General features: G+C 71.0%; 202 protein-coding genes and 3 pseudogenes (2 of these 205 only partly in view). 106 read left to right on the top strand and 99 right to left on the bottom strand.

Going from position 1 to position 227,185, the window contains the following annotated elements; all coding sequences use genetic code 11:
• The 5 genes from ACFYWS_RS03985 to ACFYWS_RS03965 all read left to right on the top strand — a co-directional run.
• A protein-coding gene (locus ACFYWS_RS03985; protein WP_389269217.1) for a 2-dehydropantoate 2-reductase crosses the window boundary here: on the top strand, window positions 1-622 show its 3' portion. It extends 302 nt beyond the left edge of the window; the window shows 622 of its 924 coding nt (coding positions 303-924); its start codon lies off the left edge, out of view; it ends in the stop codon at window positions 620-622.
• Window positions 623-693: 71 nt separating this feature from the next.
• Window positions 694-1,782 carry a mandelate racemase/muconate lactonizing enzyme family protein gene (locus tag ACFYWS_RS03980; protein ID WP_389269215.1) on the top strand — a complete coding sequence of 363 codons (1,089 nt, stop codon included), beginning with the start codon at window positions 694-696 and terminating at the stop codon, window positions 1,780-1,782.
• A 65-nt stretch (window positions 1,783-1,847) separates the two neighbouring features.
• On the top strand, window positions 1,848-3,206 hold the full coding sequence (locus tag ACFYWS_RS03975) for an MFS transporter (RefSeq protein ID WP_389269213.1): 1,359 nt from the start codon (window positions 1,848-1,850) through the stop codon (window positions 3,204-3,206).
• A 69-nt stretch (window positions 3,207-3,275) separates the two neighbouring features.
• On the top strand, window positions 3,276-4,118 hold the full coding sequence (locus ACFYWS_RS03970) for a fumarylacetoacetate hydrolase family protein (RefSeq protein WP_389269211.1): 843 nt from the start codon (window positions 3,276-3,278) through the stop codon (window positions 4,116-4,118).
• The gene (locus ACFYWS_RS03965) at window positions 4,115-4,915 is read left to right on the top strand and encodes an SDR family NAD(P)-dependent oxidoreductase (protein WP_389269209.1); all 801 of its coding nucleotides are present in this window, start codon (window positions 4,115-4,117) and stop codon (window positions 4,913-4,915) included. The genes ACFYWS_RS03970 and ACFYWS_RS03965 overlap by 4 nt, the downstream gene beginning before the upstream one ends.
• A gap of 12 nt (window positions 4,916-4,927) precedes the next feature.
• Here ACFYWS_RS03965 and ACFYWS_RS03960 read toward each other — a convergent pair whose 3' ends face one another.
• Window positions 4,928-5,626, bottom strand: a complete 699-nt coding sequence (locus tag ACFYWS_RS03960; RefSeq protein ID WP_389269207.1) for a GntR family transcriptional regulator — start codon at window positions 5,624-5,626, stop codon at window positions 4,928-4,930.
• Between the two features lie 374 nt (window positions 5,627-6,000).
• Here ACFYWS_RS03960 and ACFYWS_RS03955 point away from each other — a divergent pair, with 374 nt between their 5' ends.
• On the top strand, window positions 6,001-6,654 hold the full coding sequence (locus tag ACFYWS_RS03955) for a DUF4232 domain-containing protein (RefSeq protein ID WP_389269205.1): 654 nt from the start codon (window positions 6,001-6,003) through the stop codon (window positions 6,652-6,654).
• A 27-nt stretch (window positions 6,655-6,681) separates the two neighbouring features.
• Here ACFYWS_RS03955 and ACFYWS_RS03950 read toward each other — a convergent pair whose 3' ends face one another.
• The gene (locus tag ACFYWS_RS03950; protein ID WP_389269203.1) at window positions 6,682-7,260 is read right to left on the bottom strand and encodes a TetR/AcrR family transcriptional regulator; all 579 of its coding nucleotides are present in this window, start codon (window positions 7,258-7,260) and stop codon (window positions 6,682-6,684) included.
• Between the two features lie 141 nt (window positions 7,261-7,401).
• On the opposite strand from ACFYWS_RS03950, the gene ACFYWS_RS03945 reads away from it, so the two are divergent.
• The 3 genes from ACFYWS_RS03945 to ACFYWS_RS03935 all read left to right on the top strand — a co-directional run bounded on the left by ACFYWS_RS03945 (window position 7,402) and on the right by ACFYWS_RS03935 (window position 10,400).
• Entirely contained in the window at window positions 7,402-8,217 is an 816-nt protein-coding gene (locus ACFYWS_RS03945) for an SDR family NAD(P)-dependent oxidoreductase (protein WP_389269201.1), read from the top strand.
• A complete protein-coding gene (locus ACFYWS_RS03940) occupies window positions 8,214-9,122 on the top strand; it encodes a DMT family transporter (protein WP_389269199.1) in 909 nt (302 codons plus the stop codon). Before ACFYWS_RS03945 ends, ACFYWS_RS03940 begins: the two co-directional genes overlap by 4 nt.
• Window positions 9,123-9,308: 186 nt before the next feature.
• Entirely contained in the window at window positions 9,309-10,400 is a 1,092-nt protein-coding gene (locus tag ACFYWS_RS03935; RefSeq protein ID WP_389269197.1) for an LLM class flavin-dependent oxidoreductase, read from the top strand.
• 16 nt (window positions 10,401-10,416) lie between these two features.
• On the opposite strand, the gene ACFYWS_RS03930 is transcribed toward ACFYWS_RS03935, so the two are convergent.
• The 5 genes from ACFYWS_RS03930 to ACFYWS_RS03910 are packed head-to-tail and all read right to left on the bottom strand — an operon-like array spanning window position 10,417 to window position 15,433.
• Complete coding sequence (locus tag ACFYWS_RS03930) at window positions 10,417-11,556, bottom strand: Gfo/Idh/MocA family protein (RefSeq protein ID WP_389269195.1); 1,140 nt, start codon at window positions 11,554-11,556, stop codon at window positions 10,417-10,419.
• On the bottom strand, window positions 11,541-12,239 hold the full coding sequence (locus ACFYWS_RS03925; RefSeq protein ID WP_389269193.1) for a ThuA domain-containing protein: 699 nt from the start codon (window positions 12,237-12,239) through the stop codon (window positions 11,541-11,543). The genes ACFYWS_RS03930 and ACFYWS_RS03925 overlap by 16 nt, the downstream gene beginning before the upstream one ends.
• Window positions 12,240-12,294: 55 nt before the next feature.
• A complete protein-coding gene (locus ACFYWS_RS03920) occupies window positions 12,295-13,182 on the bottom strand; it encodes a carbohydrate ABC transporter permease (RefSeq protein ID WP_389269191.1) in 888 nt (295 codons plus the stop codon).
• Window positions 13,182-14,084, bottom strand: coding sequence for a carbohydrate ABC transporter permease (locus ACFYWS_RS03915; RefSeq protein ID WP_389269189.1), 903 nt, complete (start codon window positions 14,082-14,084; stop codon window positions 13,182-13,184). Before ACFYWS_RS03915 ends, ACFYWS_RS03920 begins: the two co-directional genes overlap by 1 nt.
• Window positions 14,085-14,086: 2 nt before the next feature.
• Complete coding sequence (locus tag ACFYWS_RS03910) at window positions 14,087-15,433, bottom strand: ABC transporter substrate-binding protein (protein WP_389269187.1); 1,347 nt, start codon at window positions 15,431-15,433, stop codon at window positions 14,087-14,089.
• Window positions 15,434-15,629: 196 nt separating this feature from the next.
• On the opposite strand from ACFYWS_RS03910, the gene ACFYWS_RS03905 reads away from it, so the two are divergent.
• The 6 genes from ACFYWS_RS03905 to ACFYWS_RS03880 all read left to right on the top strand — a co-directional run bounded on the left by ACFYWS_RS03905 (window position 15,630) and on the right by ACFYWS_RS03880 (window position 21,930).
• Complete coding sequence (locus ACFYWS_RS03905) at window positions 15,630-16,661, top strand: LacI family DNA-binding transcriptional regulator (RefSeq protein ID WP_389269185.1); 1,032 nt, start codon at window positions 15,630-15,632, stop codon at window positions 16,659-16,661.
• 90 nt (window positions 16,662-16,751) lie between these two features.
• Window positions 16,752-17,891, top strand: coding sequence for an MBL fold metallo-hydrolase (locus ACFYWS_RS03900; RefSeq protein WP_389269183.1), 1,140 nt, complete (start codon window positions 16,752-16,754; stop codon window positions 17,889-17,891).
• Between the two features lie 17 nt (window positions 17,892-17,908).
• Entirely contained in the window at window positions 17,909-18,565 is a 657-nt protein-coding gene (locus tag ACFYWS_RS03895) for a TetR/AcrR family transcriptional regulator (RefSeq protein ID WP_389269181.1), read from the top strand.
• A gap of 13 nt (window positions 18,566-18,578) precedes the next feature.
• Window positions 18,579-19,631: a phosphotransferase family protein gene (locus tag ACFYWS_RS03890; RefSeq protein WP_389269179.1), complete on the top strand. Its 1,053-nt coding sequence runs from the start codon at window positions 18,579-18,581 to the stop codon at window positions 19,629-19,631.
• A complete protein-coding gene (locus ACFYWS_RS03885; RefSeq protein WP_389269177.1) occupies window positions 19,628-20,935 on the top strand; it encodes an enolase C-terminal domain-like protein in 1,308 nt (435 codons plus the stop codon). The genes ACFYWS_RS03890 and ACFYWS_RS03885 overlap by 4 nt, the downstream gene beginning before the upstream one ends.
• Complete coding sequence (locus ACFYWS_RS03880; protein ID WP_389269175.1) at window positions 20,932-21,930, top strand: NAD(P)-dependent oxidoreductase; 999 nt, start codon at window positions 20,932-20,934, stop codon at window positions 21,928-21,930. Before ACFYWS_RS03885 ends, ACFYWS_RS03880 begins: the two co-directional genes overlap by 4 nt.
• A gap of 21 nt (window positions 21,931-21,951) precedes the next feature.
• On the opposite strand, the gene ACFYWS_RS03875 is transcribed toward ACFYWS_RS03880, so the two are convergent.
• Window positions 21,952-22,887: a LysR substrate-binding domain-containing protein gene (locus tag ACFYWS_RS03875; RefSeq protein ID WP_389269173.1), complete on the bottom strand. Its 936-nt coding sequence runs from the start codon at window positions 22,885-22,887 to the stop codon at window positions 21,952-21,954.
• Between the two features lie 207 nt (window positions 22,888-23,094).
• Between ACFYWS_RS03875 and phnA the strand changes: the two genes are divergently transcribed.
• From phnA to ACFYWS_RS03860, 3 genes are all read left to right on the top strand, one after another.
• Complete coding sequence (gene phnA, locus ACFYWS_RS03870) at window positions 23,095-24,375, top strand: phosphonoacetate hydrolase (protein WP_389269171.1); 1,281 nt, start codon at window positions 23,095-23,097, stop codon at window positions 24,373-24,375.
• A 102-nt stretch (window positions 24,376-24,477) separates the two neighbouring features.
• Complete coding sequence (locus ACFYWS_RS03865) at window positions 24,478-25,824, top strand: MFS transporter (RefSeq protein ID WP_389269169.1); 1,347 nt, start codon at window positions 24,478-24,480, stop codon at window positions 25,822-25,824.
• A gap of 29 nt (window positions 25,825-25,853) precedes the next feature.
• Window positions 25,854-26,993 carry a TIGR03364 family FAD-dependent oxidoreductase gene (locus tag ACFYWS_RS03860; protein WP_389269167.1) on the top strand — a complete coding sequence of 380 codons (1,140 nt, stop codon included), beginning with the start codon at window positions 25,854-25,856 and terminating at the stop codon, window positions 26,991-26,993.
• Between the two features lie 74 nt (window positions 26,994-27,067).
• Here ACFYWS_RS03860 and ACFYWS_RS03855 read toward each other — a convergent pair whose 3' ends face one another.
• Complete coding sequence (locus ACFYWS_RS03855; protein WP_389269165.1) at window positions 27,068-28,552, bottom strand: aldehyde dehydrogenase family protein; 1,485 nt, start codon at window positions 28,550-28,552, stop codon at window positions 27,068-27,070.
• Window positions 28,553-28,706: 154 nt separating this feature from the next.
• Window positions 28,707-29,537, bottom strand: coding sequence for a helix-turn-helix transcriptional regulator (locus ACFYWS_RS03850; RefSeq protein WP_389269163.1), 831 nt, complete (start codon window positions 29,535-29,537; stop codon window positions 28,707-28,709).
• Between the two features lie 109 nt (window positions 29,538-29,646).
• On the opposite strand from ACFYWS_RS03850, the gene ACFYWS_RS03845 reads away from it, so the two are divergent.
• Entirely contained in the window at window positions 29,647-31,128 is a 1,482-nt protein-coding gene (locus ACFYWS_RS03845; protein WP_389269161.1) for an MFS transporter, read from the top strand.
• A 23-nt stretch (window positions 31,129-31,151) separates the two neighbouring features.
• Here ACFYWS_RS03845 and ACFYWS_RS03840 read toward each other — a convergent pair whose 3' ends face one another.
• The 9 genes from ACFYWS_RS03840 to ACFYWS_RS03800 all read right to left on the bottom strand — a co-directional run bounded on the left by ACFYWS_RS03840 (window position 31,152) and on the right by ACFYWS_RS03800 (window position 42,730).
• Window positions 31,152-32,240 (bottom strand): sulfite oxidase, encoded by a 1,089-nt coding sequence (locus ACFYWS_RS03840; protein WP_389269159.1) that lies wholly within the window; start codon window positions 32,238-32,240, stop codon window positions 31,152-31,154.
• A 76-nt stretch (window positions 32,241-32,316) separates the two neighbouring features.
• Window positions 32,317-33,936, bottom strand: coding sequence for an acyl-CoA dehydrogenase family protein (locus ACFYWS_RS03835; protein WP_389269157.1), 1,620 nt, complete (start codon window positions 33,934-33,936; stop codon window positions 32,317-32,319).
• The gene (locus ACFYWS_RS03830) at window positions 33,933-35,156 is read right to left on the bottom strand and encodes an acetyl-CoA C-acetyltransferase (RefSeq protein WP_389269155.1); all 1,224 of its coding nucleotides are present in this window, start codon (window positions 35,154-35,156) and stop codon (window positions 33,933-33,935) included. The genes ACFYWS_RS03835 and ACFYWS_RS03830 overlap by 4 nt, the downstream gene beginning before the upstream one ends.
• 49 nt (window positions 35,157-35,205) lie before the next feature.
• Entirely contained in the window at window positions 35,206-35,946 is a 741-nt protein-coding gene (gene fabG / locus ACFYWS_RS03825; RefSeq protein WP_389269153.1) for a 3-oxoacyl-ACP reductase FabG, read from the bottom strand.
• A gap of 8 nt (window positions 35,947-35,954) precedes the next feature.
• Window positions 35,955-37,226: a CoA transferase gene (locus ACFYWS_RS03820; RefSeq protein WP_389269151.1), complete on the bottom strand. Its 1,272-nt coding sequence runs from the start codon at window positions 37,224-37,226 to the stop codon at window positions 35,955-35,957.
• A 39-nt stretch (window positions 37,227-37,265) separates the two neighbouring features.
• Window positions 37,266-38,036, bottom strand: coding sequence for an enoyl-CoA hydratase/isomerase family protein (locus ACFYWS_RS03815; protein ID WP_389269149.1), 771 nt, complete (start codon window positions 38,034-38,036; stop codon window positions 37,266-37,268).
• Window positions 38,033-39,178 carry an acyl-CoA dehydrogenase family protein gene (locus ACFYWS_RS03810; RefSeq protein ID WP_389269147.1) on the bottom strand — a complete coding sequence of 382 codons (1,146 nt, stop codon included), beginning with the start codon at window positions 39,176-39,178 and terminating at the stop codon, window positions 38,033-38,035. The genes ACFYWS_RS03815 and ACFYWS_RS03810 overlap by 4 nt, the downstream gene beginning before the upstream one ends.
• A gap of 23 nt (window positions 39,179-39,201) precedes the next feature.
• Window positions 39,202-41,358 (bottom strand): acetate--CoA ligase family protein, encoded by a 2,157-nt coding sequence (locus ACFYWS_RS03805; protein ID WP_389269145.1) that lies wholly within the window; start codon window positions 41,356-41,358, stop codon window positions 39,202-39,204.
• A 46-nt stretch (window positions 41,359-41,404) separates the two neighbouring features.
• Entirely contained in the window at window positions 41,405-42,730 is a 1,326-nt protein-coding gene (locus tag ACFYWS_RS03800) for an MFS transporter (RefSeq protein ID WP_389269143.1), read from the bottom strand.
• A 149-nt stretch (window positions 42,731-42,879) separates the two neighbouring features.
• Between ACFYWS_RS03800 and ACFYWS_RS03795 the strand changes: the two genes are divergently transcribed.
• Complete coding sequence (locus ACFYWS_RS03795; protein ID WP_389269141.1) at window positions 42,880-43,782, top strand: LysR substrate-binding domain-containing protein; 903 nt, start codon at window positions 42,880-42,882, stop codon at window positions 43,780-43,782.
• Window positions 43,783-43,810: 28 nt separating this feature from the next.
• Here ACFYWS_RS03795 and ACFYWS_RS03790 read toward each other — a convergent pair whose 3' ends face one another.
• Window positions 43,811-44,644 (bottom strand): alpha/beta fold hydrolase, encoded by an 834-nt coding sequence (locus ACFYWS_RS03790; RefSeq protein WP_389269139.1) that lies wholly within the window; start codon window positions 44,642-44,644, stop codon window positions 43,811-43,813.
• Window positions 44,644-46,170, bottom strand: coding sequence for a carboxylesterase/lipase family protein (locus ACFYWS_RS03785; RefSeq protein WP_389269137.1), 1,527 nt, complete (start codon window positions 46,168-46,170; stop codon window positions 44,644-44,646). Before ACFYWS_RS03785 ends, ACFYWS_RS03790 begins: the two co-directional genes overlap by 1 nt.
• 95 nt (window positions 46,171-46,265) lie before the next feature.
• Here ACFYWS_RS03785 and ACFYWS_RS03780 point away from each other — a divergent pair, with 95 nt between their 5' ends.
• The 3 genes from ACFYWS_RS03780 to ACFYWS_RS03770 are packed head-to-tail and all read left to right on the top strand — an operon-like array spanning window position 46,266 to window position 48,188.
• Window positions 46,266-46,877, top strand: a complete 612-nt coding sequence (locus ACFYWS_RS03780; protein ID WP_389269135.1) for a TetR/AcrR family transcriptional regulator — start codon at window positions 46,266-46,268, stop codon at window positions 46,875-46,877.
• Between the two features lie 49 nt (window positions 46,878-46,926).
• Entirely contained in the window at window positions 46,927-47,538 is a 612-nt protein-coding gene (locus ACFYWS_RS03775; protein WP_389269133.1) for a class I SAM-dependent methyltransferase, read from the top strand.
• Between the two features lie 53 nt (window positions 47,539-47,591).
• Window positions 47,592-48,188, top strand: coding sequence for a gamma carbonic anhydrase family protein (locus tag ACFYWS_RS03770; RefSeq protein ID WP_389269131.1), 597 nt, complete (start codon window positions 47,592-47,594; stop codon window positions 48,186-48,188).
• Window positions 48,189-48,242: 54 nt separating this feature from the next.
• Here the strand turns inward: ACFYWS_RS03770 and ACFYWS_RS03765 are convergent, their stop codons facing one another.
• Window positions 48,243-48,653 (bottom strand): RidA family protein, encoded by a 411-nt coding sequence (locus tag ACFYWS_RS03765; RefSeq protein WP_389269129.1) that lies wholly within the window; start codon window positions 48,651-48,653, stop codon window positions 48,243-48,245.
• 86 nt (window positions 48,654-48,739) lie between these two features.
• Between ACFYWS_RS03765 and ACFYWS_RS03760 the strand changes: the two genes are divergently transcribed.
• Window positions 48,740-49,108, top strand: a complete 369-nt coding sequence (locus ACFYWS_RS03760; RefSeq protein WP_389269127.1) for a winged helix-turn-helix transcriptional regulator — start codon at window positions 48,740-48,742, stop codon at window positions 49,106-49,108.
• Window positions 49,109-49,289: 181 nt separating this feature from the next.
• Window positions 49,290-50,249 carry a D-alanyl-D-alanine carboxypeptidase family protein gene (locus ACFYWS_RS03755; RefSeq protein WP_389269125.1) on the top strand — a complete coding sequence of 320 codons (960 nt, stop codon included), beginning with the start codon at window positions 49,290-49,292 and terminating at the stop codon, window positions 50,247-50,249.
• A 90-nt stretch (window positions 50,250-50,339) separates the two neighbouring features.
• On the opposite strand, the gene ACFYWS_RS03750 is transcribed toward ACFYWS_RS03755, so the two are convergent.
• The 10 genes from ACFYWS_RS03750 to ACFYWS_RS03705 all read right to left on the bottom strand — a co-directional run bounded on the left by ACFYWS_RS03750 (window position 50,340) and on the right by ACFYWS_RS03705 (window position 59,696).
• Window positions 50,340-51,914, bottom strand: a complete 1,575-nt coding sequence (locus tag ACFYWS_RS03750; protein WP_389269123.1) for a PTS ascorbate transporter subunit IIC — start codon at window positions 51,912-51,914, stop codon at window positions 50,340-50,342.
• A gap of 37 nt (window positions 51,915-51,951) precedes the next feature.
• Entirely contained in the window at window positions 51,952-52,776 is an 825-nt protein-coding gene (locus tag ACFYWS_RS03745) for a PTS sugar transporter subunit IIA (RefSeq protein WP_389269121.1), read from the bottom strand.
• Between the two features lie 170 nt (window positions 52,777-52,946).
• Window positions 52,947-53,201: a hypothetical protein gene (locus ACFYWS_RS03740; RefSeq protein WP_389269119.1), complete on the bottom strand. Its 255-nt coding sequence runs from the start codon at window positions 53,199-53,201 to the stop codon at window positions 52,947-52,949.
• Window positions 53,202-53,363: 162 nt separating this feature from the next.
• On the bottom strand, window positions 53,364-54,254 hold the full coding sequence (locus ACFYWS_RS03735) for an ABC transporter permease (protein ID WP_389269117.1): 891 nt from the start codon (window positions 54,252-54,254) through the stop codon (window positions 53,364-53,366).
• Window positions 54,241-55,038 (bottom strand): ABC transporter ATP-binding protein, encoded by a 798-nt coding sequence (locus ACFYWS_RS03730; protein ID WP_389269115.1) that lies wholly within the window; start codon window positions 55,036-55,038, stop codon window positions 54,241-54,243. The genes ACFYWS_RS03735 and ACFYWS_RS03730 overlap by 14 nt, the downstream gene beginning before the upstream one ends.
• Before the next feature lie 56 nt (window positions 55,039-55,094).
• Entirely contained in the window at window positions 55,095-56,201 is a 1,107-nt protein-coding gene (locus tag ACFYWS_RS03725; RefSeq protein ID WP_389269113.1) for an ABC transporter substrate-binding protein, read from the bottom strand.
• Between the two features lie 114 nt (window positions 56,202-56,315).
• Window positions 56,316-56,417 (bottom strand): putative leader peptide, encoded by a 102-nt coding sequence (locus ACFYWS_RS03720; RefSeq protein ID WP_323179740.1) that lies wholly within the window; start codon window positions 56,415-56,417, stop codon window positions 56,316-56,318.
• A gap of 131 nt (window positions 56,418-56,548) precedes the next feature.
• Window positions 56,549-57,787, bottom strand: a complete 1,239-nt coding sequence (locus ACFYWS_RS03715; protein ID WP_389269110.1) for an acyl-CoA dehydrogenase family protein — start codon at window positions 57,785-57,787, stop codon at window positions 56,549-56,551.
• A gap of 13 nt (window positions 57,788-57,800) precedes the next feature.
• Window positions 57,801-58,412: a winged helix-turn-helix domain-containing protein gene (locus ACFYWS_RS03710; RefSeq protein ID WP_389269108.1), complete on the bottom strand. Its 612-nt coding sequence runs from the start codon at window positions 58,410-58,412 to the stop codon at window positions 57,801-57,803.
• A 282-nt stretch (window positions 58,413-58,694) separates the two neighbouring features.
• On the bottom strand, window positions 58,695-59,696 hold the full coding sequence (locus tag ACFYWS_RS03705; RefSeq protein WP_389269106.1) for an amino acid ABC transporter permease: 1,002 nt from the start codon (window positions 59,694-59,696) through the stop codon (window positions 58,695-58,697).
• Between the two features lie 649 nt (window positions 59,697-60,345).
• On the opposite strand from ACFYWS_RS03705, the gene ACFYWS_RS03700 reads away from it, so the two are divergent.
• The gene (locus ACFYWS_RS03700; protein ID WP_389269104.1) at window positions 60,346-61,299 is read left to right on the top strand and encodes an ABC transporter substrate-binding protein; all 954 of its coding nucleotides are present in this window, start codon (window positions 60,346-60,348) and stop codon (window positions 61,297-61,299) included.
• 57 nt (window positions 61,300-61,356) lie between these two features.
• Here ACFYWS_RS03700 and ACFYWS_RS03695 read toward each other — a convergent pair whose 3' ends face one another.
• Together ACFYWS_RS03695 and ACFYWS_RS03690 are read right to left on the bottom strand one after the other, a co-directional pair.
• A complete protein-coding gene (locus tag ACFYWS_RS03695) occupies window positions 61,357-64,068 on the bottom strand; it encodes a beta-N-acetylglucosaminidase domain-containing protein (protein ID WP_389269102.1) in 2,712 nt (903 codons plus the stop codon).
• A 103-nt stretch (window positions 64,069-64,171) separates the two neighbouring features.
• Entirely contained in the window at window positions 64,172-65,383 is a 1,212-nt protein-coding gene (locus ACFYWS_RS03690; protein ID WP_389269100.1) for a PucR family transcriptional regulator, read from the bottom strand.
• 111 nt (window positions 65,384-65,494) lie between these two features.
• Between ACFYWS_RS03690 and ACFYWS_RS03685 the strand changes: the two genes are divergently transcribed.
• Genes ACFYWS_RS03685 through ACFYWS_RS03670 form a run of 4 tightly spaced genes read left to right on the top strand, consistent with a single transcriptional unit; the run spans window position 65,495 to window position 71,484 of the window.
• Window positions 65,495-67,540: an acetate--CoA ligase family protein gene (locus tag ACFYWS_RS03685; RefSeq protein ID WP_389269098.1), complete on the top strand. Its 2,046-nt coding sequence runs from the start codon at window positions 65,495-65,497 to the stop codon at window positions 67,538-67,540.
• Window positions 67,537-68,859: an alkyl sulfatase dimerization domain-containing protein gene (locus ACFYWS_RS03680; protein WP_389269096.1), complete on the top strand. Its 1,323-nt coding sequence runs from the start codon at window positions 67,537-67,539 to the stop codon at window positions 68,857-68,859. The genes ACFYWS_RS03685 and ACFYWS_RS03680 overlap by 4 nt, the downstream gene beginning before the upstream one ends.
• A 54-nt stretch (window positions 68,860-68,913) precedes the next feature.
• The gene (locus ACFYWS_RS03675) at window positions 68,914-70,242 is read left to right on the top strand and encodes an MFS transporter (RefSeq protein WP_389269094.1); all 1,329 of its coding nucleotides are present in this window, start codon (window positions 68,914-68,916) and stop codon (window positions 70,240-70,242) included.
• 36 nt (window positions 70,243-70,278) lie between these two features.
• Window positions 70,279-71,484, top strand: coding sequence for an alkyl sulfatase dimerization domain-containing protein (locus ACFYWS_RS03670; protein ID WP_389269092.1), 1,206 nt, complete (start codon window positions 70,279-70,281; stop codon window positions 71,482-71,484).
• Between the two features lie 24 nt (window positions 71,485-71,508).
• Here the strand turns inward: ACFYWS_RS03670 and ACFYWS_RS03665 are convergent, their stop codons facing one another.
• Together ACFYWS_RS03665 and ACFYWS_RS03660 are read right to left on the bottom strand one after the other, a co-directional pair.
• On the bottom strand, window positions 71,509-72,423 hold the full coding sequence (locus tag ACFYWS_RS03665; protein WP_389269090.1) for an endonuclease/exonuclease/phosphatase family protein: 915 nt from the start codon (window positions 72,421-72,423) through the stop codon (window positions 71,509-71,511).
• Window positions 72,424-72,577: 154 nt separating this feature from the next.
• Window positions 72,578-72,745 (bottom strand): annotated as a pseudogene (locus ACFYWS_RS03660) (transcriptional regulator); the annotation flags it as partial.
• Between the two features lie 311 nt (window positions 72,746-73,056).
• On the opposite strand from ACFYWS_RS03660, the gene ACFYWS_RS03655 reads away from it, so the two are divergent.
• The gene (locus ACFYWS_RS03655; RefSeq protein WP_389269088.1) at window positions 73,057-73,494 is read left to right on the top strand and encodes a pyridoxamine 5'-phosphate oxidase family protein; all 438 of its coding nucleotides are present in this window, start codon (window positions 73,057-73,059) and stop codon (window positions 73,492-73,494) included.
• A gap of 72 nt (window positions 73,495-73,566) precedes the next feature.
• Here the strand turns inward: ACFYWS_RS03655 and ACFYWS_RS03650 are convergent, their stop codons facing one another.
• From ACFYWS_RS03650 to ACFYWS_RS03620, 7 genes are all read right to left on the bottom strand, one after another.
• Window positions 73,567-74,565 (bottom strand): ester cyclase, encoded by a 999-nt coding sequence (locus tag ACFYWS_RS03650; protein ID WP_389269086.1) that lies wholly within the window; start codon window positions 74,563-74,565, stop codon window positions 73,567-73,569.
• 87 nt (window positions 74,566-74,652) lie between these two features.
• A complete protein-coding gene (locus ACFYWS_RS03645; RefSeq protein ID WP_389269084.1) occupies window positions 74,653-76,020 on the bottom strand; it encodes an MFS transporter in 1,368 nt (455 codons plus the stop codon).
• A 108-nt stretch (window positions 76,021-76,128) separates the two neighbouring features.
• Window positions 76,129-76,917 carry an HpcH/HpaI aldolase/citrate lyase family protein gene (locus tag ACFYWS_RS03640; protein WP_389269082.1) on the bottom strand — a complete coding sequence of 263 codons (789 nt, stop codon included), beginning with the start codon at window positions 76,915-76,917 and terminating at the stop codon, window positions 76,129-76,131.
• On the bottom strand, window positions 76,914-77,693 hold the full coding sequence (locus ACFYWS_RS03635) for an SDR family NAD(P)-dependent oxidoreductase (protein WP_389269080.1): 780 nt from the start codon (window positions 77,691-77,693) through the stop codon (window positions 76,914-76,916). Before ACFYWS_RS03635 ends, ACFYWS_RS03640 begins: the two co-directional genes overlap by 4 nt.
• Entirely contained in the window at window positions 77,690-79,000 is a 1,311-nt protein-coding gene (gene hisD, locus ACFYWS_RS03630) for a histidinol dehydrogenase (protein ID WP_389269078.1), read from the bottom strand. Before hisD (ACFYWS_RS03630) ends, ACFYWS_RS03635 begins: the two co-directional genes overlap by 4 nt.
• 44 nt (window positions 79,001-79,044) lie before the next feature.
• On the bottom strand, window positions 79,045-79,737 hold the full coding sequence (locus tag ACFYWS_RS03625) for an alpha/beta fold hydrolase (protein ID WP_389269076.1): 693 nt from the start codon (window positions 79,735-79,737) through the stop codon (window positions 79,045-79,047).
• A 5-nt stretch (window positions 79,738-79,742) separates the two neighbouring features.
• Entirely contained in the window at window positions 79,743-80,882 is a 1,140-nt protein-coding gene (locus ACFYWS_RS03620; protein WP_389269074.1) for a cupin domain-containing protein, read from the bottom strand.
• 187 nt (window positions 80,883-81,069) lie between these two features.
• Between ACFYWS_RS03620 and ACFYWS_RS03615 the strand changes: the two genes are divergently transcribed.
• The gene (locus ACFYWS_RS03615; RefSeq protein WP_389269072.1) at window positions 81,070-82,068 is read left to right on the top strand and encodes a LacI family DNA-binding transcriptional regulator; all 999 of its coding nucleotides are present in this window, start codon (window positions 81,070-81,072) and stop codon (window positions 82,066-82,068) included.
• Window positions 82,069-82,072: 4 nt separating this feature from the next.
• Here ACFYWS_RS03615 and ACFYWS_RS03610 read toward each other — a convergent pair whose 3' ends face one another.
• The 3 genes from ACFYWS_RS03610 to ACFYWS_RS03600 all read right to left on the bottom strand — a co-directional run bounded on the left by ACFYWS_RS03610 (window position 82,073) and on the right by ACFYWS_RS03600 (window position 85,987).
• Entirely contained in the window at window positions 82,073-83,485 is a 1,413-nt protein-coding gene (locus tag ACFYWS_RS03610) for an amino acid permease (RefSeq protein ID WP_389269070.1), read from the bottom strand.
• Between the two features lie 134 nt (window positions 83,486-83,619).
• Window positions 83,620-84,981, bottom strand: a complete 1,362-nt coding sequence (gene hisD, locus ACFYWS_RS03605; RefSeq protein WP_389269068.1) for a histidinol dehydrogenase — start codon at window positions 84,979-84,981, stop codon at window positions 83,620-83,622.
• Between the two features lie 94 nt (window positions 84,982-85,075).
• Window positions 85,076-85,987 carry a LysR family transcriptional regulator gene (locus tag ACFYWS_RS03600; protein WP_389269066.1) on the bottom strand — a complete coding sequence of 304 codons (912 nt, stop codon included), beginning with the start codon at window positions 85,985-85,987 and terminating at the stop codon, window positions 85,076-85,078.
• A gap of 120 nt (window positions 85,988-86,107) precedes the next feature.
• Between ACFYWS_RS03600 and ACFYWS_RS03595 the strand changes: the two genes are divergently transcribed.
• Window positions 86,108-86,995: a carbon-nitrogen hydrolase family protein gene (locus ACFYWS_RS03595; RefSeq protein ID WP_389269064.1), complete on the top strand. Its 888-nt coding sequence runs from the start codon at window positions 86,108-86,110 to the stop codon at window positions 86,993-86,995.
• Between the two features lie 7 nt (window positions 86,996-87,002).
• Here the strand turns inward: ACFYWS_RS03595 and ACFYWS_RS03590 are convergent, their stop codons facing one another.
• From ACFYWS_RS03590 to ACFYWS_RS03575, 4 genes are all read right to left on the bottom strand, one after another.
• On the bottom strand, window positions 87,003-88,664 hold the full coding sequence (locus tag ACFYWS_RS03590; RefSeq protein ID WP_389269062.1) for a glycoside hydrolase family 13 protein: 1,662 nt from the start codon (window positions 88,662-88,664) through the stop codon (window positions 87,003-87,005).
• A 70-nt stretch (window positions 88,665-88,734) separates the two neighbouring features.
• Window positions 88,735-89,583, bottom strand: a complete 849-nt coding sequence (locus ACFYWS_RS03585) for a carbohydrate ABC transporter permease (RefSeq protein WP_389269060.1) — start codon at window positions 89,581-89,583, stop codon at window positions 88,735-88,737.
• A complete protein-coding gene (locus ACFYWS_RS03580) occupies window positions 89,580-90,563 on the bottom strand; it encodes a carbohydrate ABC transporter permease (protein WP_389269058.1) in 984 nt (327 codons plus the stop codon). The genes ACFYWS_RS03585 and ACFYWS_RS03580 overlap by 4 nt, the downstream gene beginning before the upstream one ends.
• Window positions 90,560-91,888 (bottom strand): extracellular solute-binding protein, encoded by a 1,329-nt coding sequence (locus ACFYWS_RS03575; RefSeq protein WP_389269056.1) that lies wholly within the window; start codon window positions 91,886-91,888, stop codon window positions 90,560-90,562. Before ACFYWS_RS03575 ends, ACFYWS_RS03580 begins: the two co-directional genes overlap by 4 nt.
• A gap of 168 nt (window positions 91,889-92,056) precedes the next feature.
• On the opposite strand from ACFYWS_RS03575, the gene ACFYWS_RS03570 reads away from it, so the two are divergent.
• A complete protein-coding gene (locus ACFYWS_RS03570; RefSeq protein ID WP_389269054.1) occupies window positions 92,057-93,082 on the top strand; it encodes a LacI family DNA-binding transcriptional regulator in 1,026 nt (341 codons plus the stop codon).
• 35 nt (window positions 93,083-93,117) lie between these two features.
• On the opposite strand, the gene ACFYWS_RS03565 is transcribed toward ACFYWS_RS03570, so the two are convergent.
• Window positions 93,118-93,486, bottom strand: coding sequence for a hypothetical protein (locus tag ACFYWS_RS03565; RefSeq protein WP_389269052.1), 369 nt, complete (start codon window positions 93,484-93,486; stop codon window positions 93,118-93,120).
• Window positions 93,487-93,883: 397 nt separating this feature from the next.
• Between ACFYWS_RS03565 and ACFYWS_RS03560 the strand changes: the two genes are divergently transcribed.
• From ACFYWS_RS03560 to ACFYWS_RS03545, 4 genes are read left to right on the top strand one after another with little or no spacing between them, the layout of a single operon-like run.
• Entirely contained in the window at window positions 93,884-94,945 is a 1,062-nt protein-coding gene (locus ACFYWS_RS03560) for an ABC transporter substrate-binding protein (protein WP_389269050.1), read from the top strand.
• On the top strand, window positions 94,942-95,805 hold the full coding sequence (locus ACFYWS_RS03555) for an ABC transporter permease (protein ID WP_389269048.1): 864 nt from the start codon (window positions 94,942-94,944) through the stop codon (window positions 95,803-95,805). Before ACFYWS_RS03560 ends, ACFYWS_RS03555 begins: the two co-directional genes overlap by 4 nt.
• Window positions 95,781-96,560 (top strand): ABC transporter ATP-binding protein, encoded by a 780-nt coding sequence (locus ACFYWS_RS03550; protein WP_389269046.1) that lies wholly within the window; start codon window positions 95,781-95,783, stop codon window positions 96,558-96,560. Before ACFYWS_RS03555 ends, ACFYWS_RS03550 begins: the two co-directional genes overlap by 25 nt.
• On the top strand, window positions 96,557-97,648 hold the full coding sequence (locus ACFYWS_RS03545) for an LLM class flavin-dependent oxidoreductase (protein WP_389269044.1): 1,092 nt from the start codon (window positions 96,557-96,559) through the stop codon (window positions 97,646-97,648). Before ACFYWS_RS03550 ends, ACFYWS_RS03545 begins: the two co-directional genes overlap by 4 nt.
• A 34-nt stretch (window positions 97,649-97,682) precedes the next feature.
• Here ACFYWS_RS03545 and ACFYWS_RS03540 read toward each other — a convergent pair whose 3' ends face one another.
• The gene (locus ACFYWS_RS03540) at window positions 97,683-98,450 is read right to left on the bottom strand and encodes a FadR/GntR family transcriptional regulator (RefSeq protein WP_389269042.1); all 768 of its coding nucleotides are present in this window, start codon (window positions 98,448-98,450) and stop codon (window positions 97,683-97,685) included.
• 263 nt (window positions 98,451-98,713) lie between these two features.
• Between ACFYWS_RS03540 and ACFYWS_RS03535 the strand changes: the two genes are divergently transcribed.
• From ACFYWS_RS03535 to ACFYWS_RS03510, 6 genes are read left to right on the top strand one after another with little or no spacing between them, the layout of a single operon-like run.
• Window positions 98,714-100,081 (top strand): MFS transporter, encoded by a 1,368-nt coding sequence (locus tag ACFYWS_RS03535; RefSeq protein ID WP_389269040.1) that lies wholly within the window; start codon window positions 98,714-98,716, stop codon window positions 100,079-100,081.
• Window positions 100,078-101,805 (top strand): dihydroxyacetone kinase family protein, encoded by a 1,728-nt coding sequence (locus ACFYWS_RS03530; protein ID WP_389269038.1) that lies wholly within the window; start codon window positions 100,078-100,080, stop codon window positions 101,803-101,805. Before ACFYWS_RS03535 ends, ACFYWS_RS03530 begins: the two co-directional genes overlap by 4 nt.
• 21 nt (window positions 101,806-101,826) lie before the next feature.
• The gene (locus ACFYWS_RS03525) at window positions 101,827-102,288 is read left to right on the top strand and encodes a ribose-5-phosphate isomerase (protein ID WP_389269036.1); all 462 of its coding nucleotides are present in this window, start codon (window positions 101,827-101,829) and stop codon (window positions 102,286-102,288) included.
• Window positions 102,288-103,058: a triose-phosphate isomerase gene (locus ACFYWS_RS03520; protein WP_389269034.1), complete on the top strand. Its 771-nt coding sequence runs from the start codon at window positions 102,288-102,290 to the stop codon at window positions 103,056-103,058. The genes ACFYWS_RS03525 and ACFYWS_RS03520 overlap by 1 nt, the downstream gene beginning before the upstream one ends.
• Before the next feature lies 1 nt (window position 103,059).
• Window positions 103,060-103,869 carry a sugar phosphate isomerase/epimerase family protein gene (locus ACFYWS_RS03515; RefSeq protein WP_389269032.1) on the top strand — a complete coding sequence of 270 codons (810 nt, stop codon included), beginning with the start codon at window positions 103,060-103,062 and terminating at the stop codon, window positions 103,867-103,869.
• Window positions 103,866-104,732: a phosphogluconate dehydrogenase C-terminal domain-containing protein gene (locus ACFYWS_RS03510; protein WP_389269030.1), complete on the top strand. Its 867-nt coding sequence runs from the start codon at window positions 103,866-103,868 to the stop codon at window positions 104,730-104,732. The genes ACFYWS_RS03515 and ACFYWS_RS03510 overlap by 4 nt, the downstream gene beginning before the upstream one ends.
• Window positions 104,733-104,759: 27 nt before the next feature.
• Here ACFYWS_RS03510 and ACFYWS_RS03505 read toward each other — a convergent pair whose 3' ends face one another.
• Entirely contained in the window at window positions 104,760-105,635 is an 876-nt protein-coding gene (locus ACFYWS_RS03505; protein WP_389269028.1) for a helix-turn-helix transcriptional regulator, read from the bottom strand.
• An 83-nt stretch (window positions 105,636-105,718) separates the two neighbouring features.
• Here ACFYWS_RS03505 and ACFYWS_RS03500 point away from each other — a divergent pair, with 83 nt between their 5' ends.
• Genes ACFYWS_RS03500 through ACFYWS_RS03480 form a run of 5 tightly spaced genes read left to right on the top strand, consistent with a single transcriptional unit; the run spans window position 105,719 to window position 109,795 of the window.
• Entirely contained in the window at window positions 105,719-106,354 is a 636-nt protein-coding gene (locus ACFYWS_RS03500; protein ID WP_389269026.1) for a non-oxidative hydroxyarylic acid decarboxylases subunit B, read from the top strand.
• Entirely contained in the window at window positions 106,344-107,771 is a 1,428-nt protein-coding gene (locus ACFYWS_RS03495; protein WP_389269024.1) for a non-oxidative hydroxyarylic acid decarboxylases subunit C, read from the top strand. Before ACFYWS_RS03500 ends, ACFYWS_RS03495 begins: the two co-directional genes overlap by 11 nt.
• Before the next feature lie 32 nt (window positions 107,772-107,803).
• Window positions 107,804-108,052, top strand: a complete 249-nt coding sequence (locus ACFYWS_RS03490) for a non-oxidative hydroxyarylic acid decarboxylases subunit D (protein ID WP_389269022.1) — start codon at window positions 107,804-107,806, stop codon at window positions 108,050-108,052.
• A gap of 52 nt (window positions 108,053-108,104) precedes the next feature.
• Window positions 108,105-108,794, top strand: coding sequence for a HEAT repeat domain-containing protein (locus tag ACFYWS_RS03485; RefSeq protein WP_389269482.1), 690 nt, complete (start codon window positions 108,105-108,107; stop codon window positions 108,792-108,794).
• Entirely contained in the window at window positions 108,788-109,795 is a 1,008-nt protein-coding gene (locus tag ACFYWS_RS03480) for a MerR family transcriptional regulator (protein WP_389269020.1), read from the top strand. The genes ACFYWS_RS03485 and ACFYWS_RS03480 overlap by 7 nt, the downstream gene beginning before the upstream one ends.
• 31 nt (window positions 109,796-109,826) lie before the next feature.
• Here the strand turns inward: ACFYWS_RS03480 and ACFYWS_RS03475 are convergent, their stop codons facing one another.
• A complete protein-coding gene (locus ACFYWS_RS03475) occupies window positions 109,827-110,411 on the bottom strand; it encodes a TetR/AcrR family transcriptional regulator (protein ID WP_389269018.1) in 585 nt (194 codons plus the stop codon).
• Window positions 110,412-110,497: 86 nt separating this feature from the next.
• Between ACFYWS_RS03475 and ACFYWS_RS03470 the strand changes: the two genes are divergently transcribed.
• A complete protein-coding gene (locus ACFYWS_RS03470; RefSeq protein ID WP_389269016.1) occupies window positions 110,498-110,812 on the top strand; it encodes a DMT family transporter in 315 nt (104 codons plus the stop codon).
• Window positions 110,813-111,169 (top strand): DMT family transporter, encoded by a 357-nt coding sequence (locus tag ACFYWS_RS03465; protein WP_389269014.1) that lies wholly within the window; start codon window positions 110,813-110,815, stop codon window positions 111,167-111,169.
• 75 nt (window positions 111,170-111,244) lie between these two features.
• Here the strand turns inward: ACFYWS_RS03465 and ACFYWS_RS03460 are convergent, their stop codons facing one another.
• The 3 genes from ACFYWS_RS03460 to ACFYWS_RS03450 are packed head-to-tail and all read right to left on the bottom strand — an operon-like array spanning window position 111,245 to window position 114,307.
• Window positions 111,245-112,168, bottom strand: coding sequence for a glycine betaine ABC transporter substrate-binding protein (locus ACFYWS_RS03460; RefSeq protein WP_389269012.1), 924 nt, complete (start codon window positions 112,166-112,168; stop codon window positions 111,245-111,247).
• 17 nt (window positions 112,169-112,185) lie between these two features.
• Window positions 112,186-113,109, bottom strand: a complete 924-nt coding sequence (locus tag ACFYWS_RS03455) for an ABC transporter permease (protein ID WP_389269010.1) — start codon at window positions 113,107-113,109, stop codon at window positions 112,186-112,188.
• On the bottom strand, window positions 113,093-114,307 hold the full coding sequence (locus tag ACFYWS_RS03450) for a glycine betaine/L-proline ABC transporter ATP-binding protein (RefSeq protein WP_389269008.1): 1,215 nt from the start codon (window positions 114,305-114,307) through the stop codon (window positions 113,093-113,095). Before ACFYWS_RS03450 ends, ACFYWS_RS03455 begins: the two co-directional genes overlap by 17 nt.
• Before the next feature lie 200 nt (window positions 114,308-114,507).
• Between ACFYWS_RS03450 and ACFYWS_RS03445 the strand changes: the two genes are divergently transcribed.
• The 5 genes from ACFYWS_RS03445 to ACFYWS_RS03425 all read left to right on the top strand — a co-directional run bounded on the left by ACFYWS_RS03445 (window position 114,508) and on the right by ACFYWS_RS03425 (window position 120,697).
• Window positions 114,508-115,314: an IclR family transcriptional regulator gene (locus ACFYWS_RS03445; RefSeq protein WP_389269006.1), complete on the top strand. Its 807-nt coding sequence runs from the start codon at window positions 114,508-114,510 to the stop codon at window positions 115,312-115,314.
• A gap of 112 nt (window positions 115,315-115,426) precedes the next feature.
• Window positions 115,427-116,176, top strand: coding sequence for an IclR family transcriptional regulator (locus ACFYWS_RS03440; protein ID WP_389269480.1), 750 nt, complete (start codon window positions 115,427-115,429; stop codon window positions 116,174-116,176).
• A gap of 156 nt (window positions 116,177-116,332) precedes the next feature.
• Window positions 116,333-118,393, top strand: a complete 2,061-nt coding sequence (locus ACFYWS_RS03435) for an FAD-dependent oxidoreductase (RefSeq protein ID WP_389269004.1) — start codon at window positions 116,333-116,335, stop codon at window positions 118,391-118,393.
• Window positions 118,394-118,415: 22 nt separating this feature from the next.
• Window positions 118,416-119,672 (top strand): SRPBCC family protein, encoded by a 1,257-nt coding sequence (locus tag ACFYWS_RS03430; RefSeq protein WP_389269002.1) that lies wholly within the window; start codon window positions 118,416-118,418, stop codon window positions 119,670-119,672.
• A complete protein-coding gene (locus tag ACFYWS_RS03425) occupies window positions 119,669-120,697 on the top strand; it encodes a 2Fe-2S iron-sulfur cluster-binding protein (protein ID WP_389269000.1) in 1,029 nt (342 codons plus the stop codon). The genes ACFYWS_RS03430 and ACFYWS_RS03425 overlap by 4 nt, the downstream gene beginning before the upstream one ends.
• Window positions 120,698-120,709: 12 nt before the next feature.
• Here the strand turns inward: ACFYWS_RS03425 and ACFYWS_RS03420 are convergent, their stop codons facing one another.
• The 5 genes from ACFYWS_RS03420 to ACFYWS_RS03400 all read right to left on the bottom strand — a co-directional run bounded on the left by ACFYWS_RS03420 (window position 120,710) and on the right by ACFYWS_RS03400 (window position 126,441).
• Window positions 120,710-122,041 (bottom strand): MFS transporter, encoded by a 1,332-nt coding sequence (locus ACFYWS_RS03420; RefSeq protein ID WP_389268998.1) that lies wholly within the window; start codon window positions 122,039-122,041, stop codon window positions 120,710-120,712.
• 260 nt (window positions 122,042-122,301) lie between these two features.
• The gene (locus tag ACFYWS_RS03415) at window positions 122,302-123,780 is read right to left on the bottom strand and encodes a sialate:H+ symport family MFS transporter (RefSeq protein ID WP_389268996.1); all 1,479 of its coding nucleotides are present in this window, start codon (window positions 123,778-123,780) and stop codon (window positions 122,302-122,304) included.
• Window positions 123,781-123,839: 59 nt separating this feature from the next.
• On the bottom strand, window positions 123,840-124,535 hold the full coding sequence (locus ACFYWS_RS03410) for an N-acetylmannosamine-6-phosphate 2-epimerase (RefSeq protein WP_389268994.1): 696 nt from the start codon (window positions 124,533-124,535) through the stop codon (window positions 123,840-123,842).
• Window positions 124,535-125,485 (bottom strand): ROK family protein, encoded by a 951-nt coding sequence (locus ACFYWS_RS03405; protein ID WP_389268992.1) that lies wholly within the window; start codon window positions 125,483-125,485, stop codon window positions 124,535-124,537. Before ACFYWS_RS03405 ends, ACFYWS_RS03410 begins: the two co-directional genes overlap by 1 nt.
• Window positions 125,482-126,441: a dihydrodipicolinate synthase family protein gene (locus ACFYWS_RS03400; RefSeq protein WP_389268990.1), complete on the bottom strand. Its 960-nt coding sequence runs from the start codon at window positions 126,439-126,441 to the stop codon at window positions 125,482-125,484. The genes ACFYWS_RS03405 and ACFYWS_RS03400 overlap by 4 nt, the downstream gene beginning before the upstream one ends.
• 213 nt (window positions 126,442-126,654) lie before the next feature.
• Here ACFYWS_RS03400 and ACFYWS_RS03395 point away from each other — a divergent pair, with 213 nt between their 5' ends.
• On the top strand, window positions 126,655-127,371 hold the full coding sequence (locus ACFYWS_RS03395) for a FadR/GntR family transcriptional regulator (RefSeq protein ID WP_389268988.1): 717 nt from the start codon (window positions 126,655-126,657) through the stop codon (window positions 127,369-127,371).
• Window positions 127,372-127,382: 11 nt separating this feature from the next.
• On the opposite strand, the gene ACFYWS_RS03390 is transcribed toward ACFYWS_RS03395, so the two are convergent.
• Window positions 127,383-128,267, bottom strand: a complete 885-nt coding sequence (locus ACFYWS_RS03390; RefSeq protein ID WP_389268986.1) for an oxaloacetate decarboxylase — start codon at window positions 128,265-128,267, stop codon at window positions 127,383-127,385.
• 44 nt (window positions 128,268-128,311) lie between these two features.
• Window positions 128,312-129,223: an MBL fold metallo-hydrolase gene (locus tag ACFYWS_RS03385; RefSeq protein WP_389268984.1), complete on the bottom strand. Its 912-nt coding sequence runs from the start codon at window positions 129,221-129,223 to the stop codon at window positions 128,312-128,314.
• 87 nt (window positions 129,224-129,310) lie between these two features.
• Here ACFYWS_RS03385 and ACFYWS_RS03380 point away from each other — a divergent pair.
• From ACFYWS_RS03380 to rraA, 5 genes and pseudogenes are all read left to right on the top strand, one after another.
• A pseudogene (locus tag ACFYWS_RS03380) lies at window positions 129,311-129,519 on the top strand (hypothetical protein).
• Complete coding sequence (locus ACFYWS_RS03375; protein ID WP_389268982.1) at window positions 129,506-130,936, top strand: amidase; 1,431 nt, start codon at window positions 129,506-129,508, stop codon at window positions 130,934-130,936. The pseudogene ACFYWS_RS03380 and the gene ACFYWS_RS03375 overlap by 14 nt, the downstream one beginning before the upstream one ends.
• A 10-nt stretch (window positions 130,937-130,946) precedes the next feature.
• Window positions 130,947-131,507, top strand: a complete 561-nt coding sequence (locus ACFYWS_RS03370; protein WP_389268980.1) for a TetR/AcrR family transcriptional regulator — start codon at window positions 130,947-130,949, stop codon at window positions 131,505-131,507.
• Window positions 131,508-131,639: 132 nt separating this feature from the next.
• The gene (locus tag ACFYWS_RS03365; protein ID WP_389268978.1) at window positions 131,640-132,296 is read left to right on the top strand and encodes a hypothetical protein; all 657 of its coding nucleotides are present in this window, start codon (window positions 131,640-131,642) and stop codon (window positions 132,294-132,296) included.
• A 59-nt stretch (window positions 132,297-132,355) separates the two neighbouring features.
• On the top strand, window positions 132,356-132,844 hold the full coding sequence (gene rraA / locus ACFYWS_RS03360; protein WP_389268976.1) for a ribonuclease E activity regulator RraA: 489 nt from the start codon (window positions 132,356-132,358) through the stop codon (window positions 132,842-132,844).
• Between the two features lie 251 nt (window positions 132,845-133,095).
• On the opposite strand, the gene ACFYWS_RS03355 is transcribed toward rraA, so the two are convergent.
• Window positions 133,096-133,677, bottom strand: a complete 582-nt coding sequence (locus ACFYWS_RS03355) for a TIGR00730 family Rossman fold protein (protein WP_389268974.1) — start codon at window positions 133,675-133,677, stop codon at window positions 133,096-133,098.
• A 311-nt stretch (window positions 133,678-133,988) separates the two neighbouring features.
• Here ACFYWS_RS03355 and ACFYWS_RS03350 point away from each other — a divergent pair, with 311 nt between their 5' ends.
• The 4 genes from ACFYWS_RS03350 (at window position 133,989) to ACFYWS_RS03335 (ending at window position 136,741) form a co-directional block, all read left to right on the top strand.
• Complete coding sequence (locus ACFYWS_RS03350; protein WP_020119326.1) at window positions 133,989-134,192, top strand: cold-shock protein; 204 nt, start codon at window positions 133,989-133,991, stop codon at window positions 134,190-134,192.
• A 286-nt stretch (window positions 134,193-134,478) separates the two neighbouring features.
• Window positions 134,479-135,975 carry a DEAD/DEAH box helicase gene (locus tag ACFYWS_RS03345; RefSeq protein ID WP_389268972.1) on the top strand — a complete coding sequence of 499 codons (1,497 nt, stop codon included), beginning with the start codon at window positions 134,479-134,481 and terminating at the stop codon, window positions 135,973-135,975.
• A 43-nt stretch (window positions 135,976-136,018) separates the two neighbouring features.
• Window positions 136,019-136,381 (top strand): CBS domain-containing protein, encoded by a 363-nt coding sequence (locus tag ACFYWS_RS03340; protein WP_389268970.1) that lies wholly within the window; start codon window positions 136,019-136,021, stop codon window positions 136,379-136,381.
• 51 nt (window positions 136,382-136,432) lie between these two features.
• A complete protein-coding gene (locus tag ACFYWS_RS03335; RefSeq protein WP_389268969.1) occupies window positions 136,433-136,741 on the top strand; it encodes an SCO5918 family protein in 309 nt (102 codons plus the stop codon).
• 80 nt (window positions 136,742-136,821) lie between these two features.
• Here ACFYWS_RS03335 and ACFYWS_RS03330 read toward each other — a convergent pair whose 3' ends face one another.
• Complete coding sequence (locus tag ACFYWS_RS03330; protein ID WP_389268967.1) at window positions 136,822-137,169, bottom strand: MerR family transcriptional regulator; 348 nt, start codon at window positions 137,167-137,169, stop codon at window positions 136,822-136,824.
• 424 nt (window positions 137,170-137,593) lie between these two features.
• On the opposite strand from ACFYWS_RS03330, the gene ACFYWS_RS03325 reads away from it, so the two are divergent.
• Window positions 137,594-139,927 carry a penicillin acylase family protein gene (locus ACFYWS_RS03325; protein WP_389268965.1) on the top strand — a complete coding sequence of 778 codons (2,334 nt, stop codon included), beginning with the start codon at window positions 137,594-137,596 and terminating at the stop codon, window positions 139,925-139,927.
• 25 nt (window positions 139,928-139,952) lie between these two features.
• Here ACFYWS_RS03325 and ACFYWS_RS03320 read toward each other — a convergent pair whose 3' ends face one another.
• A complete protein-coding gene (locus ACFYWS_RS03320; protein WP_389268963.1) occupies window positions 139,953-140,693 on the bottom strand; it encodes a DoxX family protein in 741 nt (246 codons plus the stop codon).
• Window positions 140,694-141,040: 347 nt separating this feature from the next.
• On the opposite strand from ACFYWS_RS03320, the gene ACFYWS_RS03315 reads away from it, so the two are divergent.
• A complete protein-coding gene (locus ACFYWS_RS03315) occupies window positions 141,041-142,051 on the top strand; it encodes a mechanosensitive ion channel family protein (protein WP_389268961.1) in 1,011 nt (336 codons plus the stop codon).
• Window positions 142,052-142,061: 10 nt separating this feature from the next.
• On the opposite strand, the gene ACFYWS_RS03310 is transcribed toward ACFYWS_RS03315, so the two are convergent.
• Together ACFYWS_RS03310 and ACFYWS_RS03305 are read right to left on the bottom strand one after the other, a co-directional pair.
• Window positions 142,062-142,385, bottom strand: a complete 324-nt coding sequence (locus ACFYWS_RS03310; RefSeq protein WP_389268959.1) for an arylamine N-acetyltransferase — start codon at window positions 142,383-142,385, stop codon at window positions 142,062-142,064.
• Window positions 142,386-142,527: 142 nt separating this feature from the next.
• Window positions 142,528-142,827: pseudogene (locus tag ACFYWS_RS03305) on the bottom strand (arylamine N-acetyltransferase); the annotation flags it as partial.
• Between ACFYWS_RS03305 and ACFYWS_RS03300 the strand changes: the two are divergent.
• Together ACFYWS_RS03300 and ACFYWS_RS03295 are read left to right on the top strand one after the other, a co-directional pair.
• The gene (locus ACFYWS_RS03300; RefSeq protein WP_389268957.1) at window positions 142,828-143,016 is read left to right on the top strand and encodes a hypothetical protein; all 189 of its coding nucleotides are present in this window, start codon (window positions 142,828-142,830) and stop codon (window positions 143,014-143,016) included.
• A 69-nt stretch (window positions 143,017-143,085) separates the two neighbouring features.
• On the top strand, window positions 143,086-143,697 hold the full coding sequence (locus ACFYWS_RS03295) for a hypothetical protein (protein WP_389268955.1): 612 nt from the start codon (window positions 143,086-143,088) through the stop codon (window positions 143,695-143,697).
• A 24-nt stretch (window positions 143,698-143,721) separates the two neighbouring features.
• Here the strand turns inward: ACFYWS_RS03295 and ACFYWS_RS03290 are convergent, their stop codons facing one another.
• Window positions 143,722-144,177, bottom strand: coding sequence for an STAS domain-containing protein (locus ACFYWS_RS03290; protein ID WP_389268953.1), 456 nt, complete (start codon window positions 144,175-144,177; stop codon window positions 143,722-143,724).
• 225 nt (window positions 144,178-144,402) lie between these two features.
• On the opposite strand from ACFYWS_RS03290, the gene ACFYWS_RS03285 reads away from it, so the two are divergent.
• Window positions 144,403-145,287, top strand: coding sequence for a SigB/SigF/SigG family RNA polymerase sigma factor (locus tag ACFYWS_RS03285; RefSeq protein ID WP_389268951.1), 885 nt, complete (start codon window positions 144,403-144,405; stop codon window positions 145,285-145,287).
• A 76-nt stretch (window positions 145,288-145,363) separates the two neighbouring features.
• Here the strand turns inward: ACFYWS_RS03285 and ACFYWS_RS03280 are convergent, their stop codons facing one another.
• Window positions 145,364-146,101 carry a GAF domain-containing protein gene (locus tag ACFYWS_RS03280; protein WP_389268949.1) on the bottom strand — a complete coding sequence of 246 codons (738 nt, stop codon included), beginning with the start codon at window positions 146,099-146,101 and terminating at the stop codon, window positions 145,364-145,366.
• A gap of 180 nt (window positions 146,102-146,281) precedes the next feature.
• Here ACFYWS_RS03280 and ACFYWS_RS03275 point away from each other — a divergent pair, with 180 nt between their 5' ends.
• Together ACFYWS_RS03275 and ACFYWS_RS03270 are read left to right on the top strand one after the other, a co-directional pair.
• Window positions 146,282-146,677 carry a DUF3662 domain-containing protein gene (locus tag ACFYWS_RS03275; protein ID WP_389268947.1) on the top strand — a complete coding sequence of 132 codons (396 nt, stop codon included), beginning with the start codon at window positions 146,282-146,284 and terminating at the stop codon, window positions 146,675-146,677.
• A gap of 52 nt (window positions 146,678-146,729) precedes the next feature.
• Window positions 146,730-147,950 (top strand): nitrate/nitrite transporter, encoded by a 1,221-nt coding sequence (locus ACFYWS_RS03270; RefSeq protein ID WP_389269478.1) that lies wholly within the window; start codon window positions 146,730-146,732, stop codon window positions 147,948-147,950.
• Here ACFYWS_RS03270 and ACFYWS_RS03265 read toward each other — a convergent pair.
• From ACFYWS_RS03265 to ACFYWS_RS03245, 5 genes are all read right to left on the bottom strand, one after another.
• On the bottom strand, window positions 147,922-149,217 hold the full coding sequence (locus ACFYWS_RS03265; protein WP_389268945.1) for a hypothetical protein: 1,296 nt from the start codon (window positions 149,215-149,217) through the stop codon (window positions 147,922-147,924). The two genes, ACFYWS_RS03270 and ACFYWS_RS03265, sit on opposite strands and share 29 nt — an antisense overlap.
• A complete protein-coding gene (locus ACFYWS_RS03260; protein WP_389268943.1) occupies window positions 149,214-154,328 on the bottom strand; it encodes a hypothetical protein in 5,115 nt (1,704 codons plus the stop codon). The genes ACFYWS_RS03265 and ACFYWS_RS03260 overlap by 4 nt, the downstream gene beginning before the upstream one ends.
• Window positions 154,328-156,391, bottom strand: a complete 2,064-nt coding sequence (locus tag ACFYWS_RS03255) for a CHAT domain-containing protein (RefSeq protein ID WP_389268941.1) — start codon at window positions 156,389-156,391, stop codon at window positions 154,328-154,330. The genes ACFYWS_RS03260 and ACFYWS_RS03255 overlap by 1 nt, the downstream gene beginning before the upstream one ends.
• An 80-nt stretch (window positions 156,392-156,471) precedes the next feature.
• Window positions 156,472-157,302 carry a hypothetical protein gene (locus tag ACFYWS_RS03250; RefSeq protein ID WP_389268939.1) on the bottom strand — a complete coding sequence of 277 codons (831 nt, stop codon included), beginning with the start codon at window positions 157,300-157,302 and terminating at the stop codon, window positions 156,472-156,474.
• Window positions 157,303-157,682: 380 nt separating this feature from the next.
• Window positions 157,683-158,954: an MFS transporter gene (locus ACFYWS_RS03245; RefSeq protein ID WP_389268937.1), complete on the bottom strand. Its 1,272-nt coding sequence runs from the start codon at window positions 158,952-158,954 to the stop codon at window positions 157,683-157,685.
• 167 nt (window positions 158,955-159,121) lie between these two features.
• Here ACFYWS_RS03245 and ACFYWS_RS03240 point away from each other — a divergent pair, with 167 nt between their 5' ends.
• The 5 genes from ACFYWS_RS03240 (at window position 159,122) to ACFYWS_RS03220 (ending at window position 164,781) form a co-directional block, all read left to right on the top strand.
• Entirely contained in the window at window positions 159,122-159,946 is an 825-nt protein-coding gene (locus tag ACFYWS_RS03240; RefSeq protein ID WP_389268935.1) for a DeoR/GlpR family DNA-binding transcription regulator, read from the top strand.
• A gap of 91 nt (window positions 159,947-160,037) precedes the next feature.
• A complete protein-coding gene (locus ACFYWS_RS03235) occupies window positions 160,038-161,147 on the top strand; it encodes an alcohol dehydrogenase catalytic domain-containing protein (protein WP_389268933.1) in 1,110 nt (369 codons plus the stop codon).
• Window positions 161,144-162,481 (top strand): MFS transporter, encoded by a 1,338-nt coding sequence (locus tag ACFYWS_RS03230; protein ID WP_389268931.1) that lies wholly within the window; start codon window positions 161,144-161,146, stop codon window positions 162,479-162,481. The genes ACFYWS_RS03235 and ACFYWS_RS03230 overlap by 4 nt, the downstream gene beginning before the upstream one ends.
• 51 nt (window positions 162,482-162,532) lie before the next feature.
• The gene (locus tag ACFYWS_RS03225; RefSeq protein ID WP_389268929.1) at window positions 162,533-164,281 is read left to right on the top strand and encodes a dihydroxyacetone kinase family protein; all 1,749 of its coding nucleotides are present in this window, start codon (window positions 162,533-162,535) and stop codon (window positions 164,279-164,281) included.
• Window positions 164,278-164,781 (top strand): ribose-5-phosphate isomerase, encoded by a 504-nt coding sequence (locus ACFYWS_RS03220; protein ID WP_389268927.1) that lies wholly within the window; start codon window positions 164,278-164,280, stop codon window positions 164,779-164,781. The genes ACFYWS_RS03225 and ACFYWS_RS03220 overlap by 4 nt, the downstream gene beginning before the upstream one ends.
• Window positions 164,782-164,793: 12 nt before the next feature.
• On the opposite strand, the gene ACFYWS_RS03215 is transcribed toward ACFYWS_RS03220, so the two are convergent.
• The 5 genes from ACFYWS_RS03215 to ACFYWS_RS03195 all read right to left on the bottom strand — a co-directional run bounded on the left by ACFYWS_RS03215 (window position 164,794) and on the right by ACFYWS_RS03195 (window position 170,659).
• Window positions 164,794-166,230, bottom strand: coding sequence for an MFS transporter (locus tag ACFYWS_RS03215; RefSeq protein ID WP_389268925.1), 1,437 nt, complete (start codon window positions 166,228-166,230; stop codon window positions 164,794-164,796).
• Window positions 166,231-166,372: 142 nt separating this feature from the next.
• The gene (locus ACFYWS_RS03210; RefSeq protein ID WP_389268923.1) at window positions 166,373-167,410 is read right to left on the bottom strand and encodes a dipeptidase; all 1,038 of its coding nucleotides are present in this window, start codon (window positions 167,408-167,410) and stop codon (window positions 166,373-166,375) included.
• A complete protein-coding gene (locus ACFYWS_RS03205) occupies window positions 167,407-168,075 on the bottom strand; it encodes a hypothetical protein (protein ID WP_389268921.1) in 669 nt (222 codons plus the stop codon). The genes ACFYWS_RS03210 and ACFYWS_RS03205 overlap by 4 nt, the downstream gene beginning before the upstream one ends.
• Window positions 168,072-169,781 (bottom strand): hypothetical protein, encoded by a 1,710-nt coding sequence (locus tag ACFYWS_RS03200; RefSeq protein ID WP_389268919.1) that lies wholly within the window; start codon window positions 169,779-169,781, stop codon window positions 168,072-168,074. Before ACFYWS_RS03200 ends, ACFYWS_RS03205 begins: the two co-directional genes overlap by 4 nt.
• 92 nt (window positions 169,782-169,873) lie before the next feature.
• Window positions 169,874-170,659 carry an IclR family transcriptional regulator gene (locus ACFYWS_RS03195; protein ID WP_389268917.1) on the bottom strand — a complete coding sequence of 262 codons (786 nt, stop codon included), beginning with the start codon at window positions 170,657-170,659 and terminating at the stop codon, window positions 169,874-169,876.
• 170 nt (window positions 170,660-170,829) lie between these two features.
• Between ACFYWS_RS03195 and ACFYWS_RS03190 the strand changes: the two genes are divergently transcribed.
• Window positions 170,830-171,876, top strand: a complete 1,047-nt coding sequence (locus ACFYWS_RS03190; RefSeq protein ID WP_389268915.1) for a YncE family protein — start codon at window positions 170,830-170,832, stop codon at window positions 171,874-171,876.
• Window positions 171,877-171,882: 6 nt separating this feature from the next.
• Here the strand turns inward: ACFYWS_RS03190 and ACFYWS_RS03185 are convergent, their stop codons facing one another.
• A complete protein-coding gene (locus tag ACFYWS_RS03185; protein ID WP_389268913.1) occupies window positions 171,883-172,179 on the bottom strand; it encodes a ribosomal protein L7/L12 in 297 nt (98 codons plus the stop codon).
• 219 nt (window positions 172,180-172,398) lie between these two features.
• Here ACFYWS_RS03185 and ACFYWS_RS03180 point away from each other — a divergent pair, with 219 nt between their 5' ends.
• Complete coding sequence (locus ACFYWS_RS03180) at window positions 172,399-173,046, top strand: hypothetical protein (protein ID WP_389268911.1); 648 nt, start codon at window positions 172,399-172,401, stop codon at window positions 173,044-173,046.
• 78 nt (window positions 173,047-173,124) lie between these two features.
• Here ACFYWS_RS03180 and ACFYWS_RS03175 read toward each other — a convergent pair whose 3' ends face one another.
• Both ACFYWS_RS03175 and ACFYWS_RS03170 read right to left on the bottom strand, forming a co-directional pair.
• Window positions 173,125-175,557 (bottom strand): GH92 family glycosyl hydrolase, encoded by a 2,433-nt coding sequence (locus tag ACFYWS_RS03175; protein WP_389268909.1) that lies wholly within the window; start codon window positions 175,555-175,557, stop codon window positions 173,125-173,127.
• A gap of 114 nt (window positions 175,558-175,671) precedes the next feature.
• Window positions 175,672-176,256, bottom strand: a complete 585-nt coding sequence (locus ACFYWS_RS03170; protein ID WP_389268907.1) for a TetR/AcrR family transcriptional regulator — start codon at window positions 176,254-176,256, stop codon at window positions 175,672-175,674.
• Between the two features lie 107 nt (window positions 176,257-176,363).
• Between ACFYWS_RS03170 and ACFYWS_RS03165 the strand changes: the two genes are divergently transcribed.
• The 4 genes from ACFYWS_RS03165 to ACFYWS_RS03150 all read left to right on the top strand — a co-directional run bounded on the left by ACFYWS_RS03165 (window position 176,364) and on the right by ACFYWS_RS03150 (window position 181,738).
• The gene (locus ACFYWS_RS03165; protein WP_389268905.1) at window positions 176,364-177,305 is read left to right on the top strand and encodes a hypothetical protein; all 942 of its coding nucleotides are present in this window, start codon (window positions 176,364-176,366) and stop codon (window positions 177,303-177,305) included.
• 254 nt (window positions 177,306-177,559) lie between these two features.
• On the top strand, window positions 177,560-179,062 hold the full coding sequence (locus ACFYWS_RS03160) for a flavin-containing monooxygenase (RefSeq protein WP_389268903.1): 1,503 nt from the start codon (window positions 177,560-177,562) through the stop codon (window positions 179,060-179,062).
• A gap of 41 nt (window positions 179,063-179,103) precedes the next feature.
• Complete coding sequence (locus ACFYWS_RS03155; protein WP_389268901.1) at window positions 179,104-180,072, top strand: diiron oxygenase; 969 nt, start codon at window positions 179,104-179,106, stop codon at window positions 180,070-180,072.
• 58 nt (window positions 180,073-180,130) lie between these two features.
• A complete protein-coding gene (locus ACFYWS_RS03150) occupies window positions 180,131-181,738 on the top strand; it encodes an FAD-dependent oxidoreductase (RefSeq protein WP_389268899.1) in 1,608 nt (535 codons plus the stop codon).
• A gap of 52 nt (window positions 181,739-181,790) precedes the next feature.
• Here ACFYWS_RS03150 and ACFYWS_RS03145 read toward each other — a convergent pair whose 3' ends face one another.
• The 3 genes from ACFYWS_RS03145 to ACFYWS_RS03135 form a co-directional block, all read right to left on the bottom strand.
• A complete protein-coding gene (locus ACFYWS_RS03145) occupies window positions 181,791-182,480 on the bottom strand; it encodes a TetR/AcrR family transcriptional regulator (RefSeq protein WP_389268897.1) in 690 nt (229 codons plus the stop codon).
• A 61-nt stretch (window positions 182,481-182,541) separates the two neighbouring features.
• On the bottom strand, window positions 182,542-184,884 hold the full coding sequence (locus ACFYWS_RS03140) for an ATP-binding protein (protein WP_389268895.1): 2,343 nt from the start codon (window positions 184,882-184,884) through the stop codon (window positions 182,542-182,544).
• Between the two features lie 109 nt (window positions 184,885-184,993).
• Entirely contained in the window at window positions 184,994-185,287 is a 294-nt protein-coding gene (locus ACFYWS_RS03135; RefSeq protein WP_389268893.1) for a hypothetical protein, read from the bottom strand.
• A 96-nt stretch (window positions 185,288-185,383) separates the two neighbouring features.
• Here ACFYWS_RS03135 and ACFYWS_RS03130 point away from each other — a divergent pair, with 96 nt between their 5' ends.
• On the top strand, window positions 185,384-185,935 hold the full coding sequence (locus ACFYWS_RS03130) for an SsgA family sporulation/cell division regulator (protein ID WP_389268891.1): 552 nt from the start codon (window positions 185,384-185,386) through the stop codon (window positions 185,933-185,935).
• A 75-nt stretch (window positions 185,936-186,010) separates the two neighbouring features.
• Window positions 186,011-186,691 (top strand): AroM family protein, encoded by a 681-nt coding sequence (locus tag ACFYWS_RS03125; protein ID WP_389268889.1) that lies wholly within the window; start codon window positions 186,011-186,013, stop codon window positions 186,689-186,691.
• A gap of 49 nt (window positions 186,692-186,740) precedes the next feature.
• Here ACFYWS_RS03125 and ACFYWS_RS03120 read toward each other — a convergent pair whose 3' ends face one another.
• On the bottom strand, window positions 186,741-187,517 hold the full coding sequence (locus ACFYWS_RS03120) for an IclR family transcriptional regulator (RefSeq protein WP_389268887.1): 777 nt from the start codon (window positions 187,515-187,517) through the stop codon (window positions 186,741-186,743).
• A gap of 237 nt (window positions 187,518-187,754) precedes the next feature.
• Between ACFYWS_RS03120 and ACFYWS_RS03115 the strand changes: the two genes are divergently transcribed.
• The 4 genes from ACFYWS_RS03115 to ACFYWS_RS03100 all read left to right on the top strand — a co-directional run bounded on the left by ACFYWS_RS03115 (window position 187,755) and on the right by ACFYWS_RS03100 (window position 192,269).
• Window positions 187,755-189,398, top strand: a complete 1,644-nt coding sequence (locus tag ACFYWS_RS03115; RefSeq protein WP_389268885.1) for an OPT/YSL family transporter — start codon at window positions 187,755-187,757, stop codon at window positions 189,396-189,398.
• Between the two features lie 88 nt (window positions 189,399-189,486).
• Window positions 189,487-190,551: a DUF917 family protein gene (locus ACFYWS_RS03110; RefSeq protein WP_389268883.1), complete on the top strand. Its 1,065-nt coding sequence runs from the start codon at window positions 189,487-189,489 to the stop codon at window positions 190,549-190,551.
• Complete coding sequence (locus ACFYWS_RS03105; protein ID WP_389268881.1) at window positions 190,544-192,025, top strand: M20/M25/M40 family metallo-hydrolase; 1,482 nt, start codon at window positions 190,544-190,546, stop codon at window positions 192,023-192,025. The genes ACFYWS_RS03110 and ACFYWS_RS03105 overlap by 8 nt, the downstream gene beginning before the upstream one ends.
• A 49-nt stretch (window positions 192,026-192,074) precedes the next feature.
• Window positions 192,075-192,269: a hypothetical protein gene (locus ACFYWS_RS03100; protein ID WP_389268879.1), complete on the top strand. Its 195-nt coding sequence runs from the start codon at window positions 192,075-192,077 to the stop codon at window positions 192,267-192,269.
• Here ACFYWS_RS03100 and ACFYWS_RS03095 read toward each other — a convergent pair.
• From ACFYWS_RS03095 to ACFYWS_RS03075, 5 genes are all read right to left on the bottom strand, one after another.
• On the bottom strand, window positions 192,239-194,191 hold the full coding sequence (locus tag ACFYWS_RS03095; protein ID WP_389268877.1) for a DUF2264 domain-containing protein: 1,953 nt from the start codon (window positions 194,189-194,191) through the stop codon (window positions 192,239-192,241). The genes ACFYWS_RS03100 and ACFYWS_RS03095 overlap by 31 nt on opposite strands.
• 89 nt (window positions 194,192-194,280) lie before the next feature.
• Window positions 194,281-196,674: a polysaccharide lyase 8 family protein gene (locus ACFYWS_RS03090; protein ID WP_389268875.1), complete on the bottom strand. Its 2,394-nt coding sequence runs from the start codon at window positions 196,672-196,674 to the stop codon at window positions 194,281-194,283.
• Window positions 196,675-196,695: 21 nt separating this feature from the next.
• Entirely contained in the window at window positions 196,696-198,081 is a 1,386-nt protein-coding gene (locus ACFYWS_RS03085; RefSeq protein WP_389268873.1) for a M60 family metallopeptidase, read from the bottom strand.
• Window positions 198,082-198,291: 210 nt separating this feature from the next.
• Entirely contained in the window at window positions 198,292-199,422 is a 1,131-nt protein-coding gene (locus ACFYWS_RS03080; protein WP_389268871.1) for a LacI family DNA-binding transcriptional regulator, read from the bottom strand.
• Window positions 199,423-199,502: 80 nt separating this feature from the next.
• Window positions 199,503-200,489 carry a hydroxyacid dehydrogenase gene (locus tag ACFYWS_RS03075; protein ID WP_389269475.1) on the bottom strand — a complete coding sequence of 329 codons (987 nt, stop codon included), beginning with the start codon at window positions 200,487-200,489 and terminating at the stop codon, window positions 199,503-199,505.
• A 341-nt stretch (window positions 200,490-200,830) separates the two neighbouring features.
• Here ACFYWS_RS03075 and ACFYWS_RS03070 point away from each other — a divergent pair, with 341 nt between their 5' ends.
• From ACFYWS_RS03070 to ACFYWS_RS03050, 5 genes are all read left to right on the top strand, one after another.
• Entirely contained in the window at window positions 200,831-201,790 is a 960-nt protein-coding gene (locus tag ACFYWS_RS03070) for an ABC transporter permease (protein WP_389268869.1), read from the top strand.
• Window positions 201,791-201,884: 94 nt separating this feature from the next.
• Window positions 201,885-202,745, top strand: a complete 861-nt coding sequence (locus ACFYWS_RS03065; protein WP_389269473.1) for a carbohydrate ABC transporter permease — start codon at window positions 201,885-201,887, stop codon at window positions 202,743-202,745.
• A 76-nt stretch (window positions 202,746-202,821) separates the two neighbouring features.
• Entirely contained in the window at window positions 202,822-204,507 is a 1,686-nt protein-coding gene (locus ACFYWS_RS03060; RefSeq protein ID WP_389268867.1) for a hypothetical protein, read from the top strand.
• A complete protein-coding gene (locus ACFYWS_RS03055) occupies window positions 204,504-205,943 on the top strand; it encodes a M1 family metallopeptidase (protein ID WP_389268865.1) in 1,440 nt (479 codons plus the stop codon). The genes ACFYWS_RS03060 and ACFYWS_RS03055 overlap by 4 nt, the downstream gene beginning before the upstream one ends.
• 43 nt (window positions 205,944-205,986) lie before the next feature.
• A complete protein-coding gene (locus ACFYWS_RS03050) occupies window positions 205,987-208,203 on the top strand; it encodes a right-handed parallel beta-helix repeat-containing protein (RefSeq protein ID WP_389268863.1) in 2,217 nt (738 codons plus the stop codon).
• Window positions 208,204-208,244: 41 nt separating this feature from the next.
• Here the strand turns inward: ACFYWS_RS03050 and thpR are convergent, their stop codons facing one another.
• Window positions 208,245-208,850, bottom strand: coding sequence for an RNA 2',3'-cyclic phosphodiesterase (gene thpR, locus ACFYWS_RS03045; protein ID WP_389268861.1), 606 nt, complete (start codon window positions 208,848-208,850; stop codon window positions 208,245-208,247).
• Between the two features lie 66 nt (window positions 208,851-208,916).
• A complete protein-coding gene (locus ACFYWS_RS03040; protein ID WP_389268859.1) occupies window positions 208,917-209,810 on the bottom strand; it encodes a LysR substrate-binding domain-containing protein in 894 nt (297 codons plus the stop codon).
• A gap of 96 nt (window positions 209,811-209,906) precedes the next feature.
• On the opposite strand from ACFYWS_RS03040, the gene ACFYWS_RS03035 reads away from it, so the two are divergent.
• Entirely contained in the window at window positions 209,907-210,668 is a 762-nt protein-coding gene (locus tag ACFYWS_RS03035) for a sulfite exporter TauE/SafE family protein (RefSeq protein ID WP_389268857.1), read from the top strand.
• 77 nt (window positions 210,669-210,745) lie between these two features.
• Window positions 210,746-211,642 (top strand): MBL fold metallo-hydrolase, encoded by an 897-nt coding sequence (locus tag ACFYWS_RS03030; protein WP_389268855.1) that lies wholly within the window; start codon window positions 210,746-210,748, stop codon window positions 211,640-211,642.
• A gap of 39 nt (window positions 211,643-211,681) precedes the next feature.
• Here the strand turns inward: ACFYWS_RS03030 and ACFYWS_RS03025 are convergent, their stop codons facing one another.
• The gene (locus ACFYWS_RS03025; protein ID WP_389268853.1) at window positions 211,682-212,128 is read right to left on the bottom strand and encodes an anthrone oxygenase family protein; all 447 of its coding nucleotides are present in this window, start codon (window positions 212,126-212,128) and stop codon (window positions 211,682-211,684) included.
• A 93-nt stretch (window positions 212,129-212,221) separates the two neighbouring features.
• Between ACFYWS_RS03025 and ACFYWS_RS03020 the strand changes: the two genes are divergently transcribed.
• Window positions 212,222-212,800: a TetR/AcrR family transcriptional regulator gene (locus ACFYWS_RS03020; RefSeq protein ID WP_389268851.1), complete on the top strand. Its 579-nt coding sequence runs from the start codon at window positions 212,222-212,224 to the stop codon at window positions 212,798-212,800.
• A 254-nt stretch (window positions 212,801-213,054) separates the two neighbouring features.
• On the opposite strand, the gene ACFYWS_RS03015 is transcribed toward ACFYWS_RS03020, so the two are convergent.
• The gene (locus ACFYWS_RS03015) at window positions 213,055-213,498 is read right to left on the bottom strand and encodes a hypothetical protein (RefSeq protein WP_389269471.1); all 444 of its coding nucleotides are present in this window, start codon (window positions 213,496-213,498) and stop codon (window positions 213,055-213,057) included.
• 278 nt (window positions 213,499-213,776) lie between these two features.
• On the opposite strand from ACFYWS_RS03015, the gene gdhA reads away from it, so the two are divergent.
• The 3 genes from gdhA (at window position 213,777) to ACFYWS_RS03000 (ending at window position 219,160) form a co-directional block, all read left to right on the top strand.
• On the top strand, window positions 213,777-215,162 hold the full coding sequence (gene gdhA, locus ACFYWS_RS03010; protein WP_389268849.1) for an NADP-specific glutamate dehydrogenase: 1,386 nt from the start codon (window positions 213,777-213,779) through the stop codon (window positions 215,160-215,162).
• 158 nt (window positions 215,163-215,320) lie between these two features.
• Entirely contained in the window at window positions 215,321-216,664 is a 1,344-nt protein-coding gene (locus ACFYWS_RS03005; protein WP_389268847.1) for a cytochrome P450, read from the top strand.
• A gap of 141 nt (window positions 216,665-216,805) precedes the next feature.
• Window positions 216,806-219,160 carry an MFS transporter gene (locus ACFYWS_RS03000; protein ID WP_389268845.1) on the top strand — a complete coding sequence of 785 codons (2,355 nt, stop codon included), beginning with the start codon at window positions 216,806-216,808 and terminating at the stop codon, window positions 219,158-219,160.
• On the opposite strand, the gene ACFYWS_RS02995 is transcribed toward ACFYWS_RS03000, so the two are convergent.
• Together ACFYWS_RS02995 and ACFYWS_RS02990 are read right to left on the bottom strand one after the other, a co-directional pair.
• Window positions 219,099-219,521 carry a hypothetical protein gene (locus tag ACFYWS_RS02995; RefSeq protein ID WP_389268843.1) on the bottom strand — a complete coding sequence of 141 codons (423 nt, stop codon included), beginning with the start codon at window positions 219,519-219,521 and terminating at the stop codon, window positions 219,099-219,101. The genes ACFYWS_RS03000 and ACFYWS_RS02995 overlap by 62 nt on opposite strands.
• Window positions 219,522-219,590: 69 nt before the next feature.
• Window positions 219,591-221,492 (bottom strand): ATP-binding protein, encoded by a 1,902-nt coding sequence (locus tag ACFYWS_RS02990; protein ID WP_389268841.1) that lies wholly within the window; start codon window positions 221,490-221,492, stop codon window positions 219,591-219,593.
• A 424-nt stretch (window positions 221,493-221,916) separates the two neighbouring features.
• Between ACFYWS_RS02990 and ACFYWS_RS02985 the strand changes: the two genes are divergently transcribed.
• The 5 genes from ACFYWS_RS02985 to ACFYWS_RS02965 all read left to right on the top strand — a co-directional run.
• Window positions 221,917-223,032 carry a LacI family DNA-binding transcriptional regulator gene (locus ACFYWS_RS02985; protein WP_389268839.1) on the top strand — a complete coding sequence of 372 codons (1,116 nt, stop codon included), beginning with the start codon at window positions 221,917-221,919 and terminating at the stop codon, window positions 223,030-223,032.
• 117 nt (window positions 223,033-223,149) lie between these two features.
• Window positions 223,150-224,838: an ABC transporter substrate-binding protein gene (locus tag ACFYWS_RS02980; protein WP_389268837.1), complete on the top strand. Its 1,689-nt coding sequence runs from the start codon at window positions 223,150-223,152 to the stop codon at window positions 224,836-224,838.
• A gap of 5 nt (window positions 224,839-224,843) precedes the next feature.
• Window positions 224,844-225,917 (top strand): ABC transporter permease, encoded by a 1,074-nt coding sequence (locus tag ACFYWS_RS02975; protein WP_389268835.1) that lies wholly within the window; start codon window positions 224,844-224,846, stop codon window positions 225,915-225,917.
• Complete coding sequence (locus ACFYWS_RS02970; RefSeq protein WP_389268833.1) at window positions 225,914-226,882, top strand: ABC transporter permease; 969 nt, start codon at window positions 225,914-225,916, stop codon at window positions 226,880-226,882. The genes ACFYWS_RS02975 and ACFYWS_RS02970 overlap by 4 nt, the downstream gene beginning before the upstream one ends.
• Window positions 226,879-227,185, top strand: the start of a protein-coding gene (locus tag ACFYWS_RS02965) for an ABC transporter ATP-binding protein (protein WP_389268831.1). Its footprint extends 731 nt past the window's final position; only the first 307 of its 1,038 coding nucleotides appear in the window; it begins with the start codon at window positions 226,879-226,881; the stop codon falls past the right edge of the window. Before ACFYWS_RS02970 ends, ACFYWS_RS02965 begins: the two co-directional genes overlap by 4 nt.

Genomic DNA, 227,185 nt, shown 5'->3' with positions numbered 1-227,185 from the left:
CGACACCATGGTCGTCGTCGCACAGAACGGTGTGGAGCACCGCGAGCGGGTGGCGCCGCACGCCACGGCGGACCAAGTGGCCCCCGTTCTCGTCCACTTCAACGCCGAGCGGCAGGGCAGGGCAGGGGTGGCGATCCGGCAGGACGGGACGGGACTCGTCGCAGGCGACGACGCGCCGGGGTGCAGGGCGCGCCCGCTGCTCGAACGGACCGGGCTCGGCGTGCGGGTGGCCGCCGACTTCACCACCGCGGCCTGGCACAAGCTCATGGTCAACGCCGTCGCCAACCCGGTCACCGCCCTCACCTCCCGCCGCGTCGAGGTGTTCCGCGACCCGTCCGTGCGGAACGTGGCGGCCGCCATGCTCGGCGAAGTGGCCGCGGTCGGCCGGGCCGAAGGGGCCCGGCTGCCCGACGGCGCCGTCGACGACGTGCTCGCGTGGATCGACGCCCGCCCGTCCGGGGCCGGTTCCTCGATGCTCGCCGACCGTCTGGCCGGGCGCCCGATGGAGCACGACGGGCTGCTCGGGGCCGTCGTGCGCCGGGCGCGGACGCACGGGACGAGTGTCCCGCTGTGCACGGCGGTGCTGGCGCTCGTCGCCGCGCTGGACGAGGCGGCGCGGTAACCGGACGACTCCGCGCAGGACCGTGGCGCACCGACTTCAACTGACCGTACGTACAAGGCTGGAGAGCAGTAGTGGCGAAAGTGATCAAGGCGGAGGCCTACCTCGTGGACATCGAGGTGGAGACCGTGCGCACGGATGCGACGCAGGCCTTCCTCAAGCAGGAGACCCTCTTCGTCGAGGTGTCGACGGACGACGGGCTGACCGGCACCGGATACGCGTACACGATCGGCACCGGCGGTCGCGCGGTGCTCGCCATGCTGCGGGACCATCTGCTGCCCGCGCTGGCCGGCCACGACTCCCGTGAGATCGAGGGCGCCTGGCGGACGATGTACAACAGCACGCGCGCCACCATGGTCGGCGCGATCACCGCCCTCGGCCTGGCCGCCGTCGACCTCGCCCTGTGGGACCTGCGCTGCCTGCGGGCGGGCGAGCCGCTGTGGCGGGTGGCCGGCGGTGCCCGGCCCGCGGTGCCGGTGTACGACACCGAGCGCGGCTGGCTCCAGCTGGACGAGGGCGAGTTGGTCGCGGGCGCCCTGGACGCGCGTGACCAGGGATTCTCCGGCGTGAAGATCAAGGTGGGCAAGCCGAGTCCGGGGGAGGACGCGGCCCGCATACGCGCCGTGCGCGAGGCCGTCGGGCCCGGCATGGACATCATGGTCGACGCCAACCAGGCCTTCACCGCCGCCGAGGCCGTACGCCGCGCCGCGCTCCTGGAGCCGTACGACATCGGCTGGTTGGAGGAGCCGCTGCCCGCCGAGGACGTTGCCGGTCACGAGCGGCTCGCGGCCTCGACGTCCATCCCGGTGGCGGTGGGGGAGTCCATGTACTCGCTCGGCCACTTCCGCGAGTACCTGCAGCGCGGCGCCGCCGGCATCGTGCAGCCCGATGTGTCGCGGATCGGCGGCATCACGCCGTGGCTGAAGGTGGCACACCTCGCCGAGGCGTTCAACGTCGAGGTCTGCCCGCACTTCCTGATGGAGATCCACGTCAGCCTCACCGCCGCCGTGCCCAACGCCCGCTACGTCGAGTACATCCCCCAGCTCCGCGCGGTGACAAGCCGTCAGGTGCACATCGCCGACGGCCTCGCCCACGCCCCCACCGAGCCCGGACTCGGCATCGCCTGGGACCGCGACGCGATCGACGACCGCCGCGTCGCCTGACCCGCGTCTCCCGACCGAGCATCCCGCACCGTCCCGCTGTCCGCTCCCGCACCAGGAGGACGACGATGTCCACCCTGACCACGGTCAGACCCGACCCCACGGCCGCCGTGCAGCGCCGCAGAGTGCTGCTGGCCTCGCTCGTGGGCTCGGCCCTCGAGTGGTACGACTTCTATCTCTACGGCACCGCCGCGGCCCTCGTCTTCAACAAGATCATTTTTCCGTCGTTCGACACGACGGCCGCACTCCTCGCCTCGTTCGGCACACTGGCCGTCGGCTACTTCGTGCGGCCCCTCGGCGGCATCATCTTCGGCCGACTCGGCGACCTGTTCGGCCGTAAACGCGTCCTGGTTCTCACGCTGCTGGTCATGGGCTTCTCCACCGTCGGCATGGCGCTCGTCCCGACGTACGAGCAGGTGGGCGTGCTCGCCCCGATCCTGCTGGTCGTCCTGCGCGCGATCCAGGGACTGGGCGCCGGCGCCGAGTACGGCGGGGCCGCCGTCCTGGCGGCGGAGTTCTCCGAGCCGCGAAAGCGCGGACTGTTCGGGGCGGCGCCCAGCGTCGGCGTCTACATCGGCATCCTCATGGCCTCGGGCGCCTTCGCGCTGGTCACCCAGCTGCCGGAGGACCAGTTCCTGGCCTGGGGCTGGCGGATCCCGTTCGCGGCCAGCGTGCTGGTGATCGCCCTCGCCCTGGTCATCCGGATGCGGCTGACGGAGAGCCCCGCGTTCGAGGCGGCGCAGGAGAACTCGAAGACGGAGGAGGTCTCGCCGGTACGGGACGTCGTACGCCATGAGTGGAAGGCAGGCCTGGTCGTCTTCGGCCTGCAGACGGCGCAGAACGTCGTCGCCTATCTCAACCTGACGTTCCTGGCCGCCTACCTCACCGACACCCTGAAGCTGTCCAGCTCGACCGGGCCGATCGCGGTCACGGTCGGCACGGCGGTCACCGCCGTCTCACTGCCGCTGTTCGGTTGGCTCACCGACCGTGTCGGCCGCAAGCCGGTGGCCCTGGCCGGGACGCTCTTCTCCGCCGTCTTCGTCTTCCCGTACTTCTGGATCATCGACAACGCGCACGGTTCGCTCGCCGTCACTCTCGCCGTAGTGGTCAGCATGGGCATCGGGGTGGGCTGCATGTTCGCCCCGCAGGCCGCCTACTACAGCGAACTGTTCACGGCACGCTCCCGCTTCACCGGGCTTGCCCTGTACCGGGAGGTGGCCGGCGCGGTCACCGGCGGACTGACCCCGCTCATCGCCGTCGCGCTGGTCGCCGCGGCAGGGGACCGCTCGTGGGGTGTCGCCCTGTTCGTCCTCGCCTCATGCGTCGTCGGCGCCGTGGCAGTGACGCTCGGGCCCGAGACACGGGGCCGCGACCTCGCCGCGACCACCGTCGACGAACTGCGTGCCTCGACCGGCACCTACCGCTGAACACACTCTCGCAAGGGTCCTCCTGAACGCGCGCAAGCGCGGCTTTCAGGAGGCCCCAGGAAAGGCATCATGCGTATCGCCCGCCTCGGCCGCCCCGGCCAGGAGATTCCCGTCGTCCTCGACGGCGACCGCGTACTCGACCTGCGCGAAGTGACTCCGGACGTGACACCGGAATTCCTCGAACACGGCCTGAACGCGCTGGACTTGACCACCCTCCCGGAACTCCCGGACGCCGCCGGCCTGCGCCACGGCCCGCCGATCACCCGGCCCACCGCGGTCGTCTGCGTCGGCATGAACTACGCCAAGCACGCGGCCGAGTCCGGCGCCGAACCGCCCACCGAACCGGTCGTGTTCCTCAAGCACCCCAACACGGTGGTCGGCCCCGACGACCCGGTCACCATCCCGCGCGGCAGCACCATGACGGACTGGGAGGTCGAACTCGGCGTCGTCATCGGCAGGCGCACCAGCTACCTCGACTCGCCGGCCGACGCCGCCGCCCACATCGCCGGGTACGTCCTCGTCAACGACGTCTCCGAGCGGGAGCTGCAACTGCACACCTCGGGCGGCCAGTGGTCCAAGGGCAAGTGCGCGCCCACCTTCACACCGGTCGGGCCGTGGCTGGTCACCACCGACGCACTGGACCCGGCAGCGGTGCGGCTGCGCAGCCGCGTCAACGGTGAGCCGCGCCAGGACTCCAGCAGCGCCGACCTCATCTTCTCCGTGCCCGAAGTCCTGTACCGGCTCAGCCAGTTCATGACCCTGGAGCCCGGCGACCTGATCCTGACCGGCACCCCCGAGGGCGTCGCCCTGTCCGGCCGCTTCCCCTACCTGAGCGAAGGGGACGTCGTCGAGCTGGAGGGCGAAGGCCTCGGAAAGCAGCGCCAGACCATGACCGCGGAGGGAACCCGATGACCGAGACGAGTACGAAGACGGCCCCGATGACACCACACACCCCCGAGTACGCGGGCCTCGTCGCTGTGGTGACCGGCGGGGCCTCCGGACTCGGCCTGGCCACCGCGCGCGAACTGCACGCCCGAGGCGCCCAGGTGGCCGTGCTCGACCTCGCCGATTCGGACGAGCCGTTCCTGCACGTGCGCTGCGACGTGACGGACGACGCCGCCGTCCGCACGGCCATCGACACGGTGACCGACCGCCTCGGGGGAGTGAACGTCCTGGTCAACAACGCCGGGATGGGCGCCCAGGGCACAGTGGAGGGCAACGCGTCCGACGAGTGGCACCGCGTGCTCGACGTCAACGTCGTGGGCATCGCCCGCGTGACAGCGGCGGCCCTCCCCGCGCTGCGCAAGGCGGCGGCGGAGGGAGAAGGCCACGCGGCGATCGTCAACATGTGCTCCATCGCGGCGACCGCCGGGCTGCCTCAGCGCGCCCTCTACTCGGCGAGCAAGGGCGCGGTCCTGGCGCTGACCCGCGCCATGGCGGCCGACCACCTGCGCGAGGGCATCCGAGTCACCTGCGTGAACCCCGGCACGGCGGACACCCCGTGGGTGAACCGTCTCCTGTCGGCCGCGGACGACCCCGAGGCCGAGCGCGCCGCACTGGCCGCCCGACAGCCCAGCGGCCGCCTGGTCAGCGCCGCCGAAGTCGCCTACGCCGTCGCCTACTTGGCGAGTCCGCGCTCCGGCGCCACCACCGGCACGGACCTGGCCGTGGACGGCGGTATGCAGGGACTGCGGCTGCGCCCCGAGTGAGCGTGCGGCCCGTCAGCTCGGCACGGCCCGGCGCTGTGCCGAACCGGCCGCCGTGGTCCGAGGCCGGTGCCGGACCCGGCTGGAACGCAGATGTGTGGCCATCGCCTCGGCCGCCTTCTCCGGGTTGCGCTGCACGAGGGCTTCCAGGATGTGCTCGTGCTCGGTGACCGTGGTCGCGGCGGCCGAGCCGGGCGCACTGTTCAGGCGCAGCATGTGCAGATGGGCATGGAGCCGGTTCACCGCGTCGGCGAGCAACGGCCGGTCGGCGGCCCGAGCCAGCACGTCGTGGAACTCCTGATCGAGCCCGGCGAACCGGCGGTAGTCCGAGTACTTCTCGCCGAGATCGGGCTGACGGCGCATCTCCTCGACGATGGACCGAAGCTGCTGCAACTCGTCGTCGCTCGCGTTCTCCGCGGCGAGCGACGCGGCCCGGGGTTCGAGCAGCAGCCGCATCTCGAACAAGTCCAGTAGGGCGTCGGGATCGAGCAGGTCGGTGGCGCGGTATCCGGCGTTGGGCCGCTTGACCACGAGCCGCTCCGACTCCAGCCGGGCGAGCGCTTCCCGCACCGGCGTTGCCGACACGTCCAGCCGACGGGCCAGTCCCTCGATGCTGACCCGGGCGCCGGGGGCGATCTCATGGTCCATGACCATCGCCTTGACGCCCTCGTACACACGGTCGGTGAGTACATCCTGCCGAATTTCGTTCCCCATGCCGTCAATCATAGAGAATCCGCAGGTCGCGAGTGACCTCGCGTTACGTGGGTGTGTTCGGGCCGGCGCCCCGCCCCCGTCACCGCCCCCCGTCACCGTCATCGTGGTCAAGATCCGCCGGGTCACGGGTCTGTCCCAGCGGACGGGACCGCTCGGTCACCCCTGTGACCAGCGGAAACGGGGGCCCGACGCTGGTGCGCCGCATCAGCGCCGCAACCGTGTACGTAACAGCCATGTCTTAGGGGGCACTTGGGCGGAACGGCCCGGCCGGTCGGCGGGGTCATGGTGATCAGAGACGGCCGCTCGTACCGACTCGGCCCGAGCGGCCGGCCACCTCCCACCTGACACCTCCCACCAAGATCGAGGAAGAATCCATGCGCGCTCGCAGCGTTCGTAAGCTCACCTTCGCCGCCGTGGCCGTCGCCGCGGGCCTCTCGTTGACGGCCTGCAACGGCGACGACATGGCACAGGGCGGCGCACCGTCGGAGTCCTCCGCGTCCTCCGCCTCGTCCACGGGCGGCGGGACGGACCCCACCGGCAAGGGCGGCGACGCGGCGGCGCAGGGCACGGCCGGTGGAAGTGGCTCCGACGCGGGCACCGAGGCCGACAAGTGCCGCACCGACGACCTGGACATCACCGCGCTGGACGCCACCATCGACGGTGACACCGAGGGCACGGTCGCGGTCACCTTCAAGAACCGTGGCGACCAGGGCTGCGTCCTGTCCGGATACGCGGGCGTCGACCTGAAGACCAGCGAGGGGGACTTGTCCGCCCAGCGCAGCGGTCAGGAGTCGACCCCGATGACCCTTGAGGGAGGCAAGTCGGTGTCCTTCGGCGTCACTTACCCGATCAATGACTCCGGCGGCTCCGGCGTCAAGGTCAACTCCCTCGTGGTCACCCCGCCCGACGAGACGAAGTCGTTCTCCCTCCAGTGGCCGGGCGGCGCCAGCCTCCCCGTCACCGACGGCACCGGTTCCGCCGTCAAGGTCGGCCCGATGGGCAGCGCGGGGCAGGGCGGGGAGAGCTGACCTGCGGCTCTATCCGCCAACCCGGGTTCAAGGGCGGCGCGGGCCCGCGCCGCCCAGCAGGGTGTCGATGATGCGGGCGGCGAGTGCGTCCGGGTCGGCGCTGTCCGCGTTGCCGTGCAGGGACTCCCCGATGAGTGCGTAGTAGACCCGGCGTACCCAGTCGAGGTCGGCCGCCTCGTCGACGAGTTTCTCCGCCTGGGCGCGTTGCAGCACGGCCAGGCAACGGCTGTTGATCCCCTGGTGGAGCTCGGCGGCCTCGCTGTCGGGATCCGCGGGCAGCTCCAGGGCGAACGCCCAGGCGCTCTTGACCTGGAGCACGTTGGCCGTGATCCGGTGCATCGCCACCAGTGGCGGCGCCGTGTCGGGCCTGCCGTCCTCCACCGCCTGCGCGAGCTGACGGGCCGCGGACGACGCCAGCGCCTCGATCAGCGCCTGCCGGCTGGCGAACCGCCGGTGGATCGTCGTCCGGGCCACCCCCGCGGCCGCGGCGATGTGCTCCATGGACGCCCCGGGATCCTCTGCGAGGGTCCGCTCGGCCGCTTCCAGGATCGCCCGCACACTGCGCTCCGCGTCCGCTCGCAACGGTCGTGCCAGTGCTTCACCCATCACGCCTCCCCATCTACCACTTGACCCGGAAAACAATACATCGCAGATGCGCTCCATGGCCTAACTGCGTCAATGCTGTTGCGTTTTGTCGAAGTGTCGGTACTCTCAAGTCTCAGTTGCAGACCGCCACTTGGAGGAAGCATGCACAGCACAGCCCTCATCACCGGAGCCTCGTCGGGCCTCGGCGCGGAGTTCGCCGAGCAGCTCGCCGCCCAAGGGCGCGACGTGATCCTGGTGGCACGGTCCGGCGACCGGCTCGACGCGCTCGCCGAGCGCCTCGTCGCCGAACACGGCGTCCGCGCCCACGTGTTGGTCCAGGACCTCGCCGAGCCGGACGCCGCCCGCCGCGTCGCCGCTCAGCTCGCGACCCGTGGCCTGCACGTCGATCTGCTGGTCAACAACGCCGGCTTCGGCACCTGCGGGCGCTTCGAGGAACTGTCCCCGGCCCGCGATCACGACCAGCTGATGGTCAACGTCGTCGCGCTCGTCGACCTCACCCACGAACTGCTGCCCGGCATGGTGGAGCGCGGCCGCGGCTCGGTCGTCAACGTCGCGTCCAACGCCGCCTTCCAGCCCTCCCCGTACTTCGCCGTGTACGGCGCGTCCAAGGCCTTCGTGCTCAACTTCGGTCTCGCCCTGCGCCAGGAGTACCGCGGGCGCGGAATCCGCGTACTCACCTTGTGCCCAGGCCCCGTTGAGACGGCCTTCTTCGACACCATCGGCACCCGCGAGGCAGCCGTCATGGGGGCCATGACCACCCCGGAGCCCGTCGTACGTGCCGCCCTGCGGGCCCTGGAACGCGATCGCGGCTACGTCGCCCCCGGCCTCGGCAACGCACTGGCCGCACACCTGACACCCCGTCGGCCCCGCACCGTGGTCGCCGCCATCGCCGAACGTGTCACCCGCAAGGTCCTGGCCGCTCCGGCCACCACACCGCTGCCGGAGCGTGCCGCATGAGGTCACCTTCCGCCGGTGCGGCCTCGGCGATGCTGCTCGTCGGCACCTCCACGGCCGTCTCCGCCACCATCGCCGACTACCCGATCTACTCAGGACAGGCACTGCGCTACGCCCTCGCCGCCGTGGTCCTGCTCGCCGTCGTACGCCACCAGCGCCTGCCGCGGGCCCGCCTGATGCCCCGTGACATCCTGCTTCTGGCGGCGCTGGCCGCCACCGGCCTGGCCGGGTTCAACCTCTTCCTCGTCGAAGCCACCCGGCACGCGGGACCCGCCATGATCGCCACCGTGGTCGGCGCCGTCCCGCTCGTCCTGGCCCTCGTCGGGCCGCTGCTGGAAGGCCGCCGCCCCACGCCCCGAACCGTCGGCGCCGCGACCGTGGTCGCGGTCGGCGCCGCAGTCGCCGCGGGTCTCGGCTCGGGCAGTCTCCCGGGTCTCCTGCTCTCCCTGGGCGCGCTGGTCTGCGAGGTGGCGTTCTCCCTGCTCGCCGTGCCGCTCCTGCCCCGGCTCGGACCCTTGAGGGTCGCCGCCTATCCCGCGGCCCTGTCCGTACCCATGCTGCTGGCCGCGGGTCTCGTCCTGGACGGCACGGCAGCCCTGCGGCTGCCCGACCCCGGCCAGGCGACCGCCTTCGTCTACCTCGGCGTCATCGTCACCGCGGCCGCCTTCTTCCTCTGGTACGACGCACTGCGCCGCCTCGGAGCCGACCGTGCGGGCCTCTTCGCCGGCCTCGTCCCCGTCGGCGCGCTCCTCACCACCGCGGCCCTCGGCCTCGGCCGACCGGGCGCCGCGGACATCACCGGCGCCCTGCTCGTGACGGCAGGCGTCGTCATGGGGCAGCGACACACCAAGCCGGCACAGGCGCCGGCGGTTCTCCCGGTGGCGCCGACCGACGCCTCGGCGACGTGACGCTCGGAGATTTCACACAGCCGCAATGAGCCACCCCTCAACTCCCTGCTACACATGGGGTGGTGACCCCCTCAACGCTCTACCGCAGGTTGTACGTGGATCTGGCGCGCGTCGCCGCCTCCGCGTGTCGACGCGCCTGGCGCCCCGACAGCACGGCCCGCACCACAGCACTGAGAGGGAAACATCATGAAGTTCCTCGCCATCACCCTGATCACCCACCGCCCCGACCCGGTCACCGGCATCCAGAAGCCGACCCACGACCGGTTTCGCGAGGTGCTCGAACACGCGGTGCTCGCCGAGGAGTTGGGGTTCGACGGGTTCGGTGTGGGGGAGCGGCACGAGCGGCCGTTCATCTCCTCCTCGCCGACCGTCGTGCTCAGCCATATCGCCGCGCTGACCAGACACATCCGCCTCTTCACCGCGGTGACCACGCTCAGCCTCCTCGACCCCGTGCGCGCCTACGAGGACTACGCCACGCTCGACCACCTCTCCGACGGGCGCCTCGACCTGATCATCGGCAAGGGCAACGGGACCGCCCAGCGCGAGCTGTTCCACGTCACGCCCGAGGACCAGTGGGACCGCAACGCCGAGAGCTACGAGGTGTTCCGCAAGCTCTGGCGGCAGGACAAGGTCACCGCGGCGACCCGGTTCCGGCCGCCGCTGACGGACGCCGAGGTGTGGCCGCGGCCGTACCAGCGACCGGTCCGGGTCTGGCACGGCAGCGCCACCAGCAAGGAGTCGGTGGACCTCGCGGCCCGCTACGGCGACCCGCTGTTCTCGGCGAACGTCACCAACCCCATCGAGCCGTACGCCGAGCTGATCCGCCACTACCGCGAGCGCTGGGAGCACTACGGACACGACCCGGCGAAGATCGCCGTCGGCGCCGGTACGGCCGGGCTGTTCGTGGCCCGCACCTCCCAGGAGGCGGTGAAGGTGTACCGGCCGATCTTCGAGTCGACGCTGGCGTTCCAGCGGCGGTCCGGGCTGCCGGTGGTCTTCGAGACCGTGGAGGACTTCGTCGAACGCAGCTCGGCCCTCATCGGCAGCCCGCAGCAGATCATCGACAAGGTGCACCGCTACCACCAGCAGTTCGGGCACTCGGTGCTGCATCTGCACGCGGACGGCAGCGGACTGACGGACAATCAGCACCGCTCCTCCCTCGAACTGTTCCAGTCCGAGGCCGCCTCGGTGCTGCGCCGCGAACTCCCCGACCCGCCGTTCGCCTGGGAGCCCGTGCTCCCGGCGCCGCCGGTCGTCGAGGAGCCCGTGCGTGTCTGACCCCGACCGGCTCCCGCTAGGGCGCGTCCACCTCCGTACGTGACAGGTCCGTGAGCGGCACCGCCGCCGGAGGCGTGGCGCGGCTGGAGAGCGTGACGGAGGCGCCGTCGGCCGCCGAAGCGAGCAGGGACTCCATGATGTCAAGGACGTGGTACGCCAGCGTGCCCGACGCGCGTGGCTCGTGCGTCGGGGGCGTGGTGGCCAGGTCGGCGATGCAGTATCCGCGCCCGGAGTTGAGGTAACCGGCCGAGATCGGGAGGGTCTCCCACACGTCGGCGCCGAGGCGGAACAGGCGTGTGTCGCCTTCGAAGTGGTTCGGGTCGGGAACCGCCAGAGAGCCCCGTGGCCCGTGGACCTCGATGTTCGAGGAGTGTGTCGCGACCGCGTCGAAGCTCACCACGAGCGTGGACAGCGCGCCGGACTCGTGGACGAGGACGCCCGTGACATGGGTGTCGACCGAGACCGGCACCCGCTCACCGGCCCGCGGGCCGCTGCCGATCTCCCGCTCGGGGCGGGGGTGGCTCGCCGCCCCGATCACCGAGGTGACAGGGCCGAGGAGGGTGACCAGGGCCGTGATGTAGTACGGGCCCATGTCGAGGAGCGGGCCGCCGCCCGGCGCGTAGTAGAAGTCCGGGTTGGGGTGCCAGCGTTCATGGCCTGGTGTCACCATCGTGGCCGTCGCCGCGACGGGTCGGCCGATGAGTCCGTCGTCGATGGCCTTGCGCGCGGTTTGGATACCGGTGCCGAGGACGGTGTCCGGCGCGCAGCCGACGGTCACATCCGCCTGCTGCGCGGCCTCCAGCACCTGGCGGGCCTCATCCGTGGTGGCCGCGAGGGGCTTCTCGCCGTACACGTGCTTCCCGGCAGCGATCGCCTTGAGGGCTATCTCGGCGTGCGCGGCGGGGACGGTGAGGTTGAGGACGAGGTCCACGTCCTCGGCGGCGAGCAATTCGGCGACGGTGACCGCGCGTACGTCGCGTGCGTCTGTGGTCCACTCCTTCGCGACCGCGCGCGCCCGGTCCGCGTCCAGGTCGGCCACGGCGACCAGCTCGACGCCCTTTAGTCTGCGCAGACTGGCCAGGTACTGGCCCACGATCGTCCCGCAGCCGACGATGCCGACATTCAACGGCGTGCCGACGTTCAACGGCTTGCCCACAGCAGGCCCCTCTCGACGATGGTGCGCACACTCGGGTGCTCCAGGTCCTCGACGTGGTGTCCCGGTGTGCACACGAAGACGCGGCCCTTGCCCCACTGCCGCGTCCAGATCGCCGGCGAGGTGACCTCCCGGTGCCACGGGTCCCACGCGCGGACCTTCTGCGTGGTGGTGGCGAGCACGTCGATGTAGTCGTCCGCGAGGACCCAGTACTGCTCGGTCACGAGGTCGAAGTCCTCGATGCCCTCGGTGATGGGGTGTTCGGCCGCGGCCGGGAGCATGTTCACCGTGTACGGGACGTAGTTGTCCGCCTGCTCGCCCTTGCGCTCGTCGGGGTGCTTGCCGGGGTGGCAGGCGAACTGGCCGCCGATGAGGTGCAGATAGTCCGCGGTGTTCCGGTAGGAGTCGGCGATCCCGCCGTGCCATCCGGCGAGCCCGGTCCCGTTCTCGACGGCCGCGCGCAGCCCGGCGAACTCCTCCCGCTCGATCGTGGACATCGTCACGCACTGCATCACCAGGTCGACACCGGCCATGTAGGCGGCGTCGGCGTAGACCTTGGGCGAGTCCTCGATACGTACCTCGTAGCCGTTCGCTTCGAGGTGCGGGATGAACAGGTCGGTGGCCTGGACGGGCTGGTGCCCGTCCCAGCCGCCGCGTACGACGAGTGCCTTCTTGGCGGTGGTCACAGATCTCCTTGCCGGGTGAGGGGAACACGGGGTACGTGGGTCAGGGGTACGTGGGTCACTTGCCGAAACCGGCCGTGAGGCCGCTGACGAGCTGCCTGCGCGCGATGACGTACACGACGAGCAGCGGCAGCGTCGCGAGGACGACGGAGGCGAGGACGGCGGGGATGTTGATGGTGAACTCGCCCTGGAACGTCCACAGGGAGAGCGGCAGCACCCGGATCTCCGGGCTCTGCGTGAGGATCAGCGGGAACAGGAAGCCGTTCCACACGGTGAGCGCGTCGTAGATGCCCACGGTGACGACGGCCGGGCGCACAAGGGGAAGCGCGAGGCGCCACATCATGGCCCATTCGCCGCACCCGTCCAGGCGCATCGATTCGAAGAGCTCGCGGGGCACGTCCCGTAGGAACGTGGACAGGATGAGGACGGAGATGGGGATCGCGAAGGCGATGGACGGGAGGATCAGCGCGGCGAGGGTGTCGTACAGATGGGCCTTGGTGATCATCCAGTAGATCGGGATGATCGTCGCGTGCAGCGGGATCGCGAGGCCGAGCAGGAACAGGCGGTGGGTCAGCGTGAGGAACCGGGTGCGGCCCCGGACGATCGCGTACGCCGCCATGAAGGCGAAGAGGAGAGTCGTCAGGACACTTCCCACCGTCACGATCAGACTGTTGGCGAAGTACCGGAAGAAGTCGCTCTCCAGGACGAGCGCGTAGTTGGAGAGGGTGGGTGAGCCGGGCGGCAGCAGCGGGTTCGAGGAGAAGTAGGCGCCCTGCTTCTTGAGGCTGGTGATCACCACGTAGTAGACGGGCACGATGGTCACCGCGAGCCAGATCCAACCGCCGATACCGGCAAGGAAGTTGGGGCGTGTGCGCTTGCTCGGGGCGGCTTGCACGGCCTGCCGCGGGGGCGCCGTCCGCGCCGGGGCCCGTGTCGTGGTGGCCATCAGACACCTTCCATTTGGCTGGCCGAACGGTCCCTGCCGCCCAGTCGCTGCAGCAGCAGGGCCACCGCGAGGCCGACGGCGACGAGAATGACACCCAGCGCGCTGGCCGCACCCATGTCACTGGCCTGGAACCCGGTCAGGTACATGTGCAGCGGCAGCAGGCGGGTGGCGTCGCCGGGGCCACCGCCGGTCAGCACGAAGATGAGGTCGAAGTACGCGAGCGAACCCACGGCCATGAGCGTCGAGGACGTGATGATCGTGTACTTGAGCTGCGGCAGCGTGATGTTGAGGAACTGCCGTACGCGCCCGGCGCCGTCGATCTGGGCCGCCTCGTACAGGGAGGCGGGGATCTGGCGCACGCCGCCCTGGTAGATGAGGGTGTGGAAGGGGATGAACTGCCAGGCGATGACGGCGACGACGACGAACAGGGCGAGGTCGGCGTCGCCCAGCCAGTTCCGGGCGAGTGCGGGGACGCCGACTCCCGCGCTGAACCCGAAACTGGGGTCCAGGAGGGCCTTGAACGCGATCGCGATGGCGGCGGAGGACAGCAGGAGCGGAAGGAAGTACAGGACGGCGAGCAGCGCCCGGTACCTCTGGCGTCCCGCGGTGAACACTCCGAGCAGCAGGCTGATGGGTGTCTGCACGAGGTACGAGAAGACCATGACCTTGGCCGTCACCCAGAGCGCGTTGACGGTCGCCGGATCGGCGACGACGCGCCTCCAACTGGCAAGACCATCAAGGGTGATGGGGCCGAGGCCGTCCCAGCGGGTGAAGCTGAGGAACACGACGATGCAGAGCGGGACGAGCGCGAACGCCAGGAACATCACGAGGGCCGGGGCCGCCAGCCACCCCGAGGGGCCGGGCTCGTGTGTGCGCCGCGGGGGAGTGCTGGTGTCGGCCATGGCTACTCCTCGATCGTCGCGTTCATATGGGTCACGAACTGCTGGGGAGCGATCTTCTTGAGGAAGATCTGGTCCAGGTTGACCAGGAGCGCGTCGGCCTGGGCCGGGCTGAGGGCCTGATCCCAGGACAAGGTGAAGTGCCGTGTCCGCTGGGTGAGTTCGTAGACGAACGTCAGGAAGTCCTTGTCCTCCGAGGCCTGGAGCCGCCTTTTGATGCCCTTGACGACGGGCACCGCGCCGGAGTCGATGAGTTCCTGGGTGTGGCGCTCGGAGAACATGCCGTTCTTGAGATACCCGAGCGCGGCCTTGCGCTGGGAGGCGGTGGCCTTCGAGGAGAGCGACCAGTAGTTGGACGGATTGCCGACGAGGTTCGCCGGGCTGCCCTTGCCGCCCGCGACCGTGGGGAAGGTGGTCCAGCCGATGGTGCGGTCCTCGATCGCCTCCGGGAGCGCCGACTTCATGTTCTGGTACAGCCAGCCGCCCTGGACGACCATGGCGGCCTTGCCCGTGTGGACGAGGGCCAGGTCGGATCCGTTGTCCGCCGCGCTGGAGGTGAAGCTGTCGGCGAAGCCGCCCGCGTCGACGAGCTGCTGGATCTTGGTGAGGGCCTCGGTGACAGCGGGGTGGGACCATGCGCCCGGCCTGTTCGCGGCGATGTCCGCGAAGACCTGCGGGCCGCCGATCCGGTCGACGAGGTACTCGAGCCACATCAGGTCGGGCCACTTCGACTGCCCGCCGAGGGCGAACGGCGCGATGCCCATCTTCTTGAACCTCGGTACGAGTGCCATCAGTTGGGACCAGGTGCGCGGCGGTTCGGCCCCGGCCCTGGAGAAGACGTCCCGGTTGAAGTACAGCAGGATGGGCTGGGCGCGGCCGTTCGGGATCGCGTAGGTCTTCCCGTCGACGACGCCGTTGTCAAGGACCGAGGGCAGATAGCGGTCCCGGACCTCCGGGTTGCGGGCGAGGTACGGCGAGAGGTCGGCGGCCTGTCCTGCGTCGACGTACGACTTGAGGACTCCGCTTCCCCACCCGTAGATGAAGGTCGGCCCCTTCCCGGCGCCGACAGCGGTGCGGACCTTGGTCTTGTAGGCGTCGTTCGCGAAGAAGTCGAGGCTGATGTCCTCGCCGGGGTGCGCCTTGTTCCAGCTGTCGACGGAGCCCTTGAGCACGTCCTGGTCACCGCCGTTGAGCCCCCACATCGTGGCGGAGCCGGTGCCCGCGCCGGGTCCTGCGGAGCCGCAGGCGGTGAGGGAGAGGGCGAGGGCGGTGGCGCAGAGCGCCGAGGCGGCGGTTCGGGTGGTGCGCAGCCTGCGGAGCCTGCTGCATCTGCTGAATCTGCGAGAGTCCATGTGTTTTCCGTTCCTCAGCACTGAGAGACGGGACCGAAATATTTCGAAGATTGTTCGAGACCCGGGAACCGTAGAAGTGGCGACCGAGACGGTCAAGAGGCCGCGCACCGGAAAGATTTGGCGCCCAGGGTTGACGCTTGTCGCACCACATCGCAAGCTGCCGTCACCGAAAATATTTCGAGACTCAGGAGACCTCGTGCCACTCCCGTCCTCCTCGGTCAAGCCGACCCTCGCCGCCATCGCGCGCGGCACCGGAGTCTCCACGGCCACGGTGTCTAAGGTCGTCAACGGCCGGGCGGACGTGGCCGACGAGACCCGTGCGAAGGTGCTGGCCGCGTTGGAGGAGGCCGGTTACCGCTCGCCGTCCCAGCGCCGGACACCCTCGGGCCCCGACGTCGTCGAGGTCGCCTTCGACGCGATCGACTCCGCGTACCCCTCGGCGCTGCTCAACGGCATCCTCGACCACGCCGCGAGCACCGGCGTCGAGGTCGTCGTGAGCACCACAGGACGACAGCGCACCACCGAACGCGGCCTCGGCCGCAAGGCGCAGCGCGTCATCAACGAAGGCCGCGCCGGACTCATCGTCGTGACATCGGCCTACGACGAGTCGGATCTCGCCGCCTTCCTCCGCCGGCACATCCCCGTCGTCGTCATCGACTCCTACAACCCGCCGCCCGCCGACGTCGTCAGCGTGGGAGCCGCCAACTGGGCGGGAGGCAAGGCCGCCACCGAACACCTCCTGGACCTCGGTCACCGCCACGTCGCCTACCTCGGCGGCCCCGAGGCGATCGAGTGCAACCAGGCGCGCCTGCACGGCTACCTGTCCGCGCTCACCTCACGCGGCATCGCCCCCGACCCCGGCCTCGTCCTGCACGGCCGCTTCCGCACCGACCACGGCATCGAAGGACTGGCGGCGCTGCTGGCCCTCACTCGGCCGCCGACCGCGATCTTCGCGGGCAACGACGCGATCGCCGTCGGCGTCCTGCGCGAGGCCCGCAGGCGCGGCATCCGGGTGCCGGAGGACCTCAGCCTCGTCGGCTTCGACGGCACGGCCCTCGCCAAGGACTCCGTCCCGGCACTGACCTCCGTCGCGCAGCCCCTTCAGGAGATGGGCCGCGCGGCCCTGCGTGCCGTACTGCGCCAGGCGCGAGGCGAGCAGCCGGACACGCATCGCGTGGAGCTGGCGACGCAACTGGTCGTGCGGGAGACGACGACCGCGTTGCGGTGAGTCGACCGCAGGTATTGCCCTCGTCTTGTTTCTGAATATAACGTCAGATTCAGATTACTGAACTGGCGTCTCGTCAAGAGGAGTTCGGGGATGTGCGAACCGTCGGCATCGAGACGGGCATTGCTCGGGTCGGCCGTGGCGCTGGGGGCAGGGCTGACGGCGCCCGTGGTCGGTGCCGCGACGGCGCGGGCCGCCACGCGGAGCGAGGGCGAGGGGGCCGGGGACGCCGAGGGCACCCGGCTGATTCTGCTCGGGACCGCCGGAGGGCCCGTGCCGGTCGCCGAGCGGTTCGGGATGTCCAGTGTTCTCGTGGTCGGGGACCGCAACTACCTGTTCGACGCCGGGCGGGGGTCGGTGAGTCAGTACGTCCGGGCCGGCCTGACGCTCAAGTCGCTTCGGGGAATCTTCGTCACCCACCACCACGCCGACCACACCGCGGACCTCTTCCAGTATCTGCTGCTCGGGCTGATCAGCCCTGACGGGGACCAGCTCGTGCCACCGGTGCCGGTGTACGGCCCCGGGCGGGCGGGGGAGCTGCCGCCGCAGTGGGGAAAGCCGCGTCCCGCGCCGCTGGTGAACCCGGCGAACCCCACGCCCGGACTGAAGGACCTCTTCGCCGACGCGCTCAACGGGTGGGCGTACCAGTTCAACGAGCTGGGGCGGGAGGCCACGATGCCCGCGCACCCGGACCGGATCATGGCGCTGCACGAGATCGACGTCGCCCGCACCGGCGCCGACCCGCTGAAGGTCCGGGCGCCGCGTATGCGGCCCTTCACCGTGTTCGAGGACGACCGGATTCGCGTGAGTGCCACCCTCGTGCCGCACGGGCTCGTGTTCCCGGCCTTCGGGTACCGCGTCGAGACACCGGACGGTGTCATCGCGTTCTCGGGGGACACCGCGTACGACGACAATGTCGTCGAACTGGCCCACGACGCGGATGTGTTGGTGCATGAGGCCGTGAGCGTCGATTACTACGCGGATCGGGATCCGTCCGACGGGTTCATCGAGCACCTCAAGACCGCGCACACCGACGTCGTGAACACCGGCGACGTCGCCCGCCGCGCGGGGGCCCGCAAACTCGTACTCAGCCACCTCGGCCCCGCGCGCCCCGGCATGGTGCCCGATCGTGTCTGGCACGAGGGGGCCGCTCGCCGCTACGCCGGGCCGGTGGTGGTCGGCAACGATCTGGACGTGGTGCGGCTGGGCCGGGCGAGGGGAGCGGCCGGGTGACGCGGGCGGAGGCGGGGGTGACGGTGGAACAGCCGGCAGGACCCAAGGGAGCGGCAGGACCCAAGGGAGGCCAGGGTGCGCGGGCCACCGTGCGGGGACGGGCGACACTCGCGGCGATCGAGGCCGCGGCCCGTCGCTTCGTCGCGCGCAAGGGATTCCTCACCATGACCGTCGCCGACATCACCCAGGAGGCCGGGAGGTCGCCCGCCTCGTTCTACAACTACTTCGACTCCAAGGAAGCCCTCCTGGAGTACTGGGCGCGGGACTTCGTCGAGGAGGTCAAGACCCGCGTGCGGCCCGCCTACCGGCACGGCGTCCCGGCGCAGGACCGCGTTCTGGAGTCCGCCCGCGGGCACTGGGACACCTACCGCGGCCGGCTGGCCGAAATGGTGGGGGTCTCGCAACTCGCCATGGTGAACGAGGACTTCGCACAGTACTGGGAGGACCTGTGCGAGGGGGCCGTCGTCGGGATCGCGGAGATGGTGGCGCGTGCGCAGCGCGAGGGGTACTGCCCGGGCGCGGACCCGCGCCTCACCGCTTGCGCGCTGGTGGCGATGCTCAACCAGTTCTGCTACGACCGGCTGGCCAACGGCCGTGCCGAGCAAGGTGTGGACGACGACGCGTGCGTACGGACCCTCGCTCAGGTCTGGTACCACGCGATCTACTGGAAGTAGGTGTCAGGTGCGGATGACGAACGGCACCCCGGTGGACGTCCCACCGGACACCCTGCTGGACGCATTGGTGCGGCTCGGGCTCGTCGACGCCGGCGAGCCGGTCATCGGGCGGCCGCTCACCGGTGGTGTGTCGTGCGACGTGTGGCGTATCGACCTTCCGGACTCCCGAGGCACCTTCTGCGTAAAATATCCGCTGGAGCGGCTGCGTGTCGCGGGGGAGTGGCGGGTCTCCACGGAGCGGACGCACTGGGAGGCACGCTGGCTGCGGCTCGCGGCCGACGTGCTGCCGGACGGCGCGGCCTGCCCGGTCCGCGGCTTCGACGAAGCTGGGCAGGTGCTGGTGCTCGGCTGGCTCGATCCCGGTCAACACACCCTGTGGAAACAGCAGTTGATGGAGGGGCGTGTCGACGCGTGCACCGCGGCCGAGGTCGGCCGTCGGCTCGTCGCCGTGCACGCCGCCTCCGCTGCCGCCGGCGGGTACGACCTCGGTGCGTGGGAGAAGGCCCGGCCCCTGTTCACCGCGCTGCGCGTCGACCCCTACCTTCGGGCGACAGCCCGTCACCACCCAGACCTGGGAAGCCGGTTGGAGGAACTCGCGGTCGGCCTGGAGCAGGCCGCGTACACCGTCGTGCACGGCGACGTCAGCCCGAAGAACATCGTGGTGGGTCCAGGCGGGCCGATCCTGCTCGACGCGGAGTGCGCCTCGCCCGGAGACCCCGCCTTCGACCTCGCGTTCTGCCTCAACCACCTGCTGCTGAAGGCGATACGGCATCCGGAACACCGCGCCGCCCTCGTCCGCGCGGCGACGGCGCTGCGCACCGGATACCTCGGCGGCGTCGACTGGGAGGACCCGGCGGACCTCGACCGCCGCGCCGCCGCCCTCCAGCCCGCCCTCGCGCTCGCCCGGGTGGACGGACTCTCCCCGGTCGAATACCTCACCGAGGACCACGGACGGCCGCAAGTGCGCCGCGCCGCCGTCCCGCTCCTGCGTCTCCCGCCCGCAGACACCACCGAACTCGTCGACCGCTGGATGATGTCGACCGAAACCGAGGAGCGCCCCGCGTGATCCACCCCTCACCCCTGACCAGCATCTCCGCCGTGACGGGGCACCCCCGATGGGACTCGCGCGGCCGGCCCACCGTCGAAGTCGTCGTACGGACCGGGGACGGCTCGGTGGGCCGCGCCCTCGCACCCGCCGGCGCCTCCACCGGATCCGGAGAGGCCGTCGACCTGCGCGACGGCGGGCCCGCGCACGGCGGATACGGCGTGGGCCGGGCCATCGAACGGGTCAACGGGCCGATCGCCGCCGCCCTCAAGGGAGTTGACGCCGCCGACCAGGCGGGCGCCGACGCCGCGCTCGAAGCGGCCGACGGCACCCCGGGCTTCTCCCACCTCGGTGGCAACGCGGCCGTCGCCACCTCGCTGGCCGTCGCCCAGGCCGCCGCGGCCGCGTCCGGTCTGCCGTTGTGGCGCGCCCTGAACCCGGCGGCCCGCCGCCTCCCGCTCCCCGAGGTCCAGATCTTCGGCGGCGGCGCCCACGCGCACGGCCGCCTCGACGTACAGGACCTCATGGTCGTCCCGCACGGCGCCGGTTCCTTCGCCGAGGCCTACGCGTGGTGCAACGACGTCTACCGCGCCGCCGGGGACATCCTCGACCGGCGGGGCGCCCGCGCCGGAGTCGCCGACGAGGGCGGCTGGTGGCCCGCCTTCGACTCCAACGAGGCGGCACTGTCGGCCCTCACCGAAGCCATCGAGGCCGCGGGCCGCACCCCGGGCGACGAGATCGGCATCTCCCTCGACATCGCGGCCACCCAACTCGCCGACGGCGCCGGCGGATACCTGCTGCGCCGCGAGGACCGCCACTTCGACCGCGACGGCTGGTGCGAGGTGCTGCTCGGCTGGCTCGACCGGTACCCGGTCGTCTCCATCGAGGACCCCTTCGCGGAGGACGACCCCGTCGGTATGGCCGCGCTCACCGCCGAAGTGGCGGGCCGCGTCCAGGTCATCGGCGACGACTTCCTGGTCACCGACGCCGCCCGCGTGCACACCGCGGCCGACACGAAAGCCTGCACGGCCGTCCTGGTCAAACCCAACCAGGCCGGCACTCTCACCCGGGCCCGCGCCGCCCTCGACGCGGCCCACGCCCGCGGACTGACCGCCGTCGTGTCCGCCCGCTCCGGCGAGACGGAGGACGTCGCCGTCGCGCACCTCGCCGTCGGCTGGGGCAGCGGCGGCGTCAAGGTCGGCTCCGTGACCCGGGGCGAACGCACCGCCAAATGGAACGAACTGCTGCGCATCGAGGAGGCGTTGGGCACTGACGCGCACTTCGTCGGCCGGTCGGGACTCGGCCTGGACGGAGGCCCGGCATGAGCACCCCGAACGCGACCGAGAACACAGGAGGCGCCCCCCTCAGGATCCTCGCCCACCTTGACCCACCGCCCGCCCTCCGTGCCCGGCTCTCCCGCCACCTCGACGGACTCGACGTGCGCTGGTGTGCCGAGGACGACGAGGCACGGCTCGCCGAGCTCCTGCCCGACACCGAGGTGCTCTGGCACGTCCTGCGGCCCGTCACCGCCACCGACCTGGAGCGCGCGCCCCAACTGCGCCTGATCCAGAAACTCGGCTCCGGAGTCAACACGATCGACCTGGATGAAGCCCGTACGCGGAACGTGGCCGTCGCCAACATGCCCGGAGCCAACGCCCAGGCGGTCACCGAGGCCACCCTCGCGCTGATGCTCGCCGCGCTCCGCCGCGTGGTCCCGCTCGACGCGGACACCCGGGCGGGCCGCGGCTGGCCGCTGGAGACCGCGCAGGCCGAGCACCTGGGGGAACTCGGCGGCCGTACCGTCGGGTTGATCGGCTACGGGCAGGTCGCCCGCCGCCTCGCCCCGGTACTCACGGCGCTCGGCGCCCAGGTCCTGCGACACGACCGGTCCGGGGGCGCCGCCGCGGAGGCGGACCCGGGGGAGACACCCTGGCGTCCCCTGGAGGCACTGCTCGCCGAGTCCGATGTCGTATCGCTGCACCTGCCGCTCACGGAACACACCGAAGGGCTGCTCGACTCCCGCCGCATCGGACTGATGAAACCGGGCGCCGTACTCGTCAACACGGCTCGTGGCGGCCTCGTCGACGAGCCGGCGCTCACCGCCGCGCTGCGGACAGGACACCTCGCTGCGGCCGGGCTCGACGTGTTCGCCCAGGAACCGGTCGCCCCCGACAACCCGCTGCTCGCCCTGCCCAACGTGGTCGTGACACCCCATCTGGCCTGGCTCACCGCCGAGACACTGGACCGCTGCGTGGCGATCGCGGCGGACAACGCGCGGCGCCTGGCCTCGGGGGCGAAGATCGTGCACCGGGTCGGGTGACCAGTACGCACCACTGCCCAACTACTCGTCGACGTGGCCAAGTTCACGCGGCCAGCTCCCGTCCGGCGAGCGGAGCAGCTGGACGAAGGCGCGCTCCGCCGGGGAGAGGAGGCGGTCGCGGCGGCGGGCAAGGGAGACGGGGCGGGGCCCCGGTTCGGGGTGCACGGGCAGGATGGTGAGGGCGCCGGAGCGTTCCACATCGTCCACGACCGCGTGCTCGGAGATGAGGGCGACACCGAGCCCGGCCCCGACACACTGCTTGACCGCCTCCGGGCCCCATACGTCGGACCGGGACACCGTCTCCGAGATGCCCCACGACTCCAGGACCCGCTCCTGTTCGGTGCGGGTGTGCGAGCCGGGTTCGCGCATCAGGAAGCACTCGCCCGCGAGGAGCCGTGGCTCCAGCGTCCCCGTGCGACCGGCGAGCGGATGGCCGGTGCGGGCCACCAGGACGAGGCGTTCCTCCAGCACCGGCTCGACCAAAAGCTGAGCCGTCGCGGCAGGCCCGCCCGCCACCACCGCGATGCCGATGTCACCGGCCAGCAGGCGCTCGGCCACGGCACGGTTGTTGCCGACGAACACATCGCACTCCACGCCGGGATACCGCTCCCGGAACCGGGCGAGCAGCGCCGGCAGGAGATACGTACCGACCGTCGTCGAGCCACCCACCATCAGCCGGCCGTGCTCCAGCGACGACACCTGCTGCACCGCCGCCACCGCCTCGTCCGCCAGCAGGAAGACACGCTTGGCGTACGCGGCGAGCACCTCGCCCTCCGCCGTCGGCCGGGCCCGCGCCCCCGAACGGTCCACCAGTGTCACCTTCAGCGTCTGCTCAAGGCGACGTACCTGGTTGGAGACCGAGGGCTGGCTCATGTACAGCTCGTGCGCGGCGGCGGAGAACCCCTGGTGCTCCACGACCTTCAGGAAGATCCACAAACGGTGCAGGTTGAGCTCCATAGGGCTGCGAGCGTAGCCCACTACTGATCAGCCGGACAGGCCCGCGGACCGGTCGGACAGCACCGGCGCACACCATCGTCCGGGCCCGCCGGGCTATGGCGGCCATAGCGAACTTCGTGGTTCTGCACCCCGGAACGCCGGTGGTACCCATGGATCCGAGGGACGCACCACGGCTCCCGCACCTACGACCAACAGGGGTGGACGTACATGAATCCTGTCGCCGGCACCACATCGCAGACCTCCGCCGACGGCCGGCTCACCGTGAACGGGCGGGGCTACCCGCGCCCCGGCCGTCCGGTCGTCGTCGTCTGCATCGACGGCAGCGAGGACGCCTACCACGAACGTGCCATCGCGGACGGCCTGATGCCGTTCACCGAGTCCATGCTGGCGCGCGGCAGCGATCTGCGCGGCGCCTGCACGATGCCCTCCTTCACCAACCCCAACAACCTCTCCATCGCCACGGGCGTGCCACCGGCCGTCCACGGCATCTGCGGCAACTACTTCTACGACGCCGAGGCCGGCGAGGAAGTCATGATGAACGCGCCCGAACTGCTGCGCGCGCCCACCCTCTTCGCCGCCTTCTCGCAGACCGGCGCCAAGGTCGCCGTCATCACCGCCAAGGACAAGCTGCGCCGCCTGCTGGGCAGCGGGCTCGCCGAAGGCGGCATCTGCTTCTCCGCCGAGAAGGCCGACCAGGTCACGCTCGCCGACAACGGCATCGAGAAGGTCCTGGAGTCCACCGGCTTCGAACTGCCCTCCGTGTACAGCGCGGAGCTGAGCGAACTGGTGATGGCCGCGGGCTGCGATGTGCTGGCACGCGACAGGACCGACCTCATGTACCTGTCCCTGACCGACTACATCCAGCACAAGCACGCCCCCGGCTCCCCGGTCGCCAACCGCTTCTACGCCATGCTGGACCGCTACTTCGAGCGGATCGATGCGCTCGGCGCCGTCCTCGTCGTCACCGCCGACCACGGCATGAACGCCAAGTCCGACGCCGAAGGCGAGGCGCGGGTCGTCTTCCTGTCCGACTGGTTCGACGCGGCGACCGGCGAAGGCGCCAGCCGGGTCATCCTGCCGATCACCGACCCGTACACCGTCCACCACGGCGCCCTCGGCTCCTACGCGACCGTGCACCTGCCGGACGGCGCGGACCGGGACACACTGCGCGAGCGACTCGCCGCGGTCGAAGGCGTCGACGCCGTGCTCACCCGCGAGCAGGCGTGCGCGCGCTTCGAACTGCCCGGCGACCGGATCGGTGACCTCGTCGTCATCGCCGAGCGCAACACCGTGCTCGGCACGACCGCGGCCCGCCACGACATCTCCGGCTTCAAGGAGCCGTTGCGCTCGCACGGCGGACTGACCGAACAGCGCGTTCCGGTCCTGGTCAACCGGCCCGTCGAGCTCCCGGCCGGACACCGGCTGCGCAATTTCGACGCCTACTGGATCGGCTGCCACGCGGCGGCGGGGGAGTCGCTCTCCGCCTGACCGCAGCAGGGGCAGTCGGTATCTGAACTCCGGCCCCGGCGCGCCGCCGAGGTGCGCGCCGGGGCCGTGCCATATCCGGATCCGCCGAGGATGGGACTCCCCATGGCCGAAACCGACCCACCAGTCAGCGACCCACCAGGCAACGATCCTCCAGCCAACGATCCACCAGTCACCACCCGCGAGGCCCAACGCACCGTCCATCCGCAGCTGGTGAGCCCCCGGCTGCGCTGGCAGATCTTCGCGGTCACCTGGATCGCGTACGCGGGCTTCTACTTCGTCCGGCAGGCGTTCTCCGTCGCCAAGCTGGGCATCCTGGACGATCCAGTCCTCTCCCACACACTCAACGAACGTGTCCTCGGTGTCATCGACGCGGTCTACCTCGCCGCGTACGCCATCGGGCAGTTCGTGTGGGGAGCGTGGTCCGACCGGTTCGGCCCGCGCGTCGTCGTCATCACCGGCATGGTCGGCGCGATCGGCGCGGGCCTGCTGATGGGTGCCTCCACCGAGCTGCTCGTCTTCGGCGGCGCCATGGTGATCCAGGGCCTGTCGCAGTCGGCCGGCTGGGCGCCGCTGTGCAAGAACATGGGCTCGTTCTTCCCGGTCGCCGAACGCGGCAGGGTGCTCGGATTCTGGTCCACCAACTACGCGTTCGGCGGCCTCGCCGCGCCCCCGTTCCTCGGCTGGCTGGCGTACTCCGTCTTCGACAGCTGGCACGCGGCGTTCTTCTGCGGTTCCGCGACACTCGCGGTCGTCCTCGTGCTCTTCGTCCTGTTCCAGCGCAACGCGCCCGAGCAGAAGGCGAGTTCGGGCCCGGCCGCCGACAAGAAGCGGCGCGGAGGCGGCCTCGCCCTGTACCGCAAGACCCTGCGCGACCCCATGGTGCTCACCCTGGGCGCCGCCTATTTCCTGCTCAAACCGGCCCGTTACGCCATCCTGCTGTGGGGCCCGGTGCTCGTCAGCCAGCGGCTTCCCGACGTCGGCAAGGTGGGTGCCACGGTCATCCCGATCGCCTTCGGCGCCGCGGGCGTGGTCGCGCCGATCGCCGTGGGCTGGGTCTCGGACAAGGTCTTCCAGTCCCGCCGGGTGCCCGCGTGCGTCCTGTCGCTGGCCCTGCTGACCGTGGTCCTCGGCCTGTTCATCCCGCTCACCGCGACCGACAGCGTCGGTGTCATGGTCGCGCTGCTCGCCGTGATCGGGCTCTCCGTGTACGCCGCCGACTCGATGATCTCGTGTGTCGCGGCGGTGGACTTCGGCACCGAGGACGCCGCGGGCACCACAGCGGGCCTGGTCAACGGCTGCGGCTCGGTCGGCGCGATCCTCGGCGGCCTGCTCCCCGGATTCCTCTCGGGCTCCGCCCTGTTCCTCATCTTCGCCATCGCCGCCGCGCTGGCGGGCGCGGTCATGGTCCCGCACTGGAACCGCCGCCCGCGCACGGCCGACGCGCAGTGACACCAACTCCCGTTGAAAGGCAGACACACATGAACCGTCAGCACGCGGACACCGTCGTCGTCGGAGCCGGAATCGTCGGGCTCGCCCACGCACTCGCCGCCGCACGCCGGGGCCGCAAGGTCGTCGTCTTCGAGCGCGACGACTTCGCGGTGGGTGCCTCGATCCGCAACTTCGGGATGATCTGGTCCGTCGGCCAGCAGCGCGGCAAGGTGTACGAGCGGGCGCTGCGCAGCCGCGAGGTGTGGCTGGAGGTCGCCGCGAAGACCGGCCTGTGGGCGCCCGAGAGCGGCTCGCTCCATCTGGCCACGCATCCGGACGAGGTCGCGGTCCTGGAGGAGTTCCTGCAGCTCAGCGACGCGGCCCGGGACCGGGGCGCCCGGATGATCACCGCGGAGGAGGCGGCGGAACGCTCCGGGTTCGTACGCCGGGACGGCCTGCGCGCCGCGATGTGGAGTCCGACGGAGGTCAACGTCGACCCGCGCCGGGCGATCCCGGCCGTCGCCGAGTACCTGGCCGCCGAGTACGGCGTCGAGTTCCGCTTCGGCACCCACGTACGCGGCATATCGATGCCCACCGTCTCCACCACCGGCGGCGACTGGGACTGCGCACAGGTCTTCGTGTGTTCCGGCAACGACTTCGCCTCGCTGTACCCGGAGGTGTTCGCCGACAGCGGTCTCACCCGCTGCAAGCTCCAGATGATGCGGACCGCCCCGCTCGCCGGCGGCCGGGCACTCGGCCCGATGCTCTGCGGCGGCCTCACCCTGCTCCACTACGCGGCGTTCGACGGCTGCCCCTCGCAGGCCGCACTGGCCGAACGGATGGGCGCACAGCGGCCGTTTCACCGCGAGCACGGCATCCACGTGCTCGTGTCGCAGACGGCGGACGGACGCATCACGCTCGGCGACTCGCACGCCTACGGGCCCACGCTCGACCCGTTCGCGGACGGCGCGGTGGACGACGCGGTCCTGGAGTACCTGGACACCTTCGCCGCACTCCCGCCGGAGGCGGAGGTCACCGAGCGCTGGGTCGGCTTCTACCCCTCGCTGCGCGACGGCCGCACCGAGCTGGTGGTCGACCCCGAGCCCGGAGTCACCGTCGTCAACGGGGTCAGCGGGGCGGGCATGACGCTCTCGTTCGGCCTGGCCGAGGAGACACTGGCGACGCGCTGAGGCGGGTACACGGCGAAAGGGCCGGCCCCTCCCGCAGGGGCCGGCCCTTCCGCCGCGTACAGCGACTCATTGCCTCAGTACGAGATGCAGGCCGAGTGCCACGCCGTATAGAAGTCGAAGACCTCCGGCGAGCACTCCGGCGGACCGTACTGGCTGGCCTTGTCACCTACGTGCGGCAGATGCGCGTACGCGCCGACACCGGGCCGGTTGACGTGCAGCATCCCGGCCTCGAAGCGATCGAGGGCCTCGAACGCCCGGGTCTGCGACGCGGTGAACACGGTCCCGGACATGCCGTACTTCACCGAGTTCGCGATCCGCAGCGCGTCGTCGAAGTCCTCGGCGTCGACCACCGCGAGCACGGGACCGAACACCTCTTCCTGGGCCAGCTCCGCGTCCCACGGCACGTCCCGGATCACGGTCGGCTGCACATAACAGCCCTCCGCCAGATCCGGGCGCTCCTCGCGGCCGCCACCGCACACCACCTTGCCGCCGTCCCGCTGCGCGCCCGCGATCGCGGCGAGCGCCGCGTCGAGCCGTGCGGGGTCCACCACCGGGCACAGTTCGGAAGCCGCGTCGAAGCCGGGACCCACCCGCAGATGCGCGACCCGGGCGACGAGCCGCTCCAGGAACTCCTCGCGCACCCGTACGTCGACGACGGCCCGGCTGGTCGCCGAACACCGCTGCCCCGCCTGGCCGAACGCCCCGTGCACGACGGCGTCGACGGCCTTGTCGAGATCGGCGTCGTCGCACACCACGACCGCGTTCTTGCCGCCGAGTTCGAGCTGGGTACGCAGCAGCCGGCCGGCGCCGCCCGTGTGGATCGCCGTGCCGACGGGCAGCGAGCCGGTGAAGCTGATGCCGGCGACCGCCGGATTGGCGACGAGCGCCTCACCGGCCGCCGCGTCGCCCTGCACCAGGTTGAGCACCCCGTCCGGGAGCCCCGCCTCGTGGAAGACATCGACCAGCAGCGCCGAGGTCAGCGGCGTCAGCGGCGACGGCTTGAGGATCGCGGTGCAGCCGGCGAGCAGCGCGGGCGCCACCTTCCACATCGGGATGGCGAGGGGGAAGTTCCACGGCGCTATCAGCCCCACCACGCCGATCGCCTTGCGGAAGGTGTACGCGAACGTACGCTCCTCCTCGGCCGGGGCGGTGACCCCGCCGAGCAGCCGGGCCTGCCCGGCCGTGAACTCCAGGACCGCCATGGCCCGTTGGACCTCACCGGTGGCCTCCTTGAGCAACTTCCCCTGCTCGCGCGTGATCGCGTACGCCAGTTCCTGCGAGCGCCGCTCCAGGACGCGCAGCGCCTTCATCATGAACGCCGCCCGCTTGATGGGCCCGATGCCGCGCCAGTCGTCGAGCGCGCGCCGGGCCTCCTCGACCGCGAGGTCCACATCGGCGCCGCCGGACTCCGCGAACTCGCCCAGCACATCGGAGAAGTCGGCCGGGTTCACATCGGGGCGCCGCTGCCCCGACTGCGCCGCGACCCACTGCCCCCCGATGTGATTCTCCGTCAGATGCCCCGCCACTTCGAATCGTGTGTCGCCCGGTGCCACAGCCATGCCCCTGCTCCTTCGCAGCCGGTGGGATCGTCACCGCCACCTTCGCCCCGCCAACGGCGGGTGAACAATGGGTGATCTGCGAATACCGGGTATAGGGGGCTGCTATCGGGTGTTCGATGGCCCCGTCGGGCTCGTCGTGAATCCCCGGTACGAGCTACCCGAGCAGCTCGCGCAACGCATGTGCCGAGCCGGGGTCGTTGGGGGTGTACAGCTCCACCCGGTGGTCGGGATTGTCGGGCTGGAGCCAGACCTGGTAGGTCACGCCCAGCGCGCCCGCCCGCGGGTGCTGGAGGTGCATGGGCGCGGTCGTGCAGTCGCGGACGTCGCCCGCGGCCCACAGCTCGGCGAAGGTGTCGCTGCCCATCATGATCTCGCCGAGCAGCGCGGCGAGCCGCGCGTCGGTGGGGTAGCGGCCCGCCGTGAGCCGCAGATAGCCGACGTGGATCTCGGCGAGCTCGGTCCAGTTGCGGTAGAAGTCGCGCGCCTCGGGGTCCAGGAAGAACCCGCGGACGACCGACGGGCGGCGGTCCGGGGCCCGGGGCGCGTCGAAGTCGGAGCCCTGCCCGAACAGGGCGTGCCCGGCGCGGTTCCAGTCCAGGATGTCGCCGCGACGGCCGAGGATCACCGCCGGGGTGGCCTCGTCGATGGCCGCGAGGAGCGCGAGGACGCGGGTGTCAGGTGTCTCGTCCGGGGGCTCGACGAGCCGTGAACGCCCCGACTGACGGGCGAGGTTGTGCAGATGGGCGCACTCCACGTCGTCGAGCCGCAGCACCCGCGCCAGCGCGTCGAGGACCTGCTCCGATGCGGACTCGGCGAGCCCCTGCTCAAGCCGCGTGTAGTAGCCGGCGCTGACCCCCGCGAGCTGGGCGAGTTCCTCGCGCCGAAGACCGGGGACCCGCCGCGAGGTGCCGTACGTACGCAGGCCGACGTCGTCGGGTGTGACGCGGTCACGGCGGTTCTTGAGGAACGCTCCCATGCTCTCCATGTCTCAGACGGTAGGCCGTCGAGGAGCGACACGGGGGCCCGGAGGGTGTACCTGCGAGGTGTACCCACGCCAGTGGGATGGCTGCCGAAGGCGACCGACGCGCAACGTGATGGCCATGACGACGACACAGACACCCCCGCAGGACACGGCACCGACCCGCCGCACGGGCCTGCGCTCCTGGCTCGGCCTTCTCGTGGTCCTCGGGCCTGTCCTCCTGGTCTCCATGGACGGTTCAATCCTGTTCCTTGCCATGCCGAGCCTGTCCCAGGCACTCGCGCCGAGCGCGGGACAGGCGCTGTGGATCCTCGACGGCTACGGTTTCGCCGTCGGCTCCCTGCTGATCGCCTTCGGCAATATCGGCGACCGGTACGGGCGACTGCGCCTGCTGATGCTGGGGACCGCCGTCTTCGGGCTCGCCTCCGCGGCCGCCGCGCTCGCACCGACGCCGGAACTCCTCATCGTGTTCCGCGTGTTGATGGGTGTCGCGGGCGCCACGCTCCTGCCCTCCGCGCTCGCCGTGCTCAGCGAGCTGTTTCCCGACACACGGACGAGGGCGAGGGCGATCGGGATCTTCGCGGCGACGTTCGCCGCCGGTTTCGCGGTGGGGCCCGTCGCGGGCGGACTGCTCCTGGAGCGCTTCTGGTGGGGTTCGGTGTTTCTGGTGAACCTGCCCGTCGTCGCCCTGTTCCTGGTCGTCGCCCCGGTCCTGCTCGGCGAGGTGCGGGCCGCGGGGACGGGCCGGGTCGACGTGCCCAGTGTGGCCGCGTCCGCCGCCGGTCTGCTGTCCACGATTTACGGCCTCAAGCACCTCGCGGCCGAGGGCTTCGCCGTGCTGCCGGTGGCCTCCATGGCGGTGGGTGTCGCCCTGCTCGGCTGGTTCGCGTCCCGGCAGCGTGTGCTCGACGAGCCACTGATCGACTTCTCGCTCTTCCGGGACCGCGTCTTCACCGTCGCGATCATCACCGGCCTGCTCCCGCTGGCCGCCTGGTCGGCCGCCGCCTACCTGACCGGTGTCTACTTGCAGTCCGTCCTCGACATCGGCGTCCTGCGGGCCGCCCTGCTCGCCCTCCCCGGAGCGGCCGTGCTCACGGTCACCTCGGTGGTCGTGCCCGCCGTCGTCGAACGCCTCGGCAAGCGGCGGGTTCTGATCACCGGTCACTTCGCCGTCGCCGCCGGACTTCTCGCGCTGCTCGCCACCACCGTCACCGGCGGCATCGGCTGGTACATCGCCTCGACGGCCGTCGCCGGCGTCGGCTACGGCATCTCCTTCGCGGTGGTCGCCGACACCGCGGTCGGCGCGGTCCCCGCGGAGCGCGCCGGTGCGGCGGGCGCGATCGCCGAGACCAGCAACGAGATCGGCAACGCACTGGGCATCGCCGTCCTCGGCTCGCTGGCCGCCCTGGTCTTCCGGCTACAAGGCCCCGGCCTGGCGCCCACCCTCGACGAGACGCTCAAGGCCGGTGCGGACGCCGCGGCCACGGCGGACGCCAAGGCGGCCTTCCTGACCGGACTGCACCTGGTGGCGTTCACCGCGAGCGCCCTGCACCTCGCGCTGGGGGCGGCGGCCCTGCGCTGGCTCCCCAAGAAGTAGCCGCCCCGCAGTGCCTCAGCCACCTATGACGCCACCCGCACCGGATGCTCCAGAATCTGGTTGTTGAGGTAGCCCAGCCGGTTCCACGGGACGTGGTCCGGCTGGGTGCGGCCCGTGTCGTCGGTGGCGCGGACCGAGAGGGTGTGGTCTCCCGGGGCCGGGGTCCACGGGAACTGCCAGCGCGTCCAGGCGCCCGCCTCCGAGGAACCGGTGAGCCGGGCCTCCTGCCAGGGGCCCCGGTCGACGCTGTACGCCACCGAGGCGATGCGCTGCTCCCCGGCGAACGACCGTCCTCGTACGACCTGGGGCTCCGGCTTCAGGTGTGCGGGCCAGTCGAGTTCCACCAGGCTGGTCACCGGGAGTTCGTTGATGGGTGTGCCCAGGACGGGGCCGTTCGCAGGGTGTTCCGGGCCGATGAGGACGTAGTCCTCGGTGTTCCAGGGGACGTGGATCGGGCGACGCGACACCTCGATGCGGCCGACCCACTTGATGCTCGCCGCGCCCAGCCAGCCGGACACCACGACCCGGGCCGGGAAACCGTGGTCGGGCGGCAGCGGCTCGCCGTTCATGGCCAGGGCCAGGAGTGTGTCGTCGGCCATCGCCTTGTCCAGCGGCATGGGCCGCCGGGCCCCGCACTCGTCCAGCGCCACCGGCATGACATCGTGCGCGTCCGCGGTCACCCCCGCCGCCTCCAGCAGGTCCCGCAGCCGTACGCCGGTCCACTCGGCGGTGCTGACCGCGCCGCGGCCCCACGGCGTACCGGCGATGCGCTGCCCGTGCTGCCGGCCGAACAGCACCCGGCGGTTGCCCGCGCACTCGATCGTGCGCGTGACGGACACCAGCGGAAACGCCCGCCACAGATCGTCGTAGCCGAACGTGACGGGCGAGCGGACCGCGTCGCCGTCGATCCGAAGGGACCACTGGTCGGCGTCGATGCGGGGCGTGGGGGAGTGACTGCGGACGAAGAAGCGGTCGTTGGGGGTCAGATGGCCCGGCATCCGGTCCGCCCGCGTACCGAAGTCGAGTCCGGTACCGGTGTCCTCCATGAACTCGCCCGAGGTCGGCTTGACCACTCCGGGCACTGCGCTGATTGCCGTGTCGGTTGTCGTCATGCCCTCAGCTTCGGCCCGTGGTGTGCGGGCCGGTAGCCGCTTGTTCCCTATGAGCCCATAAGCGCGGTCTATGTCCTTAAGGGGTTGGGGTGTCCTGCGCCGCTCCCTTCGCCAGCTGCCGCGCGATCACCCGCAGCGCCAGCACCTCGTCCGCCCCCTCGAAGATCGACAGGACACGGGCGTCGACGAACAGGCGGGACACCGCGTACTCCTCGGCATACCCGTAGCCGCCGTGCAGCTGCTGCGCCTCGCGGGTGACCCACTCCGCCGCCCGGCAGGCCAGCTGTTTGACCTGGGCGGCGGCCAGCACACCGTCGCCCGCGGTGATGGCCCGCGCGGCGGTGGCGGTGAACGCGCGGCAGGCCGCGATGTGGGCGGCCATGCGCGCCAGCTTGGCCCGAGTGAGCTGGAAGGAGGTGAGGGGGTGGCCGAAGACGGGGCGTTGGCGCGCGTGGTCCACTGCCAGTTCCAGGGCCGCCTGCATCACGCCCACCGCGCGGGCCGCCGTCTGAAGGCGGGCGTTGGCGAAGGCCTGCATCTGCAGGTAGAAGCCACGGCCAAGCCCCTCGTCGAGGCCGATGAGGTTGCCCGCCGGAACGCGGAAACCGTCGAAGGTGACCTCGTACGAATGCATGCCGCGATAGCCGAGCGTGCGGATCGCGCGGCCGGACGCCGAACCGCCACCGTCCTGCGTGACCTCCCACTCGTGGCCCGGGAAGGAAGGCTTCTCGACGACGAACAGGGACAGACCGCGGTGGCCCGCCGTCCGGTCCGGCTGCGAACGGGCCAGTACCAGAAGGTAGTTGGCACGCCCGGCGAAGGTGCACCACGTCTTGACGCCGTTGAGGACCCAGTCGTCGCCGTCGCGCACGATGGTCGTGGTGATGCCGCCAACGTCCGAGCCGTGATTGGGCTCGGTGACGGCGACGGCGCACAGCTTCTCGCCGGTCGCGATCAGAGGAAGCCACCGTCGGCGCTGCTCCTCGGTGCCACCGCGCGCGATCGCCGTACCGATGATCTCGGGCCGGGTGATCAGCGAGCCCGCCGCGCCGAGCGAGGCCCGTGACAGCTCCTCCGTCACCACGACCATGCTCAGCAGCTCGTCGGCGCCGCCCTCGGCGAAGCCCCCGTACTCGGCGGGGATCGACAAGCCGAAGCAGCCCATCTCGGAGAGGCCGTCGACGATCGCGTCCGGGATGTCCTCGTCGCCCGCGTGGATGGCGTCGGCGACCGGCTTCACCTTCGCCTCGGCGAAGTCACGGAACGTGGAGCGCACCAGCTGCAGTTCGTCGGAGAGATGGCGCGCTGCCGCCTCACCACCGGCCGCCAGGACGCGTTCGGCGACGGCGTCCAGGAGCGCGGGCGCGCGCCCAGCGGCGACGTGCTCGGCGACCGCGTCGAGCGCCGACGTCCCGTCGATGCCCCACAGGGCCTCGCGGCCCGCCGCACGGCCCGCCAGGTCGGCCGCCGTGTCCGCGGCGAAGAGCAGCGCCAGGTCCGCCTCCGCCGCGCTGTGCGGGCCCAGGTCCAGCAGGTGGCGGGCGGCGGCGACCGCCGAGGACACCGAGGCGATGTCGTACGGAACGGTCTGGTCGTCGTCACTCGCGGGGGCCGCGGCGAGGCGAACGGAGGCCTTGGCGACCACCTCCTCCAGTGCCTCGACCAGCGCCGTCGCGCGCACCAGCGCGGTGGTCACGACGTCACCCGCTCGAAGACGGCCGCCAGGCCCTGCCCGCCGCCGATGCACATGGTCTCCAGGCCGTACCGGGCCTCGCGGCGGTCCAGTTCGCGCGACAGCGTGCCGAGCATCCGCACACCGGTCGCGCCGACCGGGTGACCCAGCGAGATGCCGGAGCCGTGCACGTTGGTGCGCTCCAGGTCCTTCTCGCCGAACTCCCACTCGCGCATCACGGCGAGGGCCTGCGCGGCGAATGCCTCGTTGAGCTCGATGAGGTCGATGTCCGAGAGGGTGAGCCCGGCCCGGTCGAGGGCGACGGCGCTCGCCGGGACGGGGCCGATGCCCATCGTCTTCGGCGGCACACCCGCCACACCCCACGACACCAGACGTACGAGCGGCCGCAGGCCCAACCGCTCGGCCCGCTCGGGAGTGGTGACCACACACATCGCCGCCGCGTCGTTCTGCCCGCTCGCGTTGCCCGCGGTGACCGTGGCCTCCGGGTCGGAGTGGCGCAGGATCGGCTTGAGACGGCCCAGGGACTCCAACGACGTGTCGGCGCGCGGGTGTTCGTCGGTGTCGATGACGGTTTCCTCGTCACCGCGGCGCCGGCCGGGCACCGTCACGGGCACGATCTCCTCGGCGAGGACACCGTCCGCCTGCGCCCGCACGGCGCGCTGGTGGGAGGCGAGGGCGAGCCGGTCCTGTTCCTCGCGGCCGATGGCGTACTCGCGGCGCAGGTTCTCGGCCGTCTCCAACATGCCGCCGGGCACCGGGTAGTGGCGGCCCCCGGCGGTGGAGCGGGCGCGCGCGAGGCCGTCGTGCAGTTGGACGGCGGCGCCCTTCGCGCCCCAGCGCATGTCGGTGGAGTAGAACGCGGCGTTGCTCATGGACTCCGTGCCGCCCGCCACGACGACGTCGTGCACGCCGGTCTGCACCTGCTGGGCGGCGTACAGCACGGCCTGAAGGCCCGAGCCGCAGCGGCGGTCGAGGTGGAGGCCGGGGACGGTGACGGGCAGGCCCGCGTCCAGGGCGACGACACGGCCGATGGCGGGCGCCTCGCTGTTGCCGTTGCAGTGGCCGAGGATGACGTCCTCGATGGCCTCGGGGTTGAGGCCGGTGCGATCGAGGAGGCCCTTGAGAGCGGCGACGCCGAGGTCGACGGCTGTCAGCGTCTTGAACATGCCGCCGTAGCGGCCGATGGGTGTGCGGACGGGTTCGCAGACGACGGCTTCACGCATGGGTGCTCCTTACCGGGTGAGGGGTGCGCGTAGGGGCTGACGGTTCAACTCACATGAAACGGCCGCCCGTTACCTCCAGGACCGTGCCGGTCATGTACGAGGACAGGTCCGAGGCCAGGAACAGCGCGACGGAGGCCACCTCCTCTACTTCGCCCGCGCGCCGCATCGGGATCTCGGCCATCTTCTGGTCCCAGGCCTTCTGCGGCATCGCCTCGGTCATGGCGCTGCGGATCAGGCCCGGCTGGATCGCGTTGACACGCACACCATGGTGGGCCATCTCCTTGGCCGCGGCCTTCGACAGGCCGATGATGCCGGCCTTGGCGGCGGAGTAGTTGGTCTGCCCGACCATGCCGACCTTGCCGGACAGCGAGGAGATGTTCACGATCGCGCCGTGCTTCTGTTCGCGCATCACGGCGGCGGCCTTGCGGGTGCCGTTCCAGGTGCCCTTCAGGTGGACGTCGATGACCTGGTCGAACTCGTCCTCGGTCATGGTGCGCATGGTGGCATCGCGGGTGATACCGGCGTTGTTGACCATGATGTCGAGGGAGCCGAAGGTGTCGATCGCGGCCCGGATCAGGGCGTCCACCTGGGCCGCCTCGGTGATGTCGCAGCGCACGGCGTGGGCGACGGCGGGGCCTCCGAGTTCCTTGGCGGCGGCCTCGGCGGCGTCCAGGTTGAGGTCGCCGAGCACGACCTTCGCGCCCTCGCGGACGTAGGCCCTGGCGATGGCGAGCCCGATGCCCTGGGCGCCGCCCGTGATGACTGCGGTCCTGTCGGCCAGTAGTGCCATGAGTCTCTTCAGCTTCCTGTGGTCGTGACGGGGTGCGGGTGCGCGGCTCGGCGGGGGCGGATGACGCCCGCCTCGCCGAGTTTCTCCAACTCGGCTTTGCTGAGACCGAGTTCGTCGCGGAGAACATCGTCGGTGTGCTGGCCGACCGTGGGCGAGGGCTCGGGCGGGGACTGGGTGTCGTCCATGACGACGGGGGAGCCGGGCGCCCAGTGCGCGGGGATGCCGCCCTGGCCGACGCGGGCCATCAGCGGGTTCTCGCGCAGGAGTTGGGCATCGTCGGCGGCCAGGTCGGCGAAGCTGCGGTACGTGGACCACAGCACGCGCGTGCGGCCGAGTGCCTCCTGGGCCTCGGCGAGGGTGTGTGCCGTGAACCAGTCTGCGAGCAGTTCGCCGAGGACCTTGCGGTGGGTGTAGCGCGCGAACTCGTCCGCGAAGTCGGCGCCGAGCGCGCGGCCGACGGCCTCGACGGCGCCGGTGAGCCCGGTCGCGGCCAACAAGCTCTGCCAGTGCCGGCCGGTGAGGGCGACGAGCATGAGGCGGCCGCCGTCGGCGGTGGTGAAGTCGCGGCCGAAGGTGCCGTAGACGTAGTTCCCGGAACGGGCGCGCGGGGCCGAGCCGAGCTGGGCCTCCGCGAGGTAGCCGAGGTTTCCGGCCGTCGCCAGAGCCACGTCCTCCAGCGCGACGCGGACCTGCTGCCCCTCCCCGGTGCGCAGCCGGTACCGTTCGGCGGCGAGCAGTCCGACGGCGAGGTAGAGCCCGGCGGCCACGTCCCAGGCGGGCATCAGGTGGTTGACCGGGTCGGGAGTGCTTTCCGGGCCGGTGAGCTGGGGAAAGCCCGTGGCGGCCTGCACGGTGTAGTCGACGGCGGCCGAGCCGTCCCGGCGGCCCGTGAGCAGCACGTGGATCAGGTCGGGGCGGCGGTCCGCCATGGCCTCGTACGAAAGGTCCTGGTAGCGCTCGGAGTTCGCGAGCACGATGCCGCCGCCCGGACCGCCCCCGGTGGCCAGGCCCGCGACGAGCTCGCGCCCCTCCTCGCTGCGCAGGTCGACCTCCACGGCGCGCTTGCCCTTGTTCAGTCCGGACCAGTACAGGCTCGTGCCGCTGTCGGCGAGCGGGTGCCGGGTGCGGTCCGGCGCGCCGTTCAGCGGCTCGACGCGGATGACGTCGGCGCCCAGTTGAGCCAGTGTCATCCCGCCGAGCGGGCTGGCCACGTAGCTGGACAACTCGACGATCCGCATGCCCTCAAGGGGGCGGGAGCGGGACGCCGTGGGGTGAGGCACGCGCTCTCCTCTCATTCCGTACGGGTATGTGGTGCGGGCTCAGGCCGGGAAGACCGGTCGGCGGCGTTCCAGGAACGCGGCCCGGCCCTCCAAGAAGCCCGCGCCGCCGAGCAGTTCGACCTGCGCCTCGGCCTCCGCGTCGAGGACCGCGTCCAGGTCCTGCGCCTCCTGGGCGAAGATCCGCTTCGTCGCGGCGACCATGGCGGGGGACGCGGCGGCGAGCCGCTCGGCCCGCTCCCGCGCCCGCACGGCCACCTTCTCGCCCTCGACGATCTCGCTGACCAGGCCGATCCGTTGCGCCTCGACGGCGTCCAAGTCCTCGCCGAAGAGGATGAGTTCCTTGGCGCGGGCCGGTCCGACGCGCTGCGCGAGGCTCCAGCTGAGACCGGTGTCGGCGGTGAGCCCGATCTTGGCGAAGGAGGCCGCGAACCGGGCGTCCTCGGCGGCCACGACGTGGTCGCAGGCGGCGGCGAGCCCGAGGCCAAGGCCGTACGCGCCGCCGCGCACCGCGGCGACCACCGGTTTCGTCGAGCACACCAGGGCGCGGGCCACGTCGCCCACGACGGCGAGGCGTTCGCGGGCGACGTGCGGGTCCTGCGACATGGAGCGGATGTCACCGCCCGCGCAGAACACCTCGCCCGCGCCGGTCAGCACGATCGCCCGGCACTCCGGATCCCGCTCGGAGTCCCGCAGCGCGGCGAGCAGTTCGCGCCGGTCGGCGAGGTCGAGGGCGTTGCGGCGGGCGGGCCGGTTCAGGGTGAGGGTGTGGACAGGTCCCTCGCACGTCACGTCCACGGCGGGTTCGATCATGACCGGGCCGCCCGCAGCAGCTGCTTGGCGATGATGACCTTCTGGATCTCGCTGGTCCCCTCGTAGATACGGAACAGCCGCGCGTCGCGGAAGCAGCGCTCGACGACGGTGCCGCGCATGTATCCCATGCCGCCGTGGATCTGTACGGCCAGGTCGGCGGCCTTGGAGACCATCTCGGAGCAGAACAGCTTGGCGGCCGACGGGCGGATCCTCACGTCCTCGCCGGAGTCGTACTTCTCGGCGGCGTCGAGGACCATGGCCCGGCCCGCGAGCACACCCGTCTGGATCTCGGCGAGCATGCCCTGGACGAGCTGGAACTCGCCGATGGGGCGGCCGCCCTGCTTGCTGGTCGCCGCGTGGGCGACGGACTCCTCCAGGATCCGCTCGGCCATCCCGACGCACAGCGCTGCGATGTGCACACGCCCGCGTACGAGGGACCGCATGGCCGTGCCGAAGCCCGCGCCCTCCTCGCCGCCGACGAGCGCGGCCTTCTCCACCCGTACGTCGTCGAAGAACACCTCGGCGGTCCAGGCGCCCGCCTGCCCGGTCTTGGCGTCCTTCGGGCCGACCGTGACGCCCGCAAGACCCGCCTCGACGAGGAACACCGAGATGCCCGTCGTCCCGGACGCCTCCTCGCCGGTGCGCGCGAAGACCACGAACAGGTCGGCGAGCGGGGCGTTGGTGATGAACCGCTTGCTTCCGTTGATGACATAGCCGTCGCCCGTGCGGACGGCGCGCGTGGTCAGGCCCGAAGGGTCGGAGCCCGCCTCCGCCTCGGTCAGCGCGAACGACGCGACGGCGCCCTCCGCGAGCCGGGGCAGCCAGTGCTTCTTCTGCTCCTCGGTGCCCGCGTTGTCGAGGACCTTGCCGGCGATGCCGTTGTTGGTGCCGAACATCGAGCGGAAGGCGGGTGTCGTGTACCCGAACTCGAAGGCGAGCCGGACGTCCTCGGACAGGCTCGCCCCGAGGCCCCCGTACGCCTCCGGCAGCGTGTATCCGAACAGGCCCATCTCGACGGCCTTGCGGCGGACGTCCTCCGGTATGGCGTCCGTCTCCTCGATCTCGTCCTCGCGCGGAACGACGTTCTCCCGTACGAGGGTGTGGACGGCGGCGACGACCGCCTCGAACTCCTCGGCTTCCATCGTGAATCTCCTTTCCGGATAGGTCAGTTGAGAGGGGTGAGGTGCGCCAGTGCGTCCACCGCGAGTGCGCCCTCGCCCGCCGCGCCGAGCAGCAGCGGGTTGACGTCCAGCTCCGCGAGCTCGTCGGCGAGGTCGGCGGCCAGCCAGGACAGGCGGGCGATCGTGTCGGCGGCGGCCTCGACATCACGGGCGGGCTTGCCGCGCACCTCGCCGAACAGGCGGCTGCCGCGCAGGGACAGCAGCATGCGGCGGGCGCCGGCCGGGTCGACGGGGGCGACGGCGACCCGGCTGTCGGCGAGTGCCTCGACGAGGATGCCGCCGAGCCCGGTGACGACGACGGGGCCGAACACCGGGTCGTTCTTGACGCCGACGATCAGTTCGGTGCCGCTGCCTTCGGCCATCCGCTGGACGAGCACGCGGGCGTCGTCCACACCCGCCTCACGGGCGATGCGCAGCACGTCATCGGCCGCCTCGCGCACGGCGTCCGCACCGTCGAGGCCGAGCCGGACGCCGCCGATGTCGCTCTTGTGCCCGATCCGCTCGGACAGCAGCTTCACGGCGACGGACCCGCCCAACTCCTCGGCCGCGGCTGCGGCTTGATCCGGAGTCGCGGCCGGTCGCGAGGCGGCGGTGCGCACTCCGTAGGCGGCGATGACCCGCGTCGACTCGTACTCGTCGAGCTGGGTGCGGCCCTCCGCGCGGGCGCGGGAGAGGACGGCGCGCGCGGCCTCGGTGTCGACGTCCGCGGGCCGTACGGGGGCGGGCAGCGCGGGCCGCATGCTGAAGTCGGCGAGCAGGCCGAGGGCGCGGGCCGCCTGAGCGGGATCGGTGTAGCAGGGGATGCCCAGCTCGCGCAGCCGGGTGCGGGGACGGCCGCTGCCGCCCGTCCACACGACGACGAAGGGACGCTCGGTCGAGCGGTACGCCTCGTCGAGGGCCTCGATGAGCGTGTCGGCGCAGTTGTCCGCGCAGCCCAGGAGCACGGCGATCATGTCGGTGCCCGGGTGCTCGACGGCCACCTTCAACGAGCGCCGCAGGATGTCGGGTTCGGCGACAAGGGTGCCGGTGAGGTCGACGGGGTTGCGCGGGGACCCGTAGACCGGGATGGCGGCGGCCATGGTGCGCTGCCACTCCTCGTCCCAGGCGCGGACCTCGATGCCGTGGCCCGCCGCCGCGTCCGCCATCAGGGCGCCCGCGCCGCCGGAGACGGACAGCGAGGTGAGCCTGCGCCCCGCCGCGCGGCGGCCGGTGGAGAAGATCTGGGCGGCCTCCAGCATGGACTCGGGACCGTCCACGCGCAGGATGCCGTACTGACTGACCGCACCGTCGAAGACGGCGTCCTCACCGGCGAGCGAGGCCGTGTGGGACTGGGCGGCGCGCGCGCCCGCCTCGGAGCGGCCGACCTTGACGGCGATGATCGGCTTGTCCCGCTCGTGCGCCTCCCGGGCGGCGTCCAGGAGACGGCGGCCGCCGGTGACACCTTCGAGGTAGGCGAGGATCACCTTCGTATCGTCGCTGCGCACCAGGCCGTCGACCAGCTCGGCGACCGAAAGGTCCAACTCGTTACCGGTGTTGAGGTAGTGGGATATCCCGATGCCGAGGTTCTGGGCGGCGTTGAAAACGAAGCCGCCGAAGGCGCCGCTCTGGCTGAGGAAGGCGATCGGCCCCTCGACGAGGTCGGCGTCCTCGTCGAGCGCGGAGGTGAAGGTGGGCAGCGCCCGCTCGCGGGAGGCGATCATGCCGAGGCAGTTGGGGCCGAGGACCCGCACCCCGCTCTCGGCGATCGCCGCCCTCAGGTCCTCCTGCAACTCCACGCCACGGCCGCCGACTTCGGCGAAACCGGAGGCGCCCAGGATGGCGGCGGGGATGCCTCGGCGGCCGCAGGCTCGGACGGCGTCGGCACACTGCTCGGCCGACAGCATGATCATGGCGAGGTCGATGTCCCCGTCGATGTCGTCCAGGCCGCGGTAGGCGGTCAGGCCCTGCACCTGATCGCGCTTGGCGTTGACGGGAAGGATCCGGCCCGCGAACCCGAACCGCTTGAGGTAGTCGACGGGCCGTCCCGACAGCTTCGTCGGGGTGTCGGAGGCGCCGAGGATCGCGATGGAGCGGGGATGCAGGAGGGCGTGGAGCGGGTTCAGGGCGTCGTCGGTGTAGGGGTGGGCTGCGTGCTGCTGCACGGTTTCTCCTCGGGACTGCGAGACACGAAGTACGAGTAGGGGAAGGTCAGTTGACGGCAGCGGACGACGCCTCGGCCTGTTGCTCCTGGTCGATGGTCCTGGCCGACAGGGTGAGGAAGGCGCGGGCCGCGACGAGCGAGATGACTCCGAGGAGGACCACGAACAGGACCGGGAGCACGATCGTCCCGGAGGCGGACAGCAGCGACTGGAGGATGACCGGCGCCAGTCCGCCGAGCACGCCCGCGAGCCCGTACGCCGTGGAGATGCCGGTGTAGCGGACCTTGGCCGGGAAGGCCTGGGCGAACATGCCCGCGATGATCGCGTAGTACATGACGTCCGGGATGGTCGCGAGGACCGCGCCGGTCACGGCGAGCGGGAAGCTGCCGGTGCCGATGAGGGCGAACATGACCGGGATCGTCGGGATCTGGCAGGCCAGGATCACGGTGACGGCCTTGCGGACGCCCCAGCGGGTGGCCAGCACGGCGCCGAGCGGCTGCACGAAGAACTGCACGATGCTGGCGACCAGGATGACGGTGAGGAAGTCCTGCCGGTCCATGCCCACTTCGCCGGTCGCCCAGGACAGGGCGAAGGTGTCACGGGCGTAGACGATGGCGAAGACGGTGAACGCGGCGCCGACACCGAGCAGCAACAGCTTGGAGTGCTCCCGGAACAGCGTGACGACCGGCACCTTCACGGTCTGGTCGGCGGCCCGCAGCGACACCATCGCCGGGGACTCCTCCAGGCTGAGCCGGATCACCAGGCCGATGATCACCAGCAGGGCGGAGGCCAGGAACGGGATCCGCCAGGCCCACGCGAGCAGTGCGTCGTCGGAGAGCCGCCCGACGGCGAGGAAGGACAGCGTGGCCAGGATGCGGCCCGTGGGGGAGCCCTGCTGGGCGAAGGCCGCGAACATGAAACCGCGTTCCTTCTTGGCGTGTTCGGTCGTGATCAGGACCGAACCGCCCCACTCACCACCGAGCGCGATGCCCTGCACCGTACGGAACAGGGTCAGCAGGATCGGCGCGGCCACACCGATCTGCCCGTACGTCGGGAGACACCCGATGCCGACCGTGCTGACACCCATCAGCAGCAGCGTGGCGACCAGCGCCTTCTTGCGGCCGAGGCGGTCGCCGAGGTGGCCGAAGAGGATGGCGCCGAGCGGGCGGGCCAGGAAGCCGACCCAGAAGGTGACGAAGGAGAGCAGTACGCCGACCGCCGGGGGTACGTCGGCGAAGAACAGCGGGGCGAACACCAGGGCGGAGGCGGTGCCGTAGACGTAGAAGTCGTACCACTCGATGGTCGAGCCAAGGTAGGAGGCCCAGCCCGCCTTGCGGGCCATCTTCTCCTCTGCGGGAAGTCGTGTGCTCGGCATCTCGTCGCGTCCTTCCGGTCGATGCAACGTGATCGCGCTCACAGGGAAGCTATGGCTGCCGACTGGTTTCGTCTAACACCAAAGTTCCCTACCGTTGATTCGGCTGCGCGACACAATCACTGATGACCTGCGAGGGAACGGGAGTTCACGTGGAATTGCGGCACCTGCGGTCGTTCGTGACGGTCGCGGAGGAGCTCAACTTCCGGCGGGCGGCGGAGCGTCTGCGGATGTCGCAGCCACCGCTGTCCCAGCAGATCAAACGCCTTGAGCACGAGGTCGGCGTCGCGCTGCTGCGCCGCACCACGCGGCAGGTGGCCCTCACAGCGGCGGGGGAGGCGTTCCTCACGGAGGCGCGGCGGGCGCTGCGGGCCGTGCAGGAGGCGCCGGTCGCCGCGCGCCGGGCCGCGAGCGGGCAGACCGGTGTGGTGCGGCTCGGGTTCAGCGGGCCCACCTCCCACGAGGTGCTGATCCTGATGACCCGGAAGTTCCGCGAACACCGCCCGCGCGTCCGCCTGGAGATCCACGGCCCGGTGTACGGAGGCGAGTTGGTGACACGGCTCACCGGCGACGAGATCGACGCGGGCCTGATGCGGCTGCCGGTCGCGGGCACCGGCATCCAGGCACGCGAACTGACCCGGCACGGCATCGTGGTGGCCCTCCCTGCGGGCCACCGACTCGCCACGCGCCAGGATGCCGGCGTGTCCGACATCCTGGAGGAGCCCGTCGTCAGCCACCCCACCAACCGGGGCGCGGGCATCGTGGCACTGATCCACAGCGCCTATCTGGCGCACGGGTCGAGCCCGCGCATCGTCCAGGAGGCGCCCGACACCCACACGATCCTGACGCTGGTCGGCGCCGGTGTGGGCATCGGCTTCGTGCCGTCCTCCGCCAGCCACCTCAAGGTCCCCGGCGTGGTCCTCATCCCGGCCCGCGACATCCCGCCCCTGCCGCTCGCCCTGGCGTGGCGCGCGGACGACCCGAATCCGGCGCTGCATGCGCTGATCGATCTGCTGGATGAGATCGCGGCGGACTGCGCGGGTTCCACGGGGTGACCGGGCAGGGGCGGTCAACCAGGGGCGGTCAACGGCCCCCGGAGTCGAAGCCCCCGCGACCGTTGTCCGCAGAGGCCCGCCGCCAGAGGTCTCGCAGGGCCGCGTTGACGGCGGCGGGTTGCTGGGTGTGCGGGTAATAGCCGGGCAGGCGCAGCAGCCGGGCACCGACGGCGGACGCGACGGCCTCGGCACAAGCGATCAGCGGCTCGCCGGCGTAGGTGCGATACGGCCCCGGTGCGTCCTGCCAGGTCCCGCAGATCACCAGCGTCGGCCACGGGGCGGCGCGCAGCGGTTCCAGGGGGACCGTCGCCTCCCACACCGGGCGTTCGCGCATCGACGTGGCGACGGCCCGCAGACGCTGCGGAGTGGGGGCGGGCATGGCCACGCCCAGTCCCTCCGTGGAAGCGCGCAAGTACTGCTCCGGCGTGACGGAATCCGGCACACCGGCGCTCTCCCGTACCCGGCGCAGCATGGCCTCGACCGTCGGGTGGCCGGCCGCCGCGGAGAACGCGGCGGGCTGGATCAGGGCCAGCGAACGCACGAGGTCGGGCCGGCGGCCGGCGGCGAGCATGGCCGCCAGGCCGCCGTTGCCGTGACCGACCAGGTGTGCGCCGTCCTCCTGGCGCGCCAGGAGTTCCACCAGGTCGTCGGCGTCGGTGTCGAAATCGCTGCGGTCGGTGTCGGGGCTGCGGCCGTAGCCGCGGCGGTCAACGAGCAGCAGGCGGCGACAGTCGGCCAGCGGTCGTTGGGCGGCGAAGCCGTACGCCTCGTCGTCGCCCCACGTAAAGATGTTGTGCGCGAAGACCGCGGGCGCACCGTTGCCGTTGGTCTCGCCCCAGGTCGTCACATGAACGATGGCCATCAGGCTGCTCCGCTTCCCGCCTTCGAGAGGTCGAAGGGGGCGGGGGTGTGGCCGTCCCAGATCCGGCGGGAGGCCTGTTCCGGGTAGGGCAGGGTCTCCGGAACGACGTCCATGACGCGGGTGAGACGCCGGTCAGGTCGGTGAGCGGCCCATCCGGCGTCCTCGGTGGTGACGAAGCGGATCCATGCCTCCCTGAACGCGCGGGAGAGTACGAGGGCCTCGGAGGTCGGCTTCTCGCCGAGGAGCTGCCTGCCGACGGGACTGTCCAGGGTGCCGAACGCCAGCGGAATGTCGAGGCTGTGGCACGCGCCCAGGGCGCCACCGAGGGCGGGAGTCGACCAACACAGTTCGAACAGGTACGAGATGCCACCGGCCGCGGCGTTCGCCTCGGCGAGCTGCTGTGACGGCATCCGGAAGAGCGCGTCGGAGTACACCGTCTCCATCAACTCCTCCGGGTCCGCCTGCGGGAACTCGGCGCGGTAGCGGTCCGCGCCGTGCGGCTGCGGGGCGAGCAGTTCCAGGGCCGCGCGGGCATCCTGTTCGGTGAAGGTTCCTCGCCGTCCGCTCATGACGCTGAAGAACCGGAACTCGTCGCGTGCGTGGCCGACGAGCAACTCAATACCCCGCGCGCGCCCGCCACTCAGGGCGGGCCAGGGCGTCTCGGGGAGGACCTCGCCGTCGACCACCGGGCACAGGGCGGTGCCGGTCTCGGTGAGCCGTCCCCAGCGCTCCCGGTGCGCGTGGAGGCCGGCGTTGAAGGACGTGAGCTCTGCCGCGAGGTGCCAGGGGTCGATGTCGCGCCATGCCGCGGCGGTGGGGGCCGTCGCGCCGAGCCGGTCGGAGAGTGCGGCGGTGGCTTGCCGTGCCAGCGCGGGAGTGCTGTGCAGTCCCGGCACCGAGTGGGCGATCGCCCGCCGGAACAGGCCGCGCGCCCGCGGCATGGTCAAAAGGGCGGCGACCGACCCAGCCCCGGCGGACGTTCCGCCCACAGTGACCTGGTCGGGGTCCCCTCCGAAGGCGGCGATGTTCCGCCGAACCCACTTGAGCGCCGCGATCTGGTCGAGGAAACCGCGATTGGGCGGAGCGCCGTCCAGGTACGCGAAACCCTCCGCGCCCACGCGGCAGTTGATGGTCACCACGACGATCCCCGCCTCGGCCAGCGCCGCCGGGTCGTACATCGGGTCGCCCGAGACCGCCGAGAGGTAGCCGCCGACGGGGATCCACACCAGCACCGGCAGCCCGGCCGACCCTGGGTCCGGAGTGCCGATGTCGAGGGTCAGCCAGTCCGTGCCCTGCGGTGGGCCGGTGTCGACCGGGAGGGACAACGGCACGACAGGACCGAACTCCGTGGCCTGTCTCGTCCCCGCCCAAGGGTGTGCGGGGGCGGGTGCCGCGAAGCGGAGCGCTCCGACCGGGGGCAGGGCGTAGGGGATGCCTCTGAACACCGCGTGGCCCTGCCGCCGGCGCCCCTGCACCACGCCTTCGACGGTTCGCACTCTTGGCTGCTCGGGCAGTCGCAGAGACATGACACTTCCCCTCATCGAGTGGACCAGGTAATAAGTCATCTGTATTATGTCAACCGTATTGGAAAGTGTTCCTGGCGGCAAGGGAGGGGTCGGCGATGCCGAAACAGGTGGATCATCGCGGGCGCCGCGAAGCCATCGCCCGCGCGCTGTGGCGCGTGGTGGAGCAGCGGGGTGTGTCGCATCTGACGATGCGTGTGGTGGCGCAGGAGGCAGGCATCTCCCTCGGGCAGTTGCAGCACTACTTCGCTTCCCGGGCCGCCATGCTCTCCTTCGCCATGGACTTCGCCTCCGAGCAGACCTCGATGCGAGTCGAACGGAATCTCGCGCAGCTGGGTGACCGCCCGCACCCCCGCGACGTCCTGCGGCTGACACTCGCGGAAATGCTCCCCCTGCACGCGGACGCCCGCGCCACCAGCCGGATGAGCGCCGCCTACGTGCTGGAGGCGCTGCACGACGAGGCCGTTCACGAACAGGCGCGCCGCGGCCTGCTGCAAGGGCGGGACCTCGTCGAGCAGCTGATTCGCCAGGCGATCGCCGACGGGCACATCGACGCCGCCCGGGACCCGCACGCCGAGACCAACCTGCTCCTGGCCCTCACCGGCTTCACCCCCCTGATCGAGCTCGGCGTGGTCGGCCCCCAGGAGGCGCTCGACGCGATCGACGTGCATCTGGACAGGCTGTTCAGCGGGGACGGCCAGAGCGTGTGAGGGGCGGGCCCCGCAGGTCCGCGCGGCGACGCGACCTATAGTCGGCTTCATGAGTCGTTGGCAGGAACTGACCGGTGGAAAGTCCGGCGGCGAGTACGCCGCCCGCTTCGAGGCACTCGCGCGCAGCGGGAAGGACATGCATGGAGAGGCCTCGTTCTGCGCCGCCCTCGTACCCTCCGGAGCCCGCGTGCTCGACGCCGGGTGCGGCACAGGGCGGGTCATGATCCGGCTCGCGGAACTGGGGTACGACTGCGTGGGCATCGACCTCGACGCCTCCATGCTCGACGTGGCGCGGGAGCGGGCGCCCCAACTGCCCTGGTTCCAGACCGATCTCGCCGAGTTCGACCCGGCCGCGCTCGGCATCGCCACGGACTTCGATCTCGTCGTCGCCGCCGGCAACGTCCTGCCACTGCTCACCCCCGGCACCGAGGCGACGGTGGTCGAGCGCCTGGCCGCGACCCTGCGCCCGGGCGGCCTGCTCGTCGCGGGCTTCGGCCTGGACGCGGCCCACCTGCCCGTGCCACCCACCATCACGCTGCCCGAGTACGACGCCTGCTGCGAGGCGGCCGGACTGACCCTCGTGGACCGGTTCTCGACGTGGGACGCCGCGCCGTACGACGACGGCGGCTATGCGGTCAGCGTCCATCGCGCCGACACCTGAAGAGACCCGCGTGGACGTGCCCTCCGTCACCGCCTGCCCTACGCTCCATGGGCATGCTGATCGAGCACCGTGGAAAACGGCCCGTGGTCCCCGAATCCGCCTACGTCGCTCCGTCGGCCGTGCTGTGCGGTGCGGTCGTCCTGGGTGAGCGCGCGCGTGTCCTGCACGGAGCCGTCCTCACCGCGGAGGACGGCGAGGTGCGCACCGGCCGGGACGTCGTGGTGATGGAGAACGCCCTGGTACGGGGCAGGGGGCGGCACCCCGCCGTGCTGGGTGATTCCGTGCTGATCGGGCCGCACGCGCACATCAACGGGGCGCGCGTCGAGGACGAGGTCTTCGTGGCCACAGGAGCGTCGATGTTCCCCGGCGCGGTGGCGGGGACACGGTCGGAGCTGCGGATCAACAGCGTGCTGCACGTCAACTCGCGGCTGGGCCCGGACACCGTCGTGCCCATCGGCTGGATCGCTGCCGGTGACCCGGCGCGGCTGTTCTCTCCAGACCAGCACGAGGAGTTGTGGGAGGAGCAGGAAGGCTTGGACTTCCCGGGCACCGCCTACGGTGTACCGCGCGGCACACCGATGCGGGTGGTGATGGAGCGTCAGATCGACTTCTACGGCGAGCACATGGACGACAGGGCCCTGCCCGACTGACGGGTGTGCGTGTGCGTGTGCCGTGCGGGGCAGGGCCGGGCCGGGCCGTGGGTCTCAGTCCAGCACCGCCGTCGCCTCGACCTCGACGAGTACGTCGGGCTCGAAGAGGCAGTCGACCCCGATCAGCGAGGCCGGGGGAAGCCGGTCGCCGAGGCCCAACTCCCCGGCCACCTGGCCGACTCCGGCCATGAACGCGTCGATCTTCTCGGGCGCCCACCGCACGACGTAGAACGTCAGCCGCACCACGTCGTCGAAGGTCGCGCCCGCGCCCGCGAGACCCGTCGCGGCGTTGCGCAGCGCGTGGGCGACCTGGCCGGCCAGGTCGCCCGGCGCGACCCGGGTCCCGTCCGGGGTGCGGGCGATCTGACCGCTCACGTACACATGGCGCGTGCCGGTGGCGACGGCGACGTGGTGGTAGGGGGTGGGCTGCGGCATGCCGGCGGGGGTGAAGTGGTGCACGGTCATCGGGGGCTCCTGACGTCGGATCGGCTTGGCGGTATACCTTTGCTACCTGGTGCACGAAGGACACTTCAACGGAACCAGGTTTCGGCATGGATACCGCCCCCGCCCCGGACAGCGAACTCCGCGTCACCGCGCCGCACCGGGAACTCCTCGACCAGGTGCTGGACAAGTGGTCGCTGAGCGTCCTCAACGAACTCTGCGAACGCCCCCGCCGGTTCAACGAACTGCGCCGCGCCATCCCCGCGGTGACACAGAAATCGCTCACCGCCACGCTCCGCCGACTGGAACGCAATGGCATCGTCGAGCGCGAACTGCTCAGCTCACGTCCGGTCGCCGTCGAGTACCGGATCACTCCCCTCGGCAAGACACTCCGGCGCCCCATCGATGTCCTGCTGGACTGGGCCACGACCCACATGCCCGAGGTCGAACGCGCACGCCTGACCTTCGACACGGAGTGAACCGGCAGGCGAGGTCATGGCTTCCACCACATGTCTGCACACCGCCTTCACGCAGGTGGGGGCTGTTACCCGGTTATGACATGGCGATCTTGACGGTAAGGGTCGGTGGGCAAGTAGGTTCGTGATGCACCGATTTACCATGACGAACCGGCGTTCACCCGCCGGAAGGAGGGGGCGTTCCATGGGTTCCCATGCCCGACCCAACCGACTGCACAAGACTGGAGCCAGATTCGCGACGGTCGCGCTCTTCGGCGCCGTCCTGCCGATCACCGCCGGTGGCATCGCCCAGGCCGCCACGCCGGCCGCCACGCACTCCGCCGAACAGAACGAGGGCGCGCCGGCCGCGGACGCCCAGGACGTCCCCGACGTCGCGGCCGAGCACGCCTACCTCCTGGACGCCCGCGACGGCAGCCAGGAGCGCGAGATGTGGGCCGGTGCCAAGGCCGACGAGAGTGTGTCGATGGCCAGCACGACGAAGATCATGACTGCTGTGGTCGTGCTCAAGCACCCGGAGTGGCTCGACCGGCAGATCACGGTCAAGCAGGAGTACCGCGACTACGTCCAGGAGAACGGCGCCAGCACCGCCGACCTCCAGACCGGCGACAAGCTGACCGCCCGTCAGCTGCTGCACGCCATGCTGATCCCCTCCGGCGGAGACGCCGCGATGGCCCTCGCCGACAACTACGGCAACGGGGCCACCACGGAGGCGCGGATCGCCGACTTCTTGGCTCAGATGAACGCCGAAGCGGCCCAACTGGGCATGACCGGCACCCACTTCGACTCGTTCGACGGCATCTCGCACGGCGACAACCGCAGCACCGCCCGCGACCTGGCCAAGCTCGGCCAGCGCGCCATGCTCCAGCCGATCTTCGCCGACGTCGTGAAGCTGAAGAAGTACGAGGCCGAGGCCCCGGCGGCCAACGGCCGCACCCGGTACTACACCTGGGAAACCACCAACGACCTGCTGAGCAGCTACGACGGCGCCCTGGGCGTCAAGACGGGCAGCGGCGAAGAGGCCGGCTACTCCCTCGTCTTCGCCGCGAAGCGCGACAACCGCACCCTTGTCGGCGCCATCGTCGGCGCCGACAAGGAGGTCTTCGGCGACGCCACGAAGATGCTCGACTGGGGCTTCTCGCACTGACGCGACGACCCGTCACGCCGTACGAAGCCGTCGAAGGCCCGCTGAACCCCGGCGGGTTCAGCGGGCCTTCGACGTGGTCGGGGCAGCCGCTCAGTCCTCCGGCGGAGGCGGCGGCACCGGGGCGCCCGCCGGAGGCGTGATCTTCGAGTACGTGCGGGAGACCGGTGTCCCGCCGCCCGCGGACTCGTCGTGCTGCTCCGGGCGGTCCTCCGGCGGCAGCAGCGCGGCGCGCTTGGCGCCCGGGTCCCAGCCGGTCTCCACGATCCGCTTCTGCCAGGTGATGGCCGCGGCCAGGATCAGCAGGCCGACCACGAGCATGAGGACCACACCCGCGACGTCACCCGCCTTGGCGACGTTGCCGAGGATCAGGCCGAGCCAGCCGAAGTCGGCGTCGCCGAACGTGGTGTTGGCCGAGCCGAACGAGCCGAGCACGCCCAGCAGGAACGCGGGCAGGAACGTGATCAGCACGCCGTTGAGGAACGACCCGATCGCCGCGCCGCGGCGCCCGCCCGTCGCGTTGCCGAAGACACCCGCCGCACCACCGGTGAAGAAGTGCGGGACGAGACCGGGCAGCACCAGGGCCGTCCCGAAGGCCGGCTTGAAGACACCCACCAGCAGCCCCAGGCTGACCAGGCCGCCGACGAACGAGCAGATGAAGCCGACGAGCACGGCGTTCTGCGCGTAGGGGAAGACGATCGGGGCGTCCAGGGCGGGGATGGCGCCGGGCACGACCTTCTGCGCGATGCCCTGGAAGGCGGGGACCAGCTCGCCGAGGATCGTACGGACACCGAACAGGATGACGGCGACGGCGATGCCGAACTGGAGACCCTGGTTGACCGATGACATCAGGTAGTTGCCGACACCCGTGGAGGCCGTGCCGCCGTCCGTCGCGAACGCCTTGAACGCCTCGGTCCTGCCGACCTTCGCGAGGAACACGATGGCCATGATCATGTAGATGAGCAGCATCGACAGGGCGGTGGCCACCATCGAGTCACGCAGGAAGCGCAGGCCCTCGGGAAGGTTCATCTCCTCCGTCGAGCGGCTCTTCTTGCCGACGGCCTGCCCCGTGGAACCGGAGAGGATGTACCCGGCGGTCCCGAAGTGCCCGACGGCGACGGTGTTGTTGCCGGTGACGCGCTTCGTCCAGGGATGTGCGAAGGCGGGCATCGAGACGAGCATGATGCCGAGCAGCACCGCGCCGGCGACGACCACGATCCACGAAGTGACACCGGCGGTCGCCATCACCATCGTCAACAGCGTTGCCATGAACAGCATGTGATGGCCGGTCAGAAACACGTACGACAGCGGCGTGAAGCGGGCGAGCAGCAGGCTGACGAGGAAGCCGAGGATCATCAGCCATGCCACCCGCGAGCCGTACTCGGCCTGCGCGATGCCGACGATCGCCTCGTTGGTGGGGATCACACCGTGCGAACCGGTGGCACCCGTGATCATCGTGCCGAGCGGGGCGAGCGAGTTGGTGACCAGCGTCGCGCCCGCGCCGATCAGCAGAAAGCCGAGGGTCGCCTTGATGGCTCCGCCGATGACCTGACCGGCACTCTTCTTCAGGGCGATGAGGCCGACGGCCGTGATGATGCCGATGAGATAGGCGGGGACGCTGAGGAACTCGTTGACGATGAATTTCGCGATGTCGACGAGGGTGTTCATACGGACTCCTGGGGAGGGGAGCGGTGCGGGCGGAGGATCAGACGTCGTAGAGGTCGCGCATCGCCGCGTCCACCTCCTTGGTGCTGGTGAAGTCCTCGATCACCCGCACCGGCACCCCTACGTCGCCGAGCGTCCGCGCGATCTCCCGCGACGTCATGATGGCCACCGCCTCGGACGCCTTGCCCTTCGCGGAGATGGTGTCGGTCGCCTCGGTGGTGATGTACCGGCCCCACTTCCAGCGGTCGAGCACCTTGTCCAGCGTCGACTTGAGGAACAGGCTCGTGCCGACCCCGTTGCCGCACACCGTCAGGATCTTGTGCATGCCGTGCCCCGAGCCCTTGGACGCGGGCCGTTCGGGCGTGCTGCCGGACGGTGCCGGTGCCGGTGCCGGTGCCGGTTCCGATTCCGGTGCCGCGTCCCCTACGAGGATCTGCCGCAGGGCCTCCGGTGTCGGTGCGCGGTCGAGGGCCGCGGAGGTGTCCGGGTCGGCGAGCAGCCGGGCGAGGGCGCCCATCGCCTGGGTGTGTGCTCCGGCGTCCTCGGCGGCGAGGGCGACGACGAGGTGCACCGGGTCGTTGGTCTCGTGCCCGAAGCTCACCGGCGTCGAGAGCCGGACCCACGACATGCCCGTACGCAGGACGGCGGGGGAGGGCCGGGCGTGCGCGAAGGCGAAGCCGGGCGCGATGACGATGTAGGGGCCGTTCTCCTGGACGTTGCGGAGCATCTCCTCGGTGTACGTGTCCGTGCTCACGTCCGTGGAGACGAGCAGGTCACCGGCGGTGCGGACGGCGGACTGCCAGTCGGGGGCGGCGACGTCGAGGCGGATGGCCTCCACGGGGATCAGATCGCTCAGTTCACTCATACGAGCAGTGGTCCCGAGCCGCGGTCCCCGTGTCAGCACGACACGCCGGGTGAAGACACCTTCGTTATGAGGTTCCTCCGTGCGACGGCCGGCACACGCGGAGGCGGCCCCGCCGAAGCGGGGCCGCCTGCGTGACGCGTCATGCGAAGGGGCACAGCCCCGGGGTGACCTCAGCGACCGGCGTAGTCGTAGTACCGGTGGTGGTGCTTCCAGGCGCCGACGTTGTGGTGGGCCGCCAGCGAGTTGGAGACCGTGACTCCGTCACGGCCGCCGACGTTGACGAATTCCTGACCTGCGACACCGGCGTGGTTGTACACGTGGCTGCTGTCGTGACGGCTGTCGTCGACGTCGGCGACGGCGGGGCCGGCGGCCAGGAATCCAGCCACCGAGGCGACGGCGACAGCGGCTGCGATGCGACGCACCATGAACTTCTCCTTCTGAAAGGGATCAAGTGATCACTTAAAACATCAGCAGACCGCGGAGAGAAGCGCACCTCGGGCCGCTCCTTCGACACCCGCGTGCAGCAACGCGTTCCCCTGCCCGGCCTCATGACCGGCGGCGTGCCGGGGCGACCGGGGCCCGCATGGTCAGCGGGTGACCAGCAGCCCCCGCCCCCGCAGCACCCGTCGCTCCAGCGGGCTGAAGATCAGCAGGTCGATGGCGATGCCGACGAGGAGGATCAGGAGGATGGCCAGGAACACCTGCGACATGCTGCTGTTGTTGCGGCCGTTCTCCAGCAACTGGCCGAGCCCCACGCCGAGATCGGGCGACGAGGCGATGATCTCGGCGGCCATCAGCGAGCGCCACGAGAAGGCCCAGCCCTGCTTCAGCCCGGCGAGATACCCCGGGAGCGCGCCCGGCATCACGATGTGCCACGCCCCCCGCAGCCCGGTCGCGCCCAGGGTCCGCCCGGCGCGCAGGTACAGCGGCGGGATCTGGTCGACGCCCGCGACGAGACCGTTCGCGATGGAGGGGACCGCGCCGAGCAGGATCACGGCGTACATCATCGAGTCGTTGAGGCCCAGCCAGATGACGGCGGGCGGTACCCACGCCACCGACGGCAGCGCCTGCAGACCCGACAGGATGGGACCGATGGCCGAGCGCACGAATCGTACGCGGGCCACCAACAGGCCGAGCGGTGTGCCGATGGCGAGGGCGAGGAGGAAGCCGAACAGGCCGCGTGACACGGACGTCCAGATGGAGTCGAGGAGCGTGCCCTGGAGCCAGGCCGTGCGCACCTCGCCCCACACATCGGACGGCGAGGGCAGCTTGTAGTCGGGGACGGCCCCCGCCCACACCAGCAGCTGCCAGACCGCCAGCACCACCGCGACCGCGGTGACCGGCGGAAGCACCTTGCGGCGCAGTGTCTCGCGCAGCGGCGTGCGGACGGGCTGCACCGAGTCGAGTGCGTCGAGCCCGGCCTCCAGACCCGCGATGCCGCTGTCCTTGGTGGCGACGGCGTTGTCAGTGGCGGCCATGGCGGCGGATCTCCCCACGCAGTTCTTCGGTGATCTCGGCGGACAGCTCGGCGACCGAGGTGTCCTCCAGGCGGCGCGGCCGCGGCAGGTCGACCGTCCACTCCCGGGCGACGCGGCCGGGGCGGGACGACAGCAGGACGACGCGCTCGGCCAGGCGCACCGCCTCGCGCACGTTGTGTGTCACGAACAGCACCGACACACTCGTCTCCTGCCAGATGCGGGTGAGCTCGTCGTGCAGTACATCGCGGGTGATCGCGTCGAGCGCGGCGAACGGCTCGTCCATCAGCAGCAGCCGGCTGTCCTGGGCCAGCGCACGGGCGAGTGCCACGCGCTGGCGCATCCCGCCGGACAGTTCGTGCACCCGCTTGCCGTGCGCTCCGGCCAGGCGCACGAGGTCGAGCAGCCGCGCCGCCTCGGCGCGCCGCTCCTGCGCGGCGACCCCGCGCAGCTTCAGTGCCAGCTCGATGTTCTTGCCCGCGGTCAGCCACGGGAACAACGCGTGCTCCTGGAACATCAGGGCGGGCCTGCCGTTCGTGGCGATGGACCCCGCGGACGGCAGGTCGAGTCCGGCGGCCAGGTTGAGCAGGGTGGACTTGCCGCAGCCCGAGGCCCCCAGGAGGGTGACGAACTCACCCGGCGCGACATCGAGTGTGATGTCGTCCAGGACGAGCTGCTGTCCACCGGGTGTGCCCGGTGCGGGGAAGGACTTCGAGACATGCTCGATACGCGCCGCGTGTGTCACCGTCTCGACGGCCTCGGCCGGCTTGTGTGTCGTGGTGGCCATGGGCGTCACCTCCTGAGGGCTCGTCAACTCGTGGTCTTGCCCGGTCCGTTGGGTTGTTACTTCGTGCCGAGGCCGGCGTCGTCGACCTCGGCCCGGCCCTCTGCCTTGAGGACCTTGTTGAGCGGCTCGAGGTCGTAGATGCCCCTGAGGTCGGGCTGCTCGAGGAGGCCGGACTTCACCGCGTGCTTGGCCTCGGAGTCGAGGGTCGAGGCCAGCGGGTCGTCGAGGAAGTCGATGGACTTCCAGGCCGGGTCGATGACCTTGGCGGGCAGCGCCTTGCCCGACAGCTTCTGCAGCGCCGCGTTGGCGGAGGCCTTGGCCTTCCCCGGGTTGGCGTTGATCCACTTGTTGGTCTTCACCGAGCCGCGCAGCACGGCCTCGACGACGTCCGGGTGCTCCTTGAGGAACTTCTGCGACACGATGATGTTCGTGATCACGAACTTCTTGTCGGGCCACAGGTCGGCCTCGTCGAGGATGACCTTGCCGCCCTCGGAGACCAGCTTGGACGCGGTCGGCTCGGGCACCCAGGCGCCGTCGATGGAGCCGGACTTGTAGGCGTCGGGAGTGATCTTGTTGTCGCTGCGGACGACGGAGACATCGCCCTTGCCGCTCTGGGCGTCGACCTTCCAGCCCTTCTCCGCGATCCAGTTGAGGAACGCGACGTCCTGCGTGTTGCCGAACTGGGGCGTGGCGATCTTCTTGCCCTTGAGGTCGTCCAGGGACTTGATCTTCTTCGGGTTCACGACCAGCTTGACGCCGCCGGAGGCCGAACCGCCGATGATCCGCAGGGACTTGCCCTGGGACTTGGTGTATCCGTTGATGGCGGGGGAGGGGCCGATCCAGCCGATGTCGATGGACCCGGCGTTCAGCGCCTCGATCTCGGAGGGGCCGGCGTTGAAGGTCGACGGCTTGATCTCGGTGCCGCCGAGCTCTTTCTGGAGCAGGCCCGACTGGACGCCCACGAGGGCGGTGCCGTGCGTCAGGTTGGGGAAGTAGCCGATCTTCACCTCGTCGGCGGAGAGCTTCTTGGCGCCCTTCGCGGCCTTGGCCTGGTCGCCGCTGTCGGTCGACTCGGACCCGTAGCCGCACGCGGTCAGCAGAAGGGGGAGTACCGCTACGGCGGCGAGGGTGCGCAGGGTGGTGCGGGGGCGTGCGGCAGACACGGAGGTGTCCTCTCGGGAAATGAGTGCTTCAGGGGAGGCGCGCGGGGCGCCGTGGGACCGCGGGCCGGCGTTCGGTCCGGCCGGGGCGGCCGTCGTCCAGTGGACGGAGACGGCTCAGGCGGCCCGACAGATGGCGCTGGACGTGCGGCCGAGGTCGATGTGGCGGCGCGAGGTCAGCAGGAGGCGCGACAGGTCCGCGCGGCTGAGCGTTCGCATGGCCACCCCCTGACTTCCCCAGTTTTCCTACCTGACAGATAGGGATCGTGGCAGAAGGAAGCGCTCACCCCAAGAGGGTGTTCATCATGTGGACGTACGTGTCTCGTATGTCGAGAACCCTGCGGGAATCCTCAGGCGGGCAGGGCGAACGGAGGCTGCGCACCGTTGAGGAAGTAGTCGCCGATGTCGCGGAGTTGGTGCCCGAGCGGCTCGTAAAGGGTGTGGGTGCGGGCGTTGCGCCAGAAGCGGTCGAAGCCCAGGCGTGCGGAGGCGGCCCGTGGGCCGACGATGTCGAGGGCCCGGGTGGTGGACTCCTGCGCGGCCCGCGAAGCGGCACTCTCCGCCATGGTCACGAGGGCGGCGACCTCCGCGTACTCGTCATAGGCGAGCTCGTCGCCGAGCGCCAGGGCTTCCTGTACGGCCCCCAGTGCCTGGCTGGCGAGCGCCGACGCGGAGCGGATGAGCACGGTGAGTTCCCCGTAGGTGGTCAGCACCTGCGGGTCGTGCGGGCTGCCGACCGGCCAGGCCGGGTGCAGGGGTGTCTGGCCCGTCCTGCTGTACTCGCGGGCCTCGGCAAGGGTTCCCTCGGCCGTGCCGAGCAGGACCTGGACGGAGACGAGGTGGGCGACCGGCGACGCCAGCGCCGTCCGGGGCGGCAGGAAGTCCTCGTCCGCGGAGAGCGGGCCGAGCACCTCGTCGGCGGCGACCGCCACGTCGTCGAACTCCACGCTGCCGCCGGCCGCGAGCCGGCGGCCGAAGGTGTCGGCGGCGGCGTCGACCACGACACCGTGCCGGTCGGCGTCCACCACGACGGCGAGCGGCGCGCCCGAGTCCGCCCGCACGGCCCGCACGGCGAGCCGGTCGGCGGCCAGGACGCCGGTGCTGTAGTCCTGCCGCCCGTTGAGCACCAGCCCGCCGGAGCTCCTGGTCAGCGTCAACGCGGGTTCCTGGCGGGCGAATCCGCCGCCCCAGCACCACTGCTCGGCCGCGGACCGCTCCTCCATCTGCGCGGCGAGCGCGGGCCCGGCGAAGAACCGGGCACTGCCCGCCAAGAAGTAGTGGCTGCCGAGGAGTTGGCCGATCGCGCCGTCCGCCGCGGCGATCTCGCGGACGACGGCGAGGGCGGCGGCCCAGTCCCCGCCGCCCCCGCAGCCTCCATCGGTCCCGGCCGACGCCGGAGGTGTCAGCAGGCCCGCCTCGCGCAGCCGGGACACCTCGTCGACGGGGGCCTTGCCCGCCTGCTCCCTGGCGACCGCGTCCGTGGCGAGATCGTCCGCCACCTCGCGGGCCACCCGCAGCCAGTGCGGATGGTCGGAGCCGGTCCGGTCGTGGGCCGGGGTGGGGCGGGGCGACGCGGTGGCAGGGCCCATCACGGTGTTCTCCTCAAGGTCGGTGGCAGGGAGCGGGGTCCGGGCTCTCCTGCCCGTCGGGGCGGCGCTCGGGGACGTACTTGTAGCCCACGCGCCGTACGGTGACGATCCGTTGGCGGTGGGCCCTGCCCAGCTTGCGGCGGAGCCGGGCGATGTGGACGTCCACGGTTCGGCCGTCGCCGACGTGGTCGTAGCCCCAGACGGAGGTCACCAGCAGCTCGCGCGTCAGCACGTGGTGGGGGCGCTTCACGAGATGGGCGAGGAGCGCGAACTCCAGGTAGGTGAGGTCGAGTTCACGCCCGTCCAGCTCGGCCACGTGTCGCACCGGGTCGATGCGGATGGCGCCGTCGTCCGCGGGCCGCGCGGCGGCCGCCGGGGCGGGGGCCGGGTCCGCGGGGTCGACCGGCCGGATCTCGGGCCGGGGCCCGCCCTCGGCGAAGAGCTCGGCGGGGTCGGTGCCCTCGGGGACGAGCAGCAGATATCCGACCATCGGTACGGAGCCGCGCTGCCCGGAGCCGCCGCCCTGCGGGGTGTCGCGGACGAGGTCGCGTACGAGGCTGAGGTGACGGGCGTCGGAGGGTGGCGCGGTGGCGTGGGGGGTCCGGGTCTGCGGTGCCGTGGTCATGGCGGTTGTCCCTCGATGGTGTGTCGGGTCACCGGGGCGCGATGGGTGAACCTGCCCTGGTGGCCTGGGAATTGGCGTGCGGAGCGGCACGATCCGGCCTGTGGGCCGGGTGCCTTACGCGCGACAGCACGCGGCGCTGACGACGTGACCAAAGTCGACATGCCGACGACGAACGAGTCGCTGCTGCGTACGGGACATGTGCACCATCCTGTGCGTCCGGGCGGGCCCGGTCAAGGATTTCCTAGTAATTCGGTAGGGAAAGTGGGGAAGGTGTGGCGCAGCTCACCGGTCACCGCCGATCGCGGGGCGCGCGTCGGCCGCCGTCACCCTGCTCAACCAGGCGCGCACGGCGGTGGATCGGCCGCGCAGCCGCTGCAACGGAGTGGGTGGCAGTGTCCGCGAGTCACCCCGCGCGTAGTGCCGCTCGACGTAGAACTGACCCACGCTGAGCACGCTGGTGACCGCGATGTACCAGAGCGTGGCGACCATGAGCAGTGGGATGACCTGGTACGTCTGGTTGTAGATGAGCTGCGCCGAGTACAGCAGGTCGTGCACGGCGAGCACGCTGACGATGCTCGTGCCCTTCAGGGTCCCGATGAGCATGTTCCCCGCGGTCGGCACGATCGAGCGCATCGCCTGCGGGACGACGATCCGGCGCAGTGTGCGGCGCCTGCTCAGCCCGAGCGCCTGGGCGGCCAGGGTCTGCCCGGAGTCCACGGAGATGATGCCGCCGCGCACCACCTCGGCGGCGTACGCGCTCTCGTGCAGCGTCAGGCCGATGAGGGCGGTGAGCGTCGGGCCGAACAGGTTCACCGTCTTGACCGTGACGAACTCCGGGCCGAACGGGATGCCGAGCCCCAGCGTGGGATACAGGGTGCCGATGTTGAACCAGAACAGCAGCTGCACCAGGAGCGGCGTGGACCGGAAGATCCACACGTACCCCCAACTCAGCGTGCGCAGCACCGGATTGGCGGACAGTCGCATCGTCGCGAGGACGGTGCCGAGCAGAAACCCGAGCACCATCACGGCGGCGGTCAGCCACACCGTCAGGAGCAGCCCGTCGAGCACGGCGGAGGTGGTGAAGTAGTGGCCCACCACCTCCCACTCGAAGGCGTCGTTGCGGACCACGGAGTTCAGCACCATCGCGAAGACGAGCAGCGCGACGGCGGCGGACGCCCAGCGCCCGAGGTGCCGGCGAGGCACGATCCGGGGGCGGACGGCGGTGGTGGTCGGCTCCTCGGGCGGCGCGGCGGGGGAAGGTTCTACGTAGGACGACGTGGTCATCGGGGCTCTCCGGGGAGGGAATCGCAGGCATGGGTGGGAACACCCGGCGGCACTCGCGGGGTGCGGAGTGTGGCCGGGCAGGCGGGAGTTTGAAGTCAGGCCCTAGCTAGGGCCTGACTTCAAACGACAGGCTCTCGGCGTCGTCACATGCGCCGCGTCCCTCAACGCGACCGGAGCGGCCGCCGCGCACTGCGAGGCCGGTCCGCCGTCGATCGTATGCGTCCGCGGCGCTGGTGTGTCAACAGCGCCTGGACGCCCCCGAGTCGAGGTGCCCCGGCATCCGGACGCCGACCGGGCGCGGCTTGACGAACAGCTCGATGTCCTGCTCAATTGTCCGCATGACTGCCCAGCGCTTGGTCTCGCGTGACCACATCGACTTCGGTCGGGTGTGGTCCGCGGCGTGTTGCGCCTGAAGCGGCAGCGGGCCCTCTGACCGGCCCTTCCCTCCCTCGGTGACCCCGTCGCGGGCCGAGTTTCCTTCCCTACGCGCGCTGCCGCGACTCCTTCCTTCACGACTTCTCGTGACACCTCACGATGCTCGACGTCGTCACACCTGCCCCGACCCGTCGCCCTCCTCGCGTACGGGTCGTCATTCGACATGCCTCCGGTGCCCCGCGCACCGTTCGCACACCTGAAAGGCCCCCGACCCGTGAACCTGCCCGGGACCAGAACCCGACCGCGCCTCGCCGCACTCGCCCTGCTGCCGCTCCTCGCGCTGACCGCCTGCGGCTCGGGCGACACCGACGGAGCGGCCGGGGCGGGCGCGCAGGCGGCTGCCGCGCCGAGCGGCAACCCGGTCGCCGCCGTCCGCAAGGTGGAATCCGCCGCCAAGCTGCTGCCCGCCGACGTCCGCAAGAAGGGCACGCTGCGCATCGGCAGCTCGACCGGAGGCCCGCCCGCCGCGTACTACCCGAACGGCACCGGCAAGAAGGCCGTGGGCCAGGACATCGAGCTCGCCGACGCCGCGGCCAAGGTGCTCGGCATCGAACTCCGCCGCCAGGACGCCTCGTTCGAGACGATCCTCCCGGCGCTGGAGAGCGGCAAGTACGACCTCGGCACCGGAAACTTCGGTGTCACCGCGGAGCGTCTGAAGACCATCGACTTCGTCACCTACATCAACGACGGCCAGGGCTTCGCGGTCAAGACGGGTGACACTTCGTTCGGCAAGAAGATCACCGACCTCAAGCAGCTCTGCGGCCGGAACATCGGTGTCGGCGCGGGCACCACGTTCGAGGCGACCCTCGACGCGCAGAAGGCACGCTGCACCAGGGCGGGCAAGAAGCCGTACGACGTGCAGGTCTTCTCCGACAATGGCGCCACCCTCACCGCGCTCCAGCAGGGCCGCATCGACGTGATCATGTCGACCATCAACGGACTGCGCCACCAGGCGAGCAAGTCCGCCTCGCACACCACCTTCCTCGGCGAGTTCCACCGTCTCGACGTCGGCTTCGCCTTCAAGAAGGACTCCCGTCTCACCAAGGCCTTCCAGGCAGCGGTCAACGAGCTGATCAAGGACGGGACGTACGAGCGGATTCTCAAGAAGTGGGGCACGTCCGCGTCCGCGATCGAGACATCACGGGTCAATCCGCCCGAGCACGCCTGAGCGGGTGCGGGGATCCGGTAGTGGCTCCCCGCACCCGCGCTGTTCACGGCACCACGCCTACTTGGTGATGACCTCGCTCACCACGGGCGCGGCCGAACCGTCGGCCCACGCGAGCCGTACCGCGTCCGCACTCGTCCCGGCGGGCGCGGGCAGGGCGGTGACGGAGCCGTCGAGCGGGCCGAGGTCCTGCCACGTGCCACCGACGCGCAGCTGCACCCGCGCCTTCGAGGCGCTCGCGTCGTCCGGGCGCAGCACCGTCACCGAGGACACGGAACGCGGCGCCGGGTACGTCACCGCGAGCGCGTCACCCGAGGCCGGGGCGGAGGCGGCACGGTAGGCGGTCTCGGGGACGCCGTCCGCCGCAGCGGCAAGGCTGCTGCCGTCCGCCGGGGCCGGGCCGCCGCTCACCGTCGGACGGTCCGTCCGCGCCACCGTGAACTCGCGGACGACCAGCCAGTTCGTCTGGTCGGCCGTCGCGCGGGCGCGCACGTACCGGGCGGTCGTGCCGCTCGGGGCGTCCGCCGTCCACGTCGCCTTGCCGCTGAACTCCGCGCCCAGCGCGTGCCACGTCGTGCCGTCCGACGAGTACTCCAGGACGCCCTTGTGCAGGTAGTCCTCGGTGCTGCCGGACTTGCCCATGGCCACCGTCACGGAGCCGAGCGGCTGCTCACCGCCCAGGTCGACACCGACATCCTCGCCCGACTTCGGCGACCGGCTGCTCCAGAAGTACGTGGAGTCGTCGCCGTCGGTCATCCGGTCGGCCGTATTGCCGTTGTAGACGGGCAACTTGGTGGTGCCGGTCGGCTGCGGCGGCAGGCCGAGGTCCTTGCTGAAGGTGTCCCGCACCTTCGCGAAGAACGGTTCGAGCACACCCTCGCCGACGACCACCGGGACCTTGTTGCCATTGAGGTCGGTGTACCGGAACGACTTCGCCTCGGCGACCAGTCCGGGCAGCCGCTGACGGAGCGTCCAGGCCGCCTCGGCGTGCCCGGCGCGCTGCTCCTCCAGCATCCGCACCGCCGCGACCCCGGCCCTGCCCCACGCCCCCGCGGAGTCCAGCCACGGCCCGGAATCCTCGACGAAGCCCTTCTCGACGCCGCCGCGGATCGTCGCCGGCGCGTCCCGCAGCGCCGCGAACGCCGCCGTCAGCCGGGACGCCGGGACCGAGCCGTCCCCGTACCCCTGCATCAGCTTCGCCAGCTCCGGCGCCTCCACGGAGTCCATCCGCGAGCTGTGGTTGACGTCCGTGAACGCCAGCAGCGCCCGCGCGACCTTCGCGTTCCCGCCGGCCGTCTCCTCGACGGCGGCGCGGTAGGAGGCGTCGGGATCGTACGCCGAGTCGTTCCACGTGTAGTCGGCGACGGTGTGCAGGGCGAGCTTCGAGGCGTACGGCTGGATCATCGGGTTGGCGGTGATCCCCGCCAGCTCCTCGGCGAGCCCCTTCTCGCGACCGCTGAACGGGCCCAGGAAGAGACGCCCGGTCGCGAAGTCGTTCACGGGATAGTTGTCCCAGGTCAGAATCGCGTGCCCGAAGACCCCCTTGGCCCGCTTCGCCTGAGCCACCGTCATCGTCGGCGCCACGACACCCTCGCCCGTCCACTCGACGAGCACATCCTTGTCGAGCTGCCCGGCGATCGCCGTCTTGTACGGCGTGGAGGTGGTGTTGTAGTACTCCGTCGGCACCATCTGCAGCGGCAGCGCGCCGTCATGGGTCTTGATGAACTGCTGGTTGACGCGGTTGAGGAGATACGCCTGCGCCTGACCGGCGGCGCCGCCGCCGGTGCCCCACTTCGCCTTGTCCGCGTCGCAGTTCCAGTCGGTGTAGCTGATGTCGTCCAGCGGTACCGCGAACTGCCGCACCCCGATGTCCCACAGCGTCTGGAACTTGTCGGTGAGGGCCTTGAGGTCGTCGTCCGAGCTGTAACAGACGCTCAGGCCGGGGGAGAGGGCGTAGGTGAACTCGACGTGGTTCGCCCGCGCCCGGTCCACCAACTCATCGATCTGGTGGAGCTGTTCGGCCGGGTACGGGTCGCGCCACTTGGCGCGCAGATATGGGTCGTCCTTCGGCGAGTACACGTAGATGTTCATCTTGTGCGCGCCGTAGTAGTCGAGCTGGTCCAGGCGCGCCTCGTGCGACCACGGGGTGCCGTAGAAGCCCTCGATGACACCGCGCACCGGCGTCGCGGGCCAGTCGCGCACGGCCAGTCCGCGCACGGTGGCGCCGGGGGCCTTGCGGTGCGGCAGTACCTGGCGCAGCGACTGCGCCGCGTAGTACGTGCCGGTCGGATCGGCGCCGGACAGTACGATGCGGCCCGCGCCCTTGCCGCCCATGGCGAGGACGTAGCCCTCGGCGGCGAGCCCGGCAGGACCGTCGGTGCGCAGGGCGTCGAGCGCGCCGGCGGAGGCCGGGTTCTCGGACGGCCCGCCGACGTAGACCGCGAGCGAACCGGAGCCCGCGGGGGCCTTCTGCGCGGTGGTGACATCCCGCGCACCGGCCGCCTTGAGGACGGCGGTGGTCAGCTTCACGGCGGCCGGGTCGGACTTCGCGCCGGTGACGACCGTGACGGCGGGGGTGATGGTGACCCGGTCGGAGCGTTGCCGCTCGCTGTGCGGGGCCGGGGTGATGGTGGGTGCGCCCCGATCGGACCCGGACCCTGATCCGGCGACGGCCGGGCCCGAGCCGAACGTGAGGGGAGCGGCGGCCAGGGCCGCCACGGCGAGGACGGCGATGAGCGGCGTCCTGCGGGATCTGTGCTTCGGGCGGAACATGAGTGAACCTCCACGGTGGGCACATACAACCTGCTCTAGCGGACTAGACCACTCTGATGATGAGGTGTCAATGTTGCGTGAAGAAGCGGGAGTTCGCGCAGTTTCACGCATCCCGGTGCTCCGGTCCGCCGATCCCCATCGCGGCTCCGAGCACCAACAGGCCCTGTGCCGTACGGGGGTTGACGCCGGTCAGCGCGTCGACGCGGGACAGGCGGTTGTCGATCGTGTTCGGGTGGACGTGGAGCTGCTGCGCGGTCTGCCGACGGTTGAAGTCGTTCGCGAAGTAGGCGCCGACCGTCGTCAGAAGGTCCGGTTCGGTGCGCAGCTGCTCCACGAGGGAGCGCAGGTGCGGGACCGCCTCGCTCTCGTGGCGGAGGTGGTACGTGAACAGATGGTCGCCGAGTACGGCCACCTCGTCGGGGGCCGCGGCAAGAGGGAGCAGCCGGCGGGCCTGCGCGGCCGCGGACGGGATCCGGGCGTGGTCGCCGGCATGGGCGAAGCCGGCGGTCATGTCGATCCCCGTGGCCTGCCGGACCCGTGGCAGTGCGGCGCGCGCCGTCTCCAGCCCGTGGTCCGGGCGGCCGGGATCCGAGGGGACGAGGACGAGCCCGCCGTCCGGGTCGAGGGCCGTCAGCAGGTCCGCTTCGCCGGCCTCGTCGCTGAAGGCGCGCAACAGCTCCTCGGTGAGCCGGTGCACCTTGCGGCGCCCGGCGAGACGGCGGCCCAGCGCGTCCCCGATGGACTCCGAGTGGTCCGTGACGAACCGCAGCGCGAGCACCGCGTAGGAGTCGGCGAGCCGGATGCCGAAACGTGTGGCCGCCCCCGTGGCCCGCTCGCCCGCCACCAGTGCCCGCACCGTCGCCCGCCTGGCCTCGCGCTCCTCGCTGCGGGTGGCCTGGAACTCCTGCTGGTGCGCGTCGAGCGCCTCGCGTGTCACGTGGCGCAGCCAGCGCAGCAGCACCGCGCCCGCCTCCGGCGGCAGTTCACCGTCGGCGACCAGCGTCAGCTCGTGCCACACCTCTTCGGCGCACAGGTGGTAGGCCTCCATGAAATGCGCGGCCGGAAGCCCCTCCGCGCCCCGCGCGTGGGCACGCTCGCGGAACAGTCGCAGTTCCTCGTCGCGGGGCTCGCGCAGTTCCCGTGCCATGCGGACGTAGAGCCGGGCCCCCTCGCGACAGGTATGCGCCATGTGGCGGTGCAGATGCTCCGTCACGACGCCCTGGTAGTGCGGGGAACCGTCCACGTACCTGCGCATGATGCGATCCGTCACCGCCGGTATGCGCCGCTCCAGCCTGTCCCACGGTCCTTGTGACATGTCACAGCACGGTAGCCGAAATCTTGGTGACCAAGCGCTTACTCCCTGTGGTTCGCGTCGGCACAGTGGGACCCGTCCGCGGTGGTCCGAACCCCAGGGAGTTGTCCGTTGGTGCCCGAAGTCATGCGTTGCGAGCCGTTGTTCCGGCCGAAGTCCGTTGCCGTGGTGGGTGTCTCGGCGTCCCAGGAGCTGTCATGGGGGCGTATCACCGTGCAGCGACTGCTGTCCGGTGGATACGAGGGTGATGTCTACGCCGTCACCAGGGGAGAGCTGACGCTTCCGGGCGTCACGACCGTGGGGTCGCTCGCCGAGCTCGGGCACGGCCCGGACCTGGTCGTCCTGGCGACCCCGGCGGCGACCGTGCCCGGCCTGCTGCGCGAGGCCCGCCAGGCAGGCGCCGGCGCGGCGATCGTCTACGCGTCCGGCTTCGCCGAGGAGGGCGACGACCGACTCCAGGACGAACTGCGCGCCGCGGCGGGCGACATGCCGGTGCTCGGCCCCAACTGCCTCGGCCTGGTGAGCCGCCCGGCCGGAGTGCAGGTGTCGACGACGGTGTTCCTGGACCGTGAGCGAGGGGATCCCGGTCCGGTCGCGATCGTCACGCAGAGCGGCGCCGTCGGATTCGTCCTCGCCGACCTCCTGGAGCGCGCAGGCCTCGGGTACTCCTACTACGCCAGTGTCGGCAACGAGGCGTGCCTGTCGGTCGGCGAACTCGGCGGCCACCTGCTCGCGCAGCCCGACGTCGAGGTGCTGGTCCTGTACCTGGAGGGTGTCCGCGACGCGGCGGGACTGCGGGAACTGGGGCGCCAGGCCCGGCAGTCCGGGAAGACCGTCGTCGCGCTGACCGTGGGGCGCAGCGCCGCGGGCCGCCGAGCCGCCCTCTCGCACACCGCCGCCGTCGCCGGCGACCACCTGCTGCTCGCCTCGCTGTGCCGCCAGGAGGGCATCCGGCTGGTGACCGACGACGACCAGCTCGTGGACGCGGTGCTGTGCGCCCGCCGGGGCATCCGGCTCCAGCCCGCGCCACGGCTCGCGGTCCTCACCATGTCCGGCGGCGCGGGCGGTGTGCTCGCCGACAACCTGACGGCGATGGGCGTCCGCGTCCCCCCGCTGTCGGCCGAGACACGGAGCCGACTCGCCGCGATCGGCGGCGTGGAGGCCACGGACGCCAACCCGGTCGACCTCGGCGGCAACCTGTTCCGCTGGATGGACCGCGTCGAGGACCTCCTCGGCGCACTCGACGAGGACCCCGAACTCGACGGCGTCGTCCTGTACTTGACGTTCGGCGACCTGTTCCCGGAGGCCTACCACCGCCTCGCGCGAGCGGCGAAGTCGATGCGGACACCGGCCTGGTTCGTATGGGCGTGCGCGCCGTCCGGTGAACTCGAACGGCTGGGCATGCCGGAGACCGTGGTCGGCAGCATCGGCGCGTTCCTGCGGCGGCTGCGCGTCCTGGTCCCGGACGCCACGCCGGTCGGTGCCGTGCCGCACGAGCGGCCTGCCGCGGCGCAGTGGGCGTGGTCCGAACTGCGTTCCGCGCCACTGATCGAGGCCGTGGGCATCGCCCACGTACCGACTGTCTCCGCCGACAGCGCGGACGGGCTCGTCGCGGAGGTCCGGAGCGCCGGACTGCGGGGCCCTTACGTCCTCAAGGGGGACGCCGCGGACGTACCGCACCGCGCGCGGCACGGCCTGGTGCGGGTCGGAGTGGAGGAAGGGCAACTGGCGCATCAGGCAGCAGAGTTGGGCCTTCGCCTGGCGGGCGCATCCACCGACCCGGACCGTCGCCTGGTGGCGCAACCCGTCCTGGAACACACCGCCGAGCTGGCCCTCGGCGCGACCCACGACCCGGTCTACGGCACCGCCCTGCTGCTCGGCGCCGGCGGCGACCGCGCCGAGGACCCCGCGGCACCACGCCGCGGCCTGCTGCTTCCGGCCACCGACGAGCAGATCCTCGAACTCGCGGACTGGGCCGCCTTCGTACTCGACGCGCCCACGGAGGCGACCGCTCAGGCCGTCACCTCCCTGGCCCGGCTGTTGGACGAGCACCCCGGCATCGAAGAGGTCGACATCAACCCGCTCTGCGTCGTCGGCGACCGGCTGATCGCCGTCGACGCGCTGATCACACACCACGAGGAAGAAGGAGCCCGCACATGACCGACGACCTGCTCGCATACGCCGACCGCGTATGGCGCGGCGAGGCAAGCACGAAGGTCTACCACTCCGGCGAGCTGCGCCGCGAAGGTCTGCGCGAGGTCGCGGACGGGGTGTGGATGTGGCCGGCCTTCGGCAACGTCTACCTCTTCCCCACCTCCGACGGCCTGTTCTGCTACGACACCGGGGAGAAGCGCACGGCAGGCGATCTGCACGCCGCGGTGCGGGCCCGCACCGACGCGCCGCTGCACACCGCCGTGTACTCCCACGGACACATCGACCACGTCTTCGGGATGGCCCCCTTCGACACCGAGGCCGCTGAGCGCGGCGCGCCCCGCCCCACGGTCGTCGCCCACGAGAACACCCCGCCGCGCTTCCGCCGCTACGCCGCGACCGCCGGCTACAACGGCGTGATCAACCAACGCCAGTTCCAGCGCCCCGACTTCCGGTGGCCCACCGACTACCGCCACCCCGATGTCACCTACTCCGACCGCACCGACCTCCGCGTAGGAGACCTCGACGTACGGCTGCGGCACGCGCGCGGCGAGACCGACGACGCCACCATCGCGTGGCTGCCCGAGCGCGGGATCCTGTGCTGCGGCGACTTCTTCATCTGGTCGTCGCCGAACCCCGGCAACCCCCAGAAGGTCCAGCGATACGCCCTGGAGTGGGCGCAGGCCCTGCGCTGGATGGCCTCTCTGGGAGCGGAGATCCTGCTGCCGGGCCACGGAGTGCCGATCGTCGGCGCCGAGCGCATCCGCACCGCGCTCACCGACACCGCCGAGTTCCTGCAGACCCTGCACGACCAGACGCTCGCCGCCATGAACGCCGGGGCGACCCTGGACGAGGTCGTCCACGAGGTCACCGCACCCGCCGAGCTGCTGCGCAAGCCGTACCTCAAGCCGTCCTACGACGAGCCCGAGTTCGTCGTCCGCAACCTCTGGCGGCTGTACGGGGGTTGGTACGACGGAGACCCCTCCCACCTCAAGCCCGCCCGCCGCGGCGAACTGTCCCGCGAGATCGCGCAGCTGACCGGCGGCGCGGACCGGCTCGCGGAACGGGCCCGCGAACTCCTCGCCCGCGGCGAGCACCGGCTTGCCGGTCACTTCGCCCAGCTGGCCGCCGACGCCGCCCCGGACGACAAGGACGCACACGCGGCCCGCGCCGACGTCTTCGCCGCCCTGGAGAAGGCGGCCACGTCCACGATGGCCAAGGGCGTCTACGCCTGGGCCGCCGCCGAGTCCCGCGCCGTCCTCGCGGGCGACGACCTCGACAGCCAGCTGCGCGCGCGGACCGCGGGCCGTACCCGATGGGCCCTGTGACGGTGGGCCCTGTGACGAAGGAGAGCCGGCGTGGACACCCCCTCCGTACGACCCGTGACTGACCGAACCGACACACCACCCGCGGCACCACCGCGAGCGCGCGAGACACGGAGCGGCAGCCCCCGGCGTGCCTGGCTCGTGACCTTCCTGCTGCTGGTCTTCATGCTGATCAACTTCCTCGACAAAGCCGTCCTCGGCCTGGCGGCGAAGCCGATCATGCACGATCTCGGGCTCAGCCCCAGCGAGTACGGGCTGCTCTCCAGCGGCTTCTACTTCCTCTTCAGCCTCTCGGCGATCCTCGTCGGCTTCGCCTCCGACCGCGTGCCCACGAAGTGGCTGCTCATGACGATGGCCGTGGTGTGGGCGCTGACCATGCTGCCGGTCCTCGCACCCGTCGGATTCGGTGTGCTGCTCGCCAGCCGCGTGGTGCTGGGGGCGGCGGAAGGTCCTGCCAACCCGGTCGCCATGCACGCCGTGCACAAGTGGTTCCCGAACGAGAAGCGGAGCCTGCCCACCGCGCTGCTCAACGTCGGCCCCGGAATCGGAGTTGCGCTGGCGTCGCCGCTGCTCGTCGCGGTGATCGCGGCATTCGGCTGGCGGTGGGCGTTCGTGTCGCTCTTCGCGGTCGGCGTGGTGTGGGCGCTGCTGTGGGCCGTCCTGGGCAAGGAGGGAAGTGTCTCCGGCGCCGGGTCCCAGCACCCGAGCGGGACACCGGCGGCCGTGGCCGACGAGCCCCGCATCCCCTACCGCCGCATCCTGCTCAGCGGCACCTGGCTGGGCGGCTTCGTGGGAGCCTTCGCCGCCTATTGGGCGCTGGCGCTGCTGATCGCATGGGTACCGCCCTACCTGGAGACCGTCCTCGGGTACAGCCCGGCCACCACCGGCACGCTGGTGGTGCTGCCCTGGATCGCCACGGCCGTGTTCAACCTCGCGCAGGGTGTGTTCACGCAGTGGCTGATGCGGCGCGGAGTCTCCAGCCGGATGGCCCGCGGTGTGCTCGGCGGGGTCGGCATCCTCGTCGCGGGCGTCGCGATGCTGCTGTTCCCGGTCGCCCCCGGCGGCTGGCCACAACTCGCCCTGCTCACCGTCGCGTTCGGGCTTGGCGGAATCCTCTTCGCCATCGGGGTCACCGTCACCAGCGAGATCACCCCCACTCGCCAGCGTGGCTCCGTCCTGTCCATCACCGTAGGCATCGTCACCACGGCCGGCCTGCTCGCTCCGTACGTGACCGGCCTCATCATCGAGGCCGCACCGGACCCGGCCGCCGGATACGGCCTGGCGTTCACGACGGCCGGAGCGCTCATGCTGGCGGGCGGACTGCTCGCCGTGATCTTCGTACGCCCCGAGCGCGACGCCCGCCGCCTCGGCCGCACCCACCCGTGAGGCCCCAACTCCCTCCCGTACGAAGGAGCGTTGCCTGTGCTCACCACGAAGCCCGACGACAATCCCCTGCTCGGCTCCCGAGAGGTCCAGGTCGTCGCACCCGGCGTCTACACCATCGGCCTACAAGGCAACAGCCTCGCCGTGGAGACCGATCAAGGGCTGCTGATCATCGACTCGGGACCCGCCCCGACCGTCGTCCCCGAAGCCCTTGACCGGCTGCGCGAACACACGGACGAACCGGTGCGCTGGATCGTCTACAGCCACGGACACCTCGGCTACAACTACGGAGTGCCGGGCTTCCTCGACGCCGCAGCCGAACGCGGGGAGCCCCGGCCGACCGTCATCGCCCACGAGAACGTCGTCCGCCGCTACCGTCGCTACCTGGAGACCGCCGGACTGCAGAACCACATCAACACCCGCCAGTTCCGCAGGAGTTCCGAGGCCTTCCCGACCGTGCCGCCGCTGACCTTCCCCGACGAGACGTACGGCGAGTCCCTCACGCTGGGCAGCACGGGCCGCACCGTCCGGCTGCTGTGGGCCCCCTCGGAGACCGACGACGTGACCGCCGTGTGGTTGCCGCAGGAACGGATCCTGTACGGCAGCGCCGCCGTCATCAACGGCATCCCGAACATCGGCACACCGATGCGCACCATGCGCGACACCGTCCGCTGGGCCGACACCCTCGACCGGCTCGCCGCACTCGAACCCACCACCGTGATCCCGGAGTTCGGCCCGGTCATCCGCGAGGGCGGCGCCGAACAGCTCACCGCGACCGCGGCCGCCCTGCGCTGGCTGCGCCGCGCGGTCGTGGACCGCCTCAACGAGGGTGCGTGCGCGGACGACATCGTGCACGAACTCGACTACCCCGCCGAGCTGTTCGACGTCCCGTGGATGCGGGGGGCCTACGGCCACCGCGAGTACATCGTCCGGGACATCGTGCGGTCCGAGACCGGCTGGTGGGACGGGAACCCGACGACCCTGCACCCCTCTCGCCCCGCCGTCGCCGCGGCGGCCCGCGCGGAGGCGATCACCGACAAACAGGCAGTGCTCGACCACGCGGCCCGGCTGCGGGACACGGGCCAGGTGCAGGAGGCCCTGCACGTCATCGACCTCCTGGCCCTGGCCCCCGGCGACGCCCCCGAACTCGCGGCGGCCCGCGAGCTCAAGGGCGAGCTGTGCCGCCTACGGGCGAAGGAGGCCACCAGCTACGTGTCGCGCAGCTTCTACCGCGTGACGGACTGAACCGCCTGCCCGGCTGGACCGAACTCAGCCGAGCGTGACCCTCACCTGTACCGGCAGATGGTCACTGGGGAACTGGCCGTTCTTCTCATACGTGTTGATGGCCGCGGAGTGCACGGTCACGCCCGGCGTGGCGAGTATCCAGTCGATGCGGTCGCCGTCCGGGACGAGCGGCTTGTAACCGTGGAACGTCGCGTAGAGCTTGCCGCGTTCGGCGGCCGTGTCCCAGGTGTCCTGGAGGCCCGTGGCGAGGAGCTGGTCGTAGACCGGGTTGCCGTGCGCCGCCACGTTGAAGTCGCCGGTCATCAGCAGCGGCAGGGACGTGTCGAGGGCCGCGATCCGCGAGGCGATCAGCTCCGCCGACTTCACGCGGGAGAGCTGGACCTGGTGGTCGAAGTGGGTGTTGAGGACGTAGAACTCCTTGCCGCCGTCGGTGAGGTCGGCGAAGCGCACCCATGTGGCCATCCGGATCACCGAGTTGCCCCAGGTCTTGGAGCCGATCAGCTCCGGGGTGTCGGAGAGCCAGAAGTGGTCGTACTCGACGGGGCGCAGGCGCCGCGTGTCGTAGAAGACGGTGGCGAACTCGTCCCGGCTGCCGCCCGCTCTGCCCGTGCCGATCCAGGCGTAGTGTTCGCCCAAGTCGGCGTGAATGTCCTGGAGTTGGTGGTACAGGCCCTCCTGGGTGCCGATGACATGCGGCCGTTGCGCGCGGAGCAGGTCGCGCATCACGGGGCGGCGGTCGGCCCAGGAGTGGGGCGAGGTGTCGGAGGCGTAGCGGAGGTTGAACGTCATGACGTGCAGACGCCCTCCGCGGCCCGACGCCGCGGCCCCGGCGGGCGAGGCGGTCGCGGGCGTGACCGCCGAGGCGGCGGGAAGCGCCGCGGCGACGGCGAGTACGGCGCGCAGTCCGTGGCGGCGGGTGAGGCGGGGTTGCTCGGTCATGGTTCCTCCTGGTGCGTCGAGGGCTGGGCAGGGACCCACGGTGGCGAACCCGGGTGTGGCGGAGGTGAACGTTCGGCGGCGGTGGGTGTGACGTCTGTGGGCCCTTGACTCCCTTGTGCCCAGGGGGTGTTGGGGTGATGCAGGGGGCGGAGGGTTATGCGTGAGGTGGTGCTGGGTTCGGCCGAGTAGGCGTCAGGTCGTGCACCGCGCGGTTTGCCATCGGCCGGCCCAGGGAGAGATGGGAGAGTTCCATGTCTCCGACGTCGGGATGGCTCAGCCGTTTGAGACCTTCGTGACGGATGCGGACGTCGTGGGCGGCCCACTGGGAGCGGAACTCGGGCTGAGCGTGGACAGTTCGCCGATGAGTTCGTGCAGCGCCCGGTCGTGGGGTTCACGGCCCGCACGCGGTGACCATCGTCGCCCCGGCCGGGGCGACGCTCCTGCTGCCGGCGATCTGCTTGCAGGCCGGTTCGGTCCCGGCGACGGTCGTGCTGGTCGCGCTGCTGGGCTTCTTCGGCCTCGGCGCCAACCCGGTTGCGGCCGGAAGGCTCGCTCAGCCCCGTCCTAGGCCGGAAGTCGCAGGTCGGAGGTCGGTCGACAGGAGGTGTGCGACACCACAGGGTGGGCGGTGTGATGTCTCGTGACTTTGATGTGGACCCGTTCCTGCGGCAGCCGCTCACCGCGCGCCTCGCCACCAGCGGCCCGACCGTCCGCCCGGTCTGGTTCCTGTGGGAGGACGGCGCGTTCTGGGTGCTGACCGGGCCGTGGGCCCGGCTGTACGACCGGGTGAAGGAGGACCCGAACGTCGCGCTGGTGGTGGACGAGTGCGACGTCGCGACGGGCCGCGTTCAGCAGGTGATCGCGCGGGGGCGGGCGGAGCTCGTACCGTTCGACGTGCCCAGGGGCCGACGCAAACTGGTCCGCTATCTGGGAGCGGACGAGGCACTGTGGGACGAGCGGTTCGTGGGCTATCTGTACGACGAGCCGAGCCAACGCGGCACGATGTGGCTGAGGATGACCCCCGCCTCGCTCACGGCCAAGGACCTCAGTTACTCGGCCGCGCCGTCCTGACGGACGCGGGCCCGGCGCAGCATGGCGCCGGGCCCGCACCCGACCCGCGAGGGGCCGGCGGAACGGAGGGAATCAGTAGATGTTCGCCGCCACGTCCGCGCCCTCCTCGCGGCCCGCGTTGATCTGCGCGCGCAGCGCGATCTCGTCGTATACGCGGACCTCCTTCACGATGCGGCCGTCCTGGATCAGGAACTGCGAGACACCGAGGACCGTGACCGGCTTGCCGGTGAGCGGGCCGAAGGCGGGGATGCCGCGGTACGTGCCGTGCATGGTCCAGGTCACGGCCACGCGCAGCCCCGCGTACCGCTCGGCGGAGTGGGTCTGGACGTCCCGTACGGCGAAGCGCGCGTCGGGGAAGGGGCCGACCATCTCCAGGAGGTCGGCCTGGTAGCGCTCCGGACGGATGACGGTGCGGTCGCCGATGGTGTGCAGGAAGAGGTCGCGGGCCATGAAGTCGTTGACCTTGTTGAGCTGGCGCTGCGACCAGACCTGGTCGATGAAGTCGAGGACCATCTCGCACTCGGGGCGGAAGTCGTCGGGGCGCGGCCCGCTGACACCTTCCAGGAGCACGTCCTTCGGCGGCTCCTCGGTCATCGACCCGGTGTAGCCCTGGAACTGGAGGCCGCGCGCGGCCTCGTCCGGGTCGATGCCGAGCTGCAGACAGTCCGCGAGGTCGTCGCGCACCACCCACTCCTCGACCATGCGGCCGCGCCGGTAGAGGCAGTTGGCGACCGTGCGCTTGCGGACACGGACGTTGCGGCCGTCCACGAGGTGCTCGTCGGCGGAGAAGACCAGGTGCGAGCTGAGGAACGCGTCGTCACCGCGGGCCTCCCACACCACGTCCTCGGCCTGGCCGACGTGGCCCGGCACGGCGGCCATCCGCATCGTGCTGCCCTCGATCACGCCGTCGCGGCCGACGACCGTACCGAGGCTGGCGTGGACGATCGAGTCGGGCTCGTAGTTGTCGACGATGTGGGCGATGTCGCGCTCGACCCAGATGCGGTCGGTCACCTCGCGGATGAACTCGTCCGGGTCGTTGTAGGGCTCGTACGCGACGGGGTCCAGGGCCATGGTGCTTTCCGTTCCAGTGCGGTGTGAATGCGTATGTAGAGATTGCTTGACGGGTGGGTGGTCGGGCAAGAGGTGCCGACCGGTGGATCAGGCGGTCTTCGGTGTCTCCTGGCGGGGGAACTTGTCCGCGCCCAGCTGACTCCGGTACGTCTCCGTCATGAAGCCGGTCACGACGACGAGAGCCAGTACGGCGCCAGCGCTCAGGTAGGCCCACACGGCGTAGATCGTGTCGAAGGTGTCGACCAGCAGCGTCGCCACGAACGGGGTGATTCCCATGAAGATGGAGAACGAGCTGTTGTACGCGATGGCGCTCGCGCTGAACCGCGTGCGGGTGGAGAAGAGTTCGGCCGCGCAGACGGTGATGATGCCGGTGAGAAAGAACTCCGGTACCAGGTAGATGAGTTGGCTGACGATGGCGGCCTCGAAGGTGGCTCGCTCACCGACCCAGAAGGCCAGCGGGACGAACACGAGACAGGCGATGGCGCCCGTGATGAGCATCGGCTTGCGTCCGATGCGGTCCGAGAGCTTGCCGGCCAGCGGCAGCAGCGGGATGAGGACCGCGATCGAGATGGCGTTGGAGGCCAGGCCCATCCAGCGGGGCAGGCCGAGTGTGTTCGTCAGGTACTGCGGATAGAACGTGACCCAGGTGTAGGACAGGATCGCGCACATGATGGAGATCCCGCAGTAGACCAGGATGGGCCGCCACTGCGACCGCAGGGCCTCGATCACCGGCGACTTGACGACATTGGTGCCGTCCTCGGTGGCCCGCACGAACTCCGGGCTCTCCGAGATGCGGCTGCGCATCCACAGGCCGACCAGGCTGAGCGGGATCGCCAGCAGGAACGGCATGCGCCAGCCCCACGAGTCCAGCGCGGGCCCCTCGAACACCCAGCTGGTCAGCGCGGCGACACCGGCACCGGCGAGCGTGCCGACGAAGCAGCTGTTGGAGGCGTACGAGGTGTAGTAGGCACGCCGGTTGGGCTCGGCCCACTCGACGATGAACGCCACCGCGCCGACGTACTCGCCGCCGGAGACGACGCCCTGGACCACGCGGAGCGCAAGGAGCAGGAGCGGCGCCAGAATGCCGACCTGGTGGTACGTGGGCAGGACGGCGACGAGGGCGGTGGAGGCGCCCATGGCCACCAGGGTCCACAGCAGCGTCTTCCTGCGGCCCACCCGGTCGCCCCAGCGGCCGAGGAGGGTGCCGCCGAGGGGGCGGACCAGGCACGCGATCGCGATGATCGCGTACGTGCCGAGCACCGCCACGGTCTTGTCGCTCTCGGGGAAGAACGCCGGGGCCATGATCGGCGCCATGTAGCCGTACAGGCCGTAGTCGAACTGCTCGACGAAGTTACCGACGCTGCCCGCGCCGATGGCCCGGCGAATCGCGCTCCGCTTCTGCACCTCGTCGGGGGCGGACTCGGGGGCTGTGCGGGGTGGCGCTGCAGAGGACATGGCTGCTCCGATCGCGCGGCGGATGAGGGGTGCTTACGTGGCCTGCGGAGAGACCTGCGCAGGGATCTGCATACGAGCTATGCATACGTATGAAACTTGGCGTGAACATTAGAGTTCCAGGGGAGGGGCGTCAAGGGTGGGGACGGTGCGGGCGAGGGAGCCCATGGTGTCCATCAGTACCTGCGCCATGTTGAAGACGATCAGCCGTGCCCCGGCCTCCTCCGCGGCCTGTGCCGCCGCGAGATGGGGGACGATCGTCATCACCGTGCGGCCGTTCTTCGAGGTGGCCCGATGTGACTGCTGGACCAGCTCGTCGACGACCTCCGGCGCGGGGAAACCGCAGTCCGCCGCCAGGTCGGCGGGGCCCACCAGGACCGCGTCCACGCCCTCGGTACCGGCGATCTCGTCGGCCGCGGCACACGCACGCCGTGTCTCGATCATCGGGATCACCAGCGTCTCGCGGGACGCTGCCACATGCTCGGCCGCGGTGACCGTGCCGAACCGCCCCGACCTGCTGTACGTGGCGAAACCCCGCTCGCCCCACGGCGGATAGTGGCTCGCGGCGACCGCCCGCCGGGCGTCCTCGGCGCCGTCCACGTGCGGGTGGACGACACCGGCCGCGCCCAGGTCCAGGCAGCGCAGCGTCAGTGCGGGCTCGGCGGTGCCCACCCGTACCAGCACGTCGATGCCATGGGCCTCGGCCGCCATGATGTGCTGCTGGAGCAGTGCCGTGTCCGCGGGCCCGTGCTCGCAGTCGATGAGCACGTAGTCCAGACCGGCGACGCCCGCCATCTCCACCAGCGTCTCCGACGGCAGCCGCAGCAGCGCGCCGCGCAGCGAATCGCCGTCCGCCAGACGCTGCTTGAGGCTGCGGCGCGGGGTGCGAGGAACCGTCATCGTGCCACCATCCCCGCCGACAGGTCGATATCGGCGCCGCACATGCCACGCATCCGCAGCATCGCGCTCACCGCCTCGCCGACCTCCTCCTCGGTCACCATCCGCCCGAGCGCGGCACGCGACACGAAGGCCTCCTCCGCCTCGGCGTAGCTGCCGCCCGTACGCTCGGCCTCCAGGCGGAAGTTGCGCTCCATGCGGGGGCCCGAAACCGGCCCGGGGGACAGCGAGTTGACGGTGACGCCCTGCGGCCCCACCTCGCCCGCCAGCGTGGTCGTCAGGCCGATGACCGCCATCTTCGACGCGCAGTACGGGGTGCGCCGCAGCAGCGGCCGCTTGCCCGACACCGACGCGACGTTGATGACATCACCGGAGCCACGACGTGTCATCGCGGGAAGGAACGCCCGGCACATCAGGAACACACCGCGTACGTTGATGTCGAAGACCTCGTCCCACTCCTCGGGCGAGATGTCGGTCAGCGAGGCCACCGGACCCGCGATGCCCGCGTTGTTGACCAGGATCGACACCTCGTCGTCCACGAGGGCGTCGGCGAGCGCGTCGACATCGGCGGGGCGTGACACGTCGCAGACCTGCGGGACGACCCCGGGCCCCAGCTCGTCGGCGGTGCGCTTCAGGGTGTCCACGTCGCGGCCCGTGATCACCACGCGGGCTCCGTCGGCCAGCAGGGAGCGGGTGATGGCGCGGCCCAGGCCGCTGCCGCCCCCGGTCACGAGCGCCGTCCGCCCGGCGAGCGGCGCATTCGTGCGGTCGGTCGTCATGCGCCGGCCTCCTCGTTCCACTCCAGCGTCTTGTCGCCGTACTTCGCGGCGCGGACGTCACCGGAACGCGCGTGACCCTCGAAGAGCTCGACGCGGGCGGCGCGCCCGCACACCTCACCGAGCAGCGCCGACGAAGCGGTGTCGGCGACCTCCTGGTGGGTGACCGTCTTGAGGTACTTGCCGACCCACAGACCGCCCGTGTAGCGGGCTGCGCCGCGGGTGGGCAGGACGTGGTTGGTGCCGATGACCTTGTCGCCGTAGCTGACACACGTACCTTCGCCGAGGAAGAGTGCGCCGTAGTCACGCATCGTGTCCAGAGCCTGGCGCGGGTTCTCGGTGAGTACCTCGACGTGCTCGCTGGCGTACGAGTCGGCGATCTCGAAGGCCTCGTCGAGGGTGTCGGCCACGACGATCTCGCCGTGGTCGCGCCAGGCGGGCCCGGCGAAGTCCTTCGTCGGCATGCCGGGCAGCAGCCGCTCGATGTGCCGCTCGACCTCGCGCCCCAGCTCCTCGGACGTGGTGACGAGGACGGCGGGGGAGTCCGGGCCGTGCTCGGCCTGGGACAGCAGGTCGACGGCGACCACGAAGGGGTCCGCGTGCTCGTCCGCGATCACCAGGATCTCCGTGGGCCCGGCGAACAGGTCGATGCCCACCTCACCGAACAGCTGCCGCTTGGCCTCCGCCACATACGCGTTGCCGGGCCCCGCCAGCATCGGCACGCCGCCGATCGTCTCGGTCCCCACGGCCATCGCCGCGACGGCCTGGACGCCGCCCAGCAGATAGATCTCGTCGGCGCCCGCCAGATGCATCGCCGCGACCGTCGCGGCCGGGATCTCGCCCCGGATGGGCGGGGTGCAGGCGACGACCCGGGGCACGCCCGCGACCTTGGCGGTCACGATGGTCATGTGGGCCGAGGCGGTGAGCGGGTAGCGGCCGCCCGGCACATACGCGCCGGCGGCGGCGACGGGCACGTGCCGGTGGCCGAGCCGGACGCCGGGCAGTGTCTCGATCTCGACGTCGAGCATCGAGTCGCGCTGCGCCTGGGCGAAGGTGCGCACCTGCTCCTGCACGAAGCGGATGTCGTCCAGGACCTGCTGCGGGACACCGGCGACGATCCGCTCGATCTCCTCGGGCGACAGCCGGAAGGACTCAGGGCTCCAGTTGTCGAACTTCTCGGAATACTGGCGCACCGCCTCGTCGCCGCGCTCGCGGATGTCGTCGAGGATGGCGCGCACACGATCGGCGACGTCCGCGCGGGCGGCGGTCACCTGGGCGGCCGGGACGGGGGACTTGAGGAATCGGGGCATGACGGCTCTCTTCAACTCGCTTTGTTCGGTACGGAGATGGGGACTCAGACGGCGGCCGCGGCGACCAGGTCCTGGAGCGCCGCGTCCACGGCGACCGGTCGCTGCCACGGCACCAGGTGTCCGGCGTCGGGAAGCTCGCGCACATGGGAGTGCGGCAGGGCCTCGGCGATGGAGTGGTGGAAGGCGGGCGGGCACAGCGTGTCCCGGCTGCCCGCGAGGACGACGGAGGGGCAGCGCGCCGAGCGCAGCGCCGCGAACGCGTCCTCGCGGGTGGGCTGGGCGGCGAGCTGGGCGCGGGCGGCGTCGGGGCCCACGGACCGCGCCATGCGGCGGTAGCGCTCCGCGTCCGCCGCGGACCGGCGCCGGTCGGGGAACATGTCCGGCAGCGTGCGCTCGACCACCTCCGCGAACCGACCGGCGGCGACGAGAGTGTCCAACTCCCGCCAGGCGGCGTGCTGTTCGGGGCGCGGCGCGGCGGCGTTCGTCGCCATCACGCACAGCCCGGCCACCCGCTCAGGGGCCCGCCGCAGCGCCTCGAACCCGACGATGGCGCCCAGACTGAGCCCGACGAGCACGAACGGCCCGTCGACCGCGGACAGCACATCGTCCGCGAGCGCGCCGATGTCCGGCCGCCGCAGTGCCACGTGGTGGACGGTGTGGCCCTCGGGGAAGGTGACGTCCGACCACAGGCTCGCGTCGCAGAGCATGCCGGGCACCACGACCAGCGGCAGCGGCACGCCGGTCACCAGCGCCGCGCGGAGCGGGGGAGCAGCGCGTACGGGGCGACGTACCCGTTGTGGTCCAGGCCGAGGCCCGCGTCGGCGGCGGCCTTGAGGACCTCCTCGTCCCACTCCAGACGGACCCGTCCGTCCCCGGAGTTGACCACCAGGAGGTCGCCCTCCTCCTCGCCGACGTTGCGCAGCGTGCGCCAGGCGTCCTGCGGCACGGACAGCATGTCGCGCGGGCCGAGGCGTACCGAGACCTGGTCGGTGCGGTTGAGGGTGATCTCCCACTCGCCGTTCTTGACGATGAGTGTCTGGGTCTCCTGCTGCCGGTGCTGCGAGACACCCTGGCCCGGCTCGGCGCGCAGCCAGGCGACGTTGTGACCGTGCGGGTTGAACACGCGCGGCTCCTGGTGCGGGTCCTCGGTCATGCCGTAGCCGATGACGCAGCTCAGGCGCGCGCCGCCGCCCGGCAGGCTGCTGTCGATGAAGGGGTGCTCGGACCAGACGAGTTCGTCGGCCGCGGCGACCCGGCGCTTCATCTCCTCGGCGCTGTAGTGGCGCAGCCGGTCGATGTGCTCCTGTGCCATCGGCGTGACCCGCTCGGACTCCGGCGGGAGGTCGTCCCCGGCGTCGGTGTCGATCAGCTGGTTGTCGGCGCTGAGGTACAGGCCGTGCTGTGCGGCCTCGCGCAGGACCGAGGGGCCCCAGATGATGCCGCCGGTCCTGTCATGGCCGAGGACGGTGAACAGCCAGCCGTCGTCCGGTCCGGTGTTGGTGAAGCCGCGGAAGATCCAGGTGGGGATGGACGCGATGTCCCCTGCCTTCATGGGGAGTTCGCCCTCCTCGCCGTCGGCGCCCCAACGCAGCAGGTACTCGCCGTCGGTGCAGATGAACACCTCGGCGGTGTAGTGCAGGTGCAGATTGTTGGTGATGCCGTGCGGCATGGCGGCGGCGCCGATGTTGTAGCCGTGCGGCAGCCGCAGGTTGACGTGCTGACCGGAGGACTGCGAGACGCCGGGGCCGATCATGGCGTAGTTCTCCTTCCGGTCCGAGCCGGGTGTACGGCAGTCGATGAACGCCTGGTTGCAGGAGACGAAGTCGCTGCGGCGCACCGTGCGGCGCTCAAGGTCGGGGGTGGACACGACGACATCGGGCATGGGGGCTCCCTGGGCAGCGACTCATGAATGGAATACGTATGCATTCCCATGACAGGCCGTGGGGGGTGGCCCTGTCAAGAGGTGTGGATCGAATTTGCCGGAACCGCTCGTATCGGGGCTCCGGAAGGACATCCGTATCCGGAGGGACATACGTATACTGGCCGTCGGTGTCGACGAGGAGAGAGTCATGGCGATCACGAGTCACGACGTGGCGAAACTCGCGGGTGTCTCGCAGCCCACGGTGTCCCGTGCCCTGCGCGACGATCCCCGCGTGTCCCAGGCCACCCGTGCGAAGGTCAAACGGGCCGCCCAGGCGCTCAACTACGTACCCAGCGAAGCGGGCCGCACACTGTCGACCCGGGCCACCCGCAGGGTCGGTGTCATCGTGACCGACATGACCAACCCGTTCTACCCGCACGTCGTCGCCCCGCTCCACGACGAACTGCAGCGGCTCGGGTACCGGATGATGCTGCTCACCGAGCGCTCCGACGAGGCGGTCGCCGAGGAGAAGCTGCTTGACCAGTCCCTCGACGGAGTCGTCCTCGCGACCGCCACCACCGACTCGCGGCTGCCCGCTCTGCTGGAGCGGCGCGGCATGCCCTACGTGTTCCTCAACCGGGACACCGGCCGGCCCGGCGACTTCGCCTCCGTCGTCGACAACGAGGGCGGAGGACGCCTCGTCGCACAGCAACTCGTCGAGCTCGGGCACCGGCGCATCGCGGGCATCTTCGGCGCGGTCAACACCACGACCGGGCGCGAGCGCGAGCTGGGCTTCCGGCTGGCCCTGGCCGACGCCGGCATCGGGCTGCCGGACGACCGCGTGGTGCGCGGCGCGTTCGAGTACGAGACCGGATACGCGGCGCTGCCCGCCCTCCTCAAGGCGGCCGAACCGCCCACCGCCGTGTTCTGCGGCAACGACGTGGTCGCCATCGGTGTGCTCAACGCCGCGCTCGCGGCGGGCGTCAAGGTGCCCGACGATCTCACCGTCATCGGCTTCGACGACCTGCCCATGGCGGCCTGGGAGGTGTTCCGGCTGACCACCGTCCGGCACGATCTGGGTGAACTCGCCTGCCAGGCGGCCCGGTTGCTCGCCCGGCGGATCACCGGAGAGGTCGACGCCGACGGCGAACGCCTCGTCCTGCCGACCGAGTTCGTCCCGAGAGCCACCCACGCCAAGGCCCGCTGAACCCTCACGACCCGGAGGCCGCGCGGACCGGCTCGGCGGCGGCCGCGGGCACCGCCCCAAGGCGTCGCTGCCGCACCACCCCCACGGTGGCCAGCACCGCGGCGAGCCCGAGCGAGAGCCACAACTCCAGGCGGTGGCCCGGCAGTACGGCCATCAGGACCAGCACCCCGGCGATGAACGCGATGGTGGCCAGCGTCAGATAGGGGAAGCACCACATACGTACATCGGTCGGCCGCTCGCCCTTGCGGCGCACGGCGTACTGCGTCAGCGCGATGACCATGTACATCATCAGCGCGATCGCCCCGCTGGAGGCGATGAGGTACGAGAACACGTCCGGCAGCAGATAGTTGGCGATCACCGCGGCGATGCCCACGACCGTCGACGCGAGCACCGCGTTGCGGGGCACACCGTGCGGGGACGTGCGGGCGAAGGCGGCCGGGGCGTCACCACGCCCGGCCAGCGAGAACAGCATCCGTGAGGCCGTGTAGACGGCGGAGTTGAGGCAGCTGCACACGGCGACCACCAGCACCACGTCCATGATCCGGGCCGCGCCCGGGATGTTCATCCGGTCCAGGACCGCCTGATAGGACCCCGCCCCGAGATCGTCGGCGTTCCACGGCACGAGACACACCACGACGAGGATCGAGCCGATGTAGAAGAGGCCCAGACGCCACACCACCGCGCGGATCGCCTTCTTGATGTTCTTGCGGGGCTCCTCGGACTCCGCCGCCGCGATGGTGACGATCTCGCTGCCCTGGAAGCTGAACATCGCGGTGAGCAGCCCGGCCAGGATCGCCGTGACACCTTGCGGGGCGAAGCCGCCATGGCTCCACAGATTCGAGACACCATGGGTGTCGGACCCGGGCAACACCCCGAGCACCGCGAGCGCCCCGAGGACCAGGAACGCCACGATCGCGACGACCTTGATCAGTGAGAACCAGTACTCGAACTCGCCGTAGTTGCGCACCGCCAGCAGATTGCTGCCGGTCAGCAGGAGGATCACCGCGAGAGCCGGTATCCAGCTCGGGATCGAGGTGAGCCCCGCGATGACCTCCCCGGCGGCGATGGCCTCGATGGGGATGACCAGGATGTAGAACCACCAGTACAGGTACCCGATCGAGAACCCGGCCCAGCGGCCCAGCGCCCGGTCCGCGTACGTGGAGAAGGAGCCCGTGTCCGGGTTGGCGACGGCCATCTCGCCGAGCATCTGCATGACGAGCACCACCAGCGCGGCCGCCAGCAGGAACGACACGATCACGGCAGGCCCCGCGGTGGCCACGGCGGCCGACGAGCCGACGAAGAGACCGGCGCCGATCACCCCGCCGATGGAGATCATCGTGATCTGGCGGCCCTTCAGGCCCTGGGTGAGTGTCGCGCCCGCGGCGGGGGACGACGGCTCAGGAGGAGGGGGTTGCATATGAGGATCCTTGGCTCGCGGACGAGGTGGGAGCGACGCCGCGCCTGAGTGGTACGCAGGGTCCGGAAGAGGGGGGGCCGGGGACGGGCGCCGATGACGGCGCGCTGTCCCCGGCCCGGCGGTGCGATGAGCGGTCAGAGCTGCTCGCGCAGCGCGGCCGGCACCTCGTCGAACGCGCCCGAGGTGCGGCCGATCGCGTCGATGCGCAGCGTCGCGGTCGCGCCGTGGGCCGCGAGGCCCTCGAAGGCGGAGATCCGCTCGACGGCCGGGGCGAGCGCCGCCGTGCCCTCCTTCGATGCCCGCTGGTACGTCAGCGGCTTGAGGAACCGGGAGACCGACAGGCCGGCGTTGTACCGGGCGGTCTTGCCCGTCGGCAGCACGTGGTTGGTGCCGGCGATGCCCTTGTCGGAGTACGCGACGGTGGACCACGGCCCGATGAACAGCGAGCCGTAGTTGGAGAGGTTCTGCAGGTAGAAGTCGTCGTCCTCGGTGTGCACTTCGAGGTGCTCGGGGGCGATGACATCCGCGACGGCCACGGCGGCGTCCCGGTCCTCGACCACGATGACGGAGCCGAAGTCCCGCCAGGCCGGACCTGCGATGTCACGGGTGGCGAGGGAGGCGAGCTGGCGCTCCATCTCCGCGACGACGGCCTGCCCCGTCCGCTCGGACGTGGTGATCAGCGCGGCGGGGGAGTTGGGCCCGTGCTCGGCCTGGCCCAGCAGGTCGGCCGCCACCCACACCGGGTCGGCGGTGTCGTCGGCGATGACCGCGACCTCGGAGGGACCTGCGAGCAGGTCGATGCCGACCTGGCCGAACAGCTGCCGCTTGGCCTCGGTGACGAACGCGTTGCCCGCGCCGACCAGCATGTCCACCGGCGCCTCGCCCAGCAGGCCGAAGGCCATCGCACCGAGCGCCTGCACGCCGCCGAGGGCGAACACCCGGTCGGCGCGGGACAGGTACGCGCCGTACAGCACCGCGGGGTGGGCGCCGTGCTCGCCCGAGGGCGGCGTGCACGCCACCACGGTGGGCACACCGGCCGTCTTGGCGACGTTGACCGTCATGAACGCGCTGGCGAGCAGCGGGAACCGGCCGGCCGGAAGGTAGGCGCCGACGCGGGAGACCGGCACGTACCGCTGGCCGCCCATGACACCCGGGGCGACCTCGATCTCGAAGTCCGTCAGGTGCTCGCGCTGCGCGGCGGCGAACCGGTGGGTGCGCTCGTAGCCCATCTCCAGTGCGGTGCGGACGTCGGCGGGCAGGGCGTCCCCCGACTTCTTCAACTCGTTGGCGGAGACCTCCAGTTGGCCGGAGAATCCGTCCAGCTCCTGGGCGTAGGCGCGCACCGCGTCCATGCCGTTGTGCTCGATCTCCTTGAGCATCTCGGAGACGCGCTCGACCACCTTCGGGTCGCGCTGGGCGGGCGGTCCGTCGACGGACGGCTTCTTGAGCCACTTGAGGGGAGGGAGGGCCTGGGCTTCGTCGTGCGTGATCTGCATGGCGAGGACGCTAGACGGGCTTCTGCCACAGGACTAGAGGGGCGAGTCCTGTCCCGTCCACAGGGTTTCCCTGTGTGACACCAAGACCCCTCTCTCACAGGCCGCGTGCGACGCGGATCTCGCGCAGGGTGTCCTCGGCGATGCGGGCCAGTTCTCGGGTGGCGCGGGACAGCGGGTGCCCCCGGCGGCGCACCAGCGCGATGGTGTCGTAGAGGGGGTCGGCGAAGGTCGCCGTGTGCAGCCCCGCGGGGAACGCCGGACTGTCGACCACGGCGCGGCTGGCGATCGTGTCGCCGACCCCGGTGGTCACCAACTTCAGGGCGGCTTCGACGTGTTCGAGCTCGATCAGCGGGTCGACTCGGACGCCCGTGAACTGGGCGCGTTCGGCGAGCTGCCGTCGCGTCGGGTCCTGCCAGCCGTAGTGGGCGTCGTACAGGACGAGGGGCGCCCGCGCGAAGTCCTCGATGGTGACCGGCGTACGGGTGCGTTCCGCGCTCGCGCTGACGTAGTACACCTCGTCCCGCAGCAGTGGTGTCACCTGGAGTTCCTCGTCGTCGATGGGGAGCACCACCAGGCCGGCCTCGATGCGTCCGGCCGCCACGGCCGCCGCGGTCTCGGCGGAGTTCTGCCCCACGAGCCGCACCCGCACCGACGGATAGCGGGCGTGGAACAGCTGCACCAGGTTGGACAGCAGGTAGTAGTCCGCGTTGCGCAGGACCCCGAAGGTGGCGGTGCCGCCGCCGAGCGAACCGAGGGAGTGCACGGCCCGGGTGCCACTGTCGGCGGCGTCCACGGACTGCTGGGCGTAGGGCAGCAGCTCCTGTCCCGCCGAGGTCAGCGCGAGGGTGCGGCTGCCGCGCACGAACAGCTCGGCGTCGAGCTCCGCCTCCAGTCGGCGCACCAGTTCGGAGGCGGATGCCTGGGCGATGTCCATGGCCCGCGCCGCCGCGGTGAACGACCCGAGCCGCTCCGCTTCGACGAAGGCCCTCAGCTGGTTGAGGGTCATGCGGCCACAGGCTAGCCCTGTGCCTGCCGCAGGAAACAGGGGGGTTGTCCGAGGGGGAGTGGGCTGATTGGCTCGTGGGGACGCCACACACCACACGTCCCCGGAAGGTTCCTCCCGCCGATGACCAGCCCTCTGTCGATCTGTCTCGTCCAGTCGGCCGCGCACCATCACGCCGCGGACGACGGCCTGGACGCGTTCGCGGCGGACGTACGCCGCGTCACCCGCGCCCACCCCGGCGCCCGGCTGCTGGCCTATCCGGAGCTGCACCTGTGCGGCCACCGCCCGGACGAGGACCCCGCGACGGTCATGACAGCGGCCGCCGAGCCACTGGACGGCCCCCGCGGCGCCCGCCTCGCGGATCTCGCGCGCGAGACGGGTGTGTGGCTCGTGCCCGGCAGTGTCTACGAGCGCGGCGGCGACGGCCTGATCTACAACACGGCGCCCGTGTACTCCCCCGAGGGCGAGCGCGTCGCCGCGTACCGGAAGATCTTCCCCTGGCGCCCCTACGAGACGACGGCCTCCGGCACGGAGTTCATCGTCTTCGACATGGCCGGGTACGGGCGCGTGGGCCTGTCCATCTGCTACGACGCCTGGTTCCCCGAGGTCACCCGGCACCTGGCCTGGCAGGGCGCCGACCTGGTCCTCAACCTCGTGCGCACACCGACCGTCGACCGCACCCAGGAACTCGTCCTGGCCCGGGCCAACGCGATCGTGAACCAGGTCGCCATGGCCAGCGTCAACGCGGCGCAGCCCGACGGGATCGGCCGCAGCCTCGTCGTCGACCCCGAGGGCCGGGTGCGCGCCGAGGCCGAGTCCGCCACGGACCAGGTCGTCACGGACGTCCTCGACCTGGGCGAGGCCCGCCGGGTGCGCACGCATGGCACGGCGGGCCTGACCCGGGTGTGGGACCCGTTCGCCGCCGGCCAGTCTCCCCTCGAACTCCCCTTGTACGCGGGCCGGATCGAGCCCGAGCGATGGCGTGAGGGGCTCCCGGCCGACGAGCGGTAGGGCGGGCCTACTGACGGATCCATACCGTGGTCCAGGCGGGCAACCGCCCCTCCGCCAGCGGGCCCGACGCGAGCAGCACGGCGCCCTGCGGCAGCGGGACGGCCTCCTCCGAGAGGTTGCTGAGAACGTGCCAGCCGCCGCTACGGGTGAAGTGCACCGATCCGGTGGCCGCGTCGACCCATTCCAGTGCCTCGTCCGTGACCAGGTCACGCCGCAGGTGCAGCGCCGCGCGGTACAGCTCCAGGACGGAGTCCTGGTCACCGGCCTGCACATCGGCGGCGTACGAGCCCCAGCCGGCGGGCTGCGGCAGCCAGGAACCGCCGGAGCCGAAGCCGTGGCTCGCCCCTTCCCGGGTCCACGGCAGCGGCACCCGGCAGCCGTCACGGCCCTTGACCCGGCCACCGCTGCGTACCCAGATCGGGTCCTGAAGGTCCTCGGTGCGCAGGTCGGCGACCTCCGGCAGGCCCAGCTCCTCGCCCTGGTAGACGTACGCGGATCCCGGCAGCGCCAGCATCAGCAGCGTCGCGGCGCGGGCCTTGCGCAGGCCCAACTCCCAGTCGGGTGACGGCTTCTGGCCACCCGTCATGAGCCAGGCCTCCGCGTCGGACTTGGTGGAGCCGGTGGGCAGGGCGTAGCGCGAGGGGTGACGTACCACGTCGTGGTTGGACAGCACCCAGGTGCTGGTGGCACCGGCGTCGCGGGCGTGGGCCAGCGCGGAGTCGATGGTGTCCCGCATCGCGCCGGCGTCGAGAGGTGTGTTGAGGAAGTCGAAGTTGAACGCCTGGCCGAGTTCGTCCGCGGAGGCGTACGGGGCGCGCCGTGAGGAGCGGACCCAGGCCTCGGCGACGGCGAAGCGCGGCGGCTCGTACTCGTCGAACACCCGCCGCCAGCCGCGGTAGATGTCATGCACGGCGTCCCGGTCCCACAGCGGGTGGCTGCCGTCGTCGGGCAGCTCGTCCGGCTGGTAGCCGAGTGCCTCGCCGAGGTCGCGCAGCGGCTCGGCGAGGTCCTTGGCGAGGCCGTGCGCGACATCGACGCGGAAGCCCGCGACGCCCCGGTCCGACCAGAACCGCAGCGTGGTGTGGAAGTCCTCGCGCACCTCGGGATTCTCCCAGTTGAAGTCGGGCTGCTCCGGCGCGTACAGGTGCAGGTACCACTGGCCGTCGGGGACCCGTGTCCACGCCGGGCCGCCGAAGCTGGAGAGCCAGTCGGTGGGCGGGAGTTCGCCGTGCTCGCCGCGGCCCTCGCGGAACACGTAGCGCTCGCGGGCGGCCGAACCGGGGCCGGCGGCCAGCGCCTCCTGGAACCAGACATGCTGATGCGAGGAGTGGTTCGGGACGATGTCGACCACGATCTTCAGACGGAGCCGTTCGGCCTCGGCGACCATCGCGTCGAAGTCGTCGAGCGTGCCGAGCCGGGGGTCCACATCGCGGTAGTCGGCGACGTCGTACCCGCCGTCGGCCAGCTCCGACGGGTAGAAGGGGCTGAGCCAGACGGCGTCCACGCCGAGTTCCGCGAGGTGGGGCAGGCGGGAGGTGACACCGCGGATGTCACCGATCCCGTCACCGTCGGCGTCGGCGAAGCTGCGCGGATAGACCTGGTAGACGACGGCCTGCCGCCACCAGTCGGCGTCGGTACCGGTGCCGACGGGGTGGGGACGCTGAGGCATGTGAGGGCCTTTCGGGGTTGAGCGGTCCCGGCGCCACGGGTGGGCCGGGCGGATGGCTGGGTGGTGCGGGTCAGCCCTTGACCGCGCCCGTGGTCATCCCGGAGACGACCGAGCGGCGGAAGATCAGGACCAGCAGGGCGATCGGCACCGTGGCCACCATCGCCCCGGCGAAGATCACTCCGTACGGGACCTGGTACTGGCTGGTGAACAGGGCGATGCCCACGGAGACGGTGCGCCGGTCGTCGACGCCGTTGAAGGTGAGCGCCAGCAGGAACTCGGACCAGGTGGCGGTGAAGGAGAACACCCCGGCGGTGAACAGCCCTGGCCGGGCCAGCGGCAGGATCACCGTCAGCGCGGTGCGCCAGGGCCCCGCGCCGTCGACGGTCGCCGCCTCCTCCAGCTCGGCCGGGATCTTGCTGAGGTAGTTGCGCATGATCCACACGGCGAACGGCAGGTTCAGCGCCACGTACGGGATGACCAGGCCGGGATAGCTGTTGAGCAGCCCGGCCTGACGTTCCATCAGGAACAGCGGGACGAGCAGCGCGATCGGCGGGAACACCGACAGCATCAGCAGCGCCGTCATGATGGCACCCCGGCCGCGCAGTCCGAACCGGGCGAGCGCGTAGCCGGCGAAGAACGCCATGGACAGGATCAGCGTCGTCGACACACAGGCGACGATGACGCTGTTGAGGAAGTACTGGCCGATCCCGTTGCGCACGAACGCCGTCGTGTAGTTGTCGAGCGTCGGTGACTCGGGCAGCAGGGTCGGCGGCGTCGCGCTGATCTCGGCGGGCCCCTTGAACGAGGCGGACGCCATCCACAGCAGCGGCAGCGTGGCACAGACGGCGATCAGGAGACCCCCGGCGTTGACGACATTGACGTACCGGCGGACACCGGAGCGCGCGGTGTGACGGCTCATCCTCGGACCTCCTCATCGGTCTGGGCGCGAAAGACGCGCAGGAACAGCACGCAGCAGGCCATGACGATGGCCGCGGTGGAGACCGCGACGGCCGCGCCCCCGCCGAAGTCGAGATCCTGGAAGAGGATCCGGTAGCCGAGCATCGCCACCGACTGGGTGGCCGTGCCGGGACCGCCCTGGGTCAGTACGAACGGCAGGTCGAAGATGCCGAAGGCCTGCAAGATGCGGAAGAGCACCGCGATGGCCACGATCGGCTTCAGTTGCGGCAGAGTGACCCGCCAGAACGTCGTCCACGCCCCGGCCCCGTCGATCTCGGCGGCCTCGTACACCTCCCCCGGGATCAGCATCAGCCCCGCGAGCACGACGATCGCCACGAACGGCGTCGTCTTCCACACGTCGACGACGACCATCGCGGCCATCGCGGGAACCGGCCGCCCCAGGATGTCCGGCTGGCCGCCCAGCACCTGCTCGCACAGCCAACTCACCGCCCCGAACGTCCCGTTGAAGAGATACGACCACAGCTGGGCGGCGACGACGTTGATCAGTGCCCACGGCAGCAGAAGCACGGCGATGAGCCAGCCGCGGGCCGCGCCGAGCCGCTCCAGGACCAGCGCCGCGAGCGTGCCGAGGACCAGTTCGAGCAGCACGGAGACGACCGTGAACCCCAGGGTGAACGCCAACGCCTGGTACCACTCGGGATTGCTCAGCAGCGCCTCGTAGTGCGCGAGTGTGGGGGAGCCCAGGCGCAACCCGCCGTAGTCGAGGCGCACTTCGGAGAAGGACAGGGCCAGCGAGAAGACCACGGGGAAGACCGTCACCACCGTGACGACCAGGAGGGCGGGGGAGGCGAAGAGCCACCCGGTGCGGGTGCGTCGGCGAGCGCCGGAGCCGGTGGACGCGGGCTTCCGACCCGGGGGTGCGGGACTCCTGTCGCCGCCCTTCGCCGGTGTCGGTGTCTTCGACTTCAGCGCGGTACTCACAGCGCTTTCCCTTCCAGAGCCGTACGGAGGCCGTCTTGCGCGGCACGGACCCCGGCCGCGGGGGAGAGCTCGCCACCGACGACCGCGTTGGCCGGTGTGTAGAGCGCCTTGCTGACCTGCGGGTAGTGCGGGGTCTGCACGGGCCGGGCGACGAGGTGCAGATCGGCGGCGCGCAGCACGGTCGGGTCGTCGGCCTCGCGTGCCTCCCGCCCGTGCAGTACGGAGGTCATGGCAGGCACGACACCGGCCTCCCGGGCGAGCAGCCGCTGCACCTCCTCACCGGCGCAGAACCGGGCGAACTCCATGGCCGCGCCCAGCTGCCCGGAACTCGGATTGACGAAATTGCTCCAGCCGCCCGCGCAGGAGACACCACCGCGGCCGATGCCCTCGAAGCCCGGACGGGGCACGACACCCACCTTGCCCGCGACGCGCGAGACGTTCGGGGTGGCCGCGTTGACCCACGCGTAGGACCAGTTGCGCAGGAACAGGCCCCGCCCGTTGACGAACGCGTCCTGGGAGTCAGACTCCTCATAGGTCGTCACCGTCCGGGGCGTGACCCCGCTCCTGGTGAACTCCGCCATCAGCGAGAACGCCCGCTCCGCCGCCGCCCCGCTCAGTGCGGCCCTGCCCCGCCCGTCGAGGACGGTGCCGCCCGCGTCGGCGAGGAACTCGGTGACGTTCGCCGTCAGTGACTCGGTCACGGCGGCCTGCCACAGGAACCCGGCCTCCGTGTCCCCTGCCCGCTGCACCGTGCGCGACGTGTGCAACAGCTCCTCCCAGCTCCGGGGGACCCGCAGACCGTGCTTCGCCAGCAGGTCCTTGCGGTAGAAGAGGTACGTGCTGTCGAGGAAGAACGGCACCGCGTACGCCGCGCCCCGGTACGTGGAACTGCGCCGCAGCGCCTCCGGGTAGGCATCCCAGAAACCATCGGGCAGCAGCTTGTTCACCGGCAGGGCGAGCGCGGCATGGCCGAACTGGGTGGGCCAGGTCGTGTCACCGAGGTAGACATCGGGCTTGGGGGAGCCGCCGGCGAGCTGGGTGGCGAGGGCACTGCGGTTGCCGTCCGACGTCGACAGCGCGTTGATCTTCGAGATCCGGACGTGGGGGTGCCGTCGCTCGAAGGCCCGGATGATCAGGTCGGCGACGACGGCGCCGCGGCGCGAGGGGATCTCGGAGACCCACCAGGTCAGCGTGGCCGACTTCTTGGGTGCCGTCGCCGCCCGCGCGACCAGGTCGTCGAGGTCCCTCCCTCCGCATCCGGACACCAGTCCGGCCGCGGCGACGCTCCCGACGCCGGCCAGCACGGTTCTGCGGTGCAGGGTCATGGCATGCTCCTCCCCTTTCACGCCGCCGAATGACAGCGCTAGCACGGTAGGGAGCACCAAGATTCACTGTCAATGGTCCTGGCCAAGACAGTGCGGGCAATCCGTCAAATGACAGCGATGGCATAACCGGGCTCAGCGGAACGGGAACGCTGTGTTAGCGTCCCGCTCATGACTGGTGAACGGGGCGCCACGCTGGCGGATGTCGCACAGAGGGCCGGAGTGTCTCCCTCGACCGTCTCGCGCACACTGCGCGGCCTGTCGACGGTGTCACCACAGACCCGCGAACGCGTCGAACAGGCCGCCCGCGAGCTGTCGTTCGCGATATCGCGCAGCGCCTCCAGCCTCGTCACCGGGCGCACCGGCAGGATCGCCGTGCTCGTGCCGAACATGGAGTCCTGGTTCCTGGGCGCCGTACTGGCCGGCCTCGCACCCGAACTGAACGCGGCGGGCCTCGACCTGCTCGTCTACAGCGTCACCACCGCCGAACAACGCGCCCAGTTCTTCGACCGCCTGCCCGCCCGCCGCAACGCGGACGCGCTGCTCGTCGTCAGCTTCGCGCTCTCCCCCGAGGAGCGGGAGCGCCTGGACGGCCTCGGCATGCCTCTGGTCTTCGTCAGCCAGCACGAGAAGGGCCGGGCCAGCGTGTACGTGGACGACGCGGAGGCCGCCCTGCGTGGTACCAGGCACCTGCTCAACCTCGGCCATCGCCGCATCGCCTACATCGAGCCCGCCGACGACTCGGGCTTCGCCTGGAGCAGCCGCGCCCGCCTGGAGGGATACCGGGCCGCGCTGGCGGAGGCCGGTGCCGAGCACGACGAGGACCTGGTCCGGCAGGTCGCGCAGTGGCAGGGGCCGAGCCTGGACGCGGCGGTCGGGCGCCTGCTGTCCCTCACCGAGCCACCCACGGCGATCTTCGCCGAGACCGACGACATCGCCTTCCGGCTGCTGACCGTGCTGCGCGGAGCGAACGTGCCGGTGCCGCAGCGGATGTCCGTCCTCGGGTTCGACGACCATGCGATGGCGGCGGCCTGGGACCTGTCCACGATGGCCCAGCCTGCCCGCCAACTCGGTGTCACAGCAGCCGAGTTGGCCCGCTCCGTGGTCCAGGAACCCGAGGCGAACCTGGAACGCCATGTCGTCCTGCCGGTGGAGCTGGTGCCGCGGGGGAGCACGGGGCCCGTCCCGCGGCAGTAGCGCGGTACCAGGGGCAGGGACCCCCGGCACCGGGATCAGCAGTCGCGGACCGGGTCGGTCTCGCTGTAGATGTCGGTGTCCTTCATGAAGCCGAGCCGGCCGTTGTCCGCCACCGTCATCAGCCAGCGCGTCGGGTGCGGGCCGCCGACCCAGTCCTGGCCGTCCATCTTGCAGTAGAACCAGCTGGGGTTGGAGTTCATGTACCCGACCACCGTGCCGGGGTCCGGGTAGATGTGGTTGTTGCCGATGGTGCCGTACACCGGGGCGCCGGCGACGTTGTGACACCAGTGTCGGTTGCCGTCCTGCCAGCAGCCGTCCGCGGCCGAGGCCGTGGGTGCGAGGGTGACGACGGCGCCCGCGGCGAGCGCCACCGCGCCCAGGACCGAAGCGAGCTTCTTCTTCATACAACTCCCCATGTCGTGCCCCCTGCTGGGGCGACGAACGTTGTGGTCGAGCCGCCCGGGTCAAGGGCGGCCACTGGGGAAGACGGTGCCGCCTGCGGGCACGGTTGCCGGAGCGGCGCGGTCTTCACCCGTCCGGGCGACCGGTGCCTCGCAACACACATATGTCCCCTTCATGAAGGGGACATTGCAGTCCTGCCGCGGGCCTCCCACGCCCTTGACCCGCCCGCGACGCCCTGGCTAGCTTCGGCGGCATGTCCGACGACCAGCGGTATCACAAGCGCCGAGCCATCGATCTGATGCGCGTCGCCACGGCCGTGTGTAGCTGAGGCACGCCGCCCGTTCGACGCTGCCCCTCCTCCCTGTGAAGGCTCGAATGAAGCCCCGTCTCCGCATACCCATGTCCAGATTCCGGAGCACCGCCGTCGTCGGTTCGCTCGCCGCCGCCCTGCTGCTCACCTCCTGCGCCAACAACTCGGCCTCGACGAGCGGCAGCCAGAGCGTCGCGTCGAAGAAGATCCCCGCCAAGGTGTCCGCCGACACCACGCTCACCGTCGGTGCCCCGACCCTGAAGGTCGCCCTCGAACTGTCCGGGCAGATCGACAAGCTGCCCTTCAAGGTGAAGTGGGCCAACATCAGCGGCGGCCCGCAGTGCTCCGAGGCCTTCCGCGCCGACGCCCTCGACATCTGCTCCGCCGCCGAGATCCCGTCCATCAACGCCCACTGGACCGGGCTCGACACCAAGCTCGTCGGCGCCGAGTTCCGCAAGGACCCGATCGCCGACCCGATCTACGAGCTGGGCATCGCGCCTGGCGCGGGCATCAAGAAGCTGTCCGACCTGCGCGGCAAGAAGATCGCCTACAGCCCTGGTCAGGCGCAGGGCGCTCTCGTGCTGCGCATCCTGAAGAAGGCCGGGCTCGGTAAGCAGGACGTGAAGCTCGTCGAGCTGGCCAGCACCGGTGATGTGTTTCCGACGGCCCTCGGCAACCACCAGGTCGACGCCGCGCCCATCGCCGGTGTCAACATCAAGCGCTATCTCACGAAGTACGGCCGGGACGGAGCCACCACCATCCGGCACGGGCTGCGGGACGATCCCGGACACCTGTGGGCGCTGACCGACGCCGTCGCCGACCCGCAGAAGTCCGCTGCCATCAAGGAACTCATCGCCTTCTGGGCACGCGCCGAGGTCTGGATCGACGCGCACCCCAAGGAGTGGATCGACGGCTACTACATCAAGGACCAGGGCCTCAGCCGTGAGGACGGCGAGTACCTCGTCGCGCACGCGGGCCATCCAGTCTTCCCCGCCAGCTGGAGCGGGGCCATCAAGCGGCAGCAGCAGACCATCGATCTGCTCGCGAAGGAACAGAAGCACGAGCGCTTCGACGCGGGCATCCTCTTCGACCGTCGCTACGAGCGGGTCGCCGCGGACGCGGTGGCCGGCGAAGGGGGTGAACAGGCATGAGTACAACGGCTGTTGAGAAGAGGGTCGAGGGGGCCTCGGCAGGGGAGGAAGGCCGCCCGGCGCACGCACCTCGCACCCGCGCCCGCAAGCGGCTCGCTCCCGGGCGGCCCGTCCCCTACGGCTGGGCGCTCGGCCCGCTCCTGTTGCTCGCCGTGTGGGCGGCGGGCTCGGGCGCCGGCCTGATCGACCCGCGCAACCTGCCCGCTCCGTGGGTCATCGCCAGTACCGCGGGTGACCTCATCGCCGACGGGAGGCTCCAGTCGAACCTCGCCATCTCCGCCCAACGCGCCCTGCTGGGCCTGGTGTTCGGCGTGCTGGCCGGGCTCGTGCTCGCGCTCGTGTCGGGGCTGAGCCGGATCGGTGAGGGGCTCGTCGACGGGCCCGTGCAGATCAAGCGGTCGATTCCGTCGCTCGCCCTGATTCCGCTGCTGATCCTGTGGTTCGGCATCGGCGAGCCGATGAAGGTCGTCACCATCGCGCTCGGTGTGTTCGTGCCGATCTACCTCCACACCCACAACGGGCTGCGCGGCATCGACAGTCGCTATGTCGAACTCGCCGAGACGGTACGCCTGGGGCGTGCCCGGTTCGTACGCCACGTCGTGCTGCCGGGCGCACTCCCGGGCTTCCTGCTCGGACTGCGGTTCGCGGTGACCGGGGCATGGCTCGCCCTCGTCGTCGTCGAGCAGGTCAACGCCACCAGCGGCATCGGCTACATGATGGAGCTGGCACGGACGTACGGACAGACCGATGTGATCCTCGTCGGGCTCGTCGTGTACGGAGTGCTCGGCCTCGTCTCCGACGCCCTGGTACGGCTCGTGGAGAGGAAGGCGCTGACATGGCGACGCACCTTGGCAGGCTGAACCCCGTGCGGCACGACGGAGCGGCGCTGGCCGCCACCGTACGCATCGACGGACTCGTCCGCACCCTCGGCGGGCGTGACGTACTGAACGGGCTGCAACTGTCCATCGCCGAAGGGGAGTTCGTCGCCCTTCTCGGCCGCAGCGGGTCCGGGAAGAGCACGCTGCTGCGGGCCCTGGCCCGGCTGGACCACGAGGTGCCGGGCGGCGGCGAGCTGACCGCGCCCGACAACCTGTCCGTGGTGTTCCAGGACGCCCGACTGCTGCCCTGGAGACGGCTGCTCGACAACGTGACCCTCGGGCTCGACGGCCCTGACGCGGTGGAGTGTGGGCGCACCGCCCTCGCCGAGGTCGGCCTCGAAGGCCGCGAGCGGGCGTGGCCGGTCGAGCTGTCCGGCGGCGAGCAGCAGCGCGTCTCGCTCGCCCGCTCCCTCGTGCGCGAACCCCAACTCCTGCTCGCCGACGAACCGTTCGGCGCGCTCGACGCCCTGACCCGGATCCGGATGCACGGACTGCTGCGGCAGCTGTGCGAGCGGCACCGGCCCGCCGTGCTTCTGGTCACCCATGACGTCGACGAGGCCATCGCCCTCGCCGACCGGGTGGTCCTCCTGGAGGAGGGCCGGATCGCCCTCGACCTCCCCGTGCGCCTCCCGCTGTCCCGGCGGCGCGACGACCCCGAGGCCGCCGCCCTGCGCGAGCGGCTCCTGCGGCAGCTCGGCGTAGAAGCCGCGGGCGCGGAACCGGAGGCAGTGCTGTGACGGTGGGCGAGGAATTCCTGTGGTACATCCCCAACACCGTCGAGCCGGGACACCGCGGCGACGACACCAGGGCGGGCTGGGGCTCGATCGAGTTCTCCACGCGACTCGCCCGCACCGCCGAGGAGCACGGCTGGGGCGGCGCCCTGCTGGGCACCGGATGGGGGCGGCCCGACACCTTCACCGTGGCGACGGCGCTCGCCGCGCGGACCACCACGTTCAAACCGCTGATCGCGATCCGGCCCGGCTACTGGAGGCCGGCCAACTTCGCGAGCGCGGCGGCCACTTTGGACCAGCTCAGCCAGGGGCGGGTGCTCGTCAACATCGTCAGCGGCCTGGACAGCCCGGCCGCGTACGGTGACACGAACGTCGACCCCGCCGCGCGGTACGCGCGCACCCGGGAGTTTCTGCACCTGGTGCGGCGGTTGTGGACGCAGGAGGATGTCACCTTCGAGGGCGAGCACTTCCACGTGCGTCACTCCACGGTCTCGCCCCGCCCGTACGAGGCGCCGGGCCGCGCGCATCCGCGGCTGTACTTCGGCGGCGCCTCGGAGGCCGCGGAGCGGGTCGCCGCGGCCGAGGCCGACGTCCAGCTGTTCTGGGGCGAACCGCTCGACGGTATCGCCGAACGCATCGACCGGCTACGGAAGTTGAGCGAGTCGGAGGGCCGCGTCCACGCCCCGCTGGAGTTCGGTCTGCGGATCACCACGGTCGTCCGGGACACCAGCGAGGAGGCATGGGAGGCGGCCGAGCGCAAGGTCGCGAAGATGGCCGGGAGCGCCGGTGACACCACCTGGCCGGGCGACCGTCGCACGGCCGTCGGCCAGCGCAGGCTGCTTGACCTGGCCGAGCGCGGCGAGGTGCTGGACCGGTGCCTGTACACCACGCCGGGCCGGTTCGGCGGCGGGGGAGCGGGCACGACCTGGCTGGTCGGCTCGGCCGGCGAGGTCGCGGCGGCGCTGCACGACTACCGCAGGCTAGGCATCTCCCACTTCGTCCTGTCCGACACCCCCTACCGGGAGGAGACGGTCCGCGTGGGCGATCAACTGCTGCCCGCGTTGCGGAAGTTGGCGACGCCTCACCAGGCGTGACTCACCACGGTCTCACCCCGGTATCACCCCGGTCTCAGCCCTGTTGAGGCTCGTCCCCCACCGACTCCCGCAGCCGGGCACTCGCCATCCGCATGTGCTCGGCCATGGCCCGGTCCGCGCCCTCGGGGTCCCGGTCGCGGATCGCCTTGAGGACGGCGTCGTGTTCGCACAGGGTGCCGCTGACGGTGCCCTCGATGTCGCTGACCCGCTCCATCCACACCTGGAGCAGCGCGCGGATGCTGTGCAGGATGTCGCTCAGGACGGTGTTCTGGGCGATGCTCGCGCACTCCAGGTGGAAGGCGATGTCGGCGTCGATGAACGCCTTCACGTCGCTGCCCGCCTCCCGCATGTGCCGCAGGTGCTCCTGCAGGCGCGCCACGTCCTCGTCGCCCGCGCGCTCCGCGGCGAGCCGCGCCGAGACACCCTCCATGTAGGTGCGCACCTCGACCAGGTCCCGGGTGCGGCGCTGGCCGAGCATCAGACCCCAGTTGATGGCGCGCGGCAGGAACTCCGATGTGCCCTCGCGCACGTACGAGCCGGAGCCCGGCCTGATCTCGATGATGCCGAGCACGTCGAGCGCGGACAGGGCGCCGCGCACGCTGGAGCGCGCGACCCCGAGGGCCTCCGCGAGCTGACGCTCGGCGGGCAGCCGGGTACCGGGCTTGATGTTCCCCGCGGAGAGGTGGTCGAGCAGGCGCTTGGCGACCTCGCTGACGGAGGACTCGCGTACGACGGGGCGCAGGAGTTGGGCGAGGTCGGTCTCGCGCGCGGCGGCGTCGGAGGGCTGGTTGGTCACGGTCACCAGTAGACCAGACGGGTCGTCCGAGCCGTCCCACGGCCGCGCGCGAGGCTCTCCTGTGCCCGCTTTGTCAAGGGTTCAGCCATGGGCAACAAGTGCGACACTCGCCACATTGGTAAATTGGTGACCAATTTGCGGATCGGGTCTAGCGTGAAACGCAGATCGGCCCGACCGGTGCGGACAGTGAGCTGCCGCAGCGCCCCCACCCCTCGTGCCGAGCGTGACCCAAGTCCGGACAGAGCTGTCCGGCGAGCCGAGGAGTCGCCATGCCCGCCACTGCCGCGCCGCCCGTGAAGGCGACGAGGTCGGCCGTCGAGAAGTCGGCCATCAAGAAGATCTCGATCCGGTTGGTCCCCTTCGTGGCCCTGATGTTCTTCGTGAACTATCTGGACCGCACCGCGGTGTCGTTCGCGGAACCGAACGGAATGGGGGACGACCTGGCGCTCACCGCGGCCCAGTTCGGCTTCGCCTCCGGGATCTTCTTCGTCGGTTACATCGTGCTCGAGGTCCCCAGCAACATGGCGTTGCACCGCTTCGGCGCCCGCCGCTGGCTGGCCCGGATCATGGTGACCTGGGGCATCGTCTCGCTGCTCTTCACCTGGGTGGACAGCAGCGGAGGCCTCTACACACTGCGCTTCCTGCTGGGCGTGGCGGAGGCCGGGTTCTTCCCCGGCGCGATCCTCTTCCTCAGCCAGTGGGTGCCCAGCCGCCACCGCACCAAGGTCCTCGGCCTCTTCTACCTCGCACAGCCGCTGACCACGGTCTTCGGCGCCCCGCTCGCGGGCTGGCTGATCGGCCACCACGGCCTGTTCGGCCTTGAGGGCTGGCGCGTGATGTTCCTGTTCGTGTCGATCCCGGCGATCCTGCTGGGCGTCATCGCCTGGTTCTACCTGATCGACCGCCCCGCCGACGCCAAGTGGCTCACCACCGAGGAGCGGGACTGGCTCACCGAGGAGCTGGCTGCCGAGAACGCCCAGAAGACGGGCCACGAGGGCTCGCACGCCAAGGGCGACCTGAAGGCCGCGTTCACCAACGGCCGCGTCTGGACCCTGGCCGTCGTCTACTTCGGCTTCGTCTACGGCCTGTACGCGCTCGCCTTCTTCCTGCCGACCATCATCGACGGCTTCCAGGAGCAGTACGACACCACGTTCACCGTCATGGACAAGGCGTGGATCACGGCCATCCCGTACCTGCCGGCCGCGATCGTCCTCTTCTTCTGGAGCCGGCACGCCACCAAGCACGGCACCCGCACCTGGCACGTCGCGGGCCCCGCGATCGTCGGCGGTGTCTCCATCCCGCTGGCCCTCTACATGGGCTCGCCGGCCGCCACCGTCGCCGTCATCACCGTGACCGCCTGCGCCATCTTCGCCGCACTGCCGGTGTTCTGGGCCTTGCCCTCCCGCTTCCTCGTCGGAGGGGCCGCCGCGGCGGGCATCGCGCTCATCAACACCGCGGGCAACATCGCGGGCTTCGCCTCCAGCTACATCACCGGCTGGCTCAAGGGCTGGACGGGCGGCTACTACGTGCCGCTCTACCTCGTCGGCATCTTCATGCTGCTGTCCGCCGTGCTGATGATCGTCCTCGCCCGCCGCGCGCCCACCAGCACCTCGTCCCTCCCGGAGAACCAGCGATGACCCGCCTCCACAACGACCCCGCCGCCTTCGCCGACGAAGCGCTCGAAGGCTTCGCCGCCGCCCACCGCCGCTGGGTACGCCCCGTCCCCGGCGGCGTGGTCCGCGCCACCGCCAAGACCCCCGGCCAGGTGGCCGTCGTCATCGGCGGCGGCTCCGGCCACTACCCGGCCTTCTCCGGCCTCGTCGGGCAGGGGCTCGCGCACGGCGCCGCCGTCGGCAACGTCTTCGCCTCGCCCTCCGCCCAGCAGATACGCGGCGTCGCCAAGGCGGCGCAGGCGGGCGGCGGTGTGCTGCTCATGTACGGGAACTACGCGGGTGACGTCCTGCACTTCGGTCAGGCCGCCGAGCGGCTGAACGGCGAGGGCATACCGACGCACACGTTCGCCGTCACCGACGACATGTCCAGCGCGGGCCCCGACGAGGCCCACAAGCGGCGCGGCATCGCCGGCGACCTGCCCGTCTTCAAGGCTGCCTCGGCCGCCGCCGAACAGGGCAGCACCCTCGAAGAGGTGGCACGCATCGCCGCCCACGCCAACGACCGCACCCGCTCCTTCGGCATCGCCTTCTCCGGCTGTACGCTCCCGGGCGCCGACCACCCGCTGTTCACGGTCCCCGAGGGCCGGATGGCCGTCGGCCTCGGCATCCACGGCGAACCCGGCATCGGCGAGGAGAACGTCCCCACCGCGGACGAGGCCGCGGAACTGCTCGTCGCCACCCTCCTCAAGGAACTCCCCGAAGGGATCGGGGCGCCGGACGGACAGCGCGCCGCGGTGATCCTCAACGGTCTTGGCTCCGTGAAGTACGAGGAGCTGTTCGTCGTCTACCGCAGGGTCGCGCAGCTGCTCGACGACGCCGGTGTGACGGCCGTCGACCCCGAGGTCGGCGAACTCGTCACCAGCTTCGACATGGCAGGCATCTCCCTCACCCTCACCTGGCTCGACGACACCCTCGAAGCCCTGTGGACCGCCCCCGCCGACACCCCCGCGTACCGCAAGGGCGCCGTCCCCGAGGCGGCCGCCGCGGACGAGGAGTCGTACGAGACCGAGGACGCCCCCGAGACCTACACGGCGAGCGAGGAGTCCCGGCAGGCCGCGGCGACCGCGCTCGACGCGCTGCGCCGCCTCAAGGAGACCGTCGACACGCACGCCGACGAACTCGGCCGCATCGACGCCGTCGCCGGCGACGGCGACCACGGCATCGGCATGCAACGCGGCTCCACCGGCGCCTACGAAGCCGCCCACCGCGCCCGCGAGGCAGGCGCGGGAGCCCGCTCCCTGCTGACCGCTGCCGGCGACGCCTGGGCCGACAAGGCGGGCGGCACCTCCGGCGCCCTGTGGGGCATCGTCCTGCGCGCGCTCGGCGACGCGCTCGGCGACACCGAACGGCCGACCCCGGCGTCCGTCGCCCACGGAGTCCAGCAGGCGTCCGACGGCGTCCGCAGGACCGGCGGTGCCGAGGTCGGCGACAAGACCATGGTCGACGTCCTCGTGCCCTTCGCCGAGACACTGGGCCAACAGGTAGACGCGGGCGCCGAGTTGACCGCTGCGTGGGACACCGCCGCCACCGCGGCCGAACGCTCCGCGCGCGACACCGCCGACCTGCTGCCGAAGATGGGCCGCGCCCGCCCCCACGCCGAGAAGTCCCTCGGCACCCCCGACGCGGGCGCCCACTCCCTCGCCCTGATCGTCCGCGCCGTGCACGGCGCGCTCGCCACCTGCCAGTAACTCCCTTTAAGGAAACGCGACATGAGTGAGAAGCTGCGGATCGTCGTCGGCTGCGACGACGCCGGATTCCAGTACAAGGAGGCGCTGAAGCGGGACCTCCAGGCGAGCGACCTGGTCGAGTCCGTCACCGACGTGGGAGTGGACGCCGAAGGCCACACCGCCTACCCGACCATCGCCATCGAGGCCGCCGAGCGCGTCGCCCGCGGCGAGGCCGACCGGGCGCTGCTGATCTGCGGTACCGGCCTCGGCGTCGCCATCGCCGCCAACAAGGTCAAGGGCATCCGCGCCGTCACCGCGCACGACTCCTTCTCCGTCGAGCGCGCGATCCTCTCCAACAACGCCCAGGTCCTCACCTTCGGCCAGCGCGTCGTCGGCATCGAACTGGCCCGCCGTCTCGCCGCGGAGTGGCTCACCTACCGCTTCGACGAGCAGTCCGCGTCCGCCGCGAAGGTCCAGCTGATGTGTGACTACGAGGCCGCCTGATGAACGCCCCCGTCCTGCTCGGGGTGAGCCTGAAGATGTACTTCGGCCACCACCAGACCCTCAACTGGTCCCGCCGCATCGTGCAGTTGGCGGACCAGCACCCGGCCGTCACCAGCGGCGCCGCCCGCCTGTTCGTGCTGCCCGCCTTCCCGGCGATCGTGCCGGTGGCAGGGATCCTCGCGCGCAGCGGCGTCGACGTCGGCGCGCAGGACATCGCCACGGAGGACGTGGGCGCCTACACGGGCGAGGTGTCGGGTCCGTTCCTCAAGGAGATCGGCTGCCGCTACGCCGAGGTCGGGCACGCGGAGCGCCGCCGCCTGTACGGGGAGGGCGACACGGTCGTCGCCGCGAAGACCGCGGCCGCGCTCCGTAACGGCCTCACCCCGGTCCTGTGCGTCGGCGAACTCGACCCCGTGGAGCCGCAGGAGGCAGCGCGCCGCACCGTCGCCGAGGCCGCCCGCCTGCTCTACGGCCTTCAGGGCCCTGTCGTCCTCGCCTACGAGCCGCAGTGGGCCATCGGCGCGCCCGAGCCGGCCTCGCCCGAGCACATCACCACGGTGTGCGCGGCCCTTGGCGAGTGGCTGAACTCCCGCCCCCAGCACACCGGTTCCACCGTGATCTACGGCGGCAGCGCGGGCCCCGGCCTGCTCACCCGCCTCGGCGGCTCCGTCGGCGGCCTCTTCCTCGGCCGCTTCGCCCACGACCCGGAAGCCGTCGGCCGCGTCCTCGACGAGATCGCGCCCGCCGACTCCCGCACGGAGGTGGCCTGACATGGCGTACGGCATCAGCACCTACGCGTACTTCTGGCGCATCTCGTCGCGCGCACCTGAGCCGATGACGGCCCTGGACATGCTCCGGGACATCCACCGGCTCGGCGGCCAGGTCTTCCAGATCTGCGACTACGCACCCATCGAGTCCTACGACGACACGCGGCTCGCCGAGCTGAGGACGACGGCCGCCGAACTCGGCGTCACCCTCGAACTCGGCACACGTGGCATCGCCCCGGACCACCTGGAGCGCTACCTCCGCATCGCGGAGCGGCTCGGTGTGACCTTCGTACGTTCCATGCTGCACACCGCCGATCACAAGCCCGGCGTCGAAGAGTCCGTCACCCTCCTGAAGCAGGCCGTCGGCCGCTACGAGGAGCAGGGCGTCACGCTCGGCCTGGAGACCTACGAGCAGGTCGCCACCGCCGACCTCGTCGAGGTCGTCCGCACCGTCGACAGCCCGCGCCTCGGCATCGTCCTCGACCCGGGCAACTGCGTGGCCCGCCTGGAACACCCGTCCCAGGTCGTCGAGTTGACCGCGCCCTACGTCGTGAACGTGCACGTCAAGGACTTCGCGTTCAGCCGCAGGGACGGCTGGGTGGGCTTCACCTACGCCGGAGCGCCGCTGGGCACGGGCCTGCTCGACTACTCCGACATGATCGCCGCGGTCCGCGCCCACGCGCCGGACCCCGCGTCGGTCAACCAGATCGTGGAGCACTGGCTCCCGTGGCAGGACGGTGGCTTCGACGTCACCGCCGAGCTCGAACACCAGTGGACCAAGCACAGCATCAGCACACTCCTGAAGGGCGAATGAACATGGCCGCCGAGAACAACACCACCGTTGCCGTCATCGGGGCCGCCGGCAAGATGGGCCAGCGTGTCTCCAACAACCTGGTCAAGAGCGACTTCACCGTCCTCTTCTCCGAGAATTCCCCCAAGGGCCAGGAGCTGATCCGCTCGCTCGGCCGTGAGCTCACCGACTCCGAGACCGCCGCCCAGCAGGCCGACGTCCTCATCCTCGCCGTGCCGGACATCGTCCTCGGCAAGGTCTCCGAGCAGCTCGTCCCGCTCCTGAAGCCGGGCGCCGTCGTCCTCACCCTCGACCCGGCGGCCGCGTACGCGGGCCTGCTGCACCCCCGCGCCGACGTGCACTACGTGTGCGCCCACCCCTGCCACCCGTCCGTCTTCCTCCAGCGCAAGACGCAGGCCGAGCTCGACGACACCTTCGGTGGCATCGCGGCCCCGCAGGAGGTCGTCGCCGCGTACGAGGGCGGTGACCAGGCCAAGCAGGACCTCGCCGGGTCCGTCATCCGCGTGATGTACGCGCCGGTCGTCGACGTCCACTGGGTCACCGTCAAGCAGCTCGCCGTCCTGGAGCCGACCCTCGTCGAGACCATCGCCTGCATGGTGGGTGCCCTGCTCAACGAGGCGCTGCACGAGACCGTGCACACCGTCGGCGTCCCGGAGAAGGCGGCCCGCGCCATGCTGCTGGGCCACACCCAGGTCGCTCTCGCCAACACCCTCAAGGGCGACAACCCGTTCTCCGACGCCTGCCTGATCGCCATGGACTACGGCCGCGACTCCATCGTCAAGGACGACTGGAAGAAGGTCTTCGACGACGGCGAGCTCGACAAGGTCATCACCAAGATGCTGAAGATCAAGGAAATCCGCCGCTGACCCGACACCTTCGTCAGGCCCTCGCGCTCAGGCCCCCGCCCGGAACGCCCCCGGTGTCACCCCGGTCCGCAGCCGGAAGAACTTCGTGAAGTCACTGGGATCGTCGAACCCGAGCCGCCCCGCCACCTCCCTCGCCGACAGGCCGCTGTGCCACAGCAGCCGCTTCGCCTCCAGGAGGACCCGGTCGTCGACGTACTGCTTCGCGGTACGCCCCGTCGCGGCGAGGGCGGCACGGGTCAGGGTGCGGGGGCTGTAGCCGAGGGCCGCCGCGTAGTCCTCGACGCGGCGCGTCACCGCGTGGTCGCGCTCCACGGCCGCGTGGAAACGGTGGAAGGTGTCACGTGACGCGGCCGGCGCCGGATCGCGTACCGCCGCGAGGCGCATCACCAGCACCGAAAGCAGTGCGCGCAGCACCTCGGCATGGGTGCCCAGCGGGAGCGAGGACATCGCCCCGTACTCGTACGTGAGGTGCTCGACGGCCCGACGCACCGACTCCGCGTCCCGGCCGCGCGGGGTCAGCGGGCGCTGTTCGTACGGCGGATCCATGTGCGCCGCCGAGACGATCGCCGGCGCCAGGAAACCGGCCTTGAACAGCACGATCACACCGTCCGCCGCCGCCAGATCCGGTCCGAAGCGCTGCACCTGACCCGGACGGATCCACAGCCAGGACCCCGGGCGCAGCTCGTACTCGACGAAGTCCACGGCCACCCGCAGCGGGCGCTCGCGGGCACCGATCAACTGGTGGAAGACGGGCCGCAGCGGTGCGTACGGGTCGTTGCCGTGCCGCAGTGAGCGGTCGTGAAGGTCGGCCAGCTCCTCCACCTCGACACCGGCCGGGGCCCCTACGGTCGGCGTGTACGCGAGATCCCGGACCTCGGGGCGTTCCTGTCTGATTTTCCCCATCGTGAGTCCCGAGCGTACCGCTGCCGCCCCCGCACCGCCGCCTAGCGTGAAAGCACAGGTCAGCGAGGTGTGAGGAGAGTCCTGTGCGATTGGTCGTGGGAATGACCGGGGCGACGGGCGCTCCCTTCGGTGTCCGGCTCCTTGAGTGTCTGCGCGAGCTGCCGGACGTCGAGACACATCTGGTGCTCTCCCGCTGGGCGCGCACCACGATCGAGCTGGAGACCGGCCTTTCGGTGGCACAGGTGTCCGCGCTCGCCGACGTGACACACCATCCCGAGGACCAGGGCGCCACCATCTCCTCCGGCTCGTTCCGCACCGACGGCATGGTCATCGTGCCGTGCTCGATGAAGACGCTCGCGGGGATCAGCGCCGGCTACGCCGAAGGGCTCGTGGCGCGCGCCGCGGACGTCGTCCTCAAGGAACGGCGCAAGCTCGTGCTCGTCCCGCGCGAGACACCACTGAGCGAGATCCATCTGCGGAACATGCTCGAACTCGCCCGCATAGGCGTCCAGTTGGTGCCGCCCATGCCCGCCTTCTACAACAACCCGCGCACCATCGACGACATCGTCGACCACATCGTCGCCCGGGTCCTCGACCAGTTCGACCTGCCCGCCCCGGCCGCCGAGCGCTGGGCGGGGATGCGCGCCGCCCGCACCGCCCGCGCCGCTGCCGACTCCACAACCTCCGTACAGAACACAGGAGTTACCCATGCCCTATGACGATCTGCGCAGCTTCCTCGGCACCCTGGAGAAGGAGGGGCAGCTGCTGCGCATCTCCGAAGAGGTGCTGCCCGAGCCCGATCTCGCGGCCGCCGCCAACGCCACGGGCCGCATCGGCGAGAACGCCCCCGCCCTCTGGTTCGACAACGTCAAGGGCTTCACCGACGCCCGGATCGCGCTGAACGTGCACGGCTCCTGGGCCAACCACGCCCTCGCGCTCGGACTGCCGAGGAACACACCCGTCAAGGAGCAGGTCGAGGAGTTCGCGCGGCGCTGGGACGCCTTCCCCGTCGCCCCCGAACGCCGCGAGGACGCGCCCTGGCGCGAGAACACCCTGGAAGGCGAGGACGTCGACCTCTTCTCCGTCCTCCCGCTGTTCCGCCTCAACGACGGTGACGGCGGCTTCTACCTCGACAAGGCCGCCGTCGTCTCCCGCGACCCCGAGGACCCGGAGAGCTTCGGCAAGCAGAACGTCGGGACGTACCGCATCGAGGTCATCGGCGCGAACCGCCTCGCCTTCCAGCCCGTCCCGATGCACGACGTCGCCCAGCACCTGCGCAAGGCCGAGGAGGTCGGCGAGGACCTGCCCATCGCCATCACCCTCGGCAACGACCCGGTGATGGCGATCGTCGCCGGCATGCCGATGGCGTACGACCAGAGCGAGTACGAGATGGCCGGTGCGCTGCGCGGAGCGCCCGCCCCGATCGCCACCGCGCCACTCACCGGCTTCGACGTGCCGTGGGGCAGCGAGGTCGTCATCGAAGGCGTCATCGAGTCGCGCAAGCGACAGATCGAGGGCCCCTTCGGGGAGTTCACCGGGCACTACTCGGGCGGCCGCCGCATGCCCGTCATCCGCGTCGACCGCGTCTCGTACCGTACGAACCCGGTCTTCGAGTCCCTCTACCTCGGCATGCCGTGGACCGAGTGCGACTACCTCGTCGGCCCCAACACATGTGTGCCGCTGCTCAAGCAGCTGCGCGCGGAGTTCCCCGAGGTGCAGGCCGTCAACGCCATGTATACGCACGGCTTGATGGTGGTCATCTCGACGAAGAAGCGGTACGGCGGGTTCGCCAAGGCCGTCGGCATGCGCGCCATGACGACGCCCCACGGGCTCGGATACGTGGCCCAGGTGATCGTCGTCGACGAGGACGTGGACCCGTTCAACCTGCCGCAGGTCATGTGGGCCATGTCGGCGAAGGTCAACCCGAAGGACGACGTCGTCGTCATCCCGAACCTGTCGGTCCTCGAACTCGCGCCCGCCGCCCAGCCTGCCGGCATCACCAGCAAGATGATCATCGACGCGACGACCCCGGTGGCACCCGACGTCCGCGGCAACTTCTCCACACCGGCCAAGGACCTCCCGGAGACGGCGGAGTGGGCGACGCGGCTACAGAACATGATCGCGGCCCGTCACTGAACCGTACGCCACCCCAAGAAAGGTCAACTCCCATGAACGACAAGCTGGTTGACGGCGCCGAGTGCCCGCGCTGCCCCGCCGACACCATCACCCGCCTCGCCACGTCTCCCGTCCCCGGGGTGTGGGACGTGCTCCAGTGCACCCGCTGTCTCTACACCTGGCGCACGAGCGAACCCGACCGCCGCACCCGCCGCGATGCCTACCCCGAGGCGTTCAAGCTGACGGACGCCGACATCGAGAACGCGATCGAGGTTCCGGCGGTGCCGCCGCTGCGCGCTTGACCTTGACACGGTGACAAGGTCTTCACTGCTGGTCGAGGAGGTGGTCTCGATCATGATCACTGGACAGGACACGGAGATCTCGCGCGCGCTGAGGGGGCTGGAGCACCACGACGCGTCGGTGCGGCTGAGGGCCGCGATGGCGGTCGGCTCGGCGCCCGGCCCGCAGTGCGTCGGCAAGCTCGTCGAGCGGTGCGCGGTCGAGCCGGAGTTCTTCGTCCGCGACATGCTGACCTGGGCGCTCACCCGCCACCCCGCGACCCTGACGGTTCCCGCACTGGTGCGCGAGGTGCGGTCGGGGCCGGCGCAGGCGAAGAGCCAGGCGCTGCACACGCTCTCCAAGATCGGCGACCGGAGCGCATGGCCGGTCATCACGCGGGAGCTGCTGACGGACCCCGACGACGAGGTGGCGCGCAGCGCGTGGCGGGCCGCCGTCGTGCTCGTACCGGACGACGACGCCGCGGGCGAGAAGGTCGCCCTCGCCGCCGTACTCGCGACGCAGCTCGGCCGGGGCGGACGCGAGACTCAACTCAGCCTGGGCCGGGCCCTGGTCGACCTCGGCGACGTGGTGGTGCCCGCGCTGCGCACCGCCGCGACCGCCTCCGACCCGGACGTGCGCGCGCACGCGCTCGCCACGCAACAGGTGCTGCGCGACCCGGACACCGGTTTCGGCTTCGCGATCGAGGAGGCGAAGCGCGTCGTGGCCCTCGGCGGGGCTCCCGTGGTGGACGATGAAGTGTGTTGATCGGTGAGGTGGCGCGGAGGTCCGGGGTCAGTGCCCGCATGCTCCGGCATTACGAGACGCTCGGGCTCGTGCGGCCCTCGGAACGCACGGGCTCCGGCTATCGGGAGTACTCCGGCGACGACATCCGGCGGATCTTCCACATCGAGAGCCTGCGGTCACTGGGGCTCTCGCTGCGCGAGATCGGGCGCGCGCTCGACGAACGGGGCTTCACGCCCTCGGCGCTCGTCGGCGATCTCATCCGGCAGACGCGTGAACGCATCGCGGCCGAGACCGAGTTGCTGACGCGTCTGAACCGGATCGACGCCGCGGACCCCGGCGACTGGGAGGAAGTACTCCAAGTCGTCGCGCTGCTCCAGGCGTTGAGCTCGAAGAGCGTCGACGCCCGGCAGCGCGCGGCCCTTTCGTCCGGCGGCCAGGACGCGCTGCCCGTGGAGGCCCTGGTCGAGGCCGTGTTGAGCGAGACGGACACGAATGTCGCCGGGGCCCTGCGCTGGGCGCTGGTGCGCTCGGGCGGCGCCGACGGCCTCCCGCTGCTGGTGGAGGCGCTCGACTCGCCGGCGGCCGCCGTACGGGAACGGGCAGCTCAGTGCCTCGCCGAGCTGCCCGGCGAGGAGGCCGCCGCAGAGCTGCGACGCGCCCTGGCGAGCGCCGATGCCGGGGTCCGGGGCCGCGCCGCCGTGGCGCTCGGCAACCGGGGAGTGGCCGACGCGGTCCCGACGCTGATCGACATGATCGTGGCGGGCCGCAACGACACCGACGCGGCGGACGCGCTGAGCGTGCTGGCGAGCGACACCGCGTCGGCGGACCGGATCGCGGCCGGACTCGTCGACCGCCTCGCCCACGCCGCCACCGAAGGCCCCGCCCGTGGCCGGCTCACCCAGGCGCTGGCGGGCATCCCCGGCGCGACGGCGTCGCACGCCCTCGTCGAGCTCTCGGCCGACGAGGACCGCGCCGTCGCACTGACCGCGGTGTACCTGCTCCGGCTGCGCGAGGCGCCGTAACGGTCGTCGAGAACGAAAGGCCTCAGGTCTGTCAGGACCGGGCCCGCTCCCCCTTGAGCTGGGCGAGGTGGGTGTCGAGGACGCGGACGGCCCACGCGGTGTCGTCGTCCGGGTCCTGGCGGATGAGGTGCAGGGCGAGGCCGTCGAGCAGGGCGTGCAGCCGCGCGGCCTCGACGGGGATGTCACCGGTCCGCAGGGGCAGCGTCCGCGCGGCCCGTTCGCACACGTCGCGCAGGGTCCGGTGCACGGAACGGTGGGTCTGGTGCAGGGCCGGGTCGGTCATCGCGGCCGTGCCCAGGATCAGGGAGACCTCCATCTCCAGGCGGCGCTGCTCGTCGAGCGGCAGCAGTTCCATCAGCACCTTCCGGGTCCACTGGTCGTCGCCCTCGGGGATCGCGGCGACCCGCGTCGTGGTGTGCTCGGCGACCATCTCGTAGGCCTTGATCCGCAGGCTGGCCTGCGTGGGCAGGGTGTAGCGCAGCGAGCTCGGCGGCAGTCCGGCCTCGGCGGCGACCTTGCGGACGGACAGCGCCGGGATGCCGTCGCGGACCAGGACCGTCCAGGCGGCCTCGGAGACCAGGCGATTGCGTTCTTCCGCGTCAAGGGTGCGAGGCATGGCCTCATAGTCGCACAGTCGTGCGGGAACGTGCTATACCTTGTTTCGGCACACTCGTACGAAAACGATTTGGGAGGTCACGCGAGATGGCGTGGATCGTACTGATCGCATCAGGAGTGCTGGAGGCCGTCTGGGCCTCCGCGCTCGGTGCGTCGAAGGGTTTCAAGCGCCCCGTGCCGACCGCGGTCTTCGCCGTCGCCCTGGCGCTCAGCATGGCCGGCCTGGCCTTTGCCATGCGGACGCTGCCCGTCGGCACCGCCTACGCGGTGTGGGTCGGCATCGGCGCCGTACTGACGGTCCTGATCGCCGCCGCACGCGGGCAGGACAAGCTGACGCCGCTGCGCACGGCGTTGCTGGCGGGCCTGATCGGCTGCGTCATCGGTCTGAAGGCGGTGAGCTGAATGCCGTGGGTCATCCTGTTCATCAGCGCCGGGCTCGAAGCCGTCTGGGCCACTGCCCTGGGCGCGAGCGACAGCCTCAGCAAGCCCGTCCCGTCCGTCGTCTTCTTCGTCGGCCTGGCCCTGAGCATGGCCACGCTGGCCTTCGCCACGCGGCACATCCCGATAAGCGTCGCGTACGCGATCTGGAGCGGATCCGGTGCCGCGCTCACGGTCATCTGGGCCATGGCCACCGGAACGGAGGAGGCCGGCGTACTCAAGCTGCTGTTCCTGACCGGCATCGTCGGCTGCATCGTCGGCCTGAAACTGCTCAAGCCGCAGACCGCGAAGGCGGAGCCCGAGAAGGTGGAGGTCGGGTAGGCGCGATGCCACACGCGAGGGCGCGGCCCGGACCCCCCAAGGGTCCGGGCCGTGTGCCGTGCGCAGCCTCGGTGTCTACTTCAGCCAGCTGTCCACCAGCTGCTTGTTGTCCGCGATCCACTCCTTCGCCGCTTCCTGCTCCTTCCCGGTGCCCTTCTTCTGGAGGAGGAGTTCCAGGCTGCCGAGCTGGCTGCTCGTGAGGCGGAAGTTCTTCAGCCAGCCGGCGACCTCGGGGTTGGCCTTGGAGTAGCCCTTGGAGGCGACCATCTGGACCTTGTCGGGCTTGCCGTAGGCCTTCTTCGTGTCCTTGAGGACCTTCAGCGGCATCGAGGTGTAGGCCCAGTGCGGCCGCCAGAGCGTGACCACGATGGGCTTCTTGTCGTTGACCGCCTTCTTCAGGGCGGAGAGCATCGCGGACGTGCTGGACTCGGTGAGCTCGTACTCGGACTTGAGGCCGTAGTCCGGCAGCACGGGGGAGCGGGTCAGGCGCATCAGGCCGGAGCCTGCCTCGATGCCCACGATCTTGCCGCCCAACTCCTTGGACTTCCCCTTCAGGTCGTCGATGGTGTTGACGTCCTTCATGTACTTGGGGACGGTCAGATTGAGGTCGGCCGGCTCGTACCAGGTGCCGAGCTTCTCCATCTTGGGGCCGAGCTTCTTCCAGTACGTCTCGTGGGTGACCGGCAGCCAGGCGTCGAGGTAGATGTCCGCCTGCTTGTTGGCGATGCCGGTGTAGGTGCTGGCGATGTCCAGGTCACGGACGTCGACCTTGTACCCCTTGTCCTCCAGGATCTGCTTCCACAGGAAGGTCGCGGAGACCCCTTCGTCCCAGCCGGCGACATAGGCCAGCTTGACCGTCTTCGAGCCGCCGCCGCTGTCGTCGTCGGAGCCCTCCTCGACCTTCGAGGTGTTTCCGCTGCACGCGGTGGCGAGCAGGGTGAGCGCGGCGGCGGTGCAGCCGAAGAGGTAGGTGGTGCGGCGGCGTCGATTGCGGATCATGGCTGGAGCTCCTGTCTTCACGCGGAAACCGGAGTGGTGGACGGGGCCGCGGATGACGACTTCTCCGGGTCGGCCACCGGGGTCGTGCCGGTGCGCCCGCGGCCGGGAAGGCGGCGTACGCGGGGTGTGGCGAGGGCGCTCGTGACGCGGTCGAGGAAGATCGCGAGGAATACGACGGCGAGGCCGCCCTGGAAGCCGATCCCGACGTCGAGCTGGCTGATGCCGCGGACCACGATGGTCCCCAGGCCATCGGCACCGACCATGCCGGCGATGACGACCATGGAGAGCGCCAGCATGATGACCTGGTTGATGCCGGCCATGATCGAGGGCATGGCCAGCGGGAGTTGGACACCACGCAGGATCTGGCCGTGCTTCGCCCCGAAGGCGTGCGCGGCCTCCACGACCTCCGGATCGACCTGCCGGATGCCCAGTTCGGTGAGGCGTACGGCGGGCGAGACCGCGAAGGCGATGGTCGCGACGACACCGGGGACGAGGCCGATGCCGAAGAAGAAGACGGCCGGGATGAGGTAGACGAAGACCGGCAGCGTCTGAAGGAAGTCGAGGACGGGCCGCACCAGCGCGCTGGCCAGCGGGCTCCGGGCGGCCCAGATGCCGATCGGTACCCCGATGACCACGGCGAACACCGACGCGACCACGACGACGGCGAGCGTCTGCATCGCCGGGGTCCACAGGCCCATGCCCTGGATGAGGAGGAACGCGCCCAGGGTGTAGACGGCGAAGAACCAGCCGCGGGCGAGGAACGCGAGAATCGTGAACACCACGATGATGACCAGCATGTGAGGTGCGGTCAGGACGAAGAGGACCGCGTTGACCAGTTCCGTCATCACGGTGGTGACCGCGTCGAAGAGACCGCTGAGGTTCTCGGTCAGCCAGTCGACGGCCTTGTTGACCGGTGTTCCGAGATCAACGCTGAACAGCATCGGCCACCTCCGCCTGTGCGCTGCCTGATGCTTCGGAAGTATCGCCCCGTTCACGGGAGTTGGGGGCCTGCGGTGCGGAGAGCGCGGTGAGCAGTGCCGCGCGCGGTACGACTCCGAGCAGCCGCCCGTCGTCGTCGGTCACGGCCAGCGGAACCGCGTACCGCCCCGCCGCCGGGAACAGCTCCACGAGCAGTGTGTCGGGGCCCGCCCGTCCGTACGCGTCCGTCAGGCACTCCGGGTTGTCGCGCAGGGAGGCGTGCCCCGCGTCGGCGGCCCGCGCGATGCCCTCGTCGTGGGCCACGCCGGCGACGCGTCCGTCGGAGTCGAGGACGTAGACGGCACCGGCCTCGATGTCCGCCATCGCGTGCAGGACGTCACGGGGGTTGTCGTCGAGCCCTGCCGTCGTCAGCGGCTCACGCATGACGGCGCGGGCGGTCAGCACGCGGGAGCGGTCGACGTCGGAGACGAAGTCGCGTACGTAGGCGTCGGCGGGGGAGTCGAGGATGTCGGTCGCGGTGCCGAGCTGGACGACGCCGCCGTCCCGCATGACCATGATCCGGTCGCCGAGCCGCATCGCCTCGTTGAGGTCGTGGGTGACGAAGACGATCGTGCGGCGCAGATCGCGCTGAAGGCCGAGCAGCAGGTCCTGCATGTCCCGGCGGATCAGCGGGTCGAGCGCGCTGAACGGCTCGTCCATGAGCATGATTTCGGCGTCCGTGGCCAGTGCGCGGGCCAGGCCGACGCGCTGGCGCATGCCGCCGGAGAGCGAGCTGGGGTAGGCGTCGGCCCAGTCGGCGAGGCCGACGGTGCGCAGCGCCCAGTCGGAGCGCTCCTGTCGCTCGGCGGCGGTGCCGCCGCGCAGCCGGATGCCGTAAGCGGCGTTCTCGCGGACCGTGCGGTGGGGGAAGAGCGCGAAGTGCTGGAAGATCATGTTGACCTTGCGGTTGCGCAGCTCGCGCAGGTTCGCATCGTCCATCGCCAGCAAGTCCCGGCCGTCGACGCTCAGTTCGCCCGATGTCGGCTCGACGAGACGGTTGAGCATCCGGAGCAGGGTCGACTTCCCGGACCCGGACAGGCCCATGACGACGAAGAGTTCGCCGGGTTCGACGGTGAAGGACACGTCGCGCACCGCGTGCACCGTGTTGTCAGCCTTGTCGGCGGATTCAAAAACCTTGTTCAGCCGTGCTGCTTCTATCACCGTGCCCCACCTCCAGGGGTCCGCGCGGGGCGGTTGGAACAAGTCCGGGCTGGTGTTTCGCAATGCGCAACAGATGTGCAGTACGGTGTGACGATGCCGTTGATCGTGACGGCGCGTCAAGGCTCTTGCATCCGGGCAACCGCGAATTAACGTCTACGGGCGGCAAGTTGGGTCGCCGAGGCGGAGAGCTGGAGGGTGCTGTGGTGACGACCGGCAGCCGTGGGCGAGCGCGTGACCGTGCGGTCCAGTCCGTCGACCGAGCGGTGTCTGTCCTGCAGATCCTCGCCGTGCGCGGGCCGTGCGGCGTCACCGAGATCGCCGGACAGCTCGGCGTCCACAAGACGACCGTGTTCCGGCTGCTCGCCACGCTGGAGGCGCGCGGCCTGGTCGAACAGGGTGCGGGCCGGGGCCGCTACCGCATCGGCCACCCGCTCACCGAACTCGCGGCGGCGGCGGCGAAGAACACCGATCTGTTCCTGCTCAGCCGCCCCGTCTGCCAGGAGCTGGCCCAGTCCGCGGGGGACACCGTGAACGTCTCCGTCCGCGAGGGCCGCGACGTGGTCACCGTCGGTCAGGTGGCGGGCGAGGCGTCGATCGCCAGCGTCGACTGGGTCGGCAGGCGCTGCCCGCTGCACGCCAGCGCCGCCGGCAAGGTCTTCCTCGCCCACCCCGCCCCGGACCGGCACGGGCGGCTGCCCGCGGAGCTGCCCGTGGGCGGTCGCCTGGAGCGGTACACGCCGCGCACCATCACCCGCCGGGAACACCTCGCGAAGGAACTCGCCGCCGTACGCGAGCGGGGCTACGCCGTCTCCTTCGAGGAGTACGAGATCGGTCTCGTCTCCCTCGCCGCGCCCGTCCGCGCCCTGGACGACACGGTCGTCGCCGCCGTGACGCTCGCAGGCCCCGCCTTCCGTATCCGCGAGGACACCGCGCCCGCCCTGGCCGGCCTGCTCCTCGCGGCCGCCGCGCGGATCTCGTGGCGGCGGGGGCAGGTCAAGCGGGGCTGAGCGGGGCTGAGTGCGGCGGGGCCGGTCCGGCGGCGAGCGGCGCCGGTGTGCGCAGGCCCTTCCTGGATAGGCTCCCCGTATGAGCAGCAAAGGTCGCGCGCGGGACACGTCGGTGCAGTCGGTGGACCGGGCGGTGTCGGTGCTCCAAGTGCTGGCCGTGCAGGGGCCTTCCGGTGTCACGGAGATCGCCGAGGCCCTGGACATCCACAAGTCGACCGTGTACCGGCTGCTCGCCACGCTGGAGGCGCGCGGTCTCGTCGAGCAGGACAACGAGCGCGGCAGCTACCGCATCGGCTACACCGTGGTCGAACTCGCGGGCGGGGCGACCAAGGGCAACGACCTGTCGCTGCTGAGCCGGCCGGTCTGCCAGGAACTCGCCGCCGTCGTGGGCGAGACGGTGAACGTGGCGGTCTACGACGGCGAGGCCGTCATCAGCATCGACCAGGTGCTCGGCAACGCGGCCATCACCAGCATCGACTGGGTCGGCAAGCGCACGCCCCTGCACGCCACGTCGGCGGGCAAGGTCTTCCTGGCGCACATGCCGCAACCGGAGGCCGCCGGGATTCTTGAGCAGCCGCTGGAGGAGTTCACGCCGCACACCATCACGGACCCGGCGCTTCTGAAGGAGCAGTTGCAGGGTGTCCGGGAGCTGGGCTACGGCGTCATCAGCGAGGAGCTGGAGATCGGGCTCGCCTCGCTGTCCGCCCCCATCAGGTCGCTGAACGGCGAGGTCATCGCCACCGTGACCGTCTCGGGGCCGACGTTCCGGATCAACGACCACACGATGTCCGGGCTCGCCGAACAGCTGGTGGCGGCCGGCGAAAAGATCTCGTGGCGCAAGGGCTACATCCGGCGCGGCTGACGGCGCGACGATTACGCAACGGTAGGGGTTGACGACGCGGTCCCGCGCGCCGCACATTTGTCTCGCATCGCGTTGTTGTTTCGTATCGCGAAACAAGACGCCTGTGCAGTCATTACATCCGGGCCACAGAGCTTCCCTGCCTCCCCTGGAGCTGTCGTGCGCGCACCGAACACGAACCTGGATCCCCTGCTCCAGCCCTTCCGGCTGAAGCACCTCACCCTGCGCAACCGGGTCGTCAGCACATCCCACGAGCCCGCCTTCGGTGAGGACGGACTGCCCAAGGACCGCTACCGCGCCTACCACCTGGAGAAGGCCCGCGGCGGCGTCGGCCTGACGATGATCGGCGGCTCCGCGGTCGTCTCCCCGGACAGCCCGCCCTCCTTCGGTAACCTGCTGCTCTACCGCGACGAGATCGTGCCCTGGCTGCGCCTGCTCGCCGACGACGTGCACGCGGCGGGCGCGGCCGTCATGTGCCAGGTCACCCACCTCGGGCGCCGCACCAGCAACTACACGGGGGACTGGCTGCCGGTGGTCGCCGCCTCCCCGCTGCGCGAGCCCGCGCACCGCGCGTTCCCCAAGGCCGCCGAGCCCTGGGACCTCGACCGGATCGTCGCCGACTACGCGGCCGCCGCGGTGCGCTGCCGGCAAGGCGGCCTGGACGGCGTCGAGTTGCAGTCCTACGGCCACTTCCTCGACGGCTTCCTCTCCCCGGCGACCAACCACCGCGACGACGAGTACGGCGGCGACCTGGAGCACCGGATGGCCTTCCCCCGCCGCGTCATCCGCGCGGTGCGCGAGGCGGTCGGACCCGACTTCGTCGTCGGCATCCGCATGGCCCTGGACGAGGACCTCCCTGGTGGCCTCACCTTCGCCGAAGGGCTCGCCGCCGCCGAGCAGTTCACCGCCGACGGCATCGACTTCATCAGCGCCATCCACGGCACCATCGAGTCCGACGCCTCCCTGTCGAGGACGATCCCCTCCATGGGCACCCCGCTCGGCCCGTTCCTCGACTTCACCGGCGAGATACGCCGCCGTCTCGACATCCCCGTCATGCACGCCGCACGCATCGCCGACCCCGCCACCGCCCGGCACGCCCTGCGCGAAGGCCTCCTCGACCTCGTCGGCATGACGCGCGCGCAGATCGCCGACCCGCACCTCGTCGCGAAGATCACCTCCGGTGACGAGGACCGCATCCGCCCCTGCGTCGGGGCGAGTTACTGCCTGGACGCGATCTACGACTCCGGTGACACCAAGTGCGTCCACAACCCGGCCACCGGCCGTGAACTCCAGATCCCGCACACCGTCCCGACCTCAACAGGACCGCAGCGCAAGGCGGTTGTCGTCGGTGGCGGCCCTGCCGGCCTCGAAGCCGCCCGCGTCCTCGCCGAACGCGGCCACGACGTCGTGCTGTTCGAGGCGGGCGACCAAGCGGGCGGACAGATCCGGCTCGCCGCACAGAACCCCCGCCGCCACGACCTCCTCGGCATCGTCGACTGGCGCGTCACCGAGTGCAAACACCTCGGCGTCGACCTGCGGCTGGGTGCGTACGCCGAACCGTCGGACGTGCTCGCCGAACACCCTGACCTCGTCATCCTCGCCACCGGCGGCCTCCCCAACCGCTCCTTCCTCACCGCAGGGGAAGGGCTCGTCTCGGACACCTGGGACGTGATGTCCGGCTCCCTGCGGCCGCGCCCCGGCAGTGACGTCCTGATCTACGACGACCACGGCGGCTACCCCGCCATGGACGCCGCGGAACTCCTCGCCACGCGCGGCGCCCGCCTGGAGTACGTGACACCCGAACGCACGCTGGCGCCCGACGTCGGCAGCATGAACTCCCCTGCCTATCTACGGGCGTTCACCGAGCACGACGTCACCGTCACGCTCACCCGGCGCCTGCGCTCCGTGCGCGGGAGTGGCCGCGGGAGGCTGGTGGCGACCCTGTACAGCGAGTACACCGGCACCGAGACAGAACGCGTCGTCGACCACGTCGTCGTCGAACACGGCACCCTCCCCAACGACGAGCTGTACACCGACCTGCTGCCCGCCTCCCGCAACCTCGGCGAGGTCGACCACCGCGCGCTCCTCGCCCGCGAGGCGCAGACCGTCGTGCGCAACGAGGCGGGCCGCTACCAGCTGTTCCGCATCGGCGACGCGGTCACCAGCCGCAACATCCACGCCGCCGTGTACGACGCACTGCGCCTGTGCCTGCCGGTCTGACGAGCTTCCGGAGAGACACACCATGACCGTTCACACCTGCGACACCGCACCCGCCGACCTCGTCGCCCGCCGCACCCCCGGCCACAGCCTCGAAGCCCCCTTCTACACGAGCGACGCGATCTTCCGCCTCGACGTCGATGCCGTCTTCGCCCGCAGCTGGATCTTCGCGGCCGCCGAGGCCGAACTCCCCGAACCCGGCGACTACATCACCGTCACCTTCGGTCCGTACTCCGTCATCGTCGTCCGCGACGACGACGAGGAGGTGCGCGCCTTCCACAACGTGTGCCGCCACCGCGGCACCCGCATCCTCAACGACGAGCGCGGCTCGGTCGGCAACATCGTCTGCGGCTACCACCACTGGACGTACGGCGTCGACGGGACGCTGCTGCACGCCGAGTCGCAGCCACCCGACTTCGACCGCTCCTGCTTCGGCCTGCGAGCCGTCCACGTACGCACGGTCGCAGGCCTTGTCTTCCTCTCTCTGGCGGCCGAACCACCCGCGGACTTCGACGAGTTCGCCTCCCGGGTCGAGCCCTACCTCGCGCCGCACGAGCTGGCGCGCGCCAAGGTGGCGCGGCAGATCGACCTCGTCGAGCACGGCAACTGGAAGCTCACCATGGAGAACAACCGCGAGTGCTACCACTGCGCGGGCCACCCCGAACTCCAACGCTGCTACTTCCCGCTCTACAACTTCACCGAGGACGAGGTGCCGCTGGGCATGCGGGCCACGTTCGAGCGCTTCCAGAAGGCCGACGCCGAGGCACGTGCCACGTACGAGTCCCTCGGTCTGCCCTACGCCGCCATCGAGGAACTGGTCGAGCGCCCCACCGGGTTCCGCATCGAGCGCGAACCGCTCGACCTGGCGGGGGAGTCCTTCACCCCCGACGGCAAGGCCGCCGTACGCCGCCTGCTCGCCGACTTCCCCACAGCGCGCCTCGGCCACCTCGGCCTCCATCTCCAGCCCAACGCCTGGTTCCACTTCTCCGCGGACCACGCGGTGCTGTTCTCCGTCGTCCCGCTCGCCGCCGACCGCACCCTCGTACGCACCACATGGCTCGTGCACGCCGACGCCGAGGAGGGCGTCGACTACGACCTCGACACCTTGACCGGCGTCTGGGTGGCCACCAACGAACAGGACGCGGTCTTCGTCTCCCGGGCCCAACTGGGCGTGAGCAGCCCCGCGTACGCCCCGGGCCCCTACAGCCCGACCGAATCCCAGGTCGAGTCCTTCGTCACCTGGTACATCACCCGGCTCGCAGCGCACCTGGAGGGGCCATGACGACAGCGACACTGACGGCGGCGGGGCTGCCACCCGCCTGGGCCGACGGCCTGCTGGTGTGCCAGCAGGTCCACGACGTGACGGCGGACGTGAAGACGTTCGTCCTCGCGCCCACCGAACCGCGGCTCTTCCGCCACGACCCCGGCCAGTTCCTCACCCTCTGCCTGGACATCGACGGCGAGCCCGTCGAGCGCTGCTACACCCTCTCCTCGGCGCCCACCCGCCCCGACCTCGCCACCATCACGGTGAAACGCGTCCCCGGCGGGCATGTGTCCAACTGGCTGCACGACCACCTGACACCCGGCGGCACGGTGTGGGCGCGCGGCCCCCTCGGCCGGTTCACCATCAACCAGCACCCCGCCCCGAAGTACCTCTTCCTGTCGGCGGGCAGCGGTGTCACCCCGCTGATGTCGATGACCCGCACGCTGTACGACCTGGCCCACCCCGTGGACGTCGCCTTCGTCCACAGCGCGCGCACCTTCGACGACATCATCTTCCGCCGCGAACTCGACTTCATCGCGGCCGCGTCCCCCCACTTCCGGGTACGCCACCTCCTCGACGACCACGACGAGCAACTGAACGCCCATGCGCTGCGGGCCTTCGCCCCCGACTTCACCGAACGCGAGGTGTTCACCTGCGGCCCGGCCGGCTACATGGAGGCCGTACGCGGGATGCTCACCTCCGAGGGCTTCGACATGGCCCACCACCACGAGGAGAGCTTCACGTTCGAGCCGCCGATGCCGGCCGAACCCGGCACCGCCACCGGCTTCAAGGTCCAACTCGCCCGCACCGGACGCACCATCGAATGCGCCCCCGATACCCCCGTCCTGGCAGCCGCCGCCCGCGAGGGCATCACCCTGCCCGCATCCTGCGCCCAGGGCATGTGCGGCACCTGCAAGACGACCCTCCTGTCCGGCTCGGTCGACATGCGCCACGCGGGCGGCATCCGCCCCCGCGAGATCGCCAACAACAAGATCCTGCTGTGCTGTTCGACCCCGCGGGAGGATCTGGTGATCGATGTGTAGTGCGGGAGGTGTCTACTCCTTCACCGTTGTGGGCACACGGATCCGTGCCGCGACGGCCCCCGCCGCCGCGAGTCCGGCGGTCGCCAGGAAGGTGCTCACCAGGAACGGGTCGAAGGCGTCGAAGGCGGGGGCGAAGGCGATGCCTACGTAGAGGGTGACGCCGGTGGAGCCGCCCAGTTGGTCGGCGGCCCGTTGGATGCCGGATGCGATGCCGGCGTCGTCCTCGGTCACGCCGGTCACCGCGACGTACTGCAGTCCGACGATCCCGAAGCCCATCCCGGCCGCGATGAGCGTCATGGCCGGGACCATGGCCCAGCCGGCCGCCCCGAGCGCGGAGACCAGCGCGATGGCGGCCATCGCCAGCGCGGTGAAGCCGATTCCGGCCAGTACGCACACCTGGGCACCCCAGCGCCCGAGCAGCCGGGGCACCAGCACGGAGGCCGCGATCAGGGACACCGCCAGCGGCAGCATCGTCAGACCGGCCCGGAGAGGTCCTGCGCCCAACCGGTCCTGGAGGTAGTAGGTGAACAGCAGGAATGACGTGGACAGCGCGGCGCTCAGCAGCGCGGTGGCGGCGTTGGCCAGGACGCGCGGCCGGTTGCGGAAGAACCGCAGAGGCACCAGTGGGTTCCGCGCCCGGCGTTCGACCCTGACGAAGAGGATGCCGGAGGCCAACGCACCGCCCAGCGCCACCGGCGGCAGCCAGGGCAGGGCGCCCTCCGCCGACCCCGCCTCGACGACGCCGAGAGTGAACAGCAGCGGCGCCGCGATCAGCAGCAGCGAACCGGGAAGGTCCAACGGCGCGCGCCCGGCAGGCCGTTCACCCGGCACGAGGACCACCGTCGCGGCGAGCACCACCAGGATGAAAGGCACGGACGCCAGGAAGATCCACCGCCAGCCGAGCAGCTCGGTGATGACACCGGAGACCACGAACCCGAGGACGAGGCCGCAGCTCGCGACCGCCGCCCACACGCTCAGCGCCCGCGACCTGCGCGGCCCCTCGGGAAACATGAGCACGATCACCGCCATCGCCGCGGGAAGCGCGATCGCCTCCCCGGCGCCCTGCAGCAGCCGGGCCGCCACCAGCACGGCGAACGACGGCGCGAGCCCCGCCAGCAAGGACGCGGCGCCGAACACCGCCGTGCCGAGCAGGAGGACGCGGCGCCTGCCCAGCACGTCGCCGAGCCGACCGCCCAGCATCAGCAGACCGCCGCCGGTGATCGTGTACCCGACCACGACCCAGGTCAGGGTGTGCCCGTCGACGCCGAAGTCGGCACCGATCGAGGGCAGGGCGACATTGACCACGGTCACGTCGACCGCGATGAAGAACTGCAGCATGGCCATGCAGCACAGCACCAGCCACGCACGCACCGGGGACGAACTGCCCCCGCGCGCAAAGGAATTGCCTGAAAACACAGAGTGCTCCGTTGCCCAGAAGAGGTTCCGAGCAGCACAAACGCGCCGCTCCGGTTCAACCGATGAGCGACGGGACGTTCCGCAGAAGGCAGAAAAGAGGAAGTGAGAGGGACGCCCCGCGCTAGCGGAGCGTCCTCGTCACCGCGGCGCAAGCGGCCGCGCACGAAGCAGCAGACATGCGGGCGATGCTACCGGACCGCACCCGGCCCGTTCGGCTGCGGGGTGTCGGCCACCGCCGTCGGCAGGTCGACCGCCAGGTGGTCGCGTGTCGCGTCCGGGTCGGTCAGCCGGTTGAGGCGGGCCGGGACGTCGAGGCCGACCAAGGCCACGACGATGATGGTGCCGGCGAAGGTCAGCACGGCGAGGGCCCGGCCGAGCGGCATCCCGTCGGCCAGCGAGGCGCCCAGTACCGGGGCCACGGCGCCGCCGAGCGCACCCACGTTGTACGTGAAGCCCAGCGCGGCCGCCCGGTTCTCCGTGGGGAAGTGGCCGCCGATGTAGCGCGGCAGCAGCCCGGAGATGCCGAAGCTGAGCCCTTGCAGGACGAACAGGAGCGCGCCCAGCAGGAGCAGGTTGTCCGTCACCGCGAACACCGGGAAGACGAACACCATCGAGGCGATCAGCGTCAGCGCGTACGCCTTCTTCGTGCCGATCCAGTCACCGACGAACCCGGCCAGCCAGCAGCCCGCCATCGTGCCGAAGCCCGCGAAGAACATCGCGTTGCTGACCTGGCCGGGGGAGTACCCGAGGTCCGACTTGAGGTACGTCGGCAGCAGCGCCTGGATGGGCCAGGTGTAGAGGAACGCGAAGAACACCGTCACGGTCATCGCCACGTACAGCGGCCAGCCGCGCCGCCCGCCCAGCTGCGCGGCGAGCGCGATGAGGCTGACACCCGCGACGACGGAGAGCACGGGAACGTACCCCGCCCCGATGGGTGTGAAGACGGCGAAGAGGGAGACCGTCGCGGCCACCGCCAGGACCGTGTTGGCCGTCGCGCGGGCCGTCGTCGCGAACAGCGGTCGGAAGGGGTTGGGCTTCGTCGCCCGCTGCTCGACCGTCTCGCTCCACTCGGCGGCCTCCGGCAGCGCCCGGCGCAGCCACAGGGCGACCACGATCGGGACGATCCCGATGTAGAACATCCACCGCCAACCCAGTGCCGGCACCACCCACTTGTACACCTCGGCGGCCAGCACCGAACCGACCGAGAACCCGGAGATCAGGAACCCGCTCGCCCGATTGCGCAGCCGCGCGGGCCAGCTCTCCATCGCGTACGTCGCGCTGGCGCTGTACTCGCCCGCCATCCCCATGCCGATGGCGAGCCGGGCGACGAACAGGCTGGTGTAGTCCCAGGCGAATCCGCAGGCGAAGGTGCCCAGCGAGTACAGCACGATGCTGACCACCATCGACAGCTTGCGCCCGTAGCGGTCGCCGAGGGCGCCGAGCACGGCGCCGCCGATCCACCGGGTGATGAACGCGGCGGACACCAGGCTGGCGCCCTCCACCGTGCTCAGCCCGAAGTCGTCACTGATCTCCGTGAGGACGAGGGTGATCAGGACGAAGTCGAAGCCGTCCAGGACATAGCCGACCCAGGCGGCGAAGAACGACTTCCACTGGGTACCGGTCACCTCGCGGTACCAGGGACGTGTGTCGTGGGGTGTGTGGCGCACGATGTCTCCAGAATGTCGGAGCGCCTCGGCATTGAGCACGGGCCGCGGGCGGTGATGTGTCAGCGCTGGGTGAGTCCTGCGACGAATTGGCCGGTCAGGGCGGTGGGAGCGGTGATGGCTGTGCCGACGACGACACTGTGGGCGCCGCGCGCGAGTGCCTGCGCGGCCTCCTGGGGGGTGCGGACGCGGCCCTCGGCGACCACGGGGACATCGAGCGCCGCTGCCAGCGCGACGACGAGATCGAGGTCGGGGCCCGCCTGCTTCGGGGTGCCGGGCGCGTAGCCGGAGAGCGTGGTGGAGACGAGGTCGGCGCCCTCGGCGGCCGCGGCGACACCTTCGTCGAACGTCGAGACGTCGGCCATCACCAGGGCGCCCGCCGCATGCACGGCCTCGGCCGCCGCGGCGAAGGTGCTGCCGTCGGGGCGCGCGCGGTCGGTGGCGTCGATCGCGACGACGTCGGCACCGGCCTCGGCGATCGCCACGGCGTGCCGGACGGTCGGCGTGATGTAGACGCCGGTGTCGCCGTCCTTCCAGAGGCCGATCAGGGGCAGGTCGACGGCGGCGCGGATCGCGGCCACCACCTCGGGCTCGTTGGCGCGGATGGCGGCGGCGCCGCCCGCGGCGGCGGACTGTGCGAGGCGCACGAGGGTGGAGGTCTCGCGCATCGGGTCGCCGGGCGGGGCCTGGCAGGACACGATCAGCCGGCCGGCGAGGGCTTGGGTGAGGGCAGTGGGGGAGGGTGTGCTGGTAGTCATCAGAGGTTCTGCTTCTGGTGTCGGGGGTGGTGGAGGGGCGCGGTCGCGGTGAGCGCGGCGGCTCCGAGTACGGCCGCCTCCGCGCCGTTTCGCGGCGGCTGTGGTCTCAAGTGCCGTAGCAGGGGCAGGAGTTCACTCGCGAAGGCGCGGTCCAGCGCGTCCTGGTACAGCGGTCCGATCCGTGTCACGCCGCCCGCGACCACGACACGGTCGGGGCCGAGCGCGTTGGCGAGTCCGCCGAGGGCACGCCCCGTCGCCGTCGCGCCGATCGTGATCGCGCGGACCGCGTCGCCGTCCCCGGCCGCCGCACGCTCGGCGACCGTCTGCAAGCGGTCGGCGTCCCGCCCGGTGAGCCGCCCGTACAGAGCCGTGATGCCGGGACCGGAGGCGACGGCCTCCAGGTGGCCGCTCGCCCCACAGGTGCACGGGAGTCCCGCGGCCTCGGGGCTCGGCAGGTGCCCGAGGTGCCCCGCGACGCCCGCGACCCCGTGCAGCATGCGGCCACCCGCGGCGACGGCGCCCCCGACCCCCGTACCCACGGCGACGAACAACAGCGTGGCGTCGGCGCCGAGCGCGGCGAGTTCGGGTCCGGCCGTGGCCCGCACGTCGTTGTCGCAGGCGACCGGAAGTCCGGTGCGCTCCGCGAGGCCCGCGCCGAGCGCCGTGCCCGCCCACTCGCGGATCGTGTCGGTCGAGGCGGTCACCATGCCCGTACGAGGATCGATCACACCGGCCGCGGCGACACCGACCGAACGCGCGCCGTGGTCGACGGCACGTGCCGCCTCACCGAGGGCATCGAGGACGGCAACGGGCCCCTCGGTAGCGGGAGTCGGCCTGGTGTGCCGGTCGAGTACGGACCCGTCCGGGCCGACCAGGGCGGCATCGATCTTCGTGCCGCCCAGGTCGAGCCCGATGACGGGACCGGACACGGGAACGGGCCCGCTACTCATCGGACCGGCGCGAGCCCGGCCGCCCGCAGGCGCACGGCGATACTCTCGACGGACGCCTCGCTCAGCTGGATCTGCGGGAACGCGGTGTCGCCGTTGTCGATGACACCGAGCAGCCGCAGGGCGCCCTTGAAGGACCCCAGCGCCGACGAGCTGCGCCCCATGTCCGCCTCGGGCCCGACATCGACGATGCCGAAGAGCTCGACGAGCCGCTCCTGCTCCTCGGCCGCGAGGCCCCAGTCACCGGCGCGGGCGGCCTCGTAGAGACGTACGTACGCGGCGGGGTCCACGTTGCCGATACCGGGCACGACACCGTCGACGCCCGCCAACAGGACTGCGTCCACGGTGAGTTCGGAGCCGGTGAGGATGCTGAAGTCGGGCGCGGGGCCGGTCTCCCGGCCGTTCCTGCCGCCCAGTTCGACGATCAGACGCCGCAGCCCGCCCTCGTCGCCGCTGCTGTCCTTGACGCCGGCCAGCGTGCCGTCCTGCGCCAGCTCCCGCAGCAGTGCGGCGGACAGCTTGCTGTGCACCGACACCGGCAGGTCGTACGCGAACAACGGCAGATCGACGCTCGCGCGGATGCGCCGGAAGTGCCGGGCGATCTCCAGCGGGTGCGTGCGCGTGTAGAACGGCGCGGTGGCCACGAGCCCGTCGGCGCCCAGCTCCGCGGCTTTCGCGGCGTGGTCGAGGACGCGCGGCGTGGTGGTGTCGATGACACCGGCGAGCACCGGCACCCGGCCCGCGGCGGCGCGCACGACCGTCTCCAGGACCGTGGCGCGCTGCGCGTCGGTGAGGTAGGCGACCTCGCTCGTCGAGCCCAGCGCGAACAGTCCGTGCACGCCGCCGTCGACGAGGTGCTCGACGAGCCGGGTCAGGGAGGCGGTGTCGATGTCGCCCTGCGCGTCGAGCGGGGTGCAGACGGGCGGGACGACCCCGCGGAGAGGGCTGGTGAGAGGCATTGCGGCTGCTCCAGTGCTGCTGCGGAGGTGTGGTCCGAGGTGTGGTCCACGACGGGCCACGAGATAAGACGTAAGATGTCTTACGTCATGCGTCACCATAGACTCAGCCGGGCGCCACAGGTCAAGAGTGGCGTGAGTCACACCGGGAGTTGTGCCGGTGCGCCGGGAAGCAATACCGGGCCATCACGCCCGGCCGATCGGAAGGAGTCGTCGGTGGCCCGCTCCACGCTGACCGCGGACGTGCAGGAGAGCATCAAGCAGCTGATCCTGGAGCGCGGTCTCGCGCCGGGCAGCCCGCTGCCGCCCGAGGGCGAGCTGGCGGCGCTCTTCGACGTCAGCCGGGTCTCGCTGCGCGAAGCGCTCAAGGCGCTGCAAGCCCTTCAGGTCATCGAGATCCGGCGCGGCTCCGGCACCTTCGTGGGCTCGCTCTCCCTCGACCCCTTGGTCAAGGGCCTCGCCTTCCGGGCGGCGGTGCGCCACCGCAACGGGGAGCCGAGCCTGTACGAACTGATGCGGGTGCGCGAGGCGTTGGAGGCCGGCGTGATCGAGAGCGTGGCCGCGTCCGTGCCCGAGGAGGACCTGGACGCGCTGCGCGGGATCGTCGCGGACATGGAGAAGGAGGCGGAGACGGGGCGCGTCGCACGGGCCACGGACCGCGCCTTCCACGTGGCGCTCTACCGCTCCCTCGACAACTACCTGCTCAGCGAGGTGCTCGACGCGTTCTGGGCGGCCATGGACCAGGTCCGCGACGACATCGGCGACAGCCACCAGGCGGGCGCCGTCACCGCAGCCCACCACAAGGCCATCGTCGACGCCCTCGCGGCGGGCGACGGGCTCCGCGCGGCGGCCGCGATGCGTACGCACTTCGACGGCATCCGGGAGCGGCTCGCTCCGGGCGGCGTGGCGGCCGCCACCCGCCCGGTGGGCTGAACCGGGCCTTGTCAGTCGCGGGGGTCGGCCTCCTTGTCGTACCGGCCCCGCAGGTCCTCCCAGAACCCGAGCCCGACGGACTCGAACAGGCCGCGCACCGGCAGCTGACCGGTGGTGTCGAGGTCCCCGGCGGCCGCGCGGGCCAGCGCGTCACGCATCGCGGCCGCGGCGCTGCCGATGTTGAGGAGGGGCATGATGACCAGCGCGTATCCGGCCTCGCGCAGCACGTCGAGCCCCGCGTCGGGCGTCTTGCCGCCGGGGACGAGGTTGAAGAGCGCGGGCGCGTCGACCTCTGACGGCACCCGCCGCACCTCCTCCAGCGTCTGCGGCGCCTCGACGAACACCATGTCCGCGCCCGCCTCCACGTACCGGTTGACCCGGCGCACGGCCTCGTCGAAGCCGTGCGTGGCGCGGCAGTCGGTGCGGGCGATGAGCACCGTGCCCGGGTCGCGGCGCGCCTCGGCCGCCGCCTCGATCTTCGCGGCGAACTCCCCGGCATCCACCACGCGTTTGGCGTCGAGGTGCCCGCAGCGCTTGGGGAACTCCTGGTCCTCCAGCTGGATCGCGGCGACCCCGGCGCTCTCGTAGAGCTGCACGGTCCGGTACGTGTGGGTGATGTCGCCGAATCCCGTGTCCGCGTCGGCGATCAGCGGGAGGTCACACACTCCGGCGAGCAGCCCGGCCTGACGCACCATCTCGGTCTGCGTGGCGAGCCCGATGTCCGGCAGCCCGTTCGCGGCGGCCACGGCCGCGCCCGACATGTAGGCGGCGCGGAATCCGGCGCCGGTCGTCAGTGACGCCGACAACCCGTCGTACACACCTGGCGCGAGCACCGCGGACCGCTCGCGCAGGATCTCCCGCAGCCGATTCCGTGTGTCCGTCATGGTGTCCGTCATGAGCCTGCCTCCACCGGGTTGGTTCCTCGTTCGAGATCAATTTCTCATTCGACCTCCCGAGGGCCCGCGGGGGAAGTGGGCGACGCGGGGGAGAGCCGGTAGGCGCCGTCGTGGGTGACGACGCGGCCCGCCGTGGGCGGGGCGAAGTGGGTGCCCAGGAGGAGCGTGTCCGTGCCGGCGAGCGAGTCGAGCAGTGCGCGGCGCGTGGCCTCGGACCGCTGCGGGTCGATGTCGACGCAGGCGCCGATGGCGGGGTGGGCGAGCTGTACGGGGTGGTGGACGCAGTCACCGGTGATGAGCGCCGTAGCGCCTTGGTCGGCGAGTTCGACGGCCATGTGGCCTGGAGTGTGTCCCGGTGTGGGGAGCAGGCGAAGGCCGGGGGTGACGGTGAGTCCCTCGGCGGGTACGTCGACGAGGTCGAGCAGGCCCGCCTCTTCCACCGGGAACACGGAGTCCTGGAACATCTGCTCGCGTGCCTCGTCCATGTCGTACGCGGCCCAGAACTCCCGCTCCGTGCGCGAGGTCAGGTAGCGGGCGCGGGGGAAGGTGGGGACCCAATCGCCGTCCGCCTTCCGCGTGTTCCAGCCGACGTGGTCGGCGTGCAGGTGGGTGAGGATCACCAGGTCGACCGAGTCCGGGGGGAATCCGGCGGCGGTGAGGGTCCGCAGGTAGTCGGTCTTCAGGTCGTGCCAGGCGGGGTTGGCCCGCTCCTTGCCGTTGCCGATGCCGGTGTCGACGAGGACGCGCAGTCCGCCGACGGTGAAGGCGAAGGTGTGGCTGTCGACGCGGAGGGTGCCGTCGGCGTCGGCGAAGTCGGGGCGCAGCCACTCCTGTTCGGCGACGAGGCCCGGGGTGGCACCGAGCAGGAGCCACGGCCCCGTGGCGGGCGGCAGGGGTGTCTCGTCGATGCGGTGGACGGTGATGTCACCGACGGTCCAGGAGGGGGTGGTGGTCATGGGGGTCCGTCCTTCGAGGTGGCACTGAGCGCTAAAAGCAATGTGTTTGCGTTAGTGGACCGTAGGCGCTACGGTCCACTAACGCAAATGATTAGCGTTTGGAGCGCAAGGGGGAACCGTCCATGTCCGACGTCGACCGGCATGCCGCTGTCGCGGCCACCGCCGACCACATCCGTTCCGTCGTCTCGGTCCTGCGGGAGCTGGACTTCGGGGACACCCCGCCCGCCCTCGCCTACCGCGCGGAACGGCCGGAAACTTCGAGGCACGAGCAGGAGAAGCCCCATGCAGCCGTATGAGATGTCCCTGAGTGAAGCCGCCGGGGCGATCGGTGAACGACGGTTGTCCCCCGTCGAGTTGACGGACTCCGTCCTGGAGCGCATCGCGCAGGTGGAGCCGGGCCTCGGGGCCTACGTCACCGTCACGGCCGAACGAGCCCGCGAAGAGGCACGCGGCGCCGAACGCAACCTAGCGGCCGGTCACCATCGAGGCCCGCTGCACGGCGTGCCCATGGGGCTCAAGGACCTGATCGACGTCGCGGGCGTGGCGACGACGGCCAGCTCCCGGGTACGTGCCGGGCACCTCGCGCGGACCGACAGCGCGGTCGCCGCCCGCCTGGCCGAGGCCGGCGCCGTACTGCTGGGCAAGACGCACACGCACGAGTTCGCCTACGGCCTGACCACCCCGCAGACCAGCAACGCCTGGGACACCGGCCGGGTCGCCGGCGGCTCCAGCGGCGGATCCGCCGTCGCCGTCGCCTCGGGCATGGCGACCTTCGCGCTCGGTACCGACACGGGCGGCTCGATCCGCGTGCCCGCCGCGCTCAACGGCGTCGTCGGCCTGAAGCCGACCTACGGTCTCGTCCCCCGGCGCGGCGTCACCTCCCTGTCCTGGTCGCTGGACCACGTCGGCCCGATCGCCCGCACCGTCGAGGACGCGGCACTGGTCCTGAGCGCGCTGGCCGGACACGACCCGCACGACCCGGCCTCGCTCGACACCCCGCCCGCGGACTACCGGCCGGGTGCGGACACGCGACTCGCGGGGCTGCGTGTCGGGGTGCCACGCACCTACTACTTCGACCACGTCCACCCCGAAGTGGAGGCCGAAGTCCGGCGCGCCATCGGCCAGTTGGAGGACCTCGGTGCCCGGCTCGTCGAGATCGACATCCCGATGGCCCGCTATGTACAAGCCACGCAGTGGGGGCTGATGGTCCCCGAGGCGACGGCCTACCACGAGAGCACCCTGCGTACCGTCCCCGAGCTCTACCGGACGGACGTCCGCACCCTCCTCGAAGCCGGTGAGCTGATGCCCGCCGGGGACTACCTGCGCGCCCAGCGCTCCCGGACGCTGATGCGGGAGGAGTGGGCCCGCGTGCTGCGACAGGTCGACGTGGTCGCCGCCCCCGCGGTTCCGGCGGCCGCCGTCGAGGCGTCCCAGGAGTCGATCACCTGGCCCGACGGCACGGTGGAGGCGGTGTCCGACGCCTACGTACGCCTGTCGTCCCCGGCCAACATCACCGGAATCCCGTCCCTGTCCGTGCCGGTCGGCCACGACACGGCCGGGCTGCCCATCGGCATGCAGCTGCTCGGCCGTCCCCTTGGCGAGCGCACCCTCCTGCGGGTCGGACACGCCTACGAGCAGACCCGCCCCGCCCGCGCGCTCGCGCCGGCGCCGAACGGAGACCGCGGAACCCTAGACGCAATGATTTCGCTTTAACATGGGTCCCATGAGCAGGCAGATGGTACGTCCTGGCGGACGCAGCGCCCGGGTCCAGGCGGCGGTGCACGAGGCCGTCCGCGACCTCGCCGCCGAGGTGGGCCGGGACGCGGTGACGGTGCCGATGGTCGCCCAGCGTGCGGGCGTGACACCGTCGACGATCTACCGCCGCTGGGGGGATCTTCAGGCGCTGCTGTCCGACGTGGCGGTCGAGCGGCTGCGCCCCGACACGGAGCCGAAGGACCACGGCACCCTCTCCTCCGACCTGACGGTTTGGGCCGAGCAGTTCCTCGACGAGATGGCCTCACCCGCGGGCCGCGCCTACATCCGCGACGCCCTGCTCGGCGACCCGGACGGCACCAACGCGGGCCAGTGCTCCGCCTACGCCGCTGAACAGATCGACGTAGTCCTCGCCCGCGCGAAGGGGCGCGAGGAGCGGACGCCCGACGTCGAGACGGTCATCGATCACGTCGTCGCGCCCCTCATGTACCGGATCCTCTTCCGCCCGGACGGAATCGATGCCGCGTACGCCCGCGGCCTCGTGACCGGGGTACTCGGCGCGACCGACTGACACCCGTGTGCGGGCCTGGCGCTGTTACGCAACCCGGACAGGTTCAAGATCGGCCGACGACGACCGCCCACATAGGGTCATGGAACAAGGACTTGACCAGCCCATGAAGTCCATGACCGGGGGAGCACTTCCATGTCCGTACGTCTCGCACACCGTTCCGGCCGTATTGTCCTGACCGCGCTCGCCGCGGTGTCCCTCTCGGTGGCCGCCACCGCGTGCTCCTCGGGGGCCGCGGAGAAGGGCAGCGGCAAGCAGAGCACCTCCACCGGGTCGAAGTCGGACACGAAGTCCGACTCCAAGGCCGAGTCCGGCAGTGTCAGCAAGTCCGGCGCGGGCGCCGCCGCCACGGGTACCGCTACCGGTACCGCGAAGAAGGAGCGGGTCGGCCAGTCCTGCGGCACCAACGACCTGGACTTCACCGTCGGCGTGGAGTCCCAGGCCGGTGGCTACTACCTGCTCACCGCCAAGGCCAAGCCGGGCATCACCTGCTACCTGGAGGGCAAGACCGCCGACGTCGCCTTCGGCTCCTCGCCCGACAGTCACGCGGGACCCGCCGAGCAGGCCGTCAGCGACACCGTCAAGCTCTCCGGCTCCGTCAAGGCCTACGCGGGCGTCAACCCCAAGAGCGGCAACAGCGACGGCGGCGTGGAGTTCGGGCAGATCATCATCTCCGTCGGCGACACCGGGATCGACCCCGTCTCGCTGAAGCTCCCGGACACCGCTGTCGTGGACAAGCCCGAAGCCACCAACTGGCACGCCGCCCCCGCGGACGCCGTCCCCTTCAGCTGAGGTCGCGAGCGCTCGGCGGGTAGGTTTCCCGGAACGATTCACTTACCCCAGGAGGCCCCGTGCCCGCGTCGCGCATCCCGACCCCCACCGCCGACCTGTACGACGAGTACGGCGACGAACTCCGCGTCTGTGACGTCCAGTTCACCTCGTACGGCGCGGTCCGCTCCTTCACGGGGCCGGTCAGGACCGTGTCCGTGCACGAGGACAACGCCGTCCTGCACGCCCTGCTTCAGGAGCCCGGTGACGGGGCTGTCGTGGTCGTCGACGGCGGCGCCTCCCTGCGCGCCGCGCTCGTCGGCGACTTCATGGCGGCGCGCGCCCGGGACAACGGCTGGGCCGGCCTCGTGATCCGCGGGGCGATACGCGACGCGGCCGCCCTCGGCGTCACGTCCGTCGGCGTACAGGCCCTCGGCTCGACCCCGCGCAAGAGCACCAAGGAGGGCAAGGGCGAGGTGGACGTGCCGGTGACCTTCGGGGGTGTCACGTTCCGGCCCGGAGACATCCTGTACGCGGACGAGGACGGGGTGGTGCTGCTTCCGGCGGCCTAGGGCCCTTCTGACGGATCTTGCTGGAGTCGCGGGCCCTGGCACGCGCATCTGCGGCGTTGTCGTCGGTTGCCAACGCTCCGCGTTGACGCCCTCCTCCGCCTTGCGGCTGCACCCACCAGACCCCGCTTGTCGGCACCGCACATGGCGGCCACCCGGATCCAGCCTGATCCGTCAGAAGGGCCCTAGGGCCTGTCTTCAAACTCCCGCCTGCGCTCCGGGCGACGACGGGAGTTTGAAGACAGGCCCTAGCGCTATCGCAGGCCTTCGCCGTGCGCGGGCTCCGGGATGCTGCGCAGCCGCTCTTCCAGGGCCTCCAGCAATCCCGGCAGGTCGGGGGCGACGGCGAGGTCGTCCAGGGTGGCCGCCGGGAGGAGGCCGGAGTCGGCGATGCCGCGCAGGGCGCCGAGCAGCGGCGTCCAGAAGCCTGCGGCGTCGAGGAGGCCGACAGGCTTGGCGTGGAAGCCGAGCTGACGCCAGGACCACACCTCGAAGATCTCCTCCAGCGTGCCGAGCCCGCCGGGCAGGGCGACGAAGGCGTCCGCCTGGTCGGCCATGATCGCCTTGCGCTCGTGCATCGAGTCGCACAGGAGCAGCCGGGTCACGCCCTCGTGCGCCCACTCCCGCTCGACCATGCTGCGCGGCATGACGCCGACGACCTCGCCGCCCGCCCTCAGCGCACTGTCCGCGATCGCGCCCATCAGGCCTCGGCGGCCACCGCCGTAGACGAGTCCGATGCCACGCCGCGCCAGCTCCGTCCCTACGTCGACGGCCAGTTCGGTGTGGGCCGGGTCGATGCCGCTGGACGAGGCGAGGAAGACAGCGAGGCGGCGCATGGAGATCTCCGGATCGGTCGCGGCGGATGCTCTGGTCTACCACGGGCCCTCCGTCTGGTGCGAGGGAATATCTATGCCCGCGCGATGAGGGTTTTGCGAGCCATGTGGTGAGGGTTTTTGTCGGGGCCGGAAAGACAGAATTGGTGGTGGGTGCAAGCTGTTCTTGCGTGCTACTGTTGATCGAAGTTGCAGTGAAGTTGCAGTTGTGGTTCCCAAAACTTTTCCGGTCATTTTCCGGTCGGGGTAATCATCGCGGCGACACGGTTTTCGCACGGTGCGGATTCCGATGTACTGCCCCAAGGAGATATGACATGGCTACTGGAACCGTGAAGTGGTTCAACTCGGAAAAGGGCTTCGGCTTCATCGAGCAGGACGGTGGCGGCGCTGACGTCTTCGCCCACTACTCGAACATCGCCGCCCAGGGTTTCCGTGAGCTGCTCGAGGGCCAGAAGGTTTCCTTCGACATCGCGCAGGGCCAGAAGGGCCCGACCGCCGAGAACATCGTTCCGGCCTGACGCTGACGCGCATTGTGCAGCTGGGGCCCGCATCCTTCGGGGTGCGGGCCCCAGCTGCATGCGTCCGTCCCGCGGTTTCACCGGTGGGGCGACGCCAAGAACGACACGGCAGCCGACGTCCGGGTGGTAGATCCCCCGTCGCGTCATTCATTTCAGCACCGGTGCCCGCACGGATTTCCGTCGGCCGACGCCGCGTGCTTTTGCCAACGGTCCATACTTGTAATTCTCCATGCGGCTCATCGCTGCGGGGATTCCTTGATATGCGCCGCATCGAGGAAGGTTCCGCATGAACCGCACACGTACAAACGACCGTTCCGCCCGTGGCCGTAGTGGGAATGCCTACGCAGGAAAGGGCGGCAGCCGCTCCGGCTCGTCGTCGGCACCGCGCCGTTCCGGCGGGCCCGCCCGCTCCGGAGGCCAGGGCCGCCGACCCGCCGCGGTACAGGGCGAGTTCGCGCTCCCCAAGACGATCACCGCCGCGCTTCCCGCGGTCGACGACTTCGCCGAACTCGACATGCCCGAGCAGCTGCTGGCCGAACTCGGCAGGCAGGGCGTGAGCGCACCGTTCCCGATCCAGGGCGCGACGCTGCCGAACTCCCTGGTCGGCCGCGACGTCCTGGGCCGCGGGCGCACCGGCTCCGGCAAGACGCTCGCCTTCGGCCTCGCCCTGCTCGCCCGCACCGCCGGGCAGCGCGCCGAGCCCCGCCGTCCGCTGGGACTGATCCTCGTACCGACGCGCGAGCTGGCACAGCAGGTGACGGACGCCCTCACGCCGTACGCCCGCTCCCTCAGGCTGCGGATGGTCACGGTCGTGGGCGGGATGTCGCTCGGCAAGCAGGCCAGCGCGCTGCGCGGCGGGGCCGAGATCGTCGTCGCGACCCCGGGCCGGCTCAAGGACCTCATCGACCGTGGCGACTGCCGGCTTGACCAGGTCGGCATCACGGTGCTCGACGAGGCCGACCAGATGGCCGACATGGGATTCATGCCGCAGGTCACCGCGCTGCTCGACCAGGTGCGCCCGGAGGGGCAGCGGATGCTGTTCTCCGCCACTCTGGACCGCAACGTCGACCTGCTGGTGCGGCGTTATCTGAGCGACCCGGTCGTGCACTCGGTCGACCCGTCGGCCGGTGCGGTCACGACGATGGAGCATCACGTCCTTCATGTGCACGGCGCCGACAAGCACGCCGCGACCACGGAGATCGCCGCCCGCGACGGCCGCGTGATCATGTTCCTGGACACCAAGCACGCCGTCGACCGGCTCACCAAGGACCTGCTCAACAGCGGTGTCCGGGCCGCCGCGCTGCACGGCGGCAAGTCCCAGCCGCAGCGCACCCGCACGCTGACGCAGTTCAAGACCGGTCACGTCAGCGTGCTGGTCGCGACGAATGTCGCGGCGCGCGGCATCCACGTCGACAACCTGGACCTCGTCGTCAACGTCGATCCGCCGACCGACCACAAGGACTACCTGCACCGCGGCGGCCGCACCGCCCGCGCCGGTGAGTCCGGCAGCGTCGTCACCCTCGTCACCCCGAACCAGCGCCGCGCCATGGTCCGCCTCATGTCGGACGCGGGCATCCGGCCGCAGACCACGCCGGTCCGCTCGGGCGACGAGGCCCTGCACCGGATCACCGGCGCCCAGGCCCCGTCCGGCGTCCCGGTCGTCATCGCCGTACCGGCGGCCGAGCGCCCCAAGCGCGGCGGCGCCTCCCGCGGCCGCCGCCGCCCCGCTGCCGCGGCCCGACGCGCCCCCGCACGCAAGACCGCTGTCGACCCGGCGGCCTAGGTTCGTGATCAGGAAGCTGACCCATCTCTGCAGGAGGCACCTTTTGACACTGGTTCAGATGCAGTCCCGTTCGAACCCGGCCGGTCCCCAGGTCCGTGACGACATGAGCGTCGAGGTGGCGCTGTCGGTGATGGACGCGGCCCGCACGGACCGGCTGGTCGTGTGCGACCAGGACGACCAGGGCGTCGGCGTGGTCACCCGGGCCGAACTTGTCGCCGTACGCGACGGTTCCGCCTACACGGACCGCGTCTGCCTGCGCGACATCCTGGACGTCCACGCGCAGGTCACCGCGCCGGTGACCACAGTCGTGGGACCCAGGCAGGTGATGCGCCGCCCCCGGTCCGCTACCCTGCCCGTGGTCGACGAGCAGAACTCAGCTTCGGCAGCCCTCGCCCTTTCCCGCTGAACCGTCCCACCCTCCGGCCGGACGGCTCTTCCCTACTCCTTGTGAGGCCCCATGCGCTGCGTCATCGCCCGCTTCCCGTTCGATCTCACCAAGAACGGCGTGCTGGAATCGATGAAGGGCATCAAGCCCGAACCGAGCACCGGTGAAACCGTGACCATCGGCCGCCGCCAGTACCCCGCCAAGCAGGTCGGCCAGGTCATCACCCGGCAGGACCGCCGTGACTTCACCGCCGCCGAAGTCCTGCGGGCCATGGCCAAGCTCGGCTTCACCTGCCACACGGCCCCTGAGCCGGCCCCCGAGCCCTCCCGTGACCCGCTGGAGCAGGCCTCCGCGATGCTCGGCACCACGACGCCCGCCTGAAGCCGCGACAAGGGCGCTGAAGTCTGAACCACAGTGGGGCCCGACCGGTACGCCGGTCGGGCCCCACTGTCATGCGGGCATCAGCTGTCCTCGACCGCGGTCGCGGCGCCCCCTGGTTTGGTGGTGCGTTGGTATTCGGCGTTGATCCGCTGCGCTTCCTCGAGCTGGTCCTCCAGAACGATGATGCGGCAGGCGGCCTCGATGGGCGTCCCCTGATCGACGAGTTCCCGGGCGCGCGCGGCGATGCGCAGCTGGTAGCGGGAGAAGCGGCGATGACCGCCTTCCGAGCGGAGCGGGGTGATGAGGCGGGCTTCTCCGATGGCGCGGAGGAAACCCTGGGTGGTCCCGAGCATTTCGGCGGCCCGGCCCATGGTGTAGGCGGGGTAGTCGTCGTCGTCGAGACGCCCGAACGAGTCGTCTGCTGTCACTTGCACCTCTCTGTGGAACATGCTTGAGGGGCCCTGGTGCCGAACGGCACCAGGGCCCCGAAGGAACTACTACACCATCTGCCGGTCCTGATACTGCCTGATGGCGCTCGCTCCTCCGTTCCTCTTCGGGTCTCTGGCTACGAGAAGAACCATATCCAGGCCGCATCCCAATGTCTATTTCACCCAGCATAGATTTTCCGGTGTTCGAGGATGAGGTAACCCCCTCGAAAACCGAGCTGACAGTTCTCGCCGGCGGACCGCGGTCAATATGAACGAAACGACGCGCCCCTCGTCCCGCGTTCCGCTTCCTCCTAACCTGCATGTGACCAACGAGGAGGTTGTTGTGGCGGATGCCAGGCGCGGGCGGTTCTCCAGACGGCAGGTACTGGCGGCAACGGCAGTGGGAATGTCCGGAGTTGGTGTGATGGCAGATGTTGTGGACGCCGCGCCCGCGGGCGCCGCGCCGGCCGGGTCGCAGGACTACCGGGTACCGGGCCTGCGGGCGCCGGTCGAGCTGATCGAGGACCGCTACGGCGTGCCGCACATCTACGCCGACAACGAGCACGACGTGTTCCTCGCGCAGGGCTTCAACGCCGCCCGCGAGCGCCTCTTCCAGATCGACCTGTGGCGCAGGCGGGGACTCGGCGAGCTCGCCGACGTCCTGGGACCCGACTACGTGGCGCAGGACCGCGCCACCCGACTGTTCCTGTACCGCGGCGACATGGACGTGGAGTGGGCGCGCTACGCGGAGGACGCGCAGCGCATCGCGACGCAGTTCACCGCCGGGATCAACGCCTACGTGGACTGGCTGGACGCACACCCCGGTCAACTCCCCGAGGAATTCGGCCTCCTCGGCTACCGGCCGGCCCGCTGGGACCCCGAGGACGTGGTCCGCATCCGCAGCCACGGCCTCACCCGCAACCTGACCAGCGAGGTCAAGCGCGCCCAGGTCGCCTGCGCGGCCGGGGTGGACGCCGACCTCGTACGGCAGGGGCTGCAGCCGGACCACAAGGCGACCGTGCCGGACGGCTTCGACCCGTGCGTGCTCCCCGACGACGTACTCAAGGTCTTCGAACTGGCCACCCAGGAAGTGGAGTTCAGCGAAGGGGCGGTACGCCGGGCGGTCGTGCGCGACGCGACCACCGAGGGCTCCAACAACTGGGTGGTCGGCGGGCAGCGCACCGCCACCGGGCGGCCGATCCTCGCCAATGACCCGCACCGCTCCTACTCGGCGCCCTCACTGCGCTACCTCGCGCACCTGAGCGCGCCCGGCCTCGATGTCATCGGCGCGGGGGAGCCCGCGCTGCCGGGGATATCCATCGGGCACAACGGCACCGTCGCCTTCGGCCTGACCATCTTCCCGATGGACCAGGAGGACCTGTACGTCTACGAGTTGGACCCGGACGACCGCACCCGGTATCGCTACCAGGACGGCTGGGAGCCGATGAAGGTGCTGCACGAGCGGATCCCCGTCGCGGGGGAGGACGACCACCCCGCCGAGCTGACCTTCACCCGGCACGGCCCCGTGATCCACGTCGACGAGCAGCACAACCTCGCGTACGCGGTGCGCACCGCGTGGCTGGAAGCGGGCACGTCACCGTACTTCGGCAGCGTCGCCTACATGCGGGCGCGCAACTACCGCGAGTTCACCGAGGCCATGCGCAACTGGGGCGCCCCGACGGAGAACCAGGTCTACGCCGACGTGGACGGCAACATCGGCTGGGTGCCCGGCGGGCTCGCGCCCAAGCGTGTCGGGTACGACGGGCTGCTCCCGGTGCCCGGCGACGGCCGCTGCGAGTGGGACGGCTTCTACTCGGGGGACGACCTGCCACGAACCCTCAACCCGGCCGCCGGGTTCATCGCCACCGCCAACCAGTTCAACCTGCCGCCGGAGTACCAGGACATGGGACTCGGCTACGAATGGACCAACCCCTTCCGTCACCAGCGGATCGTGGAAGTCCTCTCGAAGCAGCACCAGCACACCATCGCCGACTCGAAAGCACTGCAACACGACCAACTGTCCATACCCGCGCGCCGGTTGACCGCCCTGCTGTCCCACCTGAAGAGCAGCGAACCCGACCGCCGCCGGGGCCTGCGCCTGCTGCGCGACTGGGACGCCGTCGAATCGCCGGACTCGGGCCCGGCGGCCCTGTTCGAGGTGTGGCTGTCCAGGCACCTGGGCCCCGGCTTCGTACGGGCCGCGGTACCGAAGGCCGCCGAGCTGATCGAGGACACCGACACCCTCGTCCTGCTCGGCGAGTTGGAGAAGCCGGGGCGGTGGCTCAAAGACGCGGCGGCCCGGGACCGGCTGCTGCTCGACACACTGGGATCGGCCTACGCCGAGGCGCGCGAGCTGCTGGGGGACGACGAGCGGAAGTGGCGGTGGGGCGCACTGCACCACAGCCTCTTCCAGCACCCCGCGTCGGATGCGCTCGACGCGGCCGACCGCGCCCGCTTCGACGTCGGCCCGATGCCGAGCGGCGGCTCCCCGGACACGGTCAACGCGGCGACGTACCGGACCAGCGACTTCCTGCACACCAGCGGCCCCTCGTTCCGGGTCGTCCTGGACGTGGGCGACTGGGACGCGTCCGTGGCGGTGAACACCCCCGGCCAGTCCGGCGACCCGGACGACCCGCACTACCGGGACCTCACCGAACCGTGGCTGGAGGGCGAGTACTTCCCGCTCGCCTACACGCGTGCGGCGGTCGAGAGGATCGCCGAGCGCCGGGTACGACTCCTTCCGGCCGAGCCGTCCTGACCCCGGTTGTGCAGGTGTGCAGGTGTCAGACGTCGGCCTCCCGTGCGGTTCGCCGCAGATGCGTCCACAGTCCGAGGAACCCGGCCAGGAAGCCGCTGATCAGCCCGGACACGGCGTGATTGCCCGCGTTGGCCGCGGCGCTCGTGGGCATGCCGACGACCAGGTGGTTGGCCGCGGCGCTCATCACCGCTCCGATGACACCCCCGATCACCCCGCTGACGAGCGCCACACGGACCGTCGACGGCCTCGGGCCCTTGGGCAGGACGCGGCGCCCGGACGCCCGCTCGTCCGGCGGTGTCCCCTCGATGCCGATGACACGGTCGAGCGCGACCGGGCCGGGACCCGAGAGCGCGACGGCGAGAAAGCAGGCGATGAGGACCAGAGGGAACTCCGCGCCCGCGCCACTCGCGGCGCCCTGCTGCGGCGTGATGAATCCCGTGTCCGTATTGACCAGAGCCAGCGCGACGCACAGGTGGACCGAGAGCAGCAGCGCCGTGAGGCGGGACAGCAGGCCCAGGACGAGGAAAAGCCCGCCGAGCGACTCACCGAGAGCCACGGCCCATCCGGCGGCCGAGGGAGCGGGGACGTCCAGGCTCGCGAGGAAGACACCGAAGTCCGCGGGACCGTGCACGAGCTTGTCGATGCCGTGCACGGCGATGACGGCCCCGCCGGCGACACGTACCACGCACGGTCCGACGGGGCTCAGGCCGTGCAGCGGGGCGATGCCAAGGGCGCGCCGCGGCGCCGTGGTCCTGGAAGGGGCCATGACGGGGTCCTCTCGGAGGGGTGACGTGCCGGTGCCTGGAGTGCCGTCACGGGGCGCGCCCATCGGTGACGTATGCGCAACTGTGCTTGTGGGCGGGCCGGTTGGGAATCCTCCGCATCATCGCGACTTCTGATGACGCTGATCCACGGCGTGGATGCCGGGGAGCGGAACATCGAAGAGATCTCGCCTGGCGGTGGTGACGAGGATGCGAAGGTCCCGTCGGGGCGCGTGAAGGCTCCACACATCCCTCTTCATCGCTTTGACCTCGGCGGAGAGCGGTAAATAGGTTCGGGCGCCGAGTACTTGCTCAGGCACTTCCTTGTCCCGCCACGGAACGGAGCTTCCCCGTGTCATCCCTTGACGCGTTCACGTCGTATCCCCTCAGCAGCGAGAATCCGGTGACCAGCGCCCCCGAGTGGCTGCGGGACAACCTCGGCACGTTCGTCGGCGTACCGCTCCGTATCCTCCTGATCGTTCTCTGCGCCGTGCTGGTGCGCGCGCTCGCCCAGCGGGCGATAACCCGGACCGTGAACAGGGTTCTGCAAGCCAACGAGCAGGACGGCGAGCCGCGACGCACCACCCGTGGCCCCGCCGTGCTGCAGCGCGACGCCTCCCGTGCGCAGGAGAGGCGCGAGCAGCGGGCGCGCACCATCGGCTCGGTGCTCAGCAGCATCGTGACCATCGTCGTCACCGTCATGGGCCTTGCCATGATCCTCGACCAGATCGGTATCGCGCTCGGCCCGCTGCTCGCCAGCGCGGGCGTGGTGGGTCTGGCGATCGGCTTCGGTGCGCAGAGCCTCGTCGCCGACTATCTGGCCGGAATGCTCATCATGATCGAGGACCAGTACGGCGTCGGTGACTCGGTCGACCTCGGCGAGGCCGTCGGCGAGGTCGAGCACGTCGGGCTCCGCCTCACCCAGGTCCGCGACCTCAACGGCGGCCTGTGGCACATCCGCAACGGCGAGATCATGCGCGTCCGCAACGACAGCCAGGAGTGGGCCCGCGCGGTGCTCGATGTATCGGTGGCGTACGACTCCAACCTGGAGAAGGTCTTCGCCGTACTGGAGGAGACCGGCATGTCGCTGCGCTCGGACCACGACTACAAGGGTGTCCTGCTTGAGGACCCGTCGGTGTGGGGTGTGCAGTCGATCGAGGCCGACGGCATCGTCGTGCGGCTCGTCGTGAAGACCGCGCCTCTGAAGCAGTGGGCGGTCACGCGTGAGCTGCGCCGCCGGGCCAAGGAGGCCCTCGACGCAGCCGGCATCGAACTGCCCTTCCCGCAGCGCGCGGTGTGGGTGCGCGGCGGCAAGGACAGCGACGCACAGGACGACCGCGCGAACGTCCCGATGTCGCGCTGAGCGGTTCCGGTTACGTGGCCGGGTTCCGGGCGGCGTCGAGCTCCGTCAGCCGGGTCACCAGGAGAGCGGCCTCCTCGGGGTCCATGCGGATGTCGAAGACGTCGTCGAGGAGCTTGGGCACCTCGTGCGGGGGCACGGTCTGCGTCACCGGGTCCTCCTGCCCGGGTCGCTGGGTCGTCCACACCAGTGCGTCGAGCGTGTCGTACCGGTCCGTGCGCAGGCGCTGGATGTACGGCCGGGTGACGAAGGGGGAGTGGCCGTGCGTGGACACGAAGTGGTTTCCGACCGCGTAGTCGATGGGGTACTGCGGGGCCTCGGTGAAGACCTGCCGCACTGTCCAGCCCTCCGGCCCCCTCCGGACCGTCCCCGCGCTGGTGCACCGCCCAGCCCGGCGAACCGTGGGTGATGACCTGCCGCCGCAGCAGGTACGGCCACGGTCCGGCTTCGCTGCGAGCGCCGTCGACCAGCTCGATGGGCTCCAACGGGCTGGCGCCGAAACCGATGTCGACCAGCCACTGCCTGTCGTCCAGGTCCACGATCAGCATCGCGTGGGTCAGGGGGCGGGGCGTGGTGGAGTCCGCGCCGAGCTGCACCCGCGCGGAGACGGCCGTGAAACGGAAGCCGAGCGCCTCCAGCGCCGCGGCGAACAGCACGGTGTGTTCGTAGCAGTAACCGCCCCGGCCCCTGCGCACCAGCTTGTCCTGGACCGACGGCACGTCGATCCGCACCTCGCGGTACAGGAATGAGTCGTAGGTGTCCCACCGCAAGGACAGCACATGCGCGCGCTGAAGGGCCCGCAGTGTCTCAAGGGTGGGCGCACGGTCGCCCTCGTATCCGAGGCGGGCGAGATAGGCGTCCAGGTCGAGTTGCTCGCTGCTCCACATGCAGGGGTCAACCTCGGCGGGCTCGGTGGCTATTCCGGACGGCCCACCCGAACGGCCGCACACCTTCAGCAGCAGCGCTGAATCGCCCGCAGGTGTGACCTGCAGGCGCGCCGCCCGGAGCGGGGGATGCCCGCACCGAACACTGGCGGGATGACTCTGCGTCCCACCTCCGCCCGGCTCCTGCGGCGCGCCGCTCTGGTCGCCGCCACCGCGCTGACGACCGCCCTGTCCACCGGCTTCGTCCTCGCGCCCTCCGCGTCGGCCGCTCACTGCGCCGACTCCGCCTGCGGCGGCTCGGCCGTCGTGGCCCCGCTGTCCCAGGAGCCGCCCGCCGTCGGCGCGTGTACGAGCCCGGAACCCGTCGTGTGCGAGATCCGCCGCTCCACACCGGACGAGCGGGTGGAACAGCGCGACATCCGGATGCGGTACCTCGACCTCATCGGCGACATGGACCGCGTACGGTGCGCGATGCGCGCCGAGGGGCGCGGCCCGGAGGAGATCGCCCGCCGCCTGGTCGACATGCGCAACGACGCCAAGGAGATCACCCGGGCCGGGATGACTCCGGAGGAGGTCCGGGTCCTCGAAGCGCGCAACACGGTGAAGTACGGCAACCCCCTCGGCCCCACCGCCGACCAGCTCCACGCCAAGTACGGCTCCTGGGAGAAGGTCGCCGACGCCGCCACCCGCACCAGCCGCGCCGTCGACGGCGAACTCGGCCTGGCGTACCTCCCCTGCCCCTGCGACGTGCCGGCCGCGGTCTGACCGTCCGGGCCCGCCGGGTCCTGCTCAGCGGACCGCGTCCCCGTCCACCGCGCAGGCCGCCGGTGGCGCGGTGAGGCCCTCGTCGTCGTGAGCGGGCGGCGGCCAGACAGGGCGCTGGTGCGGGGGCAGAGCCCTCAGGGCCCCGCTCACGGTGGAGTGGGTCGGAAGCAGTTCACTGCTGGCCGTCTGGATGAGCAGATCGGACAGGCGGCGCCCGGGACCGGCCAGCAGAAGCAGGCCCTCGCGGCGCCGCAGCAGCCAGCGGGCGGCGAGCAGACAGTTGAGGCCTCGCGAGTCGCAGAACGTGAGTGCCGTCACGTCCAGCACCAGATGTCGGTGTCCGGACAGCACCCGGGTTCCGATCGCGCGGAGGAAGAACTGCTCGCAGTTCTGGTCGAGTTCACCGCTCACGCGCAGCACCGCACAGTGCTCGCACCGCGCCAGCTCGGTGACGGAAAGCCGGCCGCCCTGCGTGGACATCGCACCTCCGGTGAGTCGTACGGATACGACGGTGTCCTCGTCGGCTGCCCCGGACCTTCCCGCCTACGCGCTGAAGTACATCAATGAGCGCAGGCTTTCCGTAGACCCGCGCCCCATGCATGACGGGACGTCAAGTTACAGGTGTGTAACGGGGGGTGGTGGGTATGAGCCGTGGACGCCGCACTCCCGACGGGGGAGTGCCTTCTGCACGAGGGAGCGACGAAGATGCCCCAGGCCGACAGCCCAGCGATCCAGCGTCCCGATGCGACTGGACGACATACCACCGGGCCCGGCGGTGCGGCCCCGGCGGCCGACGCGCCGGCCCTTCCGTCACTCCCCGACACGGGTGGCCTCACGGCGGCGGACATCCGTGAGCTGTCCAAATCGCTGTTCGCCCGGCTCGGTGAACTCGAGGAGGGCACCCACGAGTACGCCTACGTACGCAACAACCTCATCGAGCTCAACCTGAACCTCGTGCACTACGCCGCCCGGCGCCTACGGGCCCGGAGCGACTCCTACGAGGACGTCGTGCAGGTCGGCACGATCGGCCTGATCAAGGCCATCGACCGCTTCGACCTGTGCCGTGGAGCGGAGTTCACCAGCTTCGCCCTGCCCACCGTCCTGGGCGAGATCAAGCGCTTCTTCCGCGACACCACCTGGGCCGTCCACGTCCCCCGCAGGCTGCAGGAACTCAGCCAGCACCTCGACCGGGCGAACACCCGCCTCGAACAGGCCAACGGCCACGCGCCCACCGTCGCCGAACTCGCCGCCGACCTCGGCCTGGACGAGGACGAGGTCGCCGAGGGGCTGACCGCGGCCAACGGCTGCACCGCCGCCTCGCTGGACTGGTCGGCCGACGCAGACGCCGACGACACGCTGGCCGACCACATCGGCTGCCACGACCCGGAGTTGGCCAAGGCGGAGAACCTCCAGGCCCTCAAGCCCCTGATCGCCGCCCTCTCGCGGCGGGAACGCACACTCCTCGCGCTGCGGTTCGTCGACGAGATGACCCAGGCCGAGATCGGACGCGAACTGGGCGTCTCGCAGATGCAGGTCTCCCGGCTCCTCACACGCGTCCTGGACCGGCTCCGGGCGCGGCTCGTCGAGTAGCGTCCGGCGCCCGGAAGGACCGGCCGGGCCCCGCCGCAGCCGTTCGGCGCGGCGGGGCCCGCGCACGGGGCGGGGCTCAGCACACGGCGGCGGGGGCGGCCCGGTGTGCGCCCGGACGCGCCCCGGCGGGCTGCAGGACCAGGTCGCAGGTGTCGAGCAAGGACTGCCGCCGACGTGTGCTGGCCGCCTGGAGCCACGCCAGCGCGTCACCGACCGCGCAGTCCTCGCGCGCGGCCACGTGACCGGCGGCCCGGTGGATCCGTTCCCAGCGGGCCGCGCGGGTGTCGGTGGCCCAGACCGGGTGGGGGCCCGCGGGGTTCGCGTGCGCGGGGCGCCAGCGCAGCAGTTCCTCGCGGGCGAGGTCGGCGGCCCGTTCGGCCTCGGCGATGTGTGCCGCCGACAGGTGGGCGGGGCGGGTGAAGTAGAGGCAGATCACACCGACCGGCCGGAACTCGCGGTGCAGCGCAAGCGCCAGGACGTGTCGCACCCCGGGCAGATCGTCGGACCAGTCCGGCCCGTGCGGCCGGCTGTCGTGGTCGCGCACCTCGGGGACGAAGACGGTCCGCGCCTCCAACGCGGCGCTGACCGAAGGCCCTTCGGCATGCGCGAACTGCGCGGCCTCGGCCCGCAAGGCACCCTCGTCACTGGCGTACAGCAACTGCCACTGTTCGAGGCAGGGAAACAGGGACATCGTCGCGTGCTGCGCGCCCAGCGACCCGGCGAACGCCGTGCACAGCCGTATCGGCAGGGCACGCCGTCCCACGGCCGCCGCGAGCGACACCTCGTGAACGATCGACGAGCCTTCCTCCAACATGCACATCACATCCCTTCCGGACAGGTGGGAGTCCGCCTACCACCCGCACACCGATCTCACGCATCCGATTTTTCGACGCGGCCGTCCGGGGCCTGCGGGCTCGTACTCGCGTGCGGGAGACGGTCACCGGCCACCCCATCGGACGAGTGTCCTGCTCCCGGCGACGGGCAGCCGAACACGATGAGACTGGTCGAAGACGTGGAACGGACGATGGAACGCTGGACCGACACGATGTGGTCCCGGCTGCTCCCGCCCCGGCGCAAGCGGGGCGAGGTGGTGTCGATACTCCGTCGGCAGTGCGACGACCAGGCACTGATCCTGGGACGGCAGCGGGTACTGGTCCCCAACGCCTTCGTCGTCGAGCTGCCCCCGCCCGTCCACCTCCAACTCGCCGCGCACGGTGGCGATGTGGGCCGCCACCTGGCCGTCCAGGTACGCCGCCATGCCGCGGAGTCGGGATACACCTTCGCGGGCCCCGTGGCCGTCCACCTGAAGCCGTCGACGAGCGCCACCGTCGGCCGCTTCCGCGTCCACAGCCGCATCGCACCACTCACCGCGCAACGCCGGGGCGAGTGAGGGGCTCTGGCCGAACTCCGCCGTCCACGCGCACCATGGAGGCGTGAGTCGTATGGAACGTCGGCGCGGGGAGCCGCGCCGGATGGCGCCCGGTGTCGCGTTGGCCGTGGTCGCGGCGAGCACGCTGTTGTCGATGAGTGTGTGGTTCTCCGCCTCGTTCGTGCTGCCGCAGTTGAAGGAGGAGTGGGGGCTGAGCCCCGGGGCGGGGGCGTTGCTGACCGTCGCCGTGCAACTCGGGTTTGTCGTGGGCGCGGTGTCGTCGGCGATGTCCGGGTTGGCGGACCGGGTGGCGAACCGCCTTCTGATGTGTGGTGGCGCGCTGGGCGCCGCGGCGGCCAATCTCGGGGTGCTGCTCGCCGACGGACTGTGGTCGGCCGTCGCGCTGCGGCTCGTCACCGGGTTCTTTCTCGCGGCGGTGTATCCGCCCGCGCTCAAGGAGACCGCGACGTGGTTCCGTGCCGGGCGGGGCAAGGCGCTGGGCGTCATGATCGGCGCGCTGACCGTCGGCTCGGCCCTGCCGCACGCGGTGAACGCCGCCGGAGGCGTGGACTGGCATCTCGTCATCGCGGTGACGTCCCTGATGGGCGCGTGCGGAGGCGTGCTCGCCCTCTGTCTGCGGTCGCCCGGCCCCTACCCGTTCCCGCGGCGCCGGGTCACCGTCGGGGGCGCCCTGCGGTCGCTGCGCAACCGCGATGTCGTGCTCGCCGACCTCGGGTACGTGGGACACATGTGGGAGCTGTACGCCATGTGGGGCACGGTGGCCTCGCTGCTGGCCAGCGTCCCGTTGGTCGAGGAGGCGCGTCGTACGGATGTGCTGGCGTCCGCCATCGCCTTTGTGTGCATCGGAGTCGGTGCGTTCGGGTGCCTCGTCGGTGGTGTGCTCGGCGACCGGTGGGGGCGTGCCTCCGCCGCGCGGCTCTGCCTCGTCTGTTCCGGCGGGGCCGCGCTGCTGCTCGCTGTCGGTGTCGACGCGATGCCGTCGGGCCTGGTCATCGCGGTGTGTGTCTTCTGGGGATTCTGGGTGGTGGCCGACTCCGCCCAGTTCTCGGCGCTGGTCACCGAACGGGCGGACCCCGACTACGTAGGCGGGGCACTCTCGCTGCAGCTCGCGCTCGGCTACTCGACCACCGCGCTCACGCTGTGGGGCGTCCCCGTGCTGGTCGAGCACACGTCGTGGCGGGTCGCGCTGCTGGTGCTCGCGTTGGGGCCCGTCGGGGGTGTGGTGGCCATGAGCCGGTCGATCGTCAGGGACCGGCGCGCGGCGGTGGGTTGAGGTCCGTCCCCGCCGCTCGCAGTGCCCTTAGCAATCGGTCTCCTGCCGACGTGTCCCGATCCCCGTCCTTCGCCGCGTCCGTGCGCTCCTCGGCACGTGGTCCCTCGGGTCGTAGTGCGAGGGCCTCGGAGACCGCTCGGGCACCGACACGGCGGGCCCGGTATTCGGCCGGGCAGGTCACGAACGCCAGCGCCGCCGCGGCGAACACACCAGGGACGCGCGAGAGACCGGACGGCAGCCCCGCGAGGAAACGGTCGGCGTGCAGTCGGCCCACCGGCGCCGAGGGGAGCAGGTCCGGGAGACGGCGGCAGGCGAATTGCGGGTAGCCGTCGTCGAGGAGGGCCGCGGCCACCTTCGTAGAGGTGACATCGGTGCCGTCCGCCGCCAATGCCTCGGCGACCGGTGCGGGCCACGCCTTCGGGCGTTCGTGACCGGCCAGGTCCAGGGCGGCGCAGCAGATCCGGAGACGGGCGCCGAGGGGAGGGTGCGTCGACAACTGCCCAACGCCGCCCGGTGGTTCGGGCTCCAGCGCGCCCAGGGCATCCGCGAGGACCGCGAGGTACGCCACCCCGCAGGCCAGGCTCGCGCACACGTCCGCGAACACCTCACCGATCCACGCCTCGGGCAGCGAAGTCCCCACGAGGCGCGTGGCGATCGTCTCCGTCAGGCCGAAGTCGTCCTCGATGTGATGGCCGACCTCATGGGCGACGGTGAGCACGGCGGGCACGTGCGAGCCGTAGTACCAGGGCACGTCGATCACCGGGAACGGCAGGCTGCGCACCAGCTGGACACCCGCGCGCGTGTGCATCCCGCCACGCGGCAACAGGTCGCGGTACTGACCCCCGCGCCGGTGCGCACGCGGCGCCGGATCCCGGCTGAACGACACGAGTGGTGGTTCCTTCGGCCGCACGGACCCGGTCCCGAGTGCCGCCTTCAGCGGGCCCTCGTAGCACGCCCAGGCGAGCTCGTCCGCGGCGTCGAGGTAACCGCGGTACTCGTCGAGCCTGCGCAGTGCGAACTTGGAGCGGAAGTAGTCCCAGACGTGGTGCAGGTCAAGGACCAGTACGGGCAGGCCCGCCGCTCCGGAACCGGCGGCGAGTTCGGCACGCGCCGCCGCGATGCCCTCGCCCAACACCGCCTCCACAGCCCGGAGTTGACTGTGGTGCTTCTCCAGCGGGGCATGCTCGCCGACCGTGAGCCGTCGCCAGGCGGTCAGTTCGTCGCTCAGCCCGTCGAGCAGCGACTCCAGCTCCGCCGGCGGTGTCACGACTGCCCCATCGGGCGGCGCAGCAGCGCGGAGGACGCCGCGTACAGTGCTGTCGCCCGCAGCGCGTCCTCGTTCGTCTCGAACGTGGTGCCCCGGTCCTCCCCTCCGACGCCGATCGCCGTGCGCATGCCGCGTACCGCGTGCGCCACGGAGGCCTCGTCGGACAGCGCCTGGTAGAAGGCGACCACGTGCTCAAGGCCGCCCTCGGGGAACAGGCCCGTGCACACGATCGCCGGGCAGTCGCCGAGCCGGAACAGCTGCGCCGCGAAGAGGTTGCGCAGCGCCAGTTGGACGTGGACGTCCACCTCTGAACCGGGGCACGGCGGTTCGAGCACCACCAGCGGTGCGCTACCCGGCTCGAACCCGGCCAGCCAGCGGGACAGTTGACTCGGGAAGAGGTCCGAGCCGAGCGCCTTGCTCTCCAGGCGGCGGGCATGGCCTGGCGGCGAGAACTCGAGATACGGCATCCCGTCGCGCTGCCGCAGCGGGGCGACGATGTGCAGGACGTCGGTGCCGTCCGGAGGCGACGTCAGACGGCCGGCGAGATCGGGCACCGAGTCCACCACGACCAGCCTGACCGGGAAGCGGCGCTGCTGGAGGTGGAGGCGGCGCTGCCAGTACGACAGAGGCACCACCCGCTCCGCCTGCTTCGTGCTGAACACCAGGACCTGCCGCGGACCTGGCTCGCGTGTCTCGCCGCGTTGCAGTGCGCGCCTGGTCTCCGGGCTGACGAGCGGCCAACCCGCCGCCGCGTCCCCGGCCTGGACGCGGTTCAGTGCCTTGCGGGTCTCCGGCCCCACGAGGCCGTCCACGTCGAGGCTCACACCGAGGTGCCGGTTCATGCGGAGCTGCAGCCAGCGCACGTCGATGTGACGGGCCGCGGAGGGCAGCGTGCGGTACATCACCGGCTGCTGGTCGTCGCCCCCCGCGTCCAGCGCGTGCTGCAGCGTCATCTCCCAGGGCAGCGCGTGCGCCGTCGGATCGTCGGACTCGAGCCGGGCGAACCGCAGCCGGCGCAGCGTGGACCTGCTCAGGGCGGTGCGCAGCAGCCACTCGTCGGCGTGCCAGTCCGCCAGCTTCGCCGGGTGGGGCGAGGCCTCGTCGTCCACCGGGTCGATGTCCGGGCGGCGGCGCAGCGCCAGCGTCCGCTCGCCCGGCCAGTCCTGGAAGAGGCGCAGATCGTCCTGACGGTCCGTATCGCGCATCACCGGCCAGCTCAGACTGAGCAGCAGGTCCTTGATCCGCTCCGGCACGCCGTCGACCTGGACGCGGCGCGCGCACTCGGTCAGCGTCATCGGCAGGCTCTGCTGAACGATGCCGGTGTGCGAGGCCAGCGACACGGCCCGGTTGAACGCCTGAACCGCCGCGGTGCGGTCCGGCTCGATCCCGGCGAGCAGCACCAGCGCGGCGAGCGCGAGCCGGGCGTGCGGGACACGCGGCGCGTCGCTCGGCACGGGGCGGGCCTGCTCCCACGGCACCCGACGAAGCAGCCGCACGGCCAGCTTCCGGTGCCCGGAGCGCGCGGCGATGCGCGCGCACCGCCAGACGATGAGCCGGTTCCCGCCCGCCGCGTCGACGAGACTCGCCACCGCCCGCTTCAGCCGCGCGGGATCGTCCCCGCCGACCTGGGCGATCAGGAGCCTGGCCAGCGCCTGATCGGGATTGTCGCCGTCGTCCGTCATCTCGAAGAAGGGGCGCAGCAGCGGCCAGGGCACCCGGTTCTCCAGGGCCGGGTTGTCGACGAGGTCGCGCAAGGTGGCCAGCCGCGCCTGAGCGGGCCGCACCTCGGCAAGCGCCGTCGCCAGCTGCCGCAAGTGCCCTCCGGGCGCCTGGTCCTCGGTCAGCGCCGCGATGTGGCACAGCACCTGCAAGGGGCGCACGAGCGCGGGCAGCTCCCCGTACGGCACGGGCAGTCCCTCGACGGATGTCACCCCCTGGGTGCGCTTCGCCCACTCGTGGGCGAGGAGGTGCAGGCGCAGCCTGAACTCCGGTTCCTGGCCCGGCGACTCCTTGGGTTCCAGCAGCCGGTGGGCGGAGGTGAAGTCCAAGCTGTCGCGCAGCAGGAAGCGGGCGAACAGGTAGTGGCACTCGGGTTCACCCGTCAGATAGCCGAGTTCGGACCACAGTCCCGCCGCGCTCGTGAACCAGTCGTTGGCGTCGGAGAGCTCCTGAAGCTCGCCGAACGCCACGCCGCGCAGCTGGGCGTTCTGTGCCAGGTGCCGATAGCGCTCGGCGCCCTGCAACTGTCCCGCGGCGACGTCGGCGCGGTGGATCGCGGCGAGCGCCGGCTCCTCGCGTCCCAGCAGCAGCTGCGCCTTGGCCTGGAGCCGCGCCTTGTCCGCCTGCTCCGCCGCCGTGGTGACACGCGCCGCTTCGAGCACGTTGAGAGCCAGCTCCGCGCGGCGGCAGCGCAGCAGCAGCCCGGCCCGCTGGGCCACGGCCTGGAACGTGGGCTGCCCGGCCTCCTCCAACAGCTCGGCGGCCTGCGCGTACAGCTCGATGGCCCGGCCGACGTCGCCCATCAGCCGGCGCTGCGCCGCCTCCGCCGACGCGGCGGTCGCCGCGACGCCCCGCTGGCCGATCTCCCGCGCGAAGACGAGGACCTGGTGGTACGCCGCCGCCGTGTCCTGCGAGCGCAGCAGGCGCAGTTGCGCGGCGCGGATGCTCAGCGCCCACAGCCGCTCAAGCGCGGGAAGCTCCGCGCGGGACAGCACGCACTGATCGAGCAGGTGCACGGCGTCCCCCGCGTTCCCGCCCAGGCCCAGCATCGCGGCCCGTACGACGTCCTCGCGCACCGAGTGCGGCCGGGCCTCCGCGCTGATACCGCCCTGCGCGAACAGCTCCTCCGCCCGCGTCAGATGCAGCTCGATCTCGGCCCACACATGGTCGTGCGCCTCCGAGGGCGTGCCCTCCGCCATGGCCTCGCGGAACTGGGCGTAGGCGATGTTCAGATGGGCCTCGGCCATCAGGGAGAACGTGATGACGGTGCCGCCGCGCACACGGCGCGGGACCTCGCGGTCCACGTACTCGTCCCCGAGGATCTCCTCGGCGAGACCGCGCAACTGATCGGTGTTCCCGGCCGCCCAGGCGCGCTCCATCGCGCCGCGCCAGCGCCGCGGCGCGCGCGGATCGCGCATCTGGAAGCGGTGGTAGAGGGATTCGCGCAGATACCAGGCCCAGTTCTCCGGATCACCCTCGCCCGCGGCAGCGGCCCGCTGCTCGAAGCGCTGGGCGAAGTCCTGGTGCAGCTCCGTGAAGACGCTCTTGTCGGAGATGAGGTCGCGCATCGGGCCGAGGACCACGCTGTGGAAGACCACGGACTCCTCGTCGCCCGCGACCTCGCTGATCCAGGACGAGCCGCCCGCGTACTGGAGCAGTTTCTCCCAGGCGTCGTCGAGGCGCTCCCGGTCCGGCGGCGGGACCGGCGGGAAGACCGTCCCCTCGCCGTGCAGTTGATGTGCGTCGGTCAGCGGGTCGTCCGCCACCTGCGCGGGACCGACGGTCATCCGCTTCTCCAGATGGGGCCGCAGGATGTCGTGGACGTGCTCGCGGCGCAGCCGCCGGGGGATCACTCCGTACCGCACCAGCCACAGCACGACCGGGTCCTCGATGCGCCGCAGCACACGCTTGACGAGGTAGCGGACGAGCGGATCGCGCAGGCTGCCCAGCTCCTCCGCCGTGACCTCGGGGTTCTGGTCGGTGACGTCCGCGAAGAGCGCGAGGTGGAACGGCATGCCGGAACTGCGGCGCACGATGATGTCCCGCAGCTCCGCGTGCCGGACATCGCGTACCTCGCGCAGATAGCGGTCCGCCTCGTCGGGGGTGAACTGCACCACCTGTACGTTCTCGTAGTCACCCAGCGAAGCGAGCGCCTTGCCGTGCCGGATGCTCAGATCGGGGCGGCCGGAGAGGATCAGACGCAGCGCCGGACAGGCGCGCACGGTCTCGCCGAGCAGCCGCAGCAGTCCGTCCGTGTGGGAGGCGCTGCGCAGCACGACCTCCTCCAGTGTGTCCACCACGAGAAGCACGGGCCGGTCCGTGCCGAAGCTCTTGTTGAACCGGGAGGTGAAGGCGTCGACGACCTCGCGCCCGATGCGGCCCTCGTCCTGCGAACGGATGCCGCGGGCCGCCTCGGCGGCGGAGCGCGAGGTGGGGCGGCGCAGCAGGGACCGGTAGGCGGCGTACTTGTCGAGCCCGGTGAACACCCGCTGCGGCAGCCGCTGTTCGAGCTGCTCGGCCGCCTCCAGGAGCAGCAGCCACGGCCAGTGCGCCGCGTTCAGCGGGTCGACGACGTCGAAGTCGATCCGGGCGCAGTTGATGTCGGCCTCGGCCGTGACCGCCCGGCGTGACACCAGCCAGCGCAGCTGCATGGTCTTGCCGGTGCCGCCCGTGCCGTGCATCTGCCAGACGCGCGGGCCCTGCGCGGACAGCAGCCGCCTGGCCCGCTCCCACAGTCCGTCCGGTTCGAGGAACTGGGCGCAGCGGGCGTAGTCGGCGGCCCAGTACGTGCGCGCCCGCAGATGGCCGGCGCGGTCCTCACCCAGCTTGAGGAGCGGGCGCGGGGCGATACCCGCCCGGTCCGGATCCACCAGTACGTCGACGAGGTCCTGGCAGCGGGTGAAGTCACGCTTGGTGTCACTCGCGAGGAACAGCTCCAAGAAGAGAGAGGCGGCGCCCTGCGGATCGGCGAGCATCATGTGCCGAAGCTGCTCGGCCGGCCTGCCCCGCGCACCCCAGTGCTCGCTCAACAACCTTTCGAGTTCGATGAGTTGCTTGGGATACGGGGCGCTGTTGTTCTCCTCCAGCCAGGGGATCAGATAGGCGGGCCGGTCCGCGTCCGGGACCTGGTAACACATCCGCTGGCCGGGAACCTCCTCCACGGCGCCGCGCTCCAGCAGAACCGTGAGACCGGGCGGGGCGCCGCCCACGAAGTCCCGGACGACGGCGTACGCCTCCTCGTCGAAGAGCCGCGCGACGGCCGCGGCCCGGAGGGTGTCCGTCCATTCCCCGGGCAGCAGGGCGCGCCGGATGTCCTCCAAAGCCTCGCCCTGGCCGAGCCGGTCGGCGAGTTCGCTGAACGCGGCCGCGAGACGCTCCTCCGCATCGGACATCAGCCCGCCTCCCTCATGCCACCCATCTCGAGCCACGTGTCCAGGACCCGCTGATACACCCCGACATGGAAGGACTGCTGATTGCCCTTCATGCGCTCCAGGAGCGCCTCGAAGTCCGTGAAACTCAGGCGCGGCGGCAGCTTGTTCTCATGCAGCTTGCGCTCCCAGAACTCCCTGGCCAGACGCTTGTAGTCGTGCAGCTGGAAGTCGGTCAGGACCACCGGCGCGCCCGGCATGAACTCCTGGAGATGCCTGAACCCCGCCCAGCTCTGCGGTGCCACGGCCAGCACCCGCAGCGGGAAATCGCCGCCGAGCTCCTGCACGGGACCGAGCAGCAGCGGCAGGAGCGCGCTGCGGAAATCGGACTCGCTGATCCGCTGCGCGCTGTCGATGGCCAGCAGATGAGGGCGGCGCCGGACCAGGGCCCGGTTGCGCAGGGTGGTCAGGAACACGTCGAAGATCTCGGCCCGGCGCTGCTCGGCATGCCGGTCGGCATCCACCGAGAAGGAGTGCCCGAGGTCCACCTCGGACGACGGCATCCGCTCGGCCCACTGCCTGCCGCCCTGGGCCGCGAGGTTGAGCACCTGGTTGAACCGGGCGAAGTCCGTGGAGTTCATGGAATCGGGCTGACGCTTGTCCATGCAGGCCTCCCGCAACGCCCGCAGCACGGCCAGCCAGTCCAGAGTCACCGGCTCGCCGCCGTTGCCCCGGCCCGTGTAGTCGGCGAGATCGATGTACGTGATGTCCTCGCCGCGCAGCATGCAGGTGAGCAGACACCACTTGGCCAGCCACGTCTTGCCGGACTTCTGCTGCGCGGAGGTGATGGCGAGCAGCCGGTCCGGTGGCACCGTGTCCTCGTCGTCGGGCCGCTCCCACCAGCCGGTACGCCGCTCCTTGGCCCGCCCCAGGAACATCGCGAGCTCCGCGAACGGCCAACTCCGGTTCATCCGCGTCAGTTCGGGCTCCAGATGGCCGAACTCCACCCGCACCACGTCGGACGGGTCCTTCACACCGCACTGGAGGACCGGGAGCGCCCACGAAGGGCCGTCCGGATCGTCGATGTGCAGATGATTGCGGACCGCGGTGATGATCGCGTCGATCGACCGGGCACACGCAAGACCCGCGTACAGCGCATGGGAGAACTCTGCGGCGGCCGGCGAGTCGATGTCGGCCTGCATGGCCACCACCGCCGAGGAACCACGCTCCAGACAGGTGTCGATCAGGTCCGCGAACTCGGCCGCAGGGGCGTGTGCCTGGCGGCACGCGTTGAGGACCACGAGCCGCGGCGTCCAGGAACCGTAGAGGTGGTCCATCTGCTCCGGCCCGAGCGTCCAGGTCACCTCCGGCTCGTCCGGCTCCGGTCCGGGTGAACCGGCCGCGGGCTGCGCGGCGTTGAAGTGGAGCCCGCCCATGTCACCCGCGACCGCGCGCATGCCGTGCCCGATGAAGTGCAGTACGTGCGGGCGCACATGGTCCACCTCGGCGATGAGCTCGCGCAGGCTGGGGCCGTCGATCACCTCGGTGTGCAGCCGGCCGGGCAGCTGTGTGAGGGCCGCGCCGATCAGCGCCAGCTCCTGGTCCGCGAGGAGCCGGCGGTCGCGCGGATTGCACACCACGAGCAGGACCCGCAGCGGGCCCTTGGTGTTCCCCTGGGGGTTGTCCGCGGCAGTGACGACGCGGCCCCGGCGCAGCAGCACGGACCTGTCGCGCCACAGTGCCTGCCGCCTGTCGCGCATCAGCTCCCAGGGCAGCTGGACCAGTGCCCGGCACTCGATGTCGACCCTGATGCGCAGCGGGTTCCGTTCGCTCAGACCCTTCTGCAAACCGGCCCATAGGCCGGCCGGTGCCGCGTCCAACACCCCGTGGTGCAACCGCAGTCCGATGTCGGCCCGCTGTTCCGGGCTCGCCCCGGGTTCGAGCGCCGCGGTGAACTCCGCGGCCCTGGCGCCTGTCGGGTCGCGTGCGATCTCCACCAGCTCGTCGCCCAACGCCCATTCGAACTCACCGGAGTTCGTGTGCAGTCGGACCTTGTCCTCAGTGATGCGAAGAACTACGTCGGGCATTTCAGGCCCCCCGAAAATCGTACTGAGTGCGGTCGTGCGTGGTGCGTGGTGCTCGGCGCCTCGTGTCCCGCGCTCCGCGCCTAGAGCCGTTCCCCCGACTCCTGATGTGCCAAGTCCTGTGCCTGCTCTACGTGTTCGACGACGGCCTCCGCCTCGTCCCGGGCCTCGTCCAGCAGCAGCGGAGGCACCGGGCCCGCGGCGAGACCGCGGCCCGGCTGCGGCGTGCCGTACTCCTCCCGGACGCGCTTCAGCCAGGTTCGGCGCACCCGGAGCACCCGGTAGCAGGGGGTGAGGTCCGTCCCGGTCCAGTTCAGACCCAGCCGGCTGGACGCGCTGAAGGCGGCCCGCCCCGCGAGGTCGACCAGTTGCAAAGGCCCCGGCCCGACCGCCCCAGCGAGCCTCAACTCGGCGCTGGCGCCCGCCCGTTCGGCGATGAGTACGGTGCCGGCGCGGGCGGCGATCACGTCGGAGACGACGAGCAGGTCCGGGTCCCAGTCACCCCGCCACAGCCGCCGCACCAGCGAACCGGCCAGCTCAGCGAGGTCCGCGAGGCCCGACTGGTCGAGACCGGTGTAGACGATCAGGGCGCTGCGCTCGTCCCGGAACTCCACCAGCGCGCCGGCCTCGGCCGCCGCCACCGACGAGAACCCCTGCGCAGCGACTCCCGCGGCCTTGAAACGTACGGCGACGGTGCCCCCGGCGTCGTACGTGATGTCCCCCGGAGCGCCCGCGGGTCCCGGCTTCGCCTCGATGCCCCGGTCCGCGAGACTGCCCGCGGCGACCGAGCCACCGCGGTGCAGCTTGCGCACCTCACCGACCTCGACGCGCTCCGTCAACGGCCACGCCAGCCACCAGCCCCGGTAGACGTCACTGAGCGCCTTCCGGTACGCCTCGAACGAACCCTTGGCCATGGCCGCTCCCCCTTGCCCCCGTGAGAACGCGGCAGCTCTTTTGGAGGCTAGCAGCGGTTCCGCTCCCCGGCCCCGGGCCGAACGGCCCCTGCTTTCGGGGCGGCCCGAACCCCTTACGAGAGGCCCGGCCGCCTCCGAACAGGGGCTCGCATCAGAGGTGCGACGGCTCCCCAGGAGCCTCGGGAGCTGCGGCTCGTACGGCGACGGCGGTACGCGGAGGGGACGGGACGGCGTAGCGGGATGCCGTTCCAGGGCCTGACCCAAACGACAGGCCCTAGGGCCTGTCTTCAAACTCCCGCCTGCCCGGCGACGCCTGGCACGCACGCTCCAGACGCCGCCGCGCCGCCCTCCGGGCGACGACGGGAGTTTGAAGACAGGCCCTAGCAGTCCGAGAGGGTGCCCCGCTTCTTGCCCGGCGTGCTTTCCGGGGTGCCTTCCGGGACGCCTTCCGCGCGGCGCGGCGACGGGGGAGTGGCCGAGCCGCCACCGGACCGGAGCGTCAGGGCCGCCGCGATCGCCGTCGCCACCGCCATCACGAGGAAGCCGGCGGAGAAGGTGGCCACTTGGGCGGCGAGGCCCAGCAGCAGCGAGCCGAGGCCGGTGCCCGCGTCGAAACCGATGTTCCAGGCGACGGAGGTGGTGTGTCGGTGTTCCGCGCCCGCACGGTTGAGCGCCTGCACGAGGGTGACGCTCTGCAGCCCTCCGTACGCCGCCCCCAGCAGCAGGAGTCCGGCCAGCAGGCCGGGGAGGACGGCGGGGCCGGAACGGACGGCCCAGGCGACGAGGCCGAGGCCGACGCAGGCCGCGAGCAGCAGGCCGAAGTTGAGCGGCCGGACACTGACCCTGTCCGCCAGGACGCCGCAGCCCCAGCGGGTCACCGCCGCGGTCGACGTGAAGGTGACCAGCGCCCCGACGGCCGCCCCCGGTGTGCCGGCGAACTGGGGCGTGAAGGTCAGGACCGCGCCCCCGGCCACGGTCACGAGCAGCAGCAGGACCACGGGCACCAGGATGCGCCGCAGCGTGGCGGCCGTGCCCGTGCGGGGCGCGGAAGGGCCGGGAGCGGGGGTGTCGGCGTGGGCGTCGAGGGCGCGTCCCAGGGCGGGGGTGAAGGGCAGGGCGAACACGGGAAGGATGCCGCACGCGAGGATCACGGGCAGGGCGAACGCCGCGACGAGGGCCGGCGCCGCAGGGGTCAGCACCACCTGGGGCAGCGCGATCGACAGGCCGTACACGCCGATGGCGGCGCCCTGGCGGCCGCGCGGGGCCAGGGCCGCCACGGCGGTGGCCCCGCACACGGTCATGATGCCGAAGCCCGCGCCGCGCAGCGCCGTGGTGGCAAGGATCGGCCACAGGTTGTCGCTGAGGGCCTGCAGAGGCGCGGGCAGACCGAGCAGCAGCGCGCCGAGGGCGAACGTACGCGCCCACCCCAGCTTGCGGAGCGTGGCTTTGACGCACAGCTGGGACGCGACCGTCATGGCCATCAGGACGGCCGTGACGAGCCCGGCGCCGAACGCGTCGGCGCCTCCGTCCAGGGCCCACTGAGGGGATACCGGCAGCAGCAGCGCGAACCCCGAGAAGCAGCAGAGCACCACCGTCATCAGGTGCGGGACGCCGGGCGACCGTATGACGGAGGGTCTCGTTCCTTCAGCCATGCAACTCAGTCCTCTTTTCCGTCGGGTGTGGCAGGACGAGGACGAGCGTAGTTCTGCCGGGACGACACGGCCGTGCATCACAAGGCAGAACACATTCCTAACACGAGGGGTGTTGTGTTTGAGGGGTCCGCTGTTAGCTTGTCGGGCGACGGCAGGAAGGAAACGCTGTGGCCTCCGACGAACTCCCCAATGGGTCAGCCGAGTTGCTGAACCCGCAGGCGCGCCAGGAGCGCATCCGTGACCGGGTGCTCGAACTGGGCTCGGCCCGGATCGAGGACCTGGCGCGCGAGCTGGGGGTCAGCGTGATGACGATCCACCGCGACCTCGACCGGCTCGCCGACGAGGGGTGGCTCCGCAAGACGCGCGGGGCGGCCACGGCCCAGCAGTCCGTGCTGTTCGAGAGCAACGTCCGCTACCGGACGACGCAGCAGGGTGACGCCAAGAAGGCACTGGCCACCGCCGCCCTGGAGCACATCGACCGCGGTCAGGCGATCCTGCTGGACGACAGCACCACGTCCCTCGCCCTGGCTCGCGCGCTGCCCGAGAGCGGACCGCTCACCGTCATCACCAACTTCCTCGCCATCGTCAACGCACTGGCGGGACGGCCCGGCATCGAGCTGATCTCGCTCGGCGGCAGCTACGACCCGCACTACGACGCCTTCCAGGGCATGGCGACCTGCGACCACATCACACCGCTGCGCGCCGACACCGTGTTCGTCTCGACCTCGGCGGTCGCGGACGGCCACTGCTACCACCAGTCGCAGGAGGCGATCCTGGTCAAGCGCGCCCTCCTGGAGGCCGCCCAGCGCCGGATCCTGCTCGTCGACCACACCAAGTTCCGCAAACGGGCCCTGCACCGGGTCGCCCCGCTCTGCGACTTCGACCTCGTGATCGTCGACGACCGCATCTCCCAGGCCGAGTTGGAGGCGCTGCGCGAGGACGGCGTCACCGTGCAGGTCGCCGCCCTCAGCCCCGGAGCGCCCGGGTCCTGATCCACCCCGAACCACCGTGATCCCACCGGATCCACCCCCACGGATCCGTGTCCACCAGTTGCGCAAGAGCCGACTGCCAATGGAGGTAGTAGTGATCAGTGTGCCGAAGCGAATGCAGGCCGTGGTCGTCCACGGGCCCGAGGACTATCGCCTCGAAGAGGTCGATGTCCCCACGCCGGGGCCCGGCGAACTGCTGCTGCGGACCGAGGCGGTGGGAGTGTGCGCGAGCGACCTGAAGTGCTACCACGGCGCTCCCAAGTTCTGGGGCGACGAGAACCGCCCGGCCTGGGCGCAGCGCGGCATCATCCCCGGTCACGAGTTCGTCGGCGTGGTGGTGGCGGGTGACGACGCCGGTCTTGCGGCGCAGCAGGTGAGCGTCGGCGACCGCATCGCGTGCGAGCAGATCGTGCCGTGCGAGGAGTGCCGCTACTGTCGGCGCGGTCAGTACTGGATGTGCGGCCCGCACGACATGTTCGGCTTCCGCAACCACCACGGCGCCATGGCGCAGTACATGGTGGTTCCGCGGAAGGCCCGCGCCCACAAGGTCTCGCATGACCTCAAGCCGCACCACGCCGCGTACGCGGAGCCGCTCTCCTGCGCGCTGCACGCGGTGGAGCGCGCCGACATCCACTTCGAGGACGTCGTCGTGGTCGCCGGCTGCGGACCGATCGGCCTGGGCCTCATCGCGGGCGCCCGGCAGAAGAACCCGCTCAAGATCATCGCCCTCGACCTGGACGACAACAAGCTCGAATTGGGCCGCCGCACGGGCGCCGACGTCGTACTCAACCCCGCCAAGGAAGACGTCGTCGCACGCGTCAAGGAGATGACCGACGGCTACGGAGCCGACGTCTACCTGGAGGGCACCGGCGCCACACCCGCGGTCGCGCAGGGCCTCAACCTGCTGCGCAAGCTGGGGACGTACGTCGAGTACTCGGTCTTCGGCTCGGACGTCACGGTCGACTGGTCGATCATCTCCGACGACAAGGAACTCGACGTCCGCGGCGCCCACTTGGGCCCGCACTGCTGGCCCGCCGCGATCCGCCTCCTCGAAGAAGGCAAGGTGCCGGTCGAGGACATCTGCACCCACCAGTTCGGCCTGCGCGACTTCCAGAAGGCGCTCGACCTGGTCGCCGACACCTCCGGAGCCTCCGTGAAGGTGTCCATCCTGCCGAACGCCGAGGCCGACGCGGTGGTCGCGTGACCGCCGCCGCCACCGGGCCCACGAAGCCCCACGAGAGCCGGCTCGACCGCATGGGCATACCCCACCCGCTGCGCTGGGGCTTCGTCGCCGTCCTGGTCTTCATGACCGGCAACGGCACCGAGTCCAACTTCATCGCCCCGCACATCGAGAACGTCCTGGGCAGCACCACCGCGACGGCCAGCACCATCATCTCCATGTACGGCGTGTCCGTGCTGGTCGGCAGCTACCTCTCCGGAGCCCTCACCGACCTGTGGGGCCCACGCCGTGTCATGCTGCTCGGCACCGTCGTGTGGGTCGTCTTCGAAGCACTGTTCCTGGCGGGCCTCGCCGCGGGCAGCATGCCCATGGTCTTCCTCACCTACTTCCTGCGCGGCTTCGGCTACCCGCTGTTCGCCTTCGCCTTCCTGGTGTGGGTGAACCTCGTGTCGCCGAAGGAGCGCAACGGCGCCGCGGTCGGCTGGTTCTACGTCATGTTCACCGGCGGACTGCCCACGCTGGGCTCGCTGTTCGCACTCGGCATGATCCCGGCGTTCGGCGGCTCGACCGGCGGCGAGACCGGCGCCATGGCGGCTTCCACGGCGCTGGTGGTCATCGGTTTCCTGATCGCCCGGTTCGCCGTCAAGGAGCCGCACGGATCGCGGCGGGTGGCCCCGGACGACAAGACCTCTTTCGAAGTCCTGTCCGCCGGACTGCGCCTGACGGCACGTCAGCCCAAGGTCCTGATGGGCTTCCTCGTGCGGCTCATCAACACCGCGCCCCAGTACGGCATGTTCATCATCCTGCCCGGCGTGATCGCGGACGACCGGGGCTGGGGACAGAGCCGCTGGCTCACCATGACCGTCCTGGTCTACGCGACGAACATCCTCGTCAACGCCCTGTTCGGCGCCATCGGCGACCGCTGGGGCTGGCGCCGCACCGTGCAGTGGTTCGGAGTCTTCGGCTCCTCCGTCGGACTGCTCGCCTGGTGGTACGTACCGCAGCTGGTGCCCGCCGGGTCCACCTGGGGCTTCTGGGTGTCCGTCGTCGCGGGCTGCGTGTTCGGCTGCCTGCTCGCCGGATTCGTACCGATGGGCGCGATCATGCCGGCGCTCGTACCGGCCGAGTTCAAGGGCGCGGCCATGGCCATGTACACCACGGCGGCCGGTGGTGCCTCGTTCCTCGGCTCCGCGGTGGTCGCCGCCGTGCTGTCGTTGGGCCTCGGCAACGCCGGAGTGGTGTGGGCGTTCGTCGTCCTGTACGGCGCCGCCTTCGTGATGGTCTCGTTCCTCAACGTCCGCCAGAGCGAGCCGAGTTCGGAAGAGGAACAGGCGGCCGGGACCGTCATGGCCCGCTGACCCGACCACGTACGGACGCGACGCACCGTAGTCGCATTTGGAGGTTCCCTCGTGACCAGACTCTTCGACGACCCGGCGAACTTCGCCGAGGACCAACTGGCCGGCTTTCTCGACCTGTACGCGGACCGGTTGCGCGCAGTCCCCGGAGGCGTCGTCGCACACCGCGGCGAGCGGCCCCAGGTAGCGGTCGTCATCGGCGGCGGATCGGGCCACTACCCGGCCTTCTGCGGAACGGTCGGACCCGGCATGGCCGACGGCGCCGTGGTGGGCAACGTCTTCACCTCACCGTCGGCGCCCCAGGTCTACTCGGTCGCCAAGGCCGCCGACCAGGGCAGAGGGGTGATCCTCAGCTTCGGCAACTACGCCGGGGACGTGCTGAACTTCCGGATCGCCGCGGAACGGCTGAACGCCGAGGGCATCGACACCCGGATCGTGATCGTGACCGACGACGTGGCATCCGCCGAGGAAGAGGACAAGCGCCGGGGCATCGCGGGCGACTTCACGGTCTTCAAGGTCATGGGCGCCGCGGCAGCCGAGGGACTCGACCTCGACGAGGTGGAACGCCTCGGCCGGGCCGCCAACGCCGCGACCCGCAGCCTGGGTGTGGCCTTCTCCGGCTGCACACTGCCGGGCGCGGGAGAGCCGCTCTTCGAGGTCCCTGAGGGACACCTGGGCCTCGGCCTCGGCATCCACGGCGAACCGGGCATCGAGGACGTACCGATGCTGAAGGCCGACGAGTTGGCGGCACTCCTGGTGGAACGCATCCTCCAGGAGACACCTCCCACCGCGGGCCGCCGGGTGGGCGCGATCCTCAACGGCCTCGGCGCGACCAAGTACGAGGAACTCTTCCTGCTCTGGGGCCGGGTGTCCGCGCGACTGCGGGAGCGCGGGATCGAGATCGTCGACCCCGAGGTGGGTGAGCTGGTCACCAGCCTCGACATGGGCGGCTGCTCACTCACCCTGATGTGGCTCGACGAGGACCTGGAGCCACGCTGGCGCGCCGACGCCTACACCCCGGCGTACCGCAAGGCACGCGCACCGCTGTCCGGCCTGCGCGCCGCCGCCGCGAACGACGGCGCGGCGGCAGTCACCGACATCCCCCAAGCATCCCTGGCGGCACGCGAGTTGGCGGACCGGATCCGCACGGTCCTCGCGACCATCCACCGCACGATGGTGGACAACGAGGAGGAACTCGGCCGCATCGACGCGGTCGCCGGCGACGGCGACCACGGCCGCGGCATGGTCAGGGGCGCCCGCTTCGCCGCGGAGCGGGCCGAACAGGCGAGCCGCGAGGCCGGCGCCGGTTGGCTGCTGCGGCAGGCGGGCCAGTCCTGGGCCGAGTACGCGGGAGGCACCTCGGGTGTGCTCTGGGGCGCGGCACTGGAAGCGTTCGGACGCACGGTGGACGACTCCGCGGAGTCGTACGCGGCCGCCGACGTGGCCACGGGCGTCCGGGCATTCGCCGACGCCATCAGCGACCTGGGCCGGGCGACACCGGGCGACAAGACGATGCTGGACGCCCTGCTCCCGTTCGCCGACACACTGCAACGCGAGACGGACTCCGGCGCCGAACCGGCCGAGGCCTGGCGCTCGGCGGCCCAGGCGGCAACGGCCGCCGCCGAGGCGACGAAGGACCTGCGCCCCAAGGTGGGCCGGGCACGCCCGCTCGCGGAGCGCAGCCTGGGCACCCCCGACGCGGGCGCGACCTCGCTGGCCCTGATCGTGACAGCCCTGGCCGAGCCACCGCACACACAGGGACAGACGAACGAACAGAACCGACAAGGAGTGACAACGGCATGACGGACCGGCTGCGCCTGGTCGTCGGCTGCGACGACGCCGGCTTCGAGTACAAGGAACGCATCAAGGCCGACCTCCAGGCCGACGCGCGCGTCTCCGAGGTGCTCGACGTCGGCGTGGAGGCCGACGGCACGACCGCGTACCCGCACATCGGCGTGGCCGCGGCCCGCCTCGTCGCCGAGGACCGGGCCGACCGCGCCCTGCTCGTCTGCGGCACGGGCCTCGGCGTGGCGATCTCCGCGAACAAGGTGCCCGGCATCCGCGCGGTGACCGCCCACGACGGGTACTCCGTGGAACGCTCGGTGAAGAGCAACAACGCGCAGGTGCTGTGCATGGGCCAGCGCGTCGTCGGCCTGGAACTCGCCCGCAAACTCGCCTCCGAATGGCTCGACCACCGCTTCGACCCGGACAGCTCATCGGCGGAGAAGGTGGCGGCGTTGAGCCGGTATGAGACGGACCTTGGTGGGGTGGGTGTGGAGGGGGTGGGATTCACCGAGTGCTGAAGGCGCCGCGGGCTATGACGCGGCCCCGGACAACGTCTCCAGTGAGCGCCCCTTCGTCGCGGTCGACAGCGTGAGCGTGAGGACGCAGCCCGCGGCGAGGACGGCGCAGATGAGGCTGAAGACGCCGGTGAAGCGCAGGGAGGCGTACATCGTGCCGATGAGCATGGGGGCGACGATGCCGCCGATCCGGCTGAAGGCGTCCGACGTGGCTGCCGCCATGGAGCGCAGCCGCGTCGGGTAGACCTCCGGAAGGTACGTGTACAGCGGTGCGTAGAGGCCGTTCAGGAAGAAGCCGAGGAACAGGCTGAGGACGAGGACCGACAGGTCGGTCGCGGCCTGCGAGACGAGGAAGGCGCAGACCGTCGACGCGGCGAGGCAGGTCACGATCGACCACTTGCGGTCCGTCCGGTCGGCGAGCCAGGCGGCAGGGTAGTAGCCCAGCACCTGGGCGACCTCGACCAGCAGTGTGTAGCTGAAGCTGTCGGTGATGCTCATGCCCCGGTCGAGCAGCATGCTGGGCAGGAACGTCAGGAACCCGTAGTAGGCGAAGCTCGCGACGAAGAACATGCTCCACACCACGATGGTCTGCCGCAGATACGGTCCGCGCCACAGGCCCGCGAACTGCGCGGCCGCGCCGAGATCTTCGTCGCGCGCCCCCGTCCCGGGCGGCTCGGGAGCGGGGAGGGGCTCGCCGGTACGCGCGCGTACCGACTCCTCCAGTCCGGCGACCACCGCCTCGGCCTCGTCGTCGCGCCCCTTCAGCAGCAAATAGCGCGGCGACTCCGGCAGATTGCGCCGCCACCACAGGGCGAGGACCACCGGCAGGCCTACGAGGACCAGGCCCCAGCGCCACCCGTGGTCGACCCGCGCCACGACGAAGGTGCCCACCAGCGCGGCCAGCACGTACCCCAGGCCGAAGAATCCGGCGAGGGAACCGACGTAGGTGGCACGCTTCTCGCGCGGCGCGAACTCGGCCAGGTACGGGATCACGATGTTGACGTTGACCCCCACACCCACACCCGCGAGGAAGCGCAGGGCCAGGAGGAACCCGTAGTCGGGGGCGGCGGCCGACAGCAGTGTGCAGCCGCTGTACAGGACCAGGGACCACAGGAGCAGTGGCTTACGGCCCACCCGGTTGCCCAGGAGCGCGAGCGACAGGTCGCCGACGAGCGCGCCGGCGAGCGTCGCGCTCGCGATCATGCCCTGCTCGGTGCCGGTGAGCGCGAACGCCGTGGTGATCAGCGGGAGCAGGAAGGACATGATGCCCAGGTCGAGCCCGTCCAGGGTGGTGCTCAGGCCGCCCTGTGTGAGGATGCGCCCCTGCACCCATGTCATGGGGAGCCGGTCGATGCGGGCGGTCAGCCGGGCGGCGCGTTCGTCCCGGCCGTCCGGGGGCGGCGCCGCTCCGGTCGGGTCCGGGGCCGGATCCCGCGCCGGTTTGCGTGGCATGTTCGCTGTCTGCTCAGATGTCATGGCCCGTCGGCCTTTCGCTCGGAGGGCGGCCCGTCCATTGCCGTGGAGCAAGGGCCGCCCGTGGTGGGCGGGTTGTGGGTCGGGCGGACCGTTGCGGCGGGCCGCCCGACCACGTGGCTCAGCTGCCGTCGCCGCCCTCGAAGACGGCGGCGTAGAGGCGCAGCCAGTTGCCTCCGACCACCGCGTGTGCCTCGTCGGGTGTGAAGCCGAACCCGACGAGCCGGTCGGCTACCTCAGCGAGTCCGGAGGCGTCGGCCAGCCACTCGCCTGAGCCCGAGCCCGAGTTGGTGTCGGAACCGGAGGCTGGAGACGTGCCGAGGTCCGCGCCGCGCTGTTCGCCGCGTGTCCAGCGCCCCTTGCGCATCCACGTGAACTCCGCCGCCCCCGCCTTCGGGCTCAGGTCCGTGCCGATGGCGACGTGCCGCACACCGACCAGGTCGACCGTGCGGGCCACCATCGAGCACCAGTCGTCCAGACTGCGCGCGTAGTGCCCACAGATGGAGCGGTACGTCGCGAGACCCACGACACCGTCCCGTGCGGCGAGTGCCTTCAGCGTGGTGTCATCGGCGTTGCGCGGATGGTCGTACAGGGAACGGGGGTTGGCATGGGTGAGGGCCACCGGGAGCGCGGAGTGCTCGATGGCGTCGCGCCGGGTGCGCTCGCCCGAGTGCGAGAGGTCGACCAGCATCCCGACCGCGTTCATCTCCCGCACCACCTCCCGGCCGAAGCGGGTCAGCCCCGGGTCCGACTCCTCGTAACAGGAGCCCCCGAACTCGGTGTTGTTGTTGTACGTCAGCTGCATCACGCGCAGCCCCATGTCATGGAAGAGCCGGACGAATCCGAGCCGGCCCTGGAGCGGGCTGGCGTTCTGCGCACCCAGGAGGATGGCGGTGCGGTCCTGTTCCTTGGCCCGTTCGACGTCGGCGGCGGTACGGGCGGGCATGACCAGGTCGGAGTTGGCGGCGAGGAGGTCGTTCCAGGCGGCCAGCGCGTCCATGGTCTCGATCGCGTCCTCCCAGAACGCCACCGTGGCCGTCGCGCAGGTGACGCCGCCCGCACGCAGTTGGAGGAAGGTGTCGCGGTCGTAGGGGCCGCATTGCAGACCGTCGATGACGAGTGGTGTGTCCAGGGCAGGTGCGGTGGCGGTGGTGGTCACGAGGCGACCTCCACCGGCTCGTCCTCGCCGACCTCCGCGAGGATCTCGCCGCCGGGGCCGAAGAGGGAGTCACCGGCGTGTGTGCGGGACAGCGCGCTGTCCGGGGTCAGCGCCGCCTCGGCCTCGGCGACGAAGCGCCGCCACAGCGCGCCCGCGACCGGCACCCCGTATGTCAGGGCGCGCAGCTCGGCGGCGTCCGGCCCCGGATGCGGGCCGTCGGGGGCGATACTCGCGGTGACCGTGGATCCGGTGAGGGCCAGTTCCACGCCGTGACGGCGGGCCAGTGGTGGCAGGGCGCGGACGGCCCAGTCGTCGCCGGGAGCGGTGAAGGAGCCGGAGCCGTCGGTGTGGGCGGCGGCCACGGCGAGGTCGAGGAGGTCGGCGGCCGTGGCGAGCGCTGGCTGCGCGTCCGGGGAGGGGAACTCGGCTGTGGTGCCGTGCAGTTGGGGCCGCAGGTGCCGGGCTCGCAGGGCGGGCAGCGCCTCCAGCAGGCGGGCCAGGCCGTCGAGTCCGTGTGTCTCGGCGCCGACGACGATGTCCCGGGTCGCCGCCACGGAACCGAAGGGGACCGTGGTGGTCAGGAGCACTCGGCCGGTCATCAGGCGCAGCTCGCGGACCGACACACGCAGGTCGGCAGGGGCGTGCTGGGCAGGGGTGGGAGTCACGCGTTCTCCTCGATGCGGGTGGGGGCGGCGGCCGGTCGCGCGGGCCGCGTCCAGTCGTCCCGGTCGTTCAGATGGACGGCGTGGCGCGTGGGCGCGCCGTGGAAGAGCAGGCCGAGGACGTTGCGCCCCGCCGAGTCGGCGGTCTTGTCCAGGCCGTGGACCGCCGAGTTGAGGAACCGTACGAGGTACGCGGGCACGAACGCGTCGTCGGCGATGTTCATGTGCGGGCTGTGCAGGTCGAGTTCGGCGAGGCCCTGCACCCGGGCCACCGTGTCCCGGTGCTCGGGGTGGCGCACGCAGAACGCTCCCGTGGTCTCGCGCGGATCGGCCGCCTTCAGATCCGCGTACAGGGCCTGCACGGAACGCGGCACGTTGAGCTGCCAGTCGAGGCCTTCGGCGACCTCCTCGCGCGGCCCGCGCCGGGGCTCCTCGGCGGCACGGGACTTGTACCAGATGTGGCGCAGCGCGCCGGGCTCGGTCAGGTCCAGGTCGAGCGCCCAGCGGTAGGCGGTGCCGAGGTGTTCCAGGAGGGATCCGGTCGTCTGCTGAGGCGTGGCGGTGAGTGTCTCGTCCACCCGCTGCCGCTCGACCAGTGGGTCCGTGAGGTCCGGCACGCTGTCGATGAGCACACCGGCGAGGGTCTCGACGGCCCGCTCGTCCAGCTCCGCGTTCCACCGTGCCCACAGGCGCGGGAGCGCGTCGTCGTCGGCCGGCCGCTCCAGGGCGCCGAGGAGGGCGAGCGCCCGGTGCAGGGAGTGGGCGAGTGCGGACGGCTGCTCGAACTGGTCGTGGACGGTGGGGTCTTGGTCGTGGAAGCGCGCGGTGCGCTCGATCAGCTGCCGGATCGCGGTGAGGTGCGGGACGCCGCGCCGTGCGTCCAGGGCCTGCGCGAGGGCCTGTTCGCGCAGGCTGAGCCAGCGGTCGACGAGCCGGGGGTGGTTGTTGGCGAAGAAGACGAGGCCGAGCGCGGAGGCGTTGCCGAGCCCCAGGCGGCGCCGCAGTTCCGGGTTGAGCGCGGGGGCCTCGGGGGTGCGGTGCCGGGCCAGGTGCTCGGCGAGGTCCGCGGCGAACTCGCGCATCAGGTAGGCGGCGAGCATCTGGGCGTGCAGTGGTGCGGCCAGAGGGTGGTTGTCGGGCAGCGCCGCGAAGGAACGGGTGCCGAAGGTGCCGTTCCCGTCCAGGCCGGTGTTGCGCATCAAGTAGCCGACGTCCCACAGGCGTTGGGCATCCGGCTGTCGTCCGTCCGCGAGGCTGGAGACGACGTGCTCGAACAGTCGCAGGCTGCGGTTGGAGCGGCACCACACCAAGGTGTGCGCGGTGGCGCGGCCCCCGTACAGCTTCGGCATCTCCCTTTCGGTGTGCGCGAGTTCGCCCTCGTCGGCGGTGCCGTCGAAGAGCGCACCCGTCATGTCCCAGTCGGTGCCGACGATGCGGCTGGTACGCCCTTCGAGGCGCGGCCGGAAGGAGAACGCGACGAAGTCGAGGGGTCCGCCCGGCGTCCAGACGCGGTAGCGGGCGCGGCCGCGGGCCTCCTCGTCGATGGCGAACTCGAGCCGCTCGACCCGCCATTCCTGCGCCACCATGCGGTTGACCAGTGCCCGGCTCGCGCTGAGCCGGGTGGGCGGGATCTGGGCGAGGCGCTCGGGCCGCAGGAGCCGGTCCGGGGTGCGCCCGGCGGGTTCGACGACGGAAAGGGGCACGTTCATACGCAGTCCTGATCGTGTGTGGGTGGTACGTCGGCGGGCCCGGGGAAGCGGGCCTGCCGGGACGGGGGTGTGAAGGCCGGGGGTGTGGTGTGTCAGCCGCGCAGGCCGAGAGCTCCGGCGGTGTCGAGCAGGAGCAGCTGCTCGATCTCGTGGGCGGCCGGTCGCAGTACGCCGAGTGCGTCGGCCGTCGTGATGCGCTCGCGTGGCCCGTGCACGCTGAGGGCCGCGACGGCCTCGTGGCCGTGTCGGCACAGCGGGACGGCGAGCGCGGTGATGCCGTCCTCGTCGTCGTCGGTGGACGTCGCCCACCGGGTGCCGTTGATGACGGCGAGCTCGTCGGCGTCGGGCAGTGCGACGCCTCGGTCCCGCAGTGGGCCCGTGATGTCCTGCGCGCACAGCGCCGCGAGCAGGCGTCCCGAGGCGCTGGAGGTCAGGCTGAGCCGGTCGCCGAGGAGCAGTGTGGCGTGCAGGGAGCGGCCCGGATCGGCGCGCTGGACGACTCGCGCCGTGTCCGTGTCGAGCACGGCGATGCTGATGACCTCGCCCGCCTGCCGTGCGGCGCGCTCCAGTAGCGGGGCCGTGCGCTCACCGATGCCGGCCTGGCGCAGGGCGGCGTGCCCCAGGTGGGCCGGGCGCAGTGTCAACCGGTAGGCGCCGTCCGGGAGTTGTTCCATCCAGCCGGCCGCCTCCAGGGTGACCAGCTGGCGGTGTGTCTCGGCCCGCGATGTGCCCATGGCCCGGGCGAGGGACGAGACCCGGACGGGTTCCGTCGCGTCGGCCAGGTAGTCGAGCAGGGCCAGGGCCTTCACGACCGTGGTCAGGGGAGGCGTTGCGGGCCGTGGCGGCCCCGGCGTCGCGGCGCTTGTCACAGTATTCATGACACCGTCTTTCTTTGAGAGACGGCGGGACTGTAGGGAGCGGCTGGGGGTTGCGCAAGGGGCTGGGCGTTAATTCCCGGTCGGCCGGGGTGCTTGCCCCGTACATTGCGACCGCATTAGGTTAGCCTTACCTAATATTTACTCACCGGATCGGCAGAGAGACCGCCCCCATGTCTACGCTCAACAGACGTGCCCACCGCGCCTCGGCGGGCACCGTCGCCCTTGTGGCCTGCACCGCGTTCACCCTGACGGAACCCGCCGCCGCGGCCGGATCGACGCTCATGTCCGCGCCGCTCGCCCCCGGCCTCTACCAGTCCGCGTACTCCGAGAGGAACGACGCACTCTGGGCGACCAGTTCGGTGGGGCAGCCGCCTGCGCCCGTCACGCGCTCGCAGCTGGTGCGGCTCGACCCCGACACACTTGAGGTGGAGGCGGCGTACCCGACGCCCCTCGACGACAGTGACGGCACCGTCGAAGCCGCCTACGGCATCGACGTGGACGACGAGCACGACACGGTGTGGGTCACGAACACACGCAACGACAGCATCGCGGTGTACAGCCAGAGGACCGGCCGCCACCTCGCGACCGTGCCCGGCGTCGCGCACGCCCGCGAGATCGTCGTCGACGAGAAGCGCGACACCGTCTGGACCACGGCCTTCGGCACCGGCTCGGTCGTCGCCTTCAACACCCGTACGTACGAGGAGATCCGGCGCGTCACCGTCGAGGGATCGGGCCCGACGGGCCTCGCCGTGAACGAACGCACCGGAGCGGTCCACGCAGCCGACTTCACGCACGACCGCATCATCCAGATCGCCCCCGGCTCCTCCGAACCGCGCCTCCTCCCCACGGGCGACGGCCCCCTGTCCATAGCCCTGTCCGCGAACGGCCGCACCGCCTACACCGCCGACCAGGGCGCGGGAGGTGTGTCCGTCGTGGATCTGCGCAAGGGCACGGTCGTCAGGTCGACAGCCACCGGTCAGGGCGCCAAGTCCCTGACCGCCGTGGGGCGTTCGGCGCGCGTCCTGGTCGTCAACCGGCTCGCCGGCAGTGTGTCGGTCGTCGACACACGTTCAGGGGAAGTCAAGGAGACGATCGGCACCAACGCGCTCCCCAACCATGTGCACATGAGTGACGCGAGCACCGCCTACGTCCTGGACAAGTCGGCCGCCGGGCCGGGCGGCGAGGACCATGTCACCCGGATCGACGTGGCCCGCTGACCCGGGTCAGCTCTCGTCGGACTCGATGCGGTCGACCGCGTCCTTGGCCTCCTTGAGGCCCACCCCGGTCATCTCGCGGTACGTCTTGATGGCCTCGATCTTCTTGCCGTCCCGCACCAGGGCCCGTACGCCGTCGAGACCGAGGCCGAGTGAGTCGGTCTCGATGCCCAGGTGCTCGACGACGAGGTCCAGCTTCCGCTCGACGCGGGCGGCCCTGCGGTCGGCGCGGTCGACCTTGCGCTCGATGCTCCAGGCCGCGATGAGCACAGCGACCAGGAGGAGAAGTATTGCTGCGACGTCCATGGGCGGTGATCCTAGGCGACGCGGGCGCGGAAGCTGAGGAAGCAAGGGTGCTGTGGGCCGCACGCGCCTCGTCCGGGGCCGCCTCGCTGTGTGAGAACTGGTATATGTGGGGCCCATGATGTCGGGTAGAGTCACCGCGCCGTGTCCGAGCGTGACGCGGTGGGTCCGGTGTGCGCCCGTTCGGCGCGGACCCAAGATGAGTCCAGGGGGACCTTCTCGATGCGTGTGCGTACATTCCTGCCTGCCGTTGCCGCCTTCGTAGCCTGCAGCGCACTTCTCACCGCGTGCGGAGGCGACTCCGACAACGATTCCGGCGCCGCGTCCGACCCCACGCCGACCCGTTCCGCGACCGCCTCGGCGGATGCCGCCTCGCCCTCGGCAGCCGCCGAAGCCGCGGAAGGTTCCGAAGGCGCCGCCGCCGGCACCCCGCAGGCGGTGAACAAGTCCTTCGAGGACGACGTCATGGGGCACAAGGCCACCGTGCTCAAGTACGTACCCGACTACGAGCCTTCGGCTGCCGCGAAGTCCAAGTTCTCGGCGCTCGAGAACCAGAAGGTGGTCCTGGTCAATGTGAAGGTGACCGCGAGCGCGAAGTACTACACCAGCTTCGGGGCGACCAGCTTCCGCCTGACGGGCATGTCCAATGGCATCGACCAGGCCAGCACTACCATCCTGGACGACGAGGTCAAGGCGGCCGGGTACGAGCCGCTCGAGGACGCCAAGACGGGCAAGAGCAGCACCGGTTGGATCGTGTTCACGCCGGCCAAGGACACGCAGAAGCTCGTGCTGCGCTACAAGCGGCTCGCCGCCAAGACCTCCGACGGCAAGGCCATCACGGCGAAGACGTTCGACACCCCGCTGAACTGAACTCCGCTGAACTGAATCCGCTCACCTGGTGTGAGGACGGGGCGCGGTCTCTCGAACGAGAGACCGCGCCCCATCACGTCAGTTCCCGGCCACCGAGGGCGGCGCCGCGTTCACGCCCCAACGCGTCGGCTTGTCCGAGAGTTTGAAGCCGATCGTGCCGGCGCCGAGCAGGTCCTTGTGGGAGAGCCAGCTCTGGCGCAGCGGGGCGCCCTTGCCCTTGCCCGTGGTCACGGACGAGACATACTGCGCCTTCGACGCGTCCGCGCCCGGTGCCGCGATGCTGATCTTGCGGCCGTGCGCCGGGCGGATCTCGACCTTGTCGAACATCGGGGCCGAGAGGACGTACTTCGCCGAGCCGGGCTGGACCTCGAAGACACCCGCCATGGCGAAGACGAGCAGCGACGACGTGGCGCCGAGATCGTCATTGCCGGGCATGCCGTACGGGTCGTCGGTGAACAGCGTCCGCATGGCCCGCAGCACCGACGAGGTCTTCCACGGGGTGTCGGTCCACGCGTACATCCACGGAGCGTGGAAGTCCGGCTCGTTGTTCGGGTTGAACGCGAAGTTGTTGTGGTAGTCGTAGGCGCCCGTCACCCAGGATTCCTTGGCGGCCTTCGCCGGGTCGCTCAGCACGGTCGGCATGTCGAAGAACTTGTCGAGCCGCTGCTCGGCGGCCGCCTTGCCGCCCATCAGGCCGTAGAGGGCCTGCGGGTTCTGCTGCGCGAGCCACTGGTACTGCCAGGCCGTGCCCTCGTGGAAGGCGCCGGTCTTGGTCGGGTCGGTGTCACCGGCGGCGCTGCCGTCCGCGTTCTTCGTCACGGGGAAACCGGTGAAGCCCTGCGACGTGACGCCGGAGTCCCACAGCTTGGTGAAGTTGTCGCAGCGCGAGGCGAGCGTCGCGGCCTTGTCCCGGTGACCAAGCCCTTCGGCCATCGTGGACAGCGCGCAGTCGCCGAGCGCGTACTCGAGCGTGGCCGAACCGGCCTGGCGGCTGTCGCCGAACTTGTAACCGGGCAGGTCCTGGTAGCCGACGAAGCCGTTCTTGACGTACGTCGGGTTGCCGTCGCGGCCACGGAAGGTCGACTGGTCGGAGGGGACGTCGTTGACGTTCTTCCAGAGCGCGTCGAAGAGCTCGCGCGAGGTGCGGTCGTCGAGCAGACCCCGGTTGTAGAGGTCGACGATGAACGGGGTGACGGGGTCGCCGCTCATCACGTTCGTCTCACTGTTGCCGAGGCCCCAGCGCGGCAGCCAGCCACCGTCCTTGTAGACACGCAGCAGGGACTTGGCCATGTCGGCGGCCTTGTCCGGGTGCAGCAGCGCGACCAGTTGGTTCTGCGAGCGGTACGTGTCCCACAGCGAGAACATCTGGTAGTACGTGGAATCCGCGCGATGCACCTTGTCGTCGAAGCCGCGGTAGCGGTTGTCGACGTCGGAGCCGATCGACGGGTGCAGCAGCGAGCGGTACAGCGCGCTGTAGTACGTGCGCTGGTCGGCGGTGGAGCCACCGGCGACGCGCATCCGGTTCAGCTCGTCGCGCCAGCTGTCGTGCGCTCCGGAGCGTGCCTTGTCGAATGAACTCGGCTGCTCGGCACCGCGGTTGAGACGCGCGCCGTCGACCGAGGTGTAGGACAGGCCTACCGAAGAGCCGACCTTGTCACCCTTTGACGGGTCGAACGACAGCCAGGCACCCGCGCGCTTGTCGCCCCGCGAGGCCTCACGCTGGTTCGGGGTGAGGGTGCCGTCGCTCCAGGTGCCGAACTTCGAGAACGACCGGTCGAACTTGGCGCTGAAGTAGACCCGGTAGCGCTCCTTGCCGGTCTCCCCGCAGAAGTTGCCGCCCTGCACCCACCCCTCGACGGTGTTGTCGCCGACGACCTTGATGTCACCGGCGTAGGTGCTGCCGTTGCTCTCCCCGGCCTCGATGAGGACGTTCTCCGCGCCCGAGCCGCTGGGGAAGGTGTACTGGTGCTGGCCGGTCCGCTGGGTCGCCGACAGCTCGGCCTTGATGCCGTTGTCGAACTTCACGCCGTAGTAGCCCGGCGACCGGGACTCGTTGTCATGGCTGAACTTCGCGCCGTACTGTGCCGGATCGGACGAGGTCACCTCGCCCGTGGTCGGCATGAACCGGATATTGCCCATCGTCTGGCAGCCGACACCCGAGAGGTGGGTGTGGCTGAAGCCGAGGATGGTGTCCTGCGCGTAGTCGTACGAGGCGTACTTGTTGAGCTGCGTGTCGGGGCTCAGCTGGACCATGCCGAAGGGCGTGGTCGCGCCGGGGAAGGTGGTCCCGTCACCGTTGTTGCCGATCGACGTGTCGACCAGGCTCGTCGGGTCGGAGGCGAAGCGGGGCCCCGCTTCCTTGGCGCTCGCGACGCCGGGGGTGAGGGACGCGGCGGCCACCGTGGTGACGATGAACGCGGCGGTGACGGTGCGGCTCAGCGATCGCAGCGGTTTGAGCGATCTCAGCCGTCCCGGTGAGTTCTGCGAGCCGGGTGATGGCCACGCTCTCATCGCGATCCTCTCCTTAGACAACGTTGTCGGGTCGGTGCCTGTCGATCTTTGCGTCGGGGAGGGGATTCGTCAATGGATGAGGGTGCGGGGGCTGTTGGGGAGGACGGAGAGTCCCTACGTTCCGTAGGTTCCGTCGGAGAACAGCAGCGTGGCCAGCGCCCGGAACACCTCCTCCGGGTCCCGCCCGCCCACCGGCTCCCGCAGGTTCTCGCTGAGCAGGAGCGTCGTGAACCCATGGGCGAGTGACCAGGCGGCGATTCCCGCGAGCCGGGCGTCCTCGCCTCTGCCGCTTGCCGGTACTTCGGCGACTCCGGAGCGCAGTTCGTCTCCCGCGCGGGCGCGGGCGGCGAGCAGGGCGTCGTCGTCGGCGCGCAGCAGGTCCGGTTGGAACATGACCTGGAAGTGCGCGGGGTGCTCGATGCCGAACCGGAGGTAGCGCACGCCGCGTTCGCGCAGGTCGGCCGGCTCGGCCAGGGCGTCCGCCAGCAGCGCGTAGCCCTCCGCGGCGATCGCGGTGAGCAGTCCGGTGCGGTCCTTGAAGTGGTGGGCGGGGGCCGCGTGCGAGACGCCGGCGCGGCGGGCGAGGTCGCGCAGGCTCAGGGCGCCCGGCCCCTCGGTGGCGATGACGTCGAGGGCCGCCGTCAGGATGGCGCGGCGCAGGTCTCCGTGGTGGTACGAGCTGCTCTTGGCGGTGGGCATGGACAGCAGGCTACGCCGAATCTAGGCATTGACAAGTTCGGGTGGGGCGAGGAATCTAGTCGGTGTCAAGTTCGAGTGCGTGGACGACCCAGGACAGGGAGACCGTCATGTCGGCACAGAGCGTGGATCAGGGGCAGGGCAAGGGGCAGGATCAAGGTAAGGGGCAGGACCAGGGCCAGGATCGGGATCGGGTCGGTCTCGGCCGTGTACGTCAGCTGTGGCACCTGCTGGAACCGCTGCACGCGGTGGTCTACTTCGCCCCGGAGTCCTTCGAGGAGTCGGGCCGGCTCGGCATCGAGCCCGGTCGCTGGCCGACCTACTTCGCCTGGCGGGCCGCGCCGCTCGGGCGCGCCGGGGGCGAGCAGGTGACCTCCGCGTTCTACAGCTTCAGCCCGGAGACGGTCGAGCGGTACATCCCGTCCGTATGGGACGCCGCTACTCCCGCGGACATCCTGGCCGCCCGCCTTCGCGCCGTCGACCGGACCTACCGCGCCCTCTTCGGTGGCCGTGTCGACAGCCCGGAGCTGGCTGAGGCCGCCGCCCTGGCCCGCCGTGCCGCGGAGGCCGCCGTGCACGTGGGCCGGCCACTGGCCACCGCCAACGCGGCGCTGCCCTGGCCCGCGGCGCCGCACCTGGTGCTCTGGCAGGCCGCGACGATCCTGCGCGAGCACCGCGGCGACGGTCATCTCGCCGCGCTGATGGTCGCGGGTCTCGACCCGGTGGAATCGCTGGTGTCGTTCGCGGCGATCGGGGCGGCGCCCGAGGAGACCTTCGCGAGTCGGGGCTGGAGCGGGAAGGAGTGGTCCGCCGCGCGTGAACGGCTGGTCGGGCGCGGTCTGTTGGCGTCGGACGGCACGGCGACCGAGGCGGGGCGCGCGCTGCGCGCCATGGTCGAGCGGCACACGGACGAGCTGGCGGCAGGGCCGTGGTGGGCGCTGGGCGCGTCCGACACGGACCGGCTCGCCGACCTGCTGGGGGACTACTGGGTCGCGGCCCTCGGCTCCGGACTGCTGCCGGGCACGAACACGCTGGGGATCGGGAAGGTGTGACGCGGCGGCCTCGCGCCCGAGCGGTGTCAACTGGCGCGTGGGGTGCGGGTGTTCGGGCGTACCACGCGAGCTACCATGTGTGACCCACGTCACGTTACCAGCGGTATCTGAAACAGTGTGTCGCAGGTAAATTGCGGGTACCGCGCAGTTGAGCACCACGTGTCTGAGTAACCGCCAGCGCCCCCAGAGCGGCGTTGTCCCCTCCGCCCCTGTCTCTCTCAGGGGCTCACGAGCGAGAGCGAGGACCCTCCGCGATGGAGCAGAGCCACGTCGACGTCCTGGTCATCGGTGCCGGAATATCCGGCATCAGCGCCGCGCGCCACGTCCTGCGCGACAACCCCGGGACGTCGCTCGTCGTACTGGAGCGCCGCGCCCGCGTGGGCGGCACCTGGGACCTCTTCCGGTACCCCGGCATCCGGTCCGACTCCGACATGCCCACCTTCGGCTTCGGATTCCGGCCCTGGAGCGACGCGCGCATCCTCGCAGGCGGTGCGCAGATCCGCCAGTACGTGGAGGACGCGGCGGCCGACGACGGCATCCTGGAACGCACCCGCTTCGGCCGCCGCGCCATCAGCGCCGACTTCTCGCACGAGACCGGGCGTTGGACCGTGGAAGTCGAGGACGAGGGCACCGGCGAGCACGAGTCGTACAGTGCCGGCTACCTCGTCGGCGCGACCGGCTATTACGACTACGACCAGCCCTACCGCCCCGAGTTCCCGGGCGAGGCCGACTACCAGGGCACGCTCGTGCACCCCCAGCAGTGGCCGGAGGACCTCGACCACACCGGCAAGCGCGTGGTCGTCATCGGTTCGGGCGCCACCGCCATCACGCTGCTGCCCGCGATGGCCGATACGGCCGCGAGCGTCACCATGCTGCAGCGCTCGCCCACGTACGTCATGGCACTGCCGGAGGTCGACCCGCTCACCTCCGTCATGAAGAAGCTGCGCGTCCCCGCCCGGGTCACGTACAAGGTCGTCCGTGCCCGCAACATCGCACTCCAGCGCGGGAGTTACGCCTTCTGCCGCAAGTACCCCCGCCTCGCCCGCAAGGCGCTCCTCGGTCTCGTACGGGCCCAGGCGGGCAAGAGTGTCGACATGCGGCACTTCAGCCCCACGTACAAGCCCTGGGACCAGCGGTTGTGCGTCGTCCCCGGCGGCGACCTGTTCAAGGTGCTCAAGAGTGGCAAGGCGGCCATCGCCACCGACCACATCGACACGTTCACCGCCGACGGCATCCGCCTGAAGTCGGGCGAGGAGCTCAAGGCCGACATCGTCGTCACCGCGACCGGTCTGAGCGTCCAACTCATGGGTGGCATGGACGTGACCGTCGACGGGAGCCCGGTGGACGTCACGAACCGCGTGCTCTACAAGGCCGTCCTGCTGGAGGGCGTGCCCAACATGTCGCTCGTCATCGGCTACACCAACGCCTCCTGGACCTTGAAGGCGGACCTGGCGGCCGACTACACCGCCCGTCTGCTGGCGCACATGCGCCGAGGCGGACACGACATCGCCACCCCGGTGGCCTCCGACGGCGACCGTTCCCAGTTCTCCGTCATGGGCGAGGCGCTGACCTCCGGCTACATCGCCCGCGCCGACAAGGTCATGCCGCGCCAGGGCACCCGCGACCCGTGGCGGCTGTGGAACAACTACTACCGCGACCGCGCCATGCTCCAGAACGCCCCCATCGACGACAGCCCGCTGCGCTTCGACAAGGCGGGCCGGCCGGCCGAGGTCCAGGAACCGACCCGCGCCGCCTGACCACCCCGCCCAGCCCCTACCAACGACAATCGAGGACGAAGATGACCCCGAACCTGTCCAGGAAGGTCTACGACGAGCGCCTGCGGACCTTGTCCGAGGGCTCAGTCAACGTCAACTTCAACGCGTTCATCGACATCAAGTGGGACGACCCCGAGTTCACCGTGGACACCAGCGACACCCGCTGGGTGCTCACCTCCGCGGACGCCCTGGGCGCCCACCCCTGGTACCAGGAGCAGCCGCTGGAGACGCGGATCCGGATCGGGATCTGGCGGTGGGCGGTGATCGCCAAGGTGGGCATGCAGTTCGAGAACCTGCTCATGCGCGGGGCACTGGACTACATCTACCAACTGGGCAACCAGAACCTGGAGTTCAGGTACCTCACCCACGAGATCACCGAAGAGACCCACCACACCCAGATGTTCCAGGAGCTGGTCAACCGCACCGGCGTGGACACCCCGGGCGGCAAGCGCTGGTTCCGCCAGCTCAGCCGGGTCCTGCCGCTGTTCGGCTCCCTGTATCCCGAGGCGTTCTTCACCGGCATCCTCGCCGGTGAGGAGCCCATCGACCATCTGCAGAAGGGGGCCCTGCGCAGCGGGGAGCCGGTGCACCCGCTGCCGCAGCGGATCATGCAGATCCACATCGCGGAGGAGGCCCGGCACATCTCCTTCGCGCACGAGTTCCTGCGGCTGCGCGTCCCGCGCTACGGCAAGGCCCGCCGCGGCGCCCTGTCCGTCCTCTTCCCGCTGATCATGCGGATCCTGTGCGACGTCATCATGATCCCCGACAAGAAGTCCGCCGATCTCGTCGGCATCCCGGACTGGGTCATCAAGGAAGTCTTCTGGAAGTCGGAGGCCGGCCAGAAGATGCTCCAGGAGCTCTTCTCCGACGTGCGGATGCTCGCCCAGGACATCGGCCTGATGAACAAGGTGTCCCGACCGCTGTGGCGGGCCCTGCGCATCGACGGCCGCCCCGCCCGCTTCCGCGGCGAGCCCTCCCCGCTCGCGGACTGACCAGCCGTCAGTTCCCGCGCCACTCCTGACTGAACGCCCGAACGGAGACCAGCCCGCCGTGCCGTACGCCGTCACCCGATCCTGCTGCGCCGACGCCTCCTGCGTGCTGGCCTGCCCGGTCAACTGCATCCACCCCGCTCCGGGCGAGCCCGGCTTCGCCACCGCCGAGATGCTGTACGTCGATCCGCGCACCTGCGTGGACTGCGGCGCCTGCACGACGGCCTGCCCGGTCGACGCGCTCAAGCCGCACACGGCCCTCAGTGAGGCCGAGTTGCCGTTCCTGGAGCTCAACGCCTCCTACTACAAGCAGAATCCGCACGACGACCGCGCTCCCATGTACGTCGTGCCCAAGCAACGCACACTCCCCGAAGGTGAGTTGTCCGTCGCCGTCGTCGGCGCCGGGCCCGCCGGGCTCTTCGCCGCCGACGAGCTGCTGCGCCACCCGGGCGTCCGCGTCACCGTCCACGACCGGCTTCCCACCCCGTACGGTCTCGCGCGGGCCGGCGTGGCACCCGACCACCAGGACACCAAGCAGGTCACCGAGCTGTTCCGGACCATCGAGTCCCAGCCCGGCTTCCGCTACCGCCTCGGCGTCGAGGTCGGCGCCGACCTCACCCACGCCGACCTGCTGCGCGAGCACCACGCGGTGATCTACGCCGTCGGCGCGGCGACCGACAAACGTCTCGGCATCGAGGGCGAGGACCTGCCCGGCAGCGTCTCCGCCACGGACTTCGTCGCCTGGTACAACGGCCACCCCGACCGCGCCGACGACGAGCACCCCCTCGACACCGAACGCGCCGTCGTCATCGGCAACGGCAACGTCGCCCTCGACGTCGCCCGCATCCTCACCGCGGACCCCGACGCCCTGGCCCGTACCGACATCTCCGACCGCGCGCTCGACGCGCTGCGCGCGAGCACGGTCCGCGAGGTCGTCCTCCTCGGCCGCCGCGGGCCCGCGCAGGCCGCGTTCACCGTGCCCGAACTCCTCGCGCTGTCCGCCCTCAAGGACGTGGACGTGAGCGTCGAGGGCTGGCCCGATGGCCTGGCAGCCGACACCAACGACAAGACCCGGCTGTTGGCGGACCTTGCCGCCCGTACACCCGTCGAGGGCCGCCGCCGCATCGTGCTGCGCTTCCTCGCGGGACCGGCACGCCTCGTCGGCGAGAACCGCGTACGAGCCGTGGAGCTCACCCCGACCACCCTGCACACCGACGAGGACGGCACCGTACGGGCCCGGCCCACAGGCGCCACCGAGACCCTGGAGACCGGCCTCGTGCTGCGCTCCGTCGGCTACCGCGCACGGCCCGTCCCCGGCCTGCCCTTCGACGAGGACAGCGCGACCGTCCCGCACGAGGCCGGCCGGGTCGAGCCCGGTGTCTACGTCGCGGGCTGGATCAAGCGGGGCCCGACCGGGTTCATCGGCACGAACAAGACCTGCGCCCACGAAACGGTCGAGTCCCTCCTCGACGACTTCGCCGCGGGCCGCCTTCCGCAGCCGGAGCCCGGAGCCACCACGGCGCCGGACGCCCTGGGCCTGGAGGCCTGGCAGGCGATCGACCGTGCGGAACGCGCGGCGGGCGAGGCCCAGGGCCGCCCCCGCGTGAAGCTCACGGACGCCGAGGCACTGCGGCGGGCCGCGCGGGCCACCCCTGTCGCGACCGGCTGACGAACAGCGCTGCCGGTCGCATCAGGACCGGCCGTCACGACCGGCGGCGCTGTCACGCCCCTTCCACATCGGCCACCCGCTGCTGCGGCGTCAGCTCCACACCGAAGTCCCGCAGCGCCGCCTCCAGCACCGCCCAGACCGAGCGGCACAGCATGGCGCGCAACTCGTCCTCGGACAGCTCGCGTTCGGGATCGCGCATCCACTGGTTGACCGCGGTGTCCACGAACCCCACGATGCCGACCGCCACCGAACGGATCGGCGCCCCCTTCACCCCGAGAGCCCCCAGTACGTCACTGAACCGCTCGCTCAGCATCAGCGCGATGGCCGTCTTGGTGTCAGCTACGAGGGAGCCGTCACCCATCGCGTGCTCGGCGACGCCCATGTAGGCGTACAGGCGCGGATGCTGGGCCACCCAGTCCAGATGCGCGCCCACGACACGGTGCACGGACTCCTCGACGGTGCCTTTGAAGCTGAGCGTGGGCTCCATCCGCTTCACGAAGGACTCCACGACCCGCCGGCGGATCAACTCGTCGAAGGAAGCGCGGTCCTTGAAGTGCCGGTAGAGCACGGACCGCGGCAGCCCCACACGCTCCGCCAGGCGCTGCATCCGAAAGTGCGCGCCCTCCTCCTCGATGAGCGCGACAGCCGCGTCCACCAACTCGACCTGACGCTGCGCCTTGTGCCCGTCCCAGCGAGTGGAGCGTCCATCGATCTGCGGCTCACCGCCGGTTCTCTCCGCCATCTCCCCAGGATATCGGCCCGATCCGAACACATCACCAGGAGAGCGGCCGATGCCGCGGCCCTCACTCCCCGGTCCCCGCCGTCGCGAGTTTCACCGCGATGCGGTTGCGGGAGCTGATGCCGAGCTTGGAGAGGATGCGTTCCATGTGGGCGTCGACGGTGCGGCGGGAGATGAAGAGGCGCTCGGCGATCTCCCGGTTCGACAGGCCGTCGGCCGCCAGGCGCGCCACCTCGTGTTCGCGGCGGGTCAGTGACTCCCCGGAGCCGGCTCTGCGCTGGCCCGGCAACTCGGGCGGCTCCAGGATCAGTTCGTCCGCCCCGGTGAGCGCCGCCGCGAACAGGGCCTCGCGCGGTGCGGTGGCGCCCAGCTGCCACAGCTGCTCGTAGACGTCCCCGCCCAGGCCCGAACGCGTCGCCTCCGCCGCCATCCGATGGTTCTCCACGGAGACGGGCGCCCCGCTCAGCAGCTCGCCGCCGGTCGACTGCCACAGCGTGTCCGAACCGCCGAACAGCCAGGCGGCCCGCCGGTGACGGCCTTCGCGGGCCGCGGTCCACGCCATGATCTCCACCGCGTAGCCGCAGCCGATCACGTCGCCGAGGGCCGCCTTGAGCGGCAGCGCCTCCCTGAGGGCCGCCTCGCTCGCCCCCGGGTCACCCTTCGCGTAGTGGCTGATCCCGACGACGGTGTGCACGAAACCGCGCAGCCAGCACTCCTTCGAGCCGGCGCCGAGCCGGGCGAGCCCCTGGCCGCTGCGCTCCAGAGCGAGATCGTCCTGCCCGGACAGGTGGTACTGGTATCCGGCCTGGACGTCCAGACACACCAGGCCGATGAGATCACCGAGCGCCGCGAGGCGTTCATGGGCGGCCACCCCGGCCCGCTCGGCGAGATCGAAGTCGCAGGCGAACGTGTGCGCACAGTGCAGGTACAACCAGCCGCGGGCCCGGATCAGGGGCTCACCGAGCCGGTCGGCGATCTCGATGCCCTCCTTGATGTCGGGCACGGCACCGGCCGGGTCGCCCTGGAACGTCTTGATGTACCCGCCGATGATCAGCGCCCAGGCCCGCTCCGGTGTCGCCCCGGGGAAGGCCGCCGCGGCCTTCTGCTGCCAGTACCGCCCCTCCGTGAGGAGCCCCGTGATCTGCCAGTACCCCCACAGCGCGCCCGCGAGCCCGGCCCCCTTCTGCTCCCGGTCACCGCGCCCGAGCGCGTACTCCAACGCCAGCCGGATATCGGGGTGTTCGCGGCGCAGCGCCTGGCAGCGCGGCAACTGGTCGTCGTCGATGAAGTGCCGGTCGAACTCGTCCGCCGCCTTCACATAACGGGCCAGATGCCGGTCGCGCGACGCGGTCTCCTCGCCGGAGGCGGCCAGCTTCTCCGCCCCGTACTCGCGCAGGGTGTCGAGCATCCGGTAGCGGGTCGCGCCGTCCGCGCCGGTGCCGGGCCCGAACTCGTCCACGCGCTGCACCACCGACTTGTCGACGAGGTCGATGAGCACCTCCAGCACCTCGTCCGAGCCCAACTCGCCGAACCCGCACACCTCTTCGGCGGCCGACAGGTCGAAGACGTCACCGAAGACGGAGAGCCGCGCCCACAGCCGCTGCTCGCGGGCGTCGCACAGGTCGTAGCTCCAGTCGATGGTCGTACGCAGCGTCTGATGGCGCGGCAGCGAGGTGCGGCGGCCGCCCGTCAGGAGCCGGAAGCGGTCCTCCAGGCGGTCGATGAGCTGGTTCAGCGGCACGGCGCGCAGTCGGACGGTGGCCAGTTCGATGGCGAGCGGCATGCCGTCCAGGCGGCGGCAGAGCCGCACCACGGCCTCCCGGCTGGCGTCGGTCACCTCGAAGCCGGGGACGACGGCCGCGGCCCGCTGCTCGAAGAGGGACACCGCCTCGCCACCTGCGTCCGACACACCGAGCGGCGACAGCGGGAAGGTGTGCTCACCCGGCACGTCCAGCGGCTGCCGACTGGTGGCCAGGACGCGTACGCCGTCGGTCTCGCGCAGCAGGACGTCCACGAGTTCGGCGCAGGCGTCCACCAGGTGCTCGCAGGTGTCCAGGACGACGAGCGCGGGTGTCTCCCGCAAGTGGTCGAGAACCACGTCGAGTTGGGGCCGCCCCGACTGCTCGGGCAGGTCGAGGCAGGCGGCGAGGGTGTGCGGCAGCAGCCCGGGGTCGTGCAGCGCGGACAGCTCCACCAGGCACACCGGCACATCGCCCCCGGTGGTGCGGCCCGCGAGCGCACGGAGCGCGAGCCGGGTCTTGCCGACACCACCAGGACCCACCACGGTGACGCAGCGCTGCGTGTCCAACGCCGCCGCCAACTGCGTCAGTTCAGGGGCCCGGCCGATGAAACCGGTCAGTTCACGGGGGAGTTCGCCGGGACGGCGCCGCACAATGCCGAACGTCATGCAGCGGATTGTTCCTCCCGTGCCCAGAGCGTGCGGCGGGATGCGCGAAGGTCCATACGGATCGGTGAAGCGGGGCGTAAGATCCGCGGCCGCTGTCAGGCCCGTCGGTTCACCGCTGGTCGTCCAGGTGGTCCACGATCGCGTCGTGGCACTCGTCCTCGGGGTCGACCTGAACGCTTGAGAGCGTTATCACCCCGCTTTCCTTCTCCTTCTGTTCGCGCGCGGCCATCCACTTGTCGAGGTCCGCGATGCGAGCGTCGCAATCGGCGTGCGCGGGCTTCTCGGTCTGCTGCTCGGGTGTCGAGGAGTCGTCGAGCGCGGAGGTGGCGGCGAGTCCGGCCACGCACAGGGCGGCCCACGCGGCGATCCACGCGCGACGGCTCGTCGATATCGGCTTGGGCACCTCGGCATCCTACGAGGCCCCGCGGCGCCGGCGTACTGGCGTCCTGGTGTGCGAACAGTCGAACAGGTTGCGTGGGAATGATGTCCATCAGTGACTATGCCAACGGCACTTACGGCTCCGTCGCTACGTTTGTCCGTATCTACGTTTGTCCGTATCCACGTTTGTTCGGGCGTCGTCTGTGACGCGTCCATGGGGAAGGGGTTGGGCGGGGTGAGTCCTGTCAGAGGAAGCGAGAGGCGGCTCGAAGCGGCCGTACGAGGGTTCGCTGTCGAGGCGGACGGTGGTGCGTGTGAGCCGTGCGACGTCAGGCTCCGCTACAGCACGGACGATCCGCTGGTCGTTTCGTTGGCCGTGTCGCACGTCGGGTACCGGGCCGAACGCTGGCTGGTTTCCCGGGACTTGTTGTCCGACGGCCTGTCCGGCACGGCGGGCAGCGGTGACGTGACGGTGTGTCCCGTCGTCGACCCCGCGGGCCCGCCCGGAGTGCTGCTGCGGGCTCGCGACGCGGGGCGCACCCTCCGCATCCGCATCAGTCACCAGGCCCTGCTGCTCTACTTGGCGCGCAGTCACGCGCTGGTGCCGTTCGGCAGCGAAGTGCATCCCACCCGGATCGACAAGGGGATCGAGGTGCTGCTCGCCCCTCGATGACCGGCGCCGACCGCCGTACGTCTATCTTTCTGGAATCCTGTCTCAGAATCTTGAACTCAAGGGAATCCAGAACTCATGCGGAATATCGGTTTTCTCACCATTGGTCAGGCGCCGCGTCCCGACCTCAGCGCGGGGATCGAGGCGGCGCTCCCCGCCACCGCGCGCGTGCGGCACGCCGGTGTGCTCGACGGGCCCGATCCTGCGCGGGAGGCGGAGCGCCTCGCCGCCGTGCCCGGCCGGCCCACCCTGATCACCCGCCTCGCGACCGGAGCCACGGTCACCCTCGACGAGGCCGCCGTGGGGGAGGCCCTGCAGGCCCGGGTCGACGCGCTTGAGGGCGAGGGCGTCGACGCCGTGGTGCTGCTGTGCACCGGCGAGTTCCCGGCGCTGCGCGCCCGGCGCGCGTTGCTCGTCGAGCCGGATGTCCTGCTGACGACGTACGTCCGTGGTGTGTTGAGCGGTGTGCAGGTGGGTGTGATCGTGCCGCTGCCCGAGCAGGTGGCCGCGGCCCGCGACAAGTGGCGGGATGTCACGCCGACGCCGGAGTTCGCCACGGCGTCGCCCTACGCCGCGGACGAGACGGAACTGCTCGGCGCGGCAAGGGAGTTGGTGGGTCAGGGCGTGGAGGCCCTCGTCCTGGACTGCATGGGATACGCGGAGTGGCACCGCGAGGCGCTGCGTGCGGGCGGTGTCCGCGTGCCGGTCCTCACGTCGAGCGGTGTCACCGGGGCCATGACCGGCCCGCTCCTTGCGTAGGGCGGCGGCGTAGCGCGGCGCGGGCGGGAGTCCGAGGGCAGGGCCCGGGTCAGCCCTCGTCGGCGACGAAGCGCAGCCAGTACGGGTCGCCGATGCGCTTGCCGACGCGGGCGGCCGCCTCCCGTACCGCCCTGCCGAAGCGTTCGGTCGTCTCGTCGCGCAGCTCCGGGGCCGGCAGGGCGATGCCGATGCCGAAGATCTGCCCCGTGTCGTTGTCGACCACGGCGGCCGAGATGCCACCCACGTTCGGCACCCACTCGCCCTGCGAGACGTCCCAGCCGTCGACACGGATCCGGGCCAGCGTGGCGACCAGTTCCTTGCGGGTCCGCGGGGCCGTCCCGGTCGCCTGCTCAAGGCGGGCGTCGACGATCCGCATGACCTGCGCGTCGTCCAGGCGGGCCAGCAGCGCCCGGCCCATCGAGCTGGCGTACGCGGGGGCCCGGGTGCCCGCCGGTGTGTACGCCTGGAGGGCGCCGACCGTGCCGATGCGCATGTGCAGGACCAAAGACTCTGACCCGTCGAGCACGTCCACGTATCCTGTGTAGCCGGTGTCGGCGACGAGCCGGGCGGCCTCCTCCTCCAGCAGGGAGACGGTGCCGCGCGAGGCCCGGAAGTGGTACGAGGCCTCCATGATCAGGCCTCCGGGGCGGTAGGCGCGGGTCAGCGGATCGCGGTCGAGGAAGCCGTACTCGGCCATCATGCTCAGCGTCCGCGACACCGAGCTCTTGGGCAGGCCCAGCTCGGCCGCGACATCGGTCACGGTGACATCGCGCTGCAGGTGCGCCATGAGACGCAGCACGTCCCGTGCGTTGGCGAGTGTGCTCACCGGCTCCTGTGCCTCCCCCGGTCGGTTTCCGGGTCCGATCGTATGCGCTCGTGCGGCGCCACCCGCACCGCCCCGTCGCCGGGCCCGTGTGCGGCTCACATGGTGAGAACTCCCGAAGGGGGCTTGACGGCGCGCCCCGTCGCTATGAATGATCCGTCAGGTCCAGATATTCGCAACTGGTTCCATATTTTAGAACTTCCTTAGGTCGCCGACCGGCGCCGACCCTCAGGAGCACCCATGAGCACCACAGCCGACACCGAGCGGCCGGCCACGCCGCCCCCGGATGGCACCCCGCGCCGCCATCCCCGCGCCCTCGCTCCCGGCAACCTGGTCCTGACCGTGGTGCTCAGCGTGTTCGGCGCGATCGTGGGCGTGCAGCTGCTCGCCACCCTCGGCGTCACCCCGAGCACGTCGCTGATCGGCGCGCTGGCCGCGATGACGCTGGCCCGCGTCCCGCTCGTCGCCTTCCGCGGCTTCCGTTCGGTGCACGCCCAGAACCTGGCGCAGACGAGCATCTCCTCGGCCACCTTCGGCGCGGCCAACAGCCTGTTCCTGCCGATCGGCATCCCGTTCCTGTTCGGCCTGGACAACATGATCGTGCCGATGCTGATCGGCGTCTCCGTCGCGATGCTGGTCGACGCCTGGCTGCTGTACCGGATGTACGACACCCCGGCCTTCCCCGCGAGCAACCCGTGGGCCCCGGGACTCGCCGCCGCCGAGGCCATCAAGGCGGGCGACGAGGGCGGCAGCCGCGCCAGGGTGCTCGGGCTCGGCCTGGTCACGGGCATCGCCGGAGCCGCCTTCGCGCTGCCGATGTCCGCGTTCGGTGTCGCCCTGATCGGCGGCCTCGCCTCGATGGCCGCGTTCGGAGCGGGCCTGCTGATCATCAGCTACGCCGAGCCGTTCTTCGGCCTCGACCTGAACGCCATGTACCTGCCGCACGGCATGATGATCGGCGCCGGTCTGGTCGCCCTGGTCCAGGTCGGCCGCACGGTCCTCAAGGCACGCAAGGCGACCACTCCGGCCGCCACCGTGACCGCCGCCTCCTCTGCCGCCGCCCCCGATGACGGCGCCCAGCGCCTCGGCAAGTCGCTGCGCCTGGGCTTCGGCGCCTACCTCGCCATCTCGATCCTGCTCTCGCTCGGCACCGGCATCGTCACGGACATGAGCGTCGGCATGCTCGTCGCCTTCGTCCTCTACGCCACCGTGGCCGCGTTCCTGCACGAGCTGCTCGTCGGCATCGCCTCCATGCACTCCGGCTGGTTCCCCGCCTTCGCGATCGCCCTGATCACGCTGCTGCTCGGCATCCTCGTCGGCTTCCCGCCCGAGGCCCTCGTCGTCCTCGCCGGCTTCACCGCCGCCACCGGACCCGCCTTCGCCGACATGGGCTACGACCTCAAGGCCGGCTACATGCTGCGCGGCGAGGGCGCCGACCCGGCCTTCGAACTGGAAGGCCGCCGCCAGCAGCTGATCGCCGCGATGGTCGGCTTCGGCATCGCGATCGTCGTCGTGGCCGTCTCGTACCAGATGTTCTTCGACAAGGGGCAGACCGCCCCGATCGACGCCGCGTACGTCGCCGCCATCAAGGCGGGTCCTTCCGTGGAGACGGCCAAGCAGCTGGCCCTGTGGGCCATCCCCGGAGCGATCATCCAGCTCATCGGCGGCTCGAAGCGCCAGCTCGGCATCATGCTCGCCACCGGCCTGCTGATCACGACCCCCATGGCCGGCTGGATGGTCGCCGCGGGCCTCGTCGTCCGCGTCCTCGCACCGCGCTTCCTGGGCCGCAAGGCCAAGGAGAACCTCGAGGTCTTCGCCGGCGGAGCGATCGCGGGCGACGCGCTCTATTCCTTCGGCAACGGCGTGTGGACGGCGACGAAGTAACCCTCCGCACCGCCACGCCCCCCGCACCTCTCGTACTACCCGCACCACGCGTACCACCCGTACACCCAGAACGACCCAGGAGACCCCTGTGAAGCGACAGTTGACGCACGACGACCTCAAGGCAGCCGTCTACGGAGGAGCCGTGCTCGGCGGTGGAGGCGGCGGATTCGTCGAGCGGGGCCTGCGCACCGCCGAACTGGCCCTTCAGGTGGGCACCCCCGAGCTGTGGAGCGCCGACGAGTTCGCCGACGACGCCCTGACCGCGACCGTCGCCCTGGTCGGCGCCCCCGCCGCGCCCGACCCGCAGGTGCTGCCCACCCACCTGCTGCGTGCCCTCGAACTGCTGCGCCGCGACCTGCCGCGCCCGCTCGCCGCGATCCACACCAACGAGAACGGCGCCGAGACCACCATCAACGGCTGGTTCCACTCCGCGATGACCGGCCTGCCCGTCATCGACCTGGCCTGCAACGGCCGCGCCCACCCCTCCAGCCAGATGGGCGCGATGGGCCTGCACGCGCGCGAGGGCTACCGCTCCTACCAGGGCTACGCGGGCGGCAAGCCGCACACCTACGTAGAGGGCGCCGTCACCGGCACCCTCGACGCCACCTCGAACGTCGTCCGCCGCGCCTCCATGGAGGCGGGCGGCTGGGTGGGCGTGGCCCGCAACCCGGTCGAGGTCGGCTACGCGACACAGCACGGCGCCCCCGGTGCCATCGGCTTCGCCATCGAGCTCGGCCGCCGCTTCCTGGCGGAAGGACCGACGGGCGCGGCCGCGCACCTCGGCGGCGAGATCGCGGTGACCGGCACCGTCCGCGAGTACCGCTGCGAGCAGCGCGAGGGCCTGGACATCGGCGTCGCCGTCCTGGACGACGCGGCGGGCACGGAGCTGCACTTCGTCAACGAGTACATGACCTTCGAGTCCGGCGGCGAGCGCAAGGCCGCTTTCCCCGACCTCATCACGACGTTCGACGCGGCTGGGCAGCCGCTCGCCTCCGCCGACGTGGAGGTCGGCAAGGAGGTCTCCGTCCTGGTGGCCCCGGCGGCGAACCTGCTGCTCTCCTCCACGATGCACACGCCCGAGCTGTACGCGCCGATCGAGGACCTGCTCGGCTTCCCGTTCGCCCCGGCGGCGAAGGCGCTCGCCGATGCCTGAGCAGGTACACGCCGCGGACCCCGCCCTCGTACGGGACTTCTGTGCGACGCGCTGGGACGAGGAGGTGATCCCGCTGGTGCGGGAACACGTCCGCGTTCCGGCCGTCAGCCCGGCGTACGACCCGCAGTGGGAGGCCAACGGATTCCTCGACCGGGCCGTGGACGCCGCGGCGGCGTGGCTGCGCTCCGTCGATGACCTGCCGGGCCTTCGGGTCGAGGTCCTGCGCGCTCCGGGACGTACGCCGCTGGTCTTCTTCGAGATCCCCGACCACGGCTCGACCACAGAGGAAACCGTGCTCTTCTACGGTCACCTCGACAAGCAGCCCGAGGGCGAGGGCTGGGCCGAGGGCCTGTCCGCGTGGGAACCGGTCTTCGACGGCACCCGGCTGTTCGGCCGCGGCGGCGCCGACGACGGCTACGCACTGCCCGCCGCCCTGACCGCCCTGCGGGCCCTCGCCGCACAGGGCGCGGCCCGCCCGCGCTGCGTCGGCGTCTTCGAGGCGGGCGAGGAGTCCGGCAGCCCCGACCTCGACCACTGGTTCGCCGAACTGGCCCCGCGCATCGGGGAGGTCGGCCTGGTGGTGTGCCTCGACTCCGGTGCGGGCGACTACGAACGGCTGTGGCTGGTGACGTCGTTGCGCGGCCATTGCGGCGGCACACTCGACGTACGCGTCCTCGACGACGGCGCGCACTCCGGGGACGCGGGCGGCGTCGTGCCCTCTACGTTCCGCGTCCTGCGCCACCTGCTGGACCGCCTGGAGGACAGCGGGACCGGCGAAATGCGGGTGCGGGAGCTGCACTGCGAGGTGCCTGACGAGCGCCGCGCCCAGGTCGCCGAGGCGGCGGCCCTCCTCGGCGACCAGGTCTGGCAGCGCTTCGACTGGCACGAGGGCGAGACCGGCCACCGCGCCGGGCCCGTCACGCACGACCCCGAGGAACTGCTGCTCGCCCGCGCCTGGCGCCCGAGCCTGGCCGTCACCGGCGCGGACGGGCTGCCCCCGGTCGCGTCGGCCGGCAACGTGCTGCGCCCGCACACCAGGGTCAAACTCTCGCTCAGGCTGCCCCCGTTGACGGACAGCGCGAAGGCGCTCGCGGAGGTCGCACGCCTCCTGGAGGACGCGCCCCCGCACGGCGCGTCCGTCCGCTTCACGCCCGACCGGGTCCTGGCCGACGGCTGGCACGCCCCGCCCGAGGAGCCCTGGCTGCGCGAAGCGCTGTCCGCCGCGAGCCGCGCCTGCTTCGACGGAGCGGACGCGGCCCGCATCGGCCAGGGCGGCACGATCCCGCTGATGGGCCAACTGAGCCGACAGTTCCCCGAGGCCCAGTTCCTGGCCTGCGGAGTCCTCGGCCCGGGCGCGAACGCCCACGGCCCGAACGAGTCGTTGCACGTGCCGTACGGGCAGCGGCTGACGGCGTGTCTGTCGTTGGCGGTCAACGCGTTCGCGCTGCGGCCGGGTGGCTGCGCCGCTGACTGAGGGCCGCATCGCGGCGGGACCGGCCAAGTTCGCCGAACACGGTGTGGGCGTGGAGACCTGTCTCATCGGCCTCGACGGAAGTGACAACGTGGAAGCCGTCGTCGGCAGCGCGCTGCGCGCCCACCCGTGGGAGTGCGTCACCCTCGGCGGCGGCCTGCGCCACTCCGACGGTCAGGCCGAACCCCGTGAGCAGATCGCCAACTTGGTCCGGCGCTACGCGCCCGCCGCCCGCTGGATCGAGTGAGGTGGCACCCTCACCACCTCACCGTCCGGGAACGTGACCGCGACCCGGCCGTCCGCGTCCACCGCGCACTCGATGGCCTCCCGCAGCGCCCTCGGGTGCGCCGCGTCGCGGGTGAGGGCCACCAGGGACACGTGGACGGTGGTGCCGCCGGGGTGGGGGAGTGAGCGCAAGTACGGGGCCGCCGAGTGGGGGCCGAAGGCGTTCGCCGCCACCTCACGGGCGATCCCGGCGTCCGTGTCCCAGCCGTGCAGGGCGACCATCGCGCTCGTCAGCCCCGATTCGGTGCGTGCCAGGGACCAGCCCGGCCCCTGGTCGGCGTGCGGCCGCACGGTGTCGGCGACCGCGTGCCCGCCCTCGCGGACGGTGACGCCCGCAGGGGCCCGCACCCGGTGCACCCGCAGCTCCCAGGGGCCGTGCAGTACGCTCGTCGACTCGATCGGGAACCCTGCGTCACTGCCCGGGAGTTGGGCGTAGTGGCGGGACGACGCGCGGCGTCCCTCGCACGCGAGGGGGTGGATGCGGCGGCGGCGCGACGGGGTGCCGTCCGGGGCGAGCAGCGCGATGTGGTTGTCGACGGTGCGGGACCAGGCGTGCGGGGCGGACTCGGGGGCGGTCGCGGTGGAGTAGGCGAGCTTGGCGTAGTGCGGGTCGTCGTCGGCAGGGCCGTCGAGCGGGTTGTGGTCGCTGCCGTGGTTGACCAGGCGGACGATGCCGTCGTGCGGGGTGCCGTGCAGCAGCCAGCCCGGTGCGGGAAGGGCCGTGTACTGCGTCTCCCGCTCCACGGGCAGGGCGAGTTCCCGGTCGGTCCACACCGGGTGCTCGGCGGGCAGCAAAAGTCCTAGGAAGCCCTTGCTCGACCAGTACGGTGAGGCAGGACCCGAGTACGCCTGTGTGGTCGGCAGATGCGTGCCGTACCAGCCCAGGGGCTGGAGCCCCCGCTCGTCCGGTACGCCGCGCTCCGCGAAGTGCCGCGCCGTGCCCGAGGCCAGACGCCGTGTCAGGCCCGGAGCGAGAGGCGTGCAGTCGGCCAGCGCCCCCAGCCAGACGGGCGCCGTCGCCGCCATGCGGTACGTCAGCGAACGCCCCTGGTGGACCGGCGCGCCGTCCGCGCCGAAGAACTGCGGGTACGTCTCCAGGAACAGCGAGAGCCGCTCCCGGTAGGCCTTCGCGCGGCCGCCGTCGCCGTCCGGGCCCGCGATCCTCGCCCACAGCAGCGGGTACAGGTGCAGCGCCCAGCCGACGTAGTAGTCGAAGTTGCGGCCGTCGCCGTCGCTGTACCAGCCGTCGCCGACGTACCAGTCCTCGATCCGGTCGAGGCCGCCGTCGATGTCGCTCTGGCTGTACGGGGCGCCGACCGAGGCCAGGAACTGCTCCGCCACCACCTGGAACAGGCGCCAGTTGTTGTCCCACGTGCGGGCGCCGACGAAGCCCGAGAGCCAGTCGACCACCCGTTCCTGGGCCCGGCTGTCGAGCCGGTCCCAGATCCAGGGGCGGGTCTCGTGCAGGGCGATGGTGATCGAGGCGGCCTCCACCATCTGCTGGGAGCAGTCCGTGAGTTCGGGCCAGGCCTCCGCGTGGTCACGGTCCGTGCCCGTTGTCAGACCCTGCGTATATCTTTCGATCAGGTGGGAGATGGCCGGGGCCTCGGTCCCGTTCCCCGTCCCTGTCGTGTCCGTGCCCGCGCCCGCGATCCGGAATGAGGCCAGCAGAAATGTCCGAGCGAACCCTTCGAGCCCGTCAAGCACCACCCCCGACCAACTGCCCCGCCCCGGGAGCCGGTACTGCGCGAAACCAGGCGTCGCGTAGGGGACGAGCGCCGCCAACTGCCGGTCGGCGAGGGCCTCCCAGTGCGCCCGGGTCCACCCCGTCAGCGGGGAGCGGACGCGGTCGGTGGGCGGCAGGGAGAGGTACGGGGCGGGCATGGCGGCTCGACGGCTCCTCGGTCGGGGCGGGCGGGGCGGAGGGCTGTTCTCCGGGGTGCTGTACGGGGCTGGTTGCTGTACGGGGCGCTCTACGCGAGGTCGGCGGTGTGCGTGTGGCCGCGCGAGCCCCCGACACGCACCGTGACCACCGGGCGACGGCCCGGCGACACGGAGACCGTGTCGTCGGCGCGGACCACGCGGCGTACAGGGAAGGGGAGTTCGACGGTCAGCGTGGTCCCGGTGCGGCCGGGGTCGGACACGGCGACGGTGATGCCCTCGTCCCGGCGACGGACGAGCACGGTGCCCGGGCCGTCGGCACGCAGCCCGTCGACGGATCCCGCCGCCCAGAAGTGCGCGGCGAGGAGCCCGACCCGGGGTGACTCGACGGCCTGGACGGTCGCGCCGTTCGTGAGGACGCGCACAGGGGTGGAGCGGGACCAGGCGGCGGTCGCGGCTGCCGTCGCGCCCGGCAGCAGGACGTAGGCGTAGGAAGCGGATGCGGGGGAGGGGCCGTGATCGAACCAGAGGGTGGCGTAGCGCCGGGTGACCGGGGTGGTGGAACCGCCGGTGTCCGCGCCGGTGTTCAGGGAACGCCAGGCTCCGGTGCGTTCCTCGCGCAGCGCGCGCAGGGGCCCGCCGGCCGGGAAGACGTAGCCTCCCGTGCCCTCGAGGTGCGCCCAGCGCGCGTCGGCGAGCCGCGCCGACCAGCCCGGCTCGCTCGACTGCGGGCGGCCGTCAACGGTGAGCCGGGGAGCGCCGTCGGCGTGCAGATTCCGGTTCTCCACGACGGTCTCGACGGTGCGGCCGTCGCTCGCGGTGATGCCCGCGCCCAGCGCGACGACCGCGTTGTCGAGGAAGAACCAGGCCTTCTTGGCGCGCAGCGTCGACCCGTCGGCGATCAGGTCCATCGCCGCCGCCCCGTACCGGGAGTCGAGCACGGCGCCGCCCGCAACGGCGTTCTTCGGGCGGAAGGTGCCGGTTCCCGGGGCGGTGCCGAGGTCGGCACGCGTGCGTGTGTCCACGGTGGTTCCCGGCAGCCGGTAGGGGTTCACCGTCGGCCAGAAATTGTCACCGAAGGCATCGAGATCGTCGCCGTCGTACAAGTACGTCATGCCGTCGCCCGTGTACCAGCCGTGCAGGTTCTCGCCGTTGCCCGCCTCGTACGCCGCGATGCGCTTGGAGGACAACGACAGGGCGCACGACCAGCCGGGCCGCCGGTGCACCACACGGTCCATGTCGGCGAACACGTAGTGGCCGTTGAGCCGCTCCGCGGGGCGCACCGCCGTGTCCGCCAGGAGGGCCTTCGCGCGGGCCAGGGCGGGCACGCCGACGAGCCGCAGGTACGGGGTGTCACGGTTGCGCAGGATCCAGCCCTTGACGGTCGAGCGCCAGCGGTCCGCGTACGACTGCGGGGCGCCGTCGGCCAGTTGGAGGATGTACGAGGCGGTGGCCGCCCCGTCGGTGTGGTCGCGGGCGCGTTCGCGCGAGACGGCTCGGCCGCGCAGCGCGTCCATCATCACGCCGTCGAACAGCACGGGCACGAAGGAGCGCTCGACCGCCTCGTACAGCACCTTCACCGACGGGTCGGTGACGGACCACTGCGAGTCGGCGAGCAACGCGATCAGCTGTCCCGCGCTGCCGAGCAGGACGCCGCCGTAGGTGCCGGTGTAGGCGACCGAGGAGTGCTGGACGAACGAGCCGTCCTCGTAGAAGCCGTCGCCCGAGGTGACGTACTGGAACAGGCTGTTCTTGCCGTCGTCGCGTACGTCCGAGAGGCCGTCGCGGGCCAGCGCGACGACATCCGGGTCACCGGCGAGCAGTCCGCGCAGGGCGACGATGACGGCCTTGTCGGCCCGGTTGGCGCCCGTCTCCGACAGCGTGGGGGAGTTGGTGCGCCGGTCCGCGTCGGGGACGAACCTGGCGACCGTCTTGAGGTACGCGGTCAGGTCGTCGGCGGGGAGGTGGGCGCGCAGCAGGACAGATGTGTCGAGCAGCGCGCGTGGTGCGCCGATCTCCCAGAACCACCAGTTCCCGGACTCGGAACGCGTGTCGTTGTAGCCGGTGGTGTGCAGGAAACGCAGCGCGTCGAGGAGCGCGCCGCGCACGGCCGTGTCGTCGGTGAGGGAGGTGCCGGGGGTCGCCCAGGCCGTGGCGAGGGTGCGCAGCCGTGTGTAGCTCTGGCCGAACATGCCCGGGTCGGTGGCCGGGGCCAGGTCCGACCACAGGGCCTTGCGTCCCGCGGAGCGGTCGAGCTTGTCCCACCAGTCGGCGGCCTGCTTGTCCAGGGCGGCGAGCGCGGCGGCGACATCGGGGTCGTCCGGGTCGACGTCGTCGCCGGTGAGCTGCTGGGCAGCGCGCGCGAGCAGCGGCTCGTAGGGGTCCTCGGCCGCGGCGGCGGCCACGGCGCCGAGACCGAGGGGAAGTGTCGTCGCCACGGCACCCGTGCCCATGAGGGCGAGGGTGCGGCGTCTGCTCAGCTGCATGGTCGGTGTCCGCCCTTCGGTTCAGTCGCTCAGAGTGGCAGGGTCGACGGACGGTTTCGGCAACCTGAGGGCGGCGAGTTCCGCGCGCCCCTGCGCGTCGATCGGGAAGGCCCATGTGGCGACGAAGAAGTCGGTGAGGTCGCGCTCGGCGACACGGCTCGCGTAGGTGGCGAGGGCCCGGTAGCGCTTCGCGGAGTCCGAGGAGTCCGACTGCGGGTTCTCCTCGCGCACCAGCCGGTGCAGCCGCGGCCAGAACGAGTCTCCGAACGCCAGCTCCAGCTGTCGCAGCGGAACCAGCTTCTCGTACGCCCCGAAGGACTTCTCGTAGGTGAGCCCGTCCGTGCCGAACTTGGCGCGGGCCGACTGGAAGGGGTTCAGCCCTGTCGCTGCGTCGACGGTCAGCAGGTTGGATGGCTGCCCCAGGGCCCGCTGTACGGCCAGGGAGTAGATGTTCACGGTGACCTCGGTCATCCCGCCGGGCTTGTACGCGAACTGCTGATGCAGATGGCCGAGTTCGTGATAGAGGCCCCAGCCGCGGGTGCGCAGCCCCTGCACCGTCGTGGCCCGGTCGAGGTAGGCGCGCGGGAAGCCGTTGTAGCCGTGCGTCGCGTACGCGCCGACACCGGACGGCACCACCGACACCTCGGTGAAGTGGTAGCCGCCCGCTTTGGGCCGGTGCACGGGCTTGGAGCCGTCGAGACCGCTGATCGCCGACTCCGCGTCGATGATCTGCTCAAGGAGACGCAGCAGCTCCGCGTGGTTCTCGTCGCGGTAGAGGAGGGCGCCGTCGCGGGTCAGCGTCACGATCGAGCGCGGGCCGTGCAGCTCCACGACCGGCACATCGGTCATGGTGTCCAACTGCCGCTGGTAGTCGGCCTCTTCGGTGCTTCCGAGCGTGAAGACCGGCATGGGCACGCTGCCGCTCTTGAACGCCGTGGTGGCTCTCTCCCCGTTTCCCTCCAGGGAGAAGTAGACGGGGCCGCCGTGCGGGTCGGTGACCGTGTTGGCGCCGGCCTTGAGCGGGTAGCGGCGCGGAGCGGTCAGGGTGGCGTAGTAGTCCCACCGGCCGATCCACATGGTGGGCAGCACGCCGTCGTGGGGCTGCACTTCGAGGCGCAGCGGGGTGCCGGCCGTGGCGTAGCGGCCCGTCGGCTGGAACTCGGAGGCGCGCAGGGCCTGCCCGAGGCGCAGTCGTTCGGCCTCGGCGGACGGGCGGGCGGTCAGGCGCACCGTCGCGGCGGCGGCGGAGGTGGCGGCCCGTGCGGAGCCCGCGCCGAGGGTGAGTGCGAGGCCGCCGGCGGCTCCTGCACCGGCCAGCGCGGTGAGCACGGTGCGCCGCCCCGGCCCGGGACGGGCGTCGGGCCGGTCGGCGGTGGCGTGGTCGTGGGACATGTCGGCAGGGCGCATGCAGGGACTCCCCAGGGGACGAAGGACGTCGGAAGGATGAGTGGGTGGTGCGTGCGAACTGCGCGCCAGCATGTAAGCGTTTGCTGTCGGGTGGCAAGGTGCTGGCGCGATTTTCTGCTCGTTACTACGTCAAGAAGCCCTGAACCACGCAGGATTGCGCAGCCGGGAGCGGTTCGACGGTACTGCGACGGCTGCGGCTGCGGCCGCGGCTCAGGTCTGCCGACGGCTTCCGCGGCCGCGCGGCGTCGCTGCCAGGGGAGCCACGGAGTCGCGGACCACGATGTGCGTGCCCAGACGCAGCGCGCCGGTCGTGGGGGCACGCCAGTCGTCCTCGTCCCCGCCGTTGAGGGCGACGCGCACGGCCTGTCGGCCCATCTCCTCCAGCGGGATACGGACCGTCGTCAGACGGGGCCGCAGTTCCTGGGCGACCGGGATGTCGTCGTAGCCGACCAGCGACACGTCCTGCGGCACACGGAGCCCGGCCTCCTCCAGCGCCTGCGCGGCCCCCGCGGCGACGATGTCGTTGGCCGCGAAGACGGCAGTGAACTCCGGTCCGTCCCGCAGCAGTTCCCTCATGCGCCGGTATCCGAAGGACCGGCCGAAGGCGCCCGGCTGCTCCAGCTCGGGGACCCGGTCGATGCCGCGCAGTTCGAGCGCGCGCCGGTGCCCGGCGAGCCGGTCGCGCGCCGTCGACAGGGCGGGCGGGCCGCCCAGGTAGAGGATCCGCCGGTGCCCTCGGGTGATCAGATGGTCGGTGATGGCGAACGCGCCGCCCTCGTTGTCGTACTCCACGTCCACGGTCGGCACACCAGCGCCCAGCGAGGGACGCCCGCACAACACGAGCTTGGCGCCGTCCGCGGCCAACTCATGGGCCCTGCGCGACAGTTCAGCGCGGTAGTCCGGGTCGTCGACGCTCCCGCCGACCAGCACCACCGCGTCCGCCCGCCGCTCGTGCATCAGCTCGATGAAGGCCAGCTCGCGCTGCGGATCGCCCTGTGTGCAGCACACCAGGCACAGCCGGTCGCCCGCCGTCGCCTCGCGTTCGACGCCGCGCGCGATGTACGCGTAGAACGGGTCGATCAGCTCGCTCACGATGATGCCGACCGTGCGCCCGGAACTGCCGGCGAGGGCGCGGGCATGGGCGTTGGCCACGTAACCCAGTTCGCGCGCCGCCGCCTCGACGCGCTCGCGGGTGGCGGCGGCGACCGGGTAGTTGCGGTTCATCACACGGGAGACGGTGGCCGTGGAGACACCGGCGTGCTTGGCGACGTCGACCACCGTCGCGCGGCGCTGCTCCCGGTGACCGGAGCCGCCGGGCGCCGTCGATCGCTGCCGGGCCATCCGGCCCACCCCCTGGTGATCCTGCCGTCCCGTTCCTGCTCCGCCCGCCCCAGAGCTTATGCCGTGCGGCGTGGGTCCGGTCACGCGATGTGCTCCAAGTCGTCGAGGCGGACGGGGTGGTCGAGCGGGGCGCCGTGCGCGTACCGGGTGAGCTCGTCGACGGCGAGTGCGCCGAGCCGTCCCACCTCGTTGCCCTGGGCGCCCGCCATGTGCGGCGTGATGAGGACGTTGGGCAGGTCCCACAGCGGGTGGTCGGCGGGCAACGGCTCCGGGTCCGTCACATCGAGCACGGCGTCGATGCGTCCGCTGACCAGGTGCTCGACCAGGGCCTCGGTGTCCACGAGGGGCCCGCGGGCGGTGTTCACCAGCAGGGTGCCAGGGCGCAGCAGGTCCAGGCGGCGGGCGTCGAGCAGCTGCCGGGTCTCGTCGGTGTCGGGCGCGTGCAGGGTGACCACGTCGCTCGCGGTGAGCAGGGTGTCCAGGTCGGTGCGGGTGACGCCGAGCAGGACGGCCTCGGTGTCCTCGATGTACGGGTCGTACAGGAGGACCTCGACGTCGAGCGAGCGCAGCAGCCGCACCACCCGGCGGCCGACGTGCGAGGCGCCGACGACGCCGACGGTGAGACCGCGGGTGCCGACCCAGTGGTGCCGGTCCAGGTCGGCGTCGGTGCGGTGGGTGCGCCGTGTGCGGAAGAGATGGGCGAGCGGGAAGGCCCGTTTGGCGCCCATGATGATCGCCGCGAGGGTGAACTCGGCGACCGGCACGGCATTGGCGGCGGCGGCCGACGACACCGCGATACCCCGCTCGTAGGCCTCCCGCCCCAGGAAGGGCTTGACGGTGCCGGCCGCGTGGATCACCGCGCGCAGCCGGGGCGCGCCGTCGAGCACGGTGGTGTCGATGGGCGGGCAGCCCCAGCCGGTGAGCAGCACCTCGCACTCGGCGAGGGCGGCGCGCGCCTGCGGGCTGGCGAACTCGCGCAGTACGTGCGGCGGCCGGATGTCGGCCGTGTCCTCGAGCCGGACCCGTACGGCGGGAGGGAAGACGTCGTCGACGACCGAGGAGTGCATCGCCAGCACCGTTCGGGGCCGCCGAGGGGGCGGTGTGGTGCCGGTGGCCGCGACCTCGGCCGACACCTGGTCAGTGGTACGCACCCTGCCTCCGGACAGTAAACGTGTTCTATCAGGTGACCGAACGCTAAGGATGTCTCCGTGCGATCGTCAACCCAAAGTCCAGAACAGATCGGCGAGTTGGCACGTCACGGACCCAAATCCCGTTCAGAAGCGCCGCATTGGAGAGGGGAATCCATGCAGGCTCAGCCCGCATCTCTTGACGGCAGGGTTAAACGCTTACTAACTTGCCGCCGCAGTAACGCAGTTTCTTGCGTCACCCGGCCGAACAGGACCGCCCCATGACTGCTTCCGCGCCACCCTCAGCCGAACCCGGCACCCTGCGCAGATCCCTCTGGCAGCGCGTCAAGCGCGACAAGGTGATGCTGCTGCTCTGCCTGCCCGGCTTCCTGTACTTCGTGGTGTTCCACTACGTGCCGCTGCTCGGGTACATGGTGGCCTTCCAGGACTACCAGCCCTACCTGGGCTACATGCACAGCGCCTGGACGGGCTTCGCCAACTTCGCGAGCGCCTTCGCCGACCCCGCCTTCTGGTCGGCGACGGGCAACACGCTGGAGATCGCCCTCGTCCAACTGGTCCTGTTCTTCCCCGTGCCGATCGGGCTCGCGCTGCTGCTCAGCAGCATCGTCAGCGACAAGCTGCGGCGCTTCGTGCAGAGCGTCGTCTACCTGCCGCACTTCATCGGCTGGGTCATCATCGTCTCGATCTTCCAGCAGATCCTCGGTGGCGCCGGGGTGGTCCCCGACCTGCTCGAAGCGGTCGGCCTGCCGCACTACGACATGATGACCGACCCGAACGCGTTCCCCTGGCTGCTCGCGCTGCAGGTCATGTGGAAGGACGCCGGCTGGGGCACCATCATCATCCTCGCCGCGCTGCTCAACATCGACCGCGGCCTGTACGAGGCGGCGGCCATGGACGGCGCGGCACGATGGCGCCGGTTCTGGCACGTGACGCTGCCCGGCCTCGCCCCGGTCCTGGTGCTGCTGCTGATCCTCAACCTCGGCAACATCCTCACCGTCGGCTTCGAACAGATCCTGCTGCAGCGCGACGCCGTCGGCCCCGACGCCGGCGAAGTGCTCGACACCTACGTCTACTTCCACGGCATCAAGGACAACCAGTGGGGCACCGCGGCCGCCGTCGGCCTGGTGAAGGCGGTCATCGGCACGGTCCTGGTCATCGGGGCCAACAAGTTCGCCCACCGGCTCGGACACGAAGGGGTGTACAGAGGTGCTGACCGCTGAGACGACCGCCGTGCGGACGGGCCGCAAGGCCACGCCCGCCGCAGAGGACACCCGGCACGGCGAACTCCGCCCGTCGGGCGCCCGCCCGCCATGGATGGAGCGGCCCACCAGGCTCGGCCTCACCCTCAAGGGCATCGCCCTGGTCGTCGTGGTGGCCCTCGTCGCGTACCCGCTGCTCGGTGTGATCGGGACGAGCTTCGCCTCGCAGACCGACATCATCCACGCCAACGGCCTCGTCCTGTGGCCCGACCACCCCAACCTCGACGCCTACCGCACCGCCTTCACCGGGGGCCGTGTCACCCGCGCCCTCTTCGTGAGCATCGCGGTCACACTCGCGGGCACTGTGTGCAGCCTGCTCGCCACCATCGGCATGGCGTACGGCCTGTCGCGCCGCGGCATCGTCGGCGGCCGCTTCCTGTTGATGACGGCCCTGTTCACAATGCTGTTCAACGCGGGCGTCATCCCCAACTTCCTGCTGGTCAAGGAGCTGGGCCTCTACAACACCTTCGCCGCCCTGGTCCTGCCGACGATGGTCAGCGCGTTCAACCTCGTGGTGATGCGGGCGTTCTTCATGAACCTGCCGGAGGAGCTGTACGACGCCGCGAAGGTCGATGGCGCGGGCGACTTCCGCACCCTGATACAGGTCGTGCTGCCCCTGTCGAAGGCGGTCATCGCCGTCGTCGGCCTCTTCTACGCGGTCGCCTACTGGAACGCGTACTTCAACGCCCTGCTCTACCTCGGCGACAACGACAAGTGGCCGCTGCCCATGGTGCTGCGCACCTTCATCCTCCAGGGGCAGAACCTCGACACCGCCGCGGCCGGTGAGGCGATAGCCCCGCAGCAGGCCGTGCAGATGGCCGTACTCGTGATCGCGGTCGTGCCGATCCTGCTCGTCTACCCGTTCCTCCAGCGCTACTTCACCAAGGGCGTCCTCACCGGCGCCGTCAAGGGCTGACAGGCCCCCAGGGCCCCGCACACCGGCCGCCACCCCCCGACTTCCCGTGTGCCCCTTCACGTTGAGGAGACTTCGCATGCCCGGCACCACGACCATGAACCGCCGCACCCTGCTCCGCTGGGGTGCGGGCGCCGGGCTCGGCGTCGCCGCCGCGCCCCTGCTCGCCGCGTGCGGCGACGGCGGCACGGCCGCCAAGGCGGAGGCCAAGAGCGCCAAGCTGCTGCCCGCCACGGCCATCCGCAACATCGGCATCGAGGCCGACCTGCCCGGCACCGCGGCGGGTGTGCCCAGCGCGTTCCTGAAGTACCCCACCGAGATGGCCCGCGCCACCAAGGGCACCCCGCTCAAGGGGGCCAAGAAGATCACCGCGGTCACCGAGACCTTCGCTCCGCTGCCCCCGGATCGCGGCAGGAACGCCGCCTGGCGAGAAATAGAGAAGCTGCTCGGCACCAAGGTCGACTTCACGGCCGTGCCGGCCGACGACTACCCGGCGAAGTTCTCCACGATGGTCGCCGGTGACCAGCTGCCCGACATCTTCATGTACCCGGAGACCGGCGGTGTCGACAACAAGGCGGCCTTCCTCGCCTCCACCTGCGCGGACCTCACCCCGTACCTCGCAGGCGACAAGGTCAAGAAGTACCCCAACCTGGCGGCGATCCCTCAGTACGCCTGGCAGGAGGCCATCTTCGGCGGCAAGCTCTACGGCATCCCGATCGCCCGCTCCGGCAGCGGCGGCGCCGGCTTCTACCGCGCGGACCTGTTCAAACAGGCGGGCGTGGACAGCCTCGACGACATCGACAGCCTGGAGCGGCTCGTCGAACTGGCCAAGGAGCTGACCGACACCAAGAAGAAGCAGTACTTCTTCACGGGCGGCAGCATGAACCTGCTCGCCATGTCGGCCGGCGCCCAGTACTTCTGGACGCACGACACCAAGTCCGGCACGTGGACGTACCAGTTGGAGGACGAGGCCTACCGGCACGCCATCGAGACGGCCGCGAAGCTGTACAGGGCGGGCTGCTTCTACCCCGGCACGGTGCAGATGTCGGGCGCCCAGAAGGCGCAGTACACCGACCTGTTCAAGAACGGCAAGGCCGCGTACGTGTACGACGGCGTGCCCTCCTACCTCACCACCGGCACCGGCTACGTCGATGCGATGTCGGCCATCGACAAGTCCTTCGACGTCCGCCCGATGGTGCCGGTCGGCAAGGACGCGGTCGTCTGGAGCGACAACCCCGTCCTGGAGAACTGCCACATCACCAAGGCGAGCCACGGCCGCGTCGAGGAGATCCTGCGGCTCACCGACTTCGCCGCCTCGCCCTTCGGCTCGCTCGAGTACACCCTCATGAACTACGGCGTCGAAGGCACCGACCACAAGCGCGACAAGCACGGCACCCCGGTCCTCACCAAGCAGGGCACGCAGGACGTCACCGTGCCCTGGACCAAGCTGGCCTCGGCCGCCCCCGCCTTCTTCAGCGCGACACACCCCGATGCGGCCCGCTACGCGCACGAGGCGTACACCAAGCTCATCCCGATGCTCGTCGAGGACCCCACACGGGGCTACACCTCTCCCACCTGGGACTCCAAGGGGCTCGGCAGCCTGTACACGATCCACCTCGACGGCGTGAAGGACCTCGTCACCGGGCGCAAACCGCTCTCGTCCTACGACGCCCTGGTCAAGAAGTGGCGCAACGCGGGCGGCGACACATGCCGCGCCGAGTTCAAGCAGGCCGCCGAGCAGAGCGGGAAGAAGGGGACCAAGTGAGCACCAGCAGACGCACGTTCCTCACCGCCGCGACCGGCGCGGCGGTCGCCGTCCCCCTGTTCGGCGCCCCGGCAACCGCCGCGGGCTTCGACCCCCGCCCCGGCTCCGACGGTGTCGGCGACCCACTGTTCCCGACGCTCGGCAACGGCGGCTACCAGGTCGTCCACTACGACCTCACCTTCGACTTCACCCCGGGCACCTACGACTTCACCGCCTCGGTGACCCTGCACGCCCGGGCCACGCACGACCTGTCGGCCTTCAACCTCGACACGGACGGACACACCATCGACTCCGTCACGGTCGAGGGACGCCAGGCACGCACCGACCTCACCCTCGGCCAGTCCGGCCAGGAACTGACCGTCACCCCTGCGGCCCCGCTCCACAAGGGCACCCCGTTCACGACCACCGTCCGCTACCACGGCAACGGCAAGGCACCACGCGCCGGCCTCACCGGCTGGCGCTTCGGAACGGACGGCGGATTCGTCTCTGCCGTGCAGTCCTCGCGCGCCGACACGTTCCTGCCGTGCAACGACACCCCGTCCGACAAGGCCACCTGGGCCTTCCACATCACCGCGCCCAAGGGCTACGTCGCCGCGGCCAACGGCGAGTTGACGGGCCAGGACCGCCGCGCAGACGGCTCCACCGTGTGGCACTTCGCGCTGCGCGAGCGGATGCCCACCGAGCTCCTCGGCATCGGCGTCGTCAAGGGGACCTATCTGTACGGCAGTTCACACACCGGACTGCCATTGCGGCACATCGTCCCGCAGGGCCGTGAGGACTTCTTCGCACCGATCGTCGACCGCACCCCGGACCATCTCACCTGGCTGGAGGCGAAGTTCGGCCGGTACCCGTTCTCCGTCTACGGCCTGCACATCTACGACGGGTACACCGACGCCCTGGAGAACTCGACGCTCACCCTGATGGGCACGAGCTGGTTCAAGGACGACGCGAACGGCAACCCCACGTACGAGAACACCATGGTCCACGAGCTGACCCACCAGTGGTTCGGCGACAGTGTCACCCCGCACGACTGGCAGCAGGCCTGGCTCAACGAAGGGCCCGCGGTGTACTACGCCGCCCTCTACAGCGAGGAGCGGGGCTGGTCCCGGATGGCCGACAAGATGAAGGCCACGTACGACAAGCTGGACGCGATCCGCGCGAGCGACGGCCCACCCGGGCTGCCCAAGGCGCTCGGCGGCACCAACATCTACGACGGTGGCGCCCTCGTCCTTTATGCGCTCCAACTCCACGTGGGACAGAAGAAGTTCGACCGGGTGATGGGGTTGTGGCCGCGGCGCTTCAAGGACCGGACCGTCACCAGCGAGGACTTCATACGGCACGCCGTCGATGTGACGGGGGACCGGGGGGTCGATCCGTTCCTGCGGGACTGGCTCTTCGGCGCGAAGAATCCGCCGCTGACCGGGGTTGCCGATTAAGCCCCCCACTGCGCATCTCACCTCAACGAGAGGAAGACACCGTATGAGATCGGCCCTACGCGCCACCGTCACGTCGTTGCTGTCCGCCGCGGCGATGGGACTCAGCCTCCTGTCCGCACCGGGCGCGACCGCGGCCGACACGGCGGTCCTGCACGCCGCGCCCCACGGCTCCGGCTCCGCGTGCACCCGAGCCACCCCCTGCTCGCTCGACGGCGCCCGCGACGTGGCACGGTCCGTCACCGGCGAGCACGTCCGCGTGGAACTCGCCGACGGTACCTACGCGTTGAGCCGCCCGCTCGACCTCGGCGCCAAGGACTCCGGTGTCACCTGGGCCGCCGCGCCCGGCGCCCGCCCCGTCCTCTCCGGAGGTCGCGCGATCACCGGCTGGTCCACCAACGCCGACGGCACCTGGACGGCGCGGGTCCCGGAAGGTGTCACCCCGCGACAGCTCTTCGTCGACGGCGTACGTGCCGTCCGCGCGCGCGGCGACGCCTGCGCCGCCTCCGTGTGCGACGCCACCAAGACGGGCATGACCGGCGCCGAACGCACCGGCATCAACCAGTGGGAACGGCCCACGGACGCCGAGGCCGTCATCCGGGTGCGCTGGCGCAACTACCACTGCCGGATCGCCTCCGTCAGCGGCGACCTCATGACGTTCGCCCAGCCCTGCTGGACCAACTCCTCCTCCGGCACCGGCCGCACCGGACCCTCCTGGGACAGCACCACCGTCGACTCCAACCGCTACGCGAAGGTGTCCTACTTCGAGAACGCCCCCGAACTCCTCGACAAACCAGGCGAGTTCGTGTGGGACTCGACCGCGCGGACCGTCACGTACCTGCCCCGCGAGGGCGAGAACCCGCGCCGCTCCCAGGCGGTCACCCCCGCCACGGAAGGGCTCGTGAACCTCGACGGAGCCCACGACGTCCGCATCAGCGGCATCGGCTTCGCGTACGCCGCCTACCGCCAGCCCGACACCGACGAGGGCTACGCGGGCACCCAGTCCGGACTCACACTCACCGGAGCCACAGGCCCCGTCGACCACGCCGGCCGGCACTACACCAAGCCCGCCGCCGCGCTCACCGTCCGCGGCGGCCGGGACGTGGTCGTCGACGACGCCACGTTCACCCGGCTCGGCGGCGCGGGTGTGATCTTCGAGCGGGGCACCCAGGACTCCACCCTCACCCGCTCCCGCTTCACCGACCTGTCCTCCGGCGCCGCCTACATCGGCGACACGGAACCCCGGCCGAGCGCCGAACTCACCGGCGCCCGCAACACGGTGTCGTACAACACCGTCCGGCACACCGGCGTGGAGTACACGGACGCCGTCGGCATCTGGGCGGGCTACGAGGCGGACACCACCATCGACCACAACACCCTCGAAGACCTGCCCTACTCCGGCATCTCCGTCGGCTGGGGCTGGAACCAGCCCGAGGTCCAGAAGTCCGTCCTGCGCGACAACCGCATCACGAACAACCGGATCATCAACGCGATGCGGGTCGCCTACGACCAGCACGACGGCGGCGCCATCTACACCCAGGGCGCCCAGCCCGGCACCGTGATCTCCGGGAACTACCTCAACCGCAGCGCGTACGGGAACACCGAGCGCGACGGCAACGGCATCTACCTCGACGAGCAGTCCAGCCACATCACCGTCACCCGCAACGTACTGACCCGGCTCGGCTACAAGTGGGTCTCCAACTGGGCGGACTACGGCATCGACAACCACGCAAGCGACAACTGGACCGACACCGACGCCCCCGCCCTCGGAGGCACCGGCTCGACCATGACCGACAACCACACCAAGCTCGACCGGCTGCCCGCCGAGGCGCTGAAAGTGGCGGGTTCGGCGGGCGCCGCCCCCCACGGCAAGGTCGAACAGCTCCGCCGTGACCTCGCCCGCACCGGCACCGCCACCCAGTCCTCCACGGACGGCACCGCCACCGCGGCGCGCGCGACCGACGGTGACACCTCCACCGACACCCGCACACAGTCCGAGCCGGGCGCCTGGTGGCAGGTCGACCTCGGCGCCGTCCGGCACATCGGCCAGGTCGAGGTCTGGAACGACACGTCGACGACAACAGGCGACTTCGACGTACAGCTCGCCAAGTCGGCCGACTTCTCCGACGCGACGACCGCACACATCACGGGCAAGGCCCTGCGCCCCACCCTCCTCGACACCAACGCCGAGGCACGCTACGTCCGCATCAAACTGAAGGACACGGGCAGAGTGGGCCTGAGCCACGTGCTGGTGCATCCCTGACGAGCCTGATGGGGGCGTAGCCCCGACAGCGCTTTCCGAACTCAGACCTTCGGCGGCTCCCCGGAGGCGCCCCTGAGTTCCCACGCCGCGACGTCCTGATACCGCCTCGGCGCGGGGCCGTTCCCGGGAGTGCTGGCGACCAGGTGGAGGCGGAGCGGGCGCCAGCTGCGGCCCGTGAAGCCGTCGAGCGCGGCGGCCGCCTCCGGGACGGACGTCGTGTCGTGGCGGCGGGCGCGGGCCAGCGTCAGGTGAGGTCTCAGCGGGCGCTCAGGGAAGTCGAGCCCGCAGGCTCTGACCTGCTTGCGGACCGCTTCGGACAGCACATGCAGGACGTCCAGGTCACCTTCCACGCCGCTCCACAACACCCGGGCGTCGAAGTGGCCGCCGCCGCGCAGCGCCAACTCGGGGGAGGGCCGGGCGGTCGCGAGATCGGCGAGCGGCCGCCGGAGCCGCTCGACCGTCGACACCGGCTGCTCGCCGAGGAACGCCAAGGTGATGTGCCAGTCCTCGATGCGGTTCTGCCGCAGTCGGGGGTGTGTGGCGTAGACCGGTCGCAGAGCGTGCGCCAGTTCAGCCTTCGCGTCGTCGGGCGGGGCGAGGGCGATGAACGTGCGCAGGGTGGCGGCGGGTTCGGGCGGTTCGGTCACGTGTGCCTTCGTGTGTGTCTCGGTCGGTGGGCGGAAGGGGCCGGTCGGGGGCTCTGGAATCACGAATTATGACTCCAGAGCCGCTCGGCGCAGATGATCGGCAAGCGCCTCGGCCGCCGGCGACGCGGCGCCGTCCTTGGCCCCCCAGGCCAGCAGATGACGTCGGCGGGCCCACGGGTCCTGCAACTCGCATACGTCGAGGGGCTGGCGGGGGTCGATCGCACGACGCGGCACGACGGCGAGCCCGGCGCCCGCGGCGGCGAGGGAGACGAGGACGTTCAGGTCGGCGACGGTCGTGCGGTGGCGCACCACCGGTGCGTGCGGCCCGAGCCGCTTCTCGATCCAGCGGCGCAGCGAGGAGCCTGCGTCGAGGCCGACGAGCGGGTGCTCGGCGACCTCGCTGTACGCCAGTGAGGTCCGCCCGCCGAGGACACCTCCCGCCTGGCCGATCACGACGAGGGAGTCGTCGCCCAAGGGCTCCGTGCGCAGACCGCTGTCACCTGCCTCGTCGTCGATGACGACCCCCAGGTCCGCGTCACCGTCGGCGAGCCTTCGCACCGTGTGTGGTGTGCGGCTCTCGGACACGGTGACGTCGGTGTCCGGATGGGCGCGCAGGAACGGGACCAGGGCGTGCGGAACGAGCCGGTGCATCGCGGATCCGCCGCCCAGCAGGGTGAGTTGGGCGTTCGGCGACCGGGTGTAGCTCGCGACGGCGCTGTCGAGGCGCGCGGTCCGGTCGAGCACGTCGCGCGCGTGGCGGGCCAGCGTCGCCCCCGCGGGCGTGGGTCGTACGCCCCGGCGGCCGCGGATCAACAGCGCCACCCCGGCGTGGTGTTCCAGCGAGCGCACCCGGGCACTGGCCGATGGCAGGCTCAGGTGCATGCGCCGGGCGCCCGCCGTGATCGAGCCCTCCGTGACGATGTGGAGGAAGAGCCGAAGGTCGTCCAAGTCGTAGCGCACCGACACATCCTAGGACACCAGGCTATGGAACAGCCTTAGGCTGGGAACGTCGATGACGCATTGTGCCGCCGATCGTCGGCAGGCGATGCTCTGCGGGTGATAGAGCCTCTTCTTGTCCTGTTGGCCGGCGTCGCCGCCGGAGCCCTCAACGCCATCGGTGGCGGCGGAACCTTTGTCGCGCTGCCCGCGCTCGTCGCCGTCGGCCTGCCGCCGGTGGTCGCGAACGCGGTGTCGCGGGTCGCCCTCGTACCCGGCGCGGTCGCCAGCGCATGGGTCTACCGACGTGAACTCACCCCCGTAGGAACCGCGTCCACCAAGGCGATGACGGCGATCAGTGTGGCGGGCGGCGCCGTCGGCGCGGGGCTTCTGCTGGTACTCCCGGCCTCCTCCTTCGACGCCGCTGTGCCGTGGCTGCTCGCGTTCGCGACGGTGGTCCTGGCCTTCGGGCGCCACGTTTCGGGTGCGCTGACCCGTGTGCTGGGCCGCCCGGTCGGCATGAGTGCGCGCACCGTCCTGATCGGACAGTTCTTCCTCGGCGTGTACGGCGGATACTTCGGCGGAGCCGTAGGCATCCTGATGCTGGCGCTGTGGGGCATCGGCTTCGGGCTCGACGCCGCGGCCGGCAATCCGATGCGGGTGACCCAGCTCGCGGCCATCTACCTCAGCGCGACCGTGCTCTTCCTCCTGGCCTCGGACGCGCTGACCGCTCCGCTTCTTCTCACGGCGATGCTGGTCGGCGCGGTGGTGGGCGGCTTCGCGGGCGCCCACCTGGCCCGCCGCCTCTCGGCCCGGCTGCTGCGGGGCGTCCTGCTGACGACGGCCGTGACCACGACTGTCCTGTATTTCCTGCGCGGCTGACCAAGTGGGCTGACCAGATGGGCCGGGGGAGGGTGCCTTATGGCGGTGGCGTCCGCGGTTCGATAGAAACGGTAACCATGGAACCCCGCCCCACCGGATACACCCCCGCGGCGTACGGCGCGGTCACCGTGCTCGTCGGCGCCCGCAACGGCGCCTACCCGGGCGCCAATTCACTGCTCGTACGCGGAACGAACGCCTCGCTGGTCGTCGACCCCTCGCTGGCGCTCGTCGACGACGCGCCGCCCGCCGACCTCGTCCTCGTCAGCCACGCCCACGAGGACCACATCGCCGGCCTCGGGCGCTACGACGTGCCCGTACATGTGCACCACGGCGACCTCGACGCGCTGCGCTCGCGCGCGGCCCTCGTGTCCGCGCTCGGACTGCCCGCGGACACGGTCGACGCCGTCGACGCGGCGATGCGGGACGAGTTCCACGTAGTGGGCCGCCCGGACGCGCAGGCGTTCAAGGACGGCGCCGTGTTCGACCTGGGAGGACGGACGGTGACCGTCGTCCACCTCCCCGGACACACCGCGGGCCACAGCGGATTCCTGGTCGAACCGGACGGCTTCCTGTTCGTCGCGGACATCGACCTGACGTCGTTCGGCCCGTACTACGGCGATGTGGGCAGCAGCCTCGTCGACTTCGAGGCGTCGATGCGGCGGTGCGCGGGGATCGACGCCCGCTGGTACGGCACCGCCCACCAGAAGGGTGTGATCGAGGGAGCGGCCGAGTTCCGCCGCAGGCTCGACGCGTACGCCGGTGTGGTGGAGAAGCGGGACGCGGAACTGCTGGCCTTCCTGAGCGAGCCGCACACACCGGACGAGATCGCCGACCACCGGCTGGTGTACCGGCCGCATGTCGAGGGCGCGCACATCCGGCCCGTTGAACTGCGCACGGCGCGGCGGCACTTGGACCGGCTGATGGGTCAGGGGCGGGTCGAGGAAGCGGAGGCCGGGCGCTTCCGTGCCGCGTAGGGGCGCGGCATGGAGGGGAGTCCGCGGCGCCCCACTGACTCAGACCAGCGCCGCGACCAGCACGGCGAACGCGGCGATGATGACGGCGACGCGGACGTAGTGGTAGCGGTCCCAGCGGCTCATCTGCTCCTTCCAGTCCGCGGGCCGGTTCTCGGCGGTCCACGTCTTGCCCTGGTTGTTGATCGGGACGAGCAGCAGGAGCGACATGACCACGCTGACGATCAGCAGTGCGCCGGCGATGACGACGAGGCCCGCGCCGTCGTCCCCCCACCCCGCGACAGCCCAGATCGCGATGAGGACGAGCGACCCGATGTACCAGAACGGCATCACGGCGCCGAGCATCCGGCCCCCGTGCGAGCGGGCCTGCTGATTGGCGTCGTCGGGGAGGCCGCTGAAGATCGGGTTCATGACGAAGGCGACGGAGAACTCCACCCCCACCATCACGCCGAGAGCCACGGTGGTGAAGACCTCAAGTGCGTCGAGCATGATGACTCCTCCTGAGAAATCTAGCGGCGCTAGATTATGGGGCAACGCTAGCGCTACTGCCGCTCGATTGTCTAGCAGTGCTAGGATCGGGTCATGTCGGTACAGGAACGCAAGGAGCGCGAACGCGCGAGCCGCGAGCGCCTCATCGTGGCGACGGCCCGCGAACTCGCCGAGCAGCAGGGCTGGGACGCGGTCACCACGCGCAGGCTGGCCGAGCGCATCGAGTACAGCCAGCCCGTCCTCTACAGCCACTTCCGCGGCAAGCGGGAGATCATCGGTGCCGTAGCCCTCGATGGTGCCGCCGAGATGGCCGTGGCGGTGCGTGCCGCGACCGCCGCCGCGGAGGGGCCGCGCGCCCGGGTCACCGCCCTCGCCCGCGCCTACCTCGATTTCGCCGAGCGGAACCCGGCGCTCTACGACGCCCTGTTCCGGCTCGACGGCGGCCTGGAATTCGCACAGGAGGAGACCCCGGAACCCCTCAAGGACGCCTTCTCCGCCCTGCTGGAATGCCTTGGCGAGGTCGCGGGGGAGGGTGTCGAACCGGGCCTTTTCACCGAGCTGTTCTGGGCCTCCCTGCACGGCCTCGCGACCCTGAGTAGAGCGGGGCGACTGCCACCGGCGTACGCCGAGCAGAGGGTGGAGCTACTGGTGGACCGGCTCGCCGCGATCTGACGTGCCGGCGAACACCGTGGCCACTGTGTGAAGGCTGTCGGGGAGTCCGGTGCAGTTCGTCAACTCGGCGCCGTATGGCAGAATATGGCGGATCGCGGCTCGTTACGTGCGGTGAGACCGGCTGCGGTACCTGTCGCGCGATGAGCGTACGGGGGAGTGCACACCCCGCAGTCGGACTCTTCCCCTCCGGCCGGCCCCGCTTCCTCGAACCAGCGGGGCCGGCCGTTCCTCCCCACGCGGCTCCCGGGATGGTCTCAGCGGGCCAGTGGGTCGTCGCTGAGCGTCGTCCGCGGGGCCGGAGCCGGAGCGATCGTGCGGTACGCGGCCCGGGCGTGGGTCACGCGGGCCCACAGTGTGCCGACGAGGGTGGCGGTCAGGAGGCAGGTCAGCCAGAGCGTGTCACGGTGGCCGATCCAGCTGAGGGTGCCCGCGGGCGGTATCGCGAACCCGTTGAGGAACAGCCAGCACAGCACGGCGGTGCCGGGCGCCGCCGTGAACCGGGCGCAGAAGCCGAGGCCCGCCGCGAGCAGGGCGAGTGCGGTGAGCGCGAGCCAGGGGCGGCCCGGCCCGAGGAAGGTGTTGATGAGTGCCACGAGCAGCAGTGCGGTGCCGCCGGTCACCGCCCACACGAGCGGCGTGGCCACGGGCCGGGGGACGGGACGCGGTCCGGTGCTCTCGATGGACACCCACTTGATCACGCGCACGCTTCCCTCCGGCCGGCTTCGGACGCCAGGGTCGTATTCTCCCTCACCGCTCCTCGCGCCCGGAAGCCCCGGCCAGGATGCCCGAAAATGTGCGATACGTAACTATTTGTGGAGGATCAACACCCGCTTATCCAGGGCCGATCCGTCCGGAATCCGGATGGCACTGGTCAAGTGGTTTACGTGCGCGCAACACTTACCCCTGTCCCACGCACGGCAATGGCGCCGCGCGCTCATCGAACGACCGGACCCGAGCGAGCCGCACCCGCAGGGAGATGGCGACTGCCGAGCCCGAAAGGCCTTCAGTGACGACGCGATCCAACACCCAGGACACCCTCGACAACCTCCTCGCCGAGATCGAAAAGCGGAACCCCGCGCAGCCCGAGTTCCACCAGGCCGTGCACGAGGTCCTCGAGACCCTCGCCCCGGTGCTCCAGGCCCGCCCCGAGTACGCCGAGGCCGCCCTCGTGGAGCGGCTGTGCGAGCCCGAGCGGCAGGTCATGTTCCGGGTGCCGTGGCAGGACGACCGCGGCCGGGTCCATGTCAACCGCGGGTTCCGCGTCGAGTTCAACAGCGCCCTCGGCCCGTACAAGGGCGGCCTGCGCTTCCATTCGTCGGTCAACCTCGGTGTCATCAAGTTCCTGGGCTTCGAGCAGATCTTCAAGAACGCGCTGACCGGTCTCGGTATCGGCGGCGGCAAGGGCGGCAGCGACTTCGACCCGCACGGGCGCAGTGACGCCGAGGTCATGCGGTTCTGCCAGTCCTTCATGACCGAGCTGTACCGGCACATCGGTGAGCACACCGACGTCCCCGCGGGCGACATCGGCGTCGGCGGCCGCGAGATCGGCTATCTCTTCGGTCAGTACCGGCGCATCACCAACCGCTGGGAGTCCGTCCTCACCGGCAAGGGCCAGGGCTGGGGCGGCTCGCTGATCCGCCCGGAGGCGACCGGGTACGGCAACGTCCTGTTCGCCGAGGCCATGCTGCGCGAGCGCGGCGAGGACCTGGAGGGTCAGACGGTCGTCGTGTCCGGCTCCGGCAACGTCGCCATCTACACCATCGACAAGCTGCACGCCCTCGGTGCGAACCCGGTCACCTGCTCGGACTCCTCCGGGTACGTCGTGGACGAGAAGGGCATCGACCTCGAACTGCTCCAGCAGATCAAGGAAGTCGAGCGGGGCCGCGTCGACACGTACGCCGAACGCCGCGGCGCCTCCGCCCGGTTCGTGCCCGGCGGAAGCGTCTGGGACGTCGCCGGTGACGTGGCGCTGCCGTCGGCCACGCAGAACGAGCTGGACGAGAACGCCGCCGCCGCGCTCATCCGCAACGGTGTCAAGGCGGTGTCCGAAGGTGCGAACATGCCGACGACACCCGAGGCCGTGCACCTGCTCCAGAAGGCGGGCGTCGCCTTCGGCCCCGGCAAGGCGGCCAACGCGGGCGGCGTCGCCGTCAGCGCGCTGGAGATGGCGCAGAACCACGCCCGTACGTCGTGGTCCGCGCAGCGGGTCGAGGACGAGCTGGCGCACATCATGAAGGACATCCACGCCACCTGCCACGAGACCGCCGAGCGCTACGGCGCCCCCGGCGACTACGTGACGGGCGCGAACATCGCGGGCTTCGAGCGCGTCGCCGACGCGATGCTGGCGCAGGGCGTCATCTGAGGCCCTGCGGAAGCGAGTTGTAGAGGGTGGGGCGGCGCATGCCGCCCCACCCTTCTCGGTGCGGCCTCAACGCCCTTTCCCCGGCGACCCGTTGACATGTCACGCCCCCTGAATCACCTTGAGCGTAGCCACGGCCACAGCAGGGGTGAGGTGACCGCATGACGGTCGAAGGGGTCGAGACGCGGGCCATTCCGGCCCAGCGACGCGATGACCGCGGCCTGCCCTGGATAGGGCAGCTCTTCGCGTACGCCAAGGACCCGGTCGCGTTCTATCGGCGCGGCTGGGAGCGGTACGGTCCTGTCGCCCCGTTCCACGTGCTGGGCAAGAACTCGGCGATGCTGCTCGGCCCCGACGCGTGCGGCGAGGCGCTGCTGAACAAGGACAAGGCGTTCGCCAACGAGCCGGCGTGGGCGCAGCTCGTCGGGCCGTTCTTCCACGGCGGGCTCATGCTCATCGACTTCGACGAGCACAAGGCACACCGCCGGATCATGCAACAGGCCTTCACCCGCGAGCGGTTGGCGGCCTACACCCGGCGCCTCCACCCCGCAATCGAGCACGGCATGGCGGGCTGGGAGGAGGACGCGGACTTCCCCTCGTACTGGAAGCTGAAGCAGCTCACGCTCGACATCGCGGCCGACCTCTTCATGGGTGGGGCGCGGGACACCGGCCAGGCCGAGATGGACCGGGTCAACAAGGCGTTCATCGCCTGCGTCCAGGCCGCCGCGGGTGTCGTACGCGCCGAAGTGCCGTTCACCCGGTGGGGCAGGGCGTACCGGGGGCGCAAGGTGCTGGAGGAGTTCCTGCGGCACTACCTCCCGGCGAAGCGCGCCGAGCAGACCGACGACATCTTCTCCGTGCTCTGTCACATCGAGACGGAGGACGGCGAGCGGTTCACCGACGACGACGTCGTCAACCACATGATCTTCCTCATGATGGCGGCGCACGACACCTCGACCGTCACCACCTCCACGATCCTGCAGCACCTCGGCCAGCACCCCGACTGGCAGGAGCGCTGCCGCGCGGAGGCGCTCGCGCTCGGGCCCGCGCCGTCGATGGCCGAGCTTGAGGGCCTGGAATCGATCGACCTGGTGATGCGCGAGGCACTGCGGCTGCGGGCGCCGGTCCCGACGCTGGTCCGGTACGCGGTCAAGGACACGACGGTCCAGGGCGTGCGCATCCCCGTCGGCACGCAAGTCCTCGTGGGCGTCCAGTTCAGCCACCTCATGGACGAGTACTGGACCGACCCCACGGCCTTCGACCCCGACCGCTTCGGCCCCGACCGCCGGGAGGACCGCTCGCACCGGTACGCCTGGGAGCCGTTCGGCGGCGGCGTGCACAAATGCATCGGCCTGTACTTCGCGGGGCTTGAGATCAAGGCGATCATGCACCGCTTGCTGCGCACCCACCGCTGGACGGTCGACCCCGCCTATGTGCCGCCGATGGATTACCACTCCCTGCCGTTCCCCAAGGACGGCCTGCCGATCGCCCTGACCCGACGCTGACTCGGGCGATCGGTCCGTTTAGCTCCCAGTTGTCTGTAAAGTTCTTTTAGGGACCTTCGGTCCTTACTAAGGTCATATGTGCTCCGCGACCATTGTCCCTGGAGGACCACGCGGAAGGGGGAAACCCAGGGAGGTCGGTACATGGTCGGCACCGGTGCGTCCGGCGACGGCGCGAGGAGCGCTGCCAGGCATACGGCGGACGGCACACCGGGCTCGACGCGCGTGGTCGGGCTGCTGCTCGCCGCCGTGGCGGCCCTGTACGTGGTGGCACCAGCGGTGCACTCGGCCGCCGTCCCCCTGGTCCACGCCGAGCTCGGCCTGGGCGCCGGGCACGAGGTCGTCGCCCGCGTCATGGGCTCATCCCTGGCGCTGTTCACCCTGTTCGTCGCGGGACGGGCCGGTGACCTGCGGGGCCGGCGCTCCGTGCTGATCGTGTCCCTGGCGGGGCTCGCCGCCGCCTGCGCGCTCCTCGCCGTCGCGTTCGACGGCTGGTCGTACGTGCTCGGGCGGATCGTCGTCGCCGTGGCCCTGGCCGCCGTCTTCGTCAGCTGCCTGGCCTTTCTGCCGACCGTGTTCCTGCCCGGCCGGATGCGCAAAGTGATGGGCGGCTGGCTGGCCGCGATGTCCGTCGGCTTCGTGCTCGCCGTGAACCTGGCGCCGCAGGCGGCGTCCGCGACCGGGTGGCGCGTGGCCATGGCCGGGATGACCGTCGCGGCGGTCGGGGCGCTCTTACTGGTGCACCGCTACGTACCCGAACCCGCCGCGGCGACGCGCCATCCGATGCCGGACCGGCCGCGCGCCGCCTGCCTGATCGCCTTCGGTGTCCTCGCCCCCGCGGCGTTGCAGCTCGCGCCCGTGTGGGGGTGGGCGGACCCGCGCGTGGGACTGCTGCTGCTCGCCGCCACGGTCGCCCTCGTCGTCGCGCGGCTGCGCTGCCCCGGCCTGTCGATGGCGTCCCGCGGGCGCCCGGCGCTGATGCCGGGCGCGCTGCGGGCGGGCGCCCTGATCGCCGGTGTCGCGCTCGGCTTCACCCAGGTCGTGCTCGCCATGGCCCTCCCGGCGCTCGCGGCCGAGAGGGGTGGCGGCCCGGAGTCCGCGGCGTTCGTCCTGTCGGCCTTCGGCGTCGGCGGCGCGGCGAGCTGTCTGCTGGTGCGGCGCCGCGCGATCGCGCCGGTGACGGGTTCCTCGCTCGGCCTGCCCCTGGCCGCGCTCGGCCTGGTCCTGCTGCACGCGGGACTCGGCGTGCACGCGTACCCGGTGGCGGGCGACTTCGCCGTCGTGGCGCTGATCGGATTCGGCGTCATGCTGGCCGCCGCGCCGCAGATGGCGCGCTACCTCGCCGCCCTCCCACGCACCCACCTCGGCACCAGCGCGGCCCTGCTGCCCGGCTCCATCCTCCTGGGCACCGCCGCCGCGCAGGCCCTGCCGTTCACCTCCGCCATCGACAGCGCCCCGGTGCCCGCCGAGGCCCGGCACCTGCTGCGCGTCGGCACGATCGTGCTCGCCGTGGCCGCCCTGCTGCTCGGCCGTGTCGCGGTCTCCGTAGCGGTGGCGTGCGCCGCGGCACTTCAGTACCTGCTGACGCGCACGGGCATCGGCGACGCCGGCACGCTGATCGTCGCGCTCGCCTTCGGGGCCGCCGCCGGCGCGGTCGTCTGGTCACGACGGGAGCAGCGGGACCGGCTGACCCGGATCAGCCAGGCCGCGAGCACCCTGCAGCACGCCGTGCTCCACCCCATACCCGAGAACCTGGGCCGGCTGCGCCTCGCGAGCCTGTACCGGCCGGCCACCGCGGACACCGGCATCGGCGGCGACTTCATCGAGGCCCTGCACACCCCGTTCGGCACCCGCATCCTCATCGGCGACGTACGCGGAAAGGGGCTGCAAGCGGTGCAGACCGTCACCGACCTGCTGGGCTGTTTCCGCAGCCAGGCGTTCGAGACGGAGGACCTCGGGGAGCTCGCCGCGCGCCTCGACCGGCAGGTGCTGCGCGCCGCCGCCACGCGCGGGGACGAGGAACTGTTCGCGACGGCGCTGCTGCTGCAGCACGAAGGCCCGGAGCAGGAGGCCCGCGACCTGCACGTCGTCAACTGCGGCCACCTCACCCCGCTGGAGGTCACACCCACCGGCGTCACGGAGATCGACGTCCCGACCCTGCTGCCCCTTGGCTTCGGCACACTCGGCGCCGGCGCCCCGCTCACACCGCACACGGTGCGCCTCGGCGCGGGCGCGACGCTCGTGGCCCACACCGACGGCCTGAGCGAGGCCCGCAACCCGACCGGCGAGTTCTACCCGCTCACCGAGGCCCTGACCCGGGCCCCGTACGGCACTCCCGAACACCTCGTCGGCCACCTCGACGCCGGCGTACGCGACTGGACCCACCACCTGGCCGACGACATAGCGATCATCGCGCTGTGCCCGGCGGGGAGCCCGGTCACCGCGGAGCTGCACGCCCCACGGGACGGTGCGGGGCGCCGAACCGTACAAAGCCCGTGAGGCGCGGGGAGAACACGGGCGCCGACTGGTCGGCGAGCGATTCCCGGATTCCGCTCGCCACGCCCTCGTCCGGTGTGCCGAACACCTCGAAGTGCTCCACGCGGCAGTGCGCCATGACCTCCTGGATGTACGGGTCGGACAGCTTCCAGTGCTCGCGGACGGCGTCCGAGTCCCGGTAGAGCTGGAAGCTGTGCGCGAGGAGCCGCTCCTCGTCGATGAAGACCTCCACCATGAGCTGGGGGCCGTGCTGCTCGACGAAGTCCACCGCGCGCTCGATCGCGCCCCGGAACTCCTCCAGGTGACCTTCGGTGATGCGCATGGTGTTGCGGAACATGAGAAGACCGCTGTCTGGTGTGTTCATGGCTTGAGTCTCGTACCTCAACCGCACTTCAGATCAAGGGCGTTCGCCTGTCGTGATGATGTCGGCGTGTCATCCGGTCAACCCCGGAATGACCGGGTCCGGTGCCGCCTGTCCGGTGCGCAGGACCGTGAGGAGGGAGCGCAGCGCCGCGTGGGCCTGCGGGGCGCAGGTGGCGGAGTCGGCGTCGGACACCGCGCGGTGGGCGCGCGTCCAGGCTCTGGCGGGACGGCCGTTGTGGTGGTCGACGAGGGCCAGGGCGTAGCGGGCGCGCATGCTCGACCACACGTCGTCGCGGAGACCGGGCTGCGCGAGGGCGGCGAGTGCCGCGCGGTGTGCGGCGCGCGGCTCGGTGTCCCGCCGGGCGAACGCGAGGGCCGCGAGGTAGACGGCGCGGCCCGGCCCGCCGCGGGCGTGGTCGGGAGTGAGGACGCAGGCCTGCTCGAAGAGGTCGGCGGCCTGGCGGGGGTCGCCGAGGGTGAGGGCGACGAGGCCGTGGACATGGGCGATGCGGGCCAGCAGGGTGTCGTCGCCGTCGAGGACGGCACCGGGCCAGATCCGGTCGAGCAGGGTGAGGGCCGTGTCCGGGTCGCTGCGCGCGGCGAGCCAGGCGGCGAGCCAGGCGGCGGAGGCCGCAGAGGGGTGGTCGTCGGGGCAGCGGGCCAGGAGCTGGAGGAGATAGCGCAGCCCGGCCGCGGCATGGCCCGTGACCCACCAGAACCACAGGCGGGTGGCGGTCTCCAGGGCGGCGACGGCGGCCTCGGGGCGGGGGTCAGTCAGCGCGTACCGCAGGATGGCGTTGAGGTTGTGCTGCTCGTCGGACAGGAGGCGTAGCGCCTGCGTCTGATGGCCGTGCTCCCACAGGTGTTCCGCGAGGTGGACGATCCTTCGGCAGTGTCCGGCCCGGCGTTCGACGGCGATGTCCAGCTCGCCCGCCTCGGTGAGCCGGCGCTCGCCGAACTCCCGTACGGCCGGGGGCATGCGATAGCGCGGCTCGCCGGGGCCGTGCGGATCGTTCTCGTACTGGAGCAGTCCGAGCGAGGCCAGTTGGGTCAGCAGCCCCGGCACCTGCGGCGGCGCGATCTCGCCGCCGGAGCACAGCAGCACGGCTGCCGCCTCGCCGAACGGCCCGGCCAGAATGCTGGCCCGGCTCCACACCATCCGCATCCAGGGCGAGCACAGCGTGTGAACGGCGCCGACGGCCTCCTCGACGGAACGGTGCCGCCGCAGGCGCGCACGCGGGCTGTGCAGCCAGGACTGCCCGTGCTCGACGAGCTCGGCCAGATCGTGCAGCGAGTACGACCTCAGCTGGGCGGCGGCGAGTTCGACCGCCAGGGGCAGCCCGTCGAGGGTGTGGCAGACGGCCTCGACGCGTTCGAGGGTGGCCGGATCGCGGTGCCGCAGCGTGCCACCGGCCTTGGCCAGGAACAGGCGCACGGCGGGCGAGGGGGAGCCGTCGTCCTCGGCCTCGGTGGCGAGCGGGCCGAGCCGCAGCACCGCTTCGTCACCGAGCCCGAGGGGGCGGCGAGCCGTGACCAGGACCTGGAGCGACGGGTGGTGGAGCAACTGCCGCTGGACCACTCCGACGCACTCGTCGTGGACCGGGTCGATGTCGTCCAGGAACAGCAGGACCCGAGGGCCCGCACGCCGGCCGGGCGGCGAGCCGTCCGGCGAGAGCGGGGTGCCGAGCAGCGCCTGCCGCACGGCGTCCCGGAAGGCCCCCGGCCGGCCGGCCGCCTCGGGCCAGGACACCCGCACCACCTGCCGCCTGGCCTGCCGGACCCGCTGCGCGGCGGCGTCGCTCAGCAGACTCTTGCCGACCCCGACCGGGCCGGTGACGGTGACCAGTCGGTGGCCCGCCAACAGGCCCCGCAGTTGGGTCAGTTCCGCTTCCCGTCCGATGAGGGAGTCGTCGGACCTGCTGTCCGCGACAAGCCTGAGAAGCGTGCCGACCTCGCCGGCTTGCTTGCGCACCTGGTGTCCTTTGTTGGCTTCGACGAATGGAACGAAGGGTGGTGAGCGAAGATCAGCAGAATCGTTACTGTCGGAAACTCCCAGCAGCTTCAACGCCGGTGGTGCGCCCCGGTAGTGCGCGTGGGCGCAGGCGTACCCGCAGGGCAGACAATTCGGATGCACCCTATGACGGATTCCATGAAAAGCACCCACCACGGGCACATCTCGCGCACGCCGACACACAGAAACTTCACATGAAGGCATCACGCCCTGACGCCCGTCGGCATCAAATACGCGCCTCATCACGGCAATTGGTGCGCAACCTGTTGCCTCAGAGGCTCCAGCGCCTTAGCGTTCTCGCACTCAACCGCTTGAGTTCAGGGCAGTTGGGTTTCGGGCCGTTCCGATCGGGGGCGGCCTGCCGGTAGGCGTGGCAGGAGATTCCATGCGCCGTACTCCCTCCAGACGCTCGACCCTGAAGGACATCGCCGAAGAGGCGCGCGTGTCCGAGTCCGCCGTGTCCCTGGCGCTCAACGGACGGCCCGGTGTCTCACCGGCCACCCGGCAGCGGGTGCGCGCCGTCGCCGACCGGCTCGGGTGGCAACCGAGCGCGGCGGCAAGGGCGTTGAACGGGGACAGCACCGCCACCGTGGGGCTCGTCCTGGCACGCCCCGCACATGCCCTGGGCGCGGAGTTCTTCTTCCTGCAACTGGTGTCCGGGATCCAGGAGGCGCTCGCCGGGCGGAGCATCGGACTGCTCTTTCTCGTGGTTCCCGACCTGGACGCCGAGTGTGCGGCCTACCGCCGCTGGTGGGCCGAGCGCCGGGTCGACGGTGTCCTCGTCGTCGACCCGGCGCTCGGCGACCCGCGCCCTTCGCTGCTCGACGAACTCGGCCTGCCCGCCGTGTTCGTCGGATCCGTGCCCAGGGGCGAGGACGGCTCGGCGCACCCGGGCATCTCCAGCGTGTGGGCCTCGGACACCCGGGCCATGGCCGGCGTCGTGCAGCACCTGCACGGCCTCGGGCACCGCCGCATCGTGCACATCGCGGGTCTGCCCCATCTCGCCCACACCCAGCATCGGATCGGCTCCCTGCGGGACGAGGCGGAGCGGCTCGGCCTCGACCCCGCCGACGTACGCAGCATTACCACCGACTACTCCCGGCAGCAGGGCGTCGACGCCACCCGGCGGGTGCTCGACACACGAGCGCCGCGGCCCACGGCCATCGTCTACGACACCGACGTGCTGGCCGTCGCCGGGCTCGGCGTCGCCGCCTCGCTCGGCATCGAGGTGCCGGACGCGTTGACGGTCGTCGCCTGGGACGAGTCCGTGCTCACGGGCTCCACCCAGCCGCCACTGTCCGCCCTGGTCCGTGACACCCCGGCCTTCGGGCGGCATGCCGCGGAGGAGCTGCTCGCGCTGATCGACGGAGGGCCCTCGCGCACCGTCGAGGACGAGACACCTCGCCTCGTCCCGCGCGGCAGCAGCGGCCCGGCCCCCGCCGACCGCGGCCGCGCCCCCACCCGCCGAAACCCCACCGACCGAGACCCCGCCCCCGGCTGAACCACGTACCCGGCGCCCCACCGCCCTTCGTTGACAACGATGTCGAACAGAGACCGCTGAACCCCACCCCCCTCACGCGATGTCCCCCGCCCCCAACACCCCTCCGGAGAGCCCCCGATGAACCCGAAGTTCCGCGTGACCCCGAAGCCCCGCCCCCTCACCGCGCGTACCGGCGCCCGCGTCGCCGCCGTCGGCGCCGCGGTGCTCTCGCTCGCCCTGTCCGGCTGTTCGGCGGCGCCCGCCCCGGCGGGCGGCTCCGCCGGTGGCGGCGCGCTCACCACGAACCTCGGCTTCGCGGGCACCACCATCAACCGCAACTTCAACCCGTTCGCCCTCAAGCCGACGCAGGGCACCTTCGGGTTCCAGTACGAGGCACTCTTCGACTTCAACATCCTGGAGGGCGGCAAGTTCACGCCCTGGCTCGGGAAGAAGTACGAGTGGGCCGACGGCGGCAAGAAGATCACCATCCACCTCGACGAGCGGGCCAACTGGAGCGACGGCTCCAAGCTCACCGCCGCTGACGTGGTGTTCACCCTGAACTACGTGAAGAAGCACGATCTGCCCCCGACCTGGGCCTTCGACTTCACCAAGGCCTCCGCGCCGGATGACCACACCGTCGAGATCACCTTCGACACACCCGCGTACTCCAAGATCGACAGCATCGGCGGCACCACCCCGGTGCCCGAGAAGATCTGGAAGAAGAAGGACGGCGCGAAGGACACCAACCCGGACCCCATCGGCTCGGGCCCGTACAAGCTCAAGCAGTACAACCCGCAGCAGCTCACCTTCGAGGCCCGCGACGACTACTGGAAGCAGAAGAACGTCCCGGTCAAGACCGTGAAGGCGCCCATCATCACGCAGGCGTCCGAGGTGCCCAAGCTGCTCAGCGGTGAGCTCGACTGGAGCGGCGGCGTCGTACCCGACGTCAAGAAGCAGTACATCGACAGGGACCCGAAGAACCACCACGCCTGGTACCCCACCTACGGCGGGCAGTTCATGTTCTTCAACCACACCAAGAAGCCGTTCGACGACGTCCACGTCCGCAAGGCGCTGTCCCTGGCCGTCGACCGCGACCAGCTTCTGAACGTGACCAACCCGGGCATGTTCAACACCCTCAACCTCACGGGCCTCGACGCCAAGACCCAGGGCAAGTGGATCGCCGACGAGTACAAGGACGCCGAGCAGCCGAAGGCCGAACTCTCCAAGGCGCTCGCCGAGTTCAAGAAGGCCGGCTACACGAAGAAGAACGGCAAGCTCGTCGACGGCAGCGGCAAGCAGCTCAGCTTCTCCATCATGGAGGTGCAGGAGTGGGGCGACGCCATCCAGTTCGACAAGGTCCTCACCTCGCAGCTGAAGAAGGCGGGCATCGACGTCGACGTGAAGCCGATCGCGGCGGCGCAGATCGACGCCAAGCGCAAGTCCGGTGACTTCGACGTCACGATCGGCGGCGGGGTCTACTACTCCACGCCGTACAACTTCTTCAAGGACATGCTCTACAGCAAGAACGGCGGCATCTGGACCAACTACGGCCACTACAAGAGCAAGAAGGCCGACGCGCTGCTCAAGGACATGGCGAGCGCCAACGACCCCGCGACCGTCAAGAAGTTCTCGGCCCGGTTCCAGAAGATCATGGTCGACGAGGTGCCCGCGGCGCCGCTGATCACGATCGGTGTCTCCTCCGAGTACAGCAGCAAGAACTGGACCGGCTGGCCGACCGCGAAGAACCCCTACGCCCAGCCCGCCCCGTGGGGCGGCGGCGTCGACGCCATGAGCATCCTGCTCAACCTGCGTCCGGCGAAGGGCTGACCGCCATGGCCACCGCACCCGTCCTCACCCCCGCCGCGGCGGAGGCCCCGCCACCCGCCCGGCGCACGGCGGCCGGCCGGTTCGGCGCCGCCCGCTACTTCCTGCGGCGCCTCGGCTTCTACCTCGGTGCCGCCGTCGTCGCCGTCACCCTCAACTTCCTCATCCCGCGCCTGATGCCGGGCGATCCCGCCTCCGCGCTCATCTCCCAGATGCAGCAGAAGCAGAACCTGTCCGCGGAGCAAGTGACCAGCATCTACCGGCTGTTCGGCGCGCCCGGCGCACCACTGTGGGACCAGTACGTCACCTACCTCGGCCAGATCGTCCACTTCGACTTCGGTGCGTCCGTCGCCTACTACCCGACGCCCGTATGGGAAGTGATCCGCTCCGGGCTTCCCTGGACGATCGGCCTCGTCGGCCTGACCGCCGTGATCGCGTTCGTCATCGGCACCTCGATGGGCGTCCTCGCGGGCTCCCGCGTCGGCTCGCGCTTCGACTCCTTCATCACGCCCGCCTCGATGTTCCTCGGCGCGCTGCCCTTCTTCTGGGTCGCGCTGCTGCTGGTCATGGCGTTCGGCGTGCAGCTCAACTGGCTGCCGATCAGCGGCGCGTACGACGGTGACATGGCGATCGCGTTCAACGGCCCGTTCCTGATGAGCGTGGTGACGCACGGCATCCTGCCCGCGATCACCATGGTCGTCGCCTCGTTCGGAGGCTGGCTCATCGGCATGCGCAACATGATGGTGACGACCGTCTCCGAGGACTACGTGCTCCTCGCCCGCGCCAAGGGCCTGTCCAAGGCCCGCGTGATGTTCCAGTACGCCGCCCGCAACGCGGTCCTGCCGAGCGTCGCCGGCTTCGCCCTCACCATCGGCTCCGCCGTCAGCGGCCAGATCCTCGTCGAGATCGTCTTCTCGTACCCCGGCGTCGGCTACCTGCTCTACCAGGCCGTCTCCAGCGTCGACTACCCGCTGATGCAGGCCCTGTTCCTGATCGTCTCGCTCACCGTGCTCGCCGCGAACTTCATCGCGGACTCGGTGTACGGACTGATCGACCCGCGCGCGAGGGAGACCCGCTCATGACGAAGTCGGTACGCTCCCGGCGGCTGCCGAAGCTGCCCGGGAACCTCAAGGTCCGCGTCGGGATCACGATCATCGTGTTCTTCGCCCTGCTCGCGGTGTTCGGCCCGTTCGTCGTGGAGAACCTGATGGGGCTCTCACCGGGCGACGTCGACACCAGCGCTGCCATGGAGCCGCCCTCCGGGGAGCACCTGCTGGGCACCACCGCCAACGGCGAGGACGTCTTCGCACAACTCGTCGTCGGCAGCCGCGTCTCGCTGCTCGTCGGGCTCGTCGCGGGCGTCGTCACCACGGTGTTCTCGGTGCTGGTCGGGGTGGCCGGCGGCTATCTCGGCGGGCGCGCGGACTCGATCCTCACCGTCGCCACCAACATCTTCCTGGTCATCCCCGGCATGCCGCTGCTCATCATCGTGGCGAGCTATGTGCAGGGGCGTGGCGGCTGGCTCACCGTGGCCCTCGTCATCGGGCTGACGGCCTGGCCGTGGGCCGCGCGGCAGAAGCGGGCGCAGACGCTGTCCCTGCGTCACCGTGACTTCGTGGCCGCCGCCGAGATGACCGGCGAGAGCCGCTGGGGTGTCATCACCCGCGAACTCATCCCGTCCCTCGCACCGCTGATCTCCGTGAGTTTCCTCGGCGCGGTCGTCGGCTCGATGTTCGCGGACGCCGGGCTCTCCTTCATGGGTCTCGGCAACATCAACATCACCAGCTGGGGCTCGATGCTGTACTGGGCGCAGAACGGGGCCGCGCTCACCCGCGGTGCCTGGTGGTGGTTCATTCCGCCGGGCGCCTGCATCGCCCTGGTCGGGGTCGCCGCCGGGCTCATCAACTTCGGCATCGACGAGGTGTCCAACCCCCGTCTGCGCAAGCCCTCCAAGCAGGTACGCGAACGCGCCCGCGCCGCACGTCTGCACGCGGCAGGCGCCACCGCCCCCGCTCCGGCCACGCCCGTGAAGGAGGCCACCTCATGAGCTCCGCGCAACGAGAGCCGCTGCTCACCGTCCGGGACCTGCACGTCGACTACTTCGACCAGGAGAACCCCGTGCACGCCGTCCGCGGCGTCGACCTCACACTGCGCCGCGGCGAGACCCTCGGCATCGTCGGCGAGAGCGGCTGCGGAAAGTCCACCCTGGTCACCGCCATGACCCGCCTGGAGCGGCCGCCGGCCGTCACCACCGCGGGCTCGGTGATCCTGCACGGCCACGACGGCGCCGACAACACCGACATCCTGCGCCTGACCGAGCGCCAACTGGGCGCGTTGCGCTGGGAGAAGA

Source organism: Streptomyces sp. NPDC002795, from assembly GCF_042888725.1.
GTDB lineage: Bacteria > Actinomycetota > Actinomycetes > Streptomycetales > Streptomycetaceae > Streptomyces.
The sequence above is the reverse complement of the archived record's forward strand: the minus strand, read 5'-3'. Positions and strand labels throughout refer to the sequence as shown.

Coding starts and splice junctions, on each gene's coding strand:
- ACFYWS_RS03745 (WP_389269121.1), bottom strand. CDS start 52,776: ATGAGTGAACTGAGCGATCTGATCCCCGTGGAGGCCATCCGCCTCGAC.
- ACFYWS_RS03620 (WP_389269074.1), bottom strand. CDS start 80,882: ATGCCCGATGTCGTCGTGTCCACCCCCGACCTTGAGCGCCGCACGGTG.
- ACFYWS_RS03710 (WP_389269108.1), bottom strand. CDS start 58,412: ATGACCACGGCACCGCAGACCCGGACCCCCCACGCCACCGCGCCACCC.
- ACFYWS_RS03155 (WP_389268901.1), top strand. CDS start 179,104: ATGACCCCGAACCTGTCCAGGAAGGTCTACGACGAGCGCCTGCGGACC.
- ACFYWS_RS03715 (WP_389269110.1), bottom strand. CDS start 57,787: ATGGGCCCTGCCACCGCGTCGCCCCGCCCCACCCCGGCCCACGACCGG.
- ACFYWS_RS03345 (WP_389268972.1), top strand. CDS start 134,479: ATGAACCGCACACGTACAAACGACCGTTCCGCCCGTGGCCGTAGTGGG.
- ACFYWS_RS03570 (WP_389269054.1), top strand. CDS start 92,057: ATGACTGGTGAACGGGGCGCCACGCTGGCGGATGTCGCACAGAGGGCC.
- ACFYWS_RS03940 (WP_389269199.1), top strand. CDS start 8,214: ATGAGGTCACCTTCCGCCGGTGCGGCCTCGGCGATGCTGCTCGTCGGC.
- ACFYWS_RS03950 (WP_389269203.1), bottom strand. CDS start 7,260: ATGGGTGAAGCACTGGCACGACCGTTGCGAGCGGACGCGGAGCGCAGT.
- ACFYWS_RS03945 (WP_389269201.1), top strand. CDS start 7,402: ATGCACAGCACAGCCCTCATCACCGGAGCCTCGTCGGGCCTCGGCGCG.
- ACFYWS_RS03085 (WP_389268873.1), bottom strand. CDS start 198,081: ATGCGCCCTGCCGACATGTCCCACGACCACGCCACCGCCGACCGGCCC.
- ACFYWS_RS03730 (WP_389269115.1), bottom strand. CDS start 55,038: ATGGCCACCACGACACACAAGCCGGCCGAGGCCGTCGAGACGGTGACA.
- ACFYWS_RS02970 (WP_389268833.1), top strand. CDS start 225,914: ATGACGAAGTCGGTACGCTCCCGGCGGCTGCCGAAGCTGCCCGGGAAC.
- ACFYWS_RS03690 (WP_389269100.1), bottom strand. CDS start 65,383: ATGTCACAAGGACCGTGGGACAGGCTGGAGCGGCGCATACCGGCGGTG.
- ACFYWS_RS03645 (WP_389269084.1), bottom strand. CDS start 76,020: ATGTCCTCTGCAGCGCCACCCCGCACAGCCCCCGAGTCCGCCCCCGAC.
- ACFYWS_RS03600 (WP_389269066.1), bottom strand. CDS start 85,987: ATGACCCTCAACCAGCTGAGGGCCTTCGTCGAAGCGGAGCGGCTCGGG.
- ACFYWS_RS03755 (WP_389269125.1), top strand. CDS start 49,290: ATGGGTTCCCATGCCCGACCCAACCGACTGCACAAGACTGGAGCCAGA.
- ACFYWS_RS03860 (WP_389269167.1), top strand. CDS start 25,854: ATGAACCGTCAGCACGCGGACACCGTCGTCGTCGGAGCCGGAATCGTC.
- ACFYWS_RS03270 (WP_389269478.1), top strand. CDS start 146,730: ATGGAACGTCGGCGCGGGGAGCCGCGCCGGATGGCGCCCGGTGTCGCG.
- ACFYWS_RS03430 (WP_389269002.1), top strand. CDS start 118,416: ATGACCGTTCACACCTGCGACACCGCACCCGCCGACCTCGTCGCCCGC.
- ACFYWS_RS03405 (WP_389268992.1), bottom strand. CDS start 125,485: ATGAGTAGCGGGCCCGTTCCCGTGTCCGGTCCCGTCATCGGGCTCGAC.
- ACFYWS_RS03365 (WP_389268978.1), top strand. CDS start 131,640: ATGTCCGTACGTCTCGCACACCGTTCCGGCCGTATTGTCCTGACCGCG.
- ACFYWS_RS03765 (WP_389269129.1), bottom strand. CDS start 48,653: ATGACCGTGCACCACTTCACCCCCGCCGGCATGCCGCAGCCCACCCCC.
- ACFYWS_RS03850 (WP_389269163.1), bottom strand. CDS start 29,537: ATGGAGAGCATGGGAGCGTTCCTCAAGAACCGCCGTGACCGCGTCACA.
- ACFYWS_RS03455 (WP_389269010.1), bottom strand. CDS start 113,109: ATGCTGTTCAGCGTTGATCTCGGAACACCGGTCAACAAGGCCGTCGAC.
- ACFYWS_RS03250 (WP_389268939.1), bottom strand. CDS start 157,302: ATGGCCAAGGGTTCGTTCGAGGCGTACCGGAAGGCGCTCAGTGACGTC.
- ACFYWS_RS03760 (WP_389269127.1), top strand. CDS start 48,740: ATGGATACCGCCCCCGCCCCGGACAGCGAACTCCGCGTCACCGCGCCG.
- ACFYWS_RS03535 (WP_389269040.1), top strand. CDS start 98,714: ATGCCCGCCACTGCCGCGCCGCCCGTGAAGGCGACGAGGTCGGCCGTC.
- ACFYWS_RS03465 (WP_389269014.1), top strand. CDS start 110,813: ATGCCGTGGGTCATCCTGTTCATCAGCGCCGGGCTCGAAGCCGTCTGG.
- ACFYWS_RS03475 (WP_389269018.1), bottom strand. CDS start 110,411: ATGCCTCGCACCCTTGACGCGGAAGAACGCAATCGCCTGGTCTCCGAG.
- ACFYWS_RS03780 (WP_389269135.1), top strand. CDS start 46,266: ATGCCGAAACAGGTGGATCATCGCGGGCGCCGCGAAGCCATCGCCCGC.
- ACFYWS_RS03425 (WP_389269000.1), top strand. CDS start 119,669: ATGACGACAGCGACACTGACGGCGGCGGGGCTGCCACCCGCCTGGGCC.
- ACFYWS_RS03175 (WP_389268909.1), bottom strand. CDS start 175,557: ATGAGAGCGTGGCCATCACCCGGCTCGCAGAACTCACCGGGACGGCTG.
- ACFYWS_RS03720 (WP_323179740.1), bottom strand. CDS start 56,417: ATGCGAACGCTCAGCCGCGCGGACCTGTCGCGCCTCCTGCTGACCTCG.
- ACFYWS_RS03830 (WP_389269155.1), bottom strand. CDS start 35,156: ATGCGTGAAGCCGTCGTCTGCGAACCCGTCCGCACACCCATCGGCCGC.
- ACFYWS_RS03075 (WP_389269475.1), bottom strand. CDS start 200,489: ATGCACTCCTCGGTCGTCGACGACGTCTTCCCTCCCGCCGTACGGGTC.
- ACFYWS_RS03520 (WP_389269034.1), top strand. CDS start 102,288: ATGAACGCCCCCGTCCTGCTCGGGGTGAGCCTGAAGATGTACTTCGGC.
- ACFYWS_RS03180 (WP_389268911.1), top strand. CDS start 172,399: ATGCGTGTGCGTACATTCCTGCCTGCCGTTGCCGCCTTCGTAGCCTGC.
- ACFYWS_RS03470 (WP_389269016.1), top strand. CDS start 110,498: ATGGCGTGGATCGTACTGATCGCATCAGGAGTGCTGGAGGCCGTCTGG.
- ACFYWS_RS03955 (WP_389269205.1), top strand. CDS start 6,001: ATGCGCGCTCGCAGCGTTCGTAAGCTCACCTTCGCCGCCGTGGCCGTC.
- fabG (WP_389269153.1), bottom strand. CDS start 35,946: ATGGCACTACTGGCCGACAGGACCGCAGTCATCACGGGCGGCGCCCAG.
- ACFYWS_RS03960 (WP_389269207.1), bottom strand. CDS start 5,626: ATGGGGAACGAAATTCGGCAGGATGTACTCACCGACCGTGTGTACGAG.
- ACFYWS_RS03515 (WP_389269032.1), top strand. CDS start 103,060: ATGGCGTACGGCATCAGCACCTACGCGTACTTCTGGCGCATCTCGTCG.
- ACFYWS_RS03750 (WP_389269123.1), bottom strand. CDS start 51,914: ATGAACACCCTCGTCGACATCGCGAAATTCATCGTCAACGAGTTCCTC.
- ACFYWS_RS03655 (WP_389269088.1), top strand. CDS start 73,057: ATGTCTCGTGACTTTGATGTGGACCCGTTCCTGCGGCAGCCGCTCACC.
- ACFYWS_RS03080 (WP_389268871.1), bottom strand. CDS start 199,422: ATGGCCCGGCAGCGATCGACGGCGCCCGGCGGCTCCGGTCACCGGGAG.
- ACFYWS_RS03635 (WP_389269080.1), bottom strand. CDS start 77,693: ATGACGACCGACCGCACGAATGCGCCGCTCGCCGGGCGGACGGCGCTC.
- hisD (WP_389269068.1), bottom strand. CDS start 84,981: ATGCAGATCACGCACGACGAAGCCCAGGCCCTCCCTCCCCTCAAGTGG.
- ACFYWS_RS03260 (WP_389268943.1), bottom strand. CDS start 154,328: ATGTCCGATGCGGAGGAGCGTCTCGCGGCCGCGTTCAGCGAACTCGCC.
- ACFYWS_RS02995 (WP_389268843.1), bottom strand. CDS start 219,521: ATGAACACACCAGACAGCGGTCTTCTCATGTTCCGCAACACCATGCGC.
- ACFYWS_RS03565 (WP_389269052.1), bottom strand. CDS start 93,486: ATGAAGAAGAAGCTCGCTTCGGTCCTGGGCGCGGTGGCGCTCGCCGCG.
- ACFYWS_RS03705 (WP_389269106.1), bottom strand. CDS start 59,696: ATGACCACGTCGTCCTACGTAGAACCTTCCCCCGCCGCGCCGCCCGAG.
- ACFYWS_RS03420 (WP_389268998.1), bottom strand. CDS start 122,041: ATGGCCATGCTGCAGTTCTTCATCGCGGTCGACGTGACCGTGGTCAAT.
- ACFYWS_RS03385 (WP_389268984.1), bottom strand. CDS start 129,223: ATGACCACCACCCCCTCCTGGACCGTCGGTGACATCACCGTCCACCGC.
- ACFYWS_RS03090 (WP_389268875.1), bottom strand. CDS start 196,674: ATGCAGCTGAGCAGACGCCGCACCCTCGCCCTCATGGGCACGGGTGCC.
- ACFYWS_RS03840 (WP_389269159.1), bottom strand. CDS start 32,240: ATGACGACAACCGACACGGCAATCAGCGCAGTGCCCGGAGTGGTCAAG.
- ACFYWS_RS03095 (WP_389268877.1), bottom strand. CDS start 194,191: ATGCCCGCCCCGTACCTCTCCCTGCCGCCCACCGACCGCGTCCGCTCC.
- ACFYWS_RS03880 (WP_389269175.1), top strand. CDS start 20,932: ATGAGCACCCCGAACGCGACCGAGAACACAGGAGGCGCCCCCCTCAGG.
- ACFYWS_RS03875 (WP_389269173.1), bottom strand. CDS start 22,887: ATGGAGCTCAACCTGCACCGTTTGTGGATCTTCCTGAAGGTCGTGGAG.
- ACFYWS_RS03695 (WP_389269102.1), bottom strand. CDS start 64,068: ATGTTCCGCCCGAAGCACAGATCCCGCAGGACGCCGCTCATCGCCGTC.
- ACFYWS_RS03255 (WP_389268941.1), bottom strand. CDS start 156,391: ATGCCCGACGTAGTTCTTCGCATCACTGAGGACAAGGTCCGACTGCAC.
- ACFYWS_RS03740 (WP_389269119.1), bottom strand. CDS start 53,201: ATGGTGCGTCGCATCGCAGCCGCTGTCGCCGTCGCCTCGGTGGCTGGA.
- ACFYWS_RS02985 (WP_389268839.1), top strand. CDS start 221,917: ATGCGCCGTACTCCCTCCAGACGCTCGACCCTGAAGGACATCGCCGAA.
- ACFYWS_RS03220 (WP_389268927.1), top strand. CDS start 164,278: ATGACGGACCGGCTGCGCCTGGTCGTCGGCTGCGACGACGCCGGCTTC.
- ACFYWS_RS03505 (WP_389269028.1), bottom strand. CDS start 105,635: ATGGGGAAAATCAGACAGGAACGCCCCGAGGTCCGGGATCTCGCGTAC.
- gdhA (WP_389268849.1), top strand. CDS start 213,777: ATGGCGACTGCCGAGCCCGAAAGGCCTTCAGTGACGACGCGATCCAAC.
- ACFYWS_RS03170 (WP_389268907.1), bottom strand. CDS start 176,256: ATGCCCACCGCCAAGAGCAGCTCGTACCACCACGGAGACCTGCGCCGC.
- ACFYWS_RS03295 (WP_389268955.1), top strand. CDS start 143,086: ATGACTCTGCGTCCCACCTCCGCCCGGCTCCTGCGGCGCGCCGCTCTG.
- ACFYWS_RS03590 (WP_389269062.1), bottom strand. CDS start 88,664: ATGCCTCAGCGTCCCCACCCCGTCGGCACCGGTACCGACGCCGACTGG.
- ACFYWS_RS02980 (WP_389268837.1), top strand. CDS start 223,150: ATGAACCCGAAGTTCCGCGTGACCCCGAAGCCCCGCCCCCTCACCGCG.
- ACFYWS_RS03105 (WP_389268881.1), top strand. CDS start 190,544: ATGCCTGAGCAGGTACACGCCGCGGACCCCGCCCTCGTACGGGACTTC.
- ACFYWS_RS03245 (WP_389268937.1), bottom strand. CDS start 158,954: ATGGCTGAAGGAACGAGACCCTCCGTCATACGGTCGCCCGGCGTCCCG.
- ACFYWS_RS03650 (WP_389269086.1), bottom strand. CDS start 74,565: ATGGCCCTGGACCCCGTCGCGTACGAGCCCTACAACGACCCGGACGAG.
- ACFYWS_RS03890 (WP_389269179.1), top strand. CDS start 18,579: ATGACGAACGGCACCCCGGTGGACGTCCCACCGGACACCCTGCTGGAC.
- ACFYWS_RS03050 (WP_389268863.1), top strand. CDS start 205,987: ATGAGATCGGCCCTACGCGCCACCGTCACGTCGTTGCTGTCCGCCGCG.
- ACFYWS_RS03975 (WP_389269213.1), top strand. CDS start 1,848: ATGTCCACCCTGACCACGGTCAGACCCGACCCCACGGCCGCCGTGCAG.
- ACFYWS_RS03485 (WP_389269482.1), top strand. CDS start 108,105: ATGATCACTGGACAGGACACGGAGATCTCGCGCGCGCTGAGGGGGCTG.
- ACFYWS_RS03160 (WP_389268903.1), top strand. CDS start 177,560: ATGGAGCAGAGCCACGTCGACGTCCTGGTCATCGGTGCCGGAATATCC.
- ACFYWS_RS03810 (WP_389269147.1), bottom strand. CDS start 39,178: ATGGAAGCCGAGGAGTTCGAGGCGGTCGTCGCCGCCGTCCACACCCTC.
- ACFYWS_RS03815 (WP_389269149.1), bottom strand. CDS start 38,036: ATGATCGAACCCGCCGTGGACGTGACGTGCGAGGGACCTGTCCACACC.
- ACFYWS_RS03855 (WP_389269165.1), bottom strand. CDS start 28,552: ATGGCTGTGGCACCGGGCGACACACGATTCGAAGTGGCGGGGCATCTG.
- ACFYWS_RS03350 (WP_020119326.1), top strand. CDS start 133,989: ATGGCTACTGGAACCGTGAAGTGGTTCAACTCGGAAAAGGGCTTCGGC.
- ACFYWS_RS03275 (WP_389268947.1), top strand. CDS start 146,282: ATGAGACTGGTCGAAGACGTGGAACGGACGATGGAACGCTGGACCGAC.
- ACFYWS_RS03555 (WP_389269048.1), top strand. CDS start 94,942: ATGAGTACAACGGCTGTTGAGAAGAGGGTCGAGGGGGCCTCGGCAGGG.
- ACFYWS_RS03965 (WP_389269209.1), top strand. CDS start 4,115: ATGACCGAGACGAGTACGAAGACGGCCCCGATGACACCACACACCCCC.
- ACFYWS_RS03190 (WP_389268915.1), top strand. CDS start 170,830: ATGTCTACGCTCAACAGACGTGCCCACCGCGCCTCGGCGGGCACCGTC.
- ACFYWS_RS03195 (WP_389268917.1), bottom strand. CDS start 170,659: ATGAATACTGTGACAAGCGCCGCGACGCCGGGGCCGCCACGGCCCGCA.
- ACFYWS_RS03165 (WP_389268905.1), top strand. CDS start 176,364: ATGTCGGCACAGAGCGTGGATCAGGGGCAGGGCAAGGGGCAGGATCAA.
- ACFYWS_RS03300 (WP_389268957.1), top strand. CDS start 142,828: ATGCGCGCGCTGAAGGGCCCGCAGTGTCTCAAGGGTGGGCGCACGGTC.
- ACFYWS_RS03790 (WP_389269139.1), bottom strand. CDS start 44,644: ATGGCCATCGTTCATGTGACGACCTGGGGCGAGACCAACGGCAACGGT.
- ACFYWS_RS03185 (WP_389268913.1), bottom strand. CDS start 172,179: ATGGACGTCGCAGCAATACTTCTCCTCCTGGTCGCTGTGCTCATCGCG.
- ACFYWS_RS03920 (WP_389269191.1), bottom strand. CDS start 13,182: ATGGCCACCACGACACGGGCCCCGGCGCGGACGGCGCCCCCGCGGCAG.
- ACFYWS_RS03005 (WP_389268847.1), top strand. CDS start 215,321: ATGACGGTCGAAGGGGTCGAGACGCGGGCCATTCCGGCCCAGCGACGC.
- ACFYWS_RS03290 (WP_389268953.1), bottom strand. CDS start 144,177: ATGTCCACGCAGGGCGGCCGGCTTTCCGTCACCGAGCTGGCGCGGTGC.
- ACFYWS_RS03400 (WP_389268990.1), bottom strand. CDS start 126,441: ATGCCTCTCACCAGCCCTCTCCGCGGGGTCGTCCCGCCCGTCTGCACC.
- ACFYWS_RS03070 (WP_389268869.1), top strand. CDS start 200,831: ATGACTGCTTCCGCGCCACCCTCAGCCGAACCCGGCACCCTGCGCAGA.
- ACFYWS_RS03030 (WP_389268855.1), top strand. CDS start 210,746: ATGGAACCCCGCCCCACCGGATACACCCCCGCGGCGTACGGCGCGGTC.
- ACFYWS_RS03325 (WP_389268965.1), top strand. CDS start 137,594: ATGGCAGATGTTGTGGACGCCGCGCCCGCGGGCGCCGCGCCGGCCGGG.
- ACFYWS_RS03680 (WP_389269096.1), top strand. CDS start 67,537: ATGACCGACGACCTGCTCGCATACGCCGACCGCGTATGGCGCGGCGAG.
- ACFYWS_RS03915 (WP_389269189.1), bottom strand. CDS start 14,084: ATGGCCGACACCAGCACTCCCCCGCGGCGCACACACGAGCCCGGCCCC.
- ACFYWS_RS03200 (WP_389268919.1), bottom strand. CDS start 169,781: ATGAACGTGCCCCTTTCCGTCGTCGAACCCGCCGGGCGCACCCCGGAC.
- ACFYWS_RS03800 (WP_389269143.1), bottom strand. CDS start 42,730: ATGCCGAGCACACGACTTCCCGCAGAGGAGAAGATGGCCCGCAAGGCG.
- ACFYWS_RS03510 (WP_389269030.1), top strand. CDS start 103,866: ATGAACATGGCCGCCGAGAACAACACCACCGTTGCCGTCATCGGGGCC.
- ACFYWS_RS03770 (WP_389269131.1), top strand. CDS start 47,592: ATGCTGATCGAGCACCGTGGAAAACGGCCCGTGGTCCCCGAATCCGCC.
- ACFYWS_RS03775 (WP_389269133.1), top strand. CDS start 46,927: ATGAGTCGTTGGCAGGAACTGACCGGTGGAAAGTCCGGCGGCGAGTAC.
- ACFYWS_RS03280 (WP_389268949.1), bottom strand. CDS start 146,101: ATGTTGGAGGAAGGCTCGTCGATCGTTCACGAGGTGTCGCTCGCGGCG.
- ACFYWS_RS03375 (WP_389268982.1), top strand. CDS start 129,506: ATGCAGCCGTATGAGATGTCCCTGAGTGAAGCCGCCGGGGCGATCGGT.
- ACFYWS_RS03530 (WP_389269038.1), top strand. CDS start 100,078: ATGACCCGCCTCCACAACGACCCCGCCGCCTTCGCCGACGAAGCGCTC.
- ACFYWS_RS03865 (WP_389269169.1), top strand. CDS start 24,478: ATGGCCGAAACCGACCCACCAGTCAGCGACCCACCAGGCAACGATCCT.
- phnA (WP_389269171.1), top strand. CDS start 23,095: ATGAATCCTGTCGCCGGCACCACATCGCAGACCTCCGCCGACGGCCGG.
- ACFYWS_RS03665 (WP_389269090.1), bottom strand. CDS start 72,423: ATGACCGAGCAACCCCGCCTCACCCGCCGCCACGGACTGCGCGCCGTA.
- ACFYWS_RS03125 (WP_389268889.1), top strand. CDS start 186,011: ATGCGGAATATCGGTTTTCTCACCATTGGTCAGGCGCCGCGTCCCGAC.
- ACFYWS_RS03610 (WP_389269070.1), bottom strand. CDS start 83,485: ATGCAACCCCCTCCTCCTGAGCCGTCGTCCCCCGCCGCGGGCGCGACA.
- ACFYWS_RS03460 (WP_389269012.1), bottom strand. CDS start 112,168: ATGATCCGCAATCGACGCCGCCGCACCACCTACCTCTTCGGCTGCACC.
- ACFYWS_RS03575 (WP_389269056.1), bottom strand. CDS start 91,888: ATGACCCTGCACCGCAGAACCGTGCTGGCCGGCGTCGGGAGCGTCGCC.
- ACFYWS_RS03020 (WP_389268851.1), top strand. CDS start 212,222: ATGTCGGTACAGGAACGCAAGGAGCGCGAACGCGCGAGCCGCGAGCGC.
- ACFYWS_RS03065 (WP_389269473.1), top strand. CDS start 201,885: ATGGAGCGGCCCACCAGGCTCGGCCTCACCCTCAAGGGCATCGCCCTG.
- ACFYWS_RS03495 (WP_389269024.1), top strand. CDS start 106,344: ATGCCCTATGACGATCTGCGCAGCTTCCTCGGCACCCTGGAGAAGGAG.
- ACFYWS_RS03060 (WP_389268867.1), top strand. CDS start 202,822: ATGCCCGGCACCACGACCATGAACCGCCGCACCCTGCTCCGCTGGGGT.
- ACFYWS_RS02975 (WP_389268835.1), top strand. CDS start 224,844: ATGGCCACCGCACCCGTCCTCACCCCCGCCGCGGCGGAGGCCCCGCCA.
- ACFYWS_RS03550 (WP_389269046.1), top strand. CDS start 95,781: ATGGCGACGCACCTTGGCAGGCTGAACCCCGTGCGGCACGACGGAGCG.
- ACFYWS_RS03000 (WP_389268845.1), top strand. CDS start 216,806: ATGGTCGGCACCGGTGCGTCCGGCGACGGCGCGAGGAGCGCTGCCAGG.
- ACFYWS_RS03285 (WP_389268951.1), top strand. CDS start 144,403: ATGCCCCAGGCCGACAGCCCAGCGATCCAGCGTCCCGATGCGACTGGA.
- ACFYWS_RS03320 (WP_389268963.1), bottom strand. CDS start 140,693: ATGGCCCCTTCCAGGACCACGGCGCCGCGGCGCGCCCTTGGCATCGCC.
- ACFYWS_RS03845 (WP_389269161.1), top strand. CDS start 29,647: ATGGCCATGACGACGACACAGACACCCCCGCAGGACACGGCACCGACC.
- ACFYWS_RS03615 (WP_389269072.1), top strand. CDS start 81,070: ATGGCGATCACGAGTCACGACGTGGCGAAACTCGCGGGTGTCTCGCAG.
- ACFYWS_RS03130 (WP_389268891.1), top strand. CDS start 185,384: ATGCCAACGGCACTTACGGCTCCGTCGCTACGTTTGTCCGTATCTACG.
- ACFYWS_RS03410 (WP_389268994.1), bottom strand. CDS start 124,535: ATGACTACCAGCACACCCTCCCCCACTGCCCTCACCCAAGCCCTCGCC.
- ACFYWS_RS03355 (WP_389268974.1), bottom strand. CDS start 133,677: ATGCGCCGCCTCGCTGTCTTCCTCGCCTCGTCCAGCGGCATCGACCCG.
- ACFYWS_RS03115 (WP_389268885.1), top strand. CDS start 187,755: ATGAGCACCACAGCCGACACCGAGCGGCCGGCCACGCCGCCCCCGGAT.
- ACFYWS_RS03900 (WP_389269183.1), top strand. CDS start 16,752: ATGTGCGAACCGTCGGCATCGAGACGGGCATTGCTCGGGTCGGCCGTG.
- ACFYWS_RS03935 (WP_389269197.1), top strand. CDS start 9,309: ATGAAGTTCCTCGCCATCACCCTGATCACCCACCGCCCCGACCCGGTC.
- ACFYWS_RS03335 (WP_389268969.1), top strand. CDS start 136,433: ATGCGCTGCGTCATCGCCCGCTTCCCGTTCGATCTCACCAAGAACGGC.
- ACFYWS_RS03585 (WP_389269060.1), bottom strand. CDS start 89,583: ATGAGCCGTCACACCGCGCGCTCCGGTGTCCGCCGGTACGTCAATGTC.
- ACFYWS_RS03735 (WP_389269117.1), bottom strand. CDS start 54,254: ATGGCCGCCACTGACAACGCCGTCGCCACCAAGGACAGCGGCATCGCG.
- ACFYWS_RS03560 (WP_389269050.1), top strand. CDS start 93,884: ATGTCCAGATTCCGGAGCACCGCCGTCGTCGGTTCGCTCGCCGCCGCC.
- ACFYWS_RS03145 (WP_389268897.1), bottom strand. CDS start 182,480: ATGGCGGAGAGAACCGGCGGTGAGCCGCAGATCGATGGACGCTCCACT.
- ACFYWS_RS03390 (WP_389268986.1), bottom strand. CDS start 128,267: ATGACGGACACCATGACGGACACACGGAATCGGCTGCGGGAGATCCTG.
- ACFYWS_RS03595 (WP_389269064.1), top strand. CDS start 86,108: ATGACCAGCCCTCTGTCGATCTGTCTCGTCCAGTCGGCCGCGCACCAT.
- ACFYWS_RS03140 (WP_389268895.1), bottom strand. CDS start 184,884: ATGACGTTCGGCATTGTGCGGCGCCGTCCCGGCGAACTCCCCCGTGAA.
- ACFYWS_RS03025 (WP_389268853.1), bottom strand. CDS start 212,128: ATGCTCGACGCACTTGAGGTCTTCACCACCGTGGCTCTCGGCGTGATG.
- ACFYWS_RS03370 (WP_389268980.1), top strand. CDS start 130,947: ATGAGCAGGCAGATGGTACGTCCTGGCGGACGCAGCGCCCGGGTCCAG.
- ACFYWS_RS03910 (WP_389269187.1), bottom strand. CDS start 15,433: ATGGACTCTCGCAGATTCAGCAGATGCAGCAGGCTCCGCAGGCTGCGC.
- ACFYWS_RS03970 (WP_389269211.1), top strand. CDS start 3,276: ATGCGTATCGCCCGCCTCGGCCGCCCCGGCCAGGAGATTCCCGTCGTC.
- ACFYWS_RS03525 (WP_389269036.1), top strand. CDS start 101,827: ATGAGTGAGAAGCTGCGGATCGTCGTCGGCTGCGACGACGCCGGATTC.
- ACFYWS_RS03215 (WP_389268925.1), bottom strand. CDS start 166,230: ATGCCACGCAAACCGGCGCGGGATCCGGCCCCGGACCCGACCGGAGCG.
- ACFYWS_RS03640 (WP_389269082.1), bottom strand. CDS start 76,917: ATGACGGTTCCTCGCACCCCGCGCCGCAGCCTCAAGCAGCGTCTGGCG.
- ACFYWS_RS03785 (WP_389269137.1), bottom strand. CDS start 46,170: ATGTCTCTGCGACTGCCCGAGCAGCCAAGAGTGCGAACCGTCGAAGGC.
- hisD (WP_389269078.1), bottom strand. CDS start 79,000: ATGCCCCGATTCCTCAAGTCCCCCGTCCCGGCCGCCCAGGTGACCGCC.
- ACFYWS_RS03490 (WP_389269022.1), top strand. CDS start 107,804: ATGAACGACAAGCTGGTTGACGGCGCCGAGTGCCCGCGCTGCCCCGCC.